Source organism: Pseudomonas sp. AC211, from assembly GCF_979258055.1.
The window spans coordinates 3,832,230-4,061,871 of sequence record NZ_OZ409830.1; the positions used below are offsets into that span (position 1 = coordinate 3,832,230).

The 229,642-nt window shown below is 60.5% G+C and carries 189 protein-coding genes, 3 tRNA genes, 1 other RNA gene and 29 pseudogenes (1 of these 222 running past the window's edge); 91 read left to right on the forward strand and 131 right to left on the reverse strand.

Going from position 1 to position 229,642, the window contains the following annotated elements; all coding sequences use genetic code 11:
* The 3 genes in view from ACZZZP_RS18135 to ACZZZP_RS18145 are tightly spaced (at most 29 nt apart) and all read right to left on the reverse strand, a layout consistent with a single transcriptional unit that may run on beyond the window.
* On the reverse strand, nt 1-38 hold the 5' portion of the coding sequence (locus tag ACZZZP_RS18135) for an SOS response-associated peptidase (protein ID WP_463383659.1). Its footprint begins 580 nt before the window's first position; the window shows 38 of its 618 coding nt (coding positions 1-38); the start codon lies at nt 36-38; its stop codon lies beyond the left edge, outside the window.
* 29 nt (nt 39-67) lie between these two features.
* Entirely contained in the window at nt 68-331 is a 264-nt protein-coding gene (locus ACZZZP_RS18140) for a putative signal transducing protein (protein ID WP_122494153.1), read from the reverse strand.
* Nucleotides 331-513, reverse strand: a complete 183-nt coding sequence (locus ACZZZP_RS18145) for a CPXCG motif-containing cysteine-rich protein (protein WP_122452527.1) — start codon at nt 511-513, stop codon at nt 331-333. Before ACZZZP_RS18145 ends, ACZZZP_RS18140 begins: the two co-directional genes overlap by 1 nt.
* A gap of 164 nt (nt 514-677) precedes the next feature.
* On the opposite strand from ACZZZP_RS18145, the gene ACZZZP_RS18150 reads away from it, so the two are divergent.
* A complete protein-coding gene (locus ACZZZP_RS18150) occupies nt 678-1,841 on the forward strand; it encodes a 1-acyl-sn-glycerol-3-phosphate acyltransferase (protein WP_463383660.1) in 1,164 nt (387 codons plus the stop codon).
* A gap of 70 nt (nt 1,842-1,911) precedes the next feature.
* On the opposite strand, the gene ACZZZP_RS18155 is transcribed toward ACZZZP_RS18150, so the two are convergent.
* Complete coding sequence (locus ACZZZP_RS18155) at nt 1,912-2,196, reverse strand: hypothetical protein (protein WP_463383661.1); 285 nt, start codon at nt 2,194-2,196, stop codon at nt 1,912-1,914.
* Nucleotides 2,197-2,504: 308 nt separating this feature from the next.
* On the opposite strand from ACZZZP_RS18155, the gene ACZZZP_RS18160 reads away from it, so the two are divergent.
* A complete protein-coding gene (locus ACZZZP_RS18160) occupies nt 2,505-3,668 on the forward strand; it encodes a dipeptidase (protein WP_463536750.1) in 1,164 nt (387 codons plus the stop codon).
* A 145-nt stretch (nt 3,669-3,813) separates the two neighbouring features.
* Complete coding sequence (gene rhlB / locus ACZZZP_RS18165) at nt 3,814-5,247, forward strand: ATP-dependent RNA helicase RhlB (protein ID WP_463536751.1); 1,434 nt, start codon at nt 3,814-3,816, stop codon at nt 5,245-5,247.
* Nucleotides 5,248-5,489: 242 nt separating this feature from the next.
* On the opposite strand, the pseudogene moaE reads toward rhlB, so the two are convergent.
* The 4 genes and pseudogenes from moaE to ACZZZP_RS18185 form a co-directional block, all read right to left on the reverse strand.
* A pseudogene (moaE, locus tag ACZZZP_RS18170) lies at nt 5,490-5,943 on the reverse strand (molybdopterin synthase catalytic subunit MoaE).
* A gap of 1 nt (nt 5,944) precedes the next feature.
* Nucleotides 5,945-6,193, reverse strand: coding sequence for a MoaD/ThiS family protein (locus ACZZZP_RS18175; RefSeq protein ID WP_463383662.1), 249 nt, complete (start codon nt 6,191-6,193; stop codon nt 5,945-5,947).
* Nucleotides 6,193-6,669 carry a cyclic pyranopterin monophosphate synthase MoaC gene (gene moaC, locus ACZZZP_RS18180; RefSeq protein WP_463383663.1) on the reverse strand — a complete coding sequence of 159 codons (477 nt, stop codon included), beginning with the start codon at nt 6,667-6,669 and terminating at the stop codon, nt 6,193-6,195. Before moaC ends, ACZZZP_RS18175 begins: the two co-directional genes overlap by 1 nt.
* Before the next feature lie 207 nt (nt 6,670-6,876).
* The gene (locus tag ACZZZP_RS18185) at nt 6,877-7,773 is read right to left on the reverse strand and encodes a DMT family transporter (protein ID WP_463383664.1); all 897 of its coding nucleotides are present in this window, start codon (nt 7,771-7,773) and stop codon (nt 6,877-6,879) included.
* A gap of 147 nt (nt 7,774-7,920) precedes the next feature.
* Here ACZZZP_RS18185 and ACZZZP_RS18190 point away from each other — a divergent pair, with 147 nt between their 5' ends.
* Entirely contained in the window at nt 7,921-8,796 is an 876-nt protein-coding gene (locus tag ACZZZP_RS18190) for a helix-turn-helix domain-containing protein (RefSeq protein ID WP_463383665.1), read from the forward strand.
* 127 nt (nt 8,797-8,923) lie between these two features.
* Here ACZZZP_RS18190 and ACZZZP_RS18195 read toward each other — a convergent pair whose 3' ends face one another.
* From ACZZZP_RS18195 to ACZZZP_RS18225, 7 genes are all read right to left on the reverse strand, one after another.
* Nucleotides 8,924-9,247, reverse strand: coding sequence for a DUF3325 domain-containing protein (locus ACZZZP_RS18195; RefSeq protein ID WP_463383666.1), 324 nt, complete (start codon nt 9,245-9,247; stop codon nt 8,924-8,926).
* Nucleotides 9,247-10,833, reverse strand: coding sequence for a PepSY-associated TM helix domain-containing protein (locus ACZZZP_RS18200; protein ID WP_463383667.1), 1,587 nt, complete (start codon nt 10,831-10,833; stop codon nt 9,247-9,249). The genes ACZZZP_RS18195 and ACZZZP_RS18200 overlap by 1 nt, the downstream gene beginning before the upstream one ends.
* Nucleotides 10,830-11,102: a DUF3649 domain-containing protein gene (locus ACZZZP_RS18205; RefSeq protein ID WP_241000583.1), complete on the reverse strand. Its 273-nt coding sequence runs from the start codon at nt 11,100-11,102 to the stop codon at nt 10,830-10,832. The genes ACZZZP_RS18200 and ACZZZP_RS18205 overlap by 4 nt, the downstream gene beginning before the upstream one ends.
* 76 nt (nt 11,103-11,178) lie before the next feature.
* On the reverse strand, nt 11,179-13,611 hold the full coding sequence (locus ACZZZP_RS18210; RefSeq protein WP_463383668.1) for a TonB-dependent siderophore receptor: 2,433 nt from the start codon (nt 13,609-13,611) through the stop codon (nt 11,179-11,181).
* A gap of 162 nt (nt 13,612-13,773) precedes the next feature.
* Entirely contained in the window at nt 13,774-14,724 is a 951-nt protein-coding gene (locus tag ACZZZP_RS18215; RefSeq protein ID WP_463383669.1) for a FecR domain-containing protein, read from the reverse strand.
* On the reverse strand, nt 14,721-15,227 hold the full coding sequence (locus tag ACZZZP_RS18220) for a sigma-70 family RNA polymerase sigma factor (protein WP_463383670.1): 507 nt from the start codon (nt 15,225-15,227) through the stop codon (nt 14,721-14,723). The genes ACZZZP_RS18215 and ACZZZP_RS18220 overlap by 4 nt, the downstream gene beginning before the upstream one ends.
* Before the next feature lie 77 nt (nt 15,228-15,304).
* Complete coding sequence (locus ACZZZP_RS18225) at nt 15,305-15,577, reverse strand: DUF3509 domain-containing protein (RefSeq protein WP_163016616.1); 273 nt, start codon at nt 15,575-15,577, stop codon at nt 15,305-15,307.
* 490 nt (nt 15,578-16,067) lie between these two features.
* Between ACZZZP_RS18225 and ACZZZP_RS18230 the strand changes: the two are divergent.
* A pseudogene (locus ACZZZP_RS18230) lies at nt 16,068-16,289 on the forward strand (DUF3509 domain-containing protein); the annotation flags it as partial.
* Nucleotides 16,290-16,362: 73 nt separating this feature from the next.
* Here ACZZZP_RS18230 and ACZZZP_RS18235 read toward each other — a convergent pair.
* A pseudogene (locus ACZZZP_RS18235) lies at nt 16,363-16,827 on the reverse strand (phosphate-starvation-inducible protein PsiE); the annotation flags it as partial.
* Between the two features lie 262 nt (nt 16,828-17,089).
* Between ACZZZP_RS18235 and ACZZZP_RS18240 the strand changes: the two are divergent.
* Nucleotides 17,090-18,031: an MBL fold metallo-hydrolase gene (locus tag ACZZZP_RS18240; protein WP_463384745.1), complete on the forward strand. Its 942-nt coding sequence runs from the start codon at nt 17,090-17,092 to the stop codon at nt 18,029-18,031.
* Between the two features lie 94 nt (nt 18,032-18,125).
* A pseudogene (locus ACZZZP_RS18245) lies at nt 18,126-18,382 on the forward strand (YebG family protein).
* Between the two features lie 91 nt (nt 18,383-18,473).
* Here ACZZZP_RS18245 and trxB read toward each other — a convergent pair.
* Complete coding sequence (gene trxB / locus ACZZZP_RS18250; RefSeq protein WP_463383672.1) at nt 18,474-19,415, reverse strand: thioredoxin-disulfide reductase; 942 nt, start codon at nt 19,413-19,415, stop codon at nt 18,474-18,476.
* A 270-nt stretch (nt 19,416-19,685) separates the two neighbouring features.
* Between trxB and cysZ the strand changes: the two genes are divergently transcribed.
* Nucleotides 19,686-20,441, forward strand: a complete 756-nt coding sequence (gene cysZ, locus ACZZZP_RS18255) for a sulfate transporter CysZ (RefSeq protein WP_463536752.1) — start codon at nt 19,686-19,688, stop codon at nt 20,439-20,441.
* 39 nt (nt 20,442-20,480) lie between these two features.
* Nucleotides 20,481-21,651, forward strand: a pseudogene (locus tag ACZZZP_RS18260) (glycosyltransferase family 4 protein).
* A 54-nt stretch (nt 21,652-21,705) separates the two neighbouring features.
* On the opposite strand, the gene ACZZZP_RS18265 reads toward ACZZZP_RS18260, so the two are convergent.
* On the reverse strand, nt 21,706-21,993 hold the full coding sequence (locus tag ACZZZP_RS18265; RefSeq protein WP_122494189.1) for a PA4642 family protein: 288 nt from the start codon (nt 21,991-21,993) through the stop codon (nt 21,706-21,708).
* Between the two features lie 62 nt (nt 21,994-22,055).
* Nucleotides 22,056-22,526, reverse strand: coding sequence for a hypothetical protein (locus ACZZZP_RS18270; protein WP_463384746.1), 471 nt, complete (start codon nt 22,524-22,526; stop codon nt 22,056-22,058).
* A gap of 170 nt (nt 22,527-22,696) precedes the next feature.
* Between ACZZZP_RS18270 and ACZZZP_RS18275 the strand changes: the two are divergent.
* From ACZZZP_RS18275 to ACZZZP_RS18300, 6 genes and pseudogenes are all read left to right on the forward strand, one after another.
* Nucleotides 22,697-23,640, forward strand: a pseudogene (locus ACZZZP_RS18275) (4-hydroxyproline epimerase).
* Complete coding sequence (locus ACZZZP_RS18280; protein ID WP_463383676.1) at nt 23,637-24,743, forward strand: NAD(P)/FAD-dependent oxidoreductase; 1,107 nt, start codon at nt 23,637-23,639, stop codon at nt 24,741-24,743. The pseudogene ACZZZP_RS18275 and the gene ACZZZP_RS18280 overlap by 4 nt, the downstream one beginning before the upstream one ends.
* The gene (locus ACZZZP_RS18285; RefSeq protein WP_463383677.1) at nt 24,740-24,985 is read left to right on the forward strand and encodes a (2Fe-2S)-binding protein; all 246 of its coding nucleotides are present in this window, start codon (nt 24,740-24,742) and stop codon (nt 24,983-24,985) included. Before ACZZZP_RS18280 ends, ACZZZP_RS18285 begins: the two co-directional genes overlap by 4 nt.
* Entirely contained in the window at nt 24,982-26,241 is a 1,260-nt protein-coding gene (locus ACZZZP_RS18290; RefSeq protein WP_463383678.1) for an FAD-dependent oxidoreductase, read from the forward strand. The genes ACZZZP_RS18285 and ACZZZP_RS18290 overlap by 4 nt, the downstream gene beginning before the upstream one ends.
* Nucleotides 26,242-26,274: 33 nt before the next feature.
* Nucleotides 26,275-27,021: a PAS domain-containing protein gene (locus tag ACZZZP_RS18295; RefSeq protein WP_463383679.1), complete on the forward strand. Its 747-nt coding sequence runs from the start codon at nt 26,275-26,277 to the stop codon at nt 27,019-27,021.
* Between the two features lie 103 nt (nt 27,022-27,124).
* A complete protein-coding gene (locus ACZZZP_RS18300; protein ID WP_122452497.1) occupies nt 27,125-28,042 on the forward strand; it encodes a dihydrodipicolinate synthase family protein in 918 nt (305 codons plus the stop codon).
* 252 nt (nt 28,043-28,294) lie between these two features.
* Here the strand turns inward: ACZZZP_RS18300 and ACZZZP_RS18305 are convergent, their stop codons facing one another.
* On the reverse strand, nt 28,295-28,852 hold the full coding sequence (locus ACZZZP_RS18305) for a hypoxanthine-guanine phosphoribosyltransferase (RefSeq protein ID WP_463383680.1): 558 nt from the start codon (nt 28,850-28,852) through the stop codon (nt 28,295-28,297).
* Nucleotides 28,853-29,114: 262 nt separating this feature from the next.
* Here ACZZZP_RS18305 and upp point away from each other — a divergent pair, with 262 nt between their 5' ends.
* Together upp and ACZZZP_RS18315 are read left to right on the forward strand one after the other, a co-directional pair.
* Nucleotides 29,115-29,753, forward strand: a complete 639-nt coding sequence (gene upp / locus ACZZZP_RS18310; protein ID WP_122452495.1) for a uracil phosphoribosyltransferase — start codon at nt 29,115-29,117, stop codon at nt 29,751-29,753.
* 3 nt (nt 29,754-29,756) lie between these two features.
* Nucleotides 29,757-31,031, forward strand: coding sequence for a uracil-xanthine permease family protein (locus tag ACZZZP_RS18315; protein ID WP_122494200.1), 1,275 nt, complete (start codon nt 29,757-29,759; stop codon nt 31,029-31,031).
* 48 nt (nt 31,032-31,079) lie between these two features.
* Here the strand turns inward: ACZZZP_RS18315 and ACZZZP_RS18320 are convergent, their stop codons facing one another.
* A complete protein-coding gene (locus ACZZZP_RS18320) occupies nt 31,080-32,336 on the reverse strand; it encodes a hypothetical protein (protein ID WP_463383681.1) in 1,257 nt (418 codons plus the stop codon).
* A 153-nt stretch (nt 32,337-32,489) separates the two neighbouring features.
* The gene (locus ACZZZP_RS18325) at nt 32,490-33,515 is read right to left on the reverse strand and encodes a Glu/Leu/Phe/Val dehydrogenase family protein (protein WP_463383682.1); all 1,026 of its coding nucleotides are present in this window, start codon (nt 33,513-33,515) and stop codon (nt 32,490-32,492) included.
* A 166-nt stretch (nt 33,516-33,681) separates the two neighbouring features.
* Here ACZZZP_RS18325 and ACZZZP_RS18330 point away from each other — a divergent pair, with 166 nt between their 5' ends.
* On the forward strand, nt 33,682-34,485 hold the full coding sequence (locus tag ACZZZP_RS18330) for a SirB1 family protein (protein WP_463383683.1): 804 nt from the start codon (nt 33,682-33,684) through the stop codon (nt 34,483-34,485).
* A 17-nt stretch (nt 34,486-34,502) separates the two neighbouring features.
* On the opposite strand, the gene ACZZZP_RS18335 is transcribed toward ACZZZP_RS18330, so the two are convergent.
* From ACZZZP_RS18335 to ACZZZP_RS18385, 11 genes and pseudogenes are all read right to left on the reverse strand, one after another.
* Nucleotides 34,503-35,306, reverse strand: coding sequence for a DUF2135 domain-containing protein (locus tag ACZZZP_RS18335; protein WP_122494206.1), 804 nt, complete (start codon nt 35,304-35,306; stop codon nt 34,503-34,505).
* A gap of 4 nt (nt 35,307-35,310) precedes the next feature.
* Nucleotides 35,311-36,945, reverse strand: coding sequence for a DUF2300 domain-containing protein (locus tag ACZZZP_RS18340; RefSeq protein WP_463383684.1), 1,635 nt, complete (start codon nt 36,943-36,945; stop codon nt 35,311-35,313).
* Between the two features lie 3 nt (nt 36,946-36,948).
* A pseudogene (locus tag ACZZZP_RS18345) lies at nt 36,949-41,659 on the reverse strand (alpha-2-macroglobulin family protein).
* Nucleotides 41,656-42,282: a DUF1175 domain-containing protein gene (locus ACZZZP_RS18350; RefSeq protein WP_463384747.1), complete on the reverse strand. Its 627-nt coding sequence runs from the start codon at nt 42,280-42,282 to the stop codon at nt 41,656-41,658. The pseudogene ACZZZP_RS18345 and the gene ACZZZP_RS18350 overlap by 4 nt, the downstream one beginning before the upstream one ends.
* Before the next feature lie 20 nt (nt 42,283-42,302).
* Nucleotides 42,303-44,027, reverse strand: coding sequence for a DUF2138 domain-containing protein (locus ACZZZP_RS18355; RefSeq protein WP_463383686.1), 1,725 nt, complete (start codon nt 44,025-44,027; stop codon nt 42,303-42,305).
* 61 nt (nt 44,028-44,088) lie between these two features.
* Nucleotides 44,089-44,877, reverse strand: coding sequence for a DUF2135 domain-containing protein (locus tag ACZZZP_RS18360; protein ID WP_122494214.1), 789 nt, complete (start codon nt 44,875-44,877; stop codon nt 44,089-44,091).
* A 120-nt stretch (nt 44,878-44,997) separates the two neighbouring features.
* Nucleotides 44,998-45,939 carry an AEC family transporter gene (locus ACZZZP_RS18365; RefSeq protein ID WP_122494216.1) on the reverse strand — a complete coding sequence of 314 codons (942 nt, stop codon included), beginning with the start codon at nt 45,937-45,939 and terminating at the stop codon, nt 44,998-45,000.
* Between the two features lie 177 nt (nt 45,940-46,116).
* Nucleotides 46,117-46,338 carry a hypothetical protein gene (locus tag ACZZZP_RS18370; RefSeq protein WP_122494218.1) on the reverse strand — a complete coding sequence of 74 codons (222 nt, stop codon included), beginning with the start codon at nt 46,336-46,338 and terminating at the stop codon, nt 46,117-46,119.
* 1 nt (nt 46,339) lies between these two features.
* Nucleotides 46,340-47,041, reverse strand: a complete 702-nt coding sequence (locus tag ACZZZP_RS18375) for a lipopolysaccharide kinase InaA family protein (RefSeq protein ID WP_463383687.1) — start codon at nt 47,039-47,041, stop codon at nt 46,340-46,342.
* A gap of 208 nt (nt 47,042-47,249) precedes the next feature.
* Entirely contained in the window at nt 47,250-48,530 is a 1,281-nt protein-coding gene (locus ACZZZP_RS18380; RefSeq protein ID WP_463383688.1) for a sensor histidine kinase, read from the reverse strand.
* The gene (locus ACZZZP_RS18385) at nt 48,520-49,203 is read right to left on the reverse strand and encodes a response regulator transcription factor (protein WP_122494224.1); all 684 of its coding nucleotides are present in this window, start codon (nt 49,201-49,203) and stop codon (nt 48,520-48,522) included. The genes ACZZZP_RS18380 and ACZZZP_RS18385 overlap by 11 nt, the downstream gene beginning before the upstream one ends.
* Nucleotides 49,204-49,367: 164 nt before the next feature.
* Here ACZZZP_RS18385 and ACZZZP_RS18390 point away from each other — a divergent pair, with 164 nt between their 5' ends.
* Nucleotides 49,368-50,105, forward strand: a complete 738-nt coding sequence (locus ACZZZP_RS18390; protein WP_463536753.1) for a phosphatase PAP2 family protein — start codon at nt 49,368-49,370, stop codon at nt 50,103-50,105.
* Between the two features lie 281 nt (nt 50,106-50,386).
* On the opposite strand, the gene groL is transcribed toward ACZZZP_RS18390, so the two are convergent.
* The 4 genes from groL to ACZZZP_RS18410 form a co-directional block, all read right to left on the reverse strand.
* Nucleotides 50,387-52,030, reverse strand: coding sequence for a chaperonin GroEL (groL, locus tag ACZZZP_RS18395; protein ID WP_122452478.1), 1,644 nt, complete (start codon nt 52,028-52,030; stop codon nt 50,387-50,389).
* A 57-nt stretch (nt 52,031-52,087) separates the two neighbouring features.
* The gene (locus tag ACZZZP_RS18400) at nt 52,088-52,381 is read right to left on the reverse strand and encodes a co-chaperone GroES (protein WP_108098537.1); all 294 of its coding nucleotides are present in this window, start codon (nt 52,379-52,381) and stop codon (nt 52,088-52,090) included.
* 252 nt (nt 52,382-52,633) lie between these two features.
* Nucleotides 52,634-53,089 (reverse strand): FxsA family protein, encoded by a 456-nt coding sequence (locus ACZZZP_RS18405; RefSeq protein WP_122452476.1) that lies wholly within the window; start codon nt 53,087-53,089, stop codon nt 52,634-52,636.
* A 96-nt stretch (nt 53,090-53,185) separates the two neighbouring features.
* On the reverse strand, nt 53,186-53,917 hold the full coding sequence (locus ACZZZP_RS18410; RefSeq protein WP_463383690.1) for a HugZ family pyridoxamine 5'-phosphate oxidase: 732 nt from the start codon (nt 53,915-53,917) through the stop codon (nt 53,186-53,188).
* Between the two features lie 147 nt (nt 53,918-54,064).
* Here ACZZZP_RS18410 and ACZZZP_RS18415 point away from each other — a divergent pair, with 147 nt between their 5' ends.
* Nucleotides 54,065-54,823: an SDR family oxidoreductase gene (locus ACZZZP_RS18415; RefSeq protein ID WP_122494230.1), complete on the forward strand. Its 759-nt coding sequence runs from the start codon at nt 54,065-54,067 to the stop codon at nt 54,821-54,823.
* A 201-nt stretch (nt 54,824-55,024) separates the two neighbouring features.
* Here ACZZZP_RS18415 and ACZZZP_RS18420 read toward each other — a convergent pair whose 3' ends face one another.
* Nucleotides 55,025-56,047, reverse strand: a complete 1,023-nt coding sequence (locus tag ACZZZP_RS18420) for a DUF481 domain-containing protein (RefSeq protein ID WP_463383691.1) — start codon at nt 56,045-56,047, stop codon at nt 55,025-55,027.
* A gap of 254 nt (nt 56,048-56,301) precedes the next feature.
* On the opposite strand from ACZZZP_RS18420, the gene ACZZZP_RS18425 reads away from it, so the two are divergent.
* Both ACZZZP_RS18425 and ACZZZP_RS18430 read left to right on the forward strand, forming a co-directional pair.
* The gene (locus ACZZZP_RS18425; RefSeq protein WP_463383692.1) at nt 56,302-56,679 is read left to right on the forward strand and encodes an MGMT family protein; all 378 of its coding nucleotides are present in this window, start codon (nt 56,302-56,304) and stop codon (nt 56,677-56,679) included.
* An 83-nt stretch (nt 56,680-56,762) separates the two neighbouring features.
* Nucleotides 56,763-58,535, forward strand: coding sequence for an AmpG family muropeptide MFS transporter (locus tag ACZZZP_RS18430; RefSeq protein WP_463536754.1), 1,773 nt, complete (start codon nt 56,763-56,765; stop codon nt 58,533-58,535).
* 70 nt (nt 58,536-58,605) lie between these two features.
* Here the strand turns inward: ACZZZP_RS18430 and ACZZZP_RS18435 are convergent, their stop codons facing one another.
* Nucleotides 58,606-59,442, reverse strand: coding sequence for a mechanosensitive ion channel family protein (locus tag ACZZZP_RS18435; protein WP_463383694.1), 837 nt, complete (start codon nt 59,440-59,442; stop codon nt 58,606-58,608).
* A gap of 203 nt (nt 59,443-59,645) precedes the next feature.
* The gene (locus ACZZZP_RS18440; RefSeq protein ID WP_122494240.1) at nt 59,646-60,125 is read right to left on the reverse strand and encodes a YajQ family cyclic di-GMP-binding protein; all 480 of its coding nucleotides are present in this window, start codon (nt 60,123-60,125) and stop codon (nt 59,646-59,648) included.
* A 106-nt stretch (nt 60,126-60,231) separates the two neighbouring features.
* On the opposite strand from ACZZZP_RS18440, the pseudogene ACZZZP_RS18445 reads away from it, so the two are divergent.
* The 4 genes and pseudogenes from ACZZZP_RS18445 to ACZZZP_RS18460 all read left to right on the forward strand — a co-directional run.
* Nucleotides 60,232-61,239, forward strand: a pseudogene (locus ACZZZP_RS18445) (GGDEF domain-containing response regulator); the annotation flags it as partial.
* Nucleotides 61,240-62,151 (forward strand): putative 2-dehydropantoate 2-reductase, encoded by a 912-nt coding sequence (locus ACZZZP_RS18450; protein ID WP_463383695.1) that lies wholly within the window; start codon nt 61,240-61,242, stop codon nt 62,149-62,151.
* Between the two features lie 164 nt (nt 62,152-62,315).
* The gene (locus tag ACZZZP_RS18455; RefSeq protein ID WP_463383696.1) at nt 62,316-64,349 is read left to right on the forward strand and encodes a sensor histidine kinase; all 2,034 of its coding nucleotides are present in this window, start codon (nt 62,316-62,318) and stop codon (nt 64,347-64,349) included.
* A 3-nt stretch (nt 64,350-64,352) separates the two neighbouring features.
* Entirely contained in the window at nt 64,353-64,931 is a 579-nt protein-coding gene (locus ACZZZP_RS18460; protein ID WP_463383697.1) for a cob(I)yrinic acid a,c-diamide adenosyltransferase, read from the forward strand.
* A gap of 88 nt (nt 64,932-65,019) precedes the next feature.
* Here the strand turns inward: ACZZZP_RS18460 and ACZZZP_RS18465 are convergent, their stop codons facing one another.
* From ACZZZP_RS18465 to secA, 4 genes are all read right to left on the reverse strand, one after another.
* Nucleotides 65,020-65,970 (reverse strand): Nudix family hydrolase, encoded by a 951-nt coding sequence (locus ACZZZP_RS18465; RefSeq protein ID WP_463383698.1) that lies wholly within the window; start codon nt 65,968-65,970, stop codon nt 65,020-65,022.
* On the reverse strand, nt 65,967-66,599 hold the full coding sequence (locus ACZZZP_RS18470; protein WP_463383699.1) for a glutathione S-transferase family protein: 633 nt from the start codon (nt 66,597-66,599) through the stop codon (nt 65,967-65,969). Before ACZZZP_RS18470 ends, ACZZZP_RS18465 begins: the two co-directional genes overlap by 4 nt.
* Nucleotides 66,600-66,733: 134 nt before the next feature.
* Nucleotides 66,734-67,951: a bifunctional glutamate N-acetyltransferase/amino-acid acetyltransferase ArgJ gene (gene argJ / locus ACZZZP_RS18475; protein ID WP_122452463.1), complete on the reverse strand. Its 1,218-nt coding sequence runs from the start codon at nt 67,949-67,951 to the stop codon at nt 66,734-66,736.
* A 305-nt stretch (nt 67,952-68,256) separates the two neighbouring features.
* Nucleotides 68,257-70,992: a preprotein translocase subunit SecA gene (gene secA / locus ACZZZP_RS18480; protein ID WP_122494255.1), complete on the reverse strand. Its 2,736-nt coding sequence runs from the start codon at nt 70,990-70,992 to the stop codon at nt 68,257-68,259.
* A 326-nt stretch (nt 70,993-71,318) separates the two neighbouring features.
* Here secA and ACZZZP_RS18485 point away from each other — a divergent pair, with 326 nt between their 5' ends.
* Nucleotides 71,319-71,768, forward strand: coding sequence for a DciA family protein (locus tag ACZZZP_RS18485; RefSeq protein ID WP_122452461.1), 450 nt, complete (start codon nt 71,319-71,321; stop codon nt 71,766-71,768).
* Nucleotides 71,769-71,996: 228 nt separating this feature from the next.
* Here the strand turns inward: ACZZZP_RS18485 and lpxC are convergent, their stop codons facing one another.
* The 18 genes and pseudogenes from lpxC to rsmI all read right to left on the reverse strand — a co-directional run bounded on the left by lpxC (nt 71,997) and on the right by rsmI (nt 91,391).
* Nucleotides 71,997-72,908 (reverse strand): UDP-3-O-acyl-N-acetylglucosamine deacetylase, encoded by a 912-nt coding sequence (gene lpxC, locus ACZZZP_RS18490; protein WP_122452460.1) that lies wholly within the window; start codon nt 72,906-72,908, stop codon nt 71,997-71,999.
* A gap of 111 nt (nt 72,909-73,019) precedes the next feature.
* Entirely contained in the window at nt 73,020-74,204 is a 1,185-nt protein-coding gene (gene ftsZ, locus ACZZZP_RS18495; protein WP_122452459.1) for a cell division protein FtsZ, read from the reverse strand.
* A 56-nt stretch (nt 74,205-74,260) separates the two neighbouring features.
* Nucleotides 74,261-75,508 (reverse strand): cell division protein FtsA, encoded by a 1,248-nt coding sequence (ftsA, locus tag ACZZZP_RS18500; protein WP_122494257.1) that lies wholly within the window; start codon nt 75,506-75,508, stop codon nt 74,261-74,263.
* A gap of 19 nt (nt 75,509-75,527) precedes the next feature.
* Nucleotides 75,528-76,406, reverse strand: coding sequence for a cell division protein FtsQ/DivIB (locus ACZZZP_RS18505; protein WP_463383700.1), 879 nt, complete (start codon nt 76,404-76,406; stop codon nt 75,528-75,530).
* Between the two features lie 4 nt (nt 76,407-76,410).
* Entirely contained in the window at nt 76,411-77,358 is a 948-nt protein-coding gene (locus ACZZZP_RS18510) for a D-alanine--D-alanine ligase (protein WP_122494261.1), read from the reverse strand.
* Entirely contained in the window at nt 77,355-78,773 is a 1,419-nt protein-coding gene (gene murC / locus ACZZZP_RS18515; protein WP_463536755.1) for a UDP-N-acetylmuramate--L-alanine ligase, read from the reverse strand. Before murC ends, ACZZZP_RS18510 begins: the two co-directional genes overlap by 4 nt.
* A 28-nt stretch (nt 78,774-78,801) precedes the next feature.
* Nucleotides 78,802-79,872 carry an undecaprenyldiphospho-muramoylpentapeptide beta-N-acetylglucosaminyltransferase gene (gene murG / locus ACZZZP_RS18520; protein WP_463383701.1) on the reverse strand — a complete coding sequence of 357 codons (1,071 nt, stop codon included), beginning with the start codon at nt 79,870-79,872 and terminating at the stop codon, nt 78,802-78,804.
* Entirely contained in the window at nt 79,862-81,100 is a 1,239-nt protein-coding gene (ftsW, locus tag ACZZZP_RS18525) for a putative lipid II flippase FtsW (RefSeq protein WP_163016624.1), read from the reverse strand. Before ftsW ends, murG begins: the two co-directional genes overlap by 11 nt.
* Before the next feature lie 11 nt (nt 81,101-81,111).
* Complete coding sequence (gene murD, locus ACZZZP_RS18530) at nt 81,112-82,461, reverse strand: UDP-N-acetylmuramoyl-L-alanine--D-glutamate ligase (RefSeq protein ID WP_463383702.1); 1,350 nt, start codon at nt 82,459-82,461, stop codon at nt 81,112-81,114.
* A gap of 14 nt (nt 82,462-82,475) precedes the next feature.
* Nucleotides 82,476-83,557 (reverse strand): annotated as a pseudogene (gene mraY, locus ACZZZP_RS18535) (phospho-N-acetylmuramoyl-pentapeptide-transferase).
* Entirely contained in the window at nt 83,558-84,925 is a 1,368-nt protein-coding gene (locus ACZZZP_RS18540; protein WP_463383703.1) for a UDP-N-acetylmuramoyl-tripeptide--D-alanyl-D-alanine ligase, read from the reverse strand.
* Nucleotides 84,921-86,381 (reverse strand): annotated as a pseudogene (locus ACZZZP_RS18545) (UDP-N-acetylmuramoyl-L-alanyl-D-glutamate--2,6-diaminopimelate ligase); the annotation flags it as partial. The pseudogene ACZZZP_RS18545 and the gene ACZZZP_RS18540, both read right to left, overlap by 5 nt.
* Entirely contained in the window at nt 86,381-88,117 is a 1,737-nt protein-coding gene (locus ACZZZP_RS18550; protein WP_463383705.1) for a peptidoglycan D,D-transpeptidase FtsI family protein, read from the reverse strand. The gene ACZZZP_RS18550 and the pseudogene ACZZZP_RS18545, both read right to left, overlap by 1 nt.
* Entirely contained in the window at nt 88,114-88,407 is a 294-nt protein-coding gene (ftsL, locus tag ACZZZP_RS18555; RefSeq protein ID WP_122494278.1) for a cell division protein FtsL, read from the reverse strand. The genes ACZZZP_RS18550 and ftsL overlap by 4 nt, the downstream gene beginning before the upstream one ends.
* A pseudogene (gene rsmH / locus ACZZZP_RS18560) lies at nt 88,404-89,325 on the reverse strand (16S rRNA (cytosine(1402)-N(4))-methyltransferase RsmH). The gene ftsL and the pseudogene rsmH overlap by 4 nt, the downstream one beginning before the upstream one ends.
* A 30-nt stretch (nt 89,326-89,355) precedes the next feature.
* Complete coding sequence (gene mraZ / locus ACZZZP_RS18565; protein WP_122452446.1) at nt 89,356-89,811, reverse strand: division/cell wall cluster transcriptional repressor MraZ; 456 nt, start codon at nt 89,809-89,811, stop codon at nt 89,356-89,358.
* 311 nt (nt 89,812-90,122) lie between these two features.
* An RNA gene (rnpB, locus tag ACZZZP_RS18570) (RNase P RNA component class A) lies at nt 90,123-90,479 on the reverse strand.
* 48 nt (nt 90,480-90,527) lie between these two features.
* Nucleotides 90,528-91,391 (reverse strand): 16S rRNA (cytidine(1402)-2'-O)-methyltransferase, encoded by an 864-nt coding sequence (rsmI, locus tag ACZZZP_RS18575; RefSeq protein WP_463536756.1) that lies wholly within the window; start codon nt 91,389-91,391, stop codon nt 90,528-90,530.
* A 134-nt stretch (nt 91,392-91,525) separates the two neighbouring features.
* Between rsmI and ACZZZP_RS18580 the strand changes: the two are divergent.
* The 4 genes and pseudogenes from ACZZZP_RS18580 (at nt 91,526) to ACZZZP_RS18595 (ending at nt 95,015) form a co-directional block, all read left to right on the forward strand.
* Nucleotides 91,526-93,336, forward strand: a pseudogene (locus ACZZZP_RS18580) (penicillin-binding protein activator).
* On the forward strand, nt 93,337-93,708 hold the full coding sequence (locus tag ACZZZP_RS18585) for a YraN family protein (protein WP_122494284.1): 372 nt from the start codon (nt 93,337-93,339) through the stop codon (nt 93,706-93,708).
* Nucleotides 93,709-93,894: 186 nt separating this feature from the next.
* Nucleotides 93,895-94,488 (forward strand): phosphoheptose isomerase, encoded by a 594-nt coding sequence (locus ACZZZP_RS18590; protein ID WP_122452443.1) that lies wholly within the window; start codon nt 93,895-93,897, stop codon nt 94,486-94,488.
* A complete protein-coding gene (locus ACZZZP_RS18595; RefSeq protein WP_463383707.1) occupies nt 94,485-95,015 on the forward strand; it encodes a BON domain-containing protein in 531 nt (176 codons plus the stop codon). The genes ACZZZP_RS18590 and ACZZZP_RS18595 overlap by 4 nt, the downstream gene beginning before the upstream one ends.
* A gap of 85 nt (nt 95,016-95,100) precedes the next feature.
* Here ACZZZP_RS18595 and ACZZZP_RS18600 read toward each other — a convergent pair.
* The 7 genes and pseudogenes from ACZZZP_RS18600 to rplM form a co-directional block, all read right to left on the reverse strand.
* Nucleotides 95,101-95,513: pseudogene (locus ACZZZP_RS18600) on the reverse strand (ClpXP protease specificity-enhancing factor).
* 17 nt (nt 95,514-95,530) lie between these two features.
* A complete protein-coding gene (locus tag ACZZZP_RS18605; RefSeq protein ID WP_122452440.1) occupies nt 95,531-96,148 on the reverse strand; it encodes a glutathione S-transferase N-terminal domain-containing protein in 618 nt (205 codons plus the stop codon).
* A 93-nt stretch (nt 96,149-96,241) separates the two neighbouring features.
* Entirely contained in the window at nt 96,242-97,024 is a 783-nt protein-coding gene (locus tag ACZZZP_RS18610; protein WP_463383709.1) for a cytochrome c1, read from the reverse strand.
* A 12-nt stretch (nt 97,025-97,036) separates the two neighbouring features.
* Nucleotides 97,037-98,236 (reverse strand): annotated as a pseudogene (locus ACZZZP_RS18615) (cytochrome b); the annotation flags it as partial.
* Nucleotides 98,236-98,829 carry a ubiquinol-cytochrome c reductase iron-sulfur subunit gene (gene petA / locus ACZZZP_RS18620; RefSeq protein WP_122494293.1) on the reverse strand — a complete coding sequence of 198 codons (594 nt, stop codon included), beginning with the start codon at nt 98,827-98,829 and terminating at the stop codon, nt 98,236-98,238. The pseudogene ACZZZP_RS18615 and the gene petA, both read right to left, overlap by 1 nt.
* 252 nt (nt 98,830-99,081) lie before the next feature.
* Nucleotides 99,082-99,474 carry a 30S ribosomal protein S9 gene (gene rpsI, locus ACZZZP_RS18625; RefSeq protein ID WP_122452435.1) on the reverse strand — a complete coding sequence of 131 codons (393 nt, stop codon included), beginning with the start codon at nt 99,472-99,474 and terminating at the stop codon, nt 99,082-99,084.
* 14 nt (nt 99,475-99,488) lie between these two features.
* On the reverse strand, nt 99,489-99,917 hold the full coding sequence (gene rplM / locus ACZZZP_RS18630) for a 50S ribosomal protein L13 (RefSeq protein WP_110616662.1): 429 nt from the start codon (nt 99,915-99,917) through the stop codon (nt 99,489-99,491).
* 237 nt (nt 99,918-100,154) lie between these two features.
* Between rplM and ACZZZP_RS18635 the strand changes: the two are divergent.
* A pseudogene (locus ACZZZP_RS18635) lies at nt 100,155-101,193 on the forward strand (NADP(H)-dependent aldo-keto reductase).
* Nucleotides 101,194-101,253: 60 nt separating this feature from the next.
* On the opposite strand, the gene ACZZZP_RS18640 reads toward ACZZZP_RS18635, so the two are convergent.
* A complete protein-coding gene (locus ACZZZP_RS18640; RefSeq protein WP_122494297.1) occupies nt 101,254-102,390 on the reverse strand; it encodes an acyl-CoA dehydrogenase family protein in 1,137 nt (378 codons plus the stop codon).
* Nucleotides 102,391-102,639: 249 nt separating this feature from the next.
* On the opposite strand from ACZZZP_RS18640, the gene ACZZZP_RS18645 reads away from it, so the two are divergent.
* Entirely contained in the window at nt 102,640-103,545 is a 906-nt protein-coding gene (locus ACZZZP_RS18645; RefSeq protein ID WP_463384749.1) for a GlxA family transcriptional regulator, read from the forward strand.
* Nucleotides 103,546-103,618: 73 nt separating this feature from the next.
* Nucleotides 103,619-104,584 (forward strand): hypothetical protein, encoded by a 966-nt coding sequence (locus ACZZZP_RS18650; protein WP_463536757.1) that lies wholly within the window; start codon nt 103,619-103,621, stop codon nt 104,582-104,584.
* A 221-nt stretch (nt 104,585-104,805) separates the two neighbouring features.
* Here the strand turns inward: ACZZZP_RS18650 and zapE are convergent, their stop codons facing one another.
* The 3 genes from zapE to ACZZZP_RS18665 all read right to left on the reverse strand — a co-directional run bounded on the left by zapE (nt 104,806) and on the right by ACZZZP_RS18665 (nt 108,134).
* Nucleotides 104,806-105,900 carry a cell division protein ZapE gene (gene zapE, locus ACZZZP_RS18655; RefSeq protein WP_463383711.1) on the reverse strand — a complete coding sequence of 365 codons (1,095 nt, stop codon included), beginning with the start codon at nt 105,898-105,900 and terminating at the stop codon, nt 104,806-104,808.
* Nucleotides 105,901-106,131: 231 nt separating this feature from the next.
* A complete protein-coding gene (locus ACZZZP_RS18660) occupies nt 106,132-107,481 on the reverse strand; it encodes a tryptophan--tRNA ligase (RefSeq protein ID WP_463383712.1) in 1,350 nt (449 codons plus the stop codon).
* Nucleotides 107,482-107,498: 17 nt separating this feature from the next.
* On the reverse strand, nt 107,499-108,134 hold the full coding sequence (locus tag ACZZZP_RS18665) for an alpha/beta fold hydrolase (protein ID WP_122494307.1): 636 nt from the start codon (nt 108,132-108,134) through the stop codon (nt 107,499-107,501).
* Between the two features lie 186 nt (nt 108,135-108,320).
* On the opposite strand from ACZZZP_RS18665, the gene ACZZZP_RS18670 reads away from it, so the two are divergent.
* Complete coding sequence (locus ACZZZP_RS18670; RefSeq protein WP_122494309.1) at nt 108,321-108,779, forward strand: ZapG family protein; 459 nt, start codon at nt 108,321-108,323, stop codon at nt 108,777-108,779.
* 130 nt (nt 108,780-108,909) lie between these two features.
* Here ACZZZP_RS18670 and cysN read toward each other — a convergent pair whose 3' ends face one another.
* From cysN to ACZZZP_RS18685, 3 genes are all read right to left on the reverse strand, one after another.
* Nucleotides 108,910-110,808 carry a sulfate adenylyltransferase subunit CysN gene (gene cysN, locus ACZZZP_RS18675; protein WP_463383713.1) on the reverse strand — a complete coding sequence of 633 codons (1,899 nt, stop codon included), beginning with the start codon at nt 110,806-110,808 and terminating at the stop codon, nt 108,910-108,912.
* Nucleotide 110,809: 1 nt separating this feature from the next.
* Nucleotides 110,810-111,727: a sulfate adenylyltransferase subunit CysD gene (cysD, locus tag ACZZZP_RS18680; RefSeq protein ID WP_463536758.1), complete on the reverse strand. Its 918-nt coding sequence runs from the start codon at nt 111,725-111,727 to the stop codon at nt 110,810-110,812.
* A gap of 134 nt (nt 111,728-111,861) precedes the next feature.
* The gene (locus ACZZZP_RS18685) at nt 111,862-112,620 is read right to left on the reverse strand and encodes a Nif3-like dinuclear metal center hexameric protein (protein WP_463383715.1); all 759 of its coding nucleotides are present in this window, start codon (nt 112,618-112,620) and stop codon (nt 111,862-111,864) included.
* 111 nt (nt 112,621-112,731) lie between these two features.
* On the opposite strand from ACZZZP_RS18685, the gene algW reads away from it, so the two are divergent.
* The 3 genes from algW to ACZZZP_RS18700 all read left to right on the forward strand — a co-directional run bounded on the left by algW (nt 112,732) and on the right by ACZZZP_RS18700 (nt 116,862).
* Entirely contained in the window at nt 112,732-113,886 is a 1,155-nt protein-coding gene (algW, locus tag ACZZZP_RS18690; protein ID WP_463383716.1) for a Do family serine endopeptidase AlgW, read from the forward strand.
* Between the two features lie 141 nt (nt 113,887-114,027).
* Nucleotides 114,028-116,121 carry a TonB-dependent siderophore receptor gene (locus tag ACZZZP_RS18695; RefSeq protein WP_463383717.1) on the forward strand — a complete coding sequence of 698 codons (2,094 nt, stop codon included), beginning with the start codon at nt 114,028-114,030 and terminating at the stop codon, nt 116,119-116,121.
* 24 nt (nt 116,122-116,145) lie between these two features.
* Nucleotides 116,146-116,862: a DUF4198 domain-containing protein gene (locus tag ACZZZP_RS18700; protein ID WP_463383718.1), complete on the forward strand. Its 717-nt coding sequence runs from the start codon at nt 116,146-116,148 to the stop codon at nt 116,860-116,862.
* 298 nt (nt 116,863-117,160) lie between these two features.
* On the opposite strand, the gene hisC is transcribed toward ACZZZP_RS18700, so the two are convergent.
* From hisC to ACZZZP_RS18750, 10 genes are all read right to left on the reverse strand, one after another.
* Entirely contained in the window at nt 117,161-118,213 is a 1,053-nt protein-coding gene (gene hisC, locus ACZZZP_RS18705; RefSeq protein ID WP_463383719.1) for a histidinol-phosphate transaminase, read from the reverse strand.
* Between the two features lie 56 nt (nt 118,214-118,269).
* Complete coding sequence (hisD, locus tag ACZZZP_RS18710) at nt 118,270-119,580, reverse strand: histidinol dehydrogenase (protein WP_122494324.1); 1,311 nt, start codon at nt 119,578-119,580, stop codon at nt 118,270-118,272.
* Nucleotides 119,581-119,746: 166 nt separating this feature from the next.
* Nucleotides 119,747-120,382, reverse strand: coding sequence for an ATP phosphoribosyltransferase (gene hisG / locus ACZZZP_RS18715; protein WP_122494326.1), 636 nt, complete (start codon nt 120,380-120,382; stop codon nt 119,747-119,749).
* Between the two features lie 81 nt (nt 120,383-120,463).
* Entirely contained in the window at nt 120,464-121,729 is a 1,266-nt protein-coding gene (murA, locus tag ACZZZP_RS18720; protein ID WP_122494328.1) for a UDP-N-acetylglucosamine 1-carboxyvinyltransferase, read from the reverse strand.
* Nucleotides 121,730-121,751: 22 nt separating this feature from the next.
* Nucleotides 121,752-121,991: a BolA family protein gene (locus tag ACZZZP_RS18725; protein ID WP_122452416.1), complete on the reverse strand. Its 240-nt coding sequence runs from the start codon at nt 121,989-121,991 to the stop codon at nt 121,752-121,754.
* A gap of 143 nt (nt 121,992-122,134) precedes the next feature.
* A complete protein-coding gene (locus tag ACZZZP_RS18730) occupies nt 122,135-122,446 on the reverse strand; it encodes an STAS domain-containing protein (RefSeq protein WP_122494330.1) in 312 nt (103 codons plus the stop codon).
* A complete protein-coding gene (locus tag ACZZZP_RS18735; protein WP_463383720.1) occupies nt 122,436-123,092 on the reverse strand; it encodes an MlaC/ttg2D family ABC transporter substrate-binding protein in 657 nt (218 codons plus the stop codon). The genes ACZZZP_RS18730 and ACZZZP_RS18735 overlap by 11 nt, the downstream gene beginning before the upstream one ends.
* A gap of 11 nt (nt 123,093-123,103) precedes the next feature.
* Nucleotides 123,104-123,571 carry an outer membrane lipid asymmetry maintenance protein MlaD gene (gene mlaD / locus ACZZZP_RS18740; RefSeq protein ID WP_122494334.1) on the reverse strand — a complete coding sequence of 156 codons (468 nt, stop codon included), beginning with the start codon at nt 123,569-123,571 and terminating at the stop codon, nt 123,104-123,106.
* A complete protein-coding gene (gene mlaE / locus ACZZZP_RS18745; protein ID WP_122494335.1) occupies nt 123,571-124,371 on the reverse strand; it encodes a lipid asymmetry maintenance ABC transporter permease subunit MlaE in 801 nt (266 codons plus the stop codon). The genes mlaD and mlaE overlap by 1 nt, the downstream gene beginning before the upstream one ends.
* The gene (locus ACZZZP_RS18750; protein WP_463383721.1) at nt 124,371-125,180 is read right to left on the reverse strand and encodes an ATP-binding cassette domain-containing protein; all 810 of its coding nucleotides are present in this window, start codon (nt 125,178-125,180) and stop codon (nt 124,371-124,373) included. The genes mlaE and ACZZZP_RS18750 overlap by 1 nt, the downstream gene beginning before the upstream one ends.
* A 266-nt stretch (nt 125,181-125,446) precedes the next feature.
* On the opposite strand from ACZZZP_RS18750, the gene ACZZZP_RS18755 reads away from it, so the two are divergent.
* The 10 genes and pseudogenes from ACZZZP_RS18755 (at nt 125,447) to ACZZZP_RS18800 (ending at nt 132,570) form a co-directional block, all read left to right on the forward strand.
* Entirely contained in the window at nt 125,447-126,421 is a 975-nt protein-coding gene (locus ACZZZP_RS18755; protein WP_463383722.1) for a KpsF/GutQ family sugar-phosphate isomerase, read from the forward strand.
* A pseudogene (locus tag ACZZZP_RS18760) lies at nt 126,421-126,944 on the forward strand (KdsC family phosphatase). Before ACZZZP_RS18755 ends, ACZZZP_RS18760 begins: the two are co-directional and overlap by 1 nt.
* 8 nt (nt 126,945-126,952) lie before the next feature.
* A complete protein-coding gene (lptC, locus tag ACZZZP_RS18765; protein ID WP_122494344.1) occupies nt 126,953-127,522 on the forward strand; it encodes an LPS export ABC transporter periplasmic protein LptC in 570 nt (189 codons plus the stop codon).
* Entirely contained in the window at nt 127,509-128,081 is a 573-nt protein-coding gene (lptA, locus tag ACZZZP_RS18770; protein WP_122494346.1) for a lipopolysaccharide transport periplasmic protein LptA, read from the forward strand. Before lptC ends, lptA begins: the two co-directional genes overlap by 14 nt.
* Entirely contained in the window at nt 128,081-128,806 is a 726-nt protein-coding gene (lptB, locus tag ACZZZP_RS18775) for an LPS export ABC transporter ATP-binding protein (protein ID WP_122494348.1), read from the forward strand. Before lptA ends, lptB begins: the two co-directional genes overlap by 1 nt.
* 159 nt (nt 128,807-128,965) lie before the next feature.
* Complete coding sequence (locus ACZZZP_RS18780) at nt 128,966-130,477, forward strand: RNA polymerase factor sigma-54 (RefSeq protein WP_122494350.1); 1,512 nt, start codon at nt 128,966-128,968, stop codon at nt 130,475-130,477.
* Nucleotides 130,478-130,602: 125 nt separating this feature from the next.
* A complete protein-coding gene (gene hpf / locus ACZZZP_RS18785) occupies nt 130,603-130,911 on the forward strand; it encodes a ribosome hibernation-promoting factor, HPF/YfiA family (protein ID WP_108096173.1) in 309 nt (102 codons plus the stop codon).
* A gap of 14 nt (nt 130,912-130,925) precedes the next feature.
* A complete protein-coding gene (ptsN, locus tag ACZZZP_RS18790; protein ID WP_463383723.1) occupies nt 130,926-131,390 on the forward strand; it encodes a PTS IIA-like nitrogen regulatory protein PtsN in 465 nt (154 codons plus the stop codon).
* 18 nt (nt 131,391-131,408) lie between these two features.
* A complete protein-coding gene (gene rapZ / locus ACZZZP_RS18795; RefSeq protein WP_122494354.1) occupies nt 131,409-132,263 on the forward strand; it encodes an RNase adapter RapZ in 855 nt (284 codons plus the stop codon).
* Between the two features lie 34 nt (nt 132,264-132,297).
* Nucleotides 132,298-132,570 (forward strand): HPr family phosphocarrier protein, encoded by a 273-nt coding sequence (locus ACZZZP_RS18800; RefSeq protein WP_122494356.1) that lies wholly within the window; start codon nt 132,298-132,300, stop codon nt 132,568-132,570.
* A 51-nt stretch (nt 132,571-132,621) separates the two neighbouring features.
* Here the strand turns inward: ACZZZP_RS18800 and pmbA are convergent, their stop codons facing one another.
* Nucleotides 132,622-133,968, reverse strand: a complete 1,347-nt coding sequence (pmbA, locus tag ACZZZP_RS18805; protein WP_463383724.1) for a metalloprotease PmbA — start codon at nt 133,966-133,968, stop codon at nt 132,622-132,624.
* A 97-nt stretch (nt 133,969-134,065) separates the two neighbouring features.
* Between pmbA and yjgA the strand changes: the two genes are divergently transcribed.
* Nucleotides 134,066-134,584 carry a ribosome biogenesis factor YjgA gene (gene yjgA, locus ACZZZP_RS18810; RefSeq protein WP_122494360.1) on the forward strand — a complete coding sequence of 173 codons (519 nt, stop codon included), beginning with the start codon at nt 134,066-134,068 and terminating at the stop codon, nt 134,582-134,584.
* A gap of 94 nt (nt 134,585-134,678) precedes the next feature.
* On the opposite strand, the gene ACZZZP_RS18815 is transcribed toward yjgA, so the two are convergent.
* The 9 genes from ACZZZP_RS18815 to mreB all read right to left on the reverse strand — a co-directional run bounded on the left by ACZZZP_RS18815 (nt 134,679) and on the right by mreB (nt 146,159).
* Nucleotides 134,679-134,888 carry a hypothetical protein gene (locus ACZZZP_RS18815; protein ID WP_463383725.1) on the reverse strand — a complete coding sequence of 70 codons (210 nt, stop codon included), beginning with the start codon at nt 134,886-134,888 and terminating at the stop codon, nt 134,679-134,681.
* Nucleotides 134,888-136,330, reverse strand: coding sequence for a metalloprotease TldD (gene tldD, locus ACZZZP_RS18820; RefSeq protein WP_463383726.1), 1,443 nt, complete (start codon nt 136,328-136,330; stop codon nt 134,888-134,890). Before tldD ends, ACZZZP_RS18815 begins: the two co-directional genes overlap by 1 nt.
* 29 nt (nt 136,331-136,359) lie before the next feature.
* Complete coding sequence (locus ACZZZP_RS18825; RefSeq protein ID WP_122494366.1) at nt 136,360-137,199, reverse strand: carbon-nitrogen hydrolase family protein; 840 nt, start codon at nt 137,197-137,199, stop codon at nt 136,360-136,362.
* A 16-nt stretch (nt 137,200-137,215) separates the two neighbouring features.
* Complete coding sequence (locus ACZZZP_RS18830) at nt 137,216-141,061, reverse strand: YhdP family protein (protein ID WP_463536759.1); 3,846 nt, start codon at nt 141,059-141,061, stop codon at nt 137,216-137,218.
* 88 nt (nt 141,062-141,149) lie between these two features.
* Nucleotides 141,150-142,607, reverse strand: coding sequence for a ribonuclease G (rng, locus tag ACZZZP_RS18835; protein WP_463383728.1), 1,458 nt, complete (start codon nt 142,605-142,607; stop codon nt 141,150-141,152).
* Nucleotides 142,600-143,205, reverse strand: a complete 606-nt coding sequence (locus ACZZZP_RS18840; protein ID WP_463383729.1) for a Maf family protein — start codon at nt 143,203-143,205, stop codon at nt 142,600-142,602. Before ACZZZP_RS18840 ends, rng begins: the two co-directional genes overlap by 8 nt.
* A 52-nt stretch (nt 143,206-143,257) precedes the next feature.
* A complete protein-coding gene (mreD, locus tag ACZZZP_RS18845; RefSeq protein WP_122494374.1) occupies nt 143,258-143,746 on the reverse strand; it encodes a rod shape-determining protein MreD in 489 nt (162 codons plus the stop codon).
* Nucleotides 143,743-144,777 (reverse strand): rod shape-determining protein MreC, encoded by a 1,035-nt coding sequence (gene mreC / locus ACZZZP_RS18850; RefSeq protein ID WP_463384750.1) that lies wholly within the window; start codon nt 144,775-144,777, stop codon nt 143,743-143,745. The genes mreD and mreC overlap by 4 nt, the downstream gene beginning before the upstream one ends.
* A gap of 344 nt (nt 144,778-145,121) precedes the next feature.
* Nucleotides 145,122-146,159: a rod shape-determining protein MreB gene (mreB, locus tag ACZZZP_RS18855; RefSeq protein ID WP_108096189.1), complete on the reverse strand. Its 1,038-nt coding sequence runs from the start codon at nt 146,157-146,159 to the stop codon at nt 145,122-145,124.
* Between the two features lie 225 nt (nt 146,160-146,384).
* On the opposite strand from mreB, the gene gatC reads away from it, so the two are divergent.
* From gatC to ACZZZP_RS18880, 5 genes are all read left to right on the forward strand, one after another.
* A complete protein-coding gene (gene gatC / locus ACZZZP_RS18860; RefSeq protein ID WP_122452389.1) occupies nt 146,385-146,672 on the forward strand; it encodes an Asp-tRNA(Asn)/Glu-tRNA(Gln) amidotransferase subunit GatC in 288 nt (95 codons plus the stop codon).
* 28 nt (nt 146,673-146,700) lie between these two features.
* Nucleotides 146,701-148,152, forward strand: coding sequence for an Asp-tRNA(Asn)/Glu-tRNA(Gln) amidotransferase subunit GatA (gene gatA, locus ACZZZP_RS18865; protein WP_463383730.1), 1,452 nt, complete (start codon nt 146,701-146,703; stop codon nt 148,150-148,152).
* An 11-nt stretch (nt 148,153-148,163) separates the two neighbouring features.
* Nucleotides 148,164-149,609, forward strand: coding sequence for an Asp-tRNA(Asn)/Glu-tRNA(Gln) amidotransferase subunit GatB (gatB, locus tag ACZZZP_RS18870; RefSeq protein ID WP_463383731.1), 1,446 nt, complete (start codon nt 148,164-148,166; stop codon nt 149,607-149,609).
* 134 nt (nt 149,610-149,743) lie between these two features.
* Complete coding sequence (locus tag ACZZZP_RS18875; protein ID WP_463383732.1) at nt 149,744-150,142, forward strand: septal ring lytic transglycosylase RlpA family protein; 399 nt, start codon at nt 149,744-149,746, stop codon at nt 150,140-150,142.
* A 17-nt stretch (nt 150,143-150,159) separates the two neighbouring features.
* The gene (locus tag ACZZZP_RS18880) at nt 150,160-150,549 is read left to right on the forward strand and encodes a carboxymuconolactone decarboxylase family protein (protein WP_463383733.1); all 390 of its coding nucleotides are present in this window, start codon (nt 150,160-150,162) and stop codon (nt 150,547-150,549) included.
* A gap of 45 nt (nt 150,550-150,594) precedes the next feature.
* On the opposite strand, the gene ACZZZP_RS18885 is transcribed toward ACZZZP_RS18880, so the two are convergent.
* From ACZZZP_RS18885 to ACZZZP_RS18895, 3 genes are all read right to left on the reverse strand, one after another.
* Nucleotides 150,595-152,313, reverse strand: a complete 1,719-nt coding sequence (locus tag ACZZZP_RS18885; RefSeq protein WP_463383734.1) for an ABC transporter ATP-binding protein/permease — start codon at nt 152,311-152,313, stop codon at nt 150,595-150,597.
* A 116-nt stretch (nt 152,314-152,429) separates the two neighbouring features.
* On the reverse strand, nt 152,430-152,990 hold the full coding sequence (locus ACZZZP_RS18890; protein ID WP_122494389.1) for a response regulator transcription factor: 561 nt from the start codon (nt 152,988-152,990) through the stop codon (nt 152,430-152,432).
* Nucleotides 152,991-153,003: 13 nt separating this feature from the next.
* The gene (locus ACZZZP_RS18895; RefSeq protein ID WP_122494391.1) at nt 153,004-154,263 is read right to left on the reverse strand and encodes an ATP-binding protein; all 1,260 of its coding nucleotides are present in this window, start codon (nt 154,261-154,263) and stop codon (nt 153,004-153,006) included.
* 268 nt (nt 154,264-154,531) lie between these two features.
* On the opposite strand from ACZZZP_RS18895, the gene ACZZZP_RS18900 reads away from it, so the two are divergent.
* The 7 genes and pseudogenes from ACZZZP_RS18900 to ACZZZP_RS18930 all read left to right on the forward strand — a co-directional run bounded on the left by ACZZZP_RS18900 (nt 154,532) and on the right by ACZZZP_RS18930 (nt 163,345).
* The gene (locus ACZZZP_RS18900; protein ID WP_122494393.1) at nt 154,532-155,239 is read left to right on the forward strand and encodes an SIMPL domain-containing protein; all 708 of its coding nucleotides are present in this window, start codon (nt 154,532-154,534) and stop codon (nt 155,237-155,239) included.
* A gap of 304 nt (nt 155,240-155,543) precedes the next feature.
* Nucleotides 155,544-157,145 carry an ABC transporter substrate-binding protein gene (locus ACZZZP_RS18905; protein WP_463383735.1) on the forward strand — a complete coding sequence of 534 codons (1,602 nt, stop codon included), beginning with the start codon at nt 155,544-155,546 and terminating at the stop codon, nt 157,143-157,145.
* A gap of 93 nt (nt 157,146-157,238) precedes the next feature.
* Nucleotides 157,239-158,829: pseudogene (locus ACZZZP_RS18910) on the forward strand (ABC transporter substrate-binding protein).
* 587 nt (nt 158,830-159,416) lie between these two features.
* Nucleotides 159,417-160,427, forward strand: coding sequence for an ABC transporter permease subunit (locus ACZZZP_RS18915; RefSeq protein WP_122452379.1), 1,011 nt, complete (start codon nt 159,417-159,419; stop codon nt 160,425-160,427).
* A 13-nt stretch (nt 160,428-160,440) separates the two neighbouring features.
* Complete coding sequence (locus ACZZZP_RS18920) at nt 160,441-161,361, forward strand: ABC transporter permease subunit (protein WP_122494399.1); 921 nt, start codon at nt 160,441-160,443, stop codon at nt 161,359-161,361.
* Between the two features lie 10 nt (nt 161,362-161,371).
* The gene (locus ACZZZP_RS18925) at nt 161,372-162,373 is read left to right on the forward strand and encodes an ABC transporter ATP-binding protein (RefSeq protein WP_463383736.1); all 1,002 of its coding nucleotides are present in this window, start codon (nt 161,372-161,374) and stop codon (nt 162,371-162,373) included.
* Nucleotides 162,370-163,345, forward strand: a pseudogene (locus tag ACZZZP_RS18930) (peptide ABC transporter ATP-binding protein). Before ACZZZP_RS18925 ends, ACZZZP_RS18930 begins: the two are co-directional and overlap by 4 nt.
* A gap of 113 nt (nt 163,346-163,458) precedes the next feature.
* Here ACZZZP_RS18930 and ACZZZP_RS18935 read toward each other — a convergent pair.
* Nucleotides 163,459-166,024, reverse strand: a pseudogene (locus tag ACZZZP_RS18935) (PepSY domain-containing protein).
* Between the two features lie 371 nt (nt 166,025-166,395).
* On the reverse strand, nt 166,396-168,645 hold the full coding sequence (locus tag ACZZZP_RS18940) for a TonB-dependent receptor (protein WP_463383738.1): 2,250 nt from the start codon (nt 168,643-168,645) through the stop codon (nt 166,396-166,398).
* A gap of 217 nt (nt 168,646-168,862) precedes the next feature.
* On the opposite strand from ACZZZP_RS18940, the gene ACZZZP_RS18945 reads away from it, so the two are divergent.
* Together ACZZZP_RS18945 and ACZZZP_RS18950 are read left to right on the forward strand one after the other, a co-directional pair.
* Complete coding sequence (locus tag ACZZZP_RS18945; protein WP_463536760.1) at nt 168,863-169,543, forward strand: Fe2+-dependent dioxygenase; 681 nt, start codon at nt 168,863-168,865, stop codon at nt 169,541-169,543.
* A gap of 137 nt (nt 169,544-169,680) precedes the next feature.
* Nucleotides 169,681-170,334, forward strand: coding sequence for a tetratricopeptide repeat protein (locus ACZZZP_RS18950; RefSeq protein WP_463536761.1), 654 nt, complete (start codon nt 169,681-169,683; stop codon nt 170,332-170,334).
* Nucleotides 170,335-170,523: 189 nt separating this feature from the next.
* Here ACZZZP_RS18950 and ACZZZP_RS18955 read toward each other — a convergent pair whose 3' ends face one another.
* On the reverse strand, nt 170,524-171,687 hold the full coding sequence (locus tag ACZZZP_RS18955; RefSeq protein WP_122494413.1) for a type III PLP-dependent enzyme: 1,164 nt from the start codon (nt 171,685-171,687) through the stop codon (nt 170,524-170,526).
* Nucleotides 171,688-172,193: 506 nt separating this feature from the next.
* Here ACZZZP_RS18955 and ACZZZP_RS18960 point away from each other — a divergent pair.
* Entirely contained in the window at nt 172,194-173,777 is a 1,584-nt protein-coding gene (locus ACZZZP_RS18960; RefSeq protein ID WP_122494415.1) for a peptide chain release factor 3, read from the forward strand.
* Between the two features lie 65 nt (nt 173,778-173,842).
* Here ACZZZP_RS18960 and ACZZZP_RS18965 read toward each other — a convergent pair whose 3' ends face one another.
* A complete protein-coding gene (locus tag ACZZZP_RS18965; RefSeq protein ID WP_463536762.1) occupies nt 173,843-174,259 on the reverse strand; it encodes an endonuclease domain-containing protein in 417 nt (138 codons plus the stop codon).
* A 14-nt stretch (nt 174,260-174,273) separates the two neighbouring features.
* On the opposite strand from ACZZZP_RS18965, the pseudogene ACZZZP_RS18970 reads away from it, so the two are divergent.
* Nucleotides 174,274-175,054: pseudogene (locus ACZZZP_RS18970) on the forward strand (TatD family hydrolase).
* 57 nt (nt 175,055-175,111) lie between these two features.
* Here the strand turns inward: ACZZZP_RS18970 and ACZZZP_RS18975 are convergent.
* From ACZZZP_RS18975 to ACZZZP_RS19000, 6 genes and pseudogenes are all read right to left on the reverse strand, one after another.
* Entirely contained in the window at nt 175,112-175,405 is a 294-nt protein-coding gene (locus ACZZZP_RS18975) for an ESPR-type extended signal peptide-containing protein (protein WP_463383742.1), read from the reverse strand.
* Nucleotides 175,406-175,672: 267 nt separating this feature from the next.
* Nucleotides 175,673-176,386: a methyl-accepting chemotaxis protein gene (locus ACZZZP_RS18980; RefSeq protein WP_463384752.1), complete on the reverse strand. Its 714-nt coding sequence runs from the start codon at nt 176,384-176,386 to the stop codon at nt 175,673-175,675.
* Nucleotides 176,387-176,530: 144 nt separating this feature from the next.
* Nucleotides 176,531-177,670 (reverse strand): annotated as a pseudogene (locus ACZZZP_RS18985) (HAMP domain-containing protein); the annotation flags it as partial.
* 356 nt (nt 177,671-178,026) lie between these two features.
* The gene (gene ampE / locus ACZZZP_RS18990) at nt 178,027-178,863 is read right to left on the reverse strand and encodes a regulatory signaling modulator protein AmpE (protein ID WP_122494424.1); all 837 of its coding nucleotides are present in this window, start codon (nt 178,861-178,863) and stop codon (nt 178,027-178,029) included.
* Nucleotides 178,860-179,453, reverse strand: a complete 594-nt coding sequence (ampD, locus tag ACZZZP_RS18995) for a 1,6-anhydro-N-acetylmuramyl-L-alanine amidase AmpD (protein ID WP_463383743.1) — start codon at nt 179,451-179,453, stop codon at nt 178,860-178,862. The genes ampE and ampD overlap by 4 nt, the downstream gene beginning before the upstream one ends.
* Nucleotides 179,454-179,587: 134 nt before the next feature.
* Nucleotides 179,588-181,886 (reverse strand): annotated as a pseudogene (locus tag ACZZZP_RS19000) (DUF1631 domain-containing protein).
* A gap of 310 nt (nt 181,887-182,196) precedes the next feature.
* On the opposite strand from ACZZZP_RS19000, the gene nadC reads away from it, so the two are divergent.
* The 6 genes from nadC to ACZZZP_RS19030 all read left to right on the forward strand — a co-directional run bounded on the left by nadC (nt 182,197) and on the right by ACZZZP_RS19030 (nt 187,848).
* On the forward strand, nt 182,197-183,045 hold the full coding sequence (nadC, locus tag ACZZZP_RS19005; RefSeq protein ID WP_463383745.1) for a carboxylating nicotinate-nucleotide diphosphorylase: 849 nt from the start codon (nt 182,197-182,199) through the stop codon (nt 183,043-183,045).
* A 115-nt stretch (nt 183,046-183,160) separates the two neighbouring features.
* Nucleotides 183,161-184,468 (forward strand): nucleotide sugar dehydrogenase, encoded by a 1,308-nt coding sequence (locus ACZZZP_RS19010; protein ID WP_463383746.1) that lies wholly within the window; start codon nt 183,161-183,163, stop codon nt 184,466-184,468.
* 44 nt (nt 184,469-184,512) lie between these two features.
* Nucleotides 184,513-185,259 (forward strand): UDP-N-acetylglucosamine 2-epimerase, encoded by a 747-nt coding sequence (locus ACZZZP_RS19015; protein WP_463536763.1) that lies wholly within the window; start codon nt 184,513-184,515, stop codon nt 185,257-185,259.
* Nucleotides 185,162-185,593 carry a UDP-N-acetylglucosamine 2-epimerase gene (locus ACZZZP_RS19020; protein WP_463536764.1) on the forward strand — a complete coding sequence of 144 codons (432 nt, stop codon included), beginning with the start codon at nt 185,162-185,164 and terminating at the stop codon, nt 185,591-185,593. Before ACZZZP_RS19015 ends, ACZZZP_RS19020 begins: the two co-directional genes overlap by 98 nt.
* A gap of 59 nt (nt 185,594-185,652) precedes the next feature.
* Nucleotides 185,653-186,747 carry a glycosyltransferase family 4 protein gene (locus tag ACZZZP_RS19025; RefSeq protein ID WP_463536765.1) on the forward strand — a complete coding sequence of 365 codons (1,095 nt, stop codon included), beginning with the start codon at nt 185,653-185,655 and terminating at the stop codon, nt 186,745-186,747.
* The gene (locus tag ACZZZP_RS19030) at nt 186,748-187,848 is read left to right on the forward strand and encodes a glycosyltransferase (protein WP_463383750.1); all 1,101 of its coding nucleotides are present in this window, start codon (nt 186,748-186,750) and stop codon (nt 187,846-187,848) included.
* 45 nt (nt 187,849-187,893) lie between these two features.
* On the opposite strand, the gene ACZZZP_RS19035 is transcribed toward ACZZZP_RS19030, so the two are convergent.
* From ACZZZP_RS19035 to ACZZZP_RS19070, 8 genes are all read right to left on the reverse strand, one after another.
* Complete coding sequence (locus ACZZZP_RS19035) at nt 187,894-188,163, reverse strand: FkbM family methyltransferase (protein ID WP_463536965.1); 270 nt, start codon at nt 188,161-188,163, stop codon at nt 187,894-187,896.
* Entirely contained in the window at nt 188,159-188,542 is a 384-nt protein-coding gene (locus tag ACZZZP_RS19040) for an FkbM family methyltransferase (RefSeq protein ID WP_463536766.1), read from the reverse strand. Before ACZZZP_RS19040 ends, ACZZZP_RS19035 begins: the two co-directional genes overlap by 5 nt.
* A gap of 168 nt (nt 188,543-188,710) precedes the next feature.
* Nucleotides 188,711-189,904, reverse strand: a complete 1,194-nt coding sequence (locus ACZZZP_RS19045) for an oligosaccharide flippase family protein (RefSeq protein WP_463383752.1) — start codon at nt 189,902-189,904, stop codon at nt 188,711-188,713.
* Nucleotides 189,905-190,035: 131 nt separating this feature from the next.
* The gene (locus ACZZZP_RS19050) at nt 190,036-190,932 is read right to left on the reverse strand and encodes a glycosyltransferase family 2 protein (RefSeq protein ID WP_463383753.1); all 897 of its coding nucleotides are present in this window, start codon (nt 190,930-190,932) and stop codon (nt 190,036-190,038) included.
* 34 nt (nt 190,933-190,966) lie between these two features.
* A complete protein-coding gene (locus ACZZZP_RS19055) occupies nt 190,967-191,407 on the reverse strand; it encodes a hypothetical protein (RefSeq protein ID WP_463536767.1) in 441 nt (146 codons plus the stop codon).
* Nucleotides 191,408-191,447: 40 nt separating this feature from the next.
* Complete coding sequence (locus tag ACZZZP_RS19060; RefSeq protein WP_463536768.1) at nt 191,448-192,362, reverse strand: hypothetical protein; 915 nt, start codon at nt 192,360-192,362, stop codon at nt 191,448-191,450.
* Between the two features lie 10 nt (nt 192,363-192,372).
* Nucleotides 192,373-192,861, reverse strand: a complete 489-nt coding sequence (locus tag ACZZZP_RS19065) for a hypothetical protein (protein ID WP_463536769.1) — start codon at nt 192,859-192,861, stop codon at nt 192,373-192,375.
* 119 nt (nt 192,862-192,980) lie between these two features.
* Entirely contained in the window at nt 192,981-193,421 is a 441-nt protein-coding gene (locus tag ACZZZP_RS19070; RefSeq protein ID WP_463383755.1) for a pilin, read from the reverse strand.
* A 267-nt stretch (nt 193,422-193,688) separates the two neighbouring features.
* Between ACZZZP_RS19070 and pilB the strand changes: the two genes are divergently transcribed.
* From pilB to yacG, 5 genes are read left to right on the forward strand one after another with little or no spacing between them, the layout of a single operon-like run.
* On the forward strand, nt 193,689-195,383 hold the full coding sequence (gene pilB, locus ACZZZP_RS19075) for a type IV-A pilus assembly ATPase PilB (protein WP_463383756.1): 1,695 nt from the start codon (nt 193,689-193,691) through the stop codon (nt 195,381-195,383).
* 3 nt (nt 195,384-195,386) lie between these two features.
* Complete coding sequence (locus tag ACZZZP_RS19080; protein WP_463383757.1) at nt 195,387-196,607, forward strand: type II secretion system F family protein; 1,221 nt, start codon at nt 195,387-195,389, stop codon at nt 196,605-196,607.
* 3 nt (nt 196,608-196,610) lie between these two features.
* Nucleotides 196,611-197,483, forward strand: coding sequence for a prepilin peptidase (locus ACZZZP_RS19085; RefSeq protein ID WP_463536770.1), 873 nt, complete (start codon nt 196,611-196,613; stop codon nt 197,481-197,483).
* The gene (gene coaE, locus ACZZZP_RS19090; RefSeq protein WP_463383759.1) at nt 197,480-198,091 is read left to right on the forward strand and encodes a dephospho-CoA kinase; all 612 of its coding nucleotides are present in this window, start codon (nt 197,480-197,482) and stop codon (nt 198,089-198,091) included. Before ACZZZP_RS19085 ends, coaE begins: the two co-directional genes overlap by 4 nt.
* The gene (gene yacG, locus ACZZZP_RS19095) at nt 198,088-198,294 is read left to right on the forward strand and encodes a DNA gyrase inhibitor YacG (RefSeq protein WP_463383760.1); all 207 of its coding nucleotides are present in this window, start codon (nt 198,088-198,090) and stop codon (nt 198,292-198,294) included. The genes coaE and yacG overlap by 4 nt, the downstream gene beginning before the upstream one ends.
* Before the next feature lie 3 nt (nt 198,295-198,297).
* Here the strand turns inward: yacG and ACZZZP_RS19100 are convergent, their stop codons facing one another.
* Nucleotides 198,298-198,513 carry a hypothetical protein gene (locus ACZZZP_RS19100; protein ID WP_463383761.1) on the reverse strand — a complete coding sequence of 72 codons (216 nt, stop codon included), beginning with the start codon at nt 198,511-198,513 and terminating at the stop codon, nt 198,298-198,300.
* 109 nt (nt 198,514-198,622) lie between these two features.
* Nucleotides 198,623-199,303 (reverse strand): energy-coupling factor ABC transporter permease, encoded by a 681-nt coding sequence (locus ACZZZP_RS19105; protein ID WP_463383762.1) that lies wholly within the window; start codon nt 199,301-199,303, stop codon nt 198,623-198,625.
* A gap of 152 nt (nt 199,304-199,455) precedes the next feature.
* Between ACZZZP_RS19105 and ACZZZP_RS19110 the strand changes: the two genes are divergently transcribed.
* The 4 genes from ACZZZP_RS19110 to ACZZZP_RS19125 all read left to right on the forward strand — a co-directional run bounded on the left by ACZZZP_RS19110 (nt 199,456) and on the right by ACZZZP_RS19125 (nt 202,153).
* The gene (locus tag ACZZZP_RS19110; RefSeq protein WP_463383763.1) at nt 199,456-200,085 is read left to right on the forward strand and encodes a DUF1780 domain-containing protein; all 630 of its coding nucleotides are present in this window, start codon (nt 199,456-199,458) and stop codon (nt 200,083-200,085) included.
* Nucleotides 200,082-200,576, forward strand: a complete 495-nt coding sequence (locus tag ACZZZP_RS19115; RefSeq protein ID WP_463536771.1) for an MOSC domain-containing protein — start codon at nt 200,082-200,084, stop codon at nt 200,574-200,576. Before ACZZZP_RS19110 ends, ACZZZP_RS19115 begins: the two co-directional genes overlap by 4 nt.
* A gap of 41 nt (nt 200,577-200,617) precedes the next feature.
* On the forward strand, nt 200,618-200,791 hold the full coding sequence (locus ACZZZP_RS19120; RefSeq protein WP_122494453.1) for a DUF3094 family protein: 174 nt from the start codon (nt 200,618-200,620) through the stop codon (nt 200,789-200,791).
* Between the two features lie 63 nt (nt 200,792-200,854).
* Nucleotides 200,855-202,153, forward strand: a complete 1,299-nt coding sequence (locus ACZZZP_RS19125; protein WP_463536772.1) for an NAD(P)/FAD-dependent oxidoreductase — start codon at nt 200,855-200,857, stop codon at nt 202,151-202,153.
* A gap of 176 nt (nt 202,154-202,329) precedes the next feature.
* Here the strand turns inward: ACZZZP_RS19125 and ACZZZP_RS19130 are convergent.
* The 3 genes from ACZZZP_RS19130 to ACZZZP_RS19140 form a co-directional block, all read right to left on the reverse strand.
* Nucleotides 202,330-202,405: transfer RNA gene (locus ACZZZP_RS19130), tRNA-Lys, on the reverse strand.
* Nucleotides 202,406-202,410: 5 nt separating this feature from the next.
* Nucleotides 202,411-202,487, reverse strand: a tRNA-Pro gene (locus ACZZZP_RS19135).
* Nucleotides 202,488-202,497: 10 nt separating this feature from the next.
* Nucleotides 202,498-202,573 (reverse strand) — tRNA-Asn (locus ACZZZP_RS19140).
* A gap of 205 nt (nt 202,574-202,778) precedes the next feature.
* Here ACZZZP_RS19140 and ACZZZP_RS19145 point away from each other — a divergent pair.
* On the forward strand, nt 202,779-205,148 hold the full coding sequence (locus tag ACZZZP_RS19145; protein WP_463383765.1) for a DUF1631 domain-containing protein: 2,370 nt from the start codon (nt 202,779-202,781) through the stop codon (nt 205,146-205,148).
* Between the two features lie 9 nt (nt 205,149-205,157).
* The gene (locus tag ACZZZP_RS19150) at nt 205,158-205,490 is read left to right on the forward strand and encodes a PilZ domain-containing protein (RefSeq protein WP_122452344.1); all 333 of its coding nucleotides are present in this window, start codon (nt 205,158-205,160) and stop codon (nt 205,488-205,490) included.
* Between the two features lie 59 nt (nt 205,491-205,549).
* Here ACZZZP_RS19150 and ACZZZP_RS19155 read toward each other — a convergent pair whose 3' ends face one another.
* Nucleotides 205,550-206,647, reverse strand: coding sequence for a DUF6515 family protein (locus ACZZZP_RS19155; protein WP_463536773.1), 1,098 nt, complete (start codon nt 206,645-206,647; stop codon nt 205,550-205,552).
* A gap of 599 nt (nt 206,648-207,246) precedes the next feature.
* Between ACZZZP_RS19155 and ACZZZP_RS19160 the strand changes: the two genes are divergently transcribed.
* Together ACZZZP_RS19160 and ACZZZP_RS19165 are read left to right on the forward strand one after the other, a co-directional pair.
* Nucleotides 207,247-207,726: an Lrp/AsnC family transcriptional regulator gene (locus ACZZZP_RS19160; RefSeq protein ID WP_122494463.1), complete on the forward strand. Its 480-nt coding sequence runs from the start codon at nt 207,247-207,249 to the stop codon at nt 207,724-207,726.
* Between the two features lie 118 nt (nt 207,727-207,844).
* Nucleotides 207,845-208,048 carry a DUF2788 domain-containing protein gene (locus tag ACZZZP_RS19165; RefSeq protein ID WP_463383767.1) on the forward strand — a complete coding sequence of 68 codons (204 nt, stop codon included), beginning with the start codon at nt 207,845-207,847 and terminating at the stop codon, nt 208,046-208,048.
* A gap of 80 nt (nt 208,049-208,128) precedes the next feature.
* On the opposite strand, the pseudogene ACZZZP_RS19170 reads toward ACZZZP_RS19165, so the two are convergent.
* A pseudogene (locus ACZZZP_RS19170) lies at nt 208,129-208,736 on the reverse strand (pseudouridine synthase).
* A 142-nt stretch (nt 208,737-208,878) separates the two neighbouring features.
* Between ACZZZP_RS19170 and ahr the strand changes: the two are divergent.
* Nucleotides 208,879-209,907, forward strand: a complete 1,029-nt coding sequence (gene ahr, locus ACZZZP_RS19175) for an NADPH-dependent aldehyde reductase Ahr (protein WP_463383769.1) — start codon at nt 208,879-208,881, stop codon at nt 209,905-209,907.
* A 94-nt stretch (nt 209,908-210,001) separates the two neighbouring features.
* Complete coding sequence (locus ACZZZP_RS19180; protein WP_463383770.1) at nt 210,002-211,036, forward strand: MBL fold metallo-hydrolase; 1,035 nt, start codon at nt 210,002-210,004, stop codon at nt 211,034-211,036.
* A 335-nt stretch (nt 211,037-211,371) separates the two neighbouring features.
* Here ACZZZP_RS19180 and amn read toward each other — a convergent pair whose 3' ends face one another.
* From amn to ACZZZP_RS19200, 4 genes and pseudogenes are all read right to left on the reverse strand, one after another.
* A complete protein-coding gene (gene amn / locus ACZZZP_RS19185) occupies nt 211,372-212,844 on the reverse strand; it encodes an AMP nucleosidase (RefSeq protein ID WP_241000574.1) in 1,473 nt (490 codons plus the stop codon).
* Nucleotides 212,845-212,986: 142 nt separating this feature from the next.
* Nucleotides 212,987-214,655 (reverse strand): annotated as a pseudogene (locus ACZZZP_RS19190) (acyl-CoA dehydrogenase family protein).
* On the reverse strand, nt 214,652-215,293 hold the full coding sequence (locus tag ACZZZP_RS19195; RefSeq protein ID WP_463383772.1) for a TetR/AcrR family transcriptional regulator: 642 nt from the start codon (nt 215,291-215,293) through the stop codon (nt 214,652-214,654). The pseudogene ACZZZP_RS19190 and the gene ACZZZP_RS19195 overlap by 4 nt, the downstream one beginning before the upstream one ends.
* A 201-nt stretch (nt 215,294-215,494) precedes the next feature.
* Nucleotides 215,495-217,909, reverse strand: a pseudogene (locus tag ACZZZP_RS19200) (hybrid sensor histidine kinase/response regulator).
* 283 nt (nt 217,910-218,192) lie between these two features.
* Here ACZZZP_RS19200 and ACZZZP_RS19205 point away from each other — a divergent pair.
* From ACZZZP_RS19205 to ACZZZP_RS19225, 5 genes and pseudogenes are all read left to right on the forward strand, one after another.
* A pseudogene (locus ACZZZP_RS19205) lies at nt 218,193-218,989 on the forward strand (hydroxymethylpyrimidine/phosphomethylpyrimidine kinase).
* A complete protein-coding gene (thiE, locus tag ACZZZP_RS19210) occupies nt 218,986-219,612 on the forward strand; it encodes a thiamine phosphate synthase (protein WP_463383775.1) in 627 nt (208 codons plus the stop codon). The pseudogene ACZZZP_RS19205 and the gene thiE overlap by 4 nt, the downstream one beginning before the upstream one ends.
* Nucleotides 219,613-219,681: 69 nt before the next feature.
* Nucleotides 219,682-220,971 (forward strand): glutamate-1-semialdehyde 2,1-aminomutase, encoded by a 1,290-nt coding sequence (gene hemL, locus ACZZZP_RS19215; RefSeq protein WP_463383776.1) that lies wholly within the window; start codon nt 219,682-219,684, stop codon nt 220,969-220,971.
* Nucleotides 220,971-221,621, forward strand: coding sequence for a DUF6962 family protein (locus ACZZZP_RS19220; protein ID WP_463383777.1), 651 nt, complete (start codon nt 220,971-220,973; stop codon nt 221,619-221,621). The genes hemL and ACZZZP_RS19220 overlap by 1 nt, the downstream gene beginning before the upstream one ends.
* A gap of 90 nt (nt 221,622-221,711) precedes the next feature.
* Nucleotides 221,712-222,260: a tetratricopeptide repeat protein gene (locus tag ACZZZP_RS19225; protein ID WP_122494486.1), complete on the forward strand. Its 549-nt coding sequence runs from the start codon at nt 221,712-221,714 to the stop codon at nt 222,258-222,260.
* Between the two features lie 108 nt (nt 222,261-222,368).
* Here ACZZZP_RS19225 and hemE read toward each other — a convergent pair.
* The 3 pseudogenes from hemE to gltB all read right to left on the reverse strand — a co-directional run bounded on the left by hemE (nt 222,369) and on the right by gltB (nt 229,566).
* Nucleotides 222,369-223,437, reverse strand: a pseudogene (gene hemE / locus ACZZZP_RS19230) (uroporphyrinogen decarboxylase).
* Between the two features lie 232 nt (nt 223,438-223,669).
* Nucleotides 223,670-225,087: pseudogene (locus ACZZZP_RS19235) on the reverse strand (FAD-dependent oxidoreductase).
* A gap of 34 nt (nt 225,088-225,121) precedes the next feature.
* Nucleotides 225,122-229,566: pseudogene (gene gltB, locus ACZZZP_RS19240) on the reverse strand (glutamate synthase large subunit).
* Nucleotides 229,567-229,642 lie beyond the last annotated feature (76 nt).

The following is a 229,642-nucleotide window of genomic DNA, read 5'->3' on the forward strand; positions in this document are numbered from 1 at the left end:
GCGGGCGTCCAGCGAAACAGGGCGTAGCGTCCACACATCAGGCAACGGGCTCACATAAAAGAAGGGATCAACAGAGCAGCACGCCGTGCGGGTCTTCGGGCGGTTCGTCGCCCGGCAGCGGCAGCGCGGCATTGTACGCGGCGATCAAGCTGCGCGCGTGCTCGGCCTGCTGATTGGCCACCATCAAGCCGAGCAAACCCAACGCCGGCAGTTCTCCCGCTGCGCCTAGCAGGTGGCCACCGGTGACGTGGGCTTCAACGCCCTCGCTGGCCAACATGCGCGTGAGCAATTCAGCCTCGAGTAAATCTTGTGGCTCATATATGCGTTGCATCAGTCGTTCTCCGCGCGAACATCCAACTCCCAGCCATCACCATCGGTACGCAGATCAAACACAATCGGCCGGCAGCAGACCGGGCAATCTTCAATGTACTGCTGATCGCCGCCAGACAGATCGAGCACCGCTTCCGCGGGTTCGCCGCAGTACGGGCAGTCGTAGAACTGGGTTTCGAGCATGGGCAAAGCCTCTCAGGTTGAGGTGTTAACCATAAGACTCCAGACGCCGCCGTTTCGCCTAATTATTAAGGCGCAAGCTGCGCTGTGACTTGTCTGTATAATCGCCGGTCTATTGCTGACCACGCACCCACAGTGCCATTCCACTCGCAGAACAAGAGAGCATGATGGGCGAATTCGATGCCATCCGACCGTACGCTGACGCCGAGGTCCCTGCCGTTTTGGCGCGCCTGCTGGCAGACCCTGCGTTTTTGCAGATCATTACCCACTTCCGTTTTCCGCGTTTGTCTCGCCATTTTTCCTGGCTGCTCAAGCCACTGATCGCCCACCGTCTGCGTTCGCAGTTTGCCTCGATCAATTCGGTAGCCGCGTTGCAGGACAAGGTTGAGGTGTACGTCGACCGCAGCATTGAGCACGCCACCGATGGCGTGACGTACAGCGGCCTGGAGCACTTGAAAGCTGGCAACGCCTACCTGTTTTTGGCCAACCACCGCGACATCGTAATGGACCCGGCCTTCGTCAATTACGCCGTGTATCACGCCGGTCTGCCGACGCCGCGCATTGCCATCGGCGACAACCTGCTGCAAAAGCCGTTTGTTAGCGACCTGATGCGCTTGAACAAGAGCTTTATCGTGCACCGTTCAATCACCGGACGCCGCGAGAAGCTGGCAGCGTTTCAGCTGTTGTCGGCGTATATCAACCATTCGATTCGTCACGACGGCGAGTCCATCTGGATCGCCCAAGCCGAAGGCCGCGCCAAAGACGGTGACGACCGTACCGATTCGGCGATTCTCAAGATGTTCCACATGAGCCGCAAAGACGAGCCGTTCGCCGAGGTGATTGGTGGGCTGAATCTAGTGCCGGTTTCGATCAGCTACGAGTACGACCCGTGCGACCAGGCCAAAGCGCGCGAGCTGTACATCCGCGCCAGCACCGGCACCTACGAAAAGGCGGCCGGGGAAGATGACAAGAGCATCGGCCAGGGCATCACCGGCTACAAAGGCCGCGTGCATTTGAACTTCGCACCGCCGGTAACCGAAGGCTTCGAGGACGCCAAGCAGTTGGCAATGGAAATGGACCGGCAGATTCTCAGCGGCTACCGCCTGTTCCCAGCGCACTACCTGGCGTATGCGCAGTGGGCAGACCGCGACCCGACGTTGCAGGTGCCGGATGCCACCGAGTTGTTTCCGGCCGAAGAATTGGCGGCGGCGCAGACCGAGTGGCAAAAGCGTCTGGACAGTTGCCCGGCTGAGCAGCGACCTTACCTGGTGGTGCAATACGCGACGCCGGTGCGCAATCAGTACCGCATCAAGGCTGGGTTGCCGTTGTAGGGTTCAGGCAGGCAATAAAAAAAGGCGGCCCCGGTTATTCGGGTGCCGCCTTTTTGTTCGTGGGGTTCGATCAAACCTGGGTGCTAAACCACGACACCGCCAGCGCAACGCCCAAGCACGCGTAACCAAAGCTGGTGAAAAAACGATTGAGCTGCTGGGTAGAGATATCCAGCGCGGCGAGTTCGGCGGTTTCAGCAATGTCCGCTTCGGTTACCAGACCACTCACCGCACGGCGCTGGCGAATGTGGGTGGCGATCAACAGCCAGCTGCCGGCGACGGCGAAGAACAGGGCCAGCGCATTGATGGATTGAGCGGGGTGGGACAACGCGAGGGAAAACAGCGTTTGCAGCGACATCAACAACCTCACCTTCAGGGCCACTTCGAAAGGCCCTGGCTAACCGTGCGCCGACCGGATTCGGGGCGCTACGGCGGCGGATTCTACTCCAGGCTTATGACGCTGGTTGGGTTTCCGACGAATGCCGAGATAGCGTAACGGCAGGCCCTCACCCCAGCCCTCTCCCGCTGGCGGGAGAGGGAGCTTGAGTACCGACACGCGGCTAAATTTATCGCGCTCACCTGCGTTTAGGGGACAGGGACCAACCCCATCCCGTCTTCGCGATTTGCTAGAGTCGCGCCCACAATTACAAAGCTCGGAAGCACCCCATGCGCAAATTATCGATTGTGGTACTGGTTCTGCTGGTCATTGGTTTTGGGGTTTTCTTCAGCCTGCCAACGTACCTGGACCGCACGCTCAACAGCGTGGAAAACCCGGCGCCCTACCCCGCCAACGAACAAGCCGAAACCCTGCACAAAACCCTGTTTATCGCCGACCTGCACAACGACGGGTTGCTGTGGCAGCGCGACCTGCTCAAACGCGTGAGCTACGGCCATTCCGACCTGCCGCGTCTGATCGAAGGCGGCGTGGCCTTGCAGGTGTTTTCCACCGTTACCAAAACCCCGCACAACCTCAATTACGAGAAAAACGGCAGCGACAGCGACGACATCACCTTGCTGGTCATGGCTCAGCGCTGGCCGACCAACACCTGGAAAAGCCTGTTGCAACGCGCGCTGTACCAAAGCCAGAAGCTCAACGAAGCGGCGGCCGGCAGCGAAGGCAAGTTGGTGGTGATCAGAACCCGCAGCGGCCTCGCTTCCTTTATAGAGGCCTGGAAAAAAGACCCGCACCGCGTCGCCGGCATCATGGCCACCGAAGGCTTGCAGGTAATCGAAGGCAAGCTGGAAAACGTCGACCGCCTGTACGACGCCGACTTCCGCATCGCCGGCCTCACGCACTTCTTCGACAATGAAGTGGGCGGCTCAGCCCATGGTTGGGACAAAGGCGGCCTCACCCCGCTGGGCCGTCAGGTGATTACGCGCCTGGAACAGAAAGGCATGCTCATCGACCTGGCCCACGCCTCGCGCCCATTGATTGATGACGTACTCGCCATGGCCACCCGCCCGGTGCTGGTCTCCCACACCGGCGTCGAAGGCACCTGCCCCGGCACGCGCAACCTTAGCGACGCCCACATCCAGAAAATTGCTGCCACCGGCGGCGTGATTGGCATCGGTTTCTGGGAAACGGCGGTGTGCGAAACCAGCGTGCCGGCCATCGTCAAAGCCATTCGCTACACCGCAGACAAAGTGGGCGTGGAGCACGTGGCCTTGGGCTCGGACTTCAACGGCACCATTCATGCCCCGTTCGACAGCACCGGCCTGGCGCAGCTGACCGAGGGGCTGCTCAAGGCCGGTTTCAGCCAGCAAGACATCGCGGCGATCATGGGCGGCAACGTGCAGCGCCTGTTGCTGCAAACGCTGCCAGAGGCGTGAGGTGAACGGACGGAACGTCTGTCGCTAGCAGATATTGAGCCGGTTGCGTGCAACATTTCGCCGCACCGGCTTATTGCTTTACACTGGCGGGCGTTCATTCCTTAACCAATTGAAGAGATTCCCGTGCTCAAAGCACTCAAGAAAAATGTTTGGCAAAGGCGAAGGCGAGCAGCCGACGTCTGTTCCTGCCGCCCCCTCTTCCGCGTCCTCTCCTGCCGTAGACAGCCCCCGCCAGGCCAGCACCAGCCAGCCGCAGCCGCCACGCGCAGCGAAAACCGAGCACACCGACGCCGCTCCAGCGCCTAGCGCGCCCGCCACGCCAACCGAAAAACCACGCCGCGCCCGTCCTGCGCCGGTGGTCAGCACCTGGAAACTGGAAGACTTCGCCGTCGAGCCGCAAGCCGGCAAAACCCGCTTCCACGACTTCGCCCTGTCGCCCGAGCTGATGCACGCCATCCATGACCTGGGCTTCCCGTACTGCACGCCGATTCAGGCCGAAGTGCTCGGTTACACGCTCAAAGGTCAGGACGCCATCGGCCGCGCACAAACCGGCACCGGCAAAACCGCCGCGTTTCTGATTTCGATCATCACCCAGCTGCAGCAAACGCCGGCGCCGAAAGAGCGCTACATGGGCGAGCCGCGTGCGCTGATCATCGCCCCGACGCGTGAACTGGTGGTGCAAATCGCCAAAGACGCCGTGGCGCTGACCAAGTACACCGGCCTCAACGTGATGTCGTTTGTCGGTGGCATGGATTTCGACAAGCAGCTCAAGCAGCTCGAGTCGCGTTACTGCGACATTCTGGTGGCCACTCCGGGTCGCCTGCTGGACTTCGCCCAGCGCGGCGAAGTGCACCTGGATATGGTCGAAGTGATGGTGCTGGACGAAGCCGACCGCATGCTCGACATGGGCTTTATTCCGCAGGTTCGCCAGATCATTCGCCAGACGCCGCCGAAGAACGAGCGCCAGACGCTGCTGTTCTCCGCGACCTTCACCGAAGACGTGATGAACCTCGCCAAGCAATGGACCACCACCCCGGCCATTGTTGAGATCGAGCCGGAAAACGTCGCCAGCGACACCGTGGAACAACACATCTACGCCGTCGCCGGCAGCGACAAATACAAGCTGCTGTACAACCTCATCACCCAGAACAACTGGGAACGGGTGATGGTGTTTGCCAACCGCAAAGACGAAGTACGCCGCATTGAAGAGCGTCTGCTGCGTGACGGCGTGAGCGCCGCGCAAATGTCTGGCGACGTGCCGCAGCACAAACGCATCAAAACCCTGGAAGGCTTCCGCGAAGGCAAGATTCGCGTGATGGTTGCCACCGACGTGGCCGGTCGCGGCATTCACATCGACGGCATCAGCCACGTCATCAACTTCACCCTGCCGGAAATGCCGGACGACTACGTACACCGCATCGGCCGCACCGGCCGCGCGGGTGCCAGTGGCGTGTCGATCAGCTTTGCCGGCGAAGACGACTCATATCAGTTGCCGGCGATTGAAGAATTGCTCGGTCGCAAGATCAACTGCGAGACGCCGCCGACCGAGTTGCTGACGCCGGTGCCGCGTAAGCACTAAAGCGCTGGTGGTTTACGAAAAAGCCCGTCTCCGTGACGGGCTTTTTTTATGATTGACGGAAATCTTCCAACAAAACCTCCGTCATCCTCGCGCACGCGGGGATCCAGTATTTATCAGGGAAATACACACGCCTGGGCGAGCCTAGCCCCCGAACGTCAGACCGCCGCGGGCGGGAGGATGGTGAAAAAAGCATCGCGACTAAAGCCGCTCCTACAGACCGTGGGCGGGCGATGCTTTTACCCCTACTTCTCCCACCGCTGCGCCGCATCCTTGTCACTGCACTTGCCTTCAACCCAGCGCGGCCCTTCGGGGGGTGTCTTCCTGTTTCCAGAACGGCGCGCGGGTTTTCAGGTAGTCCATGATGAAGGCGCAGGCATCAAACGCGGCCTGGCGATGCGCGCTGCTGGTGGCGACGAATACGATGGGCTCGCCCGGTTCCAGTCGGCCAATGCGGTGCAGCACCTCAACCTTTAAAAGCGGCCAGCGCTGGCCCGCTTCGTCGGCGATTTTGCCGAGGGCCTTTTCGGTCATGCCAGGAAAGTGTTCGAGGAACATGCCCGACACATCACGGCCATCGTTGAAGTCGCGTACGTAGCCGACAAAGCTCACCACCGCACCCACGCCGGCATTGGCGGCGTGCATGGCGTTGAGTTCCAGGCCCGGGTCGAAGGCGGCAGCTTGTACGCGAATGGCCATGTCAGCCTCCGGTCACGGTGGGGAAAAACGCCACTTCATCGCCGTCTGCCAGGGGCTCGTCGAGGCCGCACAGTTCCTGGTTGCGGGCGCACATCAGGTTCTGCTCGCTGAGCACCTGCCATACGCCGCCACGGGCCAGCAGGTGCAGGCGCAGGGCATCGAGGGTAGCGAACGCGCTGGTGTCGTTGATTTGCTCGGCGTCGATGCCGACGGCCTCGCGGTAACGGGCGAAATACTGCACGCGGATCATCACTGCACCTCGTCGGCCTTGAAATGGCCGCTCTTGCCGCCGAGTTTTTCCAGCAGGCGCACCGACTCGATCACCATGCCGCGGTCCACCGCTTTGCACATGTCATACAGCGTCAGGGCGGCGACGCTGGCGGCGGTCAGGGCTTCCATTTCGACGCCAGTCTGGCCAGACAATTTGCACCGTGCCTGAATGCGCACGCGGTCTTCGCCCTCGGCGGTGAGCTCGACTTTGACGCCGGTGAGCATCAGCGGATGGCACAGGGGAATGAGGTCGCTGGTTTTCTTCGCCGCTTGAATACCGGCAATGCGCGCGACGGCAAACACGTCGCCCTTGGGGTGGCCGCCAGACTGAATCAATTGCAGCGTCTGCGGCTGCATGCGCACGTAAGCTTCGGCCACGGCTTCACGGAAGGTCACCGCTTTGTCGGTGACATCGACCATATTGGCGCGGCCTTGAGAGTCGAGATGGGTTAACACGGGCGTGCTCCGTTGGAAGAGCGGGAATTAAACCCGTGGGTCAGAATTGGGTCAATGGCCGGTCGATCAAGATCAACGGCCCCTCTCGCCTGCCCGGTCGGCCTAGCGGGAGAGGGAGCCGACCGAAGATGAAGTGTCGAACGCCGTTCAGTTCCCCTCTCTCGCTGGCGGGAGAGGGGCTAGGGTGAGGGCCGGACCAAACCTCGGTCACCGCGCCAACGCCACCCCCACAACCGGCTTCGCCTTCCTGAACACCAACACATTCCCCACCATCACCAACACCAGCCCCATCAATGCCGGTGCGCTCCATTGGTAACCCTCAACAAACGCCGAGATATTCAGCGCCACCACTGGAAACAGCACCGTGCAGTACGCCGCCCGGTCCGGCCCCATGCGCCCGACCAGGGTCAGGTACGCGGTAAAGCCAATCACCGAACCCGGAATCGCCAGGTACAGCAACGACCACACGTACTGCGTGCTCGCATCAAAACTCAGCGGCGTGCCGGTGACCAGGCAATAGCCGCTCAGAATCAGCGCGCCGTAAAGCATGCCCCAGGCGTTGGTGGTCAGCGGTTTGAAGCCGGCTTTCTGTTGCAGGCTGGACAGCATGTTGCCGGCGGAAAAACACAGCGTGCCGAACAGCGCCAACGCCAGGCCGATCAGGGTTTCGCGGCTGGCTTCGTGGCCGGCCAGCTCAGGCCAGAACAGCAACGCCAGCCCGGCCAGCCCCAGCGCGCCGCCGGTCATGACGTTGAGGGCGATGCGTTGGCCGAAAAACACCCGCGCATTAATGGCGTTCCACAGCGTGGCGGTGGAAAACACCACGGCGATCAGCCCGCTCGGAATCCACTGGCTGGCGGTGTAAAAGCACATGAAGTTCACGCAGAACAGGCACAAGCCCTGGGCCAGACACAGCCATTGCGCGCGGCGGTTGAGCGGTTGCAGGCGGCGGCTGAGCAGCAACACGGCAAACAGCACCAGCGCCGCCAGGCCGAAGCGATAGGCGATGGACAGCGGGATGGCGACGCTGCCGACTTGCAGCTTAATGGCGATCCAGGTGGTGCCCCAGATCAGCACGGTAAGCAGGTACAACGAGAGGTTCATGGCAGTGCTCCTGAGCGATGCCGGCAGTCTGCTCAGCTCACCTCGCGCCCGCTTGCACAAACTTGCGCTTATTTACCGGCGGCGGCTGGCAGCCACGTGCGTCGGCGTTACCATAGCCGTCATCGCCCCCCGTCAGCGCCCCGTGCCATGTCGCAGCTTTCTCACATTCAGGTGTTCCAAGCGCTCAACAGCTCGCCCAATGCGCAGCTGGAGCATTGCGCCGAATTGGGCGACGGCTTGAGCGCCGCCATGTGGAGCAACCACCACGACGCGCGCGAGTACGAGGGGCCGAGTCATCACACCTTGTCGTGTTATCTGGCTGGCGGCACCGGCACGTTTCGCCGTGAAAAACCGGGCGAAAAAGGCGCGCCGGGCAAGCTGTGCATCATGCCGGTGGGCCACGATTCTTCCTGGGTCATCAACGGCGACATCCGCCTGGCGCACCTGTATATCAGCCCCGAACGCTTCGCCCTGAGCGCCATCAGCCTGCTGGACCGCGAGCCACGGGAAGTGGAATTGCGCGAAGGCACCTTTGTTGACGACCCGCTGCAAGCCCAACGCTTCCACCAGCTCACGTCGCTGAACTGGAATGAGCCCGGCGAGCGTTTGCTGACCAGCAGCCTGGCGCACGAAATGATCAGCCATGCCCTGTTCAACCAGGTGGGCCAGCGGCAAAACCTGCGACTCAAGGGCGGACTGGCGCCGGCGTTGCGCCGCGTGCTGGGCGAGTACATCGAAGCGCACCTGAGCGAGCCCATCAGCCTGGGCCAACTGGCCACGCTGGCGGCGCTGTCGGAATACCACTTCGCGCGCATGTTCCGGGAAAGCTTTGGCGTGCCGCCGCACCGGTATCTATTGGCGCGGCGTCTGGTGCGGGCTCAGCAGTTGCTGAAAGACACTGCTCTGCCGCTGGGGGATGTGGCGCTGGCATGTGGATTTGGCAGTGCCAGTCATTTCAGTAATCGGTTTCGCAGTGCCTTGGGGGCGACCCCTGGGGAGTATCGGGCGGCGTTGAAACCGTAACCGAACAAAAAAACTGTCATTCCCGCGCAGGCGGGAATCCAGAGTGCTGCAGGTAGAGTCGGTGGCCGGCAAAGCCTGGATCCCCGCGTTCGCGGGGATGACGGTGGGTTGGTTTAAAGCCGCTGTTTCAGGCCAACAACGCGATCAAGCCACTCAGCGGCAAAATTCCACTCAGCGGCAGCACCCAGCCGCTGCGCCAGGCCATCAGCAAGCCGACGCTCAGGCCAGCCAGCATCAGCTGCAACAGCCCGGTGATGATGCCCATGTCGGCCGTCAGTTCGATGATGTTCAAGGCCATGCCCAGCGCCAGCAACAACGCGCCGACCGCGCGCAAACCGTAGGTGCGGGCGTTGGACGGTGCGCTGTTGAGCAGCGCTTTATGGTGGCGCGACATGGCCAGGCACAGGGCTGTCATGCCCAGATAGTTAAGGCCGAAAGCAAGAAACAACATCAGACGCTCTCCTCTGCCAGCTCACGGCGTTCCCGTTTCGCGCGGACCTTCGCCGGCGCTTCTTTGGCCACGCGCGGCCACCAGGCCAATTTCGCGCACAGCAGGCCAACGGCAAAAATCGCCAGGTCGATGCCCGGCACGCGCCAGTCACCGCGCGCGATGGCGGCGCTCAGGGCGCCCGGTTGGCCGGTGAGCACGTCCAGCGCCGGCAGCCCCAACGCCAACACGGCGGCGACGGAGAATAGATCTCGCCCTACCCGGCCACTGTTGCGGCGCGCGATGGCCCATAGGGCGACCGCGATCCACACGCCAATAAAGGTGTATGCCTCCCAGTGGTCGCGCAGGTTGACGGTGTTCGGAATCAGCCGGTTGCCATACAGCAGACCGAGGCTGGCAATCGGCAAGCCGCCGAGCACCGCGCCGTTCATGGCCCGCACGAAGCCCACGCCCCAGCCGCCTTTGGCTTCGCGCTTGCGCAGCCACACCTGCAACCCGCCGGCCACCATGGCGCAGCCCATCAGGCCCAACCCCAGGTACAGCCAGCGAACAATGGCGCCGCCAAATTGCGCCATGTGCACGTTGGTCAGCCAGGCGTAGGCGGTGTAGCCGGGTTTGTAGGGTTTCTGTTCGTGCAAGAAGGCGCCGGTAGTGGCGTCGTACGACATGATCCACTGGAAGTCGACCACTCGAGAGCGGTCGTAGCGGCGAATGTCGACCACAGCGGCTTTGTCGCCGGGGTGGTGCACGCTGATCCAGCCGGTTTCGGTGCCGCCTTCGCCGCTCGCGGCCCAGCGCCGTTTGGCGTCCAGCACCAGCTTGTCGATGGAGGCAGCGTGGTCGGTTTTACGTTTGAGTTCTTCACGGCCGAACTGGCCTTGCACTTCGGAGAACATCTTTTCGATGTCGCCCTTGTAGCCCACCTTCAAGCCTGCGGGCATATAGAAGGTGACGAAAATCGCCAGGCCGGTGTAGGCGATCAGCAGGTGGAACGGCAGGCCGACCACGCCGAACAGGTTGTGTGCGTCGAGCCAGGCGCGCTGGCCGTTGGCGTCGGGACGCAGGGTGAAGAAATCTTTGAAAATGCGCCGGTGAATGATGATGCCGCTGACCAGCGCCACCAGCATGAACATGCCGGCAATGGCGACGATGTACATGCCGAGCATGCCGCCAAACAGGTTGTAATGCAGGGTGAACCAGAAGTTACCGCCGAGGGTTTTCGGCAGCACCTCGCCAGTTTGCGGATCGAGGGTGAAGCTAACAAACGGCTCCAGCTCGTTTTGCGGCTCGTAGCCGGCGTACCAGTAAGGTTGGCGCTCGTCGGGCGGGCGCATCCAGATGGCGTGCGGCGGTTTCGGTGCTTGTTTCTGCACCCAGGCGCTGACCTGATCCAGCGTCAGCGAGGTTTCGCCAACCGGGTGCAGGGTCGGGCGCATCCACACTTCCAGCTCTTTGTCGAAGCAGGCAATGCTGCCGCCGAACAAGATGACGAACAGCAACCAGGACGGCAGCAACCCGCCCCAGGTGTGCAGGCCGGCCATGGCCTGACGCAAACTTTTGTTTTTTACCGTGCTCTCTGCCGAACTCATCGCCGTGCTCCGAAATCACCCGCGACCAACGCCGCTGCCGCCAACACCAGACTCAGCCCCACCAACACCAACCAGGCCCGCGAAGCGGACCGGGCGGCGAAGGTGTAAATAATGGCCGCCGCGTAGACGATAAAACTCGCCAGGCTGGCGAACACCACCCGGTCGCTGCGCACCAGCGGCAGGTACACCGTCAGGAACATGGTGCTGGCGTAAGCCAGGCCATAGCCGGCGAAGATGGCCGCGATGATGCGCGACGTGGTCGCCAGCACCGGAGACGTTCTCCAGTTGCCGGCGGCGCTTTTGCTCGAAATAGCGTTACTCACGGGACTCCTTCATAGCCAAGCGTTACCAGTCATAGGTCGCGCTCGCGGTCACTGTGCGCCCGTAGCCGTAGTAGCAGGCTTGCTCGGTGCACGAACTGTAATATTCCTTGTCGTCCAGGTTGCTGGCATTCACTGCCAGTTTCAGGCCGTCGATTTTGTAGTGCAGGCTGGCGTCGAACAGGGTGTAGCCGCCGGTTTCCACGTTGATGATGCGCGGGCCGTACAAGCCATACAGGGCGTTGCGGCCGGTGTACGAGGTTTCGCCGGTGTAGCGCGCACCAAAGCCTGCGCCAAGGCCGGCCAGCGGGCCGCTCGGTTGGGTGTAATCCAGCCAGGCGCCGGCCGATTCACGCGGCACATACGGCATGCGCGTGTCTTCTTCCCAGGCGTTAACACTCTTTTGCACGCGGGCGTCGGTGCGGCTGTAGTTGGCGGTCAGGTCCAGGCCTTCAGCCAGGCTGGCCAACGCTTCGATCTCAAACCCTTTGCTGCGCACCTCGCCCACCTGACGCACTTCGGTGATGTTGTTGGGGTTAGTGCTGACCACGTTTTGCTTGGTGATATCGAAAAACGCCAGGCTCACAAAGCTGCGCTGCCCTTCGGGCTGGAACTTGATGCCCACTTCGTATTGCTTGCCGGTTTCCGGCTCGAACGGCTGGTTGGTTACAGGATCCGTGGCGGTGGTCGGGTTGAACGACTCGCTGTAGCTAACGTAGGGCGCCAGGCCATTGTCAGCGACATACACCAGGCCGACGCGGCCGGTGAAGGCTTCGTCATCGCGGCTTACGCGGCTGCCGTTGAGGTTGCTGGTGGTGTCGCCTTTGGCGATGTCGTAACGCCCGCCAAGCAGCAGGTTCCAGTGTTCGTCGAACTTGATCTGGTCCTGGGCGTAAAAGCCGGTCTGCCGACGCATGATGTCGTTGTCGGAATCTTTGGCCGGCAGCGGCACGTCGAGGCCGTATTGCGGGTTGTACAAGTCCAGCGTCGGGCCGGTGCCCAGGCGGCTGATTTCATGGTTGTCGAGCCGGCGCCAGTCCACGCCCAGCAAAAGGTCGTGGCTCACCGGGCCGGTGTCGAAATTCGCTTCGGCCTGGTTGTCCATCGACCAGGCGCTGAACTGCTCGTCTTTCACGTTCGCGCTGCGGGTCAACGTGCGGCCGTCGAAGCGCACGCCGATGTTGTTCAGGTAGCGGTAGTCGTAATTCATGTTTTCGTAGCGCACGTTCTGGCGCAGCGACCACACGTCGTTGAGGCGGTGCGACAGCTCGTAGCCGAGCGAGGCATGGGTGCGTTCGAACTTATTGAAGTTCGGGTCGCCTTCGTAGAAATCGGGGTCGCGGTTGTCTTTCAGGCGGAAGGCTTGCATCAGCTCCGGGGCGAAGGCGCGGCTGAAGGCGAAGTTGCCGTCGTCTTTTTGATAGGTGGCCAGCAGCGTCAGCTCGGTGTCGTCGTTTGGCTTCCAGGTCAGGGTCGGAGCGAAGGCTTGGCGCTGGTTGTCGGTTTTGTCGACTTGGCCGTTCATGTCGTTGCCGAGCATGGTCACGCGATAGGCCAGCGTGCCTTGGTCGTCCAACGGGCCACCGAAGTCGGCGGCGAGTTCGCCGAGCTCATCACTGCCGGCGCGAACGCTGACCTGGTGCAGCGGCGTATCGGGGGCGCGTTTGCTCACCAAGTTGATCACCCCGCCCGGCTCGCTTTGGCCGTACAGCACCGAGGCCGGGCCGCGCAGCACTTCAACGCGCTCCAGCAAATAGGTGTCGGGGCGCATCATGCCGTAGGTGCCGCGCGACAATGGCAGGCCGTTGACGAAGGTGGAGCTTTTCGAGTCGAAGCCGCGCAGGCTCATCCAGTCGTAACGCGGGTCGTAGCCGTACGGCACGCTGACGCTTGGGGTATAGCGCAACGCTTGTTCAACGGTGGTTACGCCACGGGCTTCCATTTGTTCGCGGCTGACCACGGAAATGGACTGTGGGGTTTCCAGAATCGAGGCGTCGGTTTTGGTGCCGACTCGGGTGCGTTTGGCCACATAACCGCCCACCGGGCCGATGGGAGAGTCGACCTGGCTGCTGCTGTTGATGTTGACGTCACCCAATTCCACCTGTCCCTCCTTTAGGGCCGGCGCCTGTTCAATACGAAAACTGCCATCGCTGGCCTGCACCGCTCGCAAGCCTGAGCCGGCGAGCAATTGGGCGAACCCTTGCTGCACCGGAAACTGGCCGTTCAGCCCAGCGCTGCTGCGCCTGGCGGTTAATTGCGGGTCAAAGCTGAGCAGCACACCGGCACGCCGGGCGAACGCGTTCAAGGCGTTGTCCAGCGAACCCGCCGGAATCTGATAATTCTGGTTGGCGGGCGCAGCGCTGACGACCATCGGCAGCGCCGCCAGAGGCAGGCTGACGCTAAGCAGTGCCACGCGCACCGCGCGAGCCAGGAGATGCGGAGTGCAAATAACGGCCATGAACGAATCCTTCGGCTAGAAAAAGTGGTTAGCGGAAGGGAGGCCGAGCAACTCCGAAAAACCTGCAAAACTTTTTGGGAATTATTTACATCGGCGAGGAAATTGCAATCAACGCGTGACTGAATGGCGCCTTGTTCTTAACAAGGTGTGTACGCCAGCGGCCTAAACAGCGGCTAACGTCACCCACCAGCGCGTGCGATACAGCACCTGAACCGGCAGGGTTCGCGCCACGGCTTGCAGCGCCCGCTCGCTGTCATCCAGCGGGAACACACCGGAAATACGCAGCTCGGCCACAGCCGGATCGCAGCGCAACACGCCGCGGCGCTGGCGACTGAACTCGGCGGTGAAATCGGCCAGGCGCATGTGCCGCGCCACCAGCACGCCATCCACCCAACTGCTGCGCTCGCTTTCTACCGCTTGCGGCGTTTGCACGGCGTGATGGCTGAAGCGCGTTTGCCAGCCTTGATTGATGACGCTGGCATTGCTGCCATCGTCGGGATGCACTTCCACCGCGCCCTCATACACCGCCACTTCGCACAGCTCGCCGCGTTCACGCAGCAGAAAGCGCGTACCGAGCGCACGCAGGCGACCCTGGGCGGTATTCACCCAAAACAGGCGGCGCTGCGGGTCGGAGGCGGTTTCGACGAAAATTTCGCCTTGGTACAGACGGATCAGCCGCTGCTCGCTGGTGTACTGGATGTCCACGGCCGTGCCGGCGTTCAGGTGCAGGCGGCCGCCGTCGGGCAGAACGATGTTGCGCCGCTCGCCGATGCCGGTGCGCACGTCGGCCAGCCACGGCTGGATGGCATCGTTGCGCTGTGCGATCACCCCGGCGCCGCCGGCTGCAACAAGAACCGCCAGCGCTTTAAGGGCACGGCGCCGCTGCGGGTCGTGGCGGGCGCCATCCAACGTGGCGCGGCCGACACCTGAGCCCACAGCCGCGAAGCGTCCGCTCAAGGCGTCCAAGCGCTGCCAGGCCAATTCGTTGTCCGGGTGTTGCGCACGCCAATGCTGGCAGGCGCTGAGCTCATCGGCCGCGCACACGCCCGATGCCAAGCGCACGCGCCAGGCAATGGCCTGCTCCACCACGGCCATGTTCAGCGGCGCGCTCATGAATACAGCGCCTTGTAGCAGTGGCTGAACGCGAGCGTCATGTATTGCTGAATGGAGCTGAGCGACAGGCCCATGCGCTCGGCGATCTGCGGGTAGGTCAGGCCATCGAGCTGCGACAGCAGAAACGCTTCGCGCACGCGCGGTTTCAGCCCGTCGAGCAGGCGATCGATTTCAATCAGGGTTTCGAGTACCAGCGCGCGTGATTCCGGCGAGGGCACTTCTGGCTCTGGCAGCACGGCGAGTGCGTCGAGATACGCGCGTTCCAGACTGGCGCGGCGGTAATGATCCACCAGCAAGCCACGGGCGATGGTGGCGAGAAAGGCGCGCGGCTCACGCAGCTCTTTGCTTTCGCGTTGCAGCAGCACACGCACGAAGGTGTCTTGCGCCAGGTCGGCGGCGTTGTGCGGGCAATCCGTACGTTGACGCAGCCAGCCGTTCAGCCATCGATGATGGTCGTGGTAGAGCGCGGTCAGAAAAGAGGAAAAGGCGGAGTGAGCCGGCACAGCAGCACCTGAATGAGCGACACGTTCTTAAATGCGAATATATTTCAATTAAGACACAGTGTCACGCACGTCACGGCTCAGACCAAGGTTTCGTTCGCCGCCGGGCTCAACTTGCCGAGGCACGACAACCCGCGCCCCTGATCGATGGCCAGACCAAAGCGGATGCTGGTGATGACTTGCTCCAGTTTTTCGATATCGGCCAACTGATCGCTGCTCAACATCCGCTGCGCCACGCGACCTTGATCGTTGGAGAGCGAAAGCATTGCGCTGCCATCCGGGCCGCCAATGCTGAAACGCACCAGGAACTCATCCTTAAAAGAGTCGCTAACGTATTTAAAGGGATTAACCATGGCCTCATACCTCGGTTTGTTCATTACTTGCTTAACCCCTTCGCAAGTCGGGGGCCAACTTCACCAGCAACGCGACAGGCGGTCGGGAATGAAAGGCTTTAGGTCGTTATTTATTCGACTTGGCAGTTCCGCGCATGACGAAGGCCGTTTCCACCCCCGAATTCACACGGCCGTTTAAGCGAAAAGTGCACCGCAAACAACCACTTGCCCCTTAACCGGGCAGTCAGCATCCGGTGCCACTACTGGGCCAGTAAGTGCTATTAAACTAATTGCGAAGGGAAAGTTTGAGCTTTGCCGAAGGCCGTCTACGCTGAAACACGGCGCGCTAAAAACATCTTGTCCGAAGACTAGAACTTTGTACGAGCGTGACCGGTCAACAACCAAGACTTGAATAACAAGACTTGCCTAACTGGTGTGCAAACCAGGCTGTTTTAACTACCTGCCCCTGCCAAGTTTTATTCAGCCCTATTTAGCAAACAGGTAATGGACCATGCACAATCCCTTTCAGTTACTGACCGAAGCGTTCCACCCGCAATACCGCGTCAACCTGAGCATCGAGCGGCTCGATGGCAGCATCATGTTGACCTTGTCCGAAGACCAGACCGTGGTAGCCAAGCGTCTGATCAGCCCGGACCAACGTAACGACGAGAAGCGCCTGCGCAACGTGATCCGCTCGCTGCAACAACGCATCGAGCTCGAACACGCTGCGGTTTAACGCCGGTATTTCTCAACCTGCCTGTTAGAGCACAGCGCCTAGTCGGTGTCCGCGGCTTCGGCTTCAGTCGAACGTGAGGACGAGGCGCTTCTGCTTTCCCCTTCGCCGTCACCGACGGAAAGTTCGACGACGCATAGCGCACCACCAACACCGCCAGGGCCAGCAGCAAGATCGCGCCCGACACATACACCACGCCCATATCCGGTCTCTGATGATGTGACACATCGGAAATCAGCAACCGCGTGAGCGCCGTAATCGCCACGTAAATCAGAAAGCGCACCGGCATGTGGTTGGTCTTGAAGTAGATGCCGACCATGGCACCCAGCTCCAAGTAAATGAACAACAGCAGAATGTCGTCGACCGTGATGTGGCCTTTTTCGATCATCTGCAAAAACGCCGTGACCGCCGCCCACGCCGTTATGCCACCGATGCCGAACAGCGCCAGGTAGTGAAAACTCTCCACCAGCAAATCGCCCAGCGACTCGGCCAGACCATGCATGGACTGTTTGAGGTGTTCCGCCCATTTGATTTTCAACACGCGCTTCCTTGAGGAACTGTGCAGCCAAGGGTATGGCCAGCAGATGACAAGCTCATATGCACGTTAAAGGCCATGGCGAGCGCATTGAAACAGTCTGTGACAGCGCAGGGGGCTGGACACGGCGGTTATTTCCCAGCGATAACCTGCGTCCGGCCCACGTCCGTCTATGGTGGTTGAGACCACTTCGCAAGGGAGCTTGAAGATGAAAAATCCAGTGTGCTGCACGCACCAGGCGCTGCTGCTGATTGTGCTGGTGTTGATGTGCGCGTTCAGCCTCGTGCACCCCGGCCTCGCCATTGCCGCCCCAGTGGCCAAACAAAACACCCAAGTGCCCGGCTATTACCGCCTGGCCCTGGGCGATTTTGAAGTTACCGCGCTGTACGACGGCTTCAACCTGATCAACAACAAACTGCTCAAGGGCGCCAGCGCCGACACCATCCAGAGCGCGCAAGCGCGGCAGTTCCTCGACGCCACCAACGGCGTGCAAACCGCCGTGAACGCGTTCCTGATCAACACCGGCGAGCACCTGGTGCTGGTCGACAGCGGCGCCGGCAAGTGCCTGACCGACAACCTCGGCAACGTGCAACGCGACATCGAAGCGGCCGGCTACACGCTGGAACAAGTCGACACCCTGCTACTTACCCACTTGCACCCCGACCATGCCTGCGGCGTGCTCGACGCCAAAGGCGAACGCGCGTTTCCCAACGCGACGCTGATGCTCAACAAAGCTGAAGCCGACTACTGGCTGAACCCGGAATTGCTGGCCAAAGCACCTGCCGACAAACAAGCACGGCTGAAAATGATCGCCGCCAGCGCCGCGCCTTATAAAGCCGCCGGCAAGTTGAAGCTGTTCACCGACGGCAGCGAGCTGGTGCCGGGCGTGAAAGACATGGCCCTGTACGGCCACACCCCTGGCCACAGCGGATTTATGTTCACCTCCAAAGGGCACAAGTTGCTGGTGTGGGGCGATGTGGTGCACAGCCACTCGATTCAATTCGCCCATCCGCAAGTGGCCATCGAATTCGACAGCGACGCCAAACAGGCCATCGCCACGCGCAAACACATCTTCGCCGAAGCCACGGCAGAGAAATTCCTGGTCGCCGGCGCGCACCTGCCCTTCCCCGGCATCGGCCACGTGCGCAAAAGAGGCACGGGCTTTGCCTGGGTGCCTATCGAGTTTTCGCCGTTGCCCAAACCCTGATTGCGGGGTGCCACTGTTCAACCAGGCGCGAGTCCTTTATGCTCGCCTACCTGTATAAATACACAGTAATCGTTACTAGAAGGTGAGGTGATGAATGGCCGTCGAAGTGGTGTACCGCAGCAGTCGCGATCCGGAGCGCTTGTTCATGGATAAAGCCGAAGCCGATCGTTACGACAAAATGCTGGAACTGGCCGAATCGCTGGCCGTGGTGCTGCAAAAAGCCGTGCCGTCGCTGAGCGAACAGCAGGTTGAGGAAATCGGGATTTATATGGCGAAGAACAGAGATGTTTTCGCGAAAGCTTTTAAAATCCAGAAGCGTTGAACGAGCTAAATAGCGCCGAAGAAGCCTGACATCGGCGCAAAGAATAATCGTCGCCATCACGCAGTAGAGGGTTTCGGAGCTACAGCCATGCAACGCAGCGTGGCTGTAGCCTCAAGACCGTTAATCTTCCAGATAGCGCTCTACATCAAGTGCAGCCATGCAACCCGCACCGGCGGATGTGATGGCCTGGCGATAAACATGGTCAGCCACATCGCCTGCCGCAAACACACCGGGAATGCTGGTTGCCGTGGCATTGCCTTCGCGCCCGCCATTAACCACCAGATAACCGTCTTTCAACGCCAACTGCCCTTCGAACAACGCGGTGTTTGGCGTGTGGCCGATGGCGATAAACACCCCGTCCACTTTCAGCTCTGATGTACCGCCATCGTTGTGCTGCAAACGCACGCCGGTTACGCCTTTGTCGTCGCCGAGCACCTCGTTTACCGAAGCATTGAGCTTCAGTTCAATTTTCCCCTCCGCGACTCGCGCATACAGTTTGTCGATCAGAATTTTCTCTGCCCGGAAGGTTTCGCGGCGGTGCACCAACGTCACTTTGCTGGCGATGTTGGCCAGGTACAGCGCTTCCTCCACGGCCGTGTTGCCACCGCCGACTACCGCCACTTCGCGGTTGCGGTAGAAGAAACCGTCGCAGGTGGCGCAGGCCGAAACGCCTTGGCCCATAAACGTCTGCTCGGATGGCAAGCCCAGGTAACGCGCGCTGGCGCCGGTGGCGATAATCAAGGCATCGCAGGTGTAGGTGGCGCTGTCGCCGGTGAGCGTGAACGGCTTGCCGGCCAGGTCGACGGCATTGATATGGTCGAAGACGATCTCGGTCTCAAAGCGCTCGGCGTGTTCCTGCATACGCTGCATCAGCGCGGGACCAGTCAGGCCATGCACGTCGCCAGGCCAGTTATCCACTTCGGTGGTAGTGGTCAGTTGGCCGCCGGCCTGCATGCCGGTGATCAGCAGCGGTTTGAGGTTGGTGCGCGCGGCATACACCGCCGCCGAATAACCGGCAGGGCCGGAGCCGAGAATAATCACACGAGCGTGACGAACAGCCATGGACCGCCTCCTCCGGCATCGCCGGAAATAAAAAGAGACCACCCGAGCACTTGGGGAAGGCTTTGAAGAGGGGCAGTCCCGTAAACCGTGTCCGCTAGCGGACGACAATGGCGGCAAGGTTACGGAGCCGATTGTTATCTAGGAAATGTCGAATACTTATGCGCGTCATAGCCGAACGCTATCCCGCTTCAGACACACCGTTACAGCCAACCGCTTCCGATCCCTGAGCGAAGGCGCTAAGGTCGGCCGGTCTTATTCAAGGAAACCACCATGCCCGCTCCCGTCCTCTCCGGCCCGCAATACCTTCGCGAAGGCCTGAAGCTGGTGCTCAGCCTCGGCTTGCGCCTGTTCGTGTTGCTGCCGCTGGCCATCAATCTGATTTTGTTTGTCGGCCTGATCGTCTTCGCCACCCAGCAATTCAACGGCTGGCTCCATGCGTTGATGCCCAACCCGGACGGCTGGCTGAGCTTTCTGAGCTTTATTCTTTGGCCCATATTCTTCGTGCTGATCCTGCTCATGGTGTTCTTCACCTTCACCACCCTGGCCAACATCATCGCGGCGCCGTTCAACGGCTTTCTCTCGGAAAAAGTGGAAGTAGTGGTGCGCGGCGAAGACAACTTCCCGCCCTTTCGCTGGAGCGAACTGGTCGCCATGGTGCCGCGCACCCTGGGCCGCGAAGCGCGCAAGTTGGGCTACTTTCTGCCGCGCGCCATCGGCCTGTTTATCCTCTCCTTCATTCCCGGCCTGAACATCATCGCCGCTCCGCTGTGGGTGCTGTTCGGCATTTGGATGATGTGCGTGCAGTACATCGACTACCCCGCCGACAACAACAAACTCGGCTGGAACGAAATGCTCGCCTGGCTGCGCGAAAAGCGCTGGCAGAGTTTGGGTTTTGGCGGCTCGGTGTACCTGGCGTTGCTGATTCCCGGCGTCAACGTGGTGATGATGCCGGCCGCCGTGGCTGGGGCTACGTTGTTTTGGGTGCGTGAGCGCTCGGCCCCGGCTGTCACAACCGTGCAACGCTAACGTCACACGGCTTAAACGACGCCAGCCGAGACTGGCGTCATGACCCAATCTTCCCTCCACATCGCGCTGATCAGCGAAACCTTCCCTCCGGAAATAAACGGCGTCGCCAACACGCTAGGGCGTTTGTGTGCCGGGTTGCAGTGAGCGCGGCCATCAGTTGCAGTTGGTGCGCCCACGGCAGAGCGGGGATGACGGGCAGAAAAGTACCGACGAGTTGTTGCTCACGCGCGGCTGGCCGCTGCCGGGCTATCCGGGTTTGCAGTGGGGGCAGGCGTCGATGCACAAGCTGTTGCGGCGCTGGAAACGGCGGCGGCCGGACGTGCTGTACATCGCCACGGAAGGCCCGCTCGGGCTTTCGGCGTTGCGCGCGGCCAGGCGCTTGCGCATTCCGGTGATCAGCGGCTTTCACACCAATTTTCAGCAATACAGCAGCCACTACGGCTTGGGCATGCTGACTCGCGTGCTGACCAATTATTTGCGCTGGTTTCACAACCGCTCGCAGCTCACGTTAGTGCCCAGCGCCAGTCAGAGCCTGGAGTTGCAGCGGCGCAGTTTTGAGCGCGTGCATTTGCTTGCCCGTGGCGTCGACAGTCAGCTGTTTCACCCGGCCAAACGCAATGCCGAACTGCGCCGCGCGTGGGGTGTGGAGGACGGCGAGCTGGCGGTAATCCATGTCGGACGCATTGCCGCCGAGAAGAACCTGGCGCTGCTGGTGCGCAGCTTTCGCGCGTTGCAATCGCGTTACCCCGAGCAGCGCCTGAAGTTGGTCATGGTCGGCGACGGACCGCAGCGCTCAGGCCTGCAAAAGGAATTGCCCGACGCCGTGTTCTGCGGCGTGCAGCGCGACCAAGCGCTCGCCGCGCACTACGCCAGCGGCGACCTGTTCCTGTTTCCCAGCCTGTCGGAAACCTTCGGCAATGTGCTGCTCGAAGCGCTCGCGTCGGGGCTGGCGGTGGTCGCGTATGACCAGGCGGCAGCGGCGCAGCATATTCGCCACGGCCACAACGGTGCGCTGGCGATGCCCGGTGATGAAGAGGCGTTTATCGACAGCGCCTGCTGGCTGCTCGAAGACCCGGAAACCCTGCGCCGCGTACGCCTCAATGCCCGGCAACATGCCAGCCGCCAGGGCTGGCCGGCGATTGTTCAGCAGTTCGAAACCTATTTGGTCGACACCTGCCGCAGCACCAGCACCCTGCCCGTCACGCCGTAGCGCCCACAAAAAAAGCCCGTCACCTGGACGGGCTTTTCAGCATTGCCAACCCACTCAACCGCGAGCCGCTTTGATCGCCTCGATGTACGGCTCAGCCAAGCGCTGATCCTGAATCAGGGCGACGAAATCATTGCCCTTGGCATCTTTTGCGTTGAGGTCGTAGCCGGCTTCCACGAAGAAGGTCAGAAAGCGCTCGAAGTCGTCGATGCGCAAGCCACGGTAGGCCTTGACCAATTTGTGCAGCGACGGCGGCGTGTCATCGGCCGGTTCCACCGCGAGGAACAGCTTGATCGGCTCGTCACCAATCTCTTCGCCAATCACCTGTTTCTTGTCTTTACGCATGGGTCTTTTCTCTTAACGGGGGAACGCCGGGCCGGCAGTTTACTCCGCGCCGGGGCGCCGGCTCAACGCACGCGCTGGGCGGCGGTGTGCAGATCGGCCCAGACGTGGCCGTTGGGGTAGCTCAAAAATTGTACATACACGCCGCCGCTGCGCAGCAGGTCGAGCAACATGGAGTACTGCGCCAGCGGGTAATTAAGGTTTAGGGTTTTGCCGGCTTCGTCCAGGCTCGGGCGCTTGAGGCTTTTGCCTTCCGTCTCGAAGCGCACCAGCACGTGCGTAACAGTCGCGCCCTTGCTCACGGCTTTGGTCTTGAGCAGCAGCCAGGCCGTTGAGGTGATGGGAATGGGTTGCTGGTTTGACTCGCGCTGGCTGCCAACCACCACCGAGTATTCGGTCACTTGCAGCACTTGCAGCTGTTCTGGCGCTTCATGGCGCAGGTTCTGGTCGTCGGGCGGCAGGTACTGTTCGTGGGGCAACGCGGCGTTGGCCAGCGGTGCGGCACAGAGAAACAAGGCAATTAAAGAAACACGCAGCACGGTCAGCTCCTCGGAAAAATCAGCGCGCCACCTTAGCACGCGTTTTCCTACAGCCAAGTGGCAGCGTTCTGTGCCGATTTCGTCATCCGCGCGGCGCAAAACCCTCAAGCCGATTGGCGCCTGAACGCTCAGTCTTACAGAACCTTCTACGGTTTCGGAGACGCCCCATGCGCCGCATCCAGATTATCGACAGCCACACCGGCGGCGAGCCGACCCGGCTGGTGATCGACGGTTTTCCCGACTTGGGCACCGGCAGCATGGCTGAGCGCCGTGCGCTGTTGGCGGACCGCTATGACGCCTACCGCGCCGCCACGGTGCTGGAGCCACGCGGCAGCGACGTGCTGGTCGGCGCCCTGCTCTGTGCGCCGGTCGATCCATCGGCCTGCGCCGGGGTGATCTTCTTCAACAACAGCGGCTACCTCGGCATGTGCGGCCACGGCACCATCGGCCTGGTGATTTCCCTGGCGCACCTGGGCCGCATCGGCCAGGTACGCACCGCATCGAAACGCCGGTGGGCACCGTGGAGGCCACGTTGCATGACGACCATTCGGTGAGCGTGCGCAACGTGCCGGCGTACCGTTATCGCTCCGCCGTGCAGGTGGATGTGCCGGGTTACGGCGCCGTGACCGGCGACATCGCCTGGGGCGGCAATTGGTTTTTCCTCATCGGCGAACACGACCAACGCATCGACGGCAGCAACCTCGACGCCCTCACCGCCTACACCGTGGCCGTCAGCGCGGCGCTGCAAGCCAACGGCATTTATGGTGAAGACGGCGGCGTGATCGATCACATCGAACTGTTCGCCGACGACGACCAAGCCGACAGCCGCAACTTTGTGCTGTGCCCAGGCAAAGCCTACGACCGCTCGCCCTGCGGCACCGGCACCAGCGCCAAGCTGGCCTGCCTGGCGGCGGACGGCAAACTCAAGCCCGGCGACGTGTGGCGTCAGGCCAGCGTCATCGGCAGCCAGTTCGAAGGCAGCTACACCTGGCTCAATGACGGCGAGCCCGGCCGAGTGATTCCTACCATTCGCGGCCGGGCGCATTTAAGCGCCGAAGCCACGCTACTGCTGCAAGACGACGACCCATTCGCCTGGGGCATCGTGTTGTGAATGCGGATGTCATCATCGTCGGCGCCGGCATTGTCGGCGCGGCCTGCGCCCATGCTTTCGCCCAGCACGGCCTCGATGTGCTGCTGCTCGACGACCTGCGCGGCGGCGCCACCGCCGCCGGCATGGGCCACTTGGTGGTGATGGACGACAACCCCGCCGAACTGGCGCTCAGCCAGTACTCGCTGGGCCTGTGGCGACGCTGGGCGCCGGCGCTGGATGAGGGCTGCGCCTACCGAAATTGCGGCACGTTGTGGCTCGCAGCCAACGCTGAAGAACTGGCCGTGGCCGAACATAAACGTGCGCTGCTGGAAGCCGAAGGCTTGGGCTGCCGCATGCTCGGCGCCGAGGCCGTTCGTGAGGCGGAACCGATGCTGCGACCGGGCCTTGTGGGTGGGCTGCATGTCAGCGGCGACGGCATTGTTTACGCGCCTAACGTGGTGCGCTGGTTACTCACGCAACAACCCGAGCGTATTCGTCAGCGCCAGGCCACGGTCAGCGAAGTGAGCGGCAACCGCGTGCGCCTGGACAGCGGCGAATGGCTAAGCGCCTCGGCGGTGGTGCTGGCATCGGGCAGTGCCCGCGACCTGTGCCCGGAGTTGCCGATTCGGCCGAAGAAGGGGCACTTGCTGATCACCGACCGCTATCCCGCGCGCATTCGTCATCAATTGGTGGAATTGGGCTACGTCAGCAGCGCCCACAGCAGCAGCGGCACCTCGGTAGCATTCAATGCCCAACCGCGCCCCACCGGGCAAATTCTGATCGGCTCGTCGCGCCAGTTCGACAGCCTCGACCCCGCCGTAGACCACGACGTGCTCGCGCGCATGTTGGCCCGTGCCCTCGATTACTTGCCGGAGCTGGCGAACATGAACGCCATCCGCAGCTGGACCGGCTTTCGCGCCGCCACACCCGATAGCTTGCCGCTGCTCGGCCCGCACCCGAGCCAAGCCGGCTTGTGGTTGGCGCTGGGCCATGAAGGCCTGGGCGTGACCACGGCGCCGGGCAGCGCGCAGTTGCTGGTCAACCAAGTGCTCAAGCAACCCAGCGCCATCGACTCTGCGCCCTACTCGCCCTTGCGCTTTGCCAAGGCGGAGCAACCGGCATGAGCGCGGCCATCGAACTGCACGTGGATGGCCGCGCCGTGCGTGTAGCCGCCGGCACCAGCGTTGCCGCCGCGCTGTACCTGGCCGGCGACGGAACCAGCCGCACCGCGCTCGACGGCAAACGTCGCGCGCCGTTTTGCGGCATGGGCGTGTGCCAGGAATGCCGCGTGAGCATCGACGGCCACCGCCGCCTGGCCTGCCAAACCCTGTGCGCCGAGGGCATGCAGGTGGAGACCCAGCCATGACCCGCGATTTCGACCTGCTGATCATCGGCGCCGGCCCAGCCGGCATGGCTGCCGCCGTGGCTGCCAGCAGCAGCGGACAACGCATCGCCTTGCTCGATGACAACCCCGCTACCGGCGGGCAAATCTGGCGCGCCGATATTCATGCCCCTGCCGCTCAACCTGCGCAAACCCTGCGCGCGCAATTAGCCGCGGCCCCCAACATTGAGCTGTTCACCGGCACCCGCGTCATCGCCCAAACCGGCGCCCAGCAATTGCTTCTGGAGAACGCGCTGCACAGTTGGCAGGTGAACTATGGGCAGCTGATTTTCTGCACCGGCGCGCGAGAAATTTTGCTGCCCTTCCCCGGCTGGACGCTGCCAGGCGTTACCGGCGCGGGGGCGTTGCAGGCGCTGATCAAAGGCGGCGTTCCGGTGCGCGGCGAGCGCGTGATTATCGCCGGCAGCGGGCCGTTGTTATTGGCCAGCGCGGCCAGCGCAAAAGCAGCGGGTGCCCAGGTGGTTGCCATCGCCGAACAAGCACCCGCGCGCCGAGTCGCCGCCTTTGCGGCGCATCTGCCGCGCTGGCCGAGCAAGCTACGCCAGGCCGTGCAGTTGGCGGACTGGCGTTTTCGAATGAATAGCCAAGTGCTCGAAGCGCTGGGCGATGAGCGTCTGGAGGCGGTGCGCATTCGCCAAGGCCACCGTGTGCGGGAAATTGCCTGCACGCGCCTGGCGTGTGGCTTTGGCTTGCGCGCCAATACCGAATTGGCCAGCGCCCTGGGCTGCGAGGTAAATAAGCAAGCCATCGCAGTCGATGGGCAGCAGCGCACCAGCCGCGCGGGGCATTTTGCAGCGGGCGAATGCACCGGCATTGGCGGCAACGAACTGGCACGCGTCGAAGGCGCCATTGCCGGCTATGCGGCAGCCGGCTTGCTCGACCAGGCCCAAGCGCTGGCAGCACAGCGCCAGCACTGGCAGCACTTTGCCGATCAACTCAACCGCTGCTTCGCCCTTGACCCGGCCTTGAAACACCTGCCCCAGGCCGACACCGTGCTATGCCGCTGCGAAGACGTGCCCTATGACGCCGTGGCCGGATTCACCGACTGGCGCCAGGCCAAGCTGCACACCCGCTGCGGCATGGGCGCGTGCCAGGGGCGGGTGTGCGGCAGCGCCGCTGAATTTCTACTCGGTTGGCCGGCGCCTGGTTTGCGCGCGCCCTTTGTGCCGGCGCGGGTGGAAAGCCTGCTTCCCAGCGCCGCGCAGCCGGCCGTAGAGTAAGGGCCGCCACCATGACCGGAGCCATCACCGCCCATGTTTCCCGCCGCGCTGCCCACCCCACGGGATTTGCCCGACCTGCTCGGCAGCCTGACGCAAATTGCGCCGCTGCTCGATGCCATGCCCGGCGTGGTGTTCTTTATCAAAGACATGCAGGCGCGCTACGTGCTGGCCAACCAGACACTGGCGCAGCGCTGCGGCCTGCGCGACAAAAACGAGCTATTGGGCAAGACGGCGGCCGAGGTATTCCCCACGCGTTTTGGCTCGCTGTACACCGAGCAAGACATGCACGTGATGAGCGCCGGCAACCCGCTGAGCGACCAGTTGGAGCTGCACCTGTATCCCGGTCGCGAGCCCGGTTGGTGCCTGACGCACAAGCTGGCATTGCGCGATGTGCACGGCGCGATCATTGGCATGGCGGGCATTTCCTACGACCTGCTGGCGCCGCAATCCAGCCATCCGGCGTACCAGAAACTGGCCAGCGTCGACGCCCATATTCGCCAGCACTACGCCCAGCCCATCAGCTTGCGCGACCTCACGCAACTGGCGGGGTTGTCGGTGGCGCAACTGGAGCGCCACTGCAAGCGCATCTTCCAGCTCACGCCGCGGCAGATGATTCACAAAGCGCGCCTGGGCGCCGCCTCGCAGCTGTTGGCCGGCGACTTGCCGATCACCGAAATCGCCCTGCTCTGCGGCTACACCGACCACAGCGCCTTCAGTCGCCAATTCAAAGCCCTCACCGGTTTGTCGCCGACGCGTTACCGCGAAAGCCTCGCCCACTAACTGCCCTTGATCGCATGCCGCCCGGAAACGTTTCCGCGTCGGCGCGTGGGCGTTTGTCCTGTCTTTTCCCGTCCTTTACCTACAGCCATCCCAGGAGTCGCACATGAGCAACAAACCTAGCTGGAGCGGGGTATTTCCCGCCGTCACCACCCAATTTCGTTCTGACTTTTCCGTGGACCTGGACGCCACCCATGCGGTGATCAGCGGGCTGGTGCGCGACGGCGTATCAGGCCTGGTCATCTGCGGCACGGTGGGGGAGAACACCTCGCTGAGCGTCGAGGAGAAAATCAGCCTGGTGGAAGTGGCCAAAGACGCCTCGGCCGGGCGCGTGCCGGTGATTTCCGGCGTGGCGGAATTCACCAGCCTGAACGCCAGCAAGGTGGCGAAAGAAGTTCAGCGCGTGGGCGCTGACGGCATCATGTTGATGCCCGCGTTGGTGTACTCCTCCAAACCGTTCGAAACCGCCGCGCACTTTCGCAGCGTGGCCGCCAGCATCGACCTGCCGGTGATGGTCTACAACAACCCGCCGATCTACAAAAACGACGTGACGCCAGACATCCTCATTTCCCTGGCCGACTGCGACAACATCGTCTGCTTCAAAGACTCCTCCGGCGACACCCGCCGCTTCATCGACGTGCGCAACGAAGTCGGCGACCGCTTCGTGCTGTTCGCCGGGCTTGATGACGTGGTGCTGGAAAGCATTGCCGTGGGCGCGGTGGGCTGGGTATCGGGCATGTCCAACGCGTTTCCCAAAGAAGGCGAAACCCTGTTCCGCCTCGCCAAAGCCGGGCGCTTCGCCGAGGCAATGCCGCTGTACGAATGGTTTATGCCCCTGCTGCACCTGGACGCCCGTCCGGACCTGGTGCAATGCATCAAACTCTGCGAGCAGATCATGCAACGCGGCACCGCCCTCACCCGCCCACCCCGCCTGGCGCTGCCCGACAGCGATCGCCAATTTGTGGAAAGCGTGATGGAAAAAGCGCTGGCCAAACGGCCGGTGTTGTTGGACGTGGGGTTGTAAAAAAGCATCGCGGCTAATCGGGATGCCGCCCAGCCGCTCCTACAGAAAGCGCGATACCTGTGGGAGCGGCTTCAGCCGCGATGCCCTTGACCTTAAAAAATCCCCAACCCACTAAAAATCGAGATCGAGCGAGCTAGAGCCCTACAAGGCAAAAAGCCCTGCTGAAAGCGGAGTTGGCTGTAGCCAATGAGCATTTCAGCAGGGCTTTTTAACGCCGGAGGGCCGACGCGCAGCCGATCGGTTACGTACCCATTACATGCCTTTGACGGCATAGATCCCGGGGGCATTGCGCCAATAACCCTTGTAATCCATGCCATAACCAAACACATACCGATCCACGCACGGCATGCCCACGTAATTCGCTTTCAAATCCGGCCGCGCCTTACGGTCGTGGGTTTTGTCGACCAGCACGGCGATGCGCACGTGCTTGGCGCCAGCGTGGCGGCAGAAGTCGATGATGGCGCCCAGGGTGTGACCTTCGTCGAGGATGTCGTCGATGATCAGCACTTCGCGATCAATGAAGGAAATCTCGGGTTTGGCTTTCCAGAACAGCTCGCCACCGCTGGTTTCATTGCGGTAGCGGGTGGCGTGCAGGTAGGAAAGTTCGAGCGGGAAGTTCAGTTTGGGCAGCAGCTTGCCGGAGAAAATCAGCCCGCCGTTCATGACGCAAAACACCACCGGATTGCTCTCGGCCATTTCGCTGTTGATGGCAGCTGCCATGGTGTCGATGGCCACTTCGACCTCGGCGTTGCTGTACAGGCAATCGGCCTCGGCCATCACTTGCTGGATGTGGGCGATATCGACGGACATGGGCTATTCCTCACGGGGTCTAGGTGCTGATCAAAACCTGATCAAGGCGTCAAAATAAAAGTCGGCAAAGGTACGCATCCCCTTGGCGTGGGGCAAGCCCCATCGGTCACGTGTCGCCAATGATGCGCGGCGTATCTGTTGGCGACATTTCCTGTCCGCAGGTACAGGAAATGTAGGCGACCACCCAGTCACGGCGCCACTTGGCATATCGAATGCTTTACTCTTGGCACAATTTTTTGCCAGCACGTTCGGAGCCCACCCCATGCCCATCCGCGAAATCCGCCACCCACTGATCCGCCACAAGCTAGGTCTGATGCGTCGCGCCGATATCAGCACAAAAAACTTCCGCGAACTGGCCCAGGAAGTGGGCGCTCTGCTCACCTACGAAGCCACCCAGGATCTGCCCCTGGAAAACTACGCCATCGACGGCTGGTGCGGCACTGTTCATGTGGAAAAAATTGCCGGCAAGAAAATCACCATCGTGCCGATTCTGCGGGCCGGCATTGGCATGCTCGAAGGCGTGCTCAGCCTGATTCCAGGCGCCAAGGTCAGCGCCGTGGGCGTGGCGCGTAATGAAGAAACGCTGCAAGCGCACACGTATCTGGAAAAGCTGGTGCCGGAAATTGATGAGCGCCTGGCGCTGATTATCGACCCGATGCTGGCCACCGGCGGCTCGATGGTTGCCACCATCGACCTGCTGAAAAAAGCCGGCTGCAAAGACATTCGTGCCATGGTGCTGGTGGCCGCGCCGGAAGGCATCAAGGCGGTGCAAGACGCGCACCCCGAGGTGATGATTTTCACCGCCTCCATCGATGAAAAACTCAACGAACACGGCTACATCATTCCCGGGCTGGGCGATGCCGGCGACAAGATTTTCGGCACCAAGCAAAAGGACGCCTAAGCCATGCAAGACGACTTCAACGATCCACTCTGGCGCACGGTGCTGTCGGGCGCACAGATGCTGTTCGTGGCGTTTGGCGCCTTGGTGCTGATGCCGCTGATTACCGGGTTGGATCCTAACGTGGCGTTGTTCACCGCGGGCCTGGGTACCATCCTGTTCCAGATCGTCACGGGCCGGCAGGTGCCGGTTTTCCTGGCGTCGAGCTTTGCCTTTATCACGCCGATCATTCTCGCCAAGGGCCAGTTCGGCCTGGCGGCCACCATGGGCGGTATTGTCGCGGCAGGCTTCGTTTACACCTTTCTCGGCTTGGCCGTGAAAATCAAAGGCACCGGGTTTATCGACCGTCTGTTGCCGCCCGTGGTGATCGGCCCGGTGGTGATTTCCATCGGCCTGGCCATGGCGCCAATCGCCGCCAACATGGCCATGGGCAAATCCGGCGATGGCGCCGAGTTGATCCCGTACAAAACCGCCATGCTGATCTCCATGCCGGCATTGCTGACAACGTTGATCGTCGCCGTGTTCGGCAAAGGCATCTTCCGCTTGGTGCCGATCATTTCCGGCGTGCTGGTGGGCTTTGCCCTGGCGTTTTATTTCGGCGTGGTCGACACCGCCAAAATCGCCGCAGCACCGTGGCTGGAACTGCCGAAATTCACCGCGCCGGAATTCAACTGGCAGGCGATTCTGTTCATTGTGCCGGTGGCCCTGGCGCCGGCCATTGAACACATCGGCGGCGTGATTGCCGTGGGCAGCGTGACGGGCCGCGACTACCTGAAAAAGCCTGGTTTGCACCGCACCCTGCTAGGCGACGGCATCGCTACCTCGGTAGCCGGCCTGTTTGGTGGCCCGCCCAACACCACCTACGCCGAAGTGACCGGCGCGGTGATGCTGACGAAAAACTACAACCCGAAAATCATGACCTGGGCGGCCGTCTTCGCCATCGTGCTGGCCTTTATCGGCAAGTTCGGCGCGTTGCTGCAAAGCATTCCGGTACCGGTCATGGGCGGCATTTTGTGCCTGCTGTTCGGCTCGATTGCAGCGGTGGGCATGAATACGCTGATTCGCCATAAGGTCGACCTCAGCGAAGCGCGCAATCTGGTAATTGTGTCGGTGACTCTGGTGTTCGGCATCGGCGGCGTGCTGGTCGGCACCGGCACCGGGCCGGATGACGTCGGCCTCAAAGGCATTGCCCTGTGTGCCATCGTCGCCATCGCCTTGAATTTGCTGCTGCCGGGTAACGACAGCTGGAAGCGCAAGGCTGAAGGCGAAATCGATCTGTAAATGCGGGTGGAGCGAATAACCTCCGGGTTATTCGCTCCTGACTAAATGTTAAGGCACAGTCTTCTGTCCCTTGGTTTTCAAGCCATAGCGAATATCGCCAATAACTGCTTCGCTGTTGTCAGGTAATACATTGGAGATCATCACGACGGCGTCAGCCTGACGAATAACATTGAACGCTGACGAGCCTAATAATGTGCTTTGTTTACCACGCAAAAGCGAAGAGTCAAACGGCGAGTCTCGCCAATCTGCTGCCGCGTAATATTCAATATCGCCCTCTTTGGTAATTTTCATCCCCAGGGTCCACCAACGTCCCGCTGAATTTTCCAATGCCGCATCCGCTACGAAATAATCGCCCTGAACCGTTCTCAAGCGAATTCCCTCTGGCTTTAACCATATACCGGGCCAACGCTTATCTTCAGCGCCGCGGTTGTTATATATAGACGGCATACGCAACGACACCGTGGTGCCTTTAGGCCGATATATATGCATGACCACAATGGGCTCGTCGTCTGCTTGCCAGACTTTTTTGCTGTACATAAATAAATCGTCTTGCGCCTCCCGGTCCGCCGTACTGTATGGACCGGTGGGATGCTGCTTAAACCATTGCGCGTCCCGGACGAGCGATCTGATTCCAAGCCCCTGGTGACCCTCCTTGCTGGTAATCCTCATCGACTCCGGCGCTCCGCGTTGCGTGCCGGTTAAACCAAAGCCGATTCCAGCCCAGCCACGCTCGTAATCAAACGTTGCGTTGGCCCAAGCGTTCTCGGAAAAATCACGATAGTCCGCGACTAGCCGCCCCTGGTGGCACCAGTGGTCGGGGCCATCGGCGTTTTCGCCTTTTATGGCCTTGTGGATGGGGCCGCACACCAGCGGGTTGATTGGCTTGGACGGTAGAATCGTAGTCGTAGCGTGATACCAGTAGCAGTCCGTGCCAGTGGCCGAGTCGCACATCAGGTCCCCAGCTGGATTCTCGGAGAGGTAAACGTCGAATCCGGAAAAGTTTGCCAGCGTCCACTTAGCGTAAATATCCGCGTACGCTTTATTGCACCAATGGTCAACGTAGTCGTACCCGGTAATACCATGCAGTTTTAAATGTTTTACGCCGCATACTAATGAAGGGGTGTTGGCTGAAGGCACGCCTTTACTGTCCCAGTTGCACTCCTTGCGATCAGTGCCTGTAGCACAGGCGATGTTGCCATCGTTTTCAAGACGGACATAGGTGCGATTCCAGGGTGTCCACACAGTCGCGGCATCGGCAACTAGCGGTGACAATGAAAGTGCAAGTAGCAATAGTGATTTGTTCATGATCAAACTCCAACACGCAGTAGAAGAAGCGTGTCGGAAGAGCGTATACATTTGCCCTTACTTGGTTCAGCTGTACGGGACTGCTATAAGGGTAAGAACACTCTTAGTCCCTACGCTACAAATCCTTATATTTGACATTCTTTACGCTGCTTATTATCTACTCCCGTACAAAATCTTCTCCGCCAACGCATCCGCCACCCGCGCGGGCGAGCGTTTGTCTGCCTGTGCGTGGCCATAAATTTCCGTTAAGCGCCGATCGATCTGGGTGAGGTGCGCGGTAATGGCTGGCAGCTCTTCACCGCGATGTTTAAGGGCGACAAAGATCAGCCCGCCGGCGTTAATCACATAATCCGGCGCGTACAGGATGCCGCGCGCTTCAAGCTCATCCGCCGCGTTGGCGCTGAGCAGTTGGTTATTGGCCGCGCCTGCCACTGCCGAGCAGCGCAGCTTGGCCACGCTCGCTGAATTCAAGACACCGCCCAGGCCGCACGGCGCGAGGATGTCGCACGGGGTGCAAAGCAGCGCTTCGTTGGCCACGGGCCGGGCGTTGAGTTGCTCGACGGCCAACTGCACGCGGCCGGGGTCGAGGTCGCTGACCAACAGTTCGGCGCCCGCTGCGTGCAGCTGTTCGGCGAGGGCAAAGCCGACGTTGCCCAAACCTTGAATGGCCACGCGCAAGCCTTCCAGGTCGTCGCTGCCCAAGCGCGCCTGGGCAGTGGCGCGGATGCCAGCGAACACGCCTATGGCGGTGTGGGGCGACGGGTCGCCGGCGCTGGTGGTGCTGGTGACGTGGCGGGTGTATTGCGCCACGCAGTCCATGTCGGCGCTGAGGGTGCCGCTGTCGATGGCGGTGATGTACTGGCCGCCGAGGCTGTCGATGGCGCGGCCAAACGCTTCGAACAAGGCGGCGCGGTTGTCGACGCCGGGCGGCCGCAAGATCACCGCCTTGCCGCCGCCCTGGCTTAGGCCTGCGAGCGCGGCTTTGTAGCTCATGCCCTGAGCCAGGCGCACGGCGTCGTCGATGGCGCTTTTTTCGTCGGGGTAACTGAGGTAGCGGCAACCGCCCAGCGCTGGGCCGAGTCGGCTGTTGTGAATGACGATAACGGCCCGAAGCCCGGTGGCCGCATCGTTGAAACAGTGCAGGGCCTCGACACGTGCCGCTTCCATTAAAGCGAACATGTGATGACTCCTTATTGTTGTGGTTCCGAGCAGTATAGGTGGCCGCATACGACCCAACTGACCAGGCGAGCATAAGCAAGGCCGCGTTGCGCAAAGCCAGGCATAACGCCGCGCTGGACGAAGTGTTAGCTAAGCGCTACAACCCTAGGGCGACCCGGAGAAGCCCATGACCCCACGCCAAGCCTGCCTTGCCTGTCTGGACCGTGAACCGCCTGCGCTGTTCGAAGCCGCGCTATGGATTGCGGCTGAGCACGACGACAGCCTGGTGCCGCAACAGGTGCTGCGCGAATTCACCGGTTTGGTTCATCAGGTCAGCAGCGGCTTGCCCCATCTGCCCGCCCATGAACTGGCGCAACCGTTGCTGCGACGCCTGGGCGAAATCGATTTCCACGAAGACGACAGCAGCCCTCTACTACCCCGCTCCGCCCTGCTCGATCAGGTGCTGCTGCGCAAGCGTGGACAACCATTGTCGCTGGCACTGATTGCCCTGGAGCTGGCCGAGCGCCTGCACATTCCTCTGCAAGGCGTGAATTTCCCCGGCCATTTTTTGCTGCGTGTGCCCGGCGCCGATCATCTGCTCGACCCCAGCAGCGGGCGGCGTCTGTATACCCGCGACTGCCGCGACTTACTGCTGCGCACCCTTGGCCCGAAAGCGGAGCTGCACGCCACGCACCTGCAAAGCTGCAATGCGCGGCAGATGCTGCAGCGCCTGTCGCGCAATCTGCGTGGTTTGCACACGCAGGCGCAGGAGCCGCTGGCGGCGTTGAAAGATGCGGAGCGGGTGCTGTTGCTCGGTTCGCCTAATCTGGTCGATCACTTGGCGCGGGCCGACATTTACCGCCAGCTCGACTGCCCGCAGGCCGAGCGTTACGACGTGGAACACGCGCTGTTGCTGAGCGAGGACACAGCCCAGCGCCTGCTGCTCAGCGAGCGCTTGCGCCAGCTGCGGGCCACGCCGGAACTGCACTGAGCCCGGCGGCAAAACTTTCAGGGATAACTGAAGCGCTTCACCATGGTCAACTCGCCCGTGGCGCGCATGGGCACGATGAACGATTCCTGCTTTTCGTTGGCGGTGCCTTCCTGGGAAATGACGGTGACCTGGGCGGTGGTGAGAATTTGCTCGGGGGTTTCCACGCCTTCTTCATCGCTGCTGGAACCGCCGCCGAAGTAGTTCACGTACACCAAGTATTCACCGCTCAGCGGCGTCGGCGAGGCGAACATTTCCGGGCCGAAGCCGGTGGTCACGTCCACATCGAGCGCGCCGCCATTGGCAGCCGAACGATCGCCATACCAAATGTGCCCGCCATCGGGCGTGACCACGTGCAGGTCGAGGTCGGTGTTGTCGCTGTCCCACGACAGCACCACGCGCAGCTTGGCGGCGGTTTCGCCGCTGCCGCGGTTGTAGAACTGCACGCGGTGTTTGGCGGTGCCTTCGGCGTTGCGTACTTCCACGCTGTTGCTGCCGGAGGGGAACACGAACGGGCGGTCGAAGCTGCCGTCTTCCTGCACTTTCAGCGGCATGCTGATGCCGTTGACGATCAAGCGCGCCGGCTTGCTCGCGTCTTTGGGCGTGGCCGTGATCTGCCCGGCAATGCGCGCGGTGTTGGCTTGGTCGGCCGCGCTGTTCACCGAGGAAGCGGGGTAATTCACTTCCTGCATAAAGTGCGCGCCCTCGTCGGAGCCTTTGCGCCAGCCGCCAACCGGCGTGTCGATTTGCACACCGTCGGTGGCGAGCGCCGCCAGCGGCAAGCAGGCGAGGAACAGGGCGATTTCAGTCAGGCGTACACGCATGGGGCTATTCCAGAAGTAGGTGGCGGGCGAGGCCTTCGATGTAGGTTTCGTCCTGGCCGTTGGGGTGTGCGGCAAAGGCCAGGTGCAAGTATTCGTGGGTCAGGTCGAGGCGGTCCTGCAGTGAGTAGAAGCCTCGAACAAAAATGCGTTGGCGCTCACGGTCGACATGGGGTTTGCCGCCGCTCAGTTGGCACACGGCGAAATCACTGGTTTCCACATAACCGGGCTCGCGTTGCAGGCGCTCACGCCAGCCGCGCTGCTGGTTTTTCAACCACTCCTCGGCGTTACCGAGCGCCTGGCAGGCGGCGGTGGGTTGGTCCCATCGGCTGAGGCTGGCGCGGGGAAAAGCACGGGCGAGAATGGCGTCGTAGCGCAGACCCTGCCCTGCTTGTTCCACCGCGTTTTGCCAGGACAAACGATCCGTTCCGGCTTTGTCGCTGTGGTAGTTCACCGGGCTGCCGGCTAACACCAGATCGGTGGTCCAGGCTGCAATTTGTCGGGCCCCTTCGCTGGCCGGGCGGGGTGCCACGCGCTGGCTGGCGCTGCTGTCGCTGATGCTCAGGCATTCGCCGTTGCGGGTGGCGGTTTGCAGCAAGTAGGTGCGAATGGTCACGGCCAGGGCTTTCGCCGCTTCGGCCGGTTGCGCCGAGGCTTCGCGGTCGAGCACGCGGGCGACGTAATCTTCGCGGCTGAGGCGTGCGGTGAGCTGGCCATCGGCGCCGACAAACAACTCGCCTTCGCTACTGATGGGCAAGCGGTTGCCGTTGGCGAACTGCACCTCGTAGTCGCCGCGCAAGGCACCGGCGCCGACCAGTTGCCCGCTGGCTTTGCTGCGCACTTGCCGAACCGGGTAACGGGCGAACAATTGCACCTGCACGCAGCGGCCCTGGTCGAGCGGTGGCGGTGTCGGCAGCGCAGCGCCCAAGGCTTGCGCGTAGTTTTTCAGAATGCGCTGGCTGGTGCCCACGCCGCCCGCCCAAACCGGGGTGCCGTCCACTAACCAGCCGGCGAAACCACCTTGGCGCGCCTGGGCATCGTGGTCGGCCAGCCAGCTCCAGGTTTTCACCCGCAAGCGACTGCCCAGCGCGCCAAGGGTGGCGCCGTCGGGGGCATGCAGCATCACGTCGAGCAGCACCCGACGCGCCTGCTCCTGCGCCGGCAAGCTAGCAAGTTGTTGCAGCAATTCACCAACCGCTACGCGCTGTTGCGGTTGCAACTGCGCCATGTCGCTCAGCCACAACGGCGCCTGGCGTTGCTGCCAGTAGGCGCGCCAATCGGCGGCATCGATTTTGAGGTTGGCGGGGGAAAAATACAGGCCGCAGCTTTGCGTCAGCGCCTGATCGCGTTCGATGCGTTCACCGGCTTTGCAGCAATACACCTCGTCGCGGTCCTGACCTTTGCAGGTGTAGCCCACTTCGGGTTTGTGCGTGTCGACCAGATAGGCATACACGAATAATTTCCACAGGCTGCCCAGTGGCGCGCTGAGGTCGGCCGGCAATGGGCCGCGACTCGTCACGCCTTGCTGATTGAGGTGCAGCAGTTGCGTGTCCGGCGCGGCGCCAATGGCCAGTTGCAGCGGTGCGTCCCCGGCTCTGGCGAGCAGGGGAAACAACACAATGCACAACCAGCCAAGGCGCACGGCTTATTCGACCTTCAGGCTGCCGTAGCTCGGTTCGCTTTCCAGTGCCTGGATCTTGCGGCGCGTACATGCGCACGTAGCGCGCTGGCGGCAGCGAGAATTCGCCTTTCTGCGAGAAGCGCACCAAGTGCCGCACGGTCAGGCCACCTTGCAGGCTGTCGACCGGCACCGCGTACAGCAGTTGACCGTCTTCGTAGCGGGCTTTTTCCAGCGGCGCGGCTTCTTCGGAATCCAGACCGCTGACTTGAATGCCCCAGGTGGTGCGTTCCACGTCGGCGCCTGGCGGCAGCGGCACTTCCAGCAGGCCGTAGCGCAGGGCGCGAGCGTCTTCGCTGGAAAGGCTCACTTCGTCCAGGTACAGGTCGTCGCCGGAGATGGCTTCGCCTTCGCCGACTTCCTTCACGCTGAATTCAAACGCGGCATCGCCCGGCACCAGACGCAGCAGACGGCGGCTGAGCGTCACCGGCAACACGCCCGGTTTGCTCTGCGCGCTGCGGTAGCTGATGGCGACGTTAACCGGCTCGGTCACCGAGGCGGGCAGTTCCAGGTTGCTCGGCACGCCATTGCCGACCCACACCCACTGGGTTTCGCCACTGGCGCGCTGTTGCGCCTGCCAGCCTTCCCCCGGTTTCAGTTCACTGGCCGCGGCTTTTTGCTGGCTGGCCGCTTGCAGCCAGGTCAGCGCCAGGGCGCGCTCCAGGGTCGACTGCTCAGGCGCCAGACGTTGCAGCAAGGCCTTGGCCTGCCCTTGATCGACGCCGGCCAGCTTGGCTTTGAGGCTGGCCACGAACGGATGCTCGCTGGCGTACACCACCTCTTGCGCGGCCGGCAGCTGCGCGCTGAACGCAGCAGGCGCGGTCACTTTGCTCTGCTTGGCAAGCTCGGCGGTGAGCACACGGGCAACGGCCAGGCCGAGCTTGGAGTTAGGCGCAGCCAGAACCAGACTGGTCAGGCCGTCGTCGCTCGGGGTCGGCTCGGCGTCGGCGGGTTGCACGCTGGCCACGTCGGTGCGCGGTGCGTCAGCCGCTACTTCAGCTTCACCCTCACTGCTCGGTTGGGTCGCGGCGTCGACTTTCGCCGCCACTTCGGCGTCGGCCTTGGCCTGCGCGTCATGGTTGGCCAGGTCGGTCATCAAGCCTTCCACCAGGGTATTGATGGGCAGGTTCATGTCTTTGGCAAAGGCCAGGATCAGCGCGCGTTGCAGCAGCGGCGTGGTCGCGGCCTGCTTGGCGTAGATGTCCATCACTCGCTGCCAGTGATCGGCAGGCAGGCTCAGCTCCAGCGCTTTGCTGGCGTACCAGTCGGCGTAGTAGGCGTAAGCAGTGAGGAAGGCATCCGGCTCGGCGCCTTCGCCCCACCAGGTGAACAACGCTTCCGGTCCGGCCATTTGCACCAGGCGCAGGCGGCTGTTCTGCATGATCAGACGCAAGCGGTCGGTGACGCGTTTTTCAATGCGCCCGCCTTCGGCGTAGCCCTGCTCGGCCTTGCTCAGTAATGGATAGGCGAGGCTCAGCGGCAGCAAGAGGCTGGCGGTTTGCTCAACGCAGCCGTACGGGTATTCCAGCAGGTCGTCGAGGTTGCTGTTGAACAAGGCCTTGGCGCTGTCGTCCAGGCGCACGCTGATGTCACGGGCATCGCTTGGCAGTTGCAGGGCATTGGCGCCGGCGTTGGCGGCCACGCGCTGGGTTTGCAGGTCTTGCCAGCCTTTGCCAACGGTACGCAGGGTTACGCTCAGCGCGTCCACCGGCTTGCCGTCGAGCAACAGCTCGGCTTTCCACTCGCCCGCCGCGACCGGCACTTTTGGCAGAGGCAGGTAGTTGATGCCTTTTTCCAGGTCAATCGGCGTGCGTTTTTCCTGGCCGTTGAAGTGGCTGACCAGTTCAGCTTTGGTCGCCTGTTCGCCCTGGTTGAACACAAACACGCCCATGGCCGGTTGGTCGTCCGCGCGGAACTGGGTCGGCCCGCTCCATTTCAGGTACAGCGGTTTCTCCGAACGGATGAACTGCTTCTTCTGGCCCACGGTGCCAACGTCGCTCACGGCGCGCGCGGTGATGCGCCAGCGGGTTAGGGAGTCGGGCATACGGAAGGTCAGTTTGGCGTGGCCGTTTTCGTCGGTGACCAGGTCAGGTTGCCAGGCGGCGGTGTCGACTTCTTCACGACGCGGCCGCTCCAGCACTTTCACGCTGCGGTCGCTGCGGTTGGCTTTGCCCGGCGCGGTGGGCGAGCCCGGCAGCGCGACGTCGTAGCTGATAAACGACAGGCTGGCGCTGGTGCGCACGTTGTTGCGACGCGGGTGATAGAAGAACTGATCAATGCTCGGCGCGATTTCCGGTTGCAGGGCGTAGATCATTTCGTCCACCACGCTAACGGTCAGGCGCGTGCCAGCCGGCTTGCCGGCGAACTGGGTGGTGAGATCGATGGTGACCAGATCGCCAGGTTGGTATTGCTCTTTATCGGCGGCGATGGCGATGTCGATTTGCGGCGCCGCCACTTTGATGCCGGCGTTCTGGAAGCTGTAATCGCCGCCTTTGGTGTACAGCGCAGAGAACGTCAGGTTTGGCGAGAACTGCTCGGTTACCGGAATGCGCGCACGGTATTGGGTGTCGCTGAGTTTCTCCAGCTTCAGCCAGTCGGCGCCTTTGCTCAGCAAGGCGGTGGCTTCTACCGAATCACGCTCCAGGGTCAGCAGGGCATCGCCTACCGGTTCCGGGAAGGTGATCAAGGCCAGGGCTTCTTCGCCGGCTTTGTATTCGGTTTTATCCAGCACGATTTCAATGGTGCCAGCGACCGCTTTCACGCCTTCGCCGCTGACCGAATGGCCGGTGGCGCCGAGGATCAGGCCGTCTTTGTCCTTGATGGTGATGCTGTAGCTGCCAGGGCGTTCGAAGCTCAGGTCGAAACCATCGGCGTCGGCGGCCAGGCTGCCGTCGTCTTTGCTCTGGTCTTCCAGGCGAACCCATTCGTAGTGCGCCGGTTTGTGGCTTTCTTTTTTCTGCCCGGCAGCGGTTTCACTGCGGTAGCTAAAGCGCACTTTTTCCTTGGCCGCACTGAAGCGCTGCGGGGCGCTGAGGCGGTAACGGGCGGCGCCACGTTCGATGAGGATTTCCTTGCTGGTTTTCACGCGGTACGCCGCGCCGTCGCTGGCGAACACGGTCAGCAGGTAACGGCTGGGTTTGTCGGCGGCGGGCAGTTTCAGCTCGGCGCGGCCCTGGCTGTCGGTGGTGACTTCAGTGGTCGCCAGTTCAACCGGGAATTGGCCGAGGTACTGCAATTCGTTGTCGATCATCGACAGTTGCTGGGCGCGCAAGGTCAGTTGCACTTTGGCGTCTTTTACCGGCTTGCCGTCGGGGTAGACGAGCACCAGATTGCCTTTCACTTCTTCGCCGGTCCGGAAGTCTGGCTTGGCCAGGTCGAGGGCGATTTCGAAGTGCGGTTTGATGTAGTCAGCCACGCGGAAGGCGCTGCTGTATTGCTGGTCGCGGTAGCCGAAACGCAGTTCGTAACCACCGGCCACGGCGTTGCTCGGCAACTGGAAGCGGCCTTGGCTGCCGGCTTTGCTGTCCATGTTCAGGTCGAGCGTTTGCAGGGCGGTGCCGTTGGCGTCGAGCACGGTGAGCTTCACGGGCGCGCTGGTGGGCGCTACCGAATCACGGGCGTTTTTGAATTCGCGGCCGAGAATTTTCACTTCCACCCAATCGCCCGGACGGTACAGCGGGCGGTCGGTGAAGGCGTAGAGCTTGGTGTCGTAAATTTCGCTGTCGTAGTAGAAGTTTTCCGAGACGAACACGCCGCCTTCGCTGTCTTCGCCCAGCACATAAGAGCGCTCGGGGCTGGCGTGTTTCAGGCGCAGCAAGCCTTGCTCGTCGGTTTCGCCGCTGCTCATCACGCCCAGGCCGTCGCTCCACAGCACCTTGGCTTTGGGCACCACGCTGCCTTCGTGTTTGCGCGCGGTCCACACCAGCAGTTGGTCGCCGGCGATTTTGCTCACCGCCACGGTGTTGGAGACGAACACCATGGTGGTGGCGCGGTATTTACCCACCAGCGCTTCGACCAGGTACAAGCCGGGTTTCAGTTTGCCCAACGGCACATAGACGTTGCCGGGGTTAACGCTGACGAAGTCGCTGGACGAACCGGCCAACTCCACGCCTTTAGGCGGCTGAATGGCTTTTGCATCCCACAGCGGGTAGCGGAACTGCGCCACTAGCGGCAGGCCTTTCATGGGCGCGAATTGCGGGGTGTTTTCGTACTGGGTCGGCGTGGCGATGGCCGTGCCCATTTTCAGTTCCGGCGCTTCCTCGGTGACGTTCTTGCGCGACTCATACGAGAACGCGCGCTGCATCACCCGGCGGGATTTGCGGTACCAGTTATCCCACAGGTACGAGAGCGTGTTGGACAGCCCTTCACCCTTGAACTGCCCTTCCGCGACGACGCGGTGCAGGTTCTTCTGGCGCTTGAGGAATTCCAGCGGCTGGTCGATGCGGTACACGCGCATGTCCACGCCGCCGTAAGGTTCCATGGTGTAGCGACGGTAATCGCGACCGGGCGCTTCAAGGCGCACCTGGGCCACTTCGTCGGTGGCGAAGCTGGCATCGGCCAGCAGGAAGAACGACTCCCCGCCCACGGGCGAATAGCCGCTGGGGTTTACCGTGTCTTCGGCGTGCAGGCTGCTCAGGGGCAGAAGCACGCTGGCGACCAGCGCTAGGGCCAGTTTCATCGAGCGAGGAATTGCAGGCGATAGATGCCGATAAAGTTCGGATTGGAATCGTCGGGTATCCATCGGGTGTCCTTCCATTTCATGAGTTGTTGCACGCTGACCGAACGCATGCCGTTATCGGTCGGCGTGGTGGTGCCTGTGTGGTATGCGATTTCGCGGCCCATCCAAATCATCAGATGTTGCTCATCGCCCTGGTCGAAAAAAATCAGATCGCCCGGGCGCGCCTGGTTTAGGTCGCGGCCCAGAAACTGGCTGTTGTACTGAATCAGTTTGATCGCATTGACGTACGGACCAACCTTGCCGCCGCCTTGCTGCCATTGCTGGGCCAGGCTGCGTTGTTCGTTTTGCACCTGCAATTCCGGCGGCAGGTAGCGGTTGCTCAGGCCGTTGGCGCGCAACCACTTGGCGTCGTGCACTTTCAGCGCTTCGTTGGCGGCAAAACGCACCAGGCCGGCACAGTCTTGCTGGTGCCAGCGCGGGCTCGGGCCCTGACGCAATTGCTCTTGCGCGATGCGCACAAACCAGGCGCGGAAAATCTGCGACTGCTCGGCATCCAGCGGCGTTATGGCCGATGCAGTCGCGCAGGCGAGCGTGGGCAGCAAGAGGCTTCCCAGCAGCACCAGCGTGAGGGCAGCGCGCGATTTCACAGCGAACGCCACTCCAGTGGCAGCCACTGCCAGTTGGAGTCCGGCGCGGCGTCGGCCGGTAAGGTCAGGGCGTAATTGCTGTGCCCGGCCAATGCTTTCAGTTTGGGCAGCAACAGCGTTTGCGCGGCATTGCGGAACACCGGCTCGATGTCGCTTGGCAGCGCGTCGAGGGTTTCCTGTTCAAACAAGGCCGAGAGCGTGGACGGCGCCAGATACGCCGGCACTACCGCGTCCTTGGGCAACACGTCGGCCAGTGGCGGGAAGCGTTTGTTCAGCGCGTCTAGGCCTTTGTTGACGATGCTGTCGTCCAGGGAGAACAGCAGCGTGGAGCCTTGGCGCGCCATGCTCACGCGGAAGAAGCCGCTGGCAGCCATGGCGTCGGGCACTTCGGCTTCGCTGGCGGGGTATTGGCCGAAGTTGGAGCTGACTTCGCGCTGCCAGACATGGGTGCCGTCTGCGCGGGTTTCGTCGCTCAGCGGGAAGATGCCGCCTTCTACGTTGGCTTCCCAGGCACCGATTACCGAGCCGAACAGCTTGCCAAGATTCTCGTCCAGGCTGGTGCCGGCTTTGTCGTCGAGTTGGCCGACCAGCAACGGGCTGTGCAGGCGCGAATTCGGGTACCAGCACAGGCCGGCGGCGCCGGTCATGTGCTCGGCCAGTTGCTTGGCCACATCCGGCTGGGCGCCGACTTTGGCGAGCATTTTTTCGTGCACGGCTGGCGCGACGGGCAACGCCACGCAGGCGCTGGCGCCCATGGGCATGGCGCGCCAGATGGGGTTGAAGTCGAGGTTGGTTTTTTCGCCGCTGTCGTTCAACGCCAGGAAGCTGTGCCAGCCAGCGCCGTCCATTTCAAAGCGCAGCCCGGCGAAGCTCGGAATAAAGCGCTGGTAACCCATGGCAACGTAGTCGCTGCCCAGGGAAATACGTTGCTTGAGCTCGCCGCGCTCTTTCAGGCCGAAGGCTTCAGTGAATACGGTGTCGCCATTGAGCATGGCTTCCACGGCTTCGGTGGCGCCCTTGCCGAGGTTGGCGCCGTCGTAATCGCCTTCGAGCAACATGCTCGGGTTAGAGAGCATCACCAGCTTGTCGCCGTAGCTGGCGAACAGCAGCGCGCGCTCGCCGTTGTAGCGCAGGCGGTACAGCGGCACGGCGTCGCCATCCACTTGCAGCTCGGCGACTTTGCGCAGTTGGGTGTCGTCGGTGGCCACGTGGGCCAGCGGCTCGAGCAGACGCGCCAGACCGCCGCGTTCCATCAGCACCACGAAGTTTTTCAGCTTGCCGTCGGCGCCGCGCCAGAGGGCGACCTGGGCCGGCTGGTCGAGCAACTGTTCGAGCAAGGTGTCCTGCAACTGCAGGTCGTGCTCATAGATGATGCGACGCAGGCTGCCGGTGATGCCGAGACGATCGGGGTTGGCTTCGTAATAGAACACCAGGTCTTCGGTGAGGGTGTCGCGCAGCAGCGGCACGGCCAGCAGGTCTTTGGGCAGACGGCTCAGCGATTCGCTTTCGATCAGCACCTGCGGATGTTGCAGGTCGAGCTGCAATTCACTGGCTTCGGCCAGCGTGCGCGGCGGTGCCATGTGCTGCTGCAACCAGCCAAGCACACCGGCACCCGCGACCAGCGGCACGGCAACCGCCAGGGCGATGAGCACGCGACGCTTGCGCCCGGCTTTGCCTTCCGTGGAACCGGTTTCCCCGTTCTGGGTGGTGTTATCGCTCATGTAAGAAACCCCAATTCGTCCGTGCGTCGCTGGTAGCCAGGCGCCGCGTGCGGGCGCTAGCTCAATAGTTGAATGACTTGATCAGTTGCAGATCGCCAATACCGCGCAACGGCACGATAAAGGTCTCGCGTTTTTCGTTCGGCGTGTTTTCGTTGAACACCAGGTTTATTTGCGCGGTGATCACTTCGTTCTGATTACTGCCTTCGTCGAAGTTGTAACCCTGATTGTTGAGGTTGCCCCAGTAGTTGACGAACACCAGATAGCGGCCGTGCAGCGGCGCGGTCATGGTGAACATCTCGGGGCCGGGGCCGTCGACGCTGTCGGTGTCCAACCCGCCGCCATTGCTCATCACCGGGTCGGCCCAGAAGGCGTGCTGACCGTCGGGGGTGACCACATGCAGGTCGAGTTCGGCTTTGGGGTCGTCCCAGCCCAGCGCGATACGCACCTGGGCGGGGGTTTTGCTGTGATTGGCTTCGTAAAACTGCACACGCTTGAGCGACTGGCCGTCACCGCTCACCACTTCCACGCTGTTGGAACCGGCGCCCATGTTGTAGGGACGTACGAAGCGGCCTTGGTCGTCGGTGTACAACGGCAGCGGATTGCCATTGACGACCAGGCGGTGGGGCTGGCGGCTGCCTTGCAGGTTTTTCAGGGTGCCTTGAATAAGGGTGCGACCGCGCTGGGCGCCACGGTCAATCGGCGGCGTCGGGTACGCCACGCGCGCATCGTCGGCGCGCTCAAGCAGCCCGGAGTATCGCCAGCCGGCGACCGGGTTTTGCAAGTCAGCAGAAGGTTCAGCCACGACACAGGCGCAGAAAGCGGCCAGGCAGAACAACAGCAGGGAGCGCATGCGTAATCCTTTAGCGTGCGAAAGGCGGCAAAGGTATCGCTAGCTCACGAGCCTGACAATGACCTTGCGACACATTTTGTAAGAGTTACCGAATGGCTCACACCGCCCAGGGTCAGCGGCTTACATCCAACCGCCCCATTGCAGGAAAACAATGCCGATATTCGTCGTGATCGCCGCCACCAGTGTGGTGATAACGATGATTGCCGCTGCCAGTTCATGATTGCCATTGGCCGCCTTGGCCATGACAAAACTGGCCGCTGCCGTCGGGCTGGCGAAGTATAGAAACAGCACGCCCAGATCGGCGCCGCGAAAGCCAAAAGCGAACGCACCGGCGGTGGAGATAATGGGCAGCCAGACCATTTTCATCAGGCTGGCACTGACAGCCAGCGCCCCACTCTTGCGCAACGAGGCAAGCGACAAGGTGCCGCCGATGCAGATCAGCGCAAGCGGCAACGTCAGTTGCGCCAGGTATTCGCCGGAAGTCGTCAGCCAGACCGGCAATGGAATTTTCCAGTACGCGAACGGGATGGCCGACAGCACGCCGATAATCAACGGGTTGCAGATAATGCTTTTGCTGATGCTCCACACATCCGACTTGGCGCTGGGGCTATAGATAGCCAGCACGATGGCCGAAAGGCTGTTGTAGGAGAGGATTACCACGCCGGCCAGAATGCCGCCGAGCGACAGGCCGTAGTCGCCATAAAGGCTGGTCGCCAGGGCCAGGCCGATGATGCCGTTGTTGCCGCGAAAGGCGCCTTGGGTATACACGCCGCGATCAGCCACCGGCACCCGCCAAATCGCCCAGCCCCACGCCACCAGAAAGCCCACCACGGTCGCCAGCACGAAATAACCCAGCACGGCAGGCTGCATCGCGGTGCTGAGGTCGGCGTGAATAATGGCGAGAAACAGCATGACCGGCATGGTGACGTTGAACACCAGCGCCGAGGCGGTATTGATGAAGTGACCGTCGATCAAGGCCAGGCGTTTGAGGAAAACGCCGAGAAACAGCATGGCAAACACCGGCATGGTGATGCCGAAGGTGGCGGCGATGATCGCGAACATGGGAAGCAGAACCGGGCGGGTGTCGTTAGGTGGCTAATGATAAGCCACCACGCCTGGGAGCGCGACCTGCGGGGCGAGGCCCGGTCCAGTCAAACCTTGTGGGAGCGACTGGGCGACATTGTCATTGATCTGCTTAACGCCTATCGCGGTTAAAGCCGCTCCCACAAAAGCGAGGGCTTAGCGCGTGCCGCCCTGCGCGAGGCCGAACATCAGTAGCAGCAAATCCTGATCGGGCCGAACGGCCACGGCCGACTTCAATTTCGCGGGCATCGAGCACTGCTTGGCCGCCGAGGCCGAATGCAGAACTTCCGGGCCCGGTTCATGCCAGGCCGCCGCCGCCAGCGAGGCCACACCCAATGCGCCGATGAGGAAAATACCTCGTGCAATATCTAGCTTCATGTCACAACCCTTTGATAGCGCTGCCAAACGCTGTGGAATGACCATAGATAACCTGTGCCCAGTCTGCTGAACTCCACGACGAATGGCGGCGTAATTGACGCAGATCGTGACGAGCGGCTTGTTGACGGGTCAGGCGACGGCGCGATTTTTCCAAATCCAGCATCCCGACCTCGAACGTGGCGTGCTCGCCCTCGCCTTCCACGCGAATAAACACATGCTTGGAGTACAGGCAGTTGTGCTGCCAGCGCGCCTTGTTCATGCGCGCAATCATGGCGCCCACCGCTTGCATGACGCGCTCGTGAAACGCTTCGCCGTGACGTTCGCGCCCGCCGGCAGCGTGCCAGTGGTTTATTTCAATGAAGCCTTTCATATCGGCCGTGATCAGTAAGGCGCGCCAGGCGTTGTCGACACCGCGCTCGGCACCGCAATACACCACTTTCGGCACGTTGATGCCCAAGCGCGCAAACGAGGTCAGCGCTTTTACTTCGCGCAACACCGTAGGGCGGCCGAACGGATGGAAGAAGCTGTGGTAGATGTGGCCGACTTGGCGCTTGGCATACAACAGGCTGCCGTCTCGGTCGTGAATTCGCTGAACACCGCTGGTGCCGCCGCGCCTGCTGTTGGGCTCTTCAACCCACTCGCCCTGCTGTTGCCACCATTGTTCGAACAGACCGGGAGTCGGCGAGTGCAGCGCTAGTGTCATGCGTGATGTCCTGTACAGAAGATAGAAAGCTGTCGTCCGTGGGGCGACCATATCCTTGAGGCCTGGGAAGGCGCTGGCGTGGTCGGGTGAGTTCTTGTAAGCCCTGACCGACGACGAATGTAACAGCCTTTGTGTGCACAATGGAGGCCAAGTTCCGAAAATTCCTACCGAATATCGGCTAAATAACGACTATCCACCGGCAACCCGTTCAACTGCGCCGAGGCACCAACACCACCTTGAAACAACATCCTCGAGGTTGCGCTGCAATGAGGCTGACATCCCAACCCTGGCTTGCACAGATACGTTGCACCAACGACAGGCCAAGCCCCAAACCATCGCCGCGCTGACTGTCGCCGCGCACAAAAGGCTGGAACACGGCCTCACGTTGAGCCTCGGGAATACCGACGCCGCTGTCTTCTACTTCAAAACCGTCGGCCACCAAGGTCAGGCTGATGTGCCCGCTGTCGGTGTAATGCAGGGCGTTGCGCAACAGGTTGCTCATTACCGTGCGCAAATGGGTGGCGTTGAACTCGCCGTCCAGCACCTGCTCGGCGCGGTAGTTCAACGTCAGCCCCTTGCTTTCAATGGGCTGACGCCACTGTTCGAGCAACTCACAGGCCGCGCTTTCTACGCTGATGGTAGGAATCTGGCTGACATCGGTGTTCTGCGCCCGCGCCAGCAGGAAGAAGGTTTGCACCAAGGCGCGCATATCTTCACAGGCGCGAAATATGCGCTGCACTTGAGCGCGGGCGCGGTCGTCGAGGTTGGGGTTTTCCAAAAGCAATTCGCACGAGCTGGCTAGCACCATCAACGGTGTTCGCAGCTCGTGGCTGACATCGCTGGTGAACAAGCGCTCACGCGTCAGGGCGTGACGTAGCAGCCCCAGCGTCGTGTCGAACGAGGCAGCCAACTGACCCACTTCATCAGCCGCGTAATTGGGCGCCAAGGGCGGCGCCATCGACAACAGCTGATCGGGGTGGCGTACCTGCCGCGAAAGCCGCGACACCGGCTCGATCACCTTGCGCGCGAGAAATTGTCCGAGCAACACCGCCAGCGCCACGCACAACACGAAACCAATCCACACCGTGGTGTACAGCGTTCGCTCGCGCTCCTCGAACTCGCTCTGGTCTTGCAGCAACACATATTCCTGCCCCGCCACCACGCGCACAAAGGCGTGATAGGACGAGTCGTCGCGGAAGATTTCGTGGAAGCCTGGCGTCATACCCGTGAGGTAATCCGGCAGAGCGAAATCGCCGTGGCCGCCGGAGAAGTAAAACAATTGGTCGGGCTCAGGACGGGTGCGCCACTCATCCATGTTGTCCATGTGCAACAGGCGGTCGAGGTCGCCGCTGAGAACGCCGGAAATCAGCTTTTCCTCAAGCATATGCACGGCCATGTAAATGCCGGTGGCGAAGGCCGCGGCGACCAGCGTGGTCATCAGTACAAAGGCAATAACGATGCGGCGTGACAGGCTTTGCTTAAACTCCATCGGTGACTTCCGCCAAGCGATAGCCCACGCCGTGCACGGTTTGCAGCAGCGGCAATTCAAACGGTTTGTCGATCACCTGGCGCAGTTGGTGAATGTGGCTGCGCAGGCTGTCGCTGTCCGGGCAATCGTCGCCCCACAGCGCTTCTTCCAATACTTCACGGCGCAGCACGTGCGGACTTTTCTGCATCAGCGCGGCGAGCAATTTCAGGCCGATAGGGTTGAGCTTCAGGGCTTTACTGGCGCGGCTGACTTGCAAGGTGTCGAGGTCATACACCAAGTCGGCGACTTGCAAAATGCGCCGACCGCCACCCTGACTGCGGCGCAGCACGGCTTCGATGCGGGCGGCCAATTCGGACAGGGCGAAAGGTTTGAGCAGGTAATCGTCGGCGCCGGAGCGGAAGCCTTGCAGGCGGTCGTCGAGTTGGTCGCGTGCGGTGAGCATGATCACCGGCGTGTCGCGACGCGCGTCTTCACGCAGGCGTTTGCACAAGGTGTAGCCGTCCATGCCGGGCATCATGATGTCGAGCACGATCAAGTCGTAGTGCTCGGTTGCCGCCAGGTGCAGACCCGACAAACCGTCTTGCGCGCAGTCGACGCTGTAGCCTTTCATGCCCAGATAATCGGCAAGGTTGGCGAGAATGTCGCGGTTGTCTTCAACGATCAGAATGCGCATGGCGGTTCCTTGAGGCGGGGCGTTACAGGCACGTCACGGGGCGCGACATTACCTCAACATTTAATGATTGAAGCGGCTTTCACGATTTTTTCACGACAACTTAACGCCATGCTGACAGCGCCTGGAGCAGCATGCACGCTACTTCCGCTACGCCTGGACTCAGCATGTCGTCGACTCCATTCACTACTTTTTCACACCGCCTGAACCTGCGCCTGGCCCTCGGCATTCCTCTGGCCATCGCCGCGTTACTGCTATTGATCGAACCCACCAAACTGGACTTCGCCCTGGCCAATCTGATGTACACACCGGGCGTGGGGTTTGTGGGAAAACACAACGCATTTCTCGAAGACATCCTGCACGACCGCGCGAAACAGGCCGTGATCGCCTTCGCCGTGCTGGCCATTCTTGGCTTCGTCGGCAGCTTCTTTATCAACCGTCTGAAACCGATGCGGCGAGAACTGGGTTACCTGGTAATGGCCATGGGGCTGTCCACCAGTTTCGTCACGCCAATGAAAGCGGTCACCGCCGTGCAATGCCCGTGGAGCCTGAGCCAATTCGGCGGCCAGGAAACCTACAGCCCGCTGCTCAGCCACCGCCCCGCCACCGACAAACCCGGCCGCTGCTGGCCAGGCGGTCACGCCGCCGCGGGCTTTACGTTATTCGCGCTTTACTTCGTCTGGCGCGACCGCAAACCCCGCTGGGCTCGTGCAGGTTTCGTCTTCGCCCTGACCCTGGGCACCGTGTTCTCCGTGAGCCGCATGCTGCAAGGCGCGCACTTCTTCTCCCACAACCTGTGGACGGCGGTGTTTTGTTGGTTGATTTGTTTGGGGTCGTATTGGGCGGTGTTGTATAGGCCGGCCAAGAGCATGGTGGCGAAACCCGCCTCCACGGCAGCCGTATAAGCCCCGCCATAAGATCAAAAACTCGAGGCTGAAGCCTCTCCCACAACAACCCGGCACCTGTGGGGAAAGCCTTGGCCGTTGCCGTTGCGATACAAACCGCGCCGCCTCTCGAGATCGAGCGAGCTAGAGCAGTGCAAGGCGAAATGGTTTTTTGAAGCGCAGTTGGCTGTAGCCAATGAGCATTCAAAAAAACATTTCAACGCCGCAATGCCGACGCGCAGCCGATCGACCAGCCATAAAAAAACCCCGCGCAAGGCGGGGTTTTTTTACGGCTAACGCAATTACATCATGCCGCCCATACCACCCATGCCACCCATATCCGGCATACCGCCGGCAGCTGGCTTGTCTTCCACGATTTCAGCAATCATCGCTTCAGTGGTGATCATCAAGCTGGCGATCGAGGCCGCGGCCTGCAGAGCAGAACGGGTCACTTTAGCCGGGTCGAGAATACCCATTTCGATCATGTCGCCGTATTCGCCAGTGGCAGCGTTGTAACCGAAGTTACCGGAACCCTGCTTGACCTTGTCGACCACAACGCTCGGCTCGTCGCCGGAGTTGGAAACGATCTGACGCAGCGGTGCCTCAACAGCACGACGCAGCAGAGCGATACCCACGTTCTGATCGGCGTTGTCGCCTTTCAGGTCGGAGATAGCTTGCAGAGCGCGAACCAGTGCCACGCCACCGCCAGGTACCACGCCTTCTTCAACGGCTGCGCGGGTCGCGTGCAGGGCGTCTTCAACGCGGGCTTTCTTCTCTTTCATTTCCACTTCGGAACCGGCGCCAACCTTGATCACGGCAACACCGCCAGCCAGTTTGGCCAGACGCTCTTGCAGTTTTTCACGGTCGTAGTCGGACGAGGTGTCTTCAACTTGTTTGCGGATCTGAGCAACGCGCGCTTCGATGTCAGCTTGAACGCCAGCACCGTCGATAACGGTGGTGTTTTCTTTGCTGAGGATGACGCGTTTGGCATTACCCAGGTGTTCCAGGGTAGCGCTTTCCAGGCTCAGGCCGATCTCTTCGGAGATAACGGTACCGCCAGTCAGAACGGCGATGTCTTGCAGCATGGCTTTACGGCGGTCGCCGAAGCCTGGTGCTTTAACAGCAGCAACTTTAACGATGCCGCGCATGTTGTTCACAACCAGAGTCGCCAGGGCTTCGCCTTCAACGTCTTCAGCAACGATCAGCAGCGGACGGCCTGCTTTGGCAACAGCTTCCAGCACCGGCAGCATTTCGCGGATGTTGGAGATTTTCTTGTCGACCAGCAGGATCAGCGGGCTGTCCAGCTCGGCGACCATGGTGTCTGGCTTGTTGATGAAGTACGGCGACAGGTAGCCACGGTCGAACTGCATGCCTTCTACAACCGACAGTTCGTTTTCCAGGCCCGAGCCTTCTTCAACGGTGATCACGCCTTCTTTACCAACTTTCTCCATTGCCTGAGCAATGATGTCGCCGATGGAGCTATCGGAGTTGGCGGAGATGGTGCCGACCTGAGCGATGGCTTTGGTGTCAGCGCATGGCTTGGACTGCGATTTCAGCTGAGCAACGATGGCGATGGTCGCCTTGTCGATGCCGCGCTTGAGGTCCATCGGGTTCATGCCGGCAGCGACGGCTTTCAGGCCTTCGTTGACGATCGACTGAGCCAGAACGGTGGCGGTGGTGGTGCCGTCACCGGCGTCGTCGTTGGCACGGGAGGCAACGTCTTTAACCAGCTGCGCGCCCATGTTTTCGAAACGGTCTTTCAGCTCGATTTCTTTGGCAACCGACACACCGTCTTTGGTGATGGTCGGAGCGCCGTAGCTCTTCTCGATGATCACGTTACGGCCTTTCGGGCCGAGGGTGGCTTTTACCGCGTCGGCCAGGACGTTAACGCCAGCCAGCATTTTTTTACGAGCGGAGTCGCCAAACTTAACTTCTTTTGCAGCCATGATCGTTATTCCTCAAATTCGTTTCGTTAACGCAAGTGGTAGCAACGGAGCGGGAAATCAGCCTTCAACAACAGCCAGGATTTCGTTCTCGCTCATGACCAGCAGGTCTTCGCCATCAACCTTGATGGTGTTGCTGCCCGAGTACGGGCCAAACACCACTTTGTCGCCGACTTTAACGGCCAGTGGGCGCACTTCGCCGTTGTCCAGCACGCGGCCGGCGCCGACAGCGAGGATCTCGCCACGGTTCGGTTTTTCCGCAGCCGAGCCCGGCAGAACGATGCCACCAGCGGTTTTGGTTTCTTCTTCGCTGCGACGGATGACGACGCGGTCATGCAGAGGACGAAGCTTCATTGTCGATCTCTCCCAAGTAAGGTGGTTTAAAGCCGCCGGTTTATCCACCGGCTGGTTGTTTGCTATCCGGCGTGGCCGGTCGCGAGCCGCAACGCGGCCACGCGGAAGACTGACTGTCGTAAAACCGACAGAGACCTTGCGGTGACCACTACATAGGGGCGGGGAAAGGGATTACAAGGGCGGGGGTGAAAATTTTTTACACGGTTTGCGCCAGACAATGAGCGCTGCGGGCAGCGCTCACTCGCGCGGCTTTCACTTCGGATCGCGGTGCTCGAACTCGCCTTCGATCACGTTCGGGCGAGCCTGGCCGGATCGCGCAGCGAGGTCATCGGCGAAGGCACGCTGACGCAACGCCTGCTCTGCCGCGCGCTGGCGAAGCTTGCCGACCATCAGCCGGCGCGTGAACGGAATAAGACACAGCAAACCGAAAATATCGCTGATAAAACCCGGCAATAGCAGCAGGCCACCGCCGACGGCAATCAGCAAGCCTTCGAGCATTTCCTGTTCCGGCAATTCGCCACGGGCCAGACGCTCACGGGCCCGCCATGCGGTGGCCACGCCGGCCACGCGCAGCAACACGCTGCCCAGCACCGCGCTACCGATGACCAACAACAGCGTGGGCAGCACGCCAATGGCGCTGCCGACTTTGATCAGCACCGCCAGTTCGATAATCGGGAACAGCAAAAACAAAAACAGAAAAGCACGCATCAATGGGGTTCCTGTAGGACGGCCGGGCGGCGATTCGCTTAACCCGCGAGCGTTTTATCGCCGGAGGGATTTAGGTTGTGCTGCGTGGCTTTTAATTCAAGCAGATTCTTGCCCGGCAGCCGGCCAGGTCTCGGCCCGCGCCAGCGCTACCAAGGCCTGGCGCACTTCCAGCGCAGTGTTACAGGATGTTGGAAACGCCAGCCAATGCAGGCCTTGGCCGATGCGCAGGTGAAAGCCTTCGCTGTCGATGCCGGCCAACTCGGCGGGCACATGCCTGGGCAGCCCGGCCAGCTCAACGTAATGGGCAATGGCGCTGGCATGGTCGCTGTTCATGTGCTCGACCATGCTCAGCTCAATGTCACCGGCGAAGGGGTTGGCCAGCGTGACTTCATCGAGCCAGTGAATGGCACCAAAGCCGCCGATATAGCGCGAGCGCACCGGCTCCAGCACCCAGAAATCAAAATCGTGGGCCTGGTGATAACCCTCCGATTCCGGGAAGTAACGGTAGTAACGTGCGGCCGCGGCGACGGTAGCCGCCTCATCGGTAATTTTGCGGGCCTGCGCCAGCACCGTCAGGCGGCCGACGGCTTGAATATCTTCGGCGCCGCGCTCGCCCACGAGCAGCGAACACTTGGGTTCCACCAGCAAGTTGTGGGTGTGCTGAGCGATGCGGCTGATGAGAATCAGCGGGTGGCCATTGGCATCCAGGCAGTACGGCACCACTGATCCGAACGGGTAGCCGGGCATGGCTTTGGACAACGTGGAGAGCGCCCCACGGTATTCCTTGAGTAGCAATTCTCGGGCATGCTTGCCGACTTTCACGCTCACCTTATGACTCCTCGTCGAGAATTCGTATTGAAGACGGACAGGTGCCCAGCTTAACGGTTGCGCGCATCAGCGGGGAACAACGTATCCGGTTGGCAGCGGCACCTATAAAAGGTGCGCGCGCTCAATCTACTTTTTGGGGATGTGGTTATGGAACTGAAAGACAAAGTCATCGTGATTACCGGCGGTGGTCAAGGCCTTGGCCGCGCCATGGGCGAATACCTGGCAGCACGCGGCGCCAAGCTGGCGCTGGTAGACCTCAATCAGGAACGCCTCGATGAAGCCGTTGCCGCCTGCAAAGCAGCCGGTGGCGATGCCCGAGCCTATATCTGCAACGTGGCCAATGAAGAACAAGTGATCCACACCGTGGGCCAGATTGCTGACGACTTCGGCGCCATCAACGGCCTGGTCAACAACGCCGGTATCTTGCGCGATGGCCTGACTATCAAAGTGAAAGACGGCGAGCTGTCGAAGATGAGCCTGGCGCAGTGGCAGTCGGTTATCGACGTCAACCTGACCGGCGTTTTCCTGTGTACCCGTGAAGTGGCGGCCAAAATGATCGAGCTGAAAAACCAGGGCGCGATCGTCAACATTTCCTCCATCTCCCGCGCCGGCAACATGGGCCAGGCCAACTACTCGGCCGCCAAGGCCGGCGTTGCGGCAGACACCGTGGTGTGGGCCAAAGAGTTGGCGCGTTACGGCATTCGTGTCGCGGGCGTGGCACCGGGCTTTATCGAGACCGAAATGGTCGCCAGCATGAAACCCGAAGCGTTGGAAAGAATGACGTCGGGCATTCCGCTCAAGCGTCTGGGCCAGCCGAAAGAGATCGCGCACTCGGTGGCCTACATTCTGGAAAACGAGTACTACACCGGGCGGATTCTGGAGCTCGACGGCGGCATGCGGTTGTAATCGATCGATTGGCTGCTGGGTTCGAAGATCAGCGCAACGCGACCTCACAAAAAAGCCCTGCTAAATGCGGGGCTTTTTATTGCGCTCGGTATTCGTCGGAGCGGCCGAGCTCGAAGATCAAATGCATCGCGGCTAAAGCCGCTCCTACGGTAAGCGTGCTTCTGTAGGAGCGGCTTTAGCCGCGATTGCTGCAAACGGCGATTACCAGCCGACACCGAACCCGACGCTATAGCGGGTCTCGTCCACTTCGCCATCTTTGGCGCCGCTTACGATGTTTTTCTCAGCCTTCACGTTAAGCGAAGCCCAGTCGGTGACTTTGTAGCGCAGGCCTGCTTCTGCATCGAGTTCGTACTCGCTGTCGCCGCCAATGGGCTTGCCCAGTTCGCCGTTGCTGAACATCTCGAAGGTCTTGCCGACCAGGTAGCGGTTGTAGTCCCACTTCAGGCCCAGCGAATAGAAGTTGTCGCTGCCGCCGTCTCTGTATTCGTAGTCGTTCTGGTTGACCAAGGTCGCCAGCGAGAACGCGCCGAGTTCGTCGTCCCAGAACTGGTAGCCAGGACCGGTACCGATGGTGCGCTGACTGGAAACGTCTTCGATGTGGTCGCGCTTGTAGCTCAAGCGACCCTGCCAGAACCAATGCTCATCCAGGAAACGGTCGAGGGCGTATTCGGCGTTCCAGTTGTTGGTGGTGGTGACGTCGTCTTGCGATTCACGGTTGTAGCCACCCTCGGCGTTGTGGCGCCAGGCGCCATGGCGGGCGGTGGTTTTAAAGTCGACGTCGTAATCGTCGGTGTCGGTCTCGGCGCGTTTGTAGTCCAGCCCGAGGTCGACGTTACCCTTCCAGACCAAGTCTTCGAGGATCGGCTTGGGTTTGATGATCTGCTCGATGCTGGCCAGCTCGACCGTCTTCGGCGCCTCGCCATTGATCAACGTGACCTTGCCGTCTTCGGCGGCTTGCAGCGACTTGGCGCGCTCGCCAGTGAATTCGTCTTGCTTAACCATCAGCTCACGGTCGCTTTCCAGGGTTTTGACCTGTTTCCAGTCCACTGGAATGGTGCCGCCATAGCTGGTTTCCACTACCAGCTTCCCGCCGTCGAACACCTTGATGGTACCGGTGAGGCGGTCGCCGTTTTTCAACCATACGGTGTCGGCCATTGCAGGGGTTGCAGCCAGCGTGAGCGCGGCGCAGGACAGGGCGTAAGACAGCTTGTTGGATAACCGCATGGGGAGATTTACCGCTCCGTAAATGTGAAGGGCGGGCATTATCCAAGATAAAAAGCCGCTGGCCCAAAAAACACTGCAAGGAGTGACCGGTGGCTGTCCTGCAAGTTCCGCGCAATCTAAAGCAAGGCTCACGCCAGCGCACGCCGGCGCGCACGTTCTACGGCCAGACGGGCGGCACAAGGGCATCAACGTTTGATGCGCGAAAACCCTCGGTTAAGCTGCCCGCCATGCGCCGCTCTGTGTAAGGTCAAAACATGCCAGCGAAAGAAGACAGCACTAAGACAGCCGCCGCCGATGTGGCAGGCGAAAACGCTGAAGCTCGGCGCGCCGCGCTGTACTTGACGTTGGCGCAAGTGCCCGCGGGCTATGTGGTCAGTTATGGCCAACTGGCTGAGCTGGCGGGCCTGGGCCGTGCGGCGCGGTGGGTGGGTCGCACCTTGAGCCAATTGCCGGAAGGCAGCGCCCTGCCCTGGCACCGCGTGGTCGCCGCCGGTGGCCGACTGAGCCTGGCAGCCGGCACCGTATCGGGCGAGGAGCAACGAGCGCGGTTGCGCGCCGAAGGGGTGCGGATGGTCAATCAGCGCGTGGATATAAAGCGCCATGGGTGGCGCCCGATGGAGCACAGCGGTTAGAGTGCGCCCTGTTTTTGCCATCCAGTTTGGCCTGGCCAACTGGGCACTCCACGTTTTGCTAAACCCAGGCAGATCACAGCCCAATGCCCCGTAAAACCTGGCGCGCGGCACTCGCCGCCTACGCTTCGCCGGCCAGTCTGGCCCTCTTGCTTCTCGGTTTCGCCGCAGGCCTGCCGTACATGCTGGTGTTCTCCACCTTGTCGGTGTGGATGCGCGAAGCCGGCGTGTCGCGCGAAACCATCGGTTTCGCCAGCCTGATCGGCCTCGCTTACGCCTTTAAATGGATCTGGTCGCCGCTGCTCGACCAATGGCGCCTGCCGCTGCTCGGCCGCTTGGGCCGGCGCCGCTCGTGGCTGGTGCTCTCGCAAATTGTCATCGCCATGGGCCTGATCGGCATGGCGCTGTGCGACCCGCGCACCAACCTCACCTGGCTGGTCGCCATCGCCGTGCTGGTGGCGTTCGCCTCCGCCACGCAAGACATCGCTGTCGACGCCTACCGCCTGGAAATCGCCGACGACACCCGTCAGGCCGCCCTGGCCGCCAGCTATATGCTCGGCTACCGCGTCGCCGCCCTGCTCGCCACCGCCGGCGCGCTGTATTTCGCCGAATGGTTCGGCTCCACCACCACCGCCTACGAATTTGGCGCCTGGGCCAGCACCTATCTATTGTTCGCCATGCTGATGGTGCCGGGTTTGCTCACCTCCTTGTGGATGCGCGAACCCCATGTGGACGTGCCGGTACAAACCACCACCTCGCGCTTCAAGCTCAAAGACCAGCTCTACTCCGTACTGATTTTGCTGGTGATGCTGATCTCGCTGCCGGCCATGATTACGGGCCTGCTCGACCGCGCCTGGCCCCGCGCCGCGTTGTACGCCATCTTCCTCGGCATATGCCTGATGCCCGCCGGCCGCCGTTTGATTGCCCCCGTGCGCGATCTGCTTAGCCAGCAGCGTAAACAGCTGATCGTGGCGGCGCGCGGCAAGGTGATTCCCAACTTCGACTTCGTCCATCAAGCCGTGTCGATGATTGTACTAATCATCATCCTGGTCACCGCCGCCGCCGCTGCCAAAGCATTCAACAGCGGCGCCTGGCCACGCGGCACGATGTATGTGCTGATCGCCATGGCCTGTTTGTCGGCACCGGGCCGCCTGCTGATGGCGCCGGTGGTCACGCCGATCAGTGAATTCGTGCAGCGCTATCGCTGGCAGGCGTTGCTGCTGCTGGGGCTGATCGCGACGTACCGGATGTCCGACACGGTGATGGGCGTGATGGCCAACGTGTTCTACATCGACCAAGGGTTTAGCAAGGAGCAGATCGCCAGCGTTAGCAAGCTGTTCGGCCTGGTGATGACCCTGCTCGGCGCCGGGGCGGGAGGCGTGCTGATCATGCGTTTCGGCATCATGCCGATTCTGCTGATTGGCGGCGTGCTATCGGCCGCCACCAACCTGATGTTTATGGCCTTGAGCGACATGGGCGCGAATTTGGACATGCTGATCCTGACCATTTCCGCCGACAACTTCAGCGCCGGCCTGGCCACTTCAGCGTTCGTGGCCTACCTGTCGAGTCTGACCAACCTCAAATTCTCCGCCACCCAATACGCCCTGCTCAGCTCGATCATGCTGCTGCTGCCGCGCTTGATCGGCGGCTACTCGGGCGTGATGGTCGAGAACGTTGGCTACCACAAGTTCTTCCTCATCACCGCCCTGCTCGGCATTCCGACGTTGATTTTGATTTGCTGGCAGTGGCAGCGCATGGCGAGCCAGAAAGTGCCGGAAGTGGAAGAAGCGCAGGCGGTTGTGACGGAAGAAAAAACCGTCGTAGTTGATAGGACTGCTCATTTGTGGGAGAGACTTTAGTCTCGAGCTTTTGATTCAAAGCCTGCGTCGCCAGCGCCGGCCAATCGCGGCTAAAGCCGCTCCCACAACCTCAAGCGTTCTCTTGAACCATGCGAATCACCCGCTGCGGGAACGGAATCTCGATACCGGCCGCCTGCAACCGATCACGAATCTCTTCGTTGTATTTAAACGTCAGGCTCCAGTAGTCGGCGGTTTTCACCCACACGCGCAATGACATCTTGATCGCGCTGTCACCCAACCCCGCAACCACCACCGCAGGCGCCGGATCTTTAAGCACGCGTTCGTCTTCGGCCATCTCGGTCAGCACGCGCTTGGCAGCTTGCAGGTCAGCGTCATAGTTGATGCCGATGTCATAAATGATTTGGCGCGTGGCCTGGCGGTTGTAGTTGGTAATGATGCCGTTGGACAGGCTGCCGTTGGGCACGATGACGGTCTTGTTATCGCCGGTGCGCAGTACGGTGTGAAAGATTTGAATGTTATCCACCGTGCCCGCTACGCCCTGCGCTTCAATCCAGTCACCGATGCGGAACGGGCGAAACAGCAGAATCAGCACACCGCCGGCGAAGTTGGCCAGGCTGCCTTGCAGCGCCAAGCCAATCGCCAGGCCGGCGGCACCGATGGCGGCAATAAACGAGGTGGTCTCCACGCCGATCATCGACGCGGCGCTGATCACCAGCAGCACTTTGAGAATGATATTGGCCAGGGTGCCAATGAAGCTCTGCAAGGCCGGGTCGCCGAGGCGCTTGCCGATCAGCGCGCTGAGGTTGCCGGTGACCCGATTGATCAGCCACCAGCCAATCGCCAAAACCACCAACGCCAGCAGCACGCGGCCGCTGTAGGCCATGATGATAGGTAGCCATGCCTGCGAGGCATCGACCAAGTGATCCAGTTGTGCATCGAAATCCATAGCGCCTCCTTCGCTGCCTGACCGCCCAGATGCCAGTCATAAAAAACAGCGGCTGCGTCTTTTGCGACGCTGCCAGAGGCGCGATGGTTCCCAACAATTCCCGGCGCTTTTCCTGTGGGAGCGGCTTCAGCCGCGATGCTTTTAAATCAAAAGAGCATCGCGACTAAGCAGAATGCCGCCCAATCGCCACCGTTTAAGAAAGCTTAATCTCTGAAGTTATTGAACTGCAGTGGCATCCCAAACTCTTTAGCACGCAGCGCCGCGATGGCCTCTTGCAGGTCATCACGCTTCTTGCCGGTCACGCGCACTTGCTCGCCCTGGATGGCGGCCTGCACTTTGAGTTTGGCTTCTTTGATGTGGGCGACGATTTTCTTCGCCAGCTCTTTATCGATGCCCTCGCGCAGAACCGCTTCCTGCTTCACACTCTTGCCCGATGGGTAAGCGTCTTTCAGCTCGAGACACTGCACATCGATCTTGCGCTTGACTAGGCTGAGTCTGAGAATCTCGACCATCTGCTCCAGCTGAAACTCGGCGTCAGCGGTGATGTTGATGGTCAGCTCCTTGAATTCAAAGGTGCCTTTGCCACGCAAGTCATAGCGACGCTCCAGCTCTTTCACGGCGTTGTCGACAGCGTTGGTTACTTCGTGTTTGTCCAGTTCGGACACCACGTCGAACGAGGGCATGGGAAATCTCCAGATAGACGGCGCGATAAGTCTTACAGACAGTGCACGCCAAGCTTGACGGTTAAAATGCCGGATCATTATATATCTGCCGATACAAACACCGCCCGGCGATGAGCCGGCGCCTCTATTATTTCTCTCGAGTTCGCCAATGCCCAACCCCCATCTCAGCATCCTGGTGGTGGACGACGCCAAGTTCTCCAGCGCCATGATCGGCCGTGCCCTGAGCCAAGCCGGTTACCTCGATGTGCGCTTCGCCAGCAGCGCGCTCGAGGCCTTGACGCTGTTGGAAGAACGTCCCGCCAGCGTGCTGCTCGCCGACTGGCTGATGCCGGAAATTGACGGCCTTGAACTCACCGGCCGCGTGCGCCAGCTCGACGAAATGGCCGATCACTACACCTACGTGATGCTGCTCACCGGCAAAGAAGGCGAAAACGTATTGAGCGAGGCCTTCGACCGGGGCGTCGACGACTTCGTCAGCAAGTCGGCCATGAGCGAGCAGTTGGTGCCGCGCGTGTACGCTGCCGACCGTTTGTGCAACACCCTGCAGCGTCTGTTGCAGGAAAACCGCATGCTCACGCAGAACATTTCCAGCCTCGAAGAACGCAACCTGGTCGACCCGCTGACCGGGCTGGGCAACCCGCGCTACCTGCAGCAAATGCTGGTGGACAGCATCCGTCAGGTGGAATCGCGCGGCGGCGCCGTGTGCTACCTGCTCATCGGCCTGCAAGACGCGCCCAACCTGCGCCAGCAGTACGGCGAAGCCTTCTACAACGAGTTGCTGCACGGCGTTGCCCGTCGCCTGCAACAACTGGTGCGGCCGCTGGATGTGCTGGTGCGCCTGGACGACCACCACTTTGGCCTGCTGACCCTGCTGGAAGATTTGCAGGAATGCTCGCCCAGCAGCTTCAAGCGCCTGCACGAGGGCCTCAACCTCAAAGCGTTCAAGACCAGCGAAGGGTTTATCACGCTCAAGGCCGGCATCAGCCTGGTCGGCATGGACGCCAAAGCGCTGCCCATCCAGCCGCAAGAACTCATCGATCGCGCCGCCGGCTTGCTTCCCGAAGCCTACGGCAGCGGCCGTGTCGCGGCGCTGCGTTTGCCGCTGTACAAATAAATGCACTGGCACGTTCTTGGCGCGGGCAGCCTGGGCACCTTGTGGGCCGCCCGCCTCGCCCGAGCCAACGTGCCGGTCACGCTCCTGCTGCGCAACCGCCAACGCCTGGCCAGTTACCGCCAGGCGGGCGGTTTGACGCTGGTTGAGCAAGGGCTCAGCAGCCTGTACCCGGTGCCGGCGCAGAGCGTCGACGACACCAGCCCGATCCGCCTGTTGTTGCTCGCTTGCAAGGCGTATGACGCCGAAGCCGCTGCTGCCAGCGTGGCCCATCGTCTGACTGCCGACACCGACGTGGTGCTGCTGCAAAACGGCATGGGCAGCCAGGACGCCGTGGCGGCTCGCCTGCCCCGCGCGCGCTGCATCGTGGCGTCCAGCACAGAGGGCGCCTTTCGCGACGGAGATTTCCGGGTGGTATTTGCCGGCCATGGTCACACCTGGCTGGGCGACCCGCTCAATCCCACGCCGCCGAGCTGGTTGGCCGATATGCAAAGCGCTGAAATTTCCCATGAATGGACGCCCGACATCCTTAGTCGCGTGTGGCGCAAGCTGGCGCTGAACTGCGCCATCAACCCGCTGACCGTGCTCCACGACTGCCGCAACGGCGGTTTGCTGGAACACCCTGCCGAAGTGGCAACGCTCTGCGCGGAACTCAGCCAGTTGCTCGATCTGTGCGGCCAACCGGCTGCGGCGGAAAATCTCGCCGAAGAAGTGCAGCGCGTGATCACAGCCACTGCGGCCAATTATTCCTCTATGCACCAGGACGTCGCCCAGCAGCGCCGCACCGAAATCAGCTACCTGCTCGGCCATGTGTGCGCCGTGGCGCAGCGCCACAACTGCCCGGCGCCGCATCTGCACATGTTGCTTGAGCGTCTGCAGAACGAACTGCAGAACAAAGGCCTACCCATCGATTAACCCGCGGCCTCTTGTGGGAGCGGCTTTAGCCGCGATGGCTACGCCGCGTGCCTGCCGACTCGCGACTAAAACCCCTGCCGCCAAGGCAAGCCGTCGAAGTCGTTGAGCCGTCACCGGCCAGGCGCTACCCTGCGTACCTCTCTTTCTGAAGGCACCCTTGGCTTATGACCCTGCGCAAGCGCCTGGAAAACCTCTCGGTCGGCCGCAAATTATTGGCGGCGTTATTGGCGTTGCTGACCACGGTGCTGCTGGTCGCCAACCTCGCGTTTATCAGCGCGGCGTATTGGATCTCCCAGGAAAACATGGCGCCGCAGGCGTTGCAGACGTTGGGCCGGCTGCTGTCCACCCCCGCCCTGAGCAACGAAGCGTTGAGCTCACGCGCCACCGCCGAAGACCTGCTGCAGCGCCTGGACAGCTACAGCCCGCTGCGCGCAGCCGCGCTGTATGGCAGCGACGGGCGTCGCCTGGCGCAGTTGGAACATGGCGACAAACTGCATCTGCCGCGCCGCATCGAGCAGCTGTCGACTTGGCGCTACGGCGAATTCCGCACCAACCAATTGTTCGAATTGCCGCAAGAAGGCAAGCCGCCCGGCCATCTGTTGTTGGTGGCCTCCAGCGAATTGCCCGGCGCTTTCTACACCGGCACGTTAACGGCCAGCCTGGTGATTCTGGCCTGCAGCGTGTTGCTGTGGTCGCTGGTGGCGCGGCAAATCCGTCGGCTGGTCACGCGGCCGATTCGGCGTCTGGAAGAACTCTCCCGGCAAGTAACGCGCGAGGAGAACTACGCCCTGCGCGCCGCCCGTGGCAATCAGGATGAAATCGGCAGCCTGGCCGAAGCGTTCAACACCATGTTGTCGCGCATCGAAGCCCGCGAGCAGCAGCTCAAGCGCGCCCGGGACGACGCGCAAATGGCCTTCGACCAAGCCCAGCGCCTGGCCGAAGAAACCCGCCATTCCAACCGCAAGTTGGAACTGGAGGTTCAGGTTCGCAGCAAGATCGAGAAGAAACTCACCGGTTTTCAGAACTACCTCAACAGCATCATCGACTCCATGCCATCCGCGCTGATCGCCCTGGATGAGCAGCTGTATGTCAGCCAGTGGAATCAGGAAGCCAGCGTACTTTCCGGCACACGTCTGGACGAAGCGCTGAACCAGCCGGTGTTTCTCGCCTTTCCGCCCCTCAAGCCTTACCTGCAACAACTCAAACGCACCGCCGAGCGCCACACGGTGGAGAAAATCGAGCGGGTGACGTGGACGCGGGGCGACACGAAATGCCATTACGCCCTCACGTTCTACCCGTTAATGGGCGGCGCGGGCCGAGGCGTGGTGATCCGTATCGATGACATCAGCCAGCGCTTGTCGCTGGAAGAAATGATGGTGCAGTCGGAAAAGATGCTTTCAGTCGGCGGCTTGGCGGCCGGCATGGCCCATGAAATCAACAACCCCCTGGGCGCGATTTTGCACAACGTGCAGAACATTCGCCGCCGACTTTCCAGCGAATTACCTCGCAACCAGGAAGTGGCAGAGGCTGTTGGCGTGCCGCTGGAAACCGTTAACCGCTACCTGCACGGCCGAGAAGTGCCGCAACTGCTCGACGGCATTCAACAAGCCGGCTCGCGCGCGGCGAAAATTGTCTCGCACATGCTCAGCTTCAGCCGCATGAGCAACCGCCAATTGGCGCCGTGCCAGCTGCCGGCATTGCTGGACCAGGCGATAGAAATTGCCGGCAATGACTTCGACCTGACCGAAGGCTTCGACTTCAAAGGCCTGAACATCGAACGCGACTTCGACCCGAGCGTGGGGCTGGTGCCGGGCATCGCCAACGAGCTGGAACAGGTGCTGCTGAACTTGCTGAAGAACGCCGCACAAGCCATCCACCAGCGCGAAGCCAAACCCGGTTCATTGCTGGAACCGGGCCGCATCATATTGCGTACGCGACTGGTCGAGCCGTGGGCGGAAATCCAAGTAGAAGACAACGGCATCGGTATGCCGGAGCTGGTGCGCAAGCGCATCTTCGAGCCGTTCTTCACTACCAAGGAGGTCGGCCAGGGCACCGGCTTGGGCCTGTCGGTTTCGTACTTCATCATCACCAACAACCACAAAGGGCAGATGGAGGTGCAGTCCGCGCTGGACCAAGGCACCTGCTTCACCCTGCGCTTGCCCCTGGCAACGCCTTCCGACAACCCTGAAGTGAGCTGAGTCATGGGCTTTCGCCTGTCAAAGATTTACACCCGCACCGGCGACGCCGGCGAGACTGGCCTGGCCGACGGCCGCCGCGTACCCAAAGACCACCCGCGCGTGGAAGCCATGGGCGAGCTGGACAGCCTGAACAGCCAGCTCGGTTTGTTGCTGGCCGCTCTGGCGGAGCATGAAGTGATGTGGCCAGGTTTGAGCGAGGTGATTGACGTGCTCGCCCCGTGTCAGCACCGCCTGTTCGACCTCGGCGGCGAGTTGGCGATGCCGCAATACCAAGCGCTGAATCAGGCCGAGGTGGAACGGCTCGAAGCGGCTATCGACCTGTGGAATGAAGAGCTGGGGCCGCTCGAAAACTTCATCTTGCCGGGCGGTTCGTTGCTAGTGGCTCAAGCTCACGTATGCCGGGCGCAGGCGCGCAGCGCGGAGCGCCGGTGTCAGCAATTGAATGCCATCGAGCCGCTGGGTGGGGTTGGGCTGGCGTATGTGAATCGGCTGTCGGACTTGCTGTTTGTGGCCGCGCGACTGATTGGGCGGCGGATGCAAATTAATGAAGTGCTGTGGGAGGCGGCGGCGAAGCCGGAGTGAGTTATGTCGCAGTCTGTAGGAGCGGCTTTAGCCGCGAGCTTTTAACAAACAAAAGCATCGCGGCTAAAGCCGCTCCTACAAAATCTCGTCAGTCAGCAGGCTGAGGCCAGAACGCTCTAATCCCCGCCACGCCTTGCGCGCCCACCTGCCACGCCTTTTCGGTATCCCCGGCCCCAACACCGCCGAGCAAAAACACTGGCTGGTTGAAGCCAGCAATCATTTCCTGCGCCGCGTCCCAGCCAAGCGGTTGGGCGTCAGGATGAGTTTGCGTGGTTTGCACAGGCGACAACGTGACGAAATCCACGCCCATCTCCGCCGCCAGCGCCAACTCTTCTGCGTTGTGGCAGGACGCCGCCAGCCAGCGGTTGGTGGGGAACGGACGCCCGCCGGTGACCAGCTTGCGCAGTTGGGTGGAGGTCAAATGCCAGCCAGCGGCGGGGAAATCGCCCAGCCATTCCAGCGGGCCTTTGAGCATCAATTGCGCACGGCCGGCGCACAGGCCCACGGCGTCTACCGCCAGATCGCGATATTGCGGGTCGTACATGTTCGGGGCGCGTAGCTGTACCAGGCGAATGCCACTTTCCAGCGCCGCTTTGAGGCCAAGCAGCAGTTCCTTGGGCTCGAGGTTGTCGGGCGTGATCAGGTAGTGCTCAGGTAAACGGGCAGCGGCGACGATGGGGCGATTGGCGGCCGGAAACTCATAGTCGCTGAGCTCGCGCTTGCTCACCCAGGCCAACGGCTGCCCTTCGGCCCCGTGGGCCTCGCCGGTAAACGCGCTGACTTCCCAGACATCCAGCAGCACGTGTTTGTCGGCGTAGTCGTGGCGCACCTGAATCAGCGGCCGCGCAGCGGTCACCTGGATGCCCAATTCTTCGGCGAGTTCGCGGTCGAGCGCGGCGCGTACCGACTCGCCCTCCTCGACCTTGCCGCCTGGGAACTCCCACAGGCCACCTTGATGTTTATCGTCAGCGCGACGGGCCAGCAAAATGCGCCCGTCTTGGCCTCTGATAACCGCTGCTGCCACATGCACTCGTTTCACGCCGGCTGTTCCTCACGTGCTGCCTGTTGCCAACGCTGAAAGGCTGGCCACTGGTAAATGGTTTCAACATAGGCCGCCGCTTCGGCAGAAAGTGCCACGCGGTAGCCTCGGAAGCGCACCGCCACCGGGGCGAAAAACGCATCGGCAAGGCTGACGTGACCAAACAGAAACGGTCCGTCCTGGCCGAATTCGCGGCGGCAATGCGCCCAGATGGCGCTGATGCGCTCGATGTCGGCGAGCACGTCGGCCGGCACTTCGGGCAATGCTTCGTCGCGCGACAAATCCATCGGCATGGCCACACGAAGCGGCACGAAGCTGCTGTGCATTTCTGCGCAAACGCTGCGGGCGATGGCGCGGGCAAACGCGCCGCGCGGCCACAGGTGGGCTTCGGGGTAGGTTTCGGCGAGGTATTCGCTGATGGCCAGCGAATCCCAGATGGAGCCTTCGTCCGTTTTCAGCAACGGCACTTTGCCGGTGGGCGAATGCTCGAGAATGCGTTCGCGGCTGTCGGGCTGATTCAGGCGAACGAGCTGCTCAGTGTAAGGCGCGCCGCTGAGCTCCAACGCCAGCGCCGCGCGCAGCGACCAGGACGAGTACGTCTTGTCGCCGATTACCAGATTCAAAGCCATTTGAGTCACCCGTTTAAGCGTCCATTTATCGAACTGCGACAATAGGCAGCGCGTCGGCCGAGGGCAAATTCCGATTGTTCATGTGCGGATAAACCGCAGGAATGGCCGCCGCAGAGCGCAGCGGCCAGCACCGATCAGGAGCGGTATTCGGCGTTGATGCGCACGTACTCGTGGGACAGGTCGGTGGTCCAGATCGTTTCACTGCACGTACCGCGGCCAAGCTCGATACGAATGCCGATTTCTTCCTGGGCCATCACCGCAGCACCCTGCTCTTCGGTGTAGCTGGCAGCACGGCAGCCACGACTGGCGATGCACACGTCGCCAAGGAACACGTCGATTTTGCTCACATCCAGTTGCGCGACACCGGCGCGGCCAACGGCGGCCAGGATGCGGCCCCAATTCGGGTCGGAGGCGAACAAGGCGGTTTTGATCAGCGGTGAATGCGCAACGGCGTAGGCAACGTCCAGGCATTCCTGGTGGGTCGCGCCGCCATTGGCTTGCACGGTGACAAACTTGGTGGCGCCTTCGCCGTCACGGACGATGGCCTGCGCCAATTCCATCGACACATCCAGCACCGCTTGCTTGAGCTCGGCGAACAAGGCGCCGCTGGCTTGCGTGACCTCAGGCAATGCCGCCTGGCCGGTCGCCACGAGGATGCAGCAGTCGTTGGTCGAGGTGTCGCCGTCGATGGTGATACGGTTGAAAGACTTGTTGGCGGCGTCGCGCAGCAGGTCTTGCAGCAGACCCTGGGAGACTTTGGCGTCGGTGGCGATGTAGCCAAGCATGGTCGCCATGTTCGGCTTGATCATGCCGGCGCCTTTGCTGATGCCGGTGACGGTCACGGTGACACCGTCATGCACAAACTGGCGGCTGGCGCCTTTGGGCTGGGTGTCAGTGGTCATGATGCCGGCAGCCGCAGCGGCCCAGTTATCAACCGAAAGATCGGCCAAGGCAGCGGCCAGTGCGCCTTCAATTTTCTCGACCGGCAGCGGCTCGCCGATCACGCCCGTCGAAAACGGCAGCACTGCGGTTTCCGGCACTCCGGTCAGCTCGGCCAACTTCGCGCAGGTGCGAGCAGCGGCTTGCAGGCCCGGCTCGCCGGTGCCGGCGTTGGCGTTCCCCGTGTTGGTCAGCAGATAACGCACCGGGCCAACCACATTCTTCTTCGCCAGAATCACCGGCGCCGCGCAAAACGCATTCAGCGTAAACACGCCCGCCACGCTGGAGCCTTCGGCACAGCGCATCACCACCACATCCTTGCGACCCTCGCGCTTGATACCGGCAGACGAAATACCCAATTCAAAACCGGCAACCGGATGCAGCGTAGGCAGAGGACCGAGACCAACAGGCATGGGGCGAGCTCCTTGGCAGAAAAACGTTAAACCACGCCACCACGGCGCAGCATCGATTCAGGCAAAAACGCCGCGAACGGTAGACCGGTCACGGCGTGGAAATATTAGAGCAAACACGGCTTCTGACGTCGCATTCGAGATCGATTGACTCACGCGGCTGTTTGCCGCCGTAACTCAAGATCCTTTTGGCTAGAGCCAGACAAGGCGAAAGCGTCATTTAAAGCGCAGCGTACTGCAGTACGTGAGCATTTAAATGACGCTTTCAACGCCGTATGGCCGACGTCCAAAAGATCGTAGACCTGCTATTAGCTGATCTGGCCGTGGCAGTGTTTGTACTTCTTGCCGCTGCCGCAGTAGCACAGCTCGTTACGACCAATCTTCTGATCATTACGCGCCGGCGAATACGTCGGCACTGCAACCTCGCCCACTGGTTCCAGCTCGGGCTCGTCCAGCGCCGATGCTTCGGCGTGTTCGAACTGCATACGGGCGGCCAGCGCCTCGGCTTCCTGGCGCAGACGCGCCTCTTCCTCGACCGGGTCTTCGCGACGAACCTGAACGTGGGACAGCACGCGAATGGTGTCGCGCTTGATCGAGTCCAACAGTTCCTGGAACAGCGTGAAGGACTCGCGCTTGTATTCCTGCTTCGGGTTCTTCTGAGCGTAACCGCGCAGGTGAATACCGTGACGCAGGTGGTCCATGGTGGACAGGTGGTCTTTCCACAGATCGTCCAGCACGCGCAGCAGAATCTGCTTCTCGAAGGTGCGCAGCGCTTCGGCGCTGGCTTGGTCTTCTTTCTCGTTGTAGGCAGCCAACAGCGCTTCCAGAATTTTCGCGCGCAGCGGTTCTTCGTAAAGCTGAGCGTCTTCGTCGAGCCACTGCTGAATCGGCAACTTGATGCTGAAATCGTTGAGCAGCGCCGCTTCTAAGCCGGCGATGTCCCACTGCTCTGGCAGCGATTGCGGCGGGATGTGCGAGTTGATGGTGCTATCCAACACTTCCTGACGGAACTCGGCGATGGTGTCGCCCACGTCGCTGGCAGCCAGCAAGCTGTTGCGCATGTGGTAGATCACTTTGCGCTGCTCGTTCGCCACGTCGTCGAACTCGAGCAGTTGCTTACGCATGTCGAAGTTGCGGCCTTCAACCTTGCGCTGAGCCTTCTCGATGGCATTGCTGACCATGCGGTGTTCGATGGCTTCGCCGGACTGCATGCCCAGCGCCTTCATGAAATTCTTCACCCGATCAGAGGCGAAGATGCGCATCAGGTTGTCTTCCAGCGACAAGTAGAAACGGCTGGAACCCGGGTCACCCTGACGGCCCGAACGGCCGCGCAACTGGTTGTCGATACGGCGCGATTCGTGACGCTCGGAAGCGATTACATGCAGACCACCGGACTCGATCACCAACTGGTGACGCTTGTGCCAGTCAGCCTTGATTTGCGCGATCTGCTCTTCGGTCGGGTTTTCCAGGGCAGCGACTTCAACTTCCCAGTTACCGCCCAACAGAATGTCGGTACCACGACCGGCCATGTTGGTGGCGATGGTCAGCGCGCCGGGGCGACCGGCCTGAGCAATGATTTCTGCTTCTTTTTCGTGGAATTTGGCGTTGAGCACTTTGTGCTCGATGCCTTCTTTGGTCAGCAGCTGGGACACGTATTCCGAACTGTCGATGGACGCGGTGCCCACCAGAATCGGGCGGCCCACGGCCTGGCTTTCTTTGATGTCGGCAACGATAGCGGCGTACTTTTCTTCCTGGGTCAGGTAGACCAGGTCGTTGTAATCCTTACGTGCCAACGGTTTGTTCGGCGGAATCACAACCACCGGCAGACCGTAGATTTGATGGAACTCGAACGCTTCGGTGTCAGCCGTACCGGTCATGCCGGACAGCTTGTTGTAGAGACGGAAGTAGTTCTGGAACGTGGTCGAGGCCAGAGTCTGGCTCTCAGCCTGAATCGGCAAGCCTTCCTTCGCTTCGATGGCCTGGTGCAAGCCCTCGGATAAACGACGACCCGGCATGGTACGACCGGTGTGTTCGTCGACCAGCAACACCTGATCGTTCTGCACGATGTATTCGACGTTGCGATGGAACAGCTTGTGGGCGCGCAAGCCGGCGTACACGTGGGTCAGCAGACCCAGGTTGTGCGCCGAGTACAGGCTCTCGCCCTCAGCCAGCAGGCCGGCGTGGGTCAGCATGTCTTCGATGAACTGGTGACCGGCTTCGTTGAGCTCGACCTGACGGGTCTTCTCGTCAACGGTGAAATGGCCTTCCTGGGTAACGACGCCTTCCACTTCCTCGATGTGCTGCTTGAGGCGCGGAATCAGCAGGTTGATCTGCATGTACAGCTTGGAGCTGTCTTCGGCCTGGCCGGAGATGATCAGCGGCGTACGGGCTTCGTCGATGAGGATCGAGTCGACTTCGTCGATTACGGCAAAGTTGAGTTCGCGCTGGAATTTTTCTTCCACGCTGAACGCCATGTTGTCGCGCAGGTAGTCGAAACCGAATTCGTTGTTGGTGCCGTAAGTGATGTCGGCGGCGTAAGCGGCGCGCTTTTCTTCCGGCGGCTGGAACGGGCTGACGATGCCGACCGACAGACCAAGGAATTCATAAAGCGGGCGCATCCAGTTGGCGTCGCGGCGAGCGAGGTAGTCGTTCACGGTGACCACGTGCACGCCTTTACCGGACAGCGCGTTGAGGTAAACGGCCAGCGTACCTACGAGGGTTTTACCTTCACCGGTACGCATCTCGGCGATCTTGCCTTCGTGCAGGGTGGCGCCACCAATGAGCTGTACGTCGAAGTGCCGCATACCCATCACGCGCTTACCCGCTTCACGGGCGACAGCGAAGGCTTCGGGGAGCAGTTGGTCGAGGGTTTCGCCTTTGGCCAGACGGGCCTTGAACTCTTCGGTTTTGCCGCGCAGTTGCTCGTCGGACAGAGTCAGCATCTGCTCTTCGAACGAATTGACGGCTACCACCGTCTTTTGCATGCGCTTAACTTCGCGCTCGTTCTTGCTTCCAAAGAGTTTCTTTAACAAAGGCGCAAACATATCGGCAGGATCTTCCACACATAGGGATGGAGGGCGGCCCCGTGAGTCGCCCGCGCAGCCTTCATGGCTGCTTGCGAAGCGGGCATTCTACCCGGAATCGTTAGCGAGGAAAGTAGCGTTGTTGCACGGTGCCAGCACGCTCGGCAGCTTGCGGAAATGACTATACGGTCCGCTTGTACAACGCGCGTGACGAATCGGTGAGCGGCACTATTGCTTTCCTCGAAGCCCCTATATGGGGGCGAACGTGCGCCAATCAACCCCTATGGTTCTGCTGACGAATCGTCGCTCTGCTACCATTGGCGCCCGGTTATTTCAGGCACTTCGCCATGGCATTTCGTCCTCTACCCGCAAAAGGTCACACTGCGCTCCTGCGCGACGCTAAACCTTTGCAGGCGCTGATCAATCAGGCGCACCGCCTAGATCACCTGCAGCGTCTGGTGGAAAGCCAATTGCAACCCGCTGCGCGCGAGCATTGCCACGTCGCCTCGTGGCGCGAAGGGTGTCTGTTATTGATCGTCACCGACGGCCATTGGGCCACCCGCCTGCGCTACCAACAGCGCCGTTTGGAACGCCAGCTGCAAGCGCTGGAACCGTTCCGCAACCTAAACCGCATTCTGTTTAAAGTGCAGCCGCGCGTGGGCGTCGCGAAACTTCGCGGTCACACTATGCAGCTTTCCACGGAAACGGCTGAAGGCATTCAGGAAGTAGCGGAAGGGATTAGCGATCCGGGCCTGCGTGCGGCCTTGGAACGACTCGCGCGGCATGGGAAAGGCTAATTCAGCCTGGCGTTTTTGATGTTCAAGACTATGCATCCCACAATCGAGATCGAGCGAGCTAGAGCCGCGCAAGGCAAAAATCGATTTTGAAGCGCAGTTGGCTGTAGCCAATGAGCATTCAAAATCGATTTTTAACGCAGCCCGGCCGACGCGCAGCCGATCGTTTATTTACACGCATAAAAAAAGCCACCCGAGGGTGGCTTTAAAAACAGCTAAGGAGGGTATTGCTCAACCAGCCGCAACTGGTCGCATGTACGAAATCGGCGCGCTCTTCACGTCGTCGAAAGTCACCACTTCCCAAGCGTCACGTTGCTCAATCAAGGTGCGCAACAGACGGTTGTTCAGCGCATGTCCCGACTTGAAGCCGCGGAACTCGCCAATCAAACTGTTACCCAGCAGGTAAAGGTCGCCAATGGCGTCGAGGATTTTGTGCTTAACGAATTCGTCCTCGTACCGCAGGCCGTCTTCGTTCAGTACGCGAAACTCGTCAACCACGATGGCGTTTTCTACGCTGCCGCCGAGTGCCAGGTTCTGCGAACGCAGGAACTCGATGTCACTCATAAAACCGAAGGTGCGCGCACGGCTCACTTCTTTTACGAAGGAGGTGCTAGAGAAGTCCACGCTCGCGCTTTGGGTGCGATTGCGGAAAACCGGGTGATCGAAGTCGATCTCGAAACTCACCTTGAAACCATCGAAAGGAACGAAGGTGGCGCGCTTGTCGCCCTCTGTCACCGTTACTTCGCGGGTGATGCGGATGAATTTCTTCGCCGATTCCTGCTCTTGCAGGCCTGCGGATTGAATCAGGAATACGAAGGGACCAGCACTGCCATCCATGATCGGCACTTCGGACGCGGAGAGCTCGACGTAGGCGTTATCGATGCCCAGGCCAGCCATGGCCGAAAGCAGGTGCTCCACGGTGTCCACTTTCACATCACCATTGACCAACGTGGTCGACATGGTGGTTTCACCGACATTCTCGGCCCGGGCGCGAATTTCCACGACGGGGTCCAAGTCGGTACGGCGAAACACGATACCGGTATCGACCGGTGCCGGCTTGAGGGTCAGGTAAACCTTTTCCCCGGAATGCAGGCCGACGCCAGTGGCGCGAATGATGTTCTTCAGGGTGCGTTGTCTGATCATGGCTTGGCCGCTATAACACTAGTTGCGAATTGTTTTCAACAATGGCCGGGGATAATACCAGACCCGACCCGTGCTGAACACCAATCACCCCAATACTCCTGATAAATTTCATTAATCAGCCTGACGACGCAGGAACGCTGGAATATCCAGGTAATCCAAGTCGTCCTGAGCGTTCAACTTGGCTGCAGCAGCCGCGCCAGCGTGGGCTTGGTTGCGCATGACGGTTGGACGATCCAGGTCGCGGTAGTTAACCGAAGGCTGTTCGTTACGCGGTGCGGCGGCCGATGGAACGGCAGCAGCTTGCACGGTGTTGTCGATAACCTTGACCGGCTTCTCGATTTTCGCGCCCAGGCCGGTGGCCACAACAGTCACGTGCAATTCGTCGCGCATGTCCGGGTCGATTACGGTGCCGACCTTAACGGTCGCGTGCTCGGAAGCGAACTGCTCGATGATGTTACCCACGTCGGAGTACTCACCCAGAGACAGGTCAGGACCGGCGGTGATGTTCACCAGAATGCCGCGCGCGCCTTGCAGGTTCACGTCTTCGAGCAACGGGTTGCGGATGGCCGCTTCGGTGGCTTCACGTGCACGGTTTGGACCGCTGGCGCAGCCAGTGCCCATCATCGCCATGCCCATTTCGCTCATCACGGTTTTCACGTCGGCGAAGTCGACGTTGATCATGCCCGGACGCTTGATGATGTCGGAGATACCGCGAACGGCACCGGCCAATACATCGTCAGCCTTGGCGAAAGCCGACAACAGGCTCGCGTCTTTACCGAGGATGGTCAGCAGTTTTTCGTTCGGAATGGTGATCAGCGAGTCGACGCTGGCCTGCAGAGCACGAATGCCCTCCTCGGCGATCAGCATGCGCTTGCGACCTTCGAACGGGAACGGACGGGTCACCACCGCAACGGTGAGGATGCCCATCTCTTTGGCCACTTCAGCAATGATCGGCGCCGCACCGGTACCGGTACCGCCGCCCATGCCCGTGGTGATGAAGACCATGTCGGTGCCTTGCAGCACTTCGGCGATACGCTCGCGGTCTTCCATTGCAGCCTGACGGCCGACTTCCGGGTTGGCGCCAGCGCCCAGGCCCTTGGTCACACCGGTACCGAGTTGCAGCACGGTACGCGCGCCGACATTTTTCAATGCCTGAGCGTCAGTGTTGGCGCAGATGAACTCAACGCCTTCGATGTTGTTTTTCGCCATGTGGTTAACAGCGTTGCCGCCGCCACCACCTACGCCGATTACCTTGATAACAGCGCTTTGCGGGATATTGTCTACGAGCTCGAACATGGTCCCCTCTCCTTTGCTTTTCTAGTTGTAACGCCTACAGCACACGCGGTTTAACATCAAAAATTGCCCTGGACCCAGCGTTTCAGCCGCTCCAGTACAGGTGTCTTTGGTTCGTCGTTGTAGCTGCTGCCACCGGACAGCGAGATGCCGTCGTTCTGCTTTTGCAGCCCGTACATGAGCAAGCCCACGCCGGTCGAATAAATCGGGTTGTGCACCACGTCGCCCAGGCCCTTGATGCCTTGCGGCATGCCCAGGCGAACCGGCATGTGGAAAATTTCTTCGGCCAGTTCGACCGCGCCTTCCATCTTCGAGGTGCCGCCGGTCAGCACGATGCCGGCTGGAATCAGGTCTTCGTAACCGCTGCGGCGCAGTTCAGCCTGAACCAGGGTGAACAGTTCGTCGTAACGCGGTTCGACCACTTCGGCCAGCGACTGTCGCGACAAATCACGCGGCGGACGATCACCCACGCTCGGTACTTTGATGGTTTCGCCAGCGCCGGCCAGTTTGGCCAAGGCGCAGGCGTAGCGAATCTTGATTTCTTCGGCGTACTGCGTCGGTGTACGCAGGGCCATGGCGATGTCGTTGGTGACCTGATCACCCGCAATTGGGATCACGGCCGTGTGGCGAATTGCGCCTTCGGTGAAGATGGCGATATCGGTGGTGCCACCGCCGATGTCCACCAGGCACACGCCTAATTCTTTCTCGTCGTCGGTCAGCACGGCGTAGGCTGAAGCCAACTGCTCAAGAATAATGTCGTCTACTTCCAGGCCGCAGCGACGCACGCACTTTTCGATGTTCTGTGCCGCGTTCACCGCGCAGGTCACCACGTGCACTTTGGCTTCCAGGCGCACGCCCGACATGCCCAGCGGCTCACGAACGCCTTCCTGGTTATCGATCACGTAATCCTGCGGCAAGGTGTGCAGCACGCGCTGGTCAGCCGGAATGGCCACGGCCTGTGCGGCATCAAGTACACGCTCAAGGTCGGCCTGGCTCACTTCGCGGTCGCGAATGGCGACGATGCCGTGGGAGTTCAGGCTGCGGATGTGGTTGCCCGCCACGCCGACGAATGCCGAGTGGATACGGCAGCCGGCCATCATTTGCGCTTCTTCGATGGCGCGCTGAATCGATTGCACGGTGGATTCGATATTCACCACCACGCCCTTTTTCAAGCCGCGCGATGGGTGCGTGCCGATCCCGACGATTTCCAGCTGGCCATCAGCCGTGACTTCGCCTACCAGCGCCACCACCTTGGAGGTGCCGATATCGAGGCCGACGATCATCTTGCCGCTCTGCACGTTTGCCATGTTGCTGCCTTCTCCTAATTCACTTCTGCGCGACGGTTTTGTCCGTCGCCGGCGCAATCGGTTCACGCCACGCAACGGCCAGGCCGTTGGAGTAACGCAGGTCGATGCGCGAAATATTCGCGATCTGGTCTTTCAAACTCTTGTCGTAGATGGACACGAAGCGGCGCATTTTCTCGACCAAGTGATCCCGACCTAACAACAACTCAATGCTTTGTCCGGTGTTATTCACCCCGGTGGTGATAAACCAGCTGCCGCGTTCACGCAGTTCCAGACGCGCCACCGAAAACCCTAGCGGGCGCAGCATCTGGCTGAGCATCTGGTAGCGCTGCATCACGTCTTCCTGGGCGCGCTGCGGGCCGACCAGTTGCGGCAGGTTTTCGTAATTGGCCAGTTCACGCGGGGTGAACGCCTGACCCTGATTGTTCAGCAACGCCTCGTCGCCCCAACGGGCCACCGGCAGTTGTTCTTCCAGCGAAATGCTCACGGTGTCGGGCCAAACGCGGCGCACTTCGGCGTGGGCAATCCACGGCATCTGTTCCAGTTCGGCGCGCATGCCGGCCAGGTCGACGGTGAAGAAGCTCGCTGCCACAAACGGCGCGATACGTTGCTGCACCGCTTGCTGGCTGATGTAGCTGAGCTCGCCCTGCACGCTGATCTTGGCAATCGGGCGGTGGGCGTAAGGCAGCAACCGCTGCGCCGCTTCGTAGGTGCCAAAGCCCAACACCAGCAACATCACCGGCCAGAGCACACGCTTGATCGCCGAGAAGCTGGGCTTCGGTACGCGAACCGACAACGGTTCCTTGGCCACCATCCGACTGGCACCCCGCTGCGCCGGCTTGCGCGGCAAAGCGCCACGGCCGGGAACAGGTTGCTGATGACGGAGGGTTGCGCCGTGCATGGTCTTAACCTCGTGCCTCAACGCTGTCGGAAAGAATCGCCACGACCAGCTGCTGGAAATCCAGCCCTGCGGCGCGAGCGGCCATTGGCACCAGGCTGTGGTCGGTCATACCGGGAACGGTGTTGACTTCCAGCAGCCAGAATTTGCCGTCTTTGTCTTGCATCACATCGGCACGGGCCCAGCCCTGAATGCCAACGGCATCGCAGGCGCGGGCGGTGAGGTCTTTGAGTTCCTGTTCTTTGGCGGCATCCAGCCCACACGGAATGCGGTACTGGGTGTCATTGGCCAGGTACTTGGCGTCGTAGTCGTAGAAGCTGTGGGGAGTGCCCAGGCCAATCGGTGGCAGCACCTCGCCGCGCAATACGGCAACGGTGAATTCCGGACCGCTGATCCACTGCTCGACCAACACCTGCGAGTCGTAGCCGCTGGCGTCGCGCCAGGCGCTGATCAACTCGTCGACGCTGTTCACTTTGGCCATACCGATACTGGACCCTTCATGCGCCGGTTTGACGATGAGGGGGAACCCCAGTTCCATGGCTGCCGACCGGCAGTCATCGACGTTGGCCAACACCGCGTGGCGCGGGGTCGACAAACCGAGGCTCTGCCACACTTGTTTAGTGCGCAGCTTGTCCATCGCGAGCGCGGATGCCAGCACGCGGCTGCCGGTGTACGGAATGCCAACGCACTCCAACAGGCCTTGCATGCTGCCGTCTTCACCGCCGCGACCGTGCAGCACGATAAACGCGCGGTCGATCTTCTCGCTGACCAAACGCTGCAGAAAGTCGTCGCCCACGTCGATACCGAAGGCGTCCACGCCCGCCGCTTGCAGCGCTTCCAGTACGGCAGCGCCGGACTTCAGCGAAACCGGGCGCTCAGCGCTCTTGCCACCGAACAGCACGGCCACACGGCCGAAAGCGTCCGGGGTCAGGTTGCGATCTAACAGGCCACTCATTTCTTACTCCCACCGGCGACAACCGCGCCGGCAAACAACAGGCTCTGCAACAACTGCGGCGCCAGGCCACCGATATCCCCGGCGCCTTGGCACAGGAGGATGTCGCCAGCGCGCAGCAACGGTTTAACGATCGGCGCCAGCTCAGTGCCACGCTCGATATAGATAGGATCCAGCTGGCCGCGCTGACGAATGCTGTGGCACAGCTGACGGCTATCGGCGCCAGGAATTGGCTCCTCGCCCGCTGGGTACACTTCCATCAGCAGCAGCACGTTCGAGTCGGCCAGCACCTGCACGAAGTCGTCGTACAGATCGCGGGTGCGGCTGTAACGGTGCGGTTGGTACACCATCACCAAGCGACGCTCCGGCCAGCCACCGCGTACGGCCTTGATCACCGCTGCCACTTCACGCGGGTGGTGACCGTAATCGTCGACCAGCATCACGCTGCCGCCCTCGACCGGCAGTTCGCCGTACACCTGAAAGCGTCGGCCCACGCCCTGGAATTTCGACAAGCCGTGAACGATGGCCTCGTCTGTAAGGCCTTCGTCGGTAGCGATAGCGATGGTCGCCAGCGCGTTCAATACGTTGTGGTTGCCCGGCATGTTTACCGACACATCCAGCGGTTCACGGCCTGCGCGCAGCACGGTGAAGTAGGTTTGCATGCCGTTCTGACGCAGATTGATGGCGCGTACATCGGCGTCTTCGCTCAGGCCATAGGTCATGGTCGGGCGCTTAACCTGGGGCAGAATTTCACGCACCACCGGATCGTCCACGCACACCACGGCCAGCCCGTAGAACGGCAGGTTGTGGAGGAACTCGACGAAGGTTTTCTTCAACTTGTTGAAGTCACCTTCGTAGGTGCTCATGTGGTCCATGTCGATGTTGGTGACCACGGCCACCATCGGCTGCAGGTGCAGGAAGCTGGCGTCGCTTTCGTCCGCTTCGGCGACCAGGTAGCGGCTAGTGCCGAGCTGGGCGTTGGTGCCGGCAGCGTTCAAGCGGCCACCGATTACAAACGTCGGGTCCAGGCCTGCGGCGGCAAACACCGAAGCAATCAAGCTGGTGGTTGTGGTTTTGCCATGGGTGCCAGCAACGGCGATGCCGTGGCGATAGCGCATCAGCTCGGCGAGCATTTCGGCGCGCGGCACGATGGGAATACGGCGCTCAAGGGCGTTGGCCACTTCCGGGTTAGCGGTGTTGATGGCGCTGGACACCACCAGCACATCGGCGTGCTGCGCGTTCTCGGCGCGGTGACCGATAAACACCTGGGCGCCGAAGTTCTGCAGGCGCTCGGTAACGGCCGAACCCTTGATGTCAGAACCGGACACGTCGTAGCCCAGGTTCAACAACACTTCGGCAATACCGCACATGCCCGCGCCGCCGATGCCGACGAAGTGGATGCGACGGATACGGCGCATTTCTGGCTGCGGAAACGCTTTCTGGCTCTCAACCACGGGCCACCTCCAGGCAGATGTCGACGACGGTGCGGGTCGCGTCGGGCTTGGACAGGCGGCGCGCGGTGCTGGCCATGTAGATAAGGCGTTCGGGATGCATCAAAACCTCGGTCAGGCGCTCGGCCAATTCGGCGGCGCCAGTAGTCGCTTGTGGCAGCAGGAAGGCAGCGCCTTCACGAGCCAGATAATCGGCGTTGCGAGTCTGGTGATCGTCGATGGCGTGCGGCAGTGGCACCAGCATCGACGGCAGACCGGCAGCAGCCAGTTCACTGATGGTCAGCGCGCCTGCGCGGCACACCACCAGGTCGGCCCAGGCATACGCACCGGCCATGTCTTTAATGAAAGGCGCGACGTGCGCTTGGACACCGGCCGCGTCGTAACGGTCCTTGGTGATTTCATCGTGATTCTTGCCGGATTGGTGCACCACTTCCGGACGGATCTCGACCGCCACTTCGCGCAAGGCTTCAGGCAGCAGCTTGTTCAACGGCTCGGCGCCCAGGCTGCCGCCCAGAATCAGCAAACGCGGACGACGGCCTTGCAGCGTGTCGCGTGGTGTTTCCAGGAACAGCTCTTCACGCACCGGGTTGCCGGTGGTGCGGCGCTTGGCCGACTGGCTGAAAGTATTCGGGAAGGCTTCGCACACGCGCGTGGCGAAACGCACCAGGCTGCGATTGGCGGTGCCGGCCACGGCGTTCTGCTCGTGAATGATCAGCGGCACGCCAGCCATTTTCGCCGCCAGGCCACCTGGGCCGGTGACGTAGCCGCCCATGCCCAGCACGCAGACGGGCTTCAGTTTGCGCACGATGCGGCGCGCCTGGAACAGCGAGCGCAGCAAGCTGAACGGCGCCTTGAGCAGGTTGACGAAGCCTTTGCCACGCAGGCCGGCGACGTTGATCAGGTGCAGGTCCAGACCGGCTTCCGGCACCAGTTGGTTTTCAATGCCGCGCGGCGTGCCGAGCCAGTGCACGGTGTAACCGCGCGCCTGAAACTCGCGAGCACAGGCCAGCGCCGGGAACACGTGGCCGCCAGTGCCGCCGGCCATGATCAGAACATTAGCGGCCATGGACCACCTCCTTGGACGCTTTGCTGGCAGCCGGCTCTTCGGCGAAATCGCTCTCGACGAAATCGACATCTTCGCTGCCAAGAATGGTGCGGCGCTCCCACTCGATACGCAGCAGCAACCCCAGGCAGGCGCAGCAAATCACCAACGAGCTGCCGCCGTAGCTGAGGAACGGCAGGGTCAGCCCTTTGGTTGGCAGCAGGCCGACGTTCACGCCGATGTTGATCAAGAACTGGCCGATCCACAGGAAGGCCAGGCCGAACGCGACGTACGCGGAGAAGAACTGCTTGGCCTTTTCAGCCCAAAGCCCGATGTACAGCGCGCGCACGCTGACGAACACAAACAGCGCCACGGTGGCCAGCGAACCGAACAAGCCGAGTTCTTCGGCGAGCACGGAGTAAACGAAGTCGGTGTGTGCTTCCGGCAGATAGAACTGCTTCTGCACGCTGTTGCCCAGGCCGACGCCTAGCCATTGGCCACGGCCGAAGGCGATCAGCGCTTGAGTCAATTGATAGCCCGAGCCGAACTGGTCGGCCCACGGGTCGGTAAAGGTCACCAGCCGCGCCATGCGATACGGCTGCGCCTGCACCAGCACGAATACCGCGCCGACTGCCAAGGCCACCATCAGCGAGAAACGGAACAGGCCGACACCGCCCAGGAACAGCATGGCGGCGGCAGCACCCATCAGTACAACGGTGGCACCGAAGTCCGGTTCCATCAGCAGCAAGCCAGCCATCGGCAACAGCACGATGAAGGGTTTGAAAAAGCCCATCCAGCTCTCGCGCACTTCTTCCTGGCGGCGCACCAGATAGCCGGCGAGGTAGATAACCGAGAACACTTTGGCGATTTCCGAAGGCTGCACGTTGAATGCGCCGAAGCCGATCCAGCGCATCGAACCGTTCACTTCGCGGCCAATGCCTGGCACCAACACCAGCACCAGCAACCCGAACGCCACCACCAGCAAGGTGCCGCCCATGCGCTGCCAGGTGGACATCGGAATCACCAGCATCAGGCCAGCAGCGCCGAGGCCGATGGTCATGTAAATGACGTGGCGGATCATGTGATAGAACGGGTTGCCGGTCTGCACGGCGGCCACTTCGGTGGAGGCCGAGGTGATCATCACCAAGCCAAGGCCCAGCAGCGCCAGGCAGCCGGCCAGCAACGGGAAATCGAGGTCGATGCCGCGACGGCTGAACAGCGGCGACGGGTACGGGCGCAGAATGCTAAGCAGGCGAGCGAGCATCAGTTGAGCCCCCCGACGGCCTGGGCGAACAGGCGCCCGCGTTCTTCGAAATTCTTGAACATGTCCAGGCTCGCGCAGGCTGGCGACAGCAGCACGGCATCGCCGCTCTGGGCCAGCTCGGCGGCCTTGGCGACCGACTCATCCAGCGAGGTGACGCGAATCAGCGGCACGCCGGTATCAGCCAGCACGTCGGCCAACAGCGGTGCATCGCGGCCCAGCAGAATCACAGCGCGGCAATGGGCAGCGACCGGCGCACGCAGGGCGGAGAAATCCGCACCTTTGCCATCGCCGCCCGCAACGAGCACCAGCTTGCCAGCGATGTCGGCGCCCAAGCCTTCGATGGCAGCCAGCGCGGCGCCGACGTTGGTGGCTTTCGAGTCGTCGTAATAGCTCACGCCGTCCCGCTCACGCAGCCACTGGCAACGGTGCGCCAGGCCAGTGAATTCGCGTAGCGCTTGCAGCATCGGTTCAAACGGTAAGCCCACCGCATGGCCGAGTGCCAAGGCCGCCAGGGCGTTGGCTTGGTTGTGAGCGCCGCGCACTTTCAATTCGCGCGCCGGCATCAGGGTTTCAAACTGGAAGGCCAGGTGCTTCTCGCCCTGCTCTTCCACCAGACCGAAACCTTTGAAGTCGGGCTTGTTCAAGCCAAAGGTCCAGCACGGTGTGTTTTCGCCAATCAGCGGACGGGACAAACCGTCCTGACGGTTCACCACCACTTGCCGCGCGCCACGGAAGATCCGGTGCTTGGCCAGGTGATACGCCGGCAGGCCGCTGTAGCGGTCCATGTGGTCTTCGCTGATGTTCAGCACGGTGGCGACTTCAGCGTTCAGCTGGTCGGTGGTTTCCAGTTGGAAACTCGACAGCTCGACCACGTAAAGCTCGACGTCGTCGCTGAGCAAATCCAGCGCCGGCGTGCCCAGATTGCCGCCGACCGCTACACGCTTGCCGGCCGCTACGGCCATCTCGCCTACCAAGGTGGTGACGGTGCTTTTCGCGTTGGAGCCGGTGATGGCAACAATCGGCGCCTTGGCGTGGCGGGCAAACAGCTCAATATCGCCCAGCAGTTTTACCCCACGGGCGGCGGCCGCTTGCAGCGCCGGAGTGGCCAAGGCCAGACCCGGACTCACGTACAGCTCGTCGGCGCGGCAGAGGAACTCAACGTCCAGTTCGCCACAACGCACTTCCACCTCCGGGTACTGGGCGCGGATGGCGGCCAGCTCCGGTGGGTTCGCACGGGTGTCAGCCACGGCAAAGCGGATGCCCTGGCGCGCGAGGAAGCGCACCAGGGACATGCCGCTCTTGCCGAGGCCGACAACGATGCGGAAGTGGTCAGTAGCGATGAGGCTCATTGGGTTCCTTGTCCTTAACGCAGTTTCAGAGTGGCGAGGCCGACCAGCACCAGAATTACGGTGATGATCCAGAAGCGCACGATTACGCGCGGCTCAGGCCAGCCTTTGAGTTCGAAGTGGTGATGGATTGGCGCCATGCGGAACACGCGCTTGCCGGTGAGCTTGAACGAAGCCACCTGAATCACCACCGACAGGGTTTCCATCACGAACACGCCGCCCATGATGAACAGCACGATTTCCTGGCGCACGATCACGGCGATGGTGCCCAGCGCAGCGCCGAGCGCCAGCGCGCCGACGTCGCCCATGAATACTTGTGCGGGGTAGGTGTTGAACCAGAGAAATCAAGGCCCGCCCCCACCAGCGCGGAGCAGAACACGATCAGTTCGCCAGCGCCCGGTACGTAGGGAATCAACAGGTAATCAGCGAATTTGATGTTGCCCGACAGGTAGCAAAAAATGCCCAGCGCGCCGCCGACCATTACGGTGGGCATGATCGCCAGACCGTCGAGGCCGTCAGTCAGGTTCACTGCGTTGCTCGAGCCGACGATCACGAAGTAGGTCAGCACCACGAAGCCCACACCGAGGGCGATGCTGACGTCTTTGAGCATCGGCACGATCAGGGTGGTTTCAACCGCGCTAGGCGCAGTCATATAAAGGAACACGGCAGCGCCCAGGCCAAACACCGATTGCCAGAAGTACTTCCAGCGGCTCGGCAGGCCTTTCGAGTTTTTCTCGATGACCTTGCGGTAGTCGTCCACCCAGCCGATGCCGCCGAACAGCAGGGTCACGATCAGCACCACCCACACGTAGCGGTTGGTCAGATCAGCCCAGAGCAAGGTGCTGATGGCGATGGCGGAAAGAATCAGCGCGCCACCCATGGTCGGCGTACCGGATTTGGACAGGTGCGACTGCGGACCATCGTTGCGCACGGCTTGGCCGATTTGACGAATCTGCAGGGTGCGAATCATCCAAGGGCCCAGCCACAGCGACAGCGACAACGCGGTCAATACACCCAGAATCCCGCGCAGGGTCAGGTATTGAAAGACCGCGAAGCCCTTGTAGAACTGTTGCAGATACTCGGCCAACAGCAGCAGCATTTAATGACTCCCCTGGGTGCCGCACAAAGCCGCAACGACGTTTTCCATCGCTGCGCTGCGCGATCCTTTAATTAGAATGGTGGTGTTGCCTGGCTCGGCACTGACGGCGGCGATCAGGCTGGCCTGATCGGCAAAGTGCCGGCCATTGGCGCCGAAAGCGGCCACGGCGTGGGCCATGTTCGGGCCGACGGCATAAAGAGCATCGACTTTCCCGGCGGCGTAAGCGCCGACATCGCGGTGGCCCTGTTCAGCCCACTCGCCTAGCTCGCCGATATCGCCCAAAACCAGAACGGTCCGGCCGGAAAAGGCCGCGAGTATATCAACGGCGGCACACATGGAAGTCGGGTTGGCGTTGTAGGTGTCATCGATCACGCGCGCGCCATTACTCGCCAACTGCGCTACCGCGCGGCCTTTGACCGGCTGCACATTTTCCAACCCGGCAACGATACTGACCAACGGCAGGCCAAGCGCAGCGGCGGCTGCAGCTGACGCCAACGCATTGGCGATGTTGTGGGTGCCGAGCAGATTGATCTGCACCTTGGCGCTGCCTTGAGCGCTGTTCAGGGTGAAGAACGGGCAACCACGGGCATCGCGGCCGAGGTCGCTGGCGTAGAAGTCGGCGGCGCTGTTGTTCAGGGCGAAGGTCAGCACCTTGCGCTCGCCGGCACGGGCTTTCCAAATGCCAAAGGCTTTGTCGTCGAGGTTGAGCACAGCGGTGCCGCTGGCGCTCAGGCCGTCGATGATTTCGCCTTTGGCTTCGACAATTTTGTCGGCGCCGCCGAACTCGCCGATGTGGGCGGTGCCGGCGTTGTTCAGCACGGCCACGTGCGGCTTGGCCAACGCCACGGTGTAAGCGATTTCGCCGACGCGGTTGGCGCCCAGTTCGATAACGGCGCCTTTGTGTTCTGCGCCCAACTCGAGAAGGGTCAACGGCACACCAAGGTCGTTATTCAAATTGCCACGTGTGGCCAGAACGGCGCCGTCGATGCCGGCGCGCAGAATGCTGGCGAGCATTTCCTTGACCGTGGTTTTGCCGCTGGAGCCGGTGATGGCAGCCAGGGGGCCGGTGTAGGCCTGACGATTGAGCGCGGCGAGTTGGCCCAGCGCGTGGCGAGAGTCGGCTACCACCAGTTGCGGAATGCTCACGCCCACGGTTTCACGCTCGACCAGCGCAGCGACCGCGCCTTTCTGCGTGACTTCCTGCAAATAGCTGTGGCCGTCGAAACGTGGACCAGTCAGGGCGATAAACAGCTGCCCCGGCTTGATCGCACGGCTGTCAGTGCTCACTTCACTAAACGTGGCGTCGGCGCCGACCAGGCAGCCATTGAGGGCGTTGACCACTTCGCTCAACCGTAAGGCTTTGAGCATGAGCGGCCTCCCAGGCGGCCAGGGCCGTGGTGGCTTGGTGCAGGTCGGAGAACGGTTGGCGCTCGCCGTTGATTTCCTGGTAATCCTCGTGGCCTTTACCGGCCAGCACGATCACATCGGCGGCATCGGCGCTGGCGATCAGCTGCGCGATGGCCTGGCCGCGACCGTATACAAACTGGGCTTTCTCCGGCGCGGTGAGACCGGCGCGGATGTCGGCGAAAATCTGCTCGGGCGACTCGGTGCGCGGGTTGTCGTCGGTGACCATCACGCCATCGGCGAGGCGCTCCACCACTTCGGCCATCAGCGGACGTTTGCCGCGATCACGGTCGCCGCCACAGCCGAACAGGCACAGCAGTTTGCCGGTGGCGTGTGGGCGCAGGGCGGTCAGTACTTTATCCAGCGCGTCTGGCGTGTGGGCGTAGTCGACCACCACCAGCGGCTGGGCGCCGCCGCCCAGACGCTGCATGCGACCGGCCGGGCCTTCCAGTTTCGGCAGCACTTTCAGAATTTCGTCCAGCGGGTAATCCAGGCCCAGCAGCGCGCCGACCACGCCGAGCAGGTTGCTCAGGTTGAAGCGGCCCAGCAACGACGAACGCAGGCTGCCCTCGCCTTTGGACGTGACCAGCTTGGCGCGCACGCCGTGGTCGTCGAACAGCGCTTCGCTGCAGGTACAGGTAGGCGTTGCGGTCTTCGAGGCTGTAGTAATCAGGCGCGAGTCGTGGTGCTCGGCGGCCAGTTGGCGGCCAAACTCGTCATCAATATTCAGCACGCGGCAACGCAGGCTCGGCCAGCGGAATAGTTTGGCTTTGGCTTCGCCGTAGGCCTGCATGGAACCGTGGTAGTCCAGATGGTCGCGCGACAGGTTGGTGAACACCGCCACGTCAAAGGCCAGTGCCGCGACGCGGCCTTGGTCCAGACCGTGCGACGACACTTCCATAGCCACTGCGCGAGCGCCGGCTTGTTTCAGGTTGGCCAACACCGCTTGCACGCCGATGGGGTCTGGCGTGGTGTGGCGGCCTTGCTCCAGTTCATTGTGGAAACCGGTGCCCAGGGTGCCGACGATGCCGCAGCGCTCACCGAAGTGATCCAGGGCCTGGGCCACCAATTGGCTGATGCTGGTTTTGCCGTTGGTGCCGGTAACGCCGACCAGGTGCAGGCCACGGCTCGGCTCGCCGTAGAAGCGGCCGGCGATGGCGGACAACTGACCGGCCAGATTCTTCAACGCCACCAGCTCTGCGCCCTGGGCGTCGATAACAGGCGCGCCTTCGGCTTCATAGGCAACGGCGGCAGCGCCACGGGCGATCGCATCGCTGATGTGCACGCGGCCGTCTTGCCGCCCGCCGGGTACGGCCAGGAACAAGTCGCCGGGGCGCACTTTGCGGCTGTCCAGCGTCAGTTCGCGGATCAGCACCGAGCTCTCGGCTTGTGGCAGCAATTGGTTCAGTGGCATTGGCATTAGCGCGCTAACTCCCGAGGAATAGAGAGCGCCACGGCGGGCGCAACGTCAGCCGGGGTCAGGTTGTCTGGGGCAATGTTCATCAGGCGCAGGGCGCCGGCCATGACCTTGCCGAATACCGGCGCCGAGATCAGGCCGCCGAAGTAGGCGCCGGTGCTTGGCTCGTCCACGACTACCACCATGGCGATGCGCGGGTTGCTGATCGGCGCGAAGCCGGCGAACAGCGAGCGGTAGGCGTTCTGGGTATAACCCTTGGTGCCGACGGTTGCTTTACGCGCGGTACCCGACTTGCCGCCCACGTGATACGCCGGCACCTTGGCGCGGAACACGCCGCTTGGCGCTTCGACCACTTGCTGGAGCATGCCCTGGATGGTTTTCGCGGTGTCTTCCGGAATGACCTGCACGCCGTCCTGAGTACGGCCATCGACGCGGGTCATGGTCATGGGAATGCTGCGGCCATTGTTGGCGAGCACCGCATAGGCATGGGCGAGTTGAACGGCCGTCACCGACAGGCCGTAGCCGTAGGCCAGGGTCGCGGTTTCAGCTTTCGGCCAGATGCGGTGGTTGGGCAGGTTGCCGACGCGCTCGCCGGGGAAGCCCAAGCCAGTGTCCTGGCCGAGTCCGACTTGCTGCATAACGTTGTAAATCGGCTCGGCGCCGATATCGAAAGCGATCTTGCTGATGCCGACGTTACTGGACTTGATGAGGATGCCGGTGAGGTCGAGCACGCCTTCGTTCTTGGAAACGTCGCGGATGGTGTATTTGCCGATTTGCAGGGTGCCGGGGTAAACGTCAACCGTATCGGTCGGCTTCCAGCGCCCGCTTTCCAGCGCTGCACTCATGGAGAACGGTTTAACGGTGGAACCCGGCTCGAACACGTCGATCATCGCGCGGTTGCGCATCATCGCCGGTTGCAGGTTGCGGCGGTTGTTGGGGTTGTATGTCGGCTGGTTGACCATGGCCAGCACTTCGCCGGTTTTCACGTCGAGCATTACCAGGCTCGCACCCTTGGCGCCGAACTCGGTGACCACATTGCGCAGTTCGCGGTGGGCCAGGTACTGCAGACGCAGGTCGATGGACAGCGCCAGCGCCTTACCAGCCTTGGCGTTGCGGGTCACTTGCACGTCTTTGATCAGGCGACCGCGACGGTCTTTCAACACTTCGCGCTTGCCGGGTACGCCCGACAGCCACTGGTCAAACGCTAGCTCCACGCCTTCGCGGCCGTGGTCGTCGATGTCGGTAAAGCCCACCACGTGCGCGGTCACTTCGCCGGCCGGGTAGAAACGACGAAACTCCTCGATGGAGTAGACGCCTGGCACTTTGAGGTCGAGCACGGACTGGCCCTGCTCCGGGGTCAGGCCCCGCACCAGGTACATAAATTCGCGCCCGGCGTTGTCCTCCAGCCGGGCGGCAAAGGCTTTTGGCTCTTGCCCCAGGGCGGCAGCCAACGCTGGCCAGCGGTCTTTGCCGGCTTGCAGTTCTTTACCGTTGGCCCACAGGGTAGTGACCGGTGTACTCACGGCCAACGGCTCGCCGTTACGGTCGGTAATCAGGCCACGGTGCGCAGGAATCGGTACGTGACGCACGCTACGGGCATCGCCCTGGCCTTGCAGGAAAGCGTGGTCGAGCACTTGCAGGTCGATGATGCGCCAGCAGATGGCAGCGACCATGATTCCGAGCAGGCCCAGAACCACGCGGAACCGCCACGGATAGAGGGCGCCTTCGAGCTTCATCATTTCGCCACCATCCGAACTTCGGCTGGCTCAGGAATGCGCATTTTCAGCTGTTCACTGGCGAGGGTTTCGATGCGGCTGTGGGCGGTCCAAGTGCTTTGTTCGAGAATCAGGCGACCCCATTCGGCTTGCGCTTTGTCGCGCACGCTGAGTTCGCCATACAGCGAGTTGAGCAACTGGCGGTTCCAGTGCGCGCTGTAGGCCACGGCGATGGCCGAGACCAGCACCGCTATAAACAGAAGCAGCAGCACGGTGCTGCCGGCCGGGAGCGGCTTGGCGAAGGAGCGGCTCAACGCAACTTCTCCGCAACACGCATCACCGCACTGCGCGAGCGCGGGTTGGCCGACTGCTCAGCGTCGGAGGGGAACTGAGCCTTGCCGATGGTGCGAATTTTTGGCTCGAAACGCTCGACGCGCACGGGCAGGTTGCGCGGGAGTTTGTCCGCCTCGCCTTTTTCCAGACGGCGCATAAACAATTTGACGATGCGGTCTTCGAGCGAGTGGAAGCTGATCACCACCAGACGACCGCCGACTTCGAGCACGTCCATGGCCGCTTGCAGGCCACGCTCCAAATCGCCCAGTTCGTTATTCACGTGAATGCGCAAACCCTGGAAAGCACGAGTCGCCGGGTTCTTGCCCTTCTCCCACGCTGGGTTCGCTACTTTTAATACTTCGGCCAGATCGCCGGTGCGCTCAAACGGCTGCACCTCGCGGCGCTGGACCACGGCGCGCGCCATGCGCTTGGCGAAACGCTCTTCGCCATACTCTTTAAAGACGCGGGCAATTTCTTCTTCGGCCGCAGTAGCAATGAACTGCGCGGCGCTGACGCCACGGGAGGGGTCCATGCGCATGTCGAGCGGGCCGTCGTTCATAAAGCTGAAGCCACGCTCGGCGTCATCCAGCTGCGGCGACGACACACCGAGATCGAGCAGAATGCCGGACACTTTGCCCGCATCGCCCCGCTCGGCAACCGCTTCGCCGAGCTCGGCAAAACTGCGCTGCACAACGACAAAGCGGCCGTCTTCGGCCGCCAGCGCTTCTCCGGTCGCAATCGCCAGAGGGTCTTTATCAAATCCAAGAAGCCGACCGCCTGGCCCGGAGCTTCTGCAAGATCAGCCGACTGTGCCCGCCCCGGCCAAACGTGCCGTCCACATAGCAGCCGTCCGCGCGCACGGCGAGAGCCTCTACGGCTTCGTCGAGCAATACGGTGATGTGGCCGAAAGCCGCTGCTAGTTGGGGTTGTCACAGGATCAGATCACGCAATTCGTCCGGCAGACCGCCCGGCTGTTTAATGGCTGCCAGGTCCGCATCAGCAAGCGCGTTCCAGGCGTTTTCGTCCCACAGTTGGAATTTGTTCAGTTGCCCCACCAGCATCGCGTGCTTGTCGAGCTTGGCGTATTCGCGCAAACGCGGCGGCACCAGGAAGCGGCCGGCGCTGTCGAGCTCGATATCCACCGCGTTACCAATCAGCAAACGCTGCAGGCGACGGCTTTCTTCACGCAGCGATGGCAGCTCACGGAGTTTGGTTTCGATGATTTCCCACTCAGGCAGCGGGTAGACACAGAGGCAGGGGTCGATGGCGTCGATGGTAACGATGAGCTGGCCAGCCGAACGCGACACGATCTCGTCCCGATACCGACTTGGCATCGCGAGGCGCCCTTTGGCGTCGAGACTGATTGCGTTAGCTCCGCGAAACACGACAGCGCTTCCCCTTTTTTACTAGCTTTCCATGCCTAAAAACCCACTTCGTACCACTTTGTACCACTTCGGCACACTATAGGAACGCAGCTACCCCACCGTCAAGGCGCGCTTGAAGGGAAAATCCTTATGGGACGGTGATTTAGCGAGCTTTTAGGGGCGATGAAAGGCGGTTTTAGGGGTGTTTCGGAGGAGTGTACGCAAGCCCGCTCAATGAGCTGCGACTCGAAGTTAAAGTAACTTCTTAAGAGTTAGATTTTTTCGGATTTAGAAATGCTGCGACGGGAGGTAAAACGAAACAGCGGAAGGAGGTGGAGAGTCGATCTGTAAGCCGGGTTCTGTCGAGGACAGTCATTCCTCTACGACGGCCATCACTGGACGCCTTTAGCAACCTACCCGGTTCCGACGCGGGCCACGCCATGGAACCCTATTTGGTCTTGGCTCGAGTGGGGTTTGCCCTAGCCACGAACTGTTACCAGACGCGCGGTGCGCTCTTACCGCACCTTTTCACCCTTACCGGCACCGAAGTGCTTAGGCGGTTATTTTCTGTGGCACTTTCCGTAGCTCGCGCCTCCCAGGTGTTACCTGGCACTCCGCCCTATGGAGCCCGGACTTTCCTCCCCCCGCTCGCGTGAACGAAACGAGGCAGCGACTGTCCAATCGACTCTCCGCCGCCTAGGTAGCGGCAGCCTCCTGTTAGAACAAGCCGAAATCCGTTATTGCCGCTCCAGGGCCACCTGATAGAGCAGGTTCTTGCGCACCCCAGTGATCTCCGCCGCCACGGCAGCCGCGCGTTTGAGCGGCATTTCCTTGAGCAGTAAATCGAGCACGCGCAGGGTGTCGGCGCCTACCGCTTCCTCGCCTTCCGGCGCCTGCCAACCGGCCACCAACACCACGCATTCACCGCGCTGCTGGTTGCTGTCGCCCGCCACCCAGGCGCGCAACTCAGCAAGCGGCAGGCCATTGAGCGTTTCGAATGTCTTGGTCAACTCACGCGCCAACAACGCCACGCGCTCGCCGCCAAACACCAGTTCCATGTCTTCCAGGCATTCGAGAATACGGTGCGGTGCTTCGTAGAAAATCAATGTGCGCGGCTCTTCTTTTACAGCTTCCAACCGCGCTCGGCGGCCGACCGCTTTGGCGGGCAAGAAGCCCTCGAAGATAAATCGATCAGACGGCAACCCAGCCGCCGACAGCGCAGCGATCAGCGCGCAAGGCCCCGGCACCGGCACTACTTTTATGCCAGCGGCGCGCACTTGTCGCACCAGGTGGTAGCCCGGATCGGAAATCAACGGCGTACCCGCGTCAGAAATCAGCGCTACGTCATCACCCGCCTGCAGGCGCGACAGAAAACGACTGCCTTCATCACGCTCGTTGTGCTCATGGCAGGCCGCCAGCGGTGTAGGAATGCCGAAATGTTGCATCAGACGCATGGAATGACGCGTGTCTTCAGCGGCAATCAGCGCAACGTCGCGCAGAATCTTCAGCGCCCGAGCGCTGATATCGTCTAGGTTGCCGATGGGTGTGGCGACCACATAGAGGGTACCGGCGGTGGAATTCAAAGCACCCTGAGTGGTCACAACGCACACCTCTTAAATCTCGGAAAGCGCGCATTGTAGCCCGATTCGCAGCATCGACATCGCGCCTGGGGTGCCCCTTGGGTACAATCCGCCCTCTTCGATCAAGTACCAGGAACGTCTACATGATCAACCGCCTGACCGCCGGCCTGCGCCCGCTCCTCGCTATCAGCCTTGCCGCTCTCCTGGCCGCTTGCTCAAGCTCGCCGTCCTCCACCCTTGGCGAATTGCCACGCACGCCGCAGGCAAGCATTGAGCAATTGCTGCAGCAGGCGGCCGAAGCCAAGCCGGAAGAAGCGGCGTCGCTGCGATTGGCCGCCGCCGATCAGGCCTATCAACAGAAGGACGTTAGCCGTGCCGCGCAAATTCTCGATCAGGTTCCCATCGCAACGCTAAAACCTGCCCAGCAAGTGTTCGCCGCCACACTGAGCGCCGAACTCGCCCTGGCCCGCGGCAAACCGAAAAACGCCCTCGCAGCGCTTGATCAGCCCGGCATGCAACGCTTGGCCGAGCTGCCCGTTGAACAGCAAGTGCGTACTCAACTCGTGCGCGCGCAAGCGCTGGAAGCTGATGGTCAGCCCCTCGCTGCCGCCCGTGAGCGTGTTTTCATCGCGCCGCTGTTGAGCGGCAACCCAGCCGTCGAAAACCACGAGCGCATCTGGGCGCTGGTGTCTTCGTTGCCTGCTGATCAACTGCAAGGCGGCGGCGATGCTGATCTCGCCGGCTGGCTGCAACTGGCAAGTGCGGTCAAAACCGCTGGCACGTTGCAACAGCAGCAATCGGCTATCGATGCCTGGCGCCAACAAAATCCGCAGCATCCAGCAGCCGAACAGCTGCCCGCTCCGCTGACCAAACTCAAAGAGCTGGCCAGCCAACCACTGACCAAAATCGCCCTGTTATTGCCGCAAGACGGCCAGTTGGCCTCGGTGGCCCGCGCCCTGCGTGACGGCTTTATGGCCGCACATTTCCAGGCCCAACAAGCAGGCCAGAATCCGCCAAGCATTGAGCTGTATGACAGCTCGCGTCTGGCCTCGATGGACGAGTTCTACCGCCAGGCGCAGGCTGCGGGCGTGCAGCTCGTAGTCGGCCCGCTGGAAAAGAATCTGGTCAAGCAACTGAGCGATCGCGAGCAACTGCCGATCACCACCCTGGCGCTTAACTACAGCGACGTCGGCCGCGAAGGTCCACCGCAGTTGTTCCAGTTCGGCCTGGCTGCCGAAGACGAAGCGCGCGAAGTGTCCCGCCGCGCGTGGGATGACGGCATGCGTCGGGCCGTTGCCCTGGTGCCTCGCGGCGAATGGGGCGACCGGGTGCTGGACGCCTTTCGCCAGAGCTGGCAAGCCAAGGGCGGCAGCCTGATCGCTGCTGAGCACGTCGACCAACCGGTAGAACTGGCTCAGCAAATTGCCGACCTGTTCCAGCTGCGTCAGAGCGAAGCCCGCGCCAAACGCTTGCAAAGCGTGCTGGGCACGCAGGTTGCCGCGCAGCCTGCCCGCCGCCAGGACATTGACTTCATCTTCCTCGCCGCCACGCCCCAGCAAGCCCAACAGATCAAGCCAACACTGGCCTTCCAGTACGCCGGCGATGTGCCGGTGTATGCCACTTCGCACCTGTTCACCGGCGGCAGCAACCCGGCGCAGTATCAAGATTTGAACGGCATCCGCTTCTGCGAAACGCCGTGGCTGCTCGACGCCAACGACCCGCTGCGCCAGCAAGTGACCGGCCAATGGCCACAGGCCGCCGGCAGCCTCGGGCGCCTGTATGCCATGGGCGTGGACGCGTATCGCTTGGCACCGCGTCTGACCGAGCTAAAGCGCTGCCGCAAAGCCGTGTCGACGGCTTGTCCGGCAGCCTGAGCCTGACCGCCAGCCAGCGTGTGGAACGTCAGTTGCCATGGGCTGAGTTCCGCGACGGCAGCGTGCAGCGTCTGCCCGACAGCGGCTTCTGATTGATCGCCGCCAGCACGCAAACGGCAGGCCGTGAAGGCGAAGCAGAGGCGTTCGAGCATCTGCGCCGCCACGGCCTGAAACTGCTGAGCAAGAATTGGCGCTGCAAGGGCGGCGAGCTCGATCTGGTCATGCTGGACGGCGATACGGTAGTATTCGTCGAAGTTCGCGCCCGCCGGCATAGCGCCTGGGGTGGCGCCGTTGAGAGCGTTGATGGCCGCAAGCAGCAGAAGCTGATAATCGCCGCCAGCAGTTTTCTTCAGCAGCAACCTCGCTGGGCCAAACATCCGTGCCGTTTCGATGTCGTAGCCATCAATACGGCCGACACCCAGGCGAGCCGCTTGAACTGGATTCGCAACGCGTTTGACACCTGAGATCAGCCTGACCCAACACAATCGATTGCCGGCAGTACGCTGTGCGGCAGCAAGTTAGTGCAAGACCGAACCTGGTTTCGGCACAGCCAGCAGCGACTGCGGCGCCGAGCGATTTTTACCTGTAACAGGCAGGCGCCAGCATTACCCTGGCCCACCTGATCAGCAGCCACACTGAAGGTCATTCCGATGGACATGCAAGCCCGTATCCGCCAGCTGTTTCAAGCCAGTATCGAAACCAAACAGCAAGCCATGGAGGTGCTGATTCCTTACATCGAGCACGGCAGTCTGGTCATGGTTCAAGCCCTGCTCAACGAAGGCAAAATTCTCACCTGCGGCAACGGCGGCTCTGCCGGCGATGCGCAGCACTTTTCCTCCGAACTGCTCAACCGCTTCGAACGTGAACGTCCAAGCTTGCCAGCCATCGCGCTGACTACTGACAGCTCGACCATTACTTCGATCGCCAACGATTACAGCTACAACGAAGTGTTTTCCAAGCAGATTCGCGCCCTAGGCCAGCCTGGCGACGTACTGCTGGCCATCTCCACCAGCGGCAACTCCGCCAACGTCATCCAGGCCATCCAGGCCGCTCACGACCGCGAGATGATCGTCGTCGCCCTCACCGGCCGCGACGGCGGCGGCATGGCCTCGCTGCTGCTGCCAGAAGACGTGGAAATCCGTGTTCCATCGAAAGTTACCGCACGCATTCAGGAAGTCCATTTGCTGGCCATCCACTGCCTGTGCGACCTGATTGATAGCCAACTGTTTGGGAGTGAAGAATGACCCGTTCGCCATTAATCCTTGCCGCTCTTGCCATCACCCTGGTGCTTTCCGGGTGTGGCAGCCGTTCGTTCGGCAACAAGATCGATGACCAATTCATCCCGTCGAACGTCGAGCAGAAAATTAAACAGGCCAGCCCTGATTTGGCCAACGGCTCGCACATCATTGTTACCAGCTACAACGGCATCGTGCTGCTGGCAGGACAAACCCCACGTGCGGACTTGAAAGCCTCTGCCGAGCAAGCTGCTCGCTCTGTACAAGGCGTGCGCAAGGTTTACAACGAACTGCAAGTGACCGCGCCCTCCTCGGCGCTGGCGCGCAGCAATGACGCCTTGCTGACCACTAAAATCAAAACCGAAATGCTAGCCGACAGCAGCGTGTCGAGTTCGCAGATCAAGGTGGTCACCGAGAACGGGATCGTCTACATGCTTGGCGTGGTAAGCCGTCAGCAAGCGCAACTGGCGACCAACCTGGTCCAAGGCGTATCGGGCGTTCAGAAGATCGTGAAGCTGTTCGAGTACGTCGACTAAGTCGATTCGCAGGCAATAAAAAAGGCGATCTTCAGATCGCCTTTTTTATTGGGTCGGGTTTCATGTAGCGAAACCCGCCGACACCTTACTTGACCACCTTTAAGCTCGGCCGGCCGCTTGGACGCGGTGGCTCGGAACCTGATGGGCCGTCGTCGTCCGGATCATCGTCTAGCTCTTCGTCAGCCACCGGCGATTCCAGATCGAAAACCATCCCTGGCCGTTTTCCCGCGCGTAAATTGCCAACACGGCAGAGGCCGGAATGAACAAGGTATGCGCGATGCCACCGAAACGCCCTTCGAAGCTCACCGCCTCGTTATCCATGTGCAAATGGCGAACGGCGCTAGGCGATACATTCAAGACAATCTGACCGTCATTGGCGAAACCTTGCGGCACTTGCACGTTCGGGTATTCCGCGTTTACCAACAGATGCGGTGTGCAATCGTTATCGACGATCCACTCGTATAAAGCGCGAATCAGATACGGACGACTGGAGTTCATCAAAAGCTCCTTCAGCTTCAGCGCATATCGCGCTCTACACCCGACAGGCTGATTTGGAAGGCCTCACGGGCGAACTGGCGCTCCATGTAATCGAGCAGCGGTTTCGCCGGTTTGGGCAGTTCAATGCCTAATATCGGCAACCGCCACAGGATCGGCAAGAGGCAACAATCTACCAAACTCAATTCGTCACTGAGGAAATAAGCCTTGTCGGCAAACAATGGCGACACGCCGGTCAGGCTCTCGCGCAGTTCTTTGCGGGCCTGAACGCGCGCCGGCTCTTTGCTGCGCGGATCAAGTATCTGGTCCACCAATACGCACCAGTCGCGCTGAATACGGTGCATCAGCAAACGGCTATTGGCGCGAGCCACCGGGTACACCGGCAGGAGCGGTGGATGTGGGTAACGCTCGTCAAGATATTCCATCACGACCGTTGACTCGTACAACGCCAAATCACGGTCCACCAAGGTCGGCAGACTGGCGTAAGGATTGACCTCAACCAGCTTGGGCGGTGTACGCCCGGGTTCGACGTTGATGATTTCCGCGCTAACACCTTTCTCGGCGAGCACGATACGTACGCGATGGGAATAGTGATCGGCGGGGTCGGAGTAACAGGCCAACCGGTTGGTCACGCCCATGGCGATCCTCCTCGCTTGTTAAAGTTATCTGAAGCAGAAAAAACGTGCGCGCCCAATTGGGCGCGCAAGTCGACAGCGGAGAATACCAGTTACTTAGTGCACATCCTTCCAGTATTCACGCTTCAGCAGATACGCGAACACAAAGAAGAAGGCCAAGTACAGCAGCACGTAAGTACCGATGCGCTCGCTTTTAAGCTTCACTGGGTTTGCCGAGTAGGCGAGGAAGGTCACAAGATTTTTGATCTTCTCGTCGAACTCAGCTTCGTTCAACTTGCCGGTCTTCGGCACGATGGTGAGCTGGTCACAGGCTTCGTGGGTCAGCGGAGTACCGGTGAGTGGGTCGTACTGCTTTTTACCGTCCTCAACCACCTGTACTTGCTTGCAGCCTACAACCTGACGACCTTGCAGACCGACCAGCACGTTAGGCATACCCACGTTCGGGAACACCTTGTTGTTCACACCCCAAGGGCGTGCCGGGTCTTCGTAGAAGTTGCGCAGATAGCTGTAGAGCCAATCGTTGCCACGAACACGAGCCACCAGAGTCAGGTCGGGCGGAGCCGCACCGAACCACTTCTTGGCATCAACCGGCGACATACTGTTTTTCATCAGGTCGCCAATTTTTGCACCGGTGAAAACCAGGTTGCTCAGCATCAGGTCATGCGGGATGCCGAGGTCATCGGCAACGCGCTCGTAACGCTGAAACTTGGCGCTGTGGCAGCCCATGCAGTAGTTGGCAAAGGTACGCGCGCCGTCTTGCATGGCGGCTTTGTCGGTCAGGTCAATATCAACCGAATCCAACTCAGGGCCATGGCCAGTGTTGGCGAGCGCAATGGCCGGCAGAACAGCGAAAACTAGTGCAGCAAATAGCTTTTTCATCAGCCAGTCACCCTTTTCCGGAACCGGTTTGGTCTTCTCAAGCTTGGTGTAGAACGGCATGAGGATGAAGTATGCGAAGTACAGGAAGGTGCAGATACGCGACAGCAACGTGCGCTCGTCGGTCAGGGCCAATACGCCCAACACGCCCAGAATCACGAAGGAAACGCAGAACACCGCCAACCAGATTTTGCTCATCCAGCCTTTGTACTTCATCGACTTAACCGGGCTACGGTCAAGCCATGGAAGTACGAACAGAACAGCAATTGCAGCACCCATGGCGATTACGCCGAGCAACTTATCCGGTACCGCACGCAGAATTGCGTAGAACGGTGTGAAGTACCAAACCGGAGCAATGTGTTCTGGCGTCTTGAACGAGTTCGCTACTTCGAAGTTCGGCTTCTCAAGGAAATATCCGCCCATTTCCGGGAAGAAAAAGATGATCGAACAGAAGATGAACAGGAACACCACCACGCCGACGATATCTTTCACGGTGTAGTACGGGTGGAAGGCAATGCCGTCCAACGGTACGCCGTTTTCGTCTTTGAACTTCTTGATATCCACGCCTTGCGGGTTGTTCGAACCGACTTCGTGCAGTGCCAGAATGTGCAGCACGACCAGGCCCAGAATCACGATCGGCAGGGCGATAACGTGTAGCGCAAAGAAGCGGTTCAGGGTGATGCCAGAGATGAGGTAGTCACCACGGATCCACTGAGTCAGGTCATCGCCGATCACCGGAATCGCACCGAACAGCGAGATGATTACCTGGGCGCCCCAGTACGACATCTGACCCCACGGCAGGAGATAGCCCATGAACGCTTCAGCCATCAGCGCCAGGTAGATCAACATACCGAACACCCAAACGAGCTCACGCGGCTTCTGATACGACCCGTAAAGCAAGCCACGGAACATATGCAGATAAACCACGATGAAGAACGCCGACGCGCCGGTGGAGTGCATCAGACGAATGATCCAGCCGTATTCCACATCACGCATGATGTATTCAACGGAGGCGAAAGCCTCTTCGGCGGACGGGGTGTAGCTCATGGTCAGCCAGACGCCGGTCAGGATCTGGTTAACCAGAACCAGCAGAGCCAGCGAGCCAAAGAAGTAGAAGAAGTTGAAGTTCTTCGGTGCGTAATACTTGCTGAGATGGTCTTCCCACATTTTTGTGGCGGGAAAGCGCGCATCTACCCACTCCATGAATTTGCTCATCAGGCTTTCTCCTGGTCCACACCGATGACAATGACGTCGTCAGACTCGTAAGAGTGAGGCGGCACTGGCAGATTCAACGGGGCTGGTTGCGATTTATAGACACGACCCGCGAGGTCGTAGCGCGAACCGTGGCATGGGCAGAAGTAGCCACCGACCCATTCAGCGCCGAGGTCAGCCGGAGCCACTTCAGGACGGAAGGATGGCGAGCAACCCAGGTGGGTGCAGATACCGACCAGCACTAAAATCTCCGGGCGGATCGAACGCACAGTCGGGTCGACATAGGTGGGCTGCACGGAAGCTTTCGACTCCGGGTCAGACATCCGATCGTGGATCTTGGTCAGGTTGCCCAGAATTTCATCTGTACGGCGAACGATGAATACCGGCTGGCCGCGCCACTCAGCAATCATCTGCTGACCTGGTTCGACTTTGCTGACATTCACCTTCACCGCAGCACCAGCGGCCTTGGCCTTGGCACTCGGGAACCATGACCCCACGAACGGGACCGCAGCACCCACCGCTCCTGCAGCACCGACCACCGAAGTGGCTGCTACAAGGAAGCGACGCCGGCCTGCATTCACGCCGTCATTGCTCATTCAGTCGTCTCCCATCAGCTTTGTGGCCTGTTATTCAGGCATCTACTAAGTAAAATTCAAGCCGCGCAAAAAATTTGCCAAATGGTAAAGAAAAGCCCCATTTCTGACAAGGCAATTACTGGATACAAAATGGCTGAAAGCCTTGCCGCACGTGGCATTTACCGGTGCGGCAAGTTGTCGCAATTAATACTCTCGCCCATAAAAAACGCCCAGTTCCTTTGGGAAACTGGGCGTCTTTGAACGAAGTGCGAATTAACGCTTCGAGTACTGCGGACGCTTGCGCGCTTTACGCAGACCGACTTTCTTACGTTCAACTTCACGAGCGTCACGAGTGACGAAACCAGCTTTGCGCAGAGCAGGACGCAGAGCTTCATCATAGTCCATCAGAGCACGAGTGATGCCGTGACGGATTGCGCCAGCCTGGCCGCTTACACCACCACCCAGAACGGTGACGTAGATGTCGAACTTTTCAACAGTCTCAGTCAGCTCCAGCGGCTGGCGAACTACCATGCGGGCAGTTTCGCGACCGAAGAAGTTTTCCAGGGTGCGGTTGTTGATGGAGATCTTGCCAGTGCCTGCACGCAGGAAAACGCGAGCGGTTGCAGTCTTGCGACGGCCAGTGCCGTAATTTTGAGTCGCCGACATAATGAACTATTCCGTTAAATCTTCAGTTCTTGGGGCTGCTGAGCAGTGTGTGGGTGAACAGCACCCTTGTACACTTTCAGCTTACGGTACATGTCGCGACCCAGCGGGTTCTTCGGCAGCATGCCTTTAACCGCGGTCTCGATCACACGCTCAGGCGCCTTGGCGATCAGCTTTTCAAAGTTGATCGACTTGATGCCACCCGGGAAACCGGAGTGAGAGTAGTACATCTTGTCAGTGGTCTTAGCACCGGTTACACGCACTTGCTCAGCGTTGATAACGACGATGTAGTCGCCAGTATCAACGTGCGGGGTGTATTCGGCTTTGTGCTTGCCACGCAGACGGCTAGCGATTTCTGTGGCCAGACGACCCAGAGTCTGACCTGCAGCGTCGACGACAAACCAGTCGCGCTTAACAGTTTCCGGTTTAGCAGTAAAAGTTTTCATTCTTTAATAGCCTCAGGGGCCGCCCTGAAAATAAGACGGCGGATCTTACTGAATAGTGCGCGCTTTGACAAGCAAAGGCAGCCAGAGACGGACGCTATCGGGGGCTCGGGTCATCACGTCCGTACGGCGGATTCAAGCAGGCTAGGCATCCCCTGCTGAAAACAGCTGCGGAATTATGCCGATTGCAGGAAAAATATCAACCTGATTTGATGGTCACTTTTGCACGAGGAGAAATTCATGCAGTTTCGTAAGCTCGGCCGCACCGACTTGAACGTCAGCGCTATCTGTCTGGGCACCATGACCTGGGGCGAGCAGAACACCCAGGAGCACGCTTTCGAGCAGATCGATATCGCCCGCGCCGCTGGCGTGAACTTCATCGACACCGCGGAAATGTACCCCGTCCCGCCACGCGCAGAGACGTACAGCCGCACCGAACAAATCATCGGCAACTACTTCAAAGCCCGCGGCAACCGTGGCGACTGGATTCTCGCCAGCAAGATCGCCGGCCCCGGCAATGGTATTTCTCACATCCGTGACGGCCAGCTGAAACACAACCGTGCGCACATCGTGGCCGCTGTTGACGCCAGCCTGAAGCGTCCTGCAAACCGACTACATCGACCTCTACCAACTGCACTGGCCTGAGCGCAGCACTAACTTTTTCGGCCAGCTCGGCTATCAACATAAAGATGAAGACTTCACGCCCATCGCCGAAATCCTTGAGGTGCTGGATGAGCAAGTGAAGGCCGGCAAGATCCGTCACATCGGTCTTTCCAACGAAACCCCGTGGGGCGCCATGAAGTTTCTGCAGCTCGCCGACCAATTGGGCCTGCCGCGTGCGGTGTCGATTCAGAACCCGTACAACCTGCTGAACCGCACGTTCGAAGTCGGCCTGGCTGAAGTGGCAATCAGAGAGCAATGCGGGCTGTTGGCCTACTCGCCTTTAGCCTTCGGCATGCTCTCCGGCAAATACGAAGGCGGCGCCCGACCGGCCAACGCGCGCATCAGTTTGTTCAGCCGCTTCACGCGGTACACCAACCCCCAGGCAGAAGCGGCGTGCTCGCGCTACGTCGCGCTGGCGCGTGAAAACGGCTTGGATCCTGCGCAGATGGCGCTGGCATTCGTGACAGCTCGCCCCTTCGTTACCAGCAACATCATCGGCGCGACCAGCAATGAACAGCTGCGCAGCAACCTGGGCAGCGCTGAACTCACGCTCAGCACCGAGTTGCTGGAACAGATCGACGCCATCCATAAAAGCCAGCCCAATCCGGCGCCTTAACAACGCGCGCAAAACGAAAAAGCCCGGCACTCAGCCGGGCTTTTCAGTTACACCAAGCACTCACAACGACCGCGAAATAATTTCCTTCATGATCTCGTTGGTGCCAGCGTAAATGCGCTGTACCCGCGCATCCGCCCACGAGCGCGCGACCGGGTATTCCCACATGTAGCCGTAACCGCCGTGCAACTGCACGCACTCATCCAGCACTTTGCATTGCAGGTCGGTCGTCCAGTATTTGCACATGGCGGCGGTAGGCACATCGAGCTTACCTTCCAGATGCTGCTCCAGGCAGCGGTCGACGAATACACGCCCCACCTGCACCTCTGTGGCAATTTCCGCCAGTTTGAAGCGCGTGTTCTGAAAGTCGCTGATCGCTTTGCCGAACGCTTTGCGCTCGCGGGTGTAATCCAGCGTCCACTTCAGGGCAGCTTCGGCATTAGCCAATGCGCCCAGCGCCACGGTCAGGCGCTCTTGCGGCAGCTCTTGCATAAGGTAGGCGAAGCCCATGCCGGCCTGGCCGAGCAGGTTTTCCTTGGGAATGCGTACGTCCTGGAAGAACAATTCGGACGTGTCCTGCGCCTTCATGCCGACCTTCTCCAAGCGCTTGCCCTTGGAAAAGCCCGGCGTCCCCGCTTCAACGAGGAAAAGACTGGTGCCCTTAGCGCCAGCTTTAGGATCGGTTTTGGCCACGACGATCACCAGATCGGCGAGAAAACCGTTGGTGATGAAGGTCTTCGAGCCATTAAGCACGTACTCATCGCCATCCAACACAGCGGTGGTTTTCACGCCTTGCAGGTCGGACCCGGCACCCGGCTCGGTCATGGCAATGGCGGTGACCATTTCGCCCGATACCAGCTTGGGCAGGTATTTGAGTTTCAGATGCTCAGAGCCGTAATGCAGGATGTAAGGCGCGACGATGTCCGAGTGCAGCGAGAAGCCGATGCCACTCAACCCAAGGCGACTGATTTCTTCGATGACCACAGTGCTGTAGAGGAAATCGGCCGCCATGCCGCCATATTCTTCCGGCAGATGGGAGCAGAGCATGCCGGCCTCGCCCGCCTTGTTCCAAAGCGCGCGGTCGATATGGCCGTCCTTTTCCCACTGATGATGGAAAGGCACGGCTTCCTGTTCGAGGAACTTGCGCACGCTGTCGCGAAACAGCTCATGGTCCGAGCTGAACAGGGTTCTTGGAATCATTGTTTTACCCACTGAATACGTCTGGAGCCGGGATTGGCATGGCGCCGACTGTAGGACAGTCAAACGTTCAGACGCACTGGACACATGCGACAAAAAATAAGACGATCCAGCCAGCCACTGACCACTATCCCCTAATAAGAATAAGCATCCATGCCAACCGCTCAGCCCAGCGCACTCAAACGCGTCGCCATACTGGCCATCGAAGGCGTGTTCGCCTCCACGCTTATGCAAGCCAAAGACTTCTTCCACATGGCCAGCCTGCGCTACGGCCGCCAACTGGGGCTGGGCCTCACGCCCGCTTTCGAAATCCATTTGGTAAGTCCTGATGGCCAGCCTGCGCGCAGCTTCAGCGATGTGGTGTTGCCGGTCGAAGGAGGCCTGGAGCCAGCCGACATCATCATCCTGCCGGCGTACTGGGGCGACTTCGACACATTGCACCAGCGCTACCCGCAAATTCTGACGTGGCTGCGCAAGCAGCACGCCGCTGGCAGCATGATCTGCGGCGAGGCCATGGGCGTGTTCTGGATGGCGCAGTCCGGCTTGCTGGACGGCAAAGAGGCTACGACCTACTGGCGTTTTTTCCGTGAGTTCAGCGAACGCTTCCCCAAGGTTCTGTTGAATCAGGAGAAACATCTTTCGGACGGCGATAATTTGTACTGTGCCGGCGGCACCACCTCGGCGTGCGATTTGTACCTGTATCTGATTGAACACTTCTGCGGCGCCAGCGTTGCCCAGGCCGTCGCCCGCGACATCCTTTACGAGGTGCAGCGCAACTACACGCCAGGCCGTATCGGCTTTGGCGGCCAGAAGCTGCATCAGGACGTGACCATTCTGCAAATTCAGCAATGGCTGGAAGAAAACTTCGCCGAGAAGTTTCGCTTTGAAGACGTGGCGCGCCAGCACGGCATGAGCATTCGCAACTTTATGCGCCGCTTTCAGACGGCAACCGGCGACAAGCCGCTGCACTACCTGCAACGGTTACGGATCGAAACAGCCAAGGGTTTGCTCAGCGCCACCCGCAAAAGCATCAAGACCATTAGCTACGAAGTGGGCTACGACGATGCCAGCTTCTTCGCGCGGTTGTTCCGTCAGCACACAGAATTGTCGCCCAACCAATATCGTCGCCAATTCCAGCAGAAGGACAGCCATTCCTAGGATGGGGGTTGGTCGCCCTGCCCTGCGACCTATGATCGGGCCTGTGAACCTCTAACAAAAACAGGTACTTGTCATGCGCTCGTTTATCTTTGCTCTGCTTACGCTGTGCAGCCTGGTGGCTGTGGCGGACGAACAATGGAAACCCTTTCCGTACGATCAAAGCGGCTTCGACTACTCCGGTGACAAGCTGCGGCAGGCCTGGCCGCAGCTGACCCGCGGCTTCGGCGACAACTATCCGTTCCCCGACGCGCAGTGGGTCATGAAGATGGCCACCAGCTACCCGAAAGCGCTGGAGATGACCGTAGCCGGCAACACCGGCTTTACCGGTAAGCCGGAAGACGCCGAGGTCTACGCGCAAAAACTACAAAACGTCTGGCGCCTGGTGTTCAAAGGCGATTTCGCCCAAGCCAAAAAAGAAGGCCTGGCCCTCGGCGTTGGCGGCCAGGTGCCGGCGATGTTTGCCCAAGTGGTGTACGCGATGTTCCTGGTACCGAATCAGGAAGAAAAGCACCGCTTACTTGAAGAAGTCATCGACTACACCGACAAGGCCGGCGAGCTGGTGCAAGCCGACACGGTCGCGCAGTTCGGCCGCGTGTATGCCAAGGCGCGACTCGGTGAAGAGCTGTCGGTGCCGGTCGTGCTCAAGCGCGGTTACACCAGCCAGATTCCGAAAGAGCTTGATGCGCTGCTGGCCAAGCAACCGGACCAACCATTCGCTCTGGCGCTATACGGCGGCTACGAAGCCGGCGTGATTCGCAAGGTTGGGAAAATGGTGGGGAAAATGACCTACGGCGTTAGTGCCGACAAAATGGAAACCTACTTCGCGCAATCGTTTAAGCAGGCTGACAATCTGCCCATCGGCCATTACGAATATGCCAACGCGCTTACCTACGTGTATGGCGATGACGAAGAAGCCAAGGCCGTTCAGCATCTGAAGCAGGCGGTCGCGCTAAAGCCCATCAATGCCATGGAGGCGTTGGAAGTGGCGCATGCCAAGGAATTGCTGAAAGAGCATGAGCAGAAGGTGGCGCAGAACTGATGCGGTTTGCGGGGCCGAACCCGACCTAAACACCGTCATCCCCAAGGCGGCGGTCGACGATTCGGGTTCCTGAGGTGCGCGGCGAGCACCACACCGTGTCCCATTCGAAATTCTGGATCCCGGCCTTCGCGGGGATGACCGAGTAAATGGCCAAAGCTCGCCTCTCAGCGCCCACAAAAAAGGCTGCCCTTGGGCAGCCTTTTTTTTCACGCTCGAATCCCTTACGGCTTATGCGCCCGCGACAGGAATTCGTGGGATTGCATTTCCAGCAACCGGCTCAAGGTGCGCTGGAATTCGAAGTTCAAACGGCCGCCGGTGTAAAGGTCTTTCAATTCGACGGCTGCGGAGATGATCAGCTTGACGTTGCGGTCGTAGAACTCGTCCACCAAGTTGATGAAGCGGCGCGCCAGGTCGTCTTCGTTGACGCCCATCTGCTCCACGTTGGAGATCAGAATCGCGTGGAAGATTTTTGCCAGTTCGATGTAGTCGTTCTGGCTGCGCGGGCCATCGCACAGTTCGCGGAATTCGAACCAGGCCACGTCGTCGCAGACTTTACGCGCCGTGATGCCGCGATTTTCGATCATCAGCACTTCGTTTTCCTGCGCCTTCACGCAGTCGGGCACCAGGCTGACGAAGCTTTTGTTCAGGCTGATTTCCGCGCCTTCGTTGAGCGGCCAGTAAAACAGCTCGGCTTGCTCAAGGGCGCGCAGACGGTAGTCGACGCCACTGTCGACGTTAACGATGACCGTGTGTTCTTTGAGCAGCGCAATGGCCGGCAGGAAGCGCGCGCGTTGCAGGCCGTCTTTGTACAAACCGTCGGGCACGATGTTGGAGGTGGCCACCAGGCTGACGCCGTTTTTGAACAGCTCTTCGAGCAGCGTCGCCAAAATCATCGCGTCGGTAATGTCCGAGACGAAGAATTCGTCGAAACAAATAACGCGCGTCTCGGCGGCGTAACGCTTGGCGATGGCTTGCAGCGGGTTTTTTTCACCGCTCAATGAGGTCAGGTCTTCGTGCACGCGCTTCATGAAACGGTGGAAGTGCGTACGGGTTTTTTCTTTGAAGGGCAGCGCTTCGAAGAAGGTGTCGACCAGGTAGGTTTTGCCGCGGCCAACGCCGCCCCAGAAGTACAAACCCTTGACCGGATCGTGGTTCTTTTTGCCCAGCAACTTGCCGAACAGGCCGGGCTTGTTTTCACCGGCGGCGATCAGGTCGTCGTAGAGGCGTTGCAGATGGCGCACCGCAGTTTCTTGCGCGGCGTCATGGAAGAAGTCGGGACGTTTGAGGTCCGCCTGGTATCGCTCGAGGGGCGTCATCGCGTAATGCTCTCAACTATTTACTAGCTCGCGACCGGGCCGAGTGATGGGCAGCGCGAGGCAGGTGATGGGCAGGTAACGAGTAAACAGTACCCAGGGTCTGCGTTTAGCCGACGCGCAGTGGCGCGCGTGGTGGGTCGAAACGCCCGAGACCGCAAAAACGGGGTCGTCACTTTAGCGGCGACCCCGTTGCTTGGCAATCGGCCAACCATGCCGGCCGGCCTTCGCGCGTTATTCCGGCTGTGGCGCCAGTGCTTCGCGCAGTTGGGCGACGGCCTGTTCACAGGCAGCGGCATCGGCGAATTGCGGGCTTTCGCCGACGGCTTGGTCGTCCAGCCAGACCGCAAAGCCGTTGCCGTTGACGCGCACGTCTAGCGGGCTGCCGTCCTGAAGACGCTTGCTCACCTGGCCGGCGGTCTTACCGTCGGCGAAGTGTTTGGACAGCAGCAATTGCTCGCCATCAGCGGCCAACAGGCGGAAGCGGAAGCTGCCGTCGTCTTCGCGGAAGCTGACAAAGCGCGCGCCTTTCGTGGCTTTCTTCTTGCTGGTTTGAGTGTTCTGCATGTCGCTGCGGAACGAACGCAGCCCCACCGCTTCGCGCAGCTCGCCGAGGAACGGGGTGGCAATTTTGCGAGCCTTGGCAGCGCCGGCCAGCAAGATATCTTCCAGATCAGCAGGCCGCTCAATCAGCGTGTTGTAGCGCTCGCGCGCCTCGCCCAGTTCGCTGTCGAGCAACTCGAACAAGCGCTGCTTGGCTTCGCCCCAGGCCAGACCGCCGAGCAGGTCGCTGCGGAATTCTTCTTGCTGCTGCGCAGTAGAGAAGGCCTGGTAGAGGGTGAACAGGTGCGAGTTGTCCGGATCCTTGGCTTCGCCCGGTGCACGGGAGTCGGTGACGATGGAAGACACCGCCGCCTTCAGTTGCTTGGGGCTGCTGAACAGCGGAATGGTGTTGTCGTAGCTCTTCGACATTTTGCGGCCATCAAGGCCGGGCAAGGTGGCGACGCTTTCTTCGATGAGCGCCTGTGGCATGACGAAGAACTCACGGCCTTTGCCAAATAAATGGTTGAAGCGTTGGCCGATATCACGGGCCATTTCCACGTGCTGAATCTGATCGCGCCCCACCGGAACCTGGTGCGCGTTGAACATCAGAATGTCCGCCGCCATCAGCACCGGGTAGCTGAACAGGCCCATGGTCACGCCGGCGTCCGGGTCTTCGCCTTGTTCGAGGTTTTTATCCACCGAGGCTTTGTAGGCGTGGGCGCGGTTGAGCAGCCCTTTGCCGGCCACACAGGTGAGCAGCCAGGTGAGTTCGGTGATTTCAGGGATGTCGGACTGGCGATAGAACGTCACGCGGTCGGTATCCAGACCAGCCGCCAACCAAGTGGCAGCAATTTCCAATCGCGAGCGCTGAATGCGCAGGGGTTCGTCGCATTTGATCAGGGCGTGGTAGTCGGCCAGAAAATAGAACGAGTCGGCGTCGGCGGCGCGGCTGGCGACAATGGCCGGGCGGATGGCGCCGGCATAGTTGCCCAAGTGCGGCGTGCCGGTGGTGGTGATACCGGTGAGGATACGAGTGGTCATGGCGATCGCTTATTCAGTCAGTTCGACAGGCGCGGCAGCAGCAGGTCTTTGAGATCCGTGAGTTTGCCGTGAAAAAAGTGCCCGCATTCTGCCACTTTCAGCAGCTCGTGGGGACGCTCAAGGTGGGCCGACCAGGCGAAAACGGTTTCCGGCGCGATGACTTCATCCTGCTCTGGCTGAATCAGCGTCAGGGCGCCGCGCTGGGCGATGGGGGTTTGCTCGTTCAGACGGCTGACGGCGGGGGCGACCATAAACAGTCGCTCGATATCCACGCCGCGCGCCTCCAGACGACCACTCAAACTGGCGGCAACGAAGCCGCCGAAAGAGAAGCCAAACAGGTTGAGTGGCAAGTCCGGTTGTTCGGCGAGCAGCCAGTTGGCGACGGCTTCGGCGTCGTCCACTTCGCCGCTGACCATCTCGCTTACGCCTTCGCTGGCGCCCACGCCGCGATAGTTGAAACGCAACGTGGCAAAGCCGGCATCGCGGGCGGTGCGCTGCAAGGTCGACACCACTTTGTTAAGCATGGTGCCGCCCTGCACCGGATTGGGGTGGCAGATCAGCGCCAGGCCACGGGCTTCGGGCAGGTCGAGGTAAAGCGCTTCAAGTTGCCCGGTGGGCCCTTCAATAAACAGAGAGACTTCGCGAACTGACAACGGCGGAACTCCGTGACCCGAGATAGGGTCGACACGTCTTGGGAAAGATCTCGTTGGATAAGATCCAGTGATTAGCAACCTGCGGACGCCTGCAAGCGACGCCCGCCCCTTCAGGACCGCGCCGCGCTATACAGCGCCGGTGTGAGCCGTTAACGTAAAGCAAAGCCGTTTATAGAGGAAGGACTCGTGGAACAGACCCTATTGGCCTGGTTACTCCCGGCACTCGCCCTGCTCGCAGGTGTGACCATCGGTTTTCTGGTGGCCCGCCTGGTTCCCAGCGCCGCACCGAGCCGTACCCAACGGCAACTGGACGAAATTCAAGAGCGCTTCGATAGCTACCAGAGCGAAGTGGTCACCCATTTCAACACCACCGCCAGCCTGGTGAAAAAGCTCACCCAGAGTTACCAGGAAGTGCAGGAGCACTTGTCCGAAGGCGCTAATCGCCTGGCCTTGGACGAACTCACCCGTCAGCGTTTGCTGGCCGCCTTGCACGATGAAAAACCGGGCAGTCGCGAGCGTTTGACCCCGCCGCGTGATTCCGAAGTGCCCCGCGACTACGCGCCGAAAAGTGCCGATGCACCGGGCATGCTCGACGCGACCTTTGGCTTGAAAAAGCCGCCGGTGAGCGACACCTCGCCGCGCTAATTCGCAGACAACAAAAAGCCCCGCCTATGCGGGGCTTTTTGTTTGAGGCTTGGAAGATCAAAAGCTCGAGGCTGAAGCCTCTCCCACAGAGGATTGCGATCTGTGGGAGCGGCTTCAGCCGCGATGCTTTTTAGATAGCCCCACGACTACGCAACAGATCCAGCACCAGCTTCACGCCCTCTTCCACCGACACGCTCTGGGTGTCGACCACCAGGTCGGCATTCAGCGGAATGTCGTATGGGAAGGATTCGCCCGGAATGTTGTCGCCGCCTGCTGCGTACAGCCCTTGCGGGTCGCGCTCGGCACACACTTGCGGCGAGGCCTGAACGTACACGGTGAGCAAACGCTGATTGCCAATCAGGGCCTTGGCCTGTTCACGACCTTCGGCATCCGGCGCCACGAACGCAGCCAGGGTGATCAAGCCAGCTTCGTTGAACTGACGCGCCACGTGCGCGGCACGACGCCAGTTCTCGGTACGCCCGGCACGGTCTTGCGGCAGGCCTTTGTTCAGGTCGTGACGCAGGTTCTGACCGTCGAGCACATAAACCGCACGGCCCATGTCGAAAAGCTTGCGCTCCACGGCGTAGGCCAGTGTGCTTTTGCCCGCGCCCGACAGGCCGCTGAACAGCACGGTGGCCGGCTGCTGACCGAAGCGCGCGGCGCGCTCTTCAGTAGCCACGTGAGCGAGCTTGCCGTGCACGCCGCCTGCCTGACCGCCAACCGGCGCGGCGATGATCATGCCCGCGCCAACGGTGCCGTTGGTGAGGCGGTCGACCACGATAAACGAGCCAGTGGTGCGGTTGCGGTCGTAGCCGTCCAGAGCAATGGAGGCGTCGAGGCTGACCTTGACCTTGGCGATTTCGTTCAGCTGCAACGCGCTCGCGGCGCCCTCTTCCAGCGTGTTCACGTCGACCTTGTGAAGGATGCTGGCAATCGAGCCCGGCACGTAGCTGGTGGCGCGTTTGATGTCGTATTTCTTGCCCGGCAGCATGGGTTCTTCAGCCATCCATACCAGCATGGCTTCGAAGCTGTCGGTCACTTGCGGCTTGCTGTCGGCATGCACCAGCAGGTCGCCACGGGAAATGTCGATTTCATCTTCCATGGTCAAGGTGATGGCTTGGCCTGGGCCGGCGCTTTCCAGTTCACCTTCAAAGGTGACGATGGATTTCACGCGGCTGCTCTTGCCCGACGGCAACACCACAACCTCATCGCCTTTGTGCACGATGCCGCTGGCCAGGGTGCCGGCGAAGCCACGGAAGTTCAGGTTCGGACGGTTGACGTACTGCACCGGGAAACGCATGTCGGTGAAGTTGCGGTCGGCGGAAATTTCGACGGTTTCGAGAATTTCCATCAGCGTCTGGCCGCTGTACCAAGGCGAGCGGTCGCTGTGGTTAACCACGTTGTCGCCCTTCAAGGCGGACATCGGCACGAAGTGAATCGAGGTCGGCTTCAGCGACACCTTGGCCGCGAAGTCGAGGTAGTCGGCTTTGATCGATTCGAACACGCCTTCGTCGAACCCTTTGAGGTCCATCTTGTTGATGGCCACGACGATGTGCTTGATACCCAGCAGTGAGGCGATATAGCTGTGGCGACGGGTTTGCGTCTGCACGCCGTAACGGGCGTCAACCAGAATGATCGCCAGGTCACAGGTGGATGCACCGGTGGCCATGTTGCGGGTGTACTGCTCATGGCCGGGGGTGTCGGCGATGATGAATTTGCGCTTGGCGGTGGAGAAATAGCGGTACGCCACGTCGATGGTGATGCCTTGCTCGCGCTCGGCTTGCAGGCCGTCTACCAGCAGCGCCAGGTCGATGTCTTCACCGGTGGTGCCGACCTTTTTTGAGTCGCGGGTGATGGCTTCGAGGTGGTCTTCGTAAATCATTTTCGAGTCGTGCAGCAGGCGCCCGATCAGGGTGCTTTTGCCGTCATCGACGTTGCCGCAGGTGAGGAAGCGCAGCATTTCCTTGCGCTCGTGCTGCGCCAGGTAGGCGAGGATGTCCTCGCTGATCAAATCGGATTGGTGCGACATATTAAAAGTACCCCTGACGTTTCTTGTCTTCCATCGAACCGGCCTGGTCATGGTCGATAACACGACCCTGACGCTCGGAGGTTCTGGTCAGGAGCATTTCCTGAATGATGTCGGTCAAGCTGGTAGCGGTGGACTCCACCGCGCCAGTCAGTGGGTAGCAGCCGAGGGTGCGGAACCGCACCATCTTCTTGTGAATGCTGGCTTTCTGTTCAGGCGACAGGTGCTCGAGGATGCGGTCGTCGTCGATCATGATCAGCGTGCCGTTCATTTCGATCACGTCGCGTTCGGCCGCGAAGTACAACGGAACAATCGGAATGCCTTCGAGGTAGATGTACTGCCAGATGTCCAGCTCGGTCCAGTTGGAGAGCGGGAACACGCGGATCGACTCGCCTTTATTGACCTTGCCGTTGTACACGTTCCACAGCTCAGGGCGCTGGTTCTTGGGATCCCAGCGGTGCTTGCTGTCGCGGAACGAATACACGCGCTCTTTGGCGCGCGACTTTTCTTCGTCGCGGCGCGCGCCACCGAAAGCGGCGTCAAAGCCGTGCTTGTCGAGCGCCTGCTTAAGGCCCTCGGTTTTCATGATGTCGGTGTGCTTGGCGCTGCCGTGGGTGAACGGGTTGATGTTCTGCGCCACGCCGTCCGGGTTGATGTGGGTGATCAGGTCCAGACCCAGATCGGCCACCATCTTGTCGCGGAACGAATACATCTCCTGGAATTTCCAGCGTGTATCCACGTGCATGACCGGGAACGGCAACTTGCCTGGGAAAAACGCTTTGCGGGCGAGGTGCAACATGACCGCGGAATCTTTACCGATGGAGTACAGCATCACCGGGTTATCGAACTCGGCGGCGACCTCGCGGATGATGTGGATGCTTTCCGCCTCCAACTGCTTCAGATGCGTCAATTTATCGAGCATGGCTACTCACGGCTTTCTCACGAAGAGAGCGTTATTGGACGGCCTACGGGCCGTGGACGAGGGCGGCACTTTAGCACAGCGGTCTATTCTAATCAGGCAGCTACTTAGACCTAAACGATCTAGTCATATGCCCGCTAAACGGGGTTCGGGCAGTCGATAAACAGGTGTTCCAGGGCGAAGCGTTTGGCCAGGTATTCGCCGAGCGCCTGCACGCCGTAGCGTTCCGTGGCGTGATGACCTGCGGCAATAAAGCTGATGTCGTTTTCCCGCGCGCTGTGCACGGTTTGCTCTGAGGCTTCACCGGTCAGGTAGAGGTCGACGCCGGCGGCGATGGCCTGGTCGATATACCCCTGACCGCCTCCGGTGCACCAGCCGACGCGACGGATCATCTGCGAACCTTCTATTAATAGAGGCTCACGGCCGAGCACATCCTGCACGCGGCGGGCGAAGTCGCGCGCGCTCATGGGTTCGTCGAGCGAGCCCACCAGGCCGACCACTTTCGGGTTATCAGGATCCAGCGGGCCTTCGACGGTGATGTCGAGTTGCTGAGCGAGCTGCACGTTGTTGCCGACCTGGGGATGCAGGTCGAGCGGCAGGTGGTAGGCGAGCAGGCTGATGTCGTTGCTGAGCAGGGTTTTCAGACGCCGCTGCTTCATGCCGACCACGCAGGGATTTTCGCCTTTCCAGAAATAGCCGTGATGCACCAACACCACATCGGCGTCGGCTTCGACCGCCGCGTCGAGCAGCGCCTGACTCGCCGTCACGCCGCTGACGATACGGCGCACCTGCGGCCGCCCTTCGACCTGCAAGCCATTGGGGCAGTAGTCGGCAATGCGCGCCGCAGCGAGAAAACGCTCGGCTTCTTCCAGCAAGGTGGTCAGCGCAATCGCCATAACATTTACTCTCCCGTACAAATGTAAGCTGCTTTTTATTGCCGCGACGGCCTCTATAATGGCGCCACCTTAAGGGCCTGCCATGGCCCTCGCAACCCTCAGGATTTATCGATGTTCAAGGCTCTGCGTTATCTTGGCTGGCCGCTGGTGGTCGGTGTGTTGCTCGCGTTGCTGATTATTCAGTACTACCCGCAATGGGTAGGTCTGCCGCGCCAGGATGTGCATATGCGGCAAGCTCCGCAGTACGGCGTGGCGCAACAGGGACCGGTGTCGTACGCCGACGCGGTAACCCTCGCCGCCCCCGCCGTCGCCAACCTGTACACCACTAAAATCGTCAGCAAACCGGCCAACTCGCTGTTTGAAGATCCGCAGTTCCGCCGTTTCTTCGGCAACAACCTGCCCAAACAGCGGCGCATGGAATCGAGCCTCGGCTCGGCGGTGATCATGAGCCCCGAGGGGTATCTGCTCACCAATAACCACGTGACCGCCGGCGCCGACCAGATTGTCGTGGCGCTCAAAGACGGTCGCGAAACCTTGGCACGCGTGATCGGTAGCGACCCGGAAACGGACCTCGCCGTGCTCAAGATCGACCTCAAGGATTTGCCCTCGATCACCCTCGGCCGCTCCGACAACATCGCCATCGGCGACGTCGCGCTGGCCATTGGCAACCCGTTTGGTGTCGGCCAAACCGTGACCATGGGCATCATCAGCGCCACCGGCCGTAATCAGCTGGGCTTGAACACCTACGAAGATTTCATTCAGACCGACGCCGCCATCAACCCTGGCAACTCGGGCGGCGCGCTGGTGGATGCGCACGGCAATCTGGTGGGCATCAATACGGCGATTTTGTCGAAGTCCAATGGCTCGCAGGGCATCGGCTTTGCCATTCCAACCAAGCTGGCGTTGGACGTGATGAAGAACATCATCGAGCACGGCCAGGTGATTCGCGGCTGGCTGGGCATCGAAGTGCAGCCGCTGACGCCGGAGCTGGCGGAGTCGTTCGGCTTGGAAGGCCGCCCCGGGATTATCGTGGCAGGCATTTACCGTGACGGTCCGGCGCAAAAAGCGGGCTTGCAACCGGGCGATCTTATTTTGAGCATCGATGGCGAGCCAGCCAGCGACGGCCGCCGTTCGATGAACCAGGTGGCGCGCGCCAAGCCGGGCGAGACGACCAGCATCGAAATCATGCGTAATGGCAAACCGATGGAGCTGAAAGCGGAGATTGGTTTGCGCCCACCACCGGCCACCAGCGACGCCTCGGAATAAAGGTTTCACCCCGGAAAGGCGCCGCGTAGGCGCCTTTTTTTATGCCTGCGATTTGGCCTCAAACCGATTGCAATAGATGACGCGACCGTTTTTCCGTGCTTAAAATGTTATGTTATTACATGTTTTACACGGAAGCCTGACATGAAGTCCCCCACGCTCACCCCTTTTGCTTTGCTCGCCGCCGGCTTGCTCAACGCCCCCATCGTTACCGCGACTGAACCGCTCGAATTGGAAGAAACCAGCATCTCGGCCGAACACGCTGACGAGCGCGCCGAGGGTCCCGTTCGTGGTTATCGCGCCACGCGCTCGGCCACCGCCACGCGCACCGATACCGATATCCGCGACACCCCGCAGAGCATCGCTGTAGTTCCGGCTCAAGTGCTCGTCGACCTCAACAGCACACGAATCGACCGTGCGCTGGATTTCGCTGGCGGCGTGTCGCGGCAAAACAATTTCGGCGGCCTCACGTTCCTCAACTACAGCGTGCGCGGCTTCACCACCGGCGAGCTGTACCGCAACGGATTCGCTTACAACCGTGGCAGCAACAGCGCGCCAGACACCGCCACTATCGAACGCATCGAAGTGCTCAAAGGCCCCGCTGCCAGTTTGTACGGGCGTGGCGACCCCGGCGGCCTGGTCAATATCGTCAGCAAGAGGCCGCAGGCCGACGCGTTCAGTTCCCTGCAACTCAGCGCCGGCTCGTGGAATCGCTACCGCAGCAGCCTGGACGTCAACACGCCCCTCAACGACGAAGGCACCGTGCTCTCTCGCGTCAACCTGGCCGTGGAAGACAGCCACAGCTTTCGCGACCACGTGACCAGCCAGCGCAAGCTCGTCAGCCCAACGCTTTCGTGGCAGCTCAGCCCCGACACCTTCCTCACGATTGAAAGCGAATTCAGCCGCACCCAATCCGTGTTCGACCGAGGCATTCCGGCCGTCAATGGCGAGATGGGCGCGGTGTCACGCTCCACCTTTCTGGGCGAGCCCAACGATGGCCACGTCCGCAACGACAACCAATTGCTGCAAATCAGCCTCGAACATTTCCTCAACGACAACTGGAAAACCCGCCTGGCCACCCACTACAGCCAAGGCACATTGAAGGGCGACAGTTCGGAACCGCAGCGTTTAATCGGCAGCCAGGTCTCGCGTTTCTACCGCCAGCGCGACTTCGAATGGAACGACAGCATCACCCAGGCCGAACTGCACGGCACATTTGAATTGGGTGGCTGGGAACACCAGACGCTCACCGGGCTGGAGTATGAAAACTACCGCAACAGCCAAAAATACCCGCAAAGCCTGACGTCGCTCGGCTACGGCCTGGACGTGTTCAACCCGGTGTACGGTCAGCCCAAGCCCGCGCTGGCGAACAAAAACGACTTCTTCGAACACACCGAAAGTTACGCCCTCAATCTGCAAGACCAGATCGTGTTCTCCGAACGCTGGCGCGGCTTGGTCGGCGTTCGGCTGGAGCGCATCGAGCAGCACGCGCTTAACCGCAGCACCGGCGTCGATAACGTGCAGGAGAAAGACGTCGCCACCCCGCGCATCGGTGCGCTGTACCAGCTCACCCCGCAAGTCGGCGTGTTCGCCAACGCCTCGACCTCGTTCAAACCCAACAGCATCGGCACTCAGGGCCAGGTGTACAAACCGGAAAAGGGCATCGGCTACGAAACCGGACTTAAGCTGGACCTGCTCGACGGCCGCCTTGGCGCGACCGTGGCGCTGTTCCACATCGACAAGGAAAACGTGCTGACCACCGATGGCAACGGCGACAGCATTGCCGCCGGAAAAGCCCGCAGCCAAGGGTTGGACCTGCAATTCAGCGGGCAGCTGACCGACGCCGTGCGGGTCATCGGCGCCTACGCCTACATCGATGCCGAGGTCACCCAAGACAACGTCATTGCCGAAGGCAGCGACCTGCTGGGCATCGCCCGCAACAGTGCCAGCGTGATGGCCGTCTACGAATTTCAGGACGGCGAACTGCGCGGTTCGGACCTCGGCATCGCTGGCAATTACGTCGGTGATCGCTCAGGCCAGACCGGCACGCCATTCGAGTTGCCGGCCTACAGCACCGTCGACCTGCTAGCCCATTACAAGGCCAGCGAAGACCTCACCGTCGGCCTCAACCTGAACAACCTGTTCGACCGCACGTACTACGAGCGCTCGTACAACAGCACCTGGGTGCTGCCGGGCGAGCCGCGCAATCTCAGCGTCAGCTTGACCCTTTCCCTTTAACTCACGCACTGCCAAGGAAGCCCGATGCCAAAACTTCACCTGCTACTGATCGCTGCCCTGTTCACCTTGGAAGTTCAAGCCCACGGGCTATGGACCGAGCAACGGCGCGGCAACATCGAAGTGGTCTACGGTCATGGCGCCGAAGACGACGCTTTCAAGGCCAGAAAAATCTCTGACGCCTGGGCCTACGACCTCAACGGCAAGCCCATCAATGTCAACATCGAACGCCTCGACGACCATGCCCGCCTCCACCCAACCAGCGCACCTGCCACCCTGGCCGTGGCGCTAGATAACGGCGCCTGGTCGCAAACGCCGGACAACAAATGGATCAACGAGGGGCGCTCGAAAGTACCTAACGCGGTCCATGCGCTGCACACCTGGAAGTACAGCCTGGCGATCTATAAGCAAGGCGCCGTGTTGCCAGACCTGAGCGCGCTCAAGCTGGTAATCAAACCCTTACAAGACCCGCTCAGCGTCGGGCCGGGCAAACCGCTGCGGGTGCAGGTGCTGCTCGATGGCAAGCCGGTTGCCGGCATCGCATTGATCGGCGACTACCGCAGCGCACCGTCGACCACCAGCGCCACCACCGACAAGAACGGCGAAGCGCAGGTGGTTGTACGCAACGAGGGCTTGAATATCATCGCCGCGGAAACCAGCGTGCCGGTCAGTGGCGATGCCGATATCGACGAGCGTGGGTTGTTTACTTCGCTGAGTTTTATTGGCAGCGCGCACACGGAATAGGCAGGCAGACGTTGAATCTCCTCCGCTCACCGAACGCGAACCGACCCAACCCATGTTTTTTTACGCCGGTCAGCGTCGAGCAGGAGCCGTGATCCGAAATTCTGGATCCCCGCCTGCGCGGGGATGACGGTGGTGGTGGGTGCATCTCCGTCATTCCAGCGTAGGCGGGAATCCAGAATGTTGAGCTTGTTGGAGAAGCCCGAGCCAGACCCCAGGTTGGATCGGGGCGCGGGTCAAGCCGAACGTGGAGGCAACAAAAAGCCCGGCACATGGCCGGGCTTATTTGTTCAAGCGACCATCACAAGCGCTTCAACGCCTCCACCAACGCCTGGTTCTGCTCCGGATTGCCGATGGTAATCCGCAGGTATTGATCGATACGCGGCTTGTTGAAGTGCCGAACAATCACGCTCTGTTCACGCAGGCCAGCCGCCAAGGTGGCCGCGTCTTTGTCGGGGTGACGAGCAAAAATGAAGTTGGCGCCCGAGGGCAGCACGTCAAAACCGAGCGCGGTCATTTCTCCGACGAGTTTTTCGCGGCTGTCGATTACGGCCTGGCAGGTTTGCTCGAAGTAAGCCTTGTCCTCAAATGCCGCCGCCGCACCGGCAATCGCCATGCGGTCCAATGGGTACGAGTTGAAGCTGTTCTTGATCCGCTCCAGGGCTTCGATCAGGTCCGGATGCCCCACCGCGAAACCCACACGCAGGCCAGCCAGCGAGCGGGATTTCGACAAGGTCTGCGACACGAGCAGGTTCGGGTAGCGATCCACCAGGGCGATGGCAGTTTCGCCGCCAAAGTCGATATAGGCTTCGTCCACCAGCACCACGCTGTCCGGGTTGCTTTGCAAAATGTGCTCGATGGCATCCAGCGCCAACACGCAACCGGTGGGCGCGTTCGGGTTGGGGAAGATGATTCCGCCGTTGGCTTTGGCGTAATCCTGCGGGCGAATCTGGAACTGCTCGTCCAGCGGCACAGCGTCGAATTCGATGCCATACAGGCCGCAGTAAACTGGGTAGAAGCTGTAGCTGATGTCGGGGAACAGCAACGGCTTGCCGTGTTGGAACAGACCGTGGAACGCGTGGGCCAACACTTCATCCGAACCGTTGCCGACAAACACCTGCGCCGGCTGCACGCCGTAGTACTCGGCCACGGCGTTCTTTAAACGCTCGCCGTTAGGGTCCGGGTACAAGCGCAGGTCCTCGTTAAGCACCGCTTGCATCGCCGCGATCGCTTTTGGCGACGGGCCATAGGGGTTTTCGTTGGTGTTGAGCTTGACCAGGTTGTTCAGCTTTGGCTGCTCGCCGGGCACGTACGGCACCAGGTCTTTGACGAAGGGGCTCCAGAATTTGCTCATTGCCCTTCTCTCCTCGAATGCGACAGGTCTAAGCGGGCGCCGAAACGCCCGCACCATTAATTTTTGATGCGGTATTCGGCGCTGCGGGCATGGGCGGTCAGCGACTCGCCACGGGCCAGCACCGAGGCGCTTTTGCCGAGTTCCGAAGCGCCGTCTGCCGAGCAGTGAATGATCGACGAACGTTTCTGGAAGTCGTACACGCCCAGCGGCGACGAGAAGCGCGCGGTGCCGGAAGTAGGCAGCACGTGGTTGGGACCTGCGCAGTAATCGCCCAGCGCTTCTGCGGTGTAGCGGCCCATAAAGATCGCGCCGGCGTGGCGAATCTGCGGCAGCCAGGCGTCCGGATCGGCCACTGACAGCTCCAAGTGCTCCGGCGCGATGCGGTTGGCGACGTCGATGGCCTGCTGCATGTCCGCCACTTGAATCAGCGCGCCGCGGGTTTCCAGCGAGGTGCGGATAATCGCTTCGCGCTCCATGGTCGGCAGCAACTTGGCGATGCTGGCGGCCACTTTGTCGAGGAAGTCGGCGTCGGGGCTGAGCAGAATCGATTGCGCGTCTTCGTCGTGCTCGGCTTGGGAGAACAGGTCCATGGCGATCCAGTCCGGATCGGTCTGGCCGTCGCACACCACGAGAATCTCCGAAGGGCCGGCGATCATGTCGATGCCGACTTTACCGAACACATGGCGCTTGGCGGTGGCGACATAGATGTTGCCCGGGCCGACAATTTTATCCACCGGCGGAACGCTTTCAGTGCCGTACGCCAGGGCTGCAACAGCTTGCGCGCCGCCGATGGTGAACACGCGATCAACGCCTGCGATGCACGCGGCGGCCAAGACGATTTCATTGATTTCGCCACGGGGCGTCGGCACCACCATTACCACTTCTGGTACACCGGCGACCTTGGCGGGAATGGCGTTCATCAACACCGACGAGGGATACGACGCTTTGCCACCTGGCACATACAGGCCGGCGCGATCCAGCGGCGTGACCTTCTGGCCCAGCACGGTGCCGTCGGCCTCGGTGTAGGTCCAGGAATCCTGTTTCTGTTTTTCGTGGTAGCTGCGCACTCGCTCGGCTGCCACTTCGAGGGCTTCACGCTGGGCTGGAGTGATGCGGGTAAGCGCCAGTTCCAGGCGCTCACGCGGCAGAATCAGGTCGGCCATGCTGTTGACGCTGAGGCCGTCGAAGCGCTGGGTGTATTCCACCAACGCTGCGTCGCCACGCTCGCGCACGTTTTTGATGATGTCGAGTACGCGCTCGTTAACGCCGTCATCCGACACGCTTTCCCAGCTCAGCAGATGATCCAGATGCTTGGAAAAGTCCTGGTCAGCGGCGTTGAGTCGACGAAGAGCAATGGGAGCAGTCATGACGGACCTCGTGATAGGCATGGACGTTTAGAGCGGCTGAATGACGAATGCCACATCAACCGGTTCTCGAGCGTCGCTAGGCTACCAAGCCAGCCCTGTGGACGCCCGAGAAAAGATGGCTAAGACAGGGACAGCAGCGCGCGACTGATAGTCGCGCGTAGAGGTATTAGCTTCGGTGGTTGGCTTCAACCGCGTCGCGCAGCGTATCGATGAGTTGCTGGATGCGCGCGTGCTGCATCTTCATCGAGGCTTTGTTAACGATCAGGCGCGAGCTGATGTGAGCGATCAGCTCCTGCGCTTCGAGACCGTTGGCTTTGAGGGTGTTGCCGGTATCGACCACGTCGATGATCTTGTCGGCCAAGCCCACCAGCGGCGCCAGCTCCATGGAGCCGTAGAGTTTGATCACTTCAACCTGACGGCCCTGCTCGGCGTAGTAACGCTTGGCCACGTTGACGAACTTGGTGGCCACGCGCAGACGACCTTTGGGTTCCGGGACGCCAACGGCGCCAGCAGTCATCAATTTGCAGCGGGCAATTTTCAGGTCCAGCGGCTCGTACAAACCCTGGCCGCCGTATTCCAGCAACACGTCTTTGCCGGCTACGCCGAGGTCCGCCGCACCATGCTCGACATAGGTCGGCACGTCGGTGGCCCGCACGATCAGCAAACGCACGTCGTCCTGGGTGGTGGGAATAATCAGCTTGCGGCTCTTGTCCGGGTTTTCAGTCGGCACGATCCCCGCCTTGGCGAGCAATGGCAGGGTGTCGTCAAGAATGCGGCCTTTGGATAAGGCGATGGTCAACATGGCGCGGAATGTCCTTAAAACCTGATTACAAGCGGTTGCCCAGCCCCGCCCGGCTTGCTGCCGAACAGGGCCTCGGCTCGACTAGCCCGGCACGCGACGGATTTTCGCGCCCAACAACTGCAGCTTCTCTTCGATGCACTCGTAACCACGGTCGATGTGGTAGATGCGGTCGATCAGGGTGTCGCCATCAGCCACCAGCGCAGAAATTACCAGGCTGGCGGATGCACGCAGGTCGGTTGCCATAACCGGCGCGCCTTTCAGCGTTTGGGTGCCGGTGACGATGGCAGTGTTGCCTTCAACCTGAATTTGCGCGCCCATGCGGGTCATTTCGTACACGTGCATAAAGCGGTTTTCGAACACGGTCTCGATCACCGCGCCAGTGCCTTCGGCAATGGCGTTCAGGGCGATGAACTGTGCCTGCATGTCGGTAGGGAATGCCGGGTACGGCGCGGTGCGCAGGTTCACGGCTTTCGGACGCTTGCCTTTCATGTCCAGCTCGATCCAATCCGGGCCCGTGGTGATTTCGGCGCCGGCTTCCTGCAGTTTCAGCAGAACCGCTTCGAGGATGGTTGGATCGGTGTCTTTCAGTTTGACCTTGCCGCCGGTGGCCGCTGCGGCAACCAGGTAGGTGCCGGTTTCGATACGGTCAGGCATCACGCTGTAACGCGCGCCGCCGAGACGCTCAACGCCATCGATGGTGATGGTGTCGGTGCCAGCACCGGTAATTTTCGCGCCCATGGCGATCAGGCAGTTGGCCAGGTCGACCACTTCCGGTTCGCGTGCGGCGTTTTCCAGAACGCTGCGGCCTTTGGCCAGGGTGGCGGCCATCATGATGTTTTCGGTGCCGGTCACACTGACGGTGTCGAAGAAGAAATGCGCGCCACGCAAACCGCCTTCAGGCGCCTTGGCTTTGATGTAGCCGCCTTCAACGTCGATGATCGCGCCCATGGCTTCAAGGCCACGGATGTGCAGATCAACCGGTCGCGAGCCGATGGCGCAGCCGCCAGGCAAGGCCACTTCGGCTTCACCGAAGCGCGCAACCATCGGGCCGAGTACCAGAATCGACGCACGCATGGTTTTCACCAATTCGTACGGCGCAACCAGCGTTTTAATAGCGCGGGCGTCTACTTCGACGCTGAGCTTTTCGTCGATCACAGGCTCGATGCCCATGCGACCGAACAGCTCGATCATGGTGGTGATGTCGTGCAGGTGCGGCAGGTTGCACACGGTAACCGGCGCATCGGCCAGCAAGGTCGCAGCCAGAATCGGCAAGGCGGAGTTCTTCGCGCCGGAGATGCGGATTTCGCCATTCAGGCAAACGCCGCCGGTAATAATCAATTTATCCATAGGAGTCTCGTCGCCCGTGGGCTTAGGAACGCTCGGCCCAAGCGGCGCGGCTGAAGAATTTCATGGTAACCGCGTGAATTCGGCCATCGGCGATCCACGGGTTGAGGTGGGCATAGATTTGCTGCTGACGTTTGACCGGGCTCATGCCCGCCAATTCATCACTGATCACATTCAACTGGAAATTACAGCCTTCGCCTTCCACGTTGACCTCAGTGTCGGACAGCTTTTCCTCAAGGAGGCTTTTTACTTCTATGGCCTGCATGCTAAACCTCGATCGGCGCCCTACGCGCGCGGGTCGGCCATGATACAAAAAAGCCCCCCGCCTGCGAACCCCGGAAATCGGAACACTGACAGAGGGGCTTTGGTTTTTTGCTACCTGTCGCAGCAATGTGCAACGCAAGGGCGTTAAGCCTGCAGCGGCAGAATGTCGAGCAGGCCGGAAACCTCGGCAATTTTTTTCATGTCGGTCGGCAAGCCACGCACTGACAGCTGCTTGCCTGCCTGCTGCGCGACCCGCATGTACGCGAGCAGCAGCGACAAGCCCACGCTACTGGAGTGCTCGACCTGCGCGCAGTCGACCACTACGGTGGCAGTCGGCGTCGCGCGAATCAGCTTTTCGCCTTCGCTTCGTAGCGTGGCACCGGTACGGAAATCCAGCACGCCGACCAGTTGCAGCACGCCGTCCGCTTGCTGGCGAATAACGCTATCAGTCGTCATGACCCGCAGCCTTTTGCCCTTCTTCGGTGTTCTTAGCCTTGGCGACAACCTGCGCCCAACCGTCGATGGTTTTGTCCAGGTCGTTGCCGTTCGTCTGCATGGCGTCGGCGAACTGATCGCGGAACAGCTTGCCGATGTTGATGCCGTTGATGGTCACGTTACGCAGCATCCACTCGCCGTTCACTTTGGTCATGGTGTAGTTGACTGGGTACACGGTGCCCTTGGTGTCGCGCACTTCCATGTTCACGCTGGTGCGATCAGGGTCGGACTGCTTGGCGCTGCTGGGCAGCACGCGAATGTCCTGATTGTTGTATTCGAGCAAGGCGTTGCCGTAGAACTCCATCAGGCTGCGTTTGAAGTTTTCCTGGAAACGCTTCATCTGCGCCGGGGTGGCGTTACGGGAATACTTGACCGTCATGATGCTGCGGGAAATGCCGTCGGCATCCACAACCGGGCCAATGATGCGGTTCAGCGAGTCGTAGAACTTCTGCGGGTTGGCCTTGTATTGGTCTTTGTTGGCCTTGAGGTCGTTCAACAGCTCGTTTGTGGTGTTCTGTACGATTTCCTGAGGGGCTGGGCCGGCCATGGCAAACAATGGAACCATTGCCAACAGCACCACCAGACCGCGACGCAGAGCGCTAACCATGCCTGTATTCCTCACTTGGATTCTTTATTAACCGAGTTGATCAGGAACTTACCGATCAAGTCTTCCAGTACTAACGACGACTGGGTGTCGTGAATGGTTCCGCCATCCTTGAGCAGCGCTTCGTCGCCGCCCACGCTGATGCCGATGTACTTCTCGCCCAGCAAACCGGCGGTGAGGATAGACGCGGTGGAGTCCTCCGGCAGGTTATCCACACGCTTTTCCAACTCCATGGTCACGCGCCCGGTGAAGGTGTCGCGGTCCAGGTCAATGGCGGTGACTTTGCCGATGCCGACGCCGGCCATCGTCACCTTGGCGCGCACGGTGAGCCCGGCCAGGTTTTCAAAATTGGCGTACAGCTTGTAGGTGTCTTGTCCTGCGCCGACGGTCAGGCCGCTCACGCGCAATGCCAGGAGCAGCAAGGCCAACAGACCGGCCAAGAGGAACAGGCCGACACCGATTTCCAGGGTGCGGTTTTGCATCAGAAGTCTCCAAACATCAAGGCGGTCAAGATGAAGTCCAGGCCCAGCACGGCAAGCGAGGCATAAACCACTGTTTTGGTGGTAGCGCGACTGATCCCTTCAGACGTGGGTTCACAGTCATACCCTTGGAACACGGCGATCCAGGTCACTACAAAGGCAAACACGATACTTTTGATCAGGCCGTTGAGCACATCCTTCTCGAACGACACACTGTTCTGCATATTCGCCCAGAAAGAGCCTTCGAACACGCCCAGCCAGTCCACGGCAACCATGGCGCCGCCCCAGATGCCGACTACGCAGAAGATCATGGTCAGCAGCGGCAGCGAGATAAACCCGGCCCACAAGCGCGGCGCGATGATGTACTTGAGCGGGTCGACACCAATCATTTCCAGGCTCGACAGCTGCTCGGTGGATTTCATGTTGCCAATTTCAGCGGTCAGCGCCGAACCCGCACGACCGGCGAACAGCAACGCGGTCACCACCGGCCCGAGCTCGCGCAGCAGCGTCAGCGCAACCATCTGCCCCACCGCCTGCTCGGAACCGTAGCTGGACAAGATATTGAAGCCCTGCAGCGCCAGCACCATGCCGATAAACAAGCCCGACACGACAATGATCACCAGCGACATCACGCCAACCGAGAACAGCTGCTTGATCAATAAATGACCAAAGCCGTTACCCACATTGCCTCGACCAAACAGCGCACGCAGCAGAAACAGGGTGGAGCTGCCGAGCGAACCGACCACGTCGATGCCGGCACGGCCAAGCAGGCGAATACGTTCGCCAATGGATTTTCTGCGCATCAACGCGTCCCCAACAGGTCGTCGCGGTAGTCCGCAGCCGGGAAATGGAACGGCACGGGGCCATCGGCGACGCCTTTCATAAATTGACGGATGCGCGGGTTATCCGACTCCATCAATTCTTTTGGCGTGCCTTGGCCGAGCACCTGAGTGTCGCCCACTACATACAGGTAGTCGGCGATGCTGGCGGTTTCGGCGAGGTCGTGGGACACCACGATGCTGGTGATACCCAGCGCATCGTTAAGCAGGCGGATCAGGCGCACCAAAATGCCCATGGCAATCGGGTCCTGGCCCACGAAGGGTTCGTCATACATGAGAATTTGCGGGTCCAGCGCGATGGCGCGGGCCAATGCAACGCGGCGCTTCATGCCGCCCGACAGCTCATCGGGCATCAGCTCGATGGCACCGCGCAGGCCAACGGCTTGCAGCTTCATCAAGACGATGTCGCGAATCATGTCTTCAGGTAATTCGGTGTGCACGCGCAGGGGAAAGGCCACGTTCTCGAACACATCGAGATCGGTAAACAACGCGCCGCTTTGAAACAGCACACCCATTTGTTTGCGCATGTCGAAGAGGTCGCTGCGCGACAGGTCCGGCAAGTTCTGGCCGTTGACCAACACTTGCCCGCTACTGGGCCGCAGCTGGGCGCCCATTAAACGAAGCAAGGTGGTTTTACCACTCCCGGAAGGCCCCATGATGCCGGTGACCTTGCCGCGCGGAATGGAAATATCGACATTCTTGAAAATGCTGCGCGAACCGCGCATGAAGGACACGCCCTTCAGCTCGACCGCGTAGGCGTCATCGGCACTCATCTGAACTCCTTGGTGCAGCCGCCTATCGGACGCCATGTCTCACGGTGGGGACACCACGGGAGTGAACATGCCGGATAGGGCGGCAACTATATCACCGGCATCCAGCCGCGCCCAAGGTGGAAAACCCGCCAGCGGCAAACCCGGCGCGTGACCGGCGAAGTGCGACGCAGTGATCGCTGCATCAACGCGAGCACATTCGAGGATGAGCCGAACGGGGTTTTATCGTTATAATCCCGGCCTTTTCCCGCGGCCATTGTCTTTACGATATGAACCAGACCAACGACCTGATCCAATCGGCACTGCGCACCGTGCGCCTTGAAATCGAAGCGGTGGAAGGCCTGCTCCCCCGTATTGACGCGGCTTTCGTCAAGGCCTGCGAACTGATTCTGGCCAGTAAAGGCCGCGTAGTTGTGGTCGGCATGGGCAAGTCTGGCCACATCGGCAACAAGATCGCCGCGACCCTCGCGAGCACCGGCACCACCTCATTTTTCGTACACCCGGCCGAAGCCAGCCATGGCGACATGGGCATGATTACCCGTGACGACGTGGTGCTGGCCCTGTCCAATTCCGGCTCAACCGCCGAGATCGTGACCCTGCTGCCGTTGATCAAGCGCCTGGGCATCACCCTGATCAGCATGACCGGCAACCCTGACTCGCCGCTGGCCAAAGCCGCCGAGGTCAACCTGGACGCACGCGTGGCACAAGAAGCCTGCCCACTGAATCTGGCGCCCACTTCCTCCACCACCGCATCGTTGGTACTGGGCGATGCCCTGGCCATCGCCTTGTTGGAAGCACGCGGCTTTACTGCTGAAGATTTCGCCTTTTCCCACCCAGGAGGCGCGCTTGGCCGACGTCTTCTGCTGAAAGTAGAAAATGTCATGCACACCGGCGAGCAATTGCCGAAAGTGCAACGCGGCACGTTGTTGCGCGACGCGTTGATGGAAATGACCCGCAAGGGACTGGGCATGACCGCCGTACTCGAGGTCGACGGCACACTGGCCGGAATTTTCACCGACGGCGATTTGCGCCGCACGCTGGATCGCGACCTGGATATCCGCCAGGCCACCATCGACGACGTGATGACCGCACACGGCAAAACAGCACGGCCAGAGATGCTAGCTGCCGAAGCCTTGAAGATCATGGAAGACCACAAAATCGGCGCACTGATTGTCGTCGATGACCAGGACCACCCGATTGGGGCCTTCAACCTGGGCGACCTGCTACGCGCTGGAGTGATGTGATGAGTGCTGATCTATTGCAACGCGGCAAGGCCATCAAACTGGCCGTTTTTGACGTTGACGGCGTACTGACTGACGGCAAGCTGTACTTTCTGGTCGACGGCAGTGAATTCAAAACCTTCAGTACGCTGGACGGTCAGGGCATCAAAATGCTGATCAACTCCGGCGTGCGCACGGCCATCATCACCGGGCGCTCAACCCTGTGGTTGAGCGTCGTGCACAGAACCTCGGCATTCAGCACTTGTACCAAGGTCGCGAAGACAAACTGGTGGTGCTCGATGAGCTTCTCGCCGAACTCGGCCTACAGTACGAAGACGTCGCCTACCTGGGTGACGACTTGCCAGACCTGCCGGCCATTCGCCGCGTTGGCCTGGGCATGGCTGTCGCCAACGCCAATGATTTTGTTCGCCAACATGCCCATGGTGTCACCCACGCCCGCGGCGGCGAAGGCGCGGCGCGGGAATTCTGCGAGCTGATCCTGCAGGCGCAGGGCAACCTTGAAGCGGCGCAAGCCGCCTATCTATAGAGCCGATCATGCTGCGCAAACTGCTTCTTACCTTATCGTTTGGCCTCGCGGCGCTGCTGGTAGCGGCGCTCGGCTATTGGAATCTGAACCCGGAAAGTTTGCTGGAGCAGAAACCACAGGCCAGCACCGACAACGCCGTGGACTTTTATGTGATCAACGCCAAAAGCGTCGAATTCCAAGCCGACGGCAAGCTGCACTACGAAATGACCAGCGATAAAGTCGAACACTTGAAAGACAGCGACAAGAGCCTGGTGACCAAGCCGGACCTGCTGCTGTATCGCGGCGCCGCCGAGCCGTGGCACGTTCAAAGCGAGCGTGGCGAAGTGGCGCCAGGCGGCACCGAGGTCGAGCTGATCGACAATGTGCGCATCGCCCGCACCGACGAAAAAAATCGCCCCACCATCATTACCAGCAGTCGCATGACCGTGTTCCCGGACAAGGAATTTGCGCAGACCCAGCAAGCCGTTAGAATCGAGGCCGCCAATGGAGTGACCACGGCTAACGGAATGAAAGCGTATTTGAAAGACAGCCGGGTGCTCCTGCTGTCCAACGTAAGAGGCCAGCATGAGGTTCGTTAATAAATTCTCCCTTCACACCCTGTCCTTGCTCATGAGTCTGGGTGCGGCGATTGCCAGCTCCAGCGCCTGGGCATTGCCAACGGACCGCGAGCAACCCATTCGTGTGCAGGCCGACAGTGCTGAACTCGACGATAAACAAGGCGTAGCCGTATACCGCGGCGACGTCGTCATTACCCAGGGCAGCATGAAGATCACTGGCCACACAGTGACCATCACGCAAAACGCCACGGGTGACATCGAAGTGTTCACCGCAGTGGGCACCCCCGCCTACTACGAGCAAAAGCCAGCGGCAGACAAGGAAATCGTCAAGGCCTACGGCCTGACCATCCAATACTTCGCTGCGAAAGATCGCATCGTACTGATCGACCAAGCCAAGGTGATTCAGGAAGGCAACACCTTCGAAGGCGAGAAAATCGTCTATGACACCCAGCGCCAGATCGTCAACGCCGGCCGCGCCAATGGCACCAACGTGACCACACCGCGCCCACGCATCGACATGGTCATCCAGCCCAAGAACAAACCCGCTGGCGCTCAACCAGCCGACAAACAGGCGCAGTAATGGCGACTCTCAAAGCCCAACACCTGGCCAAAGCCTACAAAGGCCGCCAGGTGGTTCGTGATGTCAGCCTGTCGATCGAAAGCGGCCAGATCGTTGGCTTGCTGGGTCCTAACGGCGCCGGCAAAACCACGTGCTTCTACATGATCGTCGGCCTGGTCAATGCCGATCAGGGGCGCGTACTGATCGACCAGGACGACGTCACCAGCCTGCCCATGCACGGCCGCGCACGTGCCGGCATCGGCTACCTGCCGCAGGAAGCGTCGATTTTCCGCAAGCTCTCCGTGGCCGATAACATCATGGCCATTCTGGAAACCCGCAAAGAGCTCGACAGCGCCAGCCGCCGTAAAGAACTCGAGAGCCTGCTGCAGGAATTTCACATCAGCCACATTCGCGACAACCTCGGCATGAGCTTGTCCGGTGGTGAACGCCGCCGTGTAGAAATCGCCCGCGCCCTGGCCACCGCACCGAAGTTCATCCTGCTCGATGAACCCTTCGCAGGCGTGGACCCCATCTCGGTTGGCGACATCAAGCAGATCATTCATCACCTCAAAGCCAAAGGCATTGGCGTGCTGATTACTGACCACAACGTGCGTGAAACCCTGGATATTTGCGAGACCGCGTACATCGTCAACGACGGCCAATTGATTGCCGAAGGCGACGCTGAAACCATCCTCGCCAACCAGTTGGTGAAAGAGGTTTACCTGGGTCACGAATTCCGCCTCTAAGAGCATTCTGTAGCCGCAATCAGATGCGCACTACAGACTTCGATTGAGGACTAGGCAAACGCCTCAGACTTAGGCATATAATTTGCTTCCTGGTGGCGCTTCGGCGCCCTCGTTGTGGAAGCGCGTATGCGCCGGCGAATAAGGTCTTAAGCCCCCTCCATGAAACCATCGCTCGTCCTAAAAATGGGCCAGCAGCTGACGATGACACCGCAGCTGCAACAAGCCATCCGCTTACTCCAACTGTCCACGCTGGATCTTCAACAAGAGATTCAGGAGGCGCTGGAGTCCAATCCCATGCTCGAACGCCAGGAAGAAGGCGAGGACTTCGATAACAGCGATCCGCTGGCCGATGGCGCCGAAAGCGCGCCGCCCGCGCCGAACAACGAAGAGTCCTACCAAGACACCAGCTACCAGGAAACCTCGGCACCTACCGTCGACAATCTGGAAGACGGCGAATGGGGCGAACGCATTCCCAATGAGCTTCCCGTCGACACGGCGTGGGAAGACATCTACCAAACCAGTGCCAGCAGCCTGCCATCCAACGACGATGACGAGTGGGATTTCACCACCCGCACCTCGGCTGGCGAAAGCCTGCAAAGCCATATGCTCTGGCAGCTCAACCTGGCGCCGATGTCCGATAAGGACCGCCTGATTGCGGTCACCCTGATCGACTGCATCAACGACCAAGGCTACCTGGAAGAAACCCTCGAAGAAGTGCTGGAGGCGTTCGATCCCGAGTTGGATATCGAGCTCGACGAAGTCGAAGCCGTGCTGCACCGCATCCAGCAATTCGAACCGTCCGGCATTGGCGCCCGCGACCTGCGTGAGTGCCTGTTGCTGCAACTGCGTCAGCTGCCAGCGAAAACGCCCTGGCTGCCCGAAGCGCAGCGCCTGGCCGGCGATTACCTCGACCTGCTCGGCAACCGCGATTACAGCCAACTGATGCGCCGCATGAAGCTCAAGGAAGACGAGCTTCGGCAGGTCATCGAACTGATTCAAAGCCTTAACCCGCGCCCGGGTTCGCAGATTGAAGCGAGCGAGCCGGAGTATGTGGTGCCCGACGTGATCGTGCGCAAGCACAACGATCGCTGGCTGGTGGAGCTGAATCAGGAAGCCATGCCCAAGCTGCGGGTCAATCCGCAATACGCCGGCTTCGTTCGCCGCGCCGACTCCAGCGCCGACAACACCTTTATGCGCAATCAGCTGCAAGAGGCGCGTTGGTTTATCAAAAGTCTGCAAAGCCGCAACGAAACACTGATGAAAGTGGCCAGCCAGATCGTCGAGCACCAGCGCGGCTTCCTCGACTACGGCGACGAAGCCATGAAACCGCTGGTTCTGCATGACATCGCCGAAGCAGTGGGCATGCACGAATCAACGATCTCGCGCGTGACGACGCAAAAATTCATGCACACCCCGCGTGGCATTTATGAGCTGAAGTACTTCTTCTCCAGCCACGTCAGCACCTCCGAAGGCGGCGAATGCTCGTCAACGGCGATACGCGCAATCATCAAAAAACTGGTTGCGGCGGAAAATGCGAAAAAGCCGTTGAGTGACAGCAAGATCGCTGGTTTACTGGAGGCACAGGGCATTCAGGTAGCCCGTCGCACAGTCGCCAAATACCGCGAATCCCTCGGGATAGCGCCTTCCAGTGAACGTAAGCGACTGATGTAAACGCCTGACCCGGTTCGCCTGCGAACCTCGCTCTGGCGAGACGGCTACACTGATCCAAGGCCAAAGTGTTCCGGCGACAAGCCCGTTAGCTTGTCTCTTACACACGGCAATAAGGAGAAAGCGGTATGCAAGTCAACATCAGTGGACATCAGCTGGATGTGACCGACGCCCTACGCGACTACATCGACGAGAAGCTCAGTCGATTGGAACGCCACTTCGACAAGATCACCAACGTGCAAGTGACCATGGAGGTCGAGAAGCTCAAGCAGAAAATCGAAGCGACTTTGCACATCGCCGGGGGCGAAGTAGTCGCCAACGCCGAACATGACGACATGTACGCAGCCATCGATCTACTCACCGACAAACTCGACCGCCAACTTATCAAACATAAGGAAAAGCAACTGGGTCGCCTGCAAGGCGCCACAGCTCGCTGACACCACCCCAACCCATGATTCGACTTGAAAATATCCTGACCCCCGGCCGCTCCCTTGTGGGCGTGCCGGGCGGCAGCAAAAAGCGCGTACTCGAACAAATCGCCAACCTGGTCGCCCGCGAATTGCCCGACCTCGATGGCCAAGACATTTTCGAAAGCCTGGTGGCGCGCGAGAAACTCGGCTCCACCGGCTTTGGCAATGGCATCGCCATTCCCCATTGCCGCCTGCCGGGCTGCACGTCTCCCATCAGCGCCCTGCTGCGTCTCGATTCCGCTGTCGATTTCGACGCCATCGACGGCGCGCCGGTTGACTTGCTGTTTGTGCTGTTGGTGCCCGAAGCGGCAACCGATGAGCACTTGGAATTGCTTCGCCAGATCGCCAGCATGCTTGATCGCAGCGAGGTTCGTGACCAGTTGCGCCACGCCTCAACCAGCGAAAGTCTTTACCAGGTCGTCGTCGACGTACAAAACGGCCGCTAGACGAACAGGTGACTGTGCATGCGTTTGATCATCGTCAGTGGCCGGTCCGGTTCAGGTAAAAGCACAGCGCTCGACGTGCTTGAAGACAACGGTTTCTACTGCATCGATAACCTGCCCGCCGGGCTCTTGCCCGAATTGGCCGAACGCTCCCTGCTGCACACCGAACTGGTTCAACCGCTGGTGGCCGTATCCATCGATGCGCGCAACCTGCCCAGCCAGCTTAAACGCTTCCCCGAACTGCTTGCCGAAGTGCGTGCCCGCCACATTCAGTGCGATGTGCTGTACCTGGACGCCGACGACGAAACCCTGCTCAAGCGCTTCTCCGAAACCCGCCGCCGCCACCCGTTGACCACCGACGAGCGTTCACTGGCCGAAGCGATTCGCGATGAAAGTGTACTGCTGAGCCCGATCACCGACCTGGCCGACCTCAAGGTCGACACTACGCACCTCAACCTCTACCAGCTTCGTGACACCCTCAAGCTGCGCCTGCTGAACAAGCCGGAGCCGGGCACTGCGTTTTTGGTCGAGTCGTTTGGCTTCAAGCGTGGCATGCCGGTCGATGCCGACTTGGTGTTCGACGTGCGCTGCCTGCCCAACCCGTACTGGAAGCCCGAACTGCGTGAGCATTCGGGCCTGGATTCGGTGGTGTCGGACTATTTGCAGGAACAACCGGACGTACAGGAAATGTACGACGACATTTACGCCTACCTGCACAAATGGCTGCCGCGCATTGCCGCCAGCAACCGCTCGTACGTCACCGTCGCCATCGGCTGCACAGGCGGTCATCATCGCTCGGTATACCTGGCGGACCGGCTGGGAAAAGAACTGAAGAAAACCCTGAAAAACATCCAGGTTCGTCACCGCGATCTCTAGAACCGCGGGACTCTATAGAAGGACTTAAGCAGCGATGCCTGCCTGTGAAATCACCATCATCAACAAGCTCGGCCTGCACGCACGCGCCGCTGCCAAATTCGTCGGCGTGGCGGGACGTTTCCCCTGCCAGATTCGCATTGGCCGCAGCCCGGAAAGCTGTGTGGACGGCAAGAGCATCATGGCCGTCATGATGCTGGCCGCCGGCAAAGGCACCGACATTCACCTGAGCACCGACGGCGAGCAAGGCGATGAAGCGCTGGCGGCCCTGGTGGAGCTGATCAACAACCGCTTCGACGAAGGCGAATAACGCCCCGCGCTTAAGCAAGCGCGGCGCACGACAGGCGTGCGCCGGCCGGCCTCAACTACCGGCGACCGTCATTTTCTCGATCAATACCGACCCGGTGCGCACGTTGCTGCGCAGCTCCAGATCGTTACCCACCGCGACGATTTGTTTGAACATGTCGCGCAGGTTGCCCGCAATGGTCACCTCCTGCACCGGGAACTGAATCTCCCCATTCTCCACCCAGTAGCCACCGGCACCGCGCGAATAATCGCCGGTCACCATGTTCAGCCCTTGGCCCATGAGTTCGGTAACCAACAAGCCGCGTCCCATGCGTTTGATCAGCGCTTGCTGATTTTCATCGCCATGGCTGACGAACAGGTTATGCACGCCGCCCGAGTTGGCCGTGCTCGGCATGCCCAATTTGCGCCCTGAATACGTGCCGAGAATGTACGAACGCAGCTCACCGTTTTCGACAAACGACTTGGCATAGGTCGCCAGCCCGTCCCCATCAAACGTGGCGCTGCCCAAGGCGCCGCGAATATGCGGACGCTCTTCAAGGCTCAGCCATTCCGGAAACAACACCTGCTCCAGACTGCCTTCCAGAAAGGACGACTTGCGGTACAGGTTGCCGCCGGATACCGCCGACAGAAAATGCCCGAACAGCCCGGTGGCCAGCTCGGCGGCAAACAGCACCGGCACTTCGCACGTCGGCACCGGACGCGCGCCCAAGCGGCTAACCGCGCGCTCGGCGGCACGACGGCCAATGCTGACCGCGTCAGCCAAATCTTCACCGCGACGGCTCACGTCATACCAATAATCACGCTGCATCAGGCCGTCGGCCTCGGCAATCATCACGCAGCTCAGGCTCTGCCGCGTGCTGGCGTAGCCGCCGACAAAGCCGTGGCTGTTGCCGTAGACGCGGCAGCCGCGGTGAGTGTTCAGGCTGGTGCCGTCGGCGTTTTTGATGCGGGCATCGGTGGCGAACGCCGCCGCTTCACATTCCAGGGCGCGCTCGATGGCTTGCTCGGGAGTGATGTCCCAGGGGTGGAACAGGTCGAGGTCCGGCAAGTCGCGCGCCATCAGCTCGGCGTCGGCCAGGCCGGCACAGTCGTCCTCAGAGGCATGTTTGGCGATGGCCAGTGCGGCCGCCACGGTTTCACGAATGGCCGCATCGCCGCTCGCCGAGGTGCTGGCCGAGCCTTTGCGCTGACCAAGATACAAGGTGATGCCAAAGCCCTGGTCGCGGTTGAACTCGACGGTTTCCACCTCGCCCTGGCGCACCGAGGTCGACAACCCCTGCTCCACCGAAACCGCCACTTCGCAGGCGCTAGCGCCCTGGGCTTTGGCCTCGGCGATAATCCGCGCCACTTGCTCCTGCAATTGCGGCAGGGCCTGCGGCCCAACTACGTCTGCTGCACTCATAACCTACAACTCCAGTTCAGAGACCAGTCACCTGGCCAGGCCGGACAAGCGGCCTTCGACTCGTTATCATGGCGGCGTTTCCAACTGGATCGACCCCATGTCTGACTATTCCGACGACTTCTCCGAAGAGAAGAGCAAAAGCCAAGTAAAGCGCGAGCTGCACGCGCTGGTTGACCTTGGCGAGCGCCTGACCACGCTCAAACCCGCCCTGATCGAGAAACTGCCACTGACCGACGCCCTGCGTCGCGCCCTGGCCGATGCGCCGAAACACACGGCTAACATCGCTCGTAAACGGCATATCCAATTCATCGGCAAGCTGATGCGTGATCAGAACGTCGATGAAATTCTGGTACTGCTGGACCAGCTCGATGCCTCGACCCGGCAGTACAACGAACGCTTCCACAACCTGGAACGCTGGCGTGATCGCTTGGCTGCCGGCACCGACGAAGTGCTCGAAGCCTTCGTCGCCGAATACCCGGACGCCGACCGCACCCATTTGCGTCAGCTGATCCGCCAGGCCCAACACGAAGCGGCACAAAACAAAGCCCCGGCCGCCACGCGCAAAATCTTCAAATACATCCGCGACCTGGACGAAACCAAGCGCGGCTTGCGTTAGTCCCTTCGAACCTCTGTAGGAGCGGCTTTAGCCGCGATGCTTTTAAATCAAGAGCATCGCGGCTAAAGCCGCTCCCACAAAGTCCGATTCAAGGCTAGGCCCATGTGCCGACAAACAGGATCGGCCCGAAAACCAAACATATGCACATCAGGAAACCGAGGAGTTCTACCAAGCCTTCATTGGTTCCTCGCTTGCTGGTGTCGTAACGCCCTCCAGTTAACAGCAACAAAGTCCAGCGGCCGATGTGGTAGAAAACGATATCGACCAGCAGCTCGCCGACAAGGCGAAAGACCCACTCGACCATCAGCTCCCAGTCCCGCCCACGGTAATCAAATCAATCTTCAACGTCGGCTGCCCCACGCCGACCGGCACCGACTGCCCGTCTTTGCCGCAGGTGCCCACGCCGCTGTCCAGTTCCAGGTCGTTGCCGACCATCGACACCTTGCTCATCGCTTCCGGGCCGTTGCCGATCAGCGTGGCGCCTTTGACCGGGGCGGTGATTTTGCCGTCTTCGATCAGGTAGGCCTCGCTGGTGGAGAACACGAACTTGCCGCTGGTGATGTCGACCTGGCCGCCGCCGAGGTTGGCGCAGTAGATGCCCTTCTTCACCGAGCGAATAATTTCTTCCGGGTCGCTTTCGCCGGCCAGCATGTAGGTGTTGGTCATGCGTGGCATCGGCAGGTGTGCGTAGGATTCGCGGCGGCCATTACCGGTGGCGGCCACGCCCATCAGGCGGGCGTTGAGTTTGTCTTGCATATAGCCCTTCAACACGCCGTTTTCGATCAGGGTAGTGCATTGGGTCGGTGTGCCTTCGTCGTCCATGCTCAACGAACCACGGCGGCCGAACAGGGTGCCGTCGTCAACGATGGTGCACAGGCTGGACGCCACTTTTTCACCGATGCGGCCGCTGTAGGCCGAGCTGCCTTTGCGGTTGAAGTCGCCTTCCAGGCCATGGCCAACCGCTTCGTGCAGCAGCACGCCAGACCAGCCCGCGCCCATCACCACTGGCATGGAGCCGGCCGGCGCGGGAATAGCTTCGAGGTTCACCAGTGCCTGGCGCAGCGCTTCGCGTGCATAGCCCATGGCGCGGTCCTCGGTGAGGAAATACAAGTAGTCGGAGCGGCCACCACCGCCCTGTCCACCGCGTTCGCGACGGCCGTTTTGTTCGACGATGACGCTGACGTTGAAGCGCACCAGCGGACGAATATCGGCGCCCAGGCTGCCATCGGCGGCAGCAACCAGAATGCGTTCCCACACGCCGGCAAGGCTGACGGTCACTTGTTTGATGCGCGGATCAAGCGCACGCGTGGCGACGTCGACGCGCTTGAGCAGCTCGACCTTTTCCGCACGGGTCAGCACTTCCAGCGGGTTTTCCGGCGCATAAAGACGCGCCACTTCGGGACTGACAAACGCCTGCACCCGACCATTCTGGCCGGCCCGGGCAATCGAACGGGCCGCACGGGCCGCTTCGCTCAATGCGACGGGGGTGATGGCGTTGCTGTAGGCGAAGCCGGTTTTCTCGCCGGATTGGGCGCGCACGCCAACGCCTTGATCGAGGTTGAAACTGCCTTCTTTGACGATGCCGTCTTCCAGCACCCAGGTTTCCGAAACCTGACCGTGAAAGTACAGGTCAGCCGCGTCGATACCCGGCCCAGCCAGCTCGCCGAGCACGCCCGGCAACTGCTCAATGCTCAAACCGCCAGGGCCCAGCAGGTGCTCGCTCACGGACAGCAACATGTCGCTCATTTAGTTACTCCATAGGCTCTGGTGAGCCTTCAGGTCGGCGCCTTCAGCGACGACACAGCAAAACGGCGGTGCGTGTGCACCGGCATACGTTGACGGATGTCTGCCTGCTCAACCGCATCGCGGTCGGCCAGCAGCACAGCCGCACCTTGGGCCTGCTCGGCAAGCACCCGACCCCAGGGGTCGATGATTGCCGCATGGCCGAATGTTTCGCGCCCCTTCGGGTGCAGACCGCCCTGTGCGGCGGCCAGGATGTAGCACTGCGTTTCTATCGCTCGCGCCCTGAGCAGCACCTGCCAATGTGCGGCGCCCGTCACGGCGGTGAACGCTGCGGGCGCGGTAATCAGCTCGGCACCCGCCTCACGCAAGGCGCCATACAACTCGGGGAAGCGCAGGTCGTAACAGACCGTCAGGCCCAAGCGTCCTACAGGCGTATCGGCGACCACCACATTGCCGCCAAACGCGTAGTCATCCGACTCGCGGTAACGACCACGGCTGTCAGCCACGTCCACATCGAACAGGTGCAGCTTGTCGTATCGCGCGACTTGCTCGCCGTGCGCATTGATCAATAACGAGCACGCGTGGGACTTGGCGTCTGGCTGATCCTGCGGCGGCAGAGGCATGGTGCCCGCCACTATCCATAACTTGAGGTCGCGGGCGGTCTGTTTCAACCACGGCAGTATCGGTCCGTCGCCAAGGGCTTCGGCGCGCCCCAGTGTGGCAAGGTCGCTGCGGCCCATGGCGGCAAAGTTTTCCGGCAGCACCGCCAGTTGCGCGCCCTGCTCGGCGGCCTGCTGCAGCAGCAGCCGCGCCTGGGCGAGGTTGGCCAGCACGTCGTCCTGGCTGACCATTTGAATCACCGCGAGGGACATAGGCGCTCCCTTAAAATTAGCGAGGTTTTTCGAAGGGCTTGTCGAAAGCAATTTTCGGATCCTGCCAAGACCCCTTCACGCTGTACTGCACGCTGGCGAAGCGGGCGACTTGTTTGCCCAGCAGCTTGTCGGCCACGAACAGCGCGCCACCAATGGCCGGCGCACCCACAATCAGCGCGGCCAGCGGCAGGTTGTTGGTCAGCGGCAAGGTCACCAACAGTTTGGCATCCACCTGGTTGCTCGCCATATCCAGCGTGCCGTTCATTTCCAGGTTGCTCGACGGCCCTGTGAGGGTGATCGGCTCTTTGGTCACGTACACGCCGTTGGTGGCGACCAGCAGGCCTTTTACCCGGTCGTAGCTCAGGCCTTTGTCTAGCAAGTCGGAGAAATCCAGGCGCAGGCGGCGGCCAATGGAGTTGAAGTTAAGCAGACCAAACACCCGCAGCGCCGCCGTCGAGCCTTGGGCTTCGACGAACTGGCCTTTGCGCAGCGTGGGGTCGAGCGTGCCGCTAAAGCGTTTGAGGCTGATCCAGGCGGGCGATCCCGGCCAGCGGCCGTCGATGTCCATGTGGAAATCCTGGCTGGTGGCGGTAGGTGCGAAGTTCCAGGCCAACAGCACATCCGACAGGTTGCCGCCGCCAATGCGCCCTCTGAACCAACTGCTGGTCGCGCCCGGCGCGCCTTCCCAGCCCACGTCGCCTTCAAGCTGCAAGCCTTTAAGGCCCATGTTGACGTCGCTAAACACCACGCCGTTGGCGTTCGGCCGTGCTTTCAGCGACCACGCGCCGAGCAGCGCATCGCCTTGGTAAACCCGCTCAATGTTCAGGTTCAGTGCCGGAATTTGCCGGGGGTCGACGTCAGCCAGCGCGTCCGGTTCTTCCACCTCGGGCGCGGCTGGGTCGGCGGGCTGCGGCGGTTGCGCCGCCGGGAAACGCAGGTGCTTGAGCTGTATATCGATAGGCGCACCGTCAGCGTCGGGCAAGCCCACCACGCCACTGACGCGGTCGCTGCTCAAGCCCACGTTCCAGCCACTGGCGATACGGGTCATCTTGACGTTGAGGTTGTCGATGTCGGCGCCCAGGCCATGAAAGGCGCCGATGTGCAGGTCGGCACTGTTGAAGAATTGCTTGGCGCTGGCGGCCTGGTCGCCGGCGTAGCGCTTGGCGACATCTTGCCAGGCGGTGGCGTCCAGTTCGCTGATGTCGCCGTTAACCTGTAAACCTTTGGCGTTGGGCACACGAGCCGGCTCGCTGCCCAGGCGCAACTCGGCGCGGCCGTCGCTGAAGCCGCTGGCCGGTGCGCTGGCAGCGAGGCTGGCGAGGTTGGCGTACGTCAGCGCGTAGCCGCGCTCGGCACCCTGCAAACTCATGCGCCATTGGCTCGGGCGCTCATCCGTTGCCGCTTTGCCCAACGGCGCCGGCAAATCAATGGCCACGCCTTTAAGCGTCGAGTTGACCTGCAACAAGCTGTTGTCGCCGTCCAACACCACCGCCAGCTGCAACGGCAATTCGCCGGAGACCGGCAGCGGCCGGGTGATGCCCGACCAATCGGTGAGGGTTTTCACCGGCACCTGCCCGGCCACTTCGATGCGGCTCGACGGTTTACCAACTGTTTTGCTCGCCACGGCCTTGCCGCGAACCGGCCGACCGAACACCTGAGCGCGAATGTCCGGTGCGCTCAGGCCGGTGGCCGTGTCGTAGCGGAAATCGCCTTTCACCTGACTCAGCGCCAGCTTCGGCGTTGCCATATTCAGCGTGGCGCCGTCGGCACTGAAGTCGACAATCGCGCGCGTGGTCGGACCCTGGCCCAGCGGAATATCGAGGTTGAGCTTGGCTTTCAGATCGCCTTCACCGCCCCAGCCTTCGAATATCGAGGCCGTGCCGATGGGCGCTTCCTGCAGAATTTTCAGCGCGTCGGTCATGCTGCTGGCGACATCACCCGTGACCAGCAAGCGCGACGGCTGACCCTTGGCAACGTGCGGTACGTCGACGTTCACATTGCTGACCGTGCTGTTGAGCATCTGTCCGCTGGGGGCGCGAACGCGAACGCCGCTGTCTTCGATCAGCACATCGCCGGTGATGTTTTGCAGCACGGGCCAGCCCGGTTGAAACGCCAGTTCGGTGTCATGCACCTTAAAGAACAGACTGATGCTGGTGGCTGTCGGGTCGGCGCCTTTGTTAAGCGAGCCCTGGTACTGGAAATAACCTTCATCAATGGCGCCACGGTGGATGGCCGTCGTCAGCCACTTGGCCAGATCCTGGCTGAAACTGGGCACCAGAGTCGGCAGGTATTTCTCGACGTATTGGGCGTTGCCTTCCTGCAGCCCGACGCGCAGGTCCATGTAGTCTTCGGTGTCGGGCGCCAGGGTCAGGCGAATCAGGAAGTCGCCCGCCAGCTTGCCTTCGTCGCCGACCAGCTTCATGTACGGGGCAATTAAGGTGAAGGCGTCGGCGTTGAGCGTCCAGGTCAGGCGCGCGTTGGCTTTCTGGTAACGCCAGGGTTTGGGAAACAGGTGATCCAGGTGCAGGGCGAAATTCTCGGTGTCCATGCGCAGCTCGCCATGGCCGAGGTCACCGCTGATGCTGCCGGTGACGTTCTCTGCGGCCGGCGCGCCGCCGTAAGCACTGAAGGTGATTTGCTGAAGGTTGGCGGCGAACTCAACGCGCTGGTCGCGGTTGGGCGCCTCGGGCGTAATGCTCAGCTGCAGGTTGCGCAACGCGCCTTGCGGCTTCAGCCCGTGCAGCACCTCGGCGGCTTTTGCCGGCAGCGGCGCCAGGGCTTCGATGGTGGGCGTCAACGGCGCCAGGTCGAGCCGGTCGGCGCTGACCTGCCAGCGCTGCGGCCGGTTTTCAGCGGCGCTTTGATAGACCAAACCCACTTGCACTTCGCCCCAGCGGGTTTCGCCGAGTGTGGCGGCCAGTGAGTTGAGCAGCACGTTGTAGCCCTGCTCGGTGCGGTTCATGTAGGCCATAACCGCCAAGTCATTGATCTGCACGGCCTTGCGTTCGGCATAGGCGGCGCGCAGCTCTGGGGCATTCAGACGGGCCACGGCGCGTTGCACCGCACCGTCGGCCCAGGACAGCCAGAACTCGCCACCCGCCTGAAAGCGCTCCACCTGCCAGTCACGCGTTACGCCGGCCGGTAGCCAACGCGCCCAATCGCTCTGCGGCAAGCTCAAGTAAACCTGCGCCTGCGCCTCGCGCCAGGTTTTCGGCTTCACGCGGGCATCGATGCTCAGGCTCAGCGGCTGACCGTCAGGCAACGTAACGCGGCCATCGAGGCGCTGGCGGCTGGCGCCGGTGATCAGGTCGAGGTTGATGTAGGTAAAGGTCAGCGGCTTGCTGTCGTGCGGTTCCAGCGTGAGCTGGCTGTTGAAGAGGGAAAGCTGTTGCACCCGTTTGAGGTTGCGCAGCAGTTGTTCAGGGTCCAGCGGCGGATCGTTCTCTCGCTTGGGCAGCCCTTCCATCGTCCATTTGCCGTCGGCATCCTGCACGGCACTGAGTTGCAAGCCATCGACTTCCAGACTGCCGACGCGCACCTGCTGAGCCTGAACGCTGGCCCACAACGCGGGCACTACACGAACCTGATCCAGGCGCAGCGCGCTGGCGCCCTCGCCCACCTGCACGTCATGGGCCACCAGCAGCGGCGCCAAACCGCGCCAGCTGCCTTCCAGGCTGCCAATGGTGACCGGCAGGCCGACGGCTTCGCGCAGCCGGTCTTCGGCTTGCAGGCGGTAGTCGGCAACCATCGGCACCAGCATGCGGCCGATGCTCACATACAGCGCTGCCACGATCAGGCCCGTGGCGCAGAGGTACAGGCCCCAGCGCGTCAGGGTGGCAATCAGGCGGGCGAGGCGCTGCATGATCAGGCGGCTTTCCTTTTATTGTTAGGCCGGGTCGACGCTGCCGGCGCGTGGCTAAACGCGGCGCCGGTTAAGGTCGCGAGAGGTGTCAGAGTAGAACCACGTCGTATTGTTCCTGCGAATACATGCTCTCGACCTGAAATTTGATGGTGCGGCCGATAAAGCTTTCGAGGTCGGCCACATTACCCGATTCCTCGTCCAACAGGCGGTCGACCACTTTCTGGTTGGCCAGCACGCGATAGCTTTCGGCCTGGTAGGCACGGGCCTCACGCAGAATCTCGCGGAAGATTTCGTAGCAGATGGTTTCCGGCGTTTTCAGTTTGCCGCGCCCCTGACAGCTGACGCACGGCTCGCACAAAATCTGTTCGAGGCTTTCACGGGTGCGCTTGCGCGTCATCTGCACCAGGCCCAGTTCGGTGATGCCGATGATGTTGGTTTTCGCGTGGTCGCGTTCCAGCTGTTTCTCCAACGTGCGCAGTACCTGGCGCTGGTGCTCTTCGTCTTCCATGTCGATGAAGTCGATGATGATGATGCCGCCCAGGTTGCGCAGCCGCAGTTGGCGGGCAATGGCGGTGGCCGCTTCGAGGTTGGTTTTGAAGATGGTCTCTTCCAACGTGCGATGGCCGACAAAGGCGCCGGTGTTCACATCAATGGTGCTCATCGCCTCGGCTGGGTCGATGATCAAGTAGCCGCCGGACTTCAACGGCACTTTGCGCTCCAGCGCTTTCTGAATCTCGTCTTCAACGCCGTACAGGTCGAAGATCGGCCGCTCGCCGGGGTAATGCTCGATACGGTCGGCCACTTCGGGCATCAGCTCGTCAACGAACTGGGTAACTTTCTGGAAGGTTTCCCGCGAATCGACGCGCAATTTCTCGGTGCGCAAACTGACCAGATCGCGCAGGGTGCGCAGCGCCAGGCTGAGGTCTTCGTAAATCACCGAAGGCGTAGGCGCGGTTTTCATTTGCGTGGCGATCTGGCTCCAGAGGCGGCGCAGGTAGCGGATGTCGGCCACGATTTCATCGGCGCCCGCACCGTCGGCCGCGGTGCGCAAAATAAAACCGCCGGCCTCTTCAATGCCTTCGGCGGCGATGCAGTCGGCCACCACTTTCTTCAGGCGTTCGCGCTCCACTTCGTCTTCGATGCGCAGCGAAATGCCGACATGGCTGGTGCGCGGCATGTACACCAGGTAGCGCGACGGAATCGACAGCTGCGTGGTCAGGCGCGCGCCTTTGCTGCCGATGGGGTCTTTGGTCACCTGCACGGTGAGGCTCTGGCCTTCGTGCACCAGCGCGCTAATGCTTTCCACCGCCGGACCTTCGCGGGTGGAAATTTCCGAGGCGTGAATAAACGCCGCGCGCTCCAGGCCGATGTCGACAAACGCCGCCTGCATGCCAGGCAACACGCGCACCACCTTGCCTTTATAGATATTGCCGACAATGCCACGGCGCTGCGTGCGCTCGACATGCACTTCCTGCAACACACCGTTTTCCACCACCGCCACACGGGATTCCATGGGCGTGATGTTGATCAGAATTTCTTCACTCATGACGGCTCTCGCTCATGGCCTGCCAGCAGGGAATACCGAATTCGGCGAGTAAGGCGGCGGTTTCACACAGTGGCAGGCCGACCACGGCCGAATAGCTGCCACGCATGCCGCTGACAAACACGGCGGCCAGGCCTTGAATAGCGTAGCCGCCCGCTTTGTCCTGCGGCTCGCCGCTGGCCCAATAGGTGGTTGCTTCAGCGGTGGAAATGGAACGGAAACTGACGTCGCTGCTGACCAACCGCACTTCGCTGCGCTGGCCATTCGCCAGGGCGACGGCGGTCATCACTTGGTGTTCGCGGCCGGAGAGTAATTGCAACATGGCCAAGGCGTCGGCCTGGTCGGCAGGCTTGCCGAGAATGTGGCCATCGACGACGACCGCCGTGTCGGCGCCGAGCACGACGGCATCGGTGGCAGCGGACACCGTCGCCAAACCTGCAGCGGCCTTGGCCAGCGCCAGACGCTGCACATAGTGCTCGGCCGACTCGCCAGGCTGGACGCTTTCGTCGATGGGGGCAGCAAGAATGGAAAAGCCTACGCCGATCTGCGTCAGCAGTTCGCGCCGGCGTGGAGACCCGGAGGCCAGGTAAAGCGTGGCCATGCAGACCTCTCCCTGTCGAGCAGTAAAGAGGCAGGCCTAGGCCCTGCCCCGCTTAGTTGACGTTCAAACGCTGGTGCACACCGCGCAAGGCCACCGACACCCAAGGCCAGAGCAGCGCACTGACCAGCGCGGGCAGCACAAAAGCCAAGGTAGGCGGCCGGTTGCCGGTCAACGCATTGAGCCACAACTGCACCAGCTGGGCCAAGCCAAACACCACCAGCAGCACCAGGCTCTGTTGCCACATGGGGAACATGCGCAGGCGCTGATGCAGGTTGAGCACAAGGAAGGTCACGAGGGTGAGGATCAGCGCGTTCTGACCGAGCAATGTGCCGTACAACACGTCGACGCCCAGCCCGAGCAGCCAGGCGGTGGTCATGCCCACGCGGTGCGGCAGGGCCAGCACCCAGTAGGTGAGAATCAAGGCAGGCCACAGCGGACGACCCACTTCCATGAAGTCTGGCAACGGCGCCACGCTGAGCAGCAGCGCCAGACCGAGGCTGAACCAGATGACCCAACCATTACGTGGACGCAGACCAATCATCGACGCTCTCCCTGAGTGGCGGGCTTGGCCGGTGTGGCGGCAGGTTTGGCGGGCGTGGTCGCCGGTTTGGCAGGCGCCGTCGGCGCTGGGCTTGGAGCAGCTGCGCCAGCGGGTGCAGGCGTGGCAGCGGGCGCGGGTGACGGCGCTGGCGCGGAGCCGGCGCCTTCATTTTGCAGGGCCTCAGCGGCTTTCTGTTCAGCCTGGCGATCAACCTTTTCTTGCGCTTCGGCCGAATCCGTCGCGCGCTGTTCCGGGGTGCGGGTGTCGGTAAATACCAGCAGCACATAACGGCTGCGGTTGAGCGCGGCAGTGGGCACGGCGCGAACAATGGCGAAGGGCTGGCCGGAGTCGTGCACCACCTCTTTCACCACCGCCACTGGGTAACCCGCCGGAAAGCGCTGGCCCAGCCCGGAGCTGACGAGCAAATCGCCTTCTTTAATATCTGCCGTGTCGGCGACATGACGCAGTTCCAGGCGCTCCGGGTTACCGGTGCCACTGGCGATGGCGCGCAGGCCATTGCGGTTCACCTGCACGGGAATGCTGTGGGTGATGTCGGTGAGCAGCAGCACGCGCGAGGTGTACGGCATTACTTCAACCACCTGGCCCATCAGACCACGCGCGTCGAGCACCGGCTGGCCGAGGAACACGCCGTCTTTGCCGCCTTTGTCGATCAGGATGCGATGGGTGAAGGGGTTGGGGTCTACGCCGATCAGCTCGCCCACCAACACTTTTTCATCCACCAACGAGGAGGAATTGAGCAATTCGCGCAAACGCACGTTCTGCTCAGTGAGCGCCGCCAGCTTTTGCAGGCGACGCTGCATCAACAGCGCTTCAGCTTTGAGTTTTTCGTTCTCGCCGAGCAGCTCGCTACGGCTGGTGAACTGCGCGGTGGCGCCATCCCACATACGCACGGGGAAGTCGGCCAGCCAATAGAACGGCGTCAGCACCAGACCGAGCTGGCTGCGCATGGGCTTGAGGGATTCGAAACGGGCGTCGACCACCATCAGCGTGGCCGACAGCACAACCAGCACCAGCAGGCGCACACCCAATGACGGTCCTTTGGCAAAGAGCGGCTTAATGGCTGATTGCTCCGACGCTGAAGTGAATATTCATACGGTCCGCATCGCTGGCTGGTGGGCGTGGATTCTGAAGCGCGAAGTGTAACGGCAGTGACCGACTTAAATGCAATGAGCCCACCGGAGTGGGCCCAACAGCCATGCTTTTTTAATGTTCAGGGCTGGTGAAAACGTAGCGAGCGAAGGGTACGCGAGGCAAAAACAGATGAACAAGCGGAGTTGGCTGTAGCCAATGAGCATTGTGAAGCTGTTTTTAACGCGGCGTAACCGAGCGCAGTAGTTTTCTCAAGGCCTGGGACTCATTCGCTCGAGAGCAGGTCCATGGTGTGACGATCCATCATCTCGAGGGCCTTGCCGCCACCGCGTGCTACGCACGTCAGCGGGTCTTCGGCAACGATCACCGGCAGGCCAGTTTCTTGGGCCAGCAGCTTGTCGAGGTCACGCAGCAAGGCGCCACCACCGGTCAGCACCAGACCGCGCTCGGCGATGTCGGAAGCCAGTTCCGGCGGCGATTGTTCGAGGGCGCTTTTCACCGCTTGCACGATGGTGGCCAGCGACTCTTGCAACGCTTCGAGCACTTCGTTGGAGTTCAGGGTGAAGCTGCGCGGCACGCCTTCAGCCAGGTTGCGGCCACGCACGTCAACTTCGCGCAATTCGCCGCCAGCGTAGGCGGTACCGATTTCCTGCTTGATGCGCTCAGCGGTGGATTCACCGATGAGGCTGCCGTAGTTACGGCGCACGTAGGTGATGATCGCTTCGTCGAAACGGTCGCCGCCCACACGCACGGATTCGGCATACACCACACCGTTGAGGGAAATCAGGGCGATTTCAGTGGTACCACCACCGATGTCCACCACCATGGAACCGCGTGCTTCTTCTACCGGCAGGCCGGCACCGATAGCAGCGGCCATGGGTTCTTCGATCAGGAACACTTCACGGGCACCGGCACCGAGGGCCGATTCGCGAATGGCGCGACGTTCAACTTGGGTGGATTTGCACGGAACGCAGATCAGCACGCGAGGGCTGGGCTGCAGGAAGCTGTTTTCGTGCACTTTATTAATGAAGTACTGCAGCATTTTTTCGCAGACGCTGAAGTCGGCGATCACGCCGTCTTTCATGGGGCGAATGGCTGCGATGTTGCCGGGGGTACGGCCGAGCATGCGCTTGGCCTCGGTTCCGACTGCCACGACACTCTTCTGGTTGCCGTGGGTACGGATGGCGACCACGGATGGCTCGTTCAGCACGATGCCGCGTTCGCGAACATAAATCAGGGTATTGGCAGTGCCCAGGTCGATCGAAAGATCACTGGAAAACATGCCACGCAGTTTCTTAAACATGGGATAGGGACCCTAGGCAACGCGTGGGTAAAAAGTGCGGCAAACTCTAACAACGACGGGGATTTTGGGCAAGGCGCCAATATGTTAAATTGCCGCCTTTTTCCCGGCATTAGCGCCAAGTTAGCGGCTTATGACCGCGCGCTGATCTTATCCGTTCCGTACGACATTCCCTACGGACTTCTACTCGCCTCTCGCAGGCCGTTCTATTTAATTGGAGAACACCCGATGGCGCTCGAACGCTCCGAGGTGGAGAAAATCGCTCATCTGGCCCGACTGGGTCTGAACGAAGCCGATATCCCTCGCACCACCGAAACACTGAATAACATTCTGGGCCTCATTGACCGCATGCAAGCGGTCGACACCACCGGCATCGAGCCGCTGGCCCACCCGCTGGAAGCAACCCAGCGCCTGCGTGAAGACACCGTCACCGAACAGAATCAGCGCGAGGCTTACCAAGCCATCGCCCCGGCCGTGCAAGACGGTCTGTATCTGGTTCCGAAAGTAATCGAGTGAGGGTTATCGAGTGAGTAAGGACGTGGACATGCACCAACTGACCCTGGCCGAGATTGCCCGTGGCCTCGAAGCCAAGAAATTCTCCTCCGAAGAGCTGACCCGCAGTTTGCTGGCGCGTATCGCCGCACTGGACCCACAGCTCAACAGCTTTATTACCGTGACCCAAGACAGCGCGTTGCAGCAGGCCAAAGCCGCTGACGCCCGTCGTGCGGCCGGCGAAACCGGCGCTCTGCTTGGCGCGCCGCTGGCCCATAAAGATTTGTTCTGCACCCAGGGCATTCGCACCAGCTGCGGCTCGAAAATGCTCGACAACTTCACTGCCCCGTACGATGCCACCGTGGTCGCCAAGCTCGCCGCCGCCGGCGCCGTGAGCCTGGGCAAGACCAACATGGACGAATTCGCCATGGGCTCGGCCAACGAGTCGAGCCATTACGGCGCGGTGAAAAACCCGTGGAGTCTTGAGCACGTGCCGGGCGGCTCGTCCGGTGGTTCGGCGGCGGCCGTCGCTGCGCGCTTGCTGCCTGCCGCGACAGGCACTGACACCGGCGGCTCGATCCGCCAGCCCGCCGCACTGACCAACCTCACCGGTCTCAAGCCCACCTACGGCCGTGTTTCGCGCTGGGGCATGATTGCCTACGCGTCGAGCCTCGACCAAGGCGGCCCATTGGCCCGCACCGCCGAAGACTGCGCCCTGCTGCTGCAAGGCATGGCCGGTTTCGATGCGAAAGACTCCACCAGCGTCGACGAGCCCGTGCCGGATTATTCCGCCACCCTCAACGACTCGCTCAAAGGCCTGCGCATCGGCCTGCCTAAGGAATACTTTGGCGAAGGCCTGGATCCGCGCATTGCCGAGCTGATTCACGCCAGCGTCAAACAGCTGGAAGCACTCGGTGCCGTGGTTAAGGAAATCAGCCTGCCCAACATGCAGCACGCGATTCCGGCGTACTACGTCATCGCTCCGGCAGAAGCGTCTTCCAACCTTTCGCGTTTTGACGGCGTGCGCTTCGGCTACCGCTGCGAAGATCCCAAAGACCTCACCGACCTCTACAAGCGCTCGCGCGCCGAAGGCTTCGGTGCCGAAGTGCAGCGGCGCATCATGGTCGGCGCGTACGCATTGTCTGCCGGGTACTACGACGCCTATTACCTGCAAGCGCAGAAAATTCGTCGTCTGATCAAGAACGACTTTATGGCCGCGTTCCAGGATGTGGACGTGATCCTCGGCCCGACCACGCCCAACCCGGCGTGGAAAATTGGCGCGAAGAACAACGACCCGGTCGCCGCCTACCTCGAAGACGTCTACACCATCACCGCCAACCTTGCGGGCTTGCCGGGCATTTCCATGCCAGCGGGTTTCGTCGATGGTTTGCCGGTTGGCGTACAACTGCTCGCGCCCTACTTCCAGGAAGGTCGCCTGCTCAACGTCGCTCACCAGTATCAGCTCAACACTGACTGGCACACGCGCACACCGACAGGCTTCTGAGGAGAAACACCATGCAATGGGAAGTTGTTATCGGGCTGGAGATTCACACTCAGCTCGCCACCCAATCGAAGATTTTTTCCGGCAGCGCCACCACCTTTGGCCAAGCGCCGAACACCCAGGCCAGCCTGATCGACCTGGGCATGCCCGGCGTGCTGCCGGTGCTCAACGAAGAAGCCGTGCGCATGGCAGTGAAGTTCGGTCTGGCAATTGACGCCGAGATCGGCCAACACAACGTGTTCGCCCGTAAAAACTATTTCTACCCAGACCTGCCCAAGGGCTACCAGATCAGCCAGATGGAGCTGCCCATCGTGGGCAAGGGCCACCTGGATATCACCCTGGAAGACGGCACCGTCAAACGCGTCGGAATCACCCGCGCGCACTTGGAAGAAGACGCCGGCAAAAGCCTGCACGAAGACTTCAGCGGCATGAGCGGCATCGACCTCAACCGCGCCGGCACGCCGTTGCTGGAAATCGTTTCCGAGCCGGACATGCGCAGCGCCAAAGAGGCGGTGGCGTACGTGAAAGCCATTCACGCGCTGGTGCGTTACCTGGCCATTTGCGACGGCAACATGGCCGAAGGTTCGCTGCGTTGCGACTGCAACGTGTCGGTACGCCCCAAAGGCCAGGCCGAATTCGGCACGCGCTGCGAGATTAAAAACGTTAACTCCTTCCGCTTTATCGAGAAGGCGATCAACAGCGAAGTACAGCGTCAGATCGAGCTGATCGAAGACGGCGGCAAGGTCATTCAGCAAACCCGCCTGTACGACCCGAACAAAGACGAAACCCGCGCCATGCGCAGCAAGGAAGAAGCCAACGACTACCGTTACTTCCCCGACCCTGACCTGCTGCCGGTAATTATCGACGACGCCTTTCTCGACACCACCCGCGCCACCCTGCCGGAACTGCCGCCGCAAAAACGCGAGCGCTTCCAGGCGCAGTTCGGTTTGTCGGCCTACGACGCCAGCGTGCTGGCTTCCAGCCGCGAGCAAGCCGATTACTTCGAGCAAGTGGTCAGCATCAGCGGCGACGCCAAGCTGGCAGCCAACTGGGTAATGGTGGAGCTGGGCAGCCTGCTGAACAAACAAGGCGTGGAAATCGACGCCTCGCCGGTGAGCGCCGAGCAACTGGGCGGCATGTTGCTGCGCATCAAAGACAACACCATTTCCGGCAAGATCGCCAAGATGGTCTTTGAAGCCATGGCCAATGGCGAAGGCAGTGCGGATCAAATCATCGAAGCCAAGGGTCTCAAGCAAGTCACCGACAGCGGCGCCATTTCCGCCGTGCTCGATGAAATGCTGGCGGCCAACGCCGAGCAGGTTGAACAGTACCGCGCCGCCGATGAGGCCAAGCGCGGCAAGATGTTCGGCTTCTTTGTGGGCCAGGCGATGAAAGCCTCTAAAGGCAAGGCCAACCCGCAGCAGGTTAATGAGTTGTTGAAGCAGAAGCTGGAAGGTTAAAACCTTACGCCGATCAGCTCCCCTCTCCGTTTACGAGAGAGGGGTGAGGGGGCTTAACGGCCCCTCACCCTAGCCCTCTCCCACACGTGGGAGAGGGGACTGATCGCGCAAGCCTTACTCCCGGAGACACAGGTATGTGGCGCGTTCTAGTAGCAGGAAGCTTTCTCGCGCTGTTGAGCGCCTGTACCACTCCCTACTTTCGCGGCAGCACCAGCGACAACACGCCGGCCTACAACGGTCATTACGATGAACGCGGCGAGGCGTCGTATTACGGTGCCAAGCACCATGGCAAAAAGACCGCCAGCGGCGAGCGCTTCGACCAGGCGCAAATGACCGCTGCCCACCGCACCCTGCCCTTCGGCACGCAAGTTCGAGTGACCAATCTGGACAACAACAAATCCGTGATTCTGCGCGTTAACGACCGTGGCCCTTACAGCCGCAAGCGGTTGATCGATGTGTCGCGCGCGGCCGCCGAACAACTGGGCATGGTGCGCAGCGGCGTAGCGACGGTACGCGTGCAGAGTCTCGACTGATCTCTTGAGGAAACGCTATGAGCGAACAGCCTAAAAACGGCGAGCAGATGCGCCGTCAGGTGATGGGCGATGCCTTTGTCGACCGCGCCTTGAACAACGCCACCGACTTCACCCAGCCGCTGCAAGACTTCGTCAACGAGCACGCCTGGGGTTCGGTCTGGAGCCGTGAAGGCTTGCCGCTAAAAACCCGCAGCCTGATCACCCTCGCCGCCCTTACCGCCCTGAAATGTCCGCAAGAGCTGAAGGGCCACGTGCGCGGCGCGCTGAACAATGGCTGCACGGTAGAAGAAATTCGCGAAGCGCTGCTGCACTGCGCCGTATACGCCGGCGTGCCGGCCACCATCGACGCCTTCCGCGCCGCGCAGGAAGTTATCGAAAGCTACGAACCGGCCACGCCAAAATCGTAGGTTGGGCTCAGCCAAAGGCGAAGCCCAACACTCACGACCAAACCACTAAGCCTCCACAAGCCCCTGCTCTTCCAGGCGCAACTGCCGCCCATGGAATTGCTTGAGACTGCCCCGGTGACCAATGCTGATCAGGCTACTGCCGGGCAACTTGTCCGTCAGCAGGCGGTACACCGCCGTCTCATTGGCCTCATCCATGGCGGATGTCGCTTCGTCGAGGAACAACCAACGCGGCTCCACCAGCAACGCACGGGCAATGGCGACGCGCTGTTGTTCGCCCGGCGAGAGCACGCGCTCCCAGTGATTTTCTTCTTCCAGGCGGCCAGTGAGGTGCGCCAGGTTGCAGGCTTGCAACACCTCGTGCAGGCGTTCGGTGGAATAGGTGGTCTCGGCCTGCGGGTAACTCAGCGCCGCGCGCAGGCTGCCAATCGGCAAATAAGGTTTTTGCGGCAGAAACAGGCTGCTGTCCGGCACGTTCAACGCGCCCTTGCCGAATGGCCACAAGCCGCTAAGCGCACGCAGCAAGGTGCTCTTGCCGCTGCCCGAGGCGCCGCTGATTAACACGTGTTCGCCCGGTGCAATATTCAGCGACGTGGGGTTCAGCAATACGCGGCCATCGGCGAGGCTCAGTTGCACCTGGTTCAGGCTCAGTTGCTCGACGTTGCGACTGCGCGTGATCGCCGGGTTGGCGTCCAGATGCTCGCCCTCGGCCAGCGCCTGACGGAAGCTCAGAATCCGGTCGCAGGTGGCGCGCCACGCCGCGAGGCTGGCGTAGGCGTCGATAAACCAGCTCATGCTTTCCTGCACGTTGCTGAACGCCGAGTTGATTTGCATAAGATCGCCGAGCTGAATCTTGCCGGCGAAATAACGCGGCGCAGCGACGATCATGGGAAAGATAATGGCGATCTGGCCGTAGCCCGAACTGAAGAATGTCAGACGCTTCTGCACCTTCATCAGCTCCCAAAAGTTGCTCCACACTTTGGTGAAACGCCCCATCAGCCGCTGCTGTTCGTTTTGCTCGCCGTTGTACAGCGCGATGCTCTCGGCGTTTTCACGAATACGCACCAAGCCAAAACGCAGATCGGCTTCGTAGCGCTGCTGGTTGTTGTTAAGCACGATCAAGCGCCGCGCCACCAAATGCACCAGCCAGCTGCCGACCAGCGCATACAGCAGCGCCGCCCAGAACATATAGCCCGGCACGTCGATGCCGAAGATTTCCATGCTGCCGGACACGCCCCACAGGATCACCGAGAACGACACCAGACTGACCACGTTGCGAATCAGCCCCAGGCCAAGGCTCAGCGTGCTGTCGGTAAAGCTGTTGAGGTCTTCGGCCAGACGTTGGTCCGGGTTATCGGTGTAGCCGGCTTGCTCGAGGCGGTAGTAGTTCTTGTGCGCCAACCAGGCGGCAAAGTGTTTTTCCGTGAGCCAACGACGCCAGCGAATGGTCAGCATCTGCGTGAGGTACAGCTTGTACACCGCGATCAGAATCGCCACCGCCGCAATGCCGCAGAAGTACAGAATCAGCCGGGTAAACGCTTCAAGGTCTTTGTTTTGCAGGGCGTTGTAGAAGTCGCGGTACCAGCTGTTGAACCACACCGAAATTGCCACGCCCACCAGCGACATGGCGATCACCGCAATCAACAACAACCAGGCCATGCCTTTTTCTTCGCTACGCCAGTAGGCGCTGGCCAGGTGCCAGACGCGGGAGAAAAAGTGGCTGGGCAGCGCATCATTGACCGCTGAATATTCGGCGTTCTTACTCATGGATGGCACTCAAGACGGGGATGAAAAAAAAGCGCCTAACCAGGCGCTTTACTGCATGTGGGGGCGCTGATTAAGACCGTTTCCAGCCCCCTTGGATAGCCTGTCTCGCGGCCAGTTCAGCGACGTACCGGACGCTTCTGCAATTTGCGCTGCAACGTCCGACGGTGCATGCCCAACGCACGCGCGGTGGCGGAGATATTGCCGTCGTGTTCGCCCAATACGCGCTGGATGTGTTCCCACTGCAGGCGGTCCACCGACATCGGGTTTTCCGGCACCAGCGTCGACAAGTCGGCATGTTCGGACACCAGCGCCGTCAGCACATCATCGGCGTCGGCGGGCTTGCACAGGTAATTGCAGGCGCCGCGTTTGATCGCTTCCACGGCGGTGGCGATGCTGGAATAACCGGTGAGAATCACCACGCGCATTTCGGTGTCCAGCGCGAGCAATTTGGGCAGCAGCACCAGCCCGGAGTCGCCTTCCATTTTCAGGTCGAGCACGGCGTAGTCGGGAATATCCTGCTCGGCCAACGCCAGGCCAGCTTCGGCGGAGCCGGCAATCGACACGCGCAAACCTCGACGGCTCATGGCACGAGCCATCACGCGGGTGAAGGTTTCGTCGTCATCGACCAGCAGCAGATGCGGTTGTTCTTCGCCTTCGATGGGGGTTTCTTCGCTCATTGGCTTCTCCGGTTCAGCTTGGCTGACGAGGCAGGCGCAGCTCGGTAAGCGTGCCGCCGTCTTCATGATTGTAGAGTTTCACCGAACCGCCAGCCCGCGTGACGCTGGCCTGGCTCAGGAACAGACCCAGGCCAAAGCCTTTGCCTTTGGTGGTGATAAAGGGTTTGCCCAACTGCTCGGCAATGGCCAGCGGCACGCCGGCGCCGTGGTCGCGAATGCTGATGCACATTTCCAGCACGTTCCAATCCACGCGAATGTCGAGCTTGTCGGCGCACGCGTCGGCGGCGTTGTTCAGCAGGTTGAGGAGGGCTTGGGTGAGGTCTGGCGGCGGCGCCAGACGCGGCACCGCGCCAATGCCGAGAATCTGATAACGGTAGGTGGCCTCGGGGCGCATCAGGTGCCAGCGGTTAAGCGTGGTTTCCAGCCAACTGGCCACCGACTGCTCTTCCACGGTCAGGCGGCGGTCGGCCTCGGCGGCGCGTACCAGTTGCTGCAAGGTGTCTTTGCACAGGCTCACTTGCTCTTGCAGCACGGCCAGGTCTTCCTGCAGCAGCGGATCGGGATGCTCGCGGCGCAGCTCTTTGATCAACACACTCATGGTCGCCAGCGGCGTGCCCAGCTCGTGCGCGGCGCCGGCTGCTTGCGTGGCCACTGCGAGCAGTTGTTGGTCGCGCATGCTTTCTTCACGGCGCTCGGCCTGCAACTGCACCTGACGCCGCACCGCCCCGGCCATTTTCACCACGAAGAAGGTAATAAACGCCGCCGACAGCGCGAAGTTCAGCCACATGCCAAACAGGTGCAGGCTGATCAACATGGCCTCGTGCTGCACGCCATGCAGGTGCAGCGGGTGATACCAAATCAGCAACGCGGTGTAGCCGCTCAATGCCAGGCCGCTGAGCACCATGGAATACAGCCACGGCAAGGTAGCGGCGGCGATGGTCAGCGGCACCAGGTAATAGGAAACGAAGGGGTTGGTCGAGCCGCCGGAGTAGTACAGCAATACGCTGTGAATCAGCAGGTCGCACGCCAGTTGCCCGGCATATTCCAGCTCGGTCACCGGCCATGGCCCACGCAACCGTAAGGCGGTGAGGCAACACAGCACGGCCGAACAGACGAGGGTCAAACACAGAGGCAGCCACGGCAGTGGCAAGAGGTCGAGCAGGTAGGCGACGCCCACCGAAGTGGCCTGCGCGGCCAGCACCAGCACGCGGATCAGGCTCAAGCGCCACAGGTTCTGGCGGCTGGCGGAAAGCAACAACACGGGGGCGAGCATGAGCGCTCCTGATGAGAGCCACAAACGACGGGCGAGTATAACCAGCAGTGCGACAAACCGTGCCAACTGCGGCAACCCGTCGCAACGCCATTCAAGACAGCACCCGTAGGAGCCAGCTTGCTGGCGAACCCTGCAAACGTGATTTTCAGCGTTCCACGCAGAATTCGCGACAAAGGTCGCTCCTGCGCGAGCGGCACCGTGACGGAACCCGCCCCTGCCGCTACAGTCTGAACCGCGTGATCCTGCCCTGTGCCCATAAGGAGTTTGCATGTCTTCGCTCAGCCGCCTTACCGCTGCCATCGCCCTCAGTGCCGCCACCCTCACGGCGCTGCCCAGCCATGCCGATGAGGCGCGTTACAACCAGGTTTCCCTGCGCGCCGAAGTCAATCAGGACGTGCCGCACGACCTGATGAACGTCACGCTCTACACCGAAGCGCAAAACAGTGACCCGGCCAAGCTCGCCGCTGCCACCAGTGAAACCCTCAACATCGCCGTGGAACGCGCCCGCCAAGCCAAAGGCGTGACGGTGAAACTCGGCAGCCGCAACAGCTACCCGATCTACGATAACGACGGCCAGAAAATCACCGGCTGGCGTGAGCGCGGCGAAATTCGCCTGGAAAGCAGCGACTTCGCCGCCCTGTCCACCCTCACCGCCGACCTGCTGAAAGACCTGAAAGTCGCCAGCATGGACTTCGCCATCTCCAACGCCACGCGCAAAAAGAGCGAAGACGAATTGCTCAAAGAAGCCGTCGCAGCCTTCAAAGCACGCGCCGACATCGCCACCGCAGCCGTGGGCGGCAAGAGCTACAAACTGGTGAGCCTGAACCTCAACAGCGCTGGCTTCCAACCAATCCGGCCGATGCGCATGGAGGCGATGTCCAGCATGAGCAAATCAGCGGCGCCGCAGGAAATTGAAGCCGGCACCAGCGAAGTGACCGTGGCGGCAGATGGCGTGATTGAAGTGCAGATGCAGTAACTCGAAGCTACCCGCAAGCCTGCATCGCGGCGATCCGATTAGCCGCGATGCTCTACGCCCCACCCCCGTGCTCCTTTTCGAAGCACTCGCCCCACCCGCCACCGCCGCGCCCTCCCCCGACCGCCCGGTCACTTTCCCTAACACTTATAAAAACGCGACATCCTCAGACGATCCCGCCACAGCTTCTACACTCTTTGACCTATGCAGCTTGCAGTGGGCATGTGCCCTGCATACTTTCCAGCCACTCGGTCGCTCACGATCTGAAGGCCGAACTCGCAAAAAACGACAACAACCTGAGGCCACCATGCAAAAGAAAGTTGCCCTTCCTTTGTTACTTGCAAGCGGATTGCTGACCAGCGCTCCTTTCGCCCACGCCGCCAGCACCCTGGTGTTTTGTTCTGAAGGCAGCCCCGCTGGCTTCGATGCCGCGCAGTACACCACCGGCACCGAGTTCGATGCGGCGGCCGAAACCATGTTTAACCGCTTGACTCAATTCGAGCGCGGCGGCACCGCTGTAGAGCCCGGCCTGGCGACCAGCTGGGAAGTGTCGGAAGACGGCCTCACCTACACCTTTCACCTGCGCGACGGCGTGAAGTTCCACACCACCGAGTACTTCAAGCCGACCCGCGAATTCAACGCCGACGACGTGCTGTTCACCTTCGAACGCATGCTCAATAAAGACCATCCGTTCCGTAAGGCCTACCCCACCGAGTTCCCATATTTCACCGATATGGGCATGGACACCAACATCACCAAGGTCGAGAAAATCGACGCTAAAACCGTGAAGTTCACCCTCGCGGCGGTCGATGCAGCGTTCATTCAAAACCTGGCCATGAGCTTCGCCGACATCCTCTCCGCCGAGTACGCCGACAAGTTGCTCAAAGACGGCAAAGCTTCGGACATCAACCAGAAGCCTGTAGGCACGGGTCCGTTCGTGTTCAAGCGTTATCAGAAAGACGCGCAGATTCGTTACACGGCCAACAAGGATTACTGGAAGCCGGAAGACGTGAAGATCGACAACCTGATCTTCTCCATCGTCACCGACGCCTCGGTGCGCATGCAAAAGCTCAAGGCCAACGAGTGCCAGATCACCCTGAACCCGCGTCCGGCTGATCTGGAATCGCTGAAGAAAGACCCCAACCTGGTGCTGCCAGAACAAGCGGGCTTCAACCTCGGCTACATCGCGTACAACGTGCAGCACAAACCGTTCGAGCAATTGAAAGTGCGTCAGGCGCTGGATATGGCAGTGAACAAGAAAGGCATCATCGATGCCGTGTACCAAAGCGCCGGCCAGCTCGCCACCAATGGCATGCCGCCGACCCAATGGTCTTACGACAACAGCATCAAAGACCCGGCCTTCGATCCGGAAAGAGCCAAGGCGCTGCTTAAAGAAGCCGGCGTAGCAGAGGGCACCGAGTTCACCCTGTGGGCCATGCCGGTACAGCGCCCGTACAACCCCAACGCCAAGCTGATGGCTGAAATGCTGCAAGCCGACTGGGCCAAAATTGGCATCAAGGCCAAGATCGTCAGCTACGAATGGGGCGAGTACATGAAGCGCGCCAAAGGCGGCGAGCACGACATCATGTTGATCGGCTGGAGCGGCGACAATGGTGACCCCGATAACTGGATGGGCACCCTCTACAGCTGCGACGCGGTAGAAGGCAACAACTTCTCCAAATGGTGTGACCAGGACTACGACAAGCTGGTTGTAGCCGCCAAACGCACCACCGACCAAGCCAAACGCACCGAGCTGTACAAGCAAGCTCAGCAGGTGCTGAAAGCACAGGTGCCGATCACTCCCATCGCCCACTCCACGGTTTACCAGCCGATGCGCAAAAGCGTGAAGGACTTCAAGATCAGCCCGTTCGCGCTTAACTCCTTCTACGGCGTCAGCGTAGAGAAATAGCTATCGCGTCGACCGTCCGGCATCGCGCCGGACGGTCTCGATTGCAGAGGCGCTTGTTTGAAGACTGCGAAAAATACCCATTTTTTCAGGGCGCTGCTGCTAGCGGCCGGTCTTTTGGCACCTGCTGCTTTTGCAGCGCCTGAACAGTCCTTGGTGGTCTGCACCGAAGCCAGCCCGGAAGGGTTCGACATCGTGCAGTACACGGCCGCGACCACGGCCGATGCATCGTCAGAAACCGTGTTCAATCGCTTGGTCAATTTCAAACCGGGCAGCACTGAACTCGTCCCAGGTCTGGCTGAAAGCTGGGAGATTTCCCAAGACGGTCTGACCTACACCTTTCACCTGCGAGCCGGGGTGAAGTTTCACCGCAACAAGGCGTTTACGCCGACCCGAGAATTTAATGCCGAGGATGTGCTCTGGAGTTTTCAGCGTCAGTTGGACCCAACGCATCCGTGGCACAAGCTGGCCACCCGCGGCTTTCCCTATGCCGAAGCCATGGGCATGGCCGCGCTGATCGCACGCATCGAAGCGCCGGATGCTCACACCGTGGTGTTTACCCTTAACCACGCCGAAGCGCCCTTTCTGGCCGACCTGGCCATGGGTTTTGCCTCCATTTACAGCGCCGAATACGCCGCGCAATTGCTGGCCAGTGGTAACACGGAACAGCTGAACCAACAGCCCATCGGCACCGGCCCGTTTGTGTTCGAGCGCTACAGCAAAGACGCGCAGATCCGCTTTCGCAGCAACCCCGACTATTGGGACGGCGCGCCAGTGCTGACGCGCCTGATCTTCGCCATCACCCCCGACCCGAACGTGCGCCTGCAACGGCTGAAGGCCAATGATTGCCAGGTGGCTGTGTATCCGCGCCCTACCGACATTCCCGCCCTGCGCGCCGAGCCGGACCTCAAGGTGCTGGAGCTTGATTCATTGTTGACCGCCTATGTCGGTATCAACACCCGTCACCCGCCGCTGGACGATGTGCGTGTGCGCCAGGCCATCAACCTGGCGTTCGACAAAGCTGTGTATGTGCGCGCCCAATTCGGCGAAGGCGGCGCCTCCCCGGCAGTAGCGCCCTATCCGCCGACGCTGTGGGGCAGCGACCCGACTATCAAAGACTGGCCGCACGACGTGCAGCGAGCCAAGCAGTTATTGAAAGAAGCCGGGCATGGCGACGGTTTTGCACTGACCATCTGGACCCGTCCTGGCGGCGGCCCGACCAACCCCAACCCCGGTATCGGCGCTCAGTTACTGCAAAACGACCTGGCCCAGCTCGGCATCAAGGCCACCATTCGCGTGTACGAATGGGGCGAGCTGCTCAAGCGCGCCAAGAATGGCGAGCACGACCTGATTTTCATGGGCTGGGCCGGCGACAACGGCGACCCGGACAACTTCCTGACGCCCAACCTCTCCTGCGCCGCCGCCCGCTTCTGGCGAGAACCAGGCCGGTTGGTGCAACGCCGAATTCGACGCGCTGATTACCCAGGCTCGACTCAACAGTGACCAGGCGCAGCGTGCTGAACTGTACCGTCAGGCGCTTGGGATTTTTCACCAGCAGGCACCGTGGATTTCGCTGGCCCATCCGAAACAATTCAGCGTAATCCGCCGTGACGTGCAGGGCTTTGTGCTAAGCCCCATGGGCTCGAACAACTTCGCCAAGGTGCAGCGCCGTGCTTTTGCAGAATGAGCCTACAAACCTGCGCGCCGACACCGAGGCCGGCCGTCAGCCAGCGCCTATGCTGTGTTGCACGGGTTGGCGAATGCGAGAAAAATACGCGCCCTTTTCGCCTGGGGTCGCGCGGAGACTGAACCTGCGCAAGAGGTTGGGCTCAATAGTTCGCGAAACGTCCGCCCTCTCCCTAACCCTCTCCCCGCAGGCCGGAGAGGGAGCCGACCGAGGAAGACGTAGCAACGCATTTAGCCCCCTCGCCCCAGCGGGGAGAGGGTTGGGGAGAGGGGGCTGGATATCAGCCCAACCCACAGCGTGAACGGCAAATTTCTGCCCTCTCCCTAGCCCTCTCCCTAGCCCCTCTCCCCGCAAGCGGGAGAGGGGACGTATGAGGATCGCCGCAGCAACCCACTTAGGCCCCGAAAACGAAACGAGTCAACACGAACACCACCGTCACGGGCACCACTACCCACCCGCTGACCCATAACAGCCTCGCGCACACCCACGCGAAGCCATAAAAAACGCCCGGCGCCGTTGACCCATAGCGCTGCCAGGTATGCCTAACCGGCTGATGAGTTGCACCAGACCAGGAGTACCGCCCCGCGATGTTCACTTTCATTGCCCGACGATTGGGGTTACTGATCCCCACGTTCTTTGGCATCACCTTGCTGACCTTCTCCCTGATTCGCCTGATTCCCGGCGACCCCGTGGAAGTGATGATGGGTGAACGCCGCGTAGACCCACAGATGCACGCCGAAGCCTTGGAGCGTCTGGGCCTGAACAAGCCGCTCTACGAGCAATACCTGAACTACATCGGCGATCTGGCGCAGGGCAATCTGGGCGAGTCGCTGCGCACGCGTGAAAGCGTGTGGCACGAATTCCTCACCCTGTTTCCGGCCACTCTGGAGCTGTCGCTGGCGGCCTTGCTGTTCGCGGGCACGCTGGGGTTGTTGGCGGGAGTGATCGCCGCGCTCAAGCGCGGCTCGCTGTTTGACCATGGGGTGATGGGCATTTCGCTGGCGGGTTATTCCATGCCGATTTTCTGGTGGGGCCTGCTGCTGATCATGTTCTTCTCCGTGTGGCTGGGCTGGACGCCCGTGTCAGGGCGCATCGACCTGCTCTACGACATCGAACCCGTCACCGGCTTCATGCTGATCGACACCCTGCTCAGCGATGAAGAAGGCGCCTTTCTCGACGCCCTGCGCCACCTGATTCTGCCCGCCATCGTGTTGGGCACCATTCCCTTGGCCGTGATCGCGCGCATGACCCGCTCGGCCATGCTCGAAGTGCTGCGCGAAGACTACGTGCGCACCGCGCGGGCCAAAGGCCTGTCGCCGACTCGAGTGATTTTTGTCCACGGCCTGCGCAATGCCTTGATTCCGGTACTCACCGTATTCGGCCTGCAAATCGGCGCGCTGTTGGCCGGTGCTGTGCTGACTGAAACCATTTTCTCCTGGCCGGGCATCGGCAAGTGGCTGATCGAATCGATTGGCGCGCGTGACTATCCGGTGGTGCAGAACGGCATTTTGCTGATCGCCTGCCTGGTGATTCTGGTCAACTTCGTGGTGGATATCCTCTACGGCCTGGCCAACCCACGCATTCGCCATCAACGTTAAGGGAGGCCTGAACATGACCACCAACGCACCGTCTCCTGCGCCGGCACTGGCCGACCCGAGCACCCTGTACCCCTCGCCAATGAAAGAATTCTGGCAGCACTTCGCCCGCAACAAAGGCGCTGTGGCGGGCCTGCTGTTTATGCTGCTAATTGTGTTCTGCGCACTGTTCGCGCCGTGGGTGGCGCCCCACGACCCGAGTGAGCAATACCGTGACTTCCTGCTCACGCCGCCGGCCTGGGTGGCTGAAGGCCACAGCCAATTTCTGCTGGGCACCGATGAACTGGGGCGCGATCTGCTGTCGCGGCTGATTCACGGCGCGCGTTTGTCGCTGCTCATCGGCTTGGCCTCGGTACTGATGTCGCTGATTCCGGGCATTTTCCTTGGCCTGGTGGGCGGTTTCTTCCCGCGCATTCTCGGCCCGACCATCATGCGTGTGATGGACGTGATGCTCGCCCTGCCCTCGCTGCTGCTGGCGGTGGCGATTGTCGCCATTCTCGGCCCTGGCCTGATCAACACCGTGATCGCGATTGCCGTGGTGTCGCTGCCCTCCTACGTGCGCCTGACCCGCGCGGCGGTGATGGGCGAGCTGAACCGTGACTACGTGACGGCCGCGCGCCTGGCCGGTGCCGGCCTGTTCCGCCTGATGTTTGTCACCGTGCTGCCCAACTGCATGGCGCCGCTGATTGTGCAGGCGACCCTGAGCTTTTCTTCGGCAATTCTCGACGCCGCCGCCTTGGGCTTCCTCGGCTTGGGCGTGCAACCGCCAACGCCTGAGTGGGGCACCATGCTGGCCTCGGCGCGCGACTACATCGAACGCGCGTGGTGGGTTGTGAGCCTGCCGGGCCTGACCATTTTGCTCAGCGTGCTGGCAATCAACTTGATGGGCGATGGGTTGCGCGATGCGCTCGACCCGAAACTCAAGAACGCCATTTGAGGAGCCCGTAATGAGCCTGCTGAATATCAAAAACCTGAGCGTGCGCTTCGGCGACGCCAATGCCGTACCGGTGGTCGACGGCCTCGACCTGAGCGTGGAAAAAGGCGAAGTGCTGGCGATTGTCGGCGAGTCGGGTTCCGGCAAATCGGTGACCATGATGGCGCTGATGGGCCTGATCGACGCGCCCGGCATCATCAAGGCCGACGCCCTGAACTTCGATGGCCACGACATGCTGACGCTGAAAAGCCGCCAGCGCCGCAAGATCATCGGCAAAGACCTGGCCATGGTCTTCCAAGACCCCATGACCGCCCTGAACCCCAGCTACACCGTGGGTTTTCAAATTGAAGAAGTGATTCGTCAGCACTTGGGCCTGTCTGGCAAAGCCGCACGCCAACGCGCCTTGGAGCTGCTCGAACGGGTGGAAATTCCGGGCGCCGCGAGCCGCTTGAACGCCTACCCGCATCAGCTTTCCGGTGGCATGAGCCAGCGCGTGGCAATTGCCATGGCGATTGCCGGCGAGCCGAAACTGCTGATCGCCGACGAACCCACCACCGCGCTAGACGTGACCATTCAGGCGCAAATCATGGACCTGTTGCTCGACCTGCAACGGGACAAAGACATGGCGTTGGTACTGATCACCCACGACCTGGCGGTAGTGGCAGAAACCGCCAACCGCGTGTGCGTGATGTACGCCGGGCAAGCGGTGGAAGTCGGCCAGGTGCCGGCCTTGTTCGACGCCCCGGCGCACCCGTATACCGAAGCGCTGCTGGCCGCAATTCCGGAACACAGCCAAGGCGCCAAACGCCTGGCCACCTTGCCCGGCATCGTGCCGGGCCGTTACGACCGGCCGGTGGGCTGCCTGCTGTCGCCGCGCTGTCCGTATGTGCAACAGAAATGCCGCGACCTGCGCCCCGCCCTGGACCCCAGCGAACTGGGCGAAGTGCGCTGCTTCTTCCCGCGTAACCAGAACACCGCCCCCAGCCACCCAGAGATTCAGGAGCCCGCACGATGAGCGTAGTACTGACGGCTCGCGACCTTACTCGCCACTACGACGTCTCCCGTGGGTTGTTCCAACCGCACGCCACCGTGCGCGCTTTGAACGGCGTGTCGTTCGAACTAGAAGCTGGCAAAACCTTGGCCGTGGTGGGCGAATCCGGGTGCGGTAAATCGACCCTGGCCCGCGCGCTGACGCTGATCGAAGAACCGTCTTCCGGCTCGCTGCAAATTGGCGGACAAGAAGTGAACGGCGCCAGCAAGGCCGAACGCAAACAGCTGCGCCGCGACGTGCAGATGGTTTTCCAAAGCCCCTACGCCTCGCTTAATCCACGGCAGAAAATTGGTGATCAGTTGGCCGAGCCGCTGGTGATTAATACCAACCTGTCGCGCAGCGAACGCCGGGAAAAAGTGCAGGCGATGATGCAGCAGGTCGGCTTGCGCCCTGAGCATTACCAGCGCTATCCGCACATGTTCTCTGGCGGCCAGCGCCAACGCATTGCCCTGGCCCGCGCGATGATGCTCAACCCGAAAGTGCTGGTGGCAGACGAACCGACATCGGCGCTCGATGTGTCGATTCAGGCGCAGGTACTGAACCTGTTTATGGACCTGCAAGCCGAGTTCAACACCGCGTATGTGTTCATCTCGCACAACCTTGCTGTGGTTCAGCACGTGGCCGATGACGTGCTGGTGATGTACCTCGGCCGGCCGGCGGAAATGGGCCCGAAAGAGAAGATTTACGCCAAGCCTCTGCACCCCTACACCCAGGCGCTGCTGTCGGCGACCCCGACCATTCACCCGGACCCGGACAAGCCGAAAATCAAAATCGTCGGCGAACTGCCCAACCCGCTGAACCCCACCGAGCGGCTGCGCCTTCCACAAACGCTGCCCGCACGCCACCGAACGCTGCATCAACGAAGAGCCGCAACTGCGCCTGCTCGATGCGCGGCAAGTGGCGTGTCACCACGCCGAGGTGATTAACGGGTTGTGAGGTGAAAGCGCGGCCCTAGCCCATCGCGGCTAAAGCCGCTCCCACAGGACGGTGCAGACCTGTGGGAGCGGCCGGGCGGCGATCCGCTTTAGCCGCGATGCTTTTTAAGCCAATCAATAAACGTCACGCCGGTAGCGCCCTTCCTCGGTCAGCTGCACCACGCGCTCATCGCCCAACACTTGGCGCAACGCCTGGTCCACGCCTTCGGCCATGCCCAGCAAACTGCCGCACACGTAAATCGCCGCACCCTCTTCCACCCACGCTTTAAGCGCGTCGGCCGCGTCCAGCAAGCGATGCTGCACGTAGATTTTTTCTGCCTGATCCCGAGAAAACGCCAGGTCCAACCGCGCCAGCTCGCCCGTCGCCAGCCAGCCCTGCAACTCGTCGCAGCAGAAGAAGTCGTGAGCCTCATTGCGCTCACCAAACAGCAGCCAATTGCGCGTCAAGCCTTCAGCCACGCGCGCTTTCAGCAAACTGCGCAGCCCGGCCAAACCGGTGCCGTTGCCCAGCAGAATCAACGGACGCGGCTCGCTCGGTAGATGGAAACCGCTGTTGCGGCGCAGGCGCAGGCTGATGCTGTCGCCCACCTGGGCATGCACGCACAACCAACCCGAACCAAGGCCGAAGCTGCCGTCGACATGGGTTTCAACCCGCACCAGCAGTTGCAGCGCGCCGTCTTCTACCACCGAGGCAATCGAGTATTCGCGCGCGGTGATCGGCACCAAGGCATCCACCAATGCCTGGGCATGCAAGCCCACCAAATGCCCACGACTCGCAGGCAGTTGGCGATGGGCCAGGGCCTGTGCCAGCGTTTCCTGCAAGCCGCCAACCTGCACGTGCGTGGTCGCGGCAATGCCCAGCCCGGCGAGGAAGGCCTCGACAGCGGCGACGCTATTGCGCGGCATCACTTCGACCAGGTCGCCAGCTTGCCACGCCGACTGGCTATCGGGCGGCGTCAGGCTGAGCAGGTAAGTCGGCGAGCCGGCGCTGCCTGGGTTGAGCAGTTCACGCGCGGTGAGGGTCCAGTTGCCGTAGGACGGCGCCTGCCACGGTGCGGCGACCGAACCGCCCGACAGCTGCGCAAGGTGCTGTTGCCACTGTTGCAGCGCGGCAGCGTCGCCGTTGTCGACCTCAACCGTGGGAAATTGCTGAGCGCCGCCTTCGTGGCTGAGCCAATGCTGCAGACGATGGGCGAAACCGCAAAAGTGCGCGTACTGGCGATCACCCAAGGCCAGCACGGCGTATTTCAATTCGCTCAGGCCGAGGGTTTGCCCCAGCAGCTTGCGCTCGAAACCACGGGCGCTGTCCGGCGCTTCGCCGTCGCCAAAGGTGCTGACCACAAACAGCGCATGGCGCGCCTCGCGCAGGTGACTTGAACTCAAGCTGGCCAGAGGTTGCACGTTGACGGCATGGCCAGCGGCTTGCAGTTGCCCGGCGCTTTGCCAAGCCAGTTGCTCGGCGAAGCCGCTCTGGCTGGCGAAACCGATCAGCCAGTTATCGCCCTGGCCGGAACCCGCACTCACACCTTTTCTAGCCGCCAGCACCTGGCGTTTTTTACGACGACGGTCGAGGTAGAGCAGCCAGCCGGTGATAAAGAACAGCGGCATGGTCACGCTGGCGGCGGTCATCAGAATGCGGCCGGTCAGGCCGAAATAACTGCCCACGTGCAGGCTGTAAATGCTGGTCAACAGTTGCTTGCCCAGAGGCTGATCGGCATAACGCTTCTGGCTGCGCACTGCGCCGGTGGAGGCATCGAGCTGAATTTCGTTCATCGCCCGCTCGTGCGGCGAATCGTCCAGCAGGTACAGCACGGTGACCGGCTGCTTCGGCGCTTGTGGAAGACGCAAGTTGTACATCGCAAGCTGTGGGCCAGCGATGCCCACTACTGCCGACCACAGCGCGTCATAGTTGACCGGCACCGATTCGGCCGCTTGCTGCGGAGGGCCGCGCCGATCACCGCGCTCGCCACGGCCACCACCGGGCTTGCCGCCCTGCTGGCCCGCCGGCGCACCGCCAAGCAACGCCGTGGCGCCATTGTTGAACCACTGGTACGACCAGGTCAGCCCGGTTACCGCCGCGAGCAAATAAAACACCAGGCACCAGGTGCCGGCCACGGCGTGCAGATCCCAATTAAAGGCGCGGCCTTTCTTGGCCCAGTCGAACGTCAGCCACGTCCGCCAGCTCAGCGCATTGCGCGGCCAGCGCAGGTACAAGCCGGACAGACAGAAAAACAGCAGCATCAACGTACAGGCGCCGGTAATTTGCTTGCCGAATTCGCCCATCGCCAGGAAGCGGTGCAGCTGGAACATCAGGTCGAAAAACGCCTTGCTCAGCCGGCTCGCCGCGCAGCTCGCCGGTGTAGGGGTCGAAATAACGCATCGGCCCACGACGCTCGCCCGGCTTGGGCGCAAAGAACACCTGCGACGCTTTGTTCTCCAGCGTGTACACACGCATGCCGGCGATTTTCATGCCTGCCGCGCTTTCCAGTTTTTCCATCAACTGGCCGGGCGGCAACACACCACTTTCGCGCACCTGAACCTGCAACACTTCCGGATTCAGCGCCGTGGAGATTTCTTCCTGAAAGGAATACAGCGCCCCGGTGATGCCCATGAGGGCAAGCACCAAGCCGGCGGTGATGCCGAACAGCCAATGCAACTGGAACAACACGTTCTTGAACACGACAACCTCACCTGAACCGGCGCTTCTCAGCGCGACCAACCGTTAATAGCGGCGAATTCTATTTGAGAATTTATAGCAACCGCGCAACCTTTACTGATCGTTTACCTAGCAAAGAAAAACCCCGAGCGATGCATCGCTCAGGGTTTTGTTTGGCGCCGGGCGGATGGTCGTCGCCCCTGCGAGGGTGGCGGTGCGACGATCCGGCATCCGGAATCTTTGGACGTGCACGACTAATCGTCCAATCCGAAACTCCTGGACCCCCGCATGCGCGAGGGTGACGCAGGTTTGAATACTTGCGCACTCCAGTACGCAGCGCTGGAAAGCTGCGGGGCGCCTTGCAGGGGCGCCACCATCAGCCCGTCCGCCGACCGTTAGAAGTGGAAATTAGTGGAGATTAAAGCGGTCCGGCCTGCCGCCACGTGCGCCATGTGCGTCGAGTAAACCTGATCGTAATAACGCTCATCCGTCAGGTTCTGCACGTTGAGTTGCAGGTCCAGATTCTTGTTCACCACGTACTTGGCCATGGCGTCGTAGCGCCAGTAGTCGGGCACCTGCACGGTGTTGGCGGTGTTGCCGAAACGCGAATCCACGTAGTAAGCGCCGGCGCCCAGGGACAGCTTTGGCAGCAGTTGGTAGGTGGTCCAGAAGCTGGCGCTGTTTTGTGGGGTGCTCGGGATGTCGTTGCCGTCGTAAGCACCTTCGACATAACGCGGCGCCGCCGTGGTGCCGACGTTCACCGCACCGCCCTTGGTCAGCTCGCCGTCCAGGTAGGTGTAGTTGGCGAACACTTGCCACTTGCTGGTGATTTTGCCGCTGGCGCCCAGCTCGAAGCCGTCGACACGGGTTTCCCCGATGTTTTGCGTGAAGCCGAACTCATCGAGGGTGCGGGCGTTGGTTTTCTCGGTGCGGAACACGGCAGCGTTCAGGCCAAGACGCTCGTCGAAGAAGTCCCACTTGGTGCCCACTTCGTAGTTGCGGTTGCGTTCCGGCTCCAGCTCCTGGTTCGCCGCAGCCAGGCCATCGGCGCCTTCGCCACTGGTTTCGCCCACCGGGTTGCTGGAGGTGGACCAGGCCGCGTAAATGCTGCCGTTGGGCAATGGGTTGAAGACAACACCGAGCTGGTAGTTCCAGAAGTGCGCCTTGTTTTCCAGGTTGGTGGCGCCGCTGATCGTGTTGGTGCCACGCGTCACGCTCGGGCCTTGGACCTTGGTCTCGTAATCGTCGTAACGCAGGCCTGCGTTAATCGACCACTGATCGTTGAACTTCAAGGTGTCGAACACATACGCCGAAAGGGTTTCGCTGTCGGTGTCGGTGTAGGCGTTGCTGTCGGTGATGGTGCCGTGGAAGGTGTCGTTGTAGTTCGGGTTGGCCAAGGTGGTGCAGTTGTTCGAGGCGATCGCCGCCGCATTGCACGTGTTGCCGCTGCCAGGCGTTGCGATGAAATACGCGCGGTTATGCACGCCTTCTTTGCTGAACTCGACGCCGGTGTTCACCGAGTGTTCGATAAACCCGGTGTTGAAACGCGCGCTCAGGTCGGTCTGGTTGACCAAGCCTTCGGAGGTCGAGTTACGGCTTTTCGCCGAGCGCGACACGTAGCCGTTGGCGACGTTGTTGCGCGAGTCGTCCGGGTTGGTGGCGATGTAGTCGAGGGTGGTTCGCACGATGCGGGAGGTGTTCGACACGGTAATGCTGTCGTTCAGGTCGTGCTCGAGCTTGATGGTGCCGGTGTCAGTGGTGCTGTCGCGGTAGTCGCGCGAGGCGAAGCCGTAGAACTTGTCTTTGTTGCCGGTGGGCGTGCGCACGCCATCAGCGCCGACGGTGCTTTGCAGCGGGTTACCGAGGTCGGGGGTGTCCTCGCCTTCGACGTGGTAGTACGACACGGTCGCGCGGGTCGGCGTATTCAGGCCGAAGGTCACGGTCGGCGCCACGCCCCAGCGGCTGACGTCGACACCGGCACGGCCGGCGACATTGGCGTCGTGCTGCATCAGGTTGATGCGCGCGGCGATGTTCTCGTTGAGCACGCGGTTAACGTCGAGGGTGTAGCGACGGGTCTGGTCGGAGCCGAAGGTGAAACCGGCGTCGGCAAAGTCCTGCTGCTTGGCAGTCTTGCTGATCAGGTTGAGGCTGCCCCCGGTGGAACCGGCGCCGGTGAAGGCCGAGCCTGGGCCCTTGCTCACTTCAACCTGCTCGATGTTGAACACTTCACGGGTTTGCGACGCGACATCGCGCAGGCCGTCGATAAACATGTCGCTCTCGGCGTTGAAGCCGCGAATGATCGGACGGTCGCCCGCCGGGTTACCGCCCTCGCCGGCACCAAAGGTGATGCCCGAGGTGGTGCGCAGCGCGTCGGCCAGGGAGAGGGAACCGGTGTCCTTGATCACTTGCTCGCTGATAACGGTGATGCTTTTCGGCGTTTCACGCAGCGGCGCGGTGTACTTCTTCGAAGCCGATTCGTCGACCTTGTAGTTCTCGGCCTGATCTTGCTCACCCACAACGCTGGTGGCTTCCAATGCAACCGGCTCAGCAGCGCGTGCGAGCGGCGAAGCGGACATGGCCATGCCGACGGCAGTGGCGAGCAAACGTGGCGAAAAAACAGTGGATTCTGTGGACGTGGCGGACATGCGGTTTCCCTCCCCAGGAATGGCAAAGGCCGCGGAATGTAGAGCAACAGTTAAAGGTTAGCAATTGGTAATAATTCGCATGTAATAATCTTTACATAATGTTTACACTTTTAAAAAACGCTGAAGGCCGCATGGCGCGTGGGTTTAATCCAGTTGCCAGCGAGCCAGGCGGCGAATTATCATTTGCGACTTACTTTCAAATACAAACGGTTCCGCCATGCTTTTGCACATTCCCGGCGTTTTCAGCAGCGATGAAGTCCGGCAGATTCGCAGCGCGTTGGAACAGGCCGAATGGGCCGATGGCAAGGTGACGGCAGGCTTCCAATCGGCCAAGGCCAAACATAATTTGCAGCTGCCCGACGACCATCCGTTGGTCCGCGAAATCAGCAGCGAAATGCTCACCCGTTTGTGGCAAAACCCGTTGTTCATGTCCGCCGCGTTGCCGCACAAAGTCTTCCCGCCGCTGTTCAACTGCTACACCGGCGGCGGCTCGTTCGACTTCCACATCGACAACGCCATTCGCCAGGTAAAAAACAGCGTGGAGCGGGTACGCACCGACCTCTCCGCCACGGTTTTTTTCAGCGACCCGGACGACTACGACGGCGGCGAGCTGATCATCCAGGACACCTACGGCAACCAGCGCGTCAAGTTGCCGGCCGGCGACATGGTGCTGTACCCCGGAACCAGCTTGCATAAGGTCGAAGCCGTAACCCGGGGCGCGCGCTTCGCCTCGTTCTTCTGGACGCAAAGCTTGGTGCGCGAAGACAGCCAGCGCGTCTTGCTGTTTGAAATGGACCAAGCCATTCAACAACTGACCCAGGCCGTGCCCGACCACCCTGCCCTGCTGCAACTGACCGGCAACTACCACAACCTGCTGCGCCGCTGGGCCGAGGTGTAAACCGTTGACCGCCCCTCCTACGCCGCGAAGAACACCTCGACACCGACGACCTGGCGGCACTGCTGGCGAGTGATCCCGGCCGCGCCGCCAATGCCGTATTAACCGCCGCCAGGCAGGGCTCGCTGGATGCGCAAACCATGCTCGGCCAACTGTTGCTGGAAGGCCGCGGCATTCAGCGCGACCCGGCGCTGGCCGTTACCTGGTTCCGCATCGCTGCGCGCAACGGCCACGCCATGGCCCACAACATGCTGGGGCGTTGCCTCGAGCATGGCTGGGGCGCAGAGGCGAATCTCACCGAAGCCGCCGAACACTACCGCCGCGCGGCAGACGCCGGGCTGGACTGGGGCCAATACAACCTCGCCAACTTGCTCGCCACCGGCCGAGGCGTGCAGCGCGACCCGCCGCAAGCGTTCGCCCTGTACAAGCGTGCGGCCGCGCAAGGGCACGCCAAGTCCATGAACCTGGTCGGCCGTTATTTCGAAGAAGGTCAGGTGGTGATCCGCGACGTCGCGCTGGCCCACGACTGGTACCGCCGCTCCGCCGAAGCAGGCGATTTTCGCGGCCAGTTCAGCTACGCCGCCGTGCTGGCGGAAAAAGGTGACGTGCGCGCGGCGGCGGCCTGGCTGGAGTTGGCGCTGCAGCATGGAAATCTGAATTTTCTGCGGGTGGCGCGGCACTCATTGCAAGAGGCCGAGCAGCCGGAAATTCGCGCGTTGGCGGCGGATTATTTTCGTCGTGCGGTCGAGTTGGGGGATGAGAGCGACCGTGAGGCGTACGCTGCGTTTTGCTGATCCGTGCTTGCGTCATTCCTGCGCGGGCAGGAATCCGGGGTGGCTCAGAAAACGCGCTCGGCGGCAGATACTGGGTCCCCGCGTGCGCGAGGACGACGGTGGTTGTTGGCAAATTCAGCGCGGAATGTTGGCAAATTCAGCGCAATAAAAAGCCCCGCGTTTTGGCGGGGCTTTTAAATCAGCCGAGGCTTACAGGTAGAACGCTTTCAGCGGCGGGAAGCCGTTGAATTCCACCGCGCTGTAGCTGGTGGTGTAGGCACCGGTGGACAGCCAGTACAGGCGATCACCAATCGACAGGTTCAGCGGCAGGCCGTACTTGTAGTTCTCGTACATGATGTCGGCGCTGTCGCAGGTCGGGCCGGCGATGACCACTTCTTCCATCTCGCCTTTCTTCTCGGTCCAGATCGGGAACTTGATGGACTCGTCCATGGTTTCGATCAAACCAGAGAACTTGCCCACGTCCACATACACCCAACGCTCAACAGCAGTACGCGATTTACGCGCCACCAAGACGACTTCGCTGACCAGGATGCCAGCGTTGGCGATCAGCGAACGGCCCGGCTCCAGAATGATTTCCGGCAGGTCGTCACCGAAGTCTTCCTTGAGGAAGCGAATGATCTCTTCGGCGTAGGTTTCCAGGCTGTTAGTGCGGGTGATGTAGTTGGCCGGGAAGCCGCCGCCCATGTTGATCAGTTTCAGCTCGATGCCGTCTTCTTCTTTCAAACGCTCGAAAATCACTTTTACCTTGGCGATGGCCGCGTCCCACACCGAGATGTCGCGCTGCTGCGAACCGACGTGGAACGACAGGCCGTAAGGCACCAGGCCCAGGTCTCGAGCCAGAATCAGCAGGTCCATGGCCATATCGGTCTGGCAGCCGAACTTGCGCGACAGCGGCCAGTCAGCTGTGGTCGAGCCTTCGGTGAGGATGCGCACATACACTTTCGAACCCGGCGCGGCCTTGGCGATGTTGCGCAGGTCGGCTTCGGAGTCGGTGGCGTACAGGCGCACGCCTTTGTCATAGAAGTAACGGATGTCGCGAGACTTCTTGATGGTGTTGCCGTAGCTGATGCGCTCCGGGCCGACACCGGCGGACATGACTTTGTCCAGCTCATAGATAGAAGCGATGTCGAAGTTCGAGCCTTTGTCGCGCAGCAGCTCGATGATTTCGATAGCGGGGTTGGCCTTGACGGCGTAGTAGACCTTGGCGAATTCGAAACCGGCGCGCAGGTCATCGTAAGCCTGGCTGATGATGTTGGTGTCGATCACCACGAACGGGGTTTCTTGCTGATCGGCGAACGCCTTCATTTTCTGGAAGGTTTCGCGCGGGTAGTAGTCTTCGACCTTAATCGACATGCGGGGGACTCCATGGGCAAAACAAACAAAGGTAGTAAGGGGTGGCTTTGTGACAAAGCCGCGAACGTCTAATCCGTTTCCCCACTTTGGTTCGCCTACTTCCCAAGGCTTGTCGCCGAGTATCGAAACCGATCTCTCGTCGTCAGTACTTGAGCCGCATGGATCGTTTCCAGCATGGACGTTCGGGCGCGAACTTTAGGAGCATGTGGGGGCAAGATCAATCAAAAAATGCCGCTGTTTTGCACCTGATTGTCGCCTTACCGATTGCCCGTTTTGGATTCCAAACAAAACGTCCGAAATGCTGCACAAACCGTTGCGGCGCTTGGCTTCCAGCGCAGGTGCTGAGGGGAAGTATCCAGTCCGTTTTTGACAGACCGGCTATCACCATCAGGGTTCATTTGGATCGACTCAACGGAGCGACCGCCGCTTACGCCTCGGCCGCCCATCGAGGCGGGGCATCCTGTATACTTCGCGCCCAATTTCCAGCTCCACGACCAGGTTCTCGCATGTCCATTCAGGCCGCCGAAGTCGCGAAACGCCGTACGTTCGCCATCATCTCCCACCCCGACGCCGGTAAAACCACCATTACCGAGAAGCTTCTGCTTATGGGTAAAGCCATTGCCGTGGCGGGTACGGTGAAATCGCGTAAATCCGACCGCCATGCGACGTCTGACTGGATGGAAATGGAGAAGCAGCGCGGCATCTCCATCACCACCTCGGTGATGCAGTTCCCCTACCGCGAGCACATGATCAACCTGCTCGACACCCCCGGCCACGAAGACTTCTCGGAAGACACCTACCGCACCCTGACGGCAGTGGACTCGGCCCTGATGGTGCTCGACGGCGGTAAAGGCGTTGAGCCGCGCACCATCGCCCTGATGGACGTGTGCCGCCTGCGCGACACGCCCATCGTCAGCTTTATCAACAAGCTGGACCGCGACATTCGCGACCCCATCGAACTGCTCGATGAAATTGAAGCCGTGCTGAAAATCAAGGCGGCGCCGGTGACCTGGCCGATTGGCTGCTACCGCGACTTCAAAGGTGTGTACCACCTGGCTGACGACTACATCATCGTCTACACCCCGGGCCACGGCCACGAACGCACCGAAACCAAAATCATCGAAAAACTCGACTCCGACGAAGCCCGTGCGCACCTGGGCGACGAGTACGAGCGCTTTATCGAACAGCTGGAATTGGTTCAGGGCGCCTGCCATGAATTCAACCGCCAGGAATTTCTCGACGGCAAACTGACCCCGGTATTTTTCGGCACGGCGCTGGGCAACTTCGGCGTCGACCACGTACTCGACGCCGTGGTCGATTGGGCACCGCAGCCGCTGGCCCGTGTGGCCAACGAGCGCACCGTGGAGCCAGAGGAAGAGAAATTCAGCGGCTTCGTGTTCAAGATTCAAGCGAACATGGACCCCAAACACCGCGACCGCATCGCCTTTATGCGCATCTGCTCCGGCAAATACGACAAAGGCATGAAAATGCGCCACGTGCGCCTGGGCAAAGACGTGCGCATCGGCGACGCCCTGACCTTCTTCTCCTCCGAACGTGAGCAACTGGAAGAAGCGTTTGCCGGCGACATCATCGGCTTGCACAACCACGGCACCATCCAGATTGGCGACACCTTCACCGAAGGCGAAAACCTCGGCTTCACCGGCATCCCGCACTTCGCCCCGGAATTGTTCCGCCGCGTGCGCCTGAAAGATCCGCTGAAATCCAAGCAACTGCGCCAAGGCTTGCAAGAACTAGCCGAAGAAGGCGCCACACAGGTGTTCTTCCCGGAACGCAGCAACGACATCATCCTCGGCGCCGTGGGCGTCCTGCAGTTCGACGTGGTCGCCAGCCGGCTGAAAGAGGAATACAAGGTCGAGTGCCAGTACGAGCCGATCACCGTGTGGTCGGCCCGTTGGATCGACAGCAGCGATAAGAAGAAGCTTGAGGAATTCAAGGTCAAGGCCGTGGAAAACCTGGCCATCGACGGCGGCGGCCACCTGACCTACCTGGCGCCGACGCGGGTGAACTTGAGCTTGATGGAAGAGCGCTGGCCCGAGGTGAAGTTCAGGGCTACGCGGGAACATCATTGATTTAGTGATGTTGCCTCAACGGCCCCCTCACCCCCTGCCCCTCTCCCGCAAGCGGGAGAGGGGTTCTAATCGGCGCAACCTGCACCTACTCGGTCGGGCCGGTCTCCCTCTCCCGCTCTGCGGGAGAGGGGCTGGGGTGAGGGCCGCCCTTGCTGTTCCACCCAAATCCGCAACGCTTCCATAACCGAGTCCATCTCGCCAAATACCTGATTATTCCAGAAGCGCAACACGCTATATCCCTGGGTCTTCAGCCAATCGCTACGACAGTTATCGTATCCAACTTGTTCTGAGTGCTGGCCGCCGTCGAGCTCAACAATCAGCTTCAACTCCCTGCAAACGAAATCCACGATGTATCGCCCAAGCGGCACCTGACGCCTGAACTTAAGCCCCAAAAAACGCCGGTCCCTCAATCTAAACCACATCACCCGCTCCGCCTCCGTCGCCGCCCCTCGCAACCCTTTGGCACGCCCACGTAAATCCATTTACCCTATCCCCCATGCGCCTAATCGACACCCACACCCACCTCGACTTCCCCGACTTCGATGCCGATCGCAGCCAGCTCCTGGCCAATGCCCGAGATAAACGAGTGGAGCGCTTGGTCGTACTCGGCGTCTATCAGAGCAACTGGCAGCGCGTATGGGACTTGGCCCAGGAAAACGACAGCCTCTATGCGGCCCTCGGCCTGCATCCCGTTTACCTGGAGCAGCACCACCCCGACCACCTAAACGAATTGCGCGCCTGGCTGGAACGCTTGGCCGGCGACAAAAAGCTCTGCGCCGTGGGCGAGTTCGGTTTGGACTATTACCTGCCAGAGCTGGACCGCGACCGCCAACAAACCCTGTTCGAAGCACAACTCGCCCTGGCCGCCGACTTCGAACTGCCGCCGCTTTTGCACGTGCGTCGCAGCCACGCGCAGGTGATCGCCACGCTCAAGCGCTTCAACTTGAAACGCCCTGGCATCATTCATGCGTTTGCGGGGGAGCTATGAGGAAGCCCGGGAATACATGAAGTTGGGCTTTAAATTGGGGCTTGGCGGTGCCGCCACCTGGCCGCAAGCGTTGCGCTTGCGCAAGACGGTGCAGCGACTGCCCCTGGAGGCCATCGTGCTGGAAACGGATTCACCGGATATGGCGCCAGCCATGTACCCCAACCAGCGCAATAGTCCCGAACATCTTCCCGAAATCTGCCAAGCACTCGCTCAGTTGCTTGGTGTGAACACGCAAGAGCTCGCGCGGACCACTACCGGTAACGCGCGAGCCCTGTTTGGCTGGACTTAATTATTTATCGCTAAGACTTTAGCGATGTTCCTTTTATTGATTCAGGCTGACACTTATTCATCCGTTGGCAATCTCGATTACGGGCACTCCATTAGCTGAGCTGATGACGCTGGGGCCTGGCGACATCCGGTCTAGGAGAATTTCTGCGGCAGCCCAATTCGGTAAACCAGCAAGCAGCACAGCTAGCGAAAGTGGCTTGAGAATGGGAGCCGGCTGGATGCGCAATGGCATCGCGTCGATTAAGCCATCCGGGCATTGGCCAGGCTTACGTCGAGAGCGCGCGATTTCCGCGACGGGAATCAAGCAACCGAAAATCGTACTGAAAACTAGACGAAAGCAACCCTTGTTCATAACCGGCCCCGAACTCAAAAAGAGCCAGAACCTTAACGACGCGCGTATTGAGTAGACGTAGGTCGGCCTATTTTGTCGGCAGCGATCCTACCGACCGAGACTACAGACCCTGCGCTGCGGTTTGGCGAAACCGCCTGAAAGAAGAAGTGGGGCAATCAGGTTGGCAAGAAAAAAGGGCAATAACCGTTGATACGCGATCAATCGTTATTGCCCCTTAACGCAGCCCCGCCGAGCGCGGGGTGCTTAGCCAAAGAACGTGAGTCGTGGCTATACGCGGAACGCGCTGATCAGTTGCTTGAGATGGGCCACTTCGCCCGACAGTTCACGGCTCGCCTGCTCGGTCTGGCTTGCCCCTTCAGCCGTGCGCTCGCCGGCCAGGTTGATTTCGACGATGTTCTGGTCGATGTCGTGCGCCACAGCGGTTTGCTGCTCCGCCGCCGCCGCGATCTGCTGGTTTTGGTCGACAATCATGCCCACCGCGCCAAGGATGTTTTCCAGCGCCACCTGCACCTTGCCGGACTCGGCCACGGTGTTGTCGGCCATGCTGTGACTGCTGTGCATGGTTTTGACCGCCGCACCGACGCCGCCCTGGAGTTTGGCGATCATCTTTTCGATTTCTTCAGTGGACTGCTGGGTGCGCTTGGCCAGGTTGCGCACCTCGTCGGCCACCACGGCAAACCCACGACCCTGTTCGCCAGCACGCGCTGCCTCGATAGCCGCGTTCAGGGCCAAGAGGTTGGTTTGTTCAGCGATGCCTTTGATCACGTCGAGCACTTGGCTGATCGAGGCACTGTCGCTGGCCAGTTGATTAATGACGGTTACCGACTGATCAATTTCGTCAGCCAGCCGTTGGATGCTGCCAACCTGCAACTCCACCAGCGCGCGACCGCTGACGGTTTCGTGGTTAACGCTCTGCGCGCTGTCTACCGCGGCGGCGGCGCTACGGGCAACTTCCTGCGCGGTGGCGGACATCTGGTTCATCGCCGTGGCCACTTGTTCGATCTGGCTACGCTGTCCAGCGACGGCCTGGTTGCTCTGCGCGGACACGTCTTCCACCCGATCGGCCTGCACGCCCACAGCACTAACCGTGTGGCCGACGCGCTCAATGAGGTGGTGAATCTTCTGCACGGTGCCGTTGAACACTTCACCCAATTCGCCCAGTTCGTCACGACTCTGGGCGCGGAAGCTGACGGTCATGTCGCCAGCCGCGACTTGGTCCATCACCTTGCCGAGGCTTTTCAGCGTGGTGCGGGTGGACACATAAAACGCGCCGTAGAGATAGCCGATGAGGATGAACACCACCAACAGCGCCACCACCAACAGCACCATCTGGGTTTGCTTACGCTCCAGACGTTTCTGCAGTTGTTGCTTGAGGAACACCAAGGCGGCGTCGTTCAGTTGGTAAGTTTTTTCCATGGACGCCGACACTTTGTCGTAGAAGCCCTGCCACGGCTCGTCCAGGGAGTCGGCCATCACCACTTGGTCTTCGAAGAACGTGCTGCTTTCTTTCAGGGTGGCGCGGCTGGCTTCGGCCAGGCTTTTCAACGCTTCTTGTGCAGCCGGGCTGCCATCGAGCGCGTCGTTGATGGTCAGGCCGTATTCGGCGTGGAGTTTTTCCAGCAGCAACAGCAATTCATCGAACTTGCCGCTGGCGGAGGAGTTGAGGAAGCCTTGCGCCAGGGAGGCGGCACCCAGCGAGCGACCGGTGCTCAGCGCGGAAGTGACCGACGTGGTGCCGTTGGTGACCAGCTCGATCATCTGGCGCACGGTGGTCTGGTTGTCTTGGCTGAGGCCGGCCTGGTTGGCGATGATCTTGATCAGCACCTGCATGTTGCCCTGCAGCTTCTCGATCATTGGCGCTTTGCTCTGCAACGACGTTTCCGCGTCAGCGGCCTGCAGCGCTTTTACCAGCTCGTCACGCTTGGAGATGAACAGCTCGATCTGGTCAGCATCGGTGACCACCGGTTCGAGCTTGAGCAGGTCAGCTTCGATGCGTTTGCTCAGCGCGCCAATACGCGCTTCGAGATCGCCCGCCTTGCCGGATTGGCCGACGGCAGCGTTGATCTCGACCATGTCGTTGAGGTTTTCAAGGTCGCCGCGCAACTTGAGGCTAGCGCTCATCAAGTCGAGGCTTTGCAGCTCGGCGCGCGTGCCGATGAACTCGTTATACGAGTCCTGCACGAGATAGAAGTTGGTAACCAGCATCGGCAGAAAGAACAGGACGCTGATCAAGCTGAATTTCATACCAAAACTGAGGCGATTCATCAGCGCGATGGCCGGATACAGCACGGTCTTCACAAGACGTCTCCTGATCACATTATTGTTATTGGATCGTCACAGGGCAGAGCGGGGACGCAGCGGGGGTCAATCGCTTTCGTCTCTGTCGACCCGTGCGCGTCGCAGTGCGCGTTCACCGTGCAGTGAGCGTGACACGAGTCACAAACTGCCGGGCGCGGCATTCTGTATACCCGATATCGGCACGCACCTTTGTAACTTAAGGTTAAGTGAGCGTCCATCGCCAGGAAGGGCCATTGATCTGAGTGATGGCACTTCACACCCCATGGCAACGCGACCCCAGCCAGCGCGGGCGTTTCAGCCCGACCAGTGGTGCCGTGACGGGGCTAAAACAATAATGTCCAGACGGCAAAACCGGCGTACCAAAACACCCCGGCGCGCACCAGCAGTTGCCACAAGCCGTCGAGGCTCGATACGCCGCTTTCGCCCAAGGTCGGCGCGCCAAAATCTTCAGCCGCACGACCGCTGTTGGCGATTAATTGAGCCGCCGAAATATTCCAGTTCAGCAATTCATTGAGCAGCACGCGGCTCACCGCCACAAAGCTGCCGACCAGCGCAAAGCTGCCGGCCAGCAGGCGCACCGGCAACCAGTCGAACGCATGTCGCCATTGCCCCGCGCGGGCGCGCAAGGCGGGGTCTTCAGCGTGCTCAACGGTCAACGCCAACAGCCGATAGGCAATCGCCGCCAACGGCCCCAGCAACGCGTACCAGAAGATCACCGCGAAAAAGCTCTGATAGCCCTGCCACAGAAGAAAACCCTGCGCTTGCTGCAACAGGCTGTCGGGGTCGGGCGCTTCGACGTTCAAATCACGTTGCGCCACCAAGTACGCCCCTTCTACATCTTCGCGGCGCCAGGCGTCGCGAAACGGCCCCAGCGCCACCAGTGGATCGCCGCGGCCCAGGCTGTAAACCAGCACCCACAAATGCACCGGCAACGTCAGCCAACCGTGCAACGGAACACCCAACACCGCGAGCAATACGGCCAGCGCCGCGACGGGCACCAGCACTAACATCGCCAGTTGCAGCCACGGATTATGGCGAAACGCGGCTTGCCGCTCGGCCCACGCCAACAGGCGCAACCAGGCACCGTCTTGCTGGATTCTGGCGCGCCAGGACGAGAACTTCTCGACCCACAACACCAAGAGCAGCACTAGAAAACTCATGACACGCCTCCCTCTGACGACGGGCGTTCGCCCGCCTTTCCTTGATCTGCCAGGCCGGCAAAAAAACGCGGCCACTCGAAACATTCACCCGGATCGGTCTTACGGCCTGGCGCGATATCGCTGTGGCCGCAAATCCGCTCAGGGCTGATAGCGGGGTATGCCGCGCATAACTGCGCACTGAGTTGCGCAAGCACGGCATATTGAATAGCGGTAAACGGCTGGTCGTCGGTGCCTTCCAACTCAATGCCTATAGAAAAATCATTGCAGTTGTCGCGTCCTTCAAACAACGACAGGCCGGCGTGCCAGGCACGGTCCAGGCAGGACACGAACTGGATGACGCTGCCATCGCGCTGAATTAAAAAATGCGCCGACACACGCAGCTCGGCGATGCCGGCAAAGTACGGATGCTCGTCAGCACATAGGCAATTCTGAAACAGCTCAACCACCTTTCCCGTACCGAATTGCCCCGGCGGGAGGCTGATGTTGTGAATCACCAGCAGCGAAATTTCCCCATTGGGCCGCTCGTTGAAATTTGGCGACGGGCAATGGCGGATACCGTCGCACCAGCCGGTGGTGGGGTCCAACTGCATACATTCTCCTTGGCAGGCCCGCTGCAACCGGGCCGCAAACTGCCGACCACTCTAGAGCAGGCCACCGCCGCGGCCAACCCTGAAAACGACAACGCCCGGCAAAGGCCGGGCGTTGTTGGAACAGCACGTAGCGCTTAGGCGTTTTTCAACCGGCGCAAGTTACCGATTACCGACTCCAGGGCACGGTCAAACAACAGCGCATCGTCGAGCAGACGAATCGCGTTGCGGCGGAACTCCACCGCAAGACCCATACGAGTTTTCTCGAGTACTTTCATGCCCGTGCGGTTAACGAAGATGTACTTGCCGGTCGGCTTGATGATCGCCGCCAACTTGCAACGCACTTTGTGCTCTTCGTCTTCCTGAAACTCGACCCAGCTACCGACCACAAGGCTGTCGACACGGGCCAGGCCTTCGTCGTCGTCCGGCAGCACCATTTCTGGTTCCGGCAGGCGGTTTTCACCCGGCGCCAGCAGCACGATTTCTTCAACGACCTCGACCATCGCCGGCACGGCAACCGCCTCGACTTCGTCTTCAGGCGGCAGCTCCAGCAGCGGTGCGTCGCCGTCTGCTGCGGCTGCATTGGCGTCAGGTTCAACCGCCTCAGGCATCGGCCGTTTGAAGCGCTGGAACGCCTGTACATGCAGGTTTTCCAGCTGACTGAAAAATTCGCTGGTGGAGAACGGGTCGAACGCCGCGCTGGCCATGCCTTCGCGCAGGGCTTTCAGCAGGCCGGGCACCAGTTCCAGCAGACGCAGACGCGCCTCGGGATCTTCATGCGGGGCCACACTCCAGACCAAATCGTCCATGGTGCTCAGCGCCGCGTCCCACTCCGGCGAATTCACGCCGTGTTTGAGGCAGGTGAGCATCATCACTTTGCTCCAGGCTTCTTGGAGCAAGCGCACCACCACTTCGGGCAGCGTTTTACCGAGCAGACGTTCATTCAACGCATGTTCGACTTCGCGACGGGCCAGTTCGGCCTTGGCGCTGCCCTCTTCGGCATCACGGGTACGTTGTTCAAGCAACTCGCTGCGGCGACGCTCATCGCCGGTAAAGGCGAGGAAATCGGCCAACAGCTCGGAGAAAATCGCCGGATCGTCAACGAAATCGTTAAGCAGACGCTGCACGATGCTTTCGATCTTCTGATACAGGCTGTCGCGCTGGGCGTCGTCCTGCTCTGCCCAGCCCAAGGCGGCCGCAGCAATTTCGTTGAGCAGACGGCGCGCCGGATGGCTGCCACGGCTGAAGAAGGTTTTATCGAGAACCGCGACCTTCAACATCGGAATTTGCAGACGGCCAATCAGCGCTTTCAGCGAGTCGGACAGGGTGCGGTCGTCGAGGATGAACTCGAACAACATCGACACCAGATTGATGACGTCTTCATCAACTTCACCGACCACGCGCGACTTGCCGCTCTTGGCGCTGGCGCGCACCAGCAGCTGTTCCAGCTGGTTGCGCAGGTCGAAGTCGTCTTGCACGGCGGTAGTGAACGCCGGGCGCTGCTGCATATGGGAAAGCAGGCGCATCAAGTCATTACTGGAAATCGGCAAGGCGTCGGCGGGCATTTCGCGACGCGGCAAACCGCTGCCACGCACCTGCGACAACAGTTCTTGCAGCACACCAAACACTTCTTGCACGCCTTCATCGGCGTAACCGCCACTGTGGCTGGCTTCGCCAGGCGCACCGGCGGCGGAAGAACTGCGCATACCACTGCTGGCCGGGCCGGCTTTACGACGCACCGGCGCCGTCTTCAGCTCTGGCAATACGCCGGCCTGAATCAGCTGTTCGTTGGTGTCGGAATAGAGTTGGTCGAGATCAGCCAATACATATTTCTCAAACAGCTTGAGAATGATCAGCTTGACCTTGATCTCAACGCCCAGACGGCTGCAGGCCTCCAGGAAAAAATTCACAGAGAACGGTCGGACCGAGCGGGTTGGTTTTGTCGTCAATTTTCTTGCTGACCATCGCGTTGATCCGCGTGGTCAGGTGGCCCAGGGCAACCGAATCACGGCTCATCACCTTGGCGACCATGGAATCCAGCGCTACGGTCTCTTCCAGCTCATCGTTTTGCACCAACGCCAGGGTGTCGAACGACACGGCGTCCAACTGCGGCGCGCGGCCGATTTCGTACTGATTGAGGTTGGCGAAGGTTTCGAAGACTTTCTGCAGGAAGCCGCGCTCAATGCCCTTGCGCTTCAGACGCAGGTCACGCATGGCCTCGAAAAAGGCGTTCTGCTCGGCGTTACTGGTCGCGCGGTCGGCCATCTCGAAGAGGGTGTCGTCCGCGTTGTCGAACAACGCCTGCAAGGCTTGTTTCAGCTGCTGAGCAGCTTTGTCGCGCACGTGAATGAGTGCCACGGGCAGCCTCCCCGCCGGTGATGTTGGCGAGTGCTCGGGGGCAACCTTATTGAGGTGCACCACTTTCGCATCAGTCATTGCAACTCTCCCGCAGACCGGCCATCTGGCTCTCACATCTGCATAACGATCAACTGAGCGTCATCCGTTTTACGTCAAGGGCATGGCGTCAATAATAAGCAGTAAAAGCGATTATAGAGAGCCGGAGCAAGATGAAACCCTACTTCTTGCCCAGATATGACCTACATCACACATGTACCGCATCTGATTCCAAACGGCTACTAACGGACGACCAACGCGCGAAACTCCGCACAGATCCGCCTAAATAAATGGCGCTGCACAGAGACCTTCGCCTCCTTATAATTGCCCCCATCCGAAACGGGAGCTCCCAATGCCGAACCTTGCCCTCGCCGACCTTGGCGCAGAAATTCAAGCCAACGTACGCCGTGCTCTTCTAGAAGACGTCGGCAGCGGCGACATCACCGCCCAACTGATCCCCGCCGAACGCCTTGCTCACGCCACCATCATCACCCGCGACGCTGCCGTCATAGCCGGCAGCGCTTGGGTTGACAACGTATTTGCCCAAATAGATCCGCGCGTCGCTGTGCACTGGCAAGTTCAGGACGGCGATCGCGTGCAGCCTAACCAAGCTTTGTTTCACCTCGAAGGCCCCGCCCGCGCCCTGCTCACGGGCGAGCGCAGCGCCCTCAACTTCCTGCAAACCCTCTCCGCCGTCGCCACCCGCTGCCGCCACTACGCCGACCTCGTCGAAGGCACCGGCGTGAAGCTGCTCGACACCCGAAAAACCCTGCCTGGCCTGCGCCTGGCACAGAAATACGCCGTCACCCAAGGCGGTTGCCATAACCACCGCATCGGCCTGTACGACGCTTTCTTGATAAAAGAAAACCACATCGCCGCGTGCGGCGGCATCGCCCAAGCCATTAAAGCCGCCCACGGCATTGCGCCCGGCAAGCCGGTCGAGGTTGAAGTAGAGAGCTTGGCCGAACTAAAAGAAGCGCTGGATGCGGGCGCCGACATCATCATGCTCGACGAACTGAGCCTCGATGAAATGCGCACGGCGGTGGCGATGACCGCCGGCAAGGCGAAACTGGAAGCGTCGGGCGGTATTAATGAAACGACGCTGCGGGTGATTGCAGAGACGGGGGTGGATTACGTGTCGATTGGCACGCTGACTAAGGATGTTAGGGCGGTGGATTTGTCGATGCGGTTGAGTATTTAAAGCCAACCGCCACCTGCCGCACAAAACCAGTTCGAATTGTGGTCGAGCCCCAAGCCTATCTGGCATGCTGCGACGCACCAAACGCCACGCTGACGCTGCAAAAAGAGCCAAGTAAATGAACGAGTTGGAACTGCTTAGGGAAAAGATTGCAGCAGGCAAAGCCGTAGTCGGCATCTATGGCCTCGGCTACGTGGGTCTGCCGTTGGCCCTGCGTTTCGCCGAAGTCGGCGTAAAAGTAATCGGCTTCGACATCGACCAACACAAAGTCGACAGCCTCAACAGCGGCCGCAGCTACATCGAGCGCATCCAACCCGAGCAGATTCAAGCCGCCACCAACGCGGGCCTGGAAGCCACCAGCGATTTCTCCCGCACTGGCGAAGCCGATGCGCTGATTATTTGCGTACCCACGCCGCTTAACGCTCACCGCGAGCCAGACCTGAGTTTCGTCATCAACACCGTCGAAAGCCTGCTGCCCTACTTCCGCGCCGGCCAATTGCTCAGCCTGGAAAGCACCACATGGCCGGGCACCACCGACGAGCAACTGGCGCCGCGGTTGGAAGCCCAAGGTTTCAAACCTGGCGTGAACTGCGCCTTGGTTTTTTCGCCCGAGCGCGAAGACCCGGGCAATCCCGTTTACGGCACCCACGACATCCCCAAAGTCATCGGCGGCATGACCGCAACGTGCCTGAACCTTGGCGTTGCGCTGTACCAGCAAGCGATCAAAACCATGGTGCCAGTCAGCAGCCCGAAAGTGGCCGAGATGAGCAAACTCCTGGAAAACATCCACCGCGCCGTGAACATCGGTTTGGTGAACGAGATGAAAATTGTCGCGGACAAAATGGGCATCAACATCCACGAAGTCATCCGCGCCGCCGCGACCAAACCGTTCGGTTTCGTGCCCTACACACCCGGCCCGGGCCTCGGCGGACATTGCATCCCCATCGACCCGTTCTACCTGACGTGGAAAGCCAAGGAATACGGCATCAACACCCGTTTCATCGAACTGGCCGGCGAAATCAACCACTACATGCCGCAGTGGGTCGTCCAGAAAGTCGCCGACGCCCTCAACGACCGCAGCAAGGCCATCAAAGGCAGCCGCATTCTGGTCTTGGGTCTCGCCTACAAAAAGAACATCGACGACAGCCGCGAATCGCCTGCGGTAGAAATCATGAAACTGCTGCAAGACAAAGGGGCCGACATCGCCTACTCCGACCCGCATGTGCCAAGTTTTCCGAAGATGCGCGAATACAGCTTCGACCTGGCATCAGTCCAACTGACCGCGGAGAGCGTGGCGGCGTATGACTGCGTGGTGCTGACTACGGATCATGATTTGTTTGATTACGAGATGTTGGTGCGTGAGGCCGGACTAATCATCGATACCCGTGGAAGGCTGGCAGGAGGTGAAAATGTTGTCGCCGCCTAAAACTACCCCTGCCCACCAAGCGAACACGTCGCCACCCAAAACCTATGTTTTTGTCATTGGTACCCGTGCGGCAATTAATAAAAGTCGCACCAGTGTTAGTCGCCTGTGAACAAGCCAAGCTGGAATGCCTACTTTTAATGACTGGGCAGCACAAAGAAACGATGCAGGACCTTGTCGACGAGTTCGGTATCACTTCCCAGCAAACCTTCGCTATTCAGGCGGCAGAGCACTCGACGGTCAGCTCATTGATACGTTGGCTTCCAGCTGCCTATCGCGGCGTCCAGAATCGATTGGCCGAGATAGCACGCGCAGGAACTAAAGTAGATGTCCTCGTGCACGGTGACACCTTGTCAACGCTCATCGGGGCGTTTGCCGGTTACCGATCGCGAGCGCGAGTTATTCATCTGGAAAGCGGCCTTACCTCGGGCCGACTACTGGATCCTTTTCCCGAAGAAATCTGCAGACGGTTAGTTTTCCGTCTAACCGATGTTGCGATGTGCCCGGATCTCGCTTCAGCCACGCACATGGCGAACTATAAAAAAGCCAAGATAATTAACACCGAAGGAAACAGTATTCTCGATGCTGTATTGCTCACCGGAGCAACAGAAATTACGCCGGATGAGACAAACCCGTACGTGCTGGTCTCACTCCATCGCTTCCAGAATATTTATAACTCGGAAACGCTTAAACCATTTGATATCTATAATTCAAGCGATAGCAAAAACCTACCGCGTCCATTTCATTTTGCATCCCGCTACACGTGGTCGGCTTCAGAAGGACGGATTGACTGAAGCACTAGAGTCAAACGAAAACATTATTCTTTCGGGACGAATGGGCTACAAAGCCTTTATCCGCCTCGCGGCCGGCTCCGCGTGCGTATTAACCGACGGGGGTTCTAATCAGGAAGAGCTCGCCTTTATCGGCGTGCCGACAATCATTATGCGAGCCCACACCGAACGTATCGACGGATTGAATGAAAACGCCGTTATGGAGAGCGACATCAGGGAGGGAATCGAGCGTTATATGCTCGATAAGTCTTATTTGAAAACACGGCGCCCGGCGAAAAGTATTCAGGGCGAAACACCGTCAGGACGGATTGTGAGAGCACTTTTAAATACCGACTAGCTGCCACGCGGACCTACAAGAGCAGTCAAACTGCTGCAAAAATACGCATTGGTGATGACTTGAACATCTTGTTTATCGGAAAACGCTTCTATACAAACCGCGACGCTTTGAGCGAGCGGTTCGGAAGAATTTATCAGCTACCGTTGCAATGGGCCAAAGCTGGCCACCAAGTTGAACTTTGGCTAATTGACTACCATCGCAAGAAGAATGAAGTTTTCCAGGACGAAAAACTAGCGGTTGTATCCACGCCGCTTTTCAGCTTCGATTTTATAAAAAGACTCGTCAACGCGCTCACGAGCACCAAGAAAAGGTACGTAATTGCCAGCGGTGATTGCTATATTGGATTGCTCGGCTACTGCCTCGCCCGACTGTTACGCGCCGAGTTCATATTCGATATTTATGACAAATATGACGAATTCAGCGGATATAAACGCATACTTATTTTCGATCCTTTTTCGTTTCTACAAAAAAAATCTCCCACATTACTTTTTGCCAGCCGAGCACTGGCGGACAAAGTGGATCACCCTAGAAAAATCCTCGTTCCCAATGGGATAGATGCGTTCTCGTTTTTCCCACGCAACATGATTCATTGCCGCGAGGAGCTTGGCCTGCCCGCAGAACCGGTATTTGTCGGTTACTTCGGAAGCATGGAGCCAGAGCGGGGCGTAGAAGATTTGATCGAAGCAATTAAATTACTAAGAAAAAAATCAAACAATATCGAGTTACTATTAGGCGGTAAAAATCCTAAAAACCTTAATTTGACGCAGGACGGAATTCGTTATCTAGGGAATATAGATTATAAGAAGATGCCGATGGTACTGAGTTGCTGCAATGTATTGGTTTTGCCTTATCGCCACTCTGCCTTTCTTGACATGGCATCGTCCTGCAAGATAGCTGAGTACATAGCAGTGGAAATACCCATCGTGACGACACGCACACCCAACATGCTTTCTAACTTCCCAGACCAAGCCCAAGCGCTGGAAGAATTTATGCCGTTGCCGAACGATGTTCCGGCTCTGGCCAACTGTATTTTTCTGCAGTTGGAGAAAAGGCTGATCGTGGAACAACCGACGGGCATGGCTTGGAGTGAAATCAGCGACCGGACGCTAACCCAGATTTCAAGCAGCGGACCTTTTGAAGATAAGGATATTTAGGTGCGAGTGCTTTTCGTACTTCCCAGAATGGTTTCCGGCGGAATCGAACGGGTAACCCTCACGCTGGCCAGAGGCTTTTTGGATCAGGGGATAACCTGTGCGCTTGCATTGCGCAGATGCGAGGGCGAATTTCTCGCTGAAGCACAAGCGCTGCTGCCGGTGTATGAGTTAGCACGCGACGGACTAGCGGATTTTATTCCAGCGTTGACAAGTCTGATTAAGCAGTGGCAACCCACGCACCTGGTAACCGCTTTTCACGACGTTGCATTGCTTTCCTTAATATCGATGAGATTGGCACGAAGCGATGCGCGCTTAATCCATGGGGCCCATAACTCCCACAATATTGCGTCTGCGCGCCCCGGGCTTAAAGGATTGCTCAAATTTTATATTGAGCGCCAACTGGCACGCCTTGTGTACAAAAGAGCGCACTCGGTCATCGCTGTTTCTCACGGAGTGAAAGACGAAATCACTAATGTGCTGCATATTTCGACGAAGCACGTTAAAACCATCTATAACCCGGTAGACCTTCCCGAGTCAGCCAGCCCAGTTCGGTCAGCTGCAATCATCAATACACCGGTAAAACTGGTCACGATCGGCCGTCTAGCTCACCAAAAAGGGTTCGACGTACTCGTGCTGGCAGTATCGCTTCTGGATACCCACATTGCGTGGACGTTAGACATCTACGGCGAAGGACCGCAACGTGCCCGCCTGGAGGCATTAATCGCGGAGCTAGAACTCGCGCAGCGCGTGAACTTGAGGGGGCATACGAGCACACCCCAGGAAATACTTCAGGAGGCAGATGTGTTCATCCTGCCCTCGCGCCATGAGGGACTTGGAATAGTTTTGGTTGAAGCCATGATCTGTGGAGCACAAATCATTGCAACAGACTGTCCTCACGGGCCGCGTGAAATTCTTAAAGACGGAATGCTCGGGCAATTGGTAAGCCCCGAATCGCCAACTGAGTTGGCTAGCGCCATTAGGGCCGTACTCGAAGGACGTAAGTGGACAGCGCCTGAACGAATGAAAGAGCGCGCCGTCGATTTTCTTCCACAAACTGCTGTAAGAACCTGGATCGACTGGATGAATCGTGACGGCAGTTAACCTGCTTCCGGCACACAAAGTACATTCTGGCTGGGCCCCAACGTGCTAGCCAAAATTGGCTTCAAACTGCCCCCCCCGGCCAATTTCGAAGAACTCGTATGAGAGGCTGCTTAGCAGGTCGAGGATATCGGATTGCTGGTAACCCGCCATTTTAGTGGTCTCCTCCTGCACCTCAATAATAATTCGTGGTTTAAGTCGCGAGATGGTCTGAACACCGCCTTTCAAACAGGAGAGCTCGGCACCTTCGATGTCGATCTTCAATACGTCCAGGCGATCCAGATCAGCAAAAATGATATCTAGAGTCGAGAGTTCAATTTTTTTGTATTTCGTGGCCCCCTACACTATCTCCAAATATGCTTGGCAAGCCATTATTCACTTCACCGCTGAGTGATGGAGCGCTCGCGGGGCCGTAAATGGAAAAAGAACCAACTTCGTCAGACAGCCCTTTTTCGAAAACTTCGACCCAGCTCATATTGTTTTTTAAGATGTTATCCCGTAAGCGCTCGACAGTTGCCGTTACTGGCTCAAAACAAACGACACGCCCGGTGCTACCAACCGCCTTTGCTGAAACCAGTGTTAACTCCCCAACGTTGGCGCCAACGTCCACATACACCATTCCAGGGTTAAGCAACTTCTTAAGTAGTGGAACAACATCAAGATTGCAATAACCCATCCAAAAAATCCGACGCTGCATATGCTCGCCTAGATCTAAGCTAAACGTTAGATCGCCGTCAAAATCGTTTACTAGCACACATTTTCGCGCGCGGGAAAAGCGCGACGAAACATGCTATTCACGACAGACAAACGTCCGTTGAGCGACATGTATTTTGCACAAGCACGGATTACCAAATAATTCATACCATCACTCCACGGAAACTGGCGCGGCCTTCGAGTGCAAACGCCACACCATTACAACGCTAATCAATGCCATAACCCACTCAGCACAACTCAAAGCGATGGCCATGCCAAGCACTCCCAAACGCGGCGCGAAAATGATCGCACACACTAGCAAAACAACAATACCGACGGATTCAAAGCCCGCGCGCAGCCAAGTACTTCCCGCGGCCATTAGAATGTTTCCCCCAGCCATTCGTAAAACTAAAGCGGGGATCGCTGGAACGAGCCAGTGGAGCACATCACTAATGCCAACATAGTGCGACCCAAAAAATAACTCTAACCAACCGGAGAAAATCCAGAAACCAGCGCTCAGCACAATGCCATAACCGAGGCACGCCAGCAGAACTAAGCGGTGCAATGCAGGCATGTTGGCGTTAGAAGCGGCATTGAAACGGAAAAGGCGCGGCATTAGAGAAAACATTAAAGCCAAAACGGGCAGCGTCGCCGCGCCGATGACGCGCGTCGCTGCTGAATAAAGGCCTGCGTCGGCGGGTGATATTAGATGCGCTACGGCAACCTTATCGAGTTCAGCGGGCCCCGCAGCCGTGACATTTAATACCCCAAAACCAATTGAAGCGCCCAACTCCGGTCGACTCGGACTCCGGTATTCACCACACCTGGGCCATTTCGAAGGAAGCAGATATAGCGCGAAAATCAACGCGAGAAATGACGCTGCGACGTAACAAAAAGAATAAACATATAACGCGTTGGAGAGATCCAGAGCCCAGATGACGAGCACAGCAGCCAGGCGCAACCCAAGCGGCATTATCATTACCACCTGAGACATTGAGGTGCTGTCTCGGGCCATCTTCTGCGAAGAGGCAATCGTTAGCAGCGGTTGCAGTAACAGCTCAGCGACGCCAAACAGTGCGATGGAAAGCGGCCCAATGTGACTTTCCGAAAAAAAGACCCAGGAACATAAAATATAGAGAAGGAAGAGGACACTGCCGCAGAGCAGGGTAACGGGGATCGCATAGCTCAAAACGTCTCTCTCTCGCCCCGGCTGACGAGAAACCTCTGAGAGAACTACCAGATGCATACCCAGACTAGAAAAAGTACCTAAGAGCACCGCCAATGCCGTGATGCCGGCAAATACACCGTATTCCGAGGGCCCTAATAAACGAGCCACAGCAATCAGGATGCCGCCTTGGATGACCAAGCGAACACCCAACACACCTGAGGTTCGCAAGGTGGAACGGGCGATAGCGCCTCTAAACATTTTCCAACCCTTGGGCTACGTTCCGGATCGGCACCGCGAATACGAAAAAGGGCCGCAGATCAGCCCACGCGTCAACGCTCTTGATCAGGCGAGTCTTTATACATGAGTGCCGTGATTTGCTCGGAGATCAGCCCCATCAGGAAGATCATGACCGAACCGGTATAAAGCAATGCGCTCATATTGGTGAACCGCCCGGCGGTGAACAGCGTGTATCCATACCAAGATGTAGCTGCGAGAAATAACAAACCTGCGACGGGTGCGAATAGCTTCAACGGCGAATACAGTGTGCCGATTTTGAAGATGATTAAAAGAAAGCGCAGCCCGTCCTTCAAAGGCCTCAGATGGCTGCTACCTACCCGCTTTGCTGCATGGATAGGCTCATAAGCAACTGAATAGCCCGCGCGAAAGAACGCCATCGTGCTGGTCGTTGGATAGGAAAAACCGTTCGGCAAAAGGTATAGAAACTCTCGGAATTTACTGGCTCGCACGACGCGAAAACCAGAGGTTAGGTCCTCGACGATCTGCCCCGTCATGAACGTTGCCAAGCGGTTATAGAACTTGTTAGCGATGCCACGGCCGACGCTTGCTTGAGAACCTTGCTGACGAGCACCCACAACCATGTCGTAGCCGGATTCAAGTCGCGCTAAAAGGCGTGGTATGTCGCTCGGGTCGTGCTGGCCGTCGGCATCCATAAATACGATGAACTCACCGGTAGCGGCGCGTGCACCCGACTTGATGGCGGCGCCGTTGCCTTTGCTGTAGGGGTGGGTGACTACAAGCGCTCCAGCAGACCTGGCGATATCGCCGGTATCGTCGGTTGAGCCATCATCCACAACAATGATTTCAGCGAGTGGGAATGTTCTACGCAAACCGTCAACAACCGGAGCCACCCCCAATGCTTCATTCTTTGCAGGCAGTACGATACTTAGCGCGGCCGCACCGTCAGTTTTTGCATTGCCCAACGACATACGGTCTGCTTCCGTTTTAGCGGCTAAAGATAATCTATTTATCATGGGTACTTGCTGAGACATTTGCGGCAATGTCGGCGTTTAAATCTGATTCGAGACGCGCAAATTCATCGTCGTACTCTGCCGCCGTGCGCCGCAGGTTTCTCCGAGGCTGTTCACGATAAATTTGTTTTGCTTGGGGTAGCAACTTCAAAGCATGCTCCTGATAACCGCCCCGAGCTAACTCGGCGACCATCATCAACGCAGCCTCGGTATCAGCGTAGCTTGCCATTGATCGTGAATATTCTTTAAGGGCGGCATCTGGCTCGCCTTGGACCACATAGAGCCTAGCCTTCAAATACGGCGCCAGACGCTGGAACACGCTCAGGCGCTTGTAGTTGTTGTTCATGCTCATCACATCAATCAAATCCTGGGTGTAGCCAAGATAAGCAGGGTTGCCACCTGGCTCCACAACTTTATCCACCAACGAGCGCAAGCCCTGCACTCCCTGAGTGTCAAACGGCTGGACCGCGAGTTTATTGGCTGCACTGGAGAAATCCGTCGATTCCGCCTCGTTGGCGTAAACTTTTTTGCAGTAACAATCGAAGGGTTAACAAAGCACTGTCTGGAAGCCTTTCGATAGCTTTCTCGACAAAGCTATTTACCTCACTAACGCGGCCATTGCTCATCAAAAAATTAGCGATTGCATTCTGCGCACGCGGCGATTCAGGGCTCGAAACAGCCCAGTACATCTGCAAATTATCGGTATTTTTCCAAAGACTTACGCGTTGGACTGTCATCAGCGTAACCACAGCAAAAACGGCACTGGCGATGGTAATCGCCACTTTCGGCTGGAATCTCTCACTGAGAAGCACTATGCCCCTCGCAATAGGCAAAAACAAAAATGCGGCGGCTGCGTAGTTCCGGTGTTCAAAGTAGAGTTCCAGACCAACGACGGTCGATTCCATCAAGTGACCAACAAAGAAAAAAATGAGCGCTAGCGAGAAAAACGGCCAGCGCTTACGCATGAAAAATATTGCAACGCCTACTACAAAAAGGCCAATCAATGAATAAAACGTGGTTAACGGGGCAAATAAACCTCGAGAAACTTCATACCCGTCTTGAAACAGTCCACGCCCTTCAATACGTGGAATATATAGATGGAAAAGGTACTCCCAGATAATTCTCGCCTCACTAAGCAATCTCTCGGGCTGATCAAAAGTGCGTGTCGGCCAAACGTCGGGGGAAAAGTCGATCATCGCCGTCAGCGCGCCCATCAAAACCAACGAAGGTAACCATAAAAACAAAAAGCTCCACCATCTGGCAGGACGGTCCAGAGGCGCTACCGCGGGTCTACAAAACTCCACCACCACGATTAACAGAGGCAGGAGTGCGCCATTTTCCTTACTAAGAACAGCCGCCAACGTCCCCAATCCGACCGACAGTGTCATCCACACGTAGCTAGCTCTTAGGCTTCGACGCTAATAGCATTCGCCCATGAAGATAGCCGGCAAGGCCTGCGAACATGAAGAGTGCGGCCAATTCCGTCATCCGCTGCACGACATACAAAGTAGTCGAAACGAAATAGGGGTGTAATAACCAGATAGCAGAGCTCAACACAGCAACCCATACGGCTTGCCTTTCAACAACTTGGTAAAAGCGCAGCAATAGCAGCGTGGCCCAGCACAGCAACGTGCCGACTAACATATGAATCCAAAGATTCGTCAGCTTGAAGCTAAAAGGTTGGCTGGGCCAACTATTATCATTGAGCAGAAAGCTCAGCAACGAGAGAGGACGGCCAGTCGGGCCGGAGAAACCGCTGAACACATATGCTTTCAGCGAGTTTATATCTGTAACGCCACCGTACGTGCCCAGCTCTTGAAGGTTAGGAAAGTCGTCGAATAGAAACCCACCTTGCAAGCCTGGCAGATAGATCAGAAAGCACAGCAAAAGCGCGAACGAAAAAAAATGACAGGGCTTAGCGACGAAGCTTTAAACATGCGAACCCTAACTTTATCAGGGAAATAAAAATTGCCCGCCGAAGCGGGCAATTTACAAAGCAAACGAGCTTAACCGCGGCAGGAGCTAGGATAGTACTTCGCAGAAGCGGCCTGGGTCGCGCCGCTGCCGGAACATTTCCAGTTCAAAGCACCAGTGGAAGTGGTAGGGCTCAAAGTCAGAGTGAGACCGCCCACGCCCGATGCCACACCGGTGCCTTTCATAGTTGCAGTGATCAAGCCGTTAGTCTGGCCAACCGAGGCAACATATTTGCCTACGATCGAAGTAGCCATACCAGCCGACTGCGCGCTAGTTGGGAACCGACCGTTGTTCGAATAAAACTCAGCAACCGAAGTCTTAGCACCGCTAGCCAAAGTCATGGCTTCGGTCATCTGCGAACGGCCCATGTAGTCTTGGTAGGCCGGCAGAGCGATGGCAGCCAGAATACCGATGATCGCAACAACGATCATCAATTCGATAAGGGTAAAACCCTTCTGCATTTGAGCTTTCATGTGTATCCCCTGGATAGTTGAGTTGACCTATGGCGATAAGGAACGCCCTACGTCTGCGGAGTACAAAAGCAGTTTGCGTGCCAGCTTTCGCTTTTCTATTCGAACCGCCCTTTTGAGACCAAGCACTGCTTAAAACGGTCTGCTTCCACGCCGTCCTACACGCCTAAAAAACTCAAAAGTGACGCTTTTTGGCAGTTGATATTCCGCCATTTGGCACGCGCTGGCGACTAGGCTATAAGGCAGGATGATTTCCGTGAGCGGCACACCATGAATGACCTCGTGAACCTGACCGGCCTAGCTAAGCAACTCGTCGTGGCTGAGTTGCTTGACGAGAAAAACGCTCGCCAAGCGCAAACCCAGGCTCAGCGCAATAAAACCTCCCTTGTAACCTACTTGGTGCAGAACAAGCTGGTGAAGAGCCGGCAGCTGGCGGAAGTGGCGGCAGAACAGTTCGGCGTTGCGTTTCTCGACCTGACCAGCCTCGATAAAGAAAGCCAGCCGAAAGACTTGGTTGCAGAAAAGCTCGTTCGTCAGCACCGAGTGCTGCCGCTGTGGCGTCGCGGCAATAAGTTATTCCTTGGCATTTCAGACCCAACCAATCACCAGGCCATTACAGACGTCCAGTTCAGCACCGGCCTCAACACCGAAGCGATTCTGGTTGAGGACGACAAGCTCGGCGATGCCATTGATAAGTTCTTCGATAGCGCCACTACGGCGATGGACGATTTGGGCGATCTGGACCTCGACATCGAAGCCGTTGACGAGAACGGCCCCGGCAAAGAGGAGAATCAGGAAGCTGACGACGCCCCCGTGGTTCGCTTCGTCAATAAAATGCTCTTGGACGCCATCAAGATGGGCTCGTCCGACCTGCACTTTGAGCCGTACGAAAAAAGCTACCGCGTGCGTTTTCGCACAGACGGCATTTTGCATGAAATCGCTCGCCCTCCTATCCAACTGGCGCCACGCATTTCTGCGCGGCTGAAGGTAATGGCAAGCCTCGACATTTCCGAGCGCCGTAAGCCGCAGGATGGTCGGATCAAGATGCGAATCTCCAAGTCCAAATCAATCGACTTCCGGGTCAGCACCTGCCCTACGCTGTGGGGCGAGAAGATCGTGATGCGGATTCTGGACTCGTCCAGCGCTCAGATGGGTATTGATGCACTGGGATATGAAGAGTCGCAGAAGGACCTTTACATGTCGGCTCTTAAACAGCCGCAGGGCATGATCTTGGTAACGGGCCCGACTGGTTCGGGCAAAACGGTTTCGCTGTATACCGGTTTGAACATTCTTAACACGGTCGACGTAAACATCTCGACGGCGGAAGACCCGGTCGAGATCAACCTGGAGGGCATCAACCAGGTCAACGTGAACCCCAAGCAAGGGATGGATTTCACGGCAGCACTGAAGTCGTTCCTTCGGCAAGACCCTGACATCATCATGGTCGGCGAGATTCGGGACTTGGATACCGCGTCCATCGCTATCAAAGCGGCGCAAACCGGTCACATGGTGATGTCGACGCTGCACACCAACAGCGCTGCGGAGACACTCACTCGCTTACGCAACATGGGCGTGCCGTCGTTCAACATTGCTACATCGGTAAACCTGATCATTGCCCAGCGATTGGCGCGCAAGCTCTGTAACTCGTGCAAGAAAGAAGTCCCCATTCCGCGCGAGGCTTTAATCGAAGAAGGTTTCCCGGAAAGCAAGATCGGTACCTTCAAGATTTTCGGCCCGGTCGGCTGCGATTTGTGCAACCACGGTTACAAAGGCCGTGTCGGGATTTATGAAGTGGTTAAAAACACGCCTGCGTTGCAACGGATTATTATGGAGGAAGGCAACTCCATCGATATCTCGGTGCAAATGCGCAAAGATGGCTTTAGCGACCTTCGGACCTCAGCACTGCTGAAGGCCATGCAGGGTGTGACCAGCCTCGAAGAAGTGAATCGCGTGACTAAGGACTAATTCATGGCCGTTAAAGCGATAAAAACCACCACTTTCACTTGGGAAGGCACGGATAAAAAGGGCTCCAAGATAAAGGGCGAGATGGCCGGCCAGAATCCTGCCTTGGTCAAAGCGCAACTGCGTAAGCAGGGCATCAACCCGCAGAAGGTGCGTAAAAAAGCCGTTTCGCTGTTCGGCGGCAAAGGCAAAAAGATCAAGCCGATGGACATCGCCCTGTTTGCCCGTCAGATGGCGACCATGATGAAAGCCGGCGTGCCGCTGCTGCAGTCGTTCGACATCATCAGCGAAGGCCTTGAAAACCAGAACATGCGCAAGCTGGTTGAAGAGATCAAACAGCACGTTGCCGCTGGTAACAGCTTTGCTGCTGCCCTTCGCACCAGACCGCTGTATTTTGACGATTTGTTCTGCAACCTGGTCGATGCCGGTGAACAGGCCGGTGCGCTGGAAAACCTTTTGGATCGTGTTGCGACCTATAAAGAAAAAACCGAAGCGCTGAAAGCCAAGATTAAAAAGGCCATGAACTACCCAATCGCGGTAGTTGTGGTGGCGGTGGTGGTATCGGCCATTTTGCTGATTAAAGTGGTGCCGCAATTTGCTTCGGTATTCGCGGGTTTTGGTGCAGAACTTCCAGCGTTTACGCGCTTCGTTGTAGGCCTTTCAGAGGGGCTTCAGGAATGGTGGTTCGTTTATTTGATCGGTATTGTCGGGACTGTTTTCGCATTTACCGAAACCAAAAAACGCTCGCCTAAGATGCGTGACGCGCTCGACCGCCTGGTGCTAAAAGCGCCTATTGTCGGCGACATCACTTACAAGTCGTCGGTAGCTCGTTTCGCTCGAACCCTGTCGACCACCTTTGCGGCGGGCGTTCCGCTGGTTGAAGCGCTGGATTCAGTAGCCGGCGCCACCGGCAACATCGTGTTCCGCAATGCGGTGCTGAAGGTCAAGCAGGATGTTACGTCCGGTATGCAGCTGAACTTCTCGATGCGCACGACGGGCGTTTTCCCGTCAATGGCAATCCAAATGACGGCCATTGGTGAAGAGTCCGGTGCGCTCGATGTAATGCTCGACAAAGTAGCCAGCTACTACGAAGCCGAAGTAGACAACGCCGTCGATGGACTCACGGCGCTGATGGAGCCGTTGATCATGTCCGTTCTCGGCGTGCTGATCGGCGGTCTGGTAATCGCGATGTACCTGCCAATCTTCCAACTGGGCTCTGTCGTCTAATCCATGCAAGTCATCGAACTTTTGGCCAGCCACGCGCTGGCCTTTGTTTTTTTTGCGCTCGGTCTCGGCCTTCTCATCGGCAGCTTCCTCAACGTGGTCGTCTACCGCCTGCCAGTAATGATGAAGCGCGACTGGCAGAACCAGGCACGCGAAATCCTCGAGCTTCCGGCTGAGCCAGAGGGCGAAACCTTCAATCTGATCCTGCCCAACTCAAGCTGCCCGCATTGCAATCACGAAATCAAAGCTTGGGAAAACATCCCGGTCGTCAGTTGGCTCGCCCTGCGCGGCAAATGCTCTTCCTGCAAAGCCCCGATCAGCAAGCGCTACCCATTGGTCGAGCTCACCTGCGGCCTGCTCTCGGCGTATGTCGCTTGGCATTTCGGTTTCACTTGGCAAGCCGGCGCGATGTTGTTGCTGACGTGGGGTTTGTTGGCGATGAGCCTGATTGATGCGGACCACCAGTTGCTGCCGGATGCGTTGGTGTTGCCGCTGTTGTGGGTCGGCTTGATCGTTAATCAGTTTGGCTTGTTTGCCACTGCGCAGGACGCGTTGTTCGGCGCAGTCGCCGGCTACCTGAGTTTGTGGTCGGTGTATTGGCTGTTCAAGCTGGTGACGGGCAAGGAAGGCATGGGCTATGGCGACTTCAAGTTGCTGGCCATGCTCGGAGCGTGGGGCGGGTGGCAGGTGTTGCCGCTGACGATTCTGCTGTCCTCGCTGGTGGGCGCGGTGTTGGGGGTGATCATGCTGCGTTTGCGTAACGCTGAAACCAGCACACCGATTCCCTTTGGCCCTTACCTGGCAATTGCCGGCTGGATTGCGCTGCTCTGGGGTGATCAAATAACCGGCACCTATCTGCAAATCGCCGGATTTAAATGACTACACCCTGGATTCTTGGGCTCACTGGCGGCATCGGCAGTGGCAAAAGCGCAGTCGCGCAGCACTTCATCGATTTAGGCGTTCACTGCGTCGATGCCGACCACGCCGCGCGCTGGGTGGTTGAGCCGGGCAAACCGGCCTTGGCTGCCATCGTCGAGCACTTCGGCCCGCAGGTCTTGCAGGCCAGTGGAGAGCTCGACCGCACGGCGTTACGCGGCCTTATCTTTCAAGCGCCGGAAGAACGCCGCTGGCTCGAAACGCTGTTGCATCCGCTGATTGGCGAAGAAATCATGGCCAGCTTGGCGAGCGCCACGTCGCCGTACGCCATCCTGGTTTCGCCGCTGTTGATCGAGTCGGGTCAATACAAGCTGACGCAACGAGTGCTGGTGGTCGACGCCCCCGAAAGCCTGCAACTGGAGCGCACGATGCTGCGCGATAGCGCCTCCCAGGAGCAGGTCCATGCGATTCTCAAGGCTCAGGCCTTGCGCGAGGACCGCTTGAAACATGCGGACGACGTGTTGCTCAATGACCGCGATTTACCCTGGCTGCAAGCCGAAGTTGAACGCTTGCACCGCTTCTATCTCACTCTTCATGGAGGCCAGCCATGAGCCCTGCTCCCGTCGTTAAATGCCCAACCTGCGGCGCCCCCGTCGAATGGACGCCGAAGAATGTCACCCGCCCGTTTTGCAGCGAACGCTGCAAGTTGATCGACCTTGGCGCCTGGGCGTCCGGCGAACATGCGATTCCGGGCGACCCTGTGGAAGACGACGTCTTCTCCAGCGATTTCGACGTTCCGCCGCAACGCCACTGAGTTTCAGGGCCGCATAAAGCTGTAGTCGCGGTCGTCGTCCAGGTTATCGGCGAGAAACTGCAGTTCCTGTGCCAGGTCCGCAGGGCTGCGGTGGTGCTTGCTCTGTTCGATCACCGCGCTGAGCAACGCCCTCAACGCCAAGCCTGTTTCTAGCCCTTGAGCAGCGGCCTCTTCCAGGCTGCGCTGCAGCTGCTGTGTGGCCCATGCGTGTGCACTCATCTCGCGATCTCCTCGGTTAACGCCGGTGCGGCTGGGCTGGAGCGTGACAATCGTGCTCGGCGCGAAAACTGATCGTGATCAAGCAGCGCAGCGCTATAAAAACGGCGAATCACTCATCATCGTTCCACGGCGCTTGCAGGTAGCGATCGCGGTTGAACGTCTCGAGCCATTCGGGTTTGAACACCACCAGCGCAGTGACCAGCGTGCCGTTGATAAACGCCTCCGGAAACATCACCAGCCACAGGTAGCCGACAAAGTCTTCCAGCCAGAACGGCATCGGAAAGCGGCCGTCCAGCCACAGCACCCACAGGCCCAACAGCACGCAAAGCAGTGCGGCCAACGCGGCCGGGAAAAAGCCGGAACAGAAGATATAGACGAACAGATTCTGCGATTGCCGGCGCTCTACCCACAGCGCGCACACTTCGGTGACCAATACCGGCACCAGCACCAGCAACACACCGTTCACGCCGATGGCCGCTAGGTCTTGCCGGCCAATGGCGAGCAAGCCGAGCTGGGCGACCAGGCCGCCGACGATTGCCAGCGGCCAGTCGAGCAACAGGGTCACGACTGTCATGCCGATAAAATGGAATGACACGCCCACGTCGAAATCGCGCCTGACCAACCACAGCACAAACAAGCCCAGCACGGTGCCGAACAGCAAGTGCTGGCGGCGCGTGTCGCTGAATAGCTCCAGCCAGGGCGAACGAAATACGGCCCATGCCAGCACGGGCAGATAAATCAGCCAGCCGGCCGTCAACGTAGTGGTGGATAGCAACTCGGCGGCGATCACGACGGCGCGTCCTCTGCGAGCTCGCGAACGCTCCCCAGCCCGCGTAATGCGGCATGGCGAGTGAGCAGCGCGGGGCGAATCGACATAGAGGACTCCTGCCTAGGCGAAATCGCAGTCTACACCGGCCTTGTCAGACGTCTAAACTGGCGGGCATGGATGATTCCGACTACCTGCGTCTACTGACCGACCAAGCCGAACAGGCCAACGCCCTGCTTTCCAACGCCCAGAAATGGGAGCGGGAGCGCTGGGTATGCCGGCGTTTTTTGCAGGCGCTGAATGTGCCGCATCGCTTGGAAGAATTCAGCGCCGCTGAAAAAGACCCGCCCGATGTGCTGTTTCACGACGCCCATTTCGAGGTGTTTTTCGTGCTGGATGAAGGCCGCCGCCTTAACGATGAATGGCGGCAGGAGCTGGAGCGACGCCGCAAAGCGTATTCCCTCAGCCAATTGGTCGAGCACGAGCCCCGGCCGAAAAAAATTACCGCCGCCGAACTGCATAACCGGTTAGCGCCGACCCTTCGCAAAAAGACCGCGAGCTACCGCGAACGCGGTATCGACGTGGCCAACCTCGACATGCTCGCCTACGTGAACCTCAAGCGTGAGATCACCAATTTCAACAGCGCCTTCCCGCCTCCCACCGAATTTCTGCACCAGGGCTGGCGGTCGCTGTCTGTGTTAGGACCGAACTTCGCCCGGGTGTTGTTCGCCCATCCCGGCGCGCCAGACTTTCTGCGCATCAACCTTGGCCGAACGGTGCTGTTGGATATTGGAATCAGTCTATGAGTCAGCTGTTGGAACTCATCGCCGACGTACCGCAACACGGCGAGGTTCGCTGGATTGGTGTGCGACCGGTTTCGCGCGAGCCGATGATCGAATTGGATGCAGTGGAAGCACGGCGAGAAGCCGGCTTGACCGGCGACCGCAGCCGGCCCGGACCGAGAAACGCACGGCAAGTGACGCTGATTCAATGGGAGCACTTGGCGGTCATCAGCGCGCTGTTAGGTCGGCCCGCCGAGCAAGCGATCACGCCGGCCGACATGCGCCGCAACTTCGCGGTGAGCGGCATCAATCTGTTCAGCCTGAAGAATCGGCGCTTCCGCTTGGGCCAGGCACTGCTGGAAACCACCGGTTGGTGCCAGCCCTGTGCCCGCCTCGAACAACGCTTGGGGCGCGGCACGTTTCAGGCTGCGCGGGGACACGGCGGAATTACCGCCCGTGTGCTGGAGGGTGGGATTATTCGTTTGCAGGACACGCTTTACGTTGAGCCAGATTAAATCCCACGACTAGAATGGATTTATCCCAAACGAGGCCTGCCATGACCAGCCGACTCAGCCCAGACGACCAGCAACGCGTCGACCAGCACCTTAGCGCGCCGCATCACCAAGTCGAGCGCCGGCCGTTCCGTCCGTGGTTTTTGCTCTCAATCGTGTTGGTCTCAGTTATTGGTCTGGGCCTTCTCAGCCGTTTACTCAGCCGGTTAGTGCTATGAGCTGCCTCGCGCTCGCCTCGCCGGCTTTTGCCCGAATCCTTAAAAGCCTTGTGAGAACTCACCATGTCCCATCGCATTGTTATTGTCGGCGGCGGCGCCGGCGGCCTGGAGCTTGCCACCCGCCTGGGTAAAACCTTGGGTAAACGCGACATCGCGCGCGTAACCCTGGTTGACGCCAACCTCACCCACATCTGGAAACCGCTGCTGCACGAAGTCGCGGCCGGCTCGTTGAACTCGTCCGAAGATGAGCTCAACTACGTCGCCCAAGCCAAGTGGAACCACTTCGAGTTTCAGCTAGGCCGGATGCAGGGGCTGGACCGCGCGGCGAAAAAAATTCAATTGGCCGCCACCGTTGATGAACACGGCGAAGAGCTCGTACCGGCGCGCACGCTGGATTACGACTCGCTGGTGATTGCGGTCGGCAGCACCACCAACGACTTCGGCACGCCAGGCGCGGCGGAGCATTGCCTGTTCCTGGACACCCGCGTGCAGGCCGAACGCTTCCACCGGCAACTGCTGAATCACTACATGCGCGCCCATGCCAATCAGGCGGACAGCGCGGGACAAATTAGCGTGGCCATCGTTGGTGCCGGCGCCACCGGCGTGGAGCTGGCGGCCGAGTTGCACCACGCGGCCCACGAATTAGCGGCGTATGGCCTGGATAGCATCAAGCCGGAAAACATGCGCATCACTGTGATCGAAGCTGGACCGCGCGTGTTGCCCGCACTGCCGGAGCGCATCGGCCAGCCGGTGCATAAAACCTTGGAAAAACTCGGCGTCACGGTGCTGACCAATGCGGCGGTCAGCGAGGTGACGCGCGACAGTTTGAAAACTGCGCAGGGCCAGGAGATTCCGGCCAGCTTAAAGGTGTGGGCCGCCGGTATTCGTGCGCCGGAGTTCTTGAAAGACCTTGATGGGCTGGAGAGCAATCGCATCAATCAACTGCAGGTGCGCCCGACGCTGCAAACCACGCGTGACGATAATATTTTTGCCTTCGGCGATTGCGCCGCGTGCCCGCAAGGTGAAGACGGCCGCAACGTACCGCCTCGCGCGCAGGCCGCGCACCAGCAGGCGTCCCTATTGGCCAAATCGTTGAAGCTGCGTATTGAGGGCAAAGCGCTTCCGGCTTATCGCTACCGTGATTACGGCTCGCTGATTTCGCTGGCGAGTTTTTCGGCGGTGGGCAATCTGATGGGCAACCTCACCGGCAGCGTGATGCTGGAAGGTTGGCTGGCGCGGATGTTTTATGTGTCGCTGTACCGTATGCACCAGATGGCGCTGTATGGCGTGTTCCGCACCATGATGCTGATGCTCAGCGACAGAATCGGACGTGGGACGGAGCCGCGTTTGAAGCTGCACTGACAACGAGATACAGGCGTGGGCGAAGCTCAGCCCACGCCTGCCAAGCTCCACCGTCGAACGCGGCGGCTTAAAAAGCACAAACAAAAAAGGCGTCCCGAAGGACGCCTTTTTTGATGGCTCCACGCCGTTAAGCGCTTTGCCTAAGATTCAACTCTTCAAACATCAAGAGCCAAAAATGGTGGGTCGTGTGGGACTCGAACCTACGACCAATTGGTTAAAAGCCAACTGCTCTACCAACTGAGCTAACGACCCAAAAATGGTCGGGGTAAGGGGATTCGAACTCCTGACATCCTGCTCCCAAAGCAGGCGCGCTACCGGACTGCGCTATACCCCGGTTGAAAGATTGGCTCCGCGACCAGGACTCGAACCTGGGACCCAATGATTAACAGTCATTTGCTCTACCGACTGAGCTATCGCGGAACTACTTGCTTCCATCTCTTTACGTCATTTGGCGTTAGCCATTTGCCGTATCGAGGCGCTGCATTTTAAGGATATCCGCGACCCTGTCAACCCCCTAAATAGCTTTTAAGACAATGATTTGCAGCGACGTGATCGCCACTCTATGTTTGCGTGAGATATGATCGCCGCAGGATGCATAAGCCGCTTGGCTTGAACAGGACAGTCCATGAGCACGCAGGACGTACCCCCACCATCGAGAACCCACCAGACGCTTGCCAGCCGCGGAATTCAGCCGCGTTTTGGGGACCTGGTGCAGGGTTGCCGCAAGCTCGCGATGAATCGTTTGGCCGAACACCTCACCGGGGTATTCGGGCAGGTTGATGACACGTTGTTTGAATGCGCCGAGAAAGCCGAGAACAATAAAGTGCAGTCGTTGTTTTTCGACAACATGCGCGAAATTCGTCGGCAGCGACCGCAAATCGAACGCAGCTACCACCAGCGCGTGGCGCAAAACTTTTCTAATTTTCTTGAAGGCACGCTCGAGCCCGAAGCGAACGCGACAGGGCTGCGTGCTGAAGATCTGTCGTTGATTCAAAACGAAGATTACGAAGAGAGTCTGCAAGTCACCAACATGGTCAGCCGGGTCAAAGCCCGCTGCGCCGAGCCGCTGTTCGCACTCGAGCAACGGCTGGCAGTGTTGAACAACGGCCAGAAGCTGGGCGAAGACAACAACCCATTCGGTCCGCGGGCGATTGCCCAGGCGTTTCGCGAAGCGCTGGCGCCCACGCCGTTTCCGCCGCAGATCAAAACCATCCTCTATATGTTGTTTGATCGCCACGTCATGCAGAGCCTCGACCGTCTGTATGAAGCGATGAACCAGCGCCTGATCGATGCCGGCGTTTTGCCCAACCTCAAGTACGCCCCGCAACGCACCCCCGATGCCCGACGCGCCCCAACGGCGCCGCGTGAGCCGGCCAGCGCAGCGCCCGCAGCGACCAACGAGCCCGTGCGCAATGCGCAACCGGCACCCGCCGGCACAGCGCCCGCCGCCTCGGCCGCCGTACCTAGCGCCGAAGCCGCACGCGTGCCTTACGATGCGTCTGGCCCGGAGCCGACCGACCCAACCGCATTGTTCAGTAGCCTTGCTGCCTTGCTTGGCGAGCGCCGGCATTACAACGTCGATGCGCCGCTTCTGGGCGGCACGCGCAGTATCGCCAGCTTCGCCCCCAGCGGCGCGACACGCACCTACGCGGCCAGCGACCTGCTCGACGCACTGAACCGTTTGCAGCAACAGTCGGCGCTGGATTTCTCACAGCGTTTGCAACGTCCGCAGCAAGTCGAAGATTTCAAAGTCGATCTGCAGCAGCAGTTGGAAACTCACAGCAGCGAACCCGGCCAGCAAAAGCTGTCGGACCAGGAAGCGGATGTAATCGACCTGGTGGGCATGCTGTTCGACTTCATTCTTGATGACGAAAACCTGCCAGACAATTGCAAAACCGCCCTCTCCCACCTGCACACGCCTTACCTGAAAGTGGCGTTGCTGGATAAGGCGCTGTTCACCCAACATCATCACCCGGCGCGACGCTTGCTCAACGCCATGGCCCAGGCCGGCGTACTGTATGGCGGCGAAGAAGACGACCGCGGCCTGTTGGCGAAAATTCACTGGGTAGTCGAACGCGTCATTCAGGGTTTCGACGGCGAGCTGAAACTGTTCGATAGCCTGCTCGAAGAATTCAACGAGTTCACCACCAACCTGCAACACAAGGTGGCGCTGCGGGAGCGGCGTGCGGTGGAAGCCGCCAAAGGTCGCGACAAATTGCTCGGTGCGCGCCAGCAAGCGGTGGACATCATTGCCCGCGCGCTGGCCAACCGTCAGCCGCCGCCGCTCATTCGCAACTTTCTCGAACTGACTTGGACCGACGCGCTGGTATTTGTGCTGCTGCGCCACGGCGAACGCAGCCCCGAGTGGCAACGCTACAGCGATGTGGCCGAGCAGCTTGCCTGGAGCAGCACGCCGCTGAACGCAGCCGGTCAGGAGCGCTTGCAGTCGATTCGTGTGCAGCTGCTGGAAGACCTGCGCAAAGGCCTGGAGATTCTCGGCGGCTATCACGAAGACGGTATCCGCCGCTTACTTCAAGACATCGTCGCCTGCCAACACGCGGTGCAAGCCAAGCAGCCACTGGTGGCCGCCAAGCTCAATCCGGTGCTACCGGAAAGCCCGCTCGGCGCCATGCTTGGCGAGGACGCCGCGTTAGCGACCATCGCCCCGCAAGCCTCGGGTCTGTCGCACCAGGCTCAGCTAATTGCCAAGGAATTGGGCCGTATCGAGTTTGGTACCTGGTTTGAATTTATCGACGGTGCGCAGGTGCGTAACCTCAAGCTGTCATGGTTCAGCCCGACCACGCACAACTACATGTTCGTCGACCACAGCGGCCAGCGTGTGGCGATTAAACCGCTGACGATTTTAGCCAATGAGATGGAACAAGGTCTGGTTCGCATCCTCCAAACCGAACGCGAGGCCCCGCTGGTGGACCGCGCCCTGACCGCCATCTACCGGGTGTTGCAACGCTTCACCGGTCGCGCCGACAACAGTTAAGGAGCCGTAATGGACGATCGTCGCCAGCACAGCCGACACGCCGCAGAGCTGCATCTGGAAGTGTACGACTTGCACACCGAGCGCCACTTGGGCCGCGTAGTGGATCTCTCCGCCGAGGGCTTCATGCTATTTGGTGACTGCCCGCAAGAAGCCGATGCGCTGCTGGAATGCCGCCTTGTTTCCTACCCGCCAGTCGAAGGCCTGACCGAAGTTCGCCTGGGTGCGGATTGTCTGTGGAGCCGCCCGGGCGCCGACGGTCAGCATTGTTGGTCGGGCTTCCACATCATCGATTTGGCCGAAGACCAAGCCGTGCTGCTCGAAGGGTTGCTCAAGCGCCTGTAAACGGTCAGCCGATAAAAAAGCCCCGACAACTGCGGGGCTTTTTTGTGTGCGCTGAAAGGCTAATTCACGCTGTAACCGCGCCCGGCCATGCAGGCACCCAGCGAGCGGCGGTAGATGTCCGCCACGTTTTGCGCCGGCGCATAGGTGGCTTGCGAGGGATCAAAGCCGCTTTGATTCACGGCCCAGCGATGGCAGTCGTAGCGGTCCTGCGCCAACTGCGCTTCGCTCTGCCCGCGCGCCGGATACGCCACCACGTCGTAGCCGTTGCCCTGCCAGCCGTTGTTGCTCGTCACCTGAACGGGTGGACTGGTGACCACATATTCCTGGCGGTCGGCCTGGTACAGGTAATAGGTGCCAGCCGCGATGAAATACAGCGCGCTGCCAATCCACAGCTGCTCGGCGTACGAGGGCAGCGTGCGCACCCGAACGCCGTAAGGCGGCGTGACGACGATGTAGCTCGGGCCATATGGCCGGTACCAGTAACCGTCGGCGTAGTAATAGTCGACCCCGCCGTGCGGCACGCGCCAACGGCCCGAGGGAATGGTGTTTACCCGGTAGCCCGGCTGCCAGCGCGGGCCCGGCCCCAACCGCCATCCGGCCGCCCGCCATGCCATTGATTGCCCGGCGGGGGGTGGCGACTTGGAACCCAGCTGCCGTGCCGGCCCCTGCGGCCCGCGGGGTTCGTTATTGCTCGGACGGCCGCGGTCATCGTCATCGCGCCCACCGCCGTTGTGGCCGCCGTTATAACCACCGTTGTAGCCATTGCCGTTGTGGTTCTGACCGCCGCCCTGGTTGTACCCGCCGCCGTTGTAACCGCCCTGGTTATAACCACCACCGTTATAGCCGCCCTGATTGTTACCACCGCCGTTGTAGCCGCCGTTGTGACCGTTGCCATTGCCGCCGTGATCATCACGATCACGCTGCGACGGACTGCTGCCGCCCAATGTTCGAGCAGCGCCCTGCGGTCCCTGCTGCTGCTGCGGACGCGCTTGCGGCTGCCCGCCCTGATTACCGCCGCTGTTGCCGCGCCCCTGATCACGCTGCGAACTGCCGCCCATCACCGAACGCACATCCGGCCCGTCATCGGCGAGCGCATTGGCGCACATCGCCAGGGAAAGGACGCTTACACCTGCCAGGCGCCACAGCTGCGACTTCATGACTTCTACTCCAGAGGGAAAAGACCGCGACACACCTACCACCCGTATTGCAGAACGGCCGGATGTTGTAGCCCATCGGTAACCACTTCGACAACGGCCACTAGCGGAGTTGCAGAACAGGAAGCACAACCAAAAAAGATTTCCGCCCCCCCCCCCCCGCCGCTCCAGATCGAGCGAGCTAGGTCTGGCAAGGCGGAAATCAATTTACGAGCGCAGTGGGCTGTAGCCCATGAGCATTGGAAATTGGTTTTCAACGCAGCCAGACCGACGCGCAGCCGATCGCTTAGGAACACAAAAAAAAAGGGCCCTCAGGGGGGCCCATTTCTGTCCTCTGCTGGCGATTGTGTCGCCGCCTGTCTCGCCCGCCTGGTTGGGCAGTGCGGACCCGGTTGCCGAGGCGACCCGGTGGGATCGGCGGCTCTGGCGCGCCTGATTGAGCGGGCCAGTTGGACTTGCGTCCGGGTCATTTAACTTGAAGGAAAGTGTAGGCCTGACCGTGCGACACAGGATTGCGAATATTGCTGATCGATAGGCCGCTTGCGCAATCTTTAGCTCATAACGCACCATGTCGCGCAATTAACACCGAATGGGGCGCCATCTTGAACAACCTAGACCGCTACGACCTGAACATACTGGCCGAATTACAGCGCGACGCGCGCATTTCCAATCAGGAACTGGCCGAACGGATCGGCCTGTCGCCCTCGCCCTGCTCGCGCAGGGTCAAGCAGTTGGAAGATGACGGCTACATTCTTCGACAAGTAGCGCTGCTGGATCGCAAGAAGCTGGGGCTGAGCCTGACGGCGTACGTGAACATCGGCATGGACCGACATACGCCCGAGCGTTTCGAGCACTTCGAAGCGGTGATCACCCAGTGCCCGGAAGTGCTGGAGTGTTGCCTGGTGACCGGCATGGACGCGGACTACCAACTCAAGGTGGTGGTGCCGGATATGGACCATTACCAGAAGTTCCTGCTGGGCCAGCTCACGCGCATCGAAGGCGTCACCAGCGTGCGGTCGAGCTTCGTGCTCAACCAGGTAATCTCCAGCACCCAACTGCCGTTACAACACCTGCGCAGCTAAACGCTTGCCCCGACAACCTGCGGCCACAGATGTGGAGGCTGACGTATAATCGCCCGCCAACGCCCGGCCTTGAGGCCTGCGGCAGTATGGTTGTGTCTGACGAATACCTGAGGTTGTGATGGAACCGGAAAAGTTTGAAGAGTGGATGATGATCATCCTGGTCGGCGGCCTGGTGATATTCATGGCCTTTATCGTGTGGGACCTGGCAAAAAAATCCAAAGCCGGCCGCTACGGCACCATGGTCCTGTTCCTCGCCCTGGGCCTGGGCGTGTTGGGCTTCATCATCAAGACCGTGGTGATTGGAAGCCTGGAAGGCTTCTAGAGCCGAGCAGGAATTTGCGCGCTGGTTGGGTTGGTCGCGCTCGGTGAGCCACGCGCACCGCCCAACCTACGACGAACGACTCAAAGCCGTGCCTCAACCGCCTTCCACTCCCCCAACCCCAGCCCCTCGATACTCCACGGCCCAATCCGCACCCGTACCAGCCGCAACGTCGGCAGCCCCACTGCCGCTGTCATCCGCCGCACCTGGCGGTTGCGCCCTTCCTGATCACCAATTCCAACCACGACGTCGGAATGCTCTTGCGAAACCGCACCGGCGGATTGCGCTCCCACAGTTCAGGTTCGGCCAGTTGCCGCGCTTCAGCCGGCAAGGTCGGTCCGTCATTCAAGGTCACGCCATCACGCAATTGTTGCAGCTGCGCTTCGGTCGGCTCGCCTTCGACCTGCACCCAATAGGTTTTCGCCAGTTTGTGTTTGGGGTCGGCAATTCGCGCTTGCAGCTGCCCATCGTTGGTCAGTAGCAGCAGCCCTTCACTGTCGCGGTCCAGCCGCCCGGCCGGGTAAACGCCGGGCACCGCAATAAAGTCTTTGAGCGTGCTGCGGCCCTGCTCATCGTTGAACTGGGTCAGCACGTCGAACGGCTTGTTGAACAGCAACAACGTCGGCTCAGCCGGCGGCGCTTTGGCGACGCGGCGGGGAGCTGGGCGGGCGGGACGAGGCGGGCGCGACATGAACAATCCAGGGCAACGAGCAGGCTGCACAGTGTAACGCGAGGCCATGCACGCACCATCAACCGGGCTTATCTCGCTTCATCATTTGCCGTCTATGGTTATGCTGCTGCGTTGCGCCGTCTAACCCACAAGGAATCCTTGCATGAGCACGTCCGAGGTCGAGAAGTTCACCGGTTGGGCCGCTACCGCGCCCAAAGCCCCGCTGCAGTCGTATGAATACGATCCAGGCCCGCTCGCCGCCGAAGATGTTGAAGTGGCGGTGGAGTTCTGCGGCATCTGCCACTCCGACCAATCGATGATCGACAACGAATGGGGCCGCACCCGCTATCCGTTCATTCCCGGCCACGAAGTGGTCGGCACCGTGGTGCGCATGGGCGACCAGGTGCGCGGCCTCAAACTTGGCCAGCGTGTGGGCATCGGCTGGAACAAAGGCAGCTGCATGCACTGCGCTTCGTGCATGGAAGGTTCGCACCAGCTGTGTCGCACCGTGCAACCCACCATCATCGGCGGCAATGGCGGCTTCGCTGATCGCCTGCGCGCCCATTGGGCCTGGGCGATTCCGATTCCAGAGGCCATCGACCCAAGCTTGGCCGGCCCGCTGTTTTGTGCCGGCTCAACGGTGTTCAGCCCGCTGGTGGACTTGGACATCAAACCCACCGACCGCGTCGGCGTGGTTGGCATCGGCGGCCTCGGTCACCTGGCACTGAAATTCCTCAATGCGTGGGGCTGCGAAGTCACGGCGTTTACCTCCTCGCCAAGCAAGCAGGAAGAAGCCCAGCGCCTGGGCGCGCACAAGGCTGTCGCGTCCACCGACAGCGCGGCGATGAAAGCGATCGCCGGCACTCTAGATTTCCTGCTCGTCACCGCCAGCGCTGATCTGGACTGGAACAGCCTGCTCGCCACCTTGCGTGGGCGTGGCCGGTTGCACTTTGTCGGCATCGTGCCGAGCGCCATTCCGGTGCACGTGTTCAGCTTGATTCCCGCGCAAAAAGCCATCTCCGGCTCGCCCGTAGGCTCACCGGCCAACATGGCGAAAATGTTGGAATTCTGCGCCCGTCATCAAATCGTGCCTCAGGTGGAAATGTTCCCCATGAGCAAAGTGAACGACGCCATCGATCACCTGCGCGCCGGCAAAGCCCGTTACCGCGTGGTGCTCGACGCCAGCAAATAACGCGCTGCGTTGAGTTGCAAAACATGTAAGGGAGCAGGCAAACCCAAGCGGCCATGCTAGGTTTGCCTGCATCTTCCCCCTGCGAGTTTCGTCGATGCCACGTAACCTCCGCCCCACCTGGTTACTGAGCCTGCTGACCCTGGCCGGCTGTAACAACTCCGCTTACCAAGGCCCCGCCAGCGACCACTTCGATGGCGAGCGCTTCCGCAACATTCAACCCACCCCGGAAAAAAGCCTGCGCGACCTGCTCAAGTGGCAGCTCAACCGCGAGCGCACCGACGCCTGGGTCAGCCAACCGGCGGCAAAAACTCCGCCCGTGCTGGCGCAGCGGGTGATGGGCGATGCGCTTCAAGCCACTTACATCAACCACGCCACCGTGCTGTTGCAACATCAGGGCCTGAACATTCTCACGGACCCGGTGTGGTCCGAGCGGGTCAGCCCGTTCACGTTTATTGGCCCGAAACGCTTCCAGCAACCGGGGCTGAGCATTGAGCAGTTACCGCCGATTGACCTGATTCTCGTCAGCCACAACCACTACGACCACCTTGACCTGGAAAGCCTGCGCAAACTGGCGCTGCGCTTTCCGACAGCCAAAGTGGTCACGGGCCTGGGCAACGGCGCGCTGATCAAGCAGACCGGCTTTACCGACGTGGCAGAGATTGATTGGTGGCAGGAACTGGCCATCAGCCCGACCCTCAGCGTGCATGGCGTGCCTGTGCAGCATTGGTCGTCACGCACCCGCAGCGATACCAACCACACGCTGTGGCTGGGCTTTGTGCTGCAAGCGCCGAGCGGCCCGCTGCTGTTCCCCGGCGACACGGGGTTGGGGCCGGAATTCAAACTGATCAACGAACGGTTCGGGCCGATGCGCTTCGCGCTGTTGCCGATCGGCGCCTACGCGCCACGCTGGTTTATGCGCGACCACCACATGAACCCCGACGACGCCGTGCAGGCGCACCGGCAATTGCAGGCCAAAAACAGCATGGCCATTCACTTCGGCACCTTCCGCCTCACCGATGAAGGGCAGTTCGCCCCGCCGGCGGATCTGGCGGCGGCGTTGCAGGAGCAGGACGTGGACCCGCAGAGCTTTCGCGTGCCGCAGCCGGGGGATTCGTGGGCCATTCCTTGAGCATGCCCTCGGTGGGTAACGCTTTGAGACGGTGATTTCAACAGCATCGCGGCTGAAGCCGCTCCCACAGGGGCGGTATTTATCCTGTGTGAGCGGCTTGGTTGTTCGCGAGCGGGGAATGTCCACGGTTGTGGGTTCCCTTGGAGATTCTGGATTCCCGCCTTCGCGGGAATGACGGCGTTTGCTGTGTTGTCCTCTGAACGGGGCGGCCGATTTTGCCCACAATCGAAACCTGTGGGAGCGGCTTTAGCCGCGATGCTCTTTTCCAAAAGCATCGCGGCTAATCGGAACGCCGCCCAGCCGCGCCCAAAGGGTTAACGACGAAATTTCCCGCCTTATCTAAACGGCGGCTCGTCGAAGCTGCGCAGTTTGCGTGAGTGCAGTGAGTCGAGCTGAGTGCGCATCAGGTCGAGGGCGGCGATGCCGATGTGCAGGTGTTGGTTCACCGCTCGCTCGTAGAACGCGCCCGCCGCGCCCGGCAGTTTGATTTCGCTGTGCAACGGTTTGTCCGATACGCACAACAACGTGCCGTACGGCACCCGCAACCGATAGCCCTGGGCGGCGATGGTGCCGCTTTCCATGTCCACGGCAATGGCGCGAGCCAGGTTGATCAGCGGCCGTTCCTGCGCCCAGCGCAGTTCCCAGTTGCGGTCGTCGTACGTCAATACCGTGCCGGTACGCAGACGCCGTTTCAGCGCTTCGCCCTTTTCGCCGGTAACGGCAGCGGCGGCTTCCTGCAAGGCCAGTTGCACTTCGGCCAGGGCCGGAATCGGCACGTGCGGCGGCACCACGCGGTCCAAAATGCCGTCGCGGCGCATATAGGCGTGGGCCAGCACGTAGTCGCCAATGGTTTGCGACTGACGCAAGCCGCCGCAGTGACCAATCATCAGCCAGCAGTGCGGGCGCAAAACGGCCAAGTGGTCGGTGATGTTTTTCGCGTTCGAGGGGCCCACGCCGATATTTACCAGCGTCACGCCATGGCCATCCGCGGCGATCAGGTGGTAAGCCGGCATTTGATAACGGTGCCACACCACGGCATCGGCAACCGCTTGCGCGTCTTCTTCGGACGTACCGCGCTCAATGATCACGTTGCCCGGCAAGACCATCCGTACAAAGCGCGGGTCGTCGCGCAGTTGCGCCAGGCCGTGGCGAATGAATTGGTCAACGTAGCGGTGGTAGTTGGTCAGAAGAATCCACGGCTGCACATGGCGCCAGTCGCTGCCGGTGTAATGCACCAGCCGGCGCAGGGAAAAGTCCACCCGAGCGGCGTCGAACAGGGCCAGCGGCAGTGGGTCGATGTTTTGCCAATCGTACAAGCCGTCGGCGATACCGTCGGTGGCGGCTGACAGATCGGTGCTTGGGAACACGCGCGACAATTCCGCTGCGGTCACGCCCGAACCAGCCAGTTCATCGCCGCCTTCCACCACGTAGGGGTACGGAATGTCCTGTTGGCTCACGCCGACTTCCACCTGCACGGTGAAGTCGTTCATCAATGGGCGCAGTTGTTCGAGCAGGTACTTACGAAACGCCGCCGGGTGGGTGACGGTCACGCTGTAGGTGCCAGGCACCTGCACTTTGGCGTAGGCGCGCACGGTGGTCGGCACTTCGCCTTGGCACAGGTAGGTCAGGCGCAGTTCGGGGTAGCGGAACAGACCGCGTTGGCTCGGGTCCGGTTTGACCCGATCCTTGAGGTACGCCTTGAGCGCCTGGCTAAGGCCATCCACGGCCCGCTGATGCAACTCGGCCAGGCGTTCAACGGCGTCTTCGGGGGTGTGGGCGATAACAAAACTGTCGGTATTGCTGGTCACGATCGGCCTTCCTGTCTGGACTCGCATGCGGCCTATCTTGCCTGCATCGTTCGCAAAAGGCATGACTGTGGGGAAGGCTTCAGCCGCGATTCCTGGAAAAGGCAATCGAGACTGAAGCCTGCCCCGCATCGATCACGTGGCATCACCCCATAACATGGGGCGTGCTGCGTGCGACCAACGCTTCCACGTCCGCACCGCGCGGCAAGGTGCCGTAAGCGCGGCCGCCCTGGCCCAGGCGGCTGGCGATAAATGCGTCAGACACCACCGCATTGCCGCTTTCCAGCAGCAGTTTGGCTTGCAAGCCGACCGCGACATCTTCGGTGAGCTGACGGGCGCGGTACTGAATGTCGGCGGTGTCGCGAAAGCCGGCCTTCAGCCCGTCGATATGCGCTTTCAGGCGCGCGTCGCCGTGACCGTCGCCCAGTTCGCTGAATAGCACGTCAAGCACGCCCGGCTCTTTCGACAAGGCGCGCAGTACGTCCAGGCACTGCACATTGCCGGAGCCTTCCCAGGTCGAGTTCACCGGCGCTTCGCGGTATAGGCGCGGCAAAATGCTGTCTTCCACATAACCGGCGCCGCCCATGCATTCGGCGGCTTCGTTGATCATGGCCGGCGCGCGTTTGCAGATCCAATACTTGCCTACGGCCGTTACCAGGCGGGCGAATTTGTCTTCGCCTTCGTCATGGGCGTTATCCAGCGCTTTGGCCATGCGCAGGCTCAGCGCGATGGCGGCTTCGCTTTCCACGGCCAAATCGGCCAGCACGTTTTGCATCAAGGCTTGTTCGCTGAGCACGCGGCCGCCCACGGTGCGGTGCGCGCAGTGGTTGGCGGCCTGGCTCAACGCTTGGCGCATCAGGGCGCTGGAGCCGACCATGCAATCGAAGCGGGTCATCGACACCATTTCGATAATGGTCGGTACGCCGCGCCCTTCTTCGCCCAGCATCCAGGCCAGCGCGCCGCGGTATTCCACTTCGCTGGAGGCGTTGGAGCAATTGCCGAGCTTGTTTTTCAGGCGCTGGATGTAGAACTCGTTGCGGGTGCCATCCGGGCGATGACGCGGCAGCAGGAAGCAGCTCAAGCCTTTGTCGGTTTGCGCCAGGGTAAGGAAGGCGTCGCACATGGGCGCCGAGCAGAACCACCCTATGCCCGACCAATTCGTAAGCCTGACCGGGGCCAGGAACGCCGACCGGATAGGCGCGCGTAGTGTTGGCGCGCACGTCGGTGCCGCCCTGCTTTTCGGTCATGGCCATGCCGATGGTGACGCCGGCCTTCTGCGCCATCGGCACGTTGCGCGGGTCGTATTGGGTGGCGAGCACTTTCGGCACCCACACCTCGGCGACGTCGGGTTGCATACGCAGCGCCGGCACGCTGGCGAAGGTCATGGTCAGCGGGCAGCCGGTGCCGGCTTCGGCCTGGCTGTGCATATAAGTCATGGCAGCGCGGGCGACGTGGGCGCCAGGGCGAGGGTCGGTCCAGGGCAATGACGGCAGGCCGTGTTCCACCGCCGCCTTCATAAGCTCGTGGTAGGCGGGATGAAACTCCACTAGGTCGATGCGGTTGCCGTAGCGGTCGTGGCTTTTGAACACCGGTTTGTTTTCGTTGGCGAGAAACCCGGCCGCCATCAGCGGGCCGCCAGCTAAAGCGCCGTAGGCATCGATGCGGTCGTGGGCCCAGCCGCCGCCGAAGTGACGCGTCCACTCCTGCAGCGGCAGGTCGGCGCGGTACAGGTTGATGCCGTCGAGCGACGGCGGCTGATTGCTCACTTCGTGGGTTTCGGCAAACGCGGCGTAGCTATTAACGGCAGTGCTCATGGCTGTGACTCCTCGGCGGCAAGGGCGCGTAGACAAAAGGAAACAAGGGCGGCGCTGACGTCCGCCAGTTGCAGAGCGGGCTCGCCCGCTTCGCGAGCGGCGCGGGCTTGCGGTGAAAGCGGACCGACCAGCGCTTCGCTAATAGCGCCCACCAGGCAGGCGGCGCTGACCGCCACCGACGAGGTTCGAAACGCGCCAGTGGCCACGCCCTGTTCGATAACGGTGCTGAGTTGAGCGGCGTACGCCTCGCGAAATTCGAGGCGGCGTTCATCCACTTCCGGGTCCACAGGTTCGGCGATCAGGGCGAATGCCAGTTGACGGCTTTGCCAGGCACGGGCGGCGAATTGCTCAAGGGCGCCGGCCAGGCGTTTTGGTTCGCTGCCCGGCAGTTGCAGCGCGCTGGCCATGGCGTCGACTTCACGCTGGCTGGCCCGGGCAAATACCTCGGCCGCCAGTTCGCCCTTGCCGCGAAAGTGCCGGTACAGGCTGCCCGTGGCGATGCCCACGCGCTCGGCGAGGGTTTGCATGGTTAAGGCGGCGAAACCGCCTTCCACCACCAGCAACAAGGCGCAGTCGAGGATGCGCTCGCGTTGCTCCTGATCGCGGTCAATGCGAGCGGCGCTGTGTCGGTAGGCCATAGTCTGAATCCTGATTCATTTGGCGCCAGTGAATCAGGATTCAGAGTTTGGAAAGAAGGGGCATTCTGGCCAAAAGAAAGGGGTCAAACGGAGGGGCCCTGTAGGAGCGGCTGGGCGGCATTCCGATTAGCCGCGATGCTTTTGACTGATGCGTCTGGACCAATCGCGGCTAAAGCCCCTCCCACAGGATCAGAGTCGCGCTTAAGAAATCCGCGCCGGCGCTGGCGGCTCCAGGCTCAGCAGCCAGTCATGCAGCAACGCTTGCAGCTGTTCAAATTTCACCGGCTTGGCCAGGTAGTCGCTCATGCCAGCGGCCAAACAGCGCTCGCGGTCGCCGCTGTGGCTGTGGGCGGTGATGGCCAGCACTGGCAACTCGGCGCAGTTGGACATCGCACGCAAGGCGCGGCAGGTGGCAAAGCCGTCCATGACCGGCATCTGGCAGTCGAGCAGCACGGCGTCTACCGGCTCTCGGCGCAGCAGTTCAAGGGCATCGCTGCCGTTGTCGGCGCAGCGCACGCGGTAGCCGAGCTTGAGCAACATGCCGCGCATCACCAGTTGGTTGATGCCGTTGTCTTCCACCACCAACACCGTGCACTCCTCCGGCCGGCGCAGGGCCTGGCCGCCACCGCGGCGTGCTGGCTCACGGGACGGCGCGCTGGCGAGATGGTTGCCGCTATTGGAGAGAAACAGCGGCACGGTGAGTTCGAAGTGACTGCCCTCGCCCACTTCCGAGGTGTGGCTCAAGCCGCCGCCCATCAGGCTGACCAGCTTGCGGCAAATCGCCAAACCCACGCCCAAGCCGCCGTATTCCCGAGTCATCGAGCCGTCGAGCTGGTGGAAGCGCTGATACAGCGAGCCATCTTTCGGCGTGCTGAACCCGATGCCGCTGTCGATGACGCCCACTTTCAGCACCAACCCTTCGCGCCCCCGCTCCACCGCCGCCACGCGCAATGTCACGGCGCCGCCCGGGGTGAATTTGATCGCGTTGTCGAGCAGGTAACCGATGCATTGGCTGAGCTTGCCGGCGTCGCCTTCCAGGGTGTCGGGGAGGCTTTCGTCCATTTCCAGCGTGAAGCCCAGCCCTTTCTCTTCGGCACGCGGGGCGAACTGGCTGCGCAGGCCGCCAAACAGACCGCGCAGGCTGAAGGGTTCACGCCACGGGTACAGCTTGCCGGCTTGCAGTTCGGTGAGAGTGAGGATGTCGCTGACCATGCGCATCATGTCGCGCGCCGAGGCGCTGGCGGTTTTGGTACTGCTCCAGCTCGACGTCCATGGGCACGGTTTGCATCAGCTCCAGCGAGCCAATAACGCCGTTCATGGGGGTGCGCAATTCATGGGTGACGGTGGCCAGGAATTCGTCTTTCAGGCGGTTGCTGTTGGCGAGTTCAAGGTTGAGGGTTTCTAGTTTGCGGCCCGAGTCATAAAGGATTCGCGCGCGCTCTTCTTTCATGGAATTGATGCGGTCGGCCAAGGCCAGCGACAGCAGCCCCACTTCAATCGCTGAGCCGATCTGGCTGGCGTACATGGTGAGGAACACGTTGGGCAGGTAGCCGAGCACCATCAAGGTGTTGATCACGCCGCCAATCAGGAAAGTGGTCCAGGCAAAGATGAAATAGCGCGCCACGCGCATGCCGCGACGCCAGGCAATCAGGCCGGCGGTAAACACCACAACCGTGAATAGCAGCGCAAGGTACGTGGCCAGGCGCAGCGACACGCTGTAACTGACGGTGAGCGCCAATACCATCACCAGCGCGCCCACGGCCATAGCGCCAGCAACGTGCGGTCCACCCACGGACTGTGCTCGCCGGTGTGCAAAAAGGTGCGCGCAAACTGACAGCCGAACAGCGTCGCCGAGCCAATCAGGAACGGCGTGGAGGCGTTCGCCCACCACGGGTTGTCGGGCCAGAAATATTCGATGCCGGCGCCATTGACCGACACCTGATACAGCCCGAACGAGGCGATGTAGAGGATGTAATAGAGGTAGCTCGGGTCGCGCACGCTGAGGAAGATGAACAGGTTGTAAATCAGCATGCCCAGCAGCACGCCGTAGATGATGCCGAGCAGGTAGATGCGCCCGGGCATCTGTTCCATGTACACCTTCGGTGACCACAGATTGAGCGGCGCCTGAATCGAGCCCTGACTTTGAATGCGCAGGTAAACGCGTTGCGGCTGATACGGCTGCAAGTTGATTTCGAACAGGTAGTTATTCTGTTTGATCTGCCGGCTGTCGAAGGGCAATGCATCGCCGGTGCGCTCGGCCAGTTGGAAGCCGCCGCGGCCATCGGGCAGATACAGGTCGAGATGATCGAGCGGCGGATACGCCAATTCCAGCAGCCAGGGTTGCTGGCCGAGCAGCGCTTGCGGGCGGTAAGCGAGGTCGATACGCAGCCAGAACACCGAGTGCGAGTAACCGGAGTTGAGCACCGGTTTGTCGTGGCGGCGGAAGTTGGCTTGCAGTGCCGGCGAGGTGATGTCGTTGATGGTGGCGTCGCCGCGCACATCCTCGAACACGTCCATTTCCTGACCGAGCACGAGCTGGGTGGTGTACTCGTCGAATTCGACCGCGTGGGCCAGGTTCGTCAGTAAACACAGAACAAGTAGAAGACCGTAGCGCATGCTGCCCCGCAAAGGCCTGGCGGTTGACGTCGGAGCCCCATCTCCGTAAGTGACGTCACCTGCCGACCTGATTTATTCAAAAATGGGGGTCACTCTAGCATAGCCGCCCTACGCTGAAAGCCGCCCCCAGCAAGGCATCGCGAGTGCCAGCAGCGATACTGGCCACCTGCTTCAGCGCAAAAGGGTGGTGCCCCATTCGTTGCCTGTGTCATCTCATTACTCACCCTGTGAACAGAGCGCCCGCCTGGGGCAAAAAAGGTGAAAAGTGATAAGCTCGCGCACCATGACTACCTATACCTCCCGCCCCGTTGTTCTCTGCCTTTCCGGTCACGACCCGAGTGGCGGCGCCGGCCTTCAGGCCGATATCGAAGCCCTGCTTGCGCAAGGCTGCCACGCCGCTCCGGCGGTAACCGCGTTGACCGTGCAAGACACCGTTAACGTCAGCGACTTCCGCGTGCTTGACCGCGAATGGGTGCTGGCCCAGGCCCATGCGGTGATCGCCGACATGCCGGTCGCCGCCGTCAAGCTGGGCATGCTCGGCTCGGTGCAGATGGTCGAAACCGTGCTGGAAATCATGCAGAAATTGCCCGGCGTTCCCCTGGTATGCGACCCCGTGCTGCGAGCCGGCGGCGGCGGCGCGTTGGGCAAGGATGAAGTGGGCTTCGCCATGCGCGAGCGCTTGCTGCCGGTGGCCACCATCGCCACGCCTAACCTGCCCGAAGCGCGCATTCTCGCCGAACTGCCTGAAGGCACGGCCGATGAGTGCGCGGCCAAACTTTGCCGTTCTGCCAGCACCTGCTGATCACCGGCGGCCATGGCGATGAAGCGCAAATACACAACCGTCTTTACAGCCGCGACGGCAGCCAGCACACCTTCACCTGTGAGCGTCTGCCGGGCAGTTATCACGGCTCGGGCTGCACGTTGGCCAGCACCCTTGCCGGCCGGCTCGCTCAGGGCGAAGCGCTGGTGAGCGCGGTGCAGTCGGCGCTGGCCTATACCTGGCGCACCTTGCGCGATGCCGAGCAGTTGGGCCGTGGCCAGTACGTGCCGCGCCGCTTGCCGCTGGACTTCAACTCGTGACGCTGCGTGGCCTGTACGCCATCACCGACAGCCAGTTACTGGCCGGGGGCAAGCTGCTGCCGTATGTGGAAGCCGCCCTCGACGGTGGCGCCACGCTGCTGCAATACCGGGACAAAAGCAGCGACGAAGCCCGTCGCCTGCGCGAAGCCCAAGCGCTGAAAAACCTCTGCGAGCGCTACGGTGCCCACCTGTTGATTAATGACGATGCCGAGCTTGCCGCGCGCTTGGGCGTTGGCGTGCACCTCGGCCAGGGCGACGGCTCGTTGTCCGCCGCTCGCGCACTGCTGGGTCGTAAAGCCATCATTGGCGGTACGTGCCTGGCGCAGCTTGAGCTGGCCCAGCAGGTCGCCCGCGAAGGGGCGAGCTACGTGGCTTTCGGCCGCTTCTTTAACTCGCAGACCAAGCCGGGCGCCCCGGCTGCCACCCTCGAGTTGGTGCAGCAAGCGCGCGCCAGCGTGCAGTTGCCGATCTGCGCCATTGGCGGTATCGACCTGGAAAATGCCGCACCTCTGGTGGCCGGCGGGGTCAGTTTGTTAGCCGTCATTCACGCCCTGTTCAGCGCCGACAGCGCCCAGGAAGTGAACCGCCGCGCCCGCGCCTTCAGCGCCCTGTTTCAGTCGTAACCGTCGAATTCCAGTGCGCCGGCAGGTCAGCCTGCCCGCCGCCATCTGTTCAGTTAAAGGAGTCTGCCCATGACCCAGTCCCGTTCCGAAGCCCTGTTCGCCAGCGCGCAAAAACACATTCCCGGCGGCGTTAACTCGCCCGTGCGCGCATTCCGCAGCGTCGGCGGCACGCCGTTGTTCTTCAAGCACGCGTCCGGCGCCTATGTGATGGACGAAGACAACAAGCAGTACGTTGACTACGTGGGCTCGTGGGGCCCGATGATTCTCGGCCACAGCCACCCGGACGTGCTGGAAGCGGTGCGCAAGCAGCTCGAACACGGCCTGTCGTATGGCGCGCCAACCGCCATGGAAACCGAAATGGCAGAGCTGGTGTGCTCGATCGTGCCGTCGATGGAAATGGTCCGCATGGTCAGCTCCGGCACCGAAGCGACCATGAGCGCCATCCGCCTGGCCCGGGGCTTCACCGGCCGCGACAGCATCATCAAATTCGAAGGCTGCTACCACGGCCACTCCGACAGCCTGCTGGTGAAAGCCGGCTCTGGCGCCCTGACTCAAGGCGTACCCAGTTCGGCCGGCGTACCGGCGGCCTTCGCTAAACACACCCTGACCCTGCCCTTCAACGACATCGGCGCCGTCGAGCAAATGCTCAGCGAAGTGGGCAACGAGGTGGCGTGCATCATCGTCGAGCCGGTGGCCGGCAACATGAACTGCGTGCCGCCCGCGCCGGGCTTTCTTGAAGGCCTGCGCGAGCAGTGCGACAAGCACGGCGTGGTGCTGATTTTCGACGAAGTAATGACCGGTTTCCGCGTCGCCCTCGGCGGCGCTCAGGCGCATTACGGCGTGACGCCAGACCTGTCCACGTTCGGCAAGATCATCGGCGGCGGCATGCCGGTCGGCTGCTTCGGCGGCAAGCGCGAAATCATGCAGCAGATCGCCCCGCTCGGCCCGGTGTACCAAGCCGGCACGCTGTCGGGTAACCCGCTGGCGATGGCGGCCGGTTTGACCACGCTGAACCTGATTCGCCGTCCGGGCTTCCATGACGAGCTCACCGCCTACACCAGCCGCATGCTCGATGGTCTGCAACAACGCGCCGACGCGGCCGGTGTGCCGTTCGTAACGACGCAGGCGGGTGGCATGTTTGGCCTGTACTTCAGCGGCGCTGACGACATCGTCACCTTTGACGACGTGATGGGCAGCGATTCCGAGCGCTTCAAGAAATTCTTCCACCTGATGCTGGAAGGCGGCGTGTACCTGGCGCCAAGCGCCTTCGAAGCCGGCTTTACCTCCATCGCCCATGGCGACAAAGAGCTGCAAATTACCCTCGACGCCGCCGAGCGCGCGTTCGCGGCCCTGCGCTGATGCAATACAGCACCGCAGCGTCCGATGCGTTGTTGGCCCTGGCCTGTCTGGCCAGCGTGCTGGGCATTTGGCGCAGCCGGCGCTGGGGCGAGAAACCGTTGCGCGCCACCTGGCTGGCGGTGATCGCGGCCTTGCTGGTGACCGGCGTCACAGCGGCAGTGGGCGTACTGCATTTCGGCGTGAACGAAAGCTGGCAACCCTTGCACGCCAGACTCAGCCAGGCGAGCAGCCTGCTCGCCCTTCCGGCCCTCGGCGTGGCGGCGCTGACGCTGGTGCGCGGCTGGCATTGGCAGCGGTTGGGGTGGTGCTGGGTGATCATCAGCTTCAGCGTTTTGTTCGAAGGTGCCAAACGCTGGGGATTGCTTGGCAGCTACACACTTCTACTCAACCTGGCCACGTTGCTGATGCTGCTTTACGCGGGCGTTACGCAAGGCGGTAAAGCGCTGCCAGCAGCGGCGGTTGCGGTGACGCTGTTTATCGTCGCGGGACTGGTGGTCGGCACTCAGGGAAACTTCGGGCCGCTTCTGCGGGTCGACTTGTTTCATGGGCTGCTTAGCGTTGCGTATCCGCTGTTGGCCTGGTTGCTGCTGCACTTGCACGGCCGCCAGGGTGTGACAGAGGGGACACAAAAGTCGGTAAACACTTTGTAACGGGCGCCCGGCTTATTCCATAATGCGCGGGCCGTCGCGTTCCGTCGGCCGGGCCTGGCCCGCACTGTTTGATGAGGCGTGTTGATTGTTATGAATTGCATCGGCCGCACCCTGTCCCTGGGCTGCCTGTTGCTTTTGCTGCCACTGGTTGCATCGGCGGGCGGCAACTCCTTGCTGATTCCGGCCGCTGGCCGCTGTTCGCTCAACACCCTTCCTGAAGACCAGGCGGAAGCCTTGGCCTCCTGCCAGCAAGCCGCTCAAAGTGGCGACCCCGAAGCCCAATACGAACTTGGCGAGTATTACTACGATGGCCAACGCACGCCGCGTGACTTGCCGCAGGCGTTAACCCTGTTCGAGCAAGCGTCGCTGCAAGGCCACGCACAAAGCCAGTATCGGCTGGGGATGATGTTCTTCCGCGGCGAAGGCGTGCCGGCCAACAATGTGCAGGCGTATATCGTGCTGAAGATGGCGGCGGTAAACGGTGCCGAAGATGCGTTGGATACGGCCGACCAGGTCGCCGCGCAAATGCCCCGCGAGCAGTTGGAGATCGCCACGCAGGTGCTGGGGCAGATTTTCCGTAATTACTTGATTGAGTTGCAGACGGCGGACGGTGGTTCGCCGTTTGCGCCCCTCCCTTAACAGCATCGCGGCTGAAGCCGCTCCCACAGGGAGTTGAGCGTTCGGCAGTGTAATTATCGACAAACAAAAAGGGCGCCTCACGGCGCCCTTTTTGTTTGGCCCATCACCTCATTGGTGATACGGCGCCGACAGCTCATGCACCGCTTCCAGGAACGCGCCGGCATGGGTCGGGTTCACTTCCGGCGTGATGCCGTGACCGAGGTTGAACACGTGGCCGCTGCCCTTGCCGTAACTGGCCAGAATGCGCGCCACTTCGTTGCGAATGGCCGCGGGCTGGGCGTAGAGCACGGTGGGGGTCCATGTTGCCTTGCAGCGAGACCTGCGCACCCACGCGACGGCGGGCTTCGCCGATGTCGCACGTCCAGTCCAGGCCCAGCGCGTCGGCACCGGCGTCGGCGAGCGACTCTAGCCACAGCCCGCCGTTCTTGGTGAACAGAATCACCGGAATCTTGCGACCTTCGTGCTCGCGAATCAGACCGCTGACGATCTTTTTCATATAAGCCAGCGAGAACTCCAAGTACGCCGCCGACGACAAGTTGCCGCCCCAGGTATCGAAAATCTGCACGGCTTGGGCGCCAGCGCGGATCTGACCGTTGAGGTACTGAGTGACCGACTGCGCCAGCTTGTCGAGCAGCAGGTGCATGGCCTGCGGGTTGTCGTAAAGCATGGCCTTGGATTTGCGGAAGTCCTTGGAGGAGCCGCCTTCAACCATATAGGTCGCCAGCGTCCACGGGCTGCCAGAGAAACCAATCAACGGCACGCGGCCATTGAGAGCGCCGCGAATGGTGCGCACGGCGTCCATCACATAACCGAGGTCTTTTTCCGGATCGGGAATTGGCAGGGCTTCAACGTCGGCCAGGCTGCTGATCACCTTCTTGAAACGCGGGCCTTCGCCGGTTTCGAAGTACAGGCCTTGGCCCATGGCGTCGGGAATGGTGAGGATGTCGGAGAACAGAATGGCCGCATCCAGTTGTGGGTAGCGGTCGAGTGGTTGCAGGGTCACTTCGCAAGCGAATTGCGGGTTCTGCATCAATCCCATGAAATCGCCCGCCTTGGCGCGGCTGGCGCGGTACTCCGGCAAGTAACGACCGGCCTGGCGCATCATCCACACCGGGGTGACATCGACAGGCTGTTTCAACAAGGCACGTAGGAAGCGGTCGTTCTTCAGGGTGGTCATGTCATTTCCTGAGAAAAAGTAGGCAGCAAAAAAAGTGCCGGCATTTTCGCAGAGCGCACAGCAAAAGGCACGGCGGGTGCCGTGCCTTTTGTCTATGGAGTCAATTTGTCGCTGGTGTGAAGCCTGAAACCAACTGTAGCAGCGGCCGGACGGCGATCCGCTTCAGCCGCGATGCTCGGGATTTCTAGAGCATCGCGGCTAAAGCCGCTCCCACACGAGGTGAAGTCGGGGATTAAACCTCGAGGTAGTCGAGAATCCCTTCCGCCGCCTGGCGACCTTCAAAGATCGCCGTAACCACCAAGTCCGAACCGCGCACCATATCGCCGCCCGCGAAAATCTTCGGGTTGCTGGTCTGGTGTTTGAACTTGGATTGCTCCGGCGCGATCACGCGGCCTTGGCTGTCGGTCTGAATGCTGAACTGCTCGAACCACGGCGCCGGGCTTGGACGGAAGCCGAAGGCGATCAGCACGGCTTCCGCCGGGATGATTTCCTCGGAGCCTGGAATCGGCTCGGGGCTGCGACGGCCACGGGCATCCGGCTCGCCGAGACGGGTCTCGACCACCTTCACGCCTTCGACTTTGTCTTCTCCGACAATGGCGATTGGCTGGCGGTTGTAGAGGAATTTCACGCCTTCTTCCTTGGCGTTCTTCACCTCTTTGCGCGAGCCGGCATGTTCTCTTCGTCACGACGATAAGCACAGGTTACCGACTTGGCGCCTTGGCGAATGGAGGTGCGGTTGCAGTCCATCGCCGTGTCGCCGCCGCCGAGTACGACGATGCGCTTGCCCTTCATGTTGATGAAGTCTTCCGGCGCCTTCTCGAAACCGAGGTTGCGGTTGACGTTGGCGATCAGGAAATCCAACGCATCGTGCACGCCGGGCAAGTCTTCACCGGGGAAGCCGCCCTTCATGTAGGTGTAGGTGCCCATGCCCATGAACACGGCATCGTATTCTTCGAGCAGCTGGTCGACGGTGACGTCTTTGCCCACTTCGGTGTTCAGGCGGAACTCGATACCCATGCCGGTGAACACTTCACGGCGGCGGGTCAGTACGCTTTTTTCCAACTTGAACTCGGGGATGCCGAAGGTCAGCAGACCACCGATTTCTGGGTTCTTGTCGAACACCACCGGCGATACACCGTTACGCACGAGCACGTCGGCGCAACCCAGGCCAGCAGGACCGGCGCCGATGATGGCGACGCGTTTGCCGGTCGGTACGACTTTGGACATATCCGGACGCCAGCCCATGGCGAACGCGGTGTCGGTGATGTACTTCTCCACCGAACCAATGGTGACCGCGCCGAAACCGTCGTTAAGGGTGCACGCCCCTTCGCACAGACGGTCTTGCGGGCACACGCGGCCGCACACTTCCGGCAGGGTGTTGGTTTGATGCGACAGCTCGGCAGCGGCCAGAATATTGCCTTCCGATACCAGCTTCAGCCAGTTCGGAATGAAGTTGTGCACGGGGCACTTCCACTCGCAATACGGGTTACCGCAGCCCAGGCAACGATGCGACTGGTCAGCGGCGTGGGCCGGTTTGAAGGGCTCATAGATCTCGACGAATTCCTTCTTGCGCTGGCGCAAGAGCTTCTTCTTCGGATCTTTGCGCCCGACATCGAGGAACTGGAAGTCGTTGTTCAGACGTTCAGTCATTGTAAAAACCTCATCACACTACGGCAGGCGCAAATTATTGTGGGTTAGCACGGGTGCTGGACAGCAGCGACCCGAGGCTGGCGGCTTTCGGCTTGACCAGCCAGAACTTGCGCAGGTAGTCGTCCAGGTTTTCCAGGAGGTTGCGACCCCATTCGCTGGAAGTTTCCTGCACATACTCGGCCAGCACACGTTGCAAGTGGCTACGGTACGACTCCATCGACTCACCGCTGATGCGCTGGATTTCCACCAGCTCATGGTTCACGCGGTCAACGAAGGTGTTGTCCAGGTCGAGCACGTAGGCGAAACCGCCGGTCATGCCCGAACCGAAGTTGTAGCCCGTCTTGCCCAGCACGCAGACAAAACCGCCCGTCATGTATTCGCAGCAGTGGTCGCCTGTGCCTTCCACTACGGTGTGAGCACCGGAGTTACGGACCGCGAACCGCTCACCGGCAGTACCGGCGGCGAACAGCTTGCCGCCGGTAGCGCCGTACAGGCAGGTGTTGCCGACAATGGCGCCGTCTTGGGTTTTGAAAGCGCTATTGGCAGGCGGCACGATGACCAGCTTGCCACCAGTCATGCCCTTGCCCACGTAGTCGTTGGCGTCACCTTGCAGATACAGGTTCAGACCGCCAGCGTTCCACACGCCAAAGCTCTGCCCGGCCGTGCCCTTGAAACGGAAGGTGATCGGCGCTTTGGCCATGCCTTGGTTGCCATGCACACGGGCGATCTCGCCGGAAACACGGGCACCAATGGAACGGTCGCAGTTGCAAATGTCCATCTCGAACTCGGCGCCGGTCAGACCGTCGATAGCCGACTTGGCCATGCCGACCATTTGCTCGGCCAGTTTGCCTTCGTCGAACGGCGGGTTGCGGTCGACCTGGCAGAACTGAGGTTTGTCCGCCGGAATATGGTCGCTGCCCAGCAACGGGCTGAGGTCGAGGAACTTCTGCTTGTCGGTTTCGCCCGGCAGCATTTCCAACAGATCGGTACGACCAATCAGTTGTTCAAGGCTTGCCACGCCCACTTTCGCCAGCCACTCACGGGTTTCTTCGGCCACGAAGGTGAAGAAATTCATCACCATTTCCACGGTGCCGATGAAGTGGTCTTTGCGCAGCTTGTCGTTCTGGGTCGCGACACCGGTGGCGCAGTTGTTCAGGTGGCAGATACGCAGGTATTTGCACCCCAGGGCGATCATTGGCGCGGTGCCGAAGCCGAAGCTTTCAGCGCCGAGGATCGCGGCTTTGATCACGTCGAGACCGGTTTTCAGGCCGCCGTCGGTTTGCACGCGAACCTTGCCGCGTAGGTCGTTGCCGCGCAGGGTCTGGTGGGTTTCGGCCAGGCCGAGCTCCCACGGCGCCCCGGCGTATTTGATGGAGGTCAGCGGCGAAGCGCCGGTGCCGCCGTCATAACCGGAAATGGTGATCAGGTCGGCATAAGCCTTCGCCACGCCAGCGGCGATGGTGCCCACGCCTGCCTCAGCCACGAGTTTCACCGAAACCAGCGCCGACGGGTTGACCTGCTTAAGGTCAAAAATCAGCTGCGACAGGTCTTCGATGGAATAGATGTCGTGGTGCGGCGGTGGCGAAATCAGCGTTACGCCTGGTACCGCGTAACGCAGCTTGGCGATCAAACCGTTGACCTTGCCGCCTGGCAGCTGACCGCCCTCGCCCGGCTTGGCGCCTTGGGCAACTTTGATCTGCAGCACTTCAGCGTTAACCAGGTATTCCGGCGTTACACCGAAACGGCCGGTGGCCACTTGCTTGATTTTTGAGCTGCGCACGGTGCCGTAACGCGCTGGGTCTTCGCCACCCTCACCGGAGTTGGAACGCGCACCGAGGCGGTTCATGGCTTCGGCGATGGCTTCGTGCGCCTCAGGCGACAAAGCACCCAGCGAAATGCCGGCAGAGTCGAAGCGCTTGAGGATCGCTTCCAGCGGCTCGACTTGGTCGAGCGCCAACGGCGTTTCGGCTTCTTTGACTTTCAGCAGGTCGCGGATCATCGACACCGGGCGGGTGTCGACCAGCGTGGCGTATTCCTTGTACTTGGCGTAGCTGCCTTGTTGCACGGCGGCTTGCAGGGTGTTGACCACGTCCGGGTTGTAGGCGTGGTATTCACCGCCGTACACGAACTTGAGCAAACCGCCCTGTTGAATGGCTTTGCGGTTGTTCCAGGCTTCGGCGGCCAGCAACTTCTGCTCGGCTTCGATATCGACGAAACGCGCGCCTTTGATACGGCTGGCAACGCCACGGAAGCTGAGGTTGACCACTTCTTCCGACAGGCCGACAGCTTCGAACAGCTGGGCACCGCGGTACGAAGCCACGGTAGAAATGCCCATTTTCGAAAGAATTTTCAGCAGGCCTTTGGAGATGCCTTTGCGGTAGTTCTTGAACACTTCATACAGATCGCCCAGCACTTCGCCGGTGCGGATCAAGTCGGCCAGCACTTCGTACGCCAGGTACGGATACACCGCCGACGCACCGAAGCCCACCAGCACCGCGAAATGGTGCGGGTCACGGGCGGTAGCGGTTTCGACCAGGATGTTGCAGTCGCAACGCAGGCCTTTCTCGATCAAACGGTGGTGCGCGGCGCCCACTGCCAGCGAGGCGTGGATCGGCAGCTTGCCCGGCGCGATGTTGCGGTCGGTGAGGACCAGCAGGCATTTTCCGCTACGAACGGCTTCTTCAGCTTGGTCGGCCACGTTACGCACTGCGGCTTCCAGGCCCATGCTTCGTCGTAGTTGAGGTCGATGACGTAACGCTCGAACCCGGGGGTGTCGAGGTTCATCAGCGAACGCCACTTGGCCGGAGAGATGACCGGCGAGCTGAGGATCACGCGGGAAGCGTGAGCCGGCGACTCTTCAAAGATGTTGCGCTCGGCGCCCAGGCAGATTTCCAGGGACATTACGATGGCTTCACGCAGCGGGTCGATCGGCGGGTTGGTGACCTGCGCGAACTGCTGGCGGAAGTAGTCGTACGTCGGGCGCACGCGCTGCGACAGCACGGCCATCGGCGTGTCATCGCCCATGGAGCCTACGGCTTCCTGGCCCTGCTCGGAGAGCGGACGCAGCACCTGATCACGCTCTTCAAAGGTGACCTGGAACATTTTCATGTAGTGCTTGAGCTGGTCGCTGCCATAGCTGGCGGCGCCATGGTCGTCGTCCATGGTCGCCTGAATGCGTACGGCACTCTTGCGCAGCCACTGTTTATAGGGGTGGCGCGATTTCAGGCGGCTGTCGATGTCGTCGGTGTGCAGCACCTGGCCGGTTTCGGTGTCGACGGCGAGCACTTGACCCGGGCCGACACGGCCCTTGGCGATAACGTCTTCGGGCTTGTAATCCCACACGCCGATTTCCGAGGCGATGGTGATGTAGCCGTTGTTGGTAGTGACCCAACGCGCCGGACGCAGACCGTTACGGTCGAGCAGGCACACCGCGTAGCGGCCATCGGTCAGCACCACGCCGGCCGGACCATCCCACGGCTCCATGTGCATGGAGTTGTATTCGTAGAAAGCGCGCAGGTCGGCGTCCATGGTTTCGACGTTCTGCCATGCCGGCGGAATGATCATGCGGATGCCACGGAACAGGTCCATGCCACCGGTAACCATCAGCTCGAGCATATTGTCCATGCTCGAGGAGTCGGAACCCACGCGGTTAACCAGCGGGCCCAGTTCATCCAGGTCCGGCAGTTGATCGTTGGCAAATTTGGTGCGACGGGCCAGCGCCCAGTTGCGGTTGCCGGTGATGGTGTTGATCTCGCCGTTGTGCGCCAACAGGCGGAACGGCTGGGCCAGCGGCCATTTCGGCAGGGTGTTGGTGGAGAAGCGCTGATGGAACACGCAGATGGCGGTCATCAGACGCTCGTCACCGAGGTCCGGATAGAACTGCTGCAGGTCGACCGGCATCATCAAGCCTTTATAGATGATGGTCTTGGCCGAGAAGCTGCAGATGTAGTGGTCGGTGTCGGCAGCGTTAGCCACCGAAGAACGGCGACGGGCGCTGAACAGTTTGATTGCAAATTCCTGATCGCTCAGGCCTTCGCCACCAATGAACACCTGCTCAATTTGCGGCAGACGCTCAAGGGCCAGACGGCCGAGAACGCTGGTGTCGATCGGCACTTTGCGCCAACCGATCAGTTGCAAGCCGGCGGCGAGAATCTCGCGGTTCATGTTGTCGCGCGCAACGTCGGCTTTGGCGGCGTCCTGGTTGAGGAACACCATGCCCACGGCGTATTGCGCGGGCAGCTCGGCGGCGAATTGCTCGTTGGCAACGGCACGCAGGAAAGCGTCAGGCTTCTGGATCAGCAGGCCGCAGCCGTCACCTGTCTTACCGTCGGCGTTGATGCCGCCACGGTGCGTCATACAGGTCAAGGCTTCGATAGCCGTTTGCAGCAAGTGATGACTCGCCTCGCCCTGCATATGGGCGATCAGGCCGAAGCCGCAGTTATCCTTGAACTCATCAGGATGGTATAGACCTGCTTTCATAGGGACTCTCACCAGGCAAACTTTGATCTATTTCAAACACTTACCGTGCGCGCAGGTCGTTGCGCCAGCTTTGCGC

Excerpts from the sequence above, each read along its gene's own strand:
- ACZZZP_RS18140 (WP_122494153.1), bottom strand. The coding sequence starts at position 331 with ATGCAACGCATATATGAGCCACAAGATTTACTCGAGGCTGAATTGCTC.
- ACZZZP_RS18145 (WP_122452527.1), bottom strand. The coding sequence starts at position 513 with ATGCTCGAAACCCAGTTCTACGACTGCCCGTACTGCGGCGAACCCGCG.
- ACZZZP_RS18150 (WP_463383660.1), top strand. The coding sequence starts at position 678 with ATGGGCGAATTCGATGCCATCCGACCGTACGCTGACGCCGAGGTCCCT.
- ACZZZP_RS18155 (WP_463383661.1), bottom strand. The coding sequence starts at position 2,196 with ATGTCGCTGCAAACGCTGTTTTCCCTCGCGTTGTCCCACCCCGCTCAA.
- ACZZZP_RS18160 (WP_463536750.1), top strand. The coding sequence starts at position 2,505 with ATGCGCAAATTATCGATTGTGGTACTGGTTCTGCTGGTCATTGGTTTT.
- rhlB (WP_463536751.1), top strand. The coding sequence starts at position 3,814 with ATGTTTGGCAAAGGCGAAGGCGAGCAGCCGACGTCTGTTCCTGCCGCC.
- ACZZZP_RS18175 (WP_463383662.1), bottom strand. The coding sequence starts at position 6,193 with ATGATCCGCGTGCAGTATTTCGCCCGTTACCGCGAGGCCGTCGGCATC.
- ACZZZP_RS18185 (WP_463383664.1), bottom strand. The coding sequence starts at position 7,773 with ATGAACCTCTCGTTGTACCTGCTTACCGTGCTGATCTGGGGCACCACC.
- ACZZZP_RS18190 (WP_463383665.1), top strand. The coding sequence starts at position 7,921 with ATGTCGCAGCTTTCTCACATTCAGGTGTTCCAAGCGCTCAACAGCTCG.
- ACZZZP_RS18195 (WP_463383666.1), bottom strand. The coding sequence starts at position 9,247 with ATGTTGTTTCTTGCTTTCGGCCTTAACTATCTGGGCATGACAGCCCTG.
- ACZZZP_RS18200 (WP_463383667.1), bottom strand. The coding sequence starts at position 10,833 with ATGAGTTCGGCAGAGAGCACGGTAAAAAACAAAAGTTTGCGTCAGGCC.
- ACZZZP_RS18210 (WP_463383668.1), bottom strand. The coding sequence starts at position 13,611 with ATGGCCGTTATTTGCACTCCGCATCTCCTGGCTCGCGCGGTGCGCGTG.
- ACZZZP_RS18215 (WP_463383669.1), bottom strand. The coding sequence starts at position 14,724 with ATGAGCGCGCCGCTGAACATGGCCGTGGTGGAGCAGGCCATTGCCTGG.
- ACZZZP_RS18225 (WP_163016616.1), bottom strand. The coding sequence starts at position 15,577 with ATGGTTAATCCCTTTAAATACGTTAGCGACTCTTTTAAGGATGAGTTC.
- ACZZZP_RS18240 (WP_463384745.1), top strand. The coding sequence starts at position 17,090 with ATGTGCGCGTTCAGCCTCGTGCACCCCGGCCTCGCCATTGCCGCCCCA.
- trxB (WP_463383672.1), bottom strand. The coding sequence starts at position 19,415 with ATGGCTGTTCGTCACGCTCGTGTGATTATTCTCGGCTCCGGCCCTGCC.
- cysZ (WP_463536752.1), top strand. The coding sequence starts at position 19,686 with ATGCCCGCTCCCGTCCTCTCCGGCCCGCAATACCTTCGCGAAGGCCTG.
- ACZZZP_RS18265 (WP_122494189.1), bottom strand. The coding sequence starts at position 21,993 with ATGCGTAAAGACAAGAAACAGGTGATTGGCGAAGAGATTGGTGACGAG.
- ACZZZP_RS18285 (WP_463383677.1), top strand. The coding sequence starts at position 24,740 with ATGAGCGCGGCCATCGAACTGCACGTGGATGGCCGCGCCGTGCGTGTA.
- ACZZZP_RS18290 (WP_463383678.1), top strand. The coding sequence starts at position 24,982 with ATGACCCGCGATTTCGACCTGCTGATCATCGGCGCCGGCCCAGCCGGC.
- ACZZZP_RS18295 (WP_463383679.1), top strand. The coding sequence starts at position 26,275 with ATGTTTCCCGCCGCGCTGCCCACCCCACGGGATTTGCCCGACCTGCTC.
- ACZZZP_RS18300 (WP_122452497.1), top strand. The coding sequence starts at position 27,125 with ATGAGCAACAAACCTAGCTGGAGCGGGGTATTTCCCGCCGTCACCACC.
- ACZZZP_RS18305 (WP_463383680.1), bottom strand. The coding sequence starts at position 28,852 with ATGTCCGTCGATATCGCCCACATCCAGCAAGTGATGGCCGAGGCCGAT.
- upp (WP_122452495.1), top strand. The coding sequence starts at position 29,115 with ATGCCCATCCGCGAAATCCGCCACCCACTGATCCGCCACAAGCTAGGT.
- ACZZZP_RS18315 (WP_122494200.1), top strand. The coding sequence starts at position 29,757 with ATGCAAGACGACTTCAACGATCCACTCTGGCGCACGGTGCTGTCGGGC.
- ACZZZP_RS18320 (WP_463383681.1), bottom strand. The coding sequence starts at position 32,336 with ATGAACAAATCACTATTGCTACTTGCACTTTCATTGTCACCGCTAGTT.
- ACZZZP_RS18325 (WP_463383682.1), bottom strand. The coding sequence starts at position 33,515 with ATGTTCGCTTTAATGGAAGCGGCACGTGTCGAGGCCCTGCACTGTTTC.
- ACZZZP_RS18330 (WP_463383683.1), top strand. The coding sequence starts at position 33,682 with ATGACCCCACGCCAAGCCTGCCTTGCCTGTCTGGACCGTGAACCGCCT.
- ACZZZP_RS18335 (WP_122494206.1), bottom strand. The coding sequence starts at position 35,306 with ATGCGTGTACGCCTGACTGAAATCGCCCTGTTCCTCGCCTGCTTGCCG.
- ACZZZP_RS18355 (WP_463383686.1), bottom strand. The coding sequence starts at position 44,027 with ATGAGCGATAACACCACCCAGAACGGGGAAACCGGTTCCACGGAAGGC.
- ACZZZP_RS18360 (WP_122494214.1), bottom strand. The coding sequence starts at position 44,877 with ATGCGCTCCCTGCTGTTGTTCTGCCTGGCCGCTTTCTGCGCCTGTGTC.
- ACZZZP_RS18365 (WP_122494216.1), bottom strand. The coding sequence starts at position 45,939 with ATGTTCGCGATCATCGCCGCCACCTTCGGCATCACCATGCCGGTGTTT.
- ACZZZP_RS18370 (WP_122494218.1), bottom strand. The coding sequence starts at position 46,338 with ATGAAGCTAGATATTGCACGAGGTATTTTCCTCATCGGCGCATTGGGT.
- ACZZZP_RS18375 (WP_463383687.1), bottom strand. The coding sequence starts at position 47,041 with ATGACACTAGCGCTGCACTCGCCGACTCCCGGTCTGTTCGAACAATGG.
- ACZZZP_RS18380 (WP_463383688.1), bottom strand. The coding sequence starts at position 48,530 with ATGGAGTTTAAGCAAAGCCTGTCACGCCGCATCGTTATTGCCTTTGTA.
- ACZZZP_RS18385 (WP_122494224.1), bottom strand. The coding sequence starts at position 49,203 with ATGCGCATTCTGATCGTTGAAGACAACCGCGACATTCTCGCCAACCTT.
- ACZZZP_RS18390 (WP_463536753.1), top strand. The coding sequence starts at position 49,368 with ATGTCGTCGACTCCATTCACTACTTTTTCACACCGCCTGAACCTGCGC.
- groL (WP_122452478.1), bottom strand. The coding sequence starts at position 52,030 with ATGGCTGCAAAAGAAGTTAAGTTTGGCGACTCCGCTCGTAAAAAAATG.
- ACZZZP_RS18400 (WP_108098537.1), bottom strand. The coding sequence starts at position 52,381 with ATGAAGCTTCGTCCTCTGCATGACCGCGTCGTCATCCGTCGCAGCGAA.
- ACZZZP_RS18405 (WP_122452476.1), bottom strand. The coding sequence starts at position 53,089 with ATGCGTGCTTTTCTGTTTTTGTTTTTGCTGTTCCCGATTATCGAACTG.
- ACZZZP_RS18415 (WP_122494230.1), top strand. The coding sequence starts at position 54,065 with ATGGAACTGAAAGACAAAGTCATCGTGATTACCGGCGGTGGTCAAGGC.
- ACZZZP_RS18420 (WP_463383691.1), bottom strand. The coding sequence starts at position 56,047 with ATGCGGTTATCCAACAAGCTGTCTTACGCCCTGTCCTGCGCCGCGCTC.
- ACZZZP_RS18425 (WP_463383692.1), top strand. The coding sequence starts at position 56,302 with ATGCCAGCGAAAGAAGACAGCACTAAGACAGCCGCCGCCGATGTGGCA.
- ACZZZP_RS18430 (WP_463536754.1), top strand. The coding sequence starts at position 56,763 with ATGCCCCGTAAAACCTGGCGCGCGGCACTCGCCGCCTACGCTTCGCCG.
- ACZZZP_RS18435 (WP_463383694.1), bottom strand. The coding sequence starts at position 59,442 with ATGGATTTCGATGCACAACTGGATCACTTGGTCGATGCCTCGCAGGCA.
- ACZZZP_RS18440 (WP_122494240.1), bottom strand. The coding sequence starts at position 60,125 with ATGCCCTCGTTCGACGTGGTGTCCGAACTGGACAAACACGAAGTAACC.
- ACZZZP_RS18450 (WP_463383695.1), top strand. The coding sequence starts at position 61,240 with ATGCACTGGCACGTTCTTGGCGCGGGCAGCCTGGGCACCTTGTGGGCC.
- ACZZZP_RS18455 (WP_463383696.1), top strand. The coding sequence starts at position 62,316 with ATGACCCTGCGCAAGCGCCTGGAAAACCTCTCGGTCGGCCGCAAATTA.
- ACZZZP_RS18460 (WP_463383697.1), top strand. The coding sequence starts at position 64,353 with ATGGGCTTTCGCCTGTCAAAGATTTACACCCGCACCGGCGACGCCGGC.
- ACZZZP_RS18470 (WP_463383699.1), bottom strand. The coding sequence starts at position 66,599 with ATGGCTTTGAATCTGGTAATCGGCGACAAGACGTACTCGTCCTGGTCG.
- argJ (WP_122452463.1), bottom strand. The coding sequence starts at position 67,951 with ATGCCTGTTGGTCTCGGTCCTCTGCCTACGCTGCATCCGGTTGCCGGT.
- secA (WP_122494255.1), bottom strand. The coding sequence starts at position 70,992 with ATGTTTGCGCCTTTGTTAAAGAAACTCTTTGGAAGCAAGAACGAGCGC.
- ACZZZP_RS18485 (WP_122452461.1), top strand. The coding sequence starts at position 71,319 with ATGGCATTTCGTCCTCTACCCGCAAAAGGTCACACTGCGCTCCTGCGC.
- lpxC (WP_122452460.1), bottom strand. The coding sequence starts at position 72,908 with ATGATCAGACAACGCACCCTGAAGAACATCATTCGCGCCACTGGCGTC.
- ftsZ (WP_122452459.1), bottom strand. The coding sequence starts at position 74,204 with ATGTTCGAGCTCGTAGACAATATCCCGCAAAGCGCTGTTATCAAGGTA.
- ftsA (WP_122494257.1), bottom strand. The coding sequence starts at position 75,508 with ATGGCAAACGTGCAGAGCGGCAAGATGATCGTCGGCCTCGATATCGGC.
- ACZZZP_RS18505 (WP_463383700.1), bottom strand. The coding sequence starts at position 76,406 with ATGCACGGCGCAACCCTCCGTCATCAGCAACCTGTTCCCGGCCGTGGC.
- ACZZZP_RS18510 (WP_122494261.1), bottom strand. The coding sequence starts at position 77,358 with ATGAGTGGCCTGTTAGATCGCAACCTGACCCCGGACGCTTTCGGCCGT.
- murC (WP_463536755.1), bottom strand. The coding sequence starts at position 78,773 with ATGCGCCGTATCCGTCGCATCCACTTCGTCGGCATCGGCGGCGCGGGC.
- murG (WP_463383701.1), bottom strand. The coding sequence starts at position 79,872 with ATGGCCGCTAATGTTCTGATCATGGCCGGCGGCACTGGCGGCCACGTG.
- murD (WP_463383702.1), bottom strand. The coding sequence starts at position 82,461 with ATGAGCCTCATCGCTACTGACCACTTCCGCATCGTTGTCGGCCTCGGC.
- ACZZZP_RS18540 (WP_463383703.1), bottom strand. The coding sequence starts at position 84,925 with ATGCTCAAAGCCTTACGGTTGAGCGAAGTGGTCAACGCCCTCAATGGC.
- ACZZZP_RS18550 (WP_463383705.1), bottom strand. The coding sequence starts at position 88,117 with ATGATGAAGCTCGAAGGCGCCCTCTATCCGTGGCGGTTCCGCGTGGTT.
- ACZZZP_RS18590 (WP_122452443.1), top strand. The coding sequence starts at position 93,895 with ATGGACATGCAAGCCCGTATCCGCCAGCTGTTTCAAGCCAGTATCGAA.
- ACZZZP_RS18595 (WP_463383707.1), top strand. The coding sequence starts at position 94,485 with ATGACCCGTTCGCCATTAATCCTTGCCGCTCTTGCCATCACCCTGGTG.
- ACZZZP_RS18605 (WP_122452440.1), bottom strand. The coding sequence starts at position 96,148 with ATGGGCGTGACCAACCGGTTGGCCTGTTACTCCGACCCCGCCGATCAC.
- ACZZZP_RS18610 (WP_463383709.1), bottom strand. The coding sequence starts at position 97,024 with ATGAAAAAGCTATTTGCTGCACTAGTTTTCGCTGTTCTGCCGGCCATT.
- petA (WP_122494293.1), bottom strand. The coding sequence starts at position 98,829 with ATGAGCAATGACGGCGTGAATGCAGGCCGGCGTCGCTTCCTTGTAGCA.
- rpsI (WP_122452435.1), bottom strand. The coding sequence starts at position 99,474 with ATGTCGGCGACTCAAAATTACGGCACTGGCCGTCGCAAGACTGCAACC.
- rplM (WP_110616662.1), bottom strand. The coding sequence starts at position 99,917 with ATGAAAACTTTTACTGCTAAACCGGAAACTGTTAAGCGCGACTGGTTT.
- ACZZZP_RS18640 (WP_122494297.1), bottom strand. The coding sequence starts at position 102,390 with ATGATTCCAAGAACCCTGTTCAGCTCGGACCATGAGCTGTTTCGCGAC.
- ACZZZP_RS18645 (WP_463384749.1), top strand. The coding sequence starts at position 102,640 with ATGGCCAGCCTGCGCTACGGCCGCCAACTGGGGCTGGGCCTCACGCCC.
- ACZZZP_RS18650 (WP_463536757.1), top strand. The coding sequence starts at position 103,619 with ATGCGCTCGTTTATCTTTGCTCTGCTTACGCTGTGCAGCCTGGTGGCT.
- zapE (WP_463383711.1), bottom strand. The coding sequence starts at position 105,900 with ATGACGCCCCTCGAGCGATACCAGGCGGACCTCAAACGTCCCGACTTC.
- ACZZZP_RS18660 (WP_463383712.1), bottom strand. The coding sequence starts at position 107,481 with ATGACCACTCGTATCCTCACCGGTATCACCACCACCGGCACGCCGCAC.
- cysN (WP_463383713.1), bottom strand. The coding sequence starts at position 110,808 with ATGTCGCACCAATCCGATTTGATCAGCGAGGACATCCTCGCCTACCTG.
- cysD (WP_463536758.1), bottom strand. The coding sequence starts at position 111,727 with ATGCTCGATAAATTGACGCATCTGAAGCAGTTGGAGGCGGAAAGCATC.
- ACZZZP_RS18685 (WP_463383715.1), bottom strand. The coding sequence starts at position 112,620 with ATGGCGATTGCGCTGACCACCTTGCTGGAAGAAGCCGAGCGTTTTCTC.
- algW (WP_463383716.1), top strand. The coding sequence starts at position 112,732 with ATGTTCAAGGCTCTGCGTTATCTTGGCTGGCCGCTGGTGGTCGGTGTG.
- ACZZZP_RS18695 (WP_463383717.1), top strand. The coding sequence starts at position 114,028 with ATGAAGTCCCCCACGCTCACCCCTTTTGCTTTGCTCGCCGCCGGCTTG.
- ACZZZP_RS18700 (WP_463383718.1), top strand. The coding sequence starts at position 116,146 with ATGCCAAAACTTCACCTGCTACTGATCGCTGCCCTGTTCACCTTGGAA.
- hisC (WP_463383719.1), bottom strand. The coding sequence starts at position 118,213 with ATGAGCAAATTCTGGAGCCCCTTCGTCAAAGACCTGGTGCCGTACGTG.
- hisD (WP_122494324.1), bottom strand. The coding sequence starts at position 119,580 with ATGACTGCTCCCATTGCTCTTCGTCGACTCAACGCCGCTGACCAGGAC.
- hisG (WP_122494326.1), bottom strand. The coding sequence starts at position 120,382 with ATGTTGACCATCGCCTTATCCAAAGGCCGCATTCTTGACGACACCCTG.
- murA (WP_122494328.1), bottom strand. The coding sequence starts at position 121,729 with ATGGATAAATTGATTATTACCGGCGGCGTTTGCCTGAATGGCGAAATC.
- ACZZZP_RS18725 (WP_122452416.1), bottom strand. The coding sequence starts at position 121,991 with ATGCAGGCCATAGAAGTAAAAAGCCTCCTTGAGGAAAAGCTGTCCGAC.
- ACZZZP_RS18730 (WP_122494330.1), bottom strand. The coding sequence starts at position 122,446 with ATGACGACTGATAGCGTTATTCGCCAGCAAGCGGACGGCGTGCTGCAA.
- ACZZZP_RS18735 (WP_463383720.1), bottom strand. The coding sequence starts at position 123,092 with ATGGTTAGCGCTCTGCGTCGCGGTCTGGTGGTGCTGTTGGCAATGGTT.
- mlaD (WP_122494334.1), bottom strand. The coding sequence starts at position 123,571 with ATGCAAAACCGCACCCTGGAAATCGGTGTCGGCCTGTTCCTCTTGGCC.
- mlaE (WP_122494335.1), bottom strand. The coding sequence starts at position 124,371 with ATGCGCAGAAAATCCATTGGCGAACGTATTCGCCTGCTTGGCCGTGCC.
- ACZZZP_RS18750 (WP_463383721.1), bottom strand. The coding sequence starts at position 125,180 with ATGAGTGCCGATGACGCCTACGCGGTCGAGCTGAAGGGCGTGTCCTTC.
- ACZZZP_RS18755 (WP_463383722.1), top strand. The coding sequence starts at position 125,447 with ATGAACCAGACCAACGACCTGATCCAATCGGCACTGCGCACCGTGCGC.
- lptC (WP_122494344.1), top strand. The coding sequence starts at position 126,953 with ATGCTGCGCAAACTGCTTCTTACCTTATCGTTTGGCCTCGCGGCGCTG.
- lptA (WP_122494346.1), top strand. The coding sequence starts at position 127,509 with ATGAGGTTCGTTAATAAATTCTCCCTTCACACCCTGTCCTTGCTCATG.
- lptB (WP_122494348.1), top strand. The coding sequence starts at position 128,081 with ATGGCGACTCTCAAAGCCCAACACCTGGCCAAAGCCTACAAAGGCCGC.
- ACZZZP_RS18780 (WP_122494350.1), top strand. The coding sequence starts at position 128,966 with ATGAAACCATCGCTCGTCCTAAAAATGGGCCAGCAGCTGACGATGACA.
- hpf (WP_108096173.1), top strand. The coding sequence starts at position 130,603 with ATGCAAGTCAACATCAGTGGACATCAGCTGGATGTGACCGACGCCCTA.
- ptsN (WP_463383723.1), top strand. The coding sequence starts at position 130,926 with ATGATTCGACTTGAAAATATCCTGACCCCCGGCCGCTCCCTTGTGGGC.
- rapZ (WP_122494354.1), top strand. The coding sequence starts at position 131,409 with ATGCGTTTGATCATCGTCAGTGGCCGGTCCGGTTCAGGTAAAAGCACA.
- ACZZZP_RS18800 (WP_122494356.1), top strand. The coding sequence starts at position 132,298 with ATGCCTGCCTGTGAAATCACCATCATCAACAAGCTCGGCCTGCACGCA.
- pmbA (WP_463383724.1), bottom strand. The coding sequence starts at position 133,968 with ATGAGTGCAGCAGACGTAGTTGGGCCGCAGGCCCTGCCGCAATTGCAG.
- yjgA (WP_122494360.1), top strand. The coding sequence starts at position 134,066 with ATGTCTGACTATTCCGACGACTTCTCCGAAGAGAAGAGCAAAAGCCAA.
- ACZZZP_RS18815 (WP_463383725.1), bottom strand. The coding sequence starts at position 134,888 with ATGGTCGAGTGGGTCTTTCGCCTTGTCGGCGAGCTGCTGGTCGATATC.
- tldD (WP_463383726.1), bottom strand. The coding sequence starts at position 136,330 with ATGAGCGACATGTTGCTGTCCGTGAGCGAGCACCTGCTGGGCCCTGGC.
- ACZZZP_RS18825 (WP_122494366.1), bottom strand. The coding sequence starts at position 137,199 with ATGTCCCTCGCGGTGATTCAAATGGTCAGCCAGGACGACGTGCTGGCC.
- ACZZZP_RS18830 (WP_463536759.1), bottom strand. The coding sequence starts at position 141,061 with ATGCAGCGCCTCGCCCGCCTGATTGCCACCCTGACGCGCTGGGGCCTG.
- rng (WP_463383728.1), bottom strand. The coding sequence starts at position 142,607 with ATGAGTGAAGAAATTCTGATCAACATCACGCCCATGGAATCCCGTGTG.
- ACZZZP_RS18840 (WP_463383729.1), bottom strand. The coding sequence starts at position 143,205 with ATGGCCACGCTTTACCTGGCCTCCGGGTCTCCACGCCGGCGCGAACTG.
- mreD (WP_122494374.1), bottom strand. The coding sequence starts at position 143,746 with ATGATTGGTCTGCGTCCACGTAATGGTTGGGTCATCTGGTTCAGCCTC.
- mreB (WP_108096189.1), bottom strand. The coding sequence starts at position 146,159 with ATGTTTAAGAAACTGCGTGGCATGTTTTCCAGTGATCTTTCGATCGAC.
- gatC (WP_122452389.1), top strand. The coding sequence starts at position 146,385 with ATGGCGCTCGAACGCTCCGAGGTGGAGAAAATCGCTCATCTGGCCCGA.
- gatA (WP_463383730.1), top strand. The coding sequence starts at position 146,701 with ATGCACCAACTGACCCTGGCCGAGATTGCCCGTGGCCTCGAAGCCAAG.
- gatB (WP_463383731.1), top strand. The coding sequence starts at position 148,164 with ATGCAATGGGAAGTTGTTATCGGGCTGGAGATTCACACTCAGCTCGCC.
- ACZZZP_RS18875 (WP_463383732.1), top strand. The coding sequence starts at position 149,744 with ATGTGGCGCGTTCTAGTAGCAGGAAGCTTTCTCGCGCTGTTGAGCGCC.
- ACZZZP_RS18880 (WP_463383733.1), top strand. The coding sequence starts at position 150,160 with ATGAGCGAACAGCCTAAAAACGGCGAGCAGATGCGCCGTCAGGTGATG.
- ACZZZP_RS18885 (WP_463383734.1), bottom strand. The coding sequence starts at position 152,313 with ATGAGTAAGAACGCCGAATATTCAGCGGTCAATGATGCGCTGCCCAGC.
- ACZZZP_RS18890 (WP_122494389.1), bottom strand. The coding sequence starts at position 152,990 with ATGAGCGAAGAAACCCCCATCGAAGGCGAAGAACAACCGCATCTGCTG.
- ACZZZP_RS18895 (WP_122494391.1), bottom strand. The coding sequence starts at position 154,263 with ATGCTCGCCCCCGTGTTGTTGCTTTCCGCCAGCCGCCAGAACCTGTGG.
- ACZZZP_RS18900 (WP_122494393.1), top strand. The coding sequence starts at position 154,532 with ATGTCTTCGCTCAGCCGCCTTACCGCTGCCATCGCCCTCAGTGCCGCC.
- ACZZZP_RS18905 (WP_463383735.1), top strand. The coding sequence starts at position 155,544 with ATGCAAAAGAAAGTTGCCCTTCCTTTGTTACTTGCAAGCGGATTGCTG.
- ACZZZP_RS18915 (WP_122452379.1), top strand. The coding sequence starts at position 159,417 with ATGTTCACTTTCATTGCCCGACGATTGGGGTTACTGATCCCCACGTTC.
- ACZZZP_RS18920 (WP_122494399.1), top strand. The coding sequence starts at position 160,441 with ATGACCACCAACGCACCGTCTCCTGCGCCGGCACTGGCCGACCCGAGC.
- ACZZZP_RS18925 (WP_463383736.1), top strand. The coding sequence starts at position 161,372 with ATGAGCCTGCTGAATATCAAAAACCTGAGCGTGCGCTTCGGCGACGCC.
- ACZZZP_RS18940 (WP_463383738.1), bottom strand. The coding sequence starts at position 168,645 with ATGTCCGCCACGTCCACAGAATCCACTGTTTTTTCGCCACGTTTGCTC.
- ACZZZP_RS18945 (WP_463536760.1), top strand. The coding sequence starts at position 168,863 with ATGCTTTTGCACATTCCCGGCGTTTTCAGCAGCGATGAAGTCCGGCAG.
- ACZZZP_RS18950 (WP_463536761.1), top strand. The coding sequence starts at position 169,681 with ATGCTCGGCCAACTGTTGCTGGAAGGCCGCGGCATTCAGCGCGACCCG.
- ACZZZP_RS18955 (WP_122494413.1), bottom strand. The coding sequence starts at position 171,687 with ATGTCGATTAAGGTCGAAGACTACTACCCGCGCGAAACCTTCCAGAAA.
- ACZZZP_RS18960 (WP_122494415.1), top strand. The coding sequence starts at position 172,194 with ATGTCCATTCAGGCCGCCGAAGTCGCGAAACGCCGTACGTTCGCCATC.
- ACZZZP_RS18965 (WP_463536762.1), bottom strand. The coding sequence starts at position 174,259 with ATGGATTTACGTGGGCGTGCCAAAGGGTTGCGAGGGGCGGCGACGGAG.
- ACZZZP_RS18975 (WP_463383742.1), bottom strand. The coding sequence starts at position 175,405 with ATGAACAAGGGTTGCTTTCGTCTAGTTTTCAGTACGATTTTCGGTTGC.
- ACZZZP_RS18980 (WP_463384752.1), bottom strand. The coding sequence starts at position 176,386 with ATGAACCAGATGTCCGCCACCGCGCAGGAAGTTGCCCGTAGCGCCGCC.
- ampE (WP_122494424.1), bottom strand. The coding sequence starts at position 178,863 with ATGAGTTTTCTAGTGCTGCTCTTGGTGTTGTGGGTCGAGAAGTTCTCG.
- ampD (WP_463383743.1), bottom strand. The coding sequence starts at position 179,453 with ATGCAGTTGGACCCCACCACCGGCTGGTGCGACGGTATCCGCCATTGC.
- nadC (WP_463383745.1), top strand. The coding sequence starts at position 182,197 with ATGCCGAACCTTGCCCTCGCCGACCTTGGCGCAGAAATTCAAGCCAAC.
- ACZZZP_RS19010 (WP_463383746.1), top strand. The coding sequence starts at position 183,161 with ATGAACGAGTTGGAACTGCTTAGGGAAAAGATTGCAGCAGGCAAAGCC.
- ACZZZP_RS19015 (WP_463536763.1), top strand. The coding sequence starts at position 184,513 with ATGTTTTTGTCATTGGTACCCGTGCGGCAATTAATAAAAGTCGCACCA.
- ACZZZP_RS19040 (WP_463536766.1), bottom strand. The coding sequence starts at position 188,542 with ATGCAGCGTCGGATTTTTTGGATGGGTTATTGCAATCTTGATGTTGTT.
- ACZZZP_RS19050 (WP_463383753.1), bottom strand. The coding sequence starts at position 190,932 with ATGTCGTTGGGCAATGCAAAAACTGACGGTGCGGCCGCGCTAAGTATC.
- ACZZZP_RS19060 (WP_463536768.1), bottom strand. The coding sequence starts at position 192,362 with ATGACACTGTCGGTCGGATTGGGGACGTTGGCGGCTGTTCTTAGTAAG.
- ACZZZP_RS19070 (WP_463383755.1), bottom strand. The coding sequence starts at position 193,421 with ATGAAAGCTCAAATGCAGAAGGGTTTTACCCTTATCGAATTGATGATC.
- pilB (WP_463383756.1), top strand. The coding sequence starts at position 193,689 with ATGAATGACCTCGTGAACCTGACCGGCCTAGCTAAGCAACTCGTCGTG.
- ACZZZP_RS19080 (WP_463383757.1), top strand. The coding sequence starts at position 195,387 with ATGGCCGTTAAAGCGATAAAAACCACCACTTTCACTTGGGAAGGCACG.
- ACZZZP_RS19085 (WP_463536770.1), top strand. The coding sequence starts at position 196,611 with ATGCAAGTCATCGAACTTTTGGCCAGCCACGCGCTGGCCTTTGTTTTT.
- coaE (WP_463383759.1), top strand. The coding sequence starts at position 197,480 with ATGACTACACCCTGGATTCTTGGGCTCACTGGCGGCATCGGCAGTGGC.
- yacG (WP_463383760.1), top strand. The coding sequence starts at position 198,088 with ATGAGCCCTGCTCCCGTCGTTAAATGCCCAACCTGCGGCGCCCCCGTC.
- ACZZZP_RS19100 (WP_463383761.1), bottom strand. The coding sequence starts at position 198,513 with ATGAGTGCACACGCATGGGCCACACAGCAGCTGCAGCGCAGCCTGGAA.
- ACZZZP_RS19110 (WP_463383763.1), top strand. The coding sequence starts at position 199,456 with ATGGATGATTCCGACTACCTGCGTCTACTGACCGACCAAGCCGAACAG.
- ACZZZP_RS19115 (WP_463536771.1), top strand. The coding sequence starts at position 200,082 with ATGAGTCAGCTGTTGGAACTCATCGCCGACGTACCGCAACACGGCGAG.
- ACZZZP_RS19120 (WP_122494453.1), top strand. The coding sequence starts at position 200,618 with ATGACCAGCCGACTCAGCCCAGACGACCAGCAACGCGTCGACCAGCAC.
- ACZZZP_RS19125 (WP_463536772.1), top strand. The coding sequence starts at position 200,855 with ATGTCCCATCGCATTGTTATTGTCGGCGGCGGCGCCGGCGGCCTGGAG.
- ACZZZP_RS19145 (WP_463383765.1), top strand. The coding sequence starts at position 202,779 with ATGAGCACGCAGGACGTACCCCCACCATCGAGAACCCACCAGACGCTT.
- ACZZZP_RS19150 (WP_122452344.1), top strand. The coding sequence starts at position 205,158 with ATGGACGATCGTCGCCAGCACAGCCGACACGCCGCAGAGCTGCATCTG.
- ACZZZP_RS19155 (WP_463536773.1), bottom strand. The coding sequence starts at position 206,647 with ATGAAGTCGCAGCTGTGGCGCCTGGCAGGTGTAAGCGTCCTTTCCCTG.
- ACZZZP_RS19165 (WP_463383767.1), top strand. The coding sequence starts at position 207,845 with ATGGAACCGGAAAAGTTTGAAGAGTGGATGATGATCATCCTGGTCGGC.
- ahr (WP_463383769.1), top strand. The coding sequence starts at position 208,879 with ATGAGCACGTCCGAGGTCGAGAAGTTCACCGGTTGGGCCGCTACCGCG.
- ACZZZP_RS19180 (WP_463383770.1), top strand. The coding sequence starts at position 210,002 with ATGCCACGTAACCTCCGCCCCACCTGGTTACTGAGCCTGCTGACCCTG.
- ACZZZP_RS19195 (WP_463383772.1), bottom strand. The coding sequence starts at position 215,293 with ATGGCCTACCGACACAGCGCCGCTCGCATTGACCGCGATCAGGAGCAA.
- hemL (WP_463383776.1), top strand. The coding sequence starts at position 219,682 with ATGACCCAGTCCCGTTCCGAAGCCCTGTTCGCCAGCGCGCAAAAACAC.
- ACZZZP_RS19220 (WP_463383777.1), top strand. The coding sequence starts at position 220,971 with ATGCAATACAGCACCGCAGCGTCCGATGCGTTGTTGGCCCTGGCCTGT.
- ACZZZP_RS19225 (WP_122494486.1), top strand. The coding sequence starts at position 221,712 with ATGAATTGCATCGGCCGCACCCTGTCCCTGGGCTGCCTGTTGCTTTTG.